The following is a 230,686-nucleotide window of genomic DNA, read 5'->3' on the forward strand; positions in this document are numbered from 1 at the left end:
GGGCCGCCCGGATCCGGCGGCGCGCCTCCTCCTGCTGCTCCGCCATGGTGGCGACCCACGCGACCTGCGTGTGTGCCTGGGCCCGTTCCTCGGCGGCACGGGACCCGGCGGGCGCGGGCGGAAGATCGTCGAGCAGCGCGGCCGCCTCGTCGAGCCGCCCGGACTCCGCCTGGGCGATCGCCAGCTGCACCGTGACCTCGTCCCGCTCCTCGTCGGCCGCGAGCCCCCGGGCACGCTCCAGCAGGACGGCGGCCGAGCCCGACGCACCGGCGTCCAGCATCTGCCGGCCGACCTGGGCGAACTGCCGGGACGCCGCCACCTTGTCACCCGCCGCCAGCCGCAGAGTGGCCACCAACTGGCGCTGATCACCGGAGAGTTCGCCGGCGGAGTCCTCGATGGCCGAGGCCGCGCGCCGGGCGAGCGCGGCCTGCTCGGCGGGCGGCAGCGAGGCCCGGAGCGCGTCCGCCGTCAGGACGTGACGGAAGGTGTAGTGGTCGTGGGCGGCCCCGTCCGGGGCGATGATCCCCACCTCGGAGGCCGACCGGAGGTGGGCGAACAGCGCCCGGTCGTCGAGCCCGGTCACCGCCCTGAGAGCCCCGACGGAGAAGCGGCCTCCGAGCGTCGCCGCGACGAGCAGCAGTTCGCGCACCGGTTCGTCGAGCCGGTCCAGCCGGCGCGCCCAACTGCGGACGGCGCCCGTCGGTACCGTCGCCCCGCCGTGCTCCGCAAACTGCCACCCGCCGTCGGCCCTGCTCAGCCGTTCCGTGTCCAGCAGGTCGGCCAGAAGCACCTCCACCAGGTACGGGTTCCCGCCCGCCCACTGCGACAGGTGCCGATGCGCGGCCGGGGGCACCTCACCCGGTCCGACGTCCAGACACGCGGCCGCCATGTCCCGTACGGCGGCCTCGCCCAGCGGCCCCAGCTCCCTCAACGAGGCGGTGTTGCGCAGCTCGGCGGCGAGGGCCAGGTCCAGCGCCGGGCCGGGGTCGGGCCGGAGCGTGCCGACCAGGAGGACCGGCAGCTCCGCCACGTTGTCGACGACGTATTCGACGACCGCGATCGTCTCGGTGTCGGAGTCGTGCAGGTCCTCCAGCAGGATCACGCAGCCCCGCTCGCGGCCGAGCACCGCCAGCAACCTGAGCAGCGCCTCGGCCAGTTCGACCAGCGAGATCGCATATCCGGGCGCCCCCGCGCCGGCCCGCCACTCCGGCACGAGTCCGGCCAACGCGGGCCGGTAGGGCTGGAGTTCCGGGTCGTCCGGAGCACCTGCCGCCCGGAACCGCGAGGACAGCGCCTCGACCAGCGGCCGGAAGGGCACGACGAGCCCGGTGGACGTGGCGCGGCCGCGCAGCACCGGCATGTCCCGGTCGTACGCGCGCAAGGCGCACTCGCCGGCCAGCCGGGATTTGCCGATCCCCGCCTCGCCGACGAGGAACACCGCCCGTCCGGCGCCCTTCCGGACGCTCTCCAAGGCCTCGTCCAGCACCCGGATCTCGGCGTCCCGCCCCACGATGACCGACGACGTCGCTCGCATGAGCGCAGGCTACTTGATCTTTTTCGTGCACGGCACAGGGCCGGGGAAACCCCCGGGCTCCGCTCGGTCCGTCACGGCGTCATCCCCGACACGTCACCGGGCGACGTACCCGTCCTCCCCTCAGAACAGCGTCAGGGAGCCGGTGGTCCAGGGCACGTCCACGGAGGCGGCGGCATCGGAGTCCCCTGACCTGAGCAGTCGGCCGCGCAGCCCCAGCATCCCGCTCGCCCCCAACATCACCTCGCCCACCGGGTGGTCGTGGGCCGCGGTCTCCGCGCCGGCGCTGCCGTCCACGTACCGCACCGAGTCATTGATCTGCATGGTCATCGTCCGTCCTTCGGATCTGCAGGAGTGGTGGTCGTGCCGAGCTGTGTGGGGGTGCGGTGGTGCGGTGTGTCCGGTCGTGCGGTCGGGGTGGTCCGCTGGGCAGCACCGCGGACGGCGGCGGTACGTGATGCCGGACGGGTGGTCCGGCGGCGGGCGCAGGGGCCGGTCTACCGGATCGGCCCCTGGCCGGACGTCTGCAGGAGGAGCAGCGACGGCACGCGCTCCGGGAACCCGGCCCGGAGGAGTCCGTGCCCGATCCCCGCCATCCCGGTCAGCAGGCCGGGATGCGGGACCCCGTCCGGGGCGCCGCTGCGGGCACCGGTCTCCTCGACGGACGCGAGGAGTGCTCCGGCCCGGCGGATCCAGTGCGGGCGTACTTCCGGGACCGCGCTGTGGCCCAGGAGTTCGCACAATCCGGCCTCGCCGTGGCACAGGCTGTCGTCGGCAGCCGGCCTGTTCCGGCCCAGCCCTTCGACGGCCCTGCGGGACCAGGCCGCGAGGTGCGGGTCGTCCAGGGCGCCCGGCGCGTCCAGCACCGCGAGCGCGATGCCGGCGCGCCCCCGGCACCAGGCCGAGGCCCGGGCCTCGTACGCGGGCCCGTCGGCCGGTGGGCGCAGGGAAGCTCCCCCGTGGTCCCCCGGACCCGGGCGTGCGTCCGGTTCCCCGCCGACGGCCGCCCGCAGTGCGGACAGGCCCGCGAGCCGGTACCGCTCACCGCCCCCGGCCGCCCCGCCCCCGGACCCTGCGGTGGCCTCGGCCTCGGCGAACCGCAGCAGGGCCCATCCGAGCCCGGCGGCCCCGGTCGTGAAGCCCCGCCCGCCGGCCGTGGGATCCACCGCGGCCAACCGGTCCGCGCAGGCCTGCGCGTCCCGCCAGATCTCCTGCCCCTCGTCCCCGGCGCCGGCCCGGTGGGCGGCCAGCAGTGCGACGAGCCCGCCCGCGACGCCCGCGCCCACCCCGTGCTCCCTCTCGGACAGAGCCGCCTCGCCCGCCAGCCGCAGCATGGCGAACGCCCATGAGCCGACCTCCGGATCGTCCAGCAGCCGGGCCGTCTCGGCGAGCGCGTACGCGATGCCGCCGAGGCCGGAGAAGGCCCCCGAGCCCACCGCGCAGAGGTCCGCGGGCCGGGCGCGCAGCGCGTCGAGCAGCCCCGGCACCGGCGCCAGGGCCGTCCGGGCCACCTCCGCGTAGTGTCCCGCCCCGGTGAGGGCCGCCAACTGGGCCAGGAACAGAGCCGGCCCGGTGTACCCGCCGGCCAGGTCGGCCGGCATCGGGCCGATCCGCCAGTAGCGGTCGTCCAGGAGTTCCAGGCCGATCCAGTTGCTGCGCGGTCCTTCGCGGTAGGCGAGGGAGACCAGCCGGTCCCCGACGGACCGGGCTGCCGACAGCAGCCGCTCCGGCTCCGGGGCGCGCTCCGCCGTACGGGTGCGCCGGTCCTGGACGGGGCGGTGCACGGGCGCGCGGGAGGCCGTCGCCATCGCGGCCCGTACGATCCACTCCTGGTCCTGGCGGTCGACCGTGTCCAGGGCGGCGAGCCTCGCGGCGACCCGGGCGATCCCGGACCGCTCCGTGCGGCCGTCCCATGGCCGCTCCGGTGCGCCCCACGGGCGGCCTTGGCCCGGACGGGCGGTGAACAGCGGTACGTCCCCCGCCCAGAGCTGGGCGATCTCCTGGTCCACCAGGTCGGGCGCGAGGACCGTCCCGAGCGCGTCGGTGCGCAGGGTCTCCAGAACCCGCTGCCGCTCGCCCGCGTCCTTCAGCAGATCGGGGTGCGTCGACTCGTCGAGCAGCGTGCTGTACACCCAGGTGGGACGTACCAGCACCCGTACCTCGTCCTCGGCGAACGCCTTCAACAAGGCCGTCTCGTGCAACAGTTCCTCTCTGGCCGCGCCGATCGCCGTGTACCCGGCGCGGAATCCGGCGCAGAGCGCCTCGATGTGGGCCGCCGGCTCGATGGGCCCGCCACCCGCAAGACGGGGCCGGTTGGCGGACTCGCCGAACCTCCCGGCCCTGCGCACCAGTCGCATCCGGTCGGTGCCGGCGTCGGCCCAGTCCGCCCGGAGGACGGGCGACACCGCTTCGCGGCCGCCGCCGACCGCGGACACGTCCAGGGCGCTGTGGTCGCCCACCAGCAGTTGGGGCAGCAACCCGACGCGGTACACGGAGTCGTGGAGTGCGCGGGCGGCGGGGTCCTCCGTGGCGGTGCCCGCCAGCGGCGGGTGGAACAGGGTCTCCACGTCGACCAGCACCGGGTGGGCGCCGGCGGCGATCAGGTTCTCGTGGTGCAGGTCGGTCCCGTCGATCAGGTGCAGCAGCGCCAGCAGCGCGCCCTGGCGGCGGTAGAACGTCTCGACCTCCGCGGCCGAGGCGCAGGGCCCCGCGCCGACGAACTCCACCCACCCGTAGTCGCCCCGGTCGAGCAGCCGCAGCGTACGGAGGTCCACGGAGTCGGGCAGCGCGTTGAACCAGGCGACGAGGTCGTTGAAGTGGCGGTGCACGGAGAGGGGCCGCGGCTTGTACACCAGGCGGGTCCCGTCGGCGAAGCGCAGCAGCATCACGCTCCGTCCGCCCCGGTGCCCGTCGCCGGCGCCCGGCTCGATGCCCACGAGCAGCCCCGGGTCCCCGCCGGGCGCCTCCAGGAGACCGGCGGTCAGCCGGGAGTGGTCGTCCGCCAGCCGCTCCAGCGCCTCCGCGACGGCGTCCGCCGCGTCGAGCGCCGCCCGCCCCAGGATCCGCGCCAGCACCGGCCGACCGGCCAGCAGGGCCGCCAGACCGCGCCGGGACGCGATGCGCCCCAGGAAGTCCCGGAACCGGGCCCGCGTGTCGTCACCGTCGAGCCGCCCGGCGCTCCGCGCCTCGTACAGCTCCAGCACCAGCGTCCGTGCCGCTGCCCGTGCCAGCCTGGCGCTGAGGTGCCTCTCCAGGTCATCCCGCACGGCGGTCATGTCCACGAGCCTGCGCACCCGCCCCGACACGCCCCGCTCCAGCCGCTCCCCCGCGCAGGCGGTGAACGGCCGCAGCACCCACTCGAAACCGCTCAGCCCCGGATGGCCCCCCTCGGGCGCCACGGCCTGCTCGGGCGCGGCGGCCGACGCCTCCTCGGCGAACGCGGCCCAGTCCGGCCGCCCTTCACCCCCGCCGCCGCCGACGAGCCCGGCCCCCCACCACCCCTCGACCGCCGACAGCGGAACCCCGGCCCGCCCCTGTACAGGCATCATCGCCCCTCCTCGCCCCCGACCCACCGCTCCGCGCCACGCCCGATCCTGGTACGGCGGGTGCCTCCCCCGCATGGGGAAGAGACCCCCATGTTTTCCACCCCGCCACGACACCGCCCCGGCCTGGAGCGGGCCGGCGGCATCCCGTGGCACCCCGCCGCCGAGCCGGCCCTGGTAGGCGAGGAGGACCTCGTACGCGAGGAAGACCTCCTCCCCCGTCGGCGAATGCGGCGAGGACGCCGGCCGGCTCGTCGAGCGCCACGGCGAGCGTGCGACGGCGGGCCCCGCGGGTGCCACAGAGCGGGCGATCTCGCCCGATACCGGTCGCATGCCGCCGCCGAACCGTTTCCATACCCGCCGGTCCTAGCGTCTGCCACGACCGTTGTGGCCGCCCGCTTCCACCCTGCGAGGAGATCCCGTGCTCGAAGGCTTCGCCGAAGCGCTCGCGGACCGGGAGTACTTCCTGCCGCTGACGAGCGTGGCCGACCCCGGGCCTCGCTTCGCTCCCGGCGAGGTGCCGCCGGGCCTGCGCGGCGCCGCCCAGGGCATCTGGACGGCCTGGGGCAGTCCGCGGACCGGGCTCGCCGAGCAGGGCTGGAAGATCCACGTGTCGGCGCGGCTGGACCGGGCGCAGCACGTGCTCGACACGGTCGCCGGGATCTGCTTCTCCGAAGGCGTGCCGTTCAAGCACCTGAGCGCCCGGCTCTTCTTCCTGTTCCTCCATCACAAGCACGCCGGGCGGGCCCAGGCGGGCAAGTTCTGCGCCGTCTACCCGCCGGACACGGCGACCGCCCGCCGGCTGCTGGAACGCCTGCGCGACGCGCTCGACGGCGAGGAGGGTCCGTACGTCCTCACCGACCGGCGCTTTCGCGACTCGCGGACGGTCCACTACCGCTACGGCTCCTTCGGTGTCCGCAGCCGGCTGCGGGCCGACGGCACCCGGGAGGGGCTGGTCCGCGACGGCTCCGGCCGCGAGGTCGTGGACCTGCGGCTGCCCGCCTTCCACCTGCCCGCGGGGGTCGCGGACCCCTTCGTCGAGCAGGAGGAGCAGCCGCACGCGGGTCCGATCCTGATCCGTGACTACGAGGTGACCCGCGCGGTGCGCCTGAGCAACGCCGGCGGCGCCTACCAGGCCCGGGACCGGCGGACCGGCCGCACCGTCTTCGTCAAGGAGGCCCGTGCCCACAACGGCCTGGTCTTCGACGGGACCGACGCGCAGCAGCGGCTGCGGCACGAGTACCGCGTGCTGCGCGAACTGCACGCGGCCGCCCCCGGGGTGGGCCCAGAGCCGCTGGAGCACTTCACGGAGTGGGAGCACGACTTCCTCGTCACCGAGTACGTCGCCGGGCAGCCGCTCGTGGGCTGGCTGAGCCGGTCCTCGCCGCTGGCCCGCGCCGACCGCACGGCCGAGTCCGTCGCCGCGTACTACGAGGCGTGCCGGCGCCTGCTGGCCGCGCTGGACGCCTCGCTCGAGCGGCTGCACGCCGCCGGCTACCGGTTCGGTGACCTCAGCCTGGGCAATGTCATGGTCACGCCTTCGGGCGGGGTCCGGCTGGTGGACTTCGAGGCGGCCTCGGCGTTGTCCGCGGCACCCTCCGGGATCGGCACCCCGGGATTCACGCCGCCGGCCGGCCTGCTCCGGGCCGACACCGATCCGCTGCTGCAGGACCGGTACGGCATGTCGGCCGTCGCGTTCGCCTTCCTGGCGCCGTTCCATGAGAACGCCGAACACGCCCCCGCCAACCTCGCGCTGCTGCGCCGCGACCTGGCGGACGTGGCTCCGCCGCAGGACCTCTGGCAGCGGGCGACCGCCTTCCACCTGACGGAGGACCAGGCGCAGGACCAGGACGGCCCCGGCCGCCTGCCCTCCCCCGCCGAGCTGGACACCGATCCGCGCGGCTGCCTCGCCCGGCTGGCCGGGGAGGTGGCCGCGGGGCTGCTGGAGACGGCTGACGCCGACCGGCCGGACTGGGCCTTCCCGCCCTCGCCCGAGGCGTTCCGGACCAACAACGTGTGCCTGGCCTACGGCACGGCCGGGGTGGTGCACGCCCTGCACCGCGCCGGGGCTGCGGTGCCGGAGGAGATCCGCGAACGGCTGCGCCGCGACACGCTGGCGCTGCGCGACGCGCTGCCCCCCGGACTGCTGGTCGGCGCGGCCGGCATCGCCCGGGTGCTGGCCGGCCTCGGCCGGCTGGACGAGGCCGTCGATCTGCTGCGGGACGCCGACGGCCACCCGCTCACCGCCTCCTGCGGCACGCTGGCCGGCGGCCGGGCCGGGGTGGGCCTGGCCTGGCTCGCCCTGCACCGGCTGACCGGGGAGAGCAGCCACCTGGAGCGGGCCGCCGCGGCCGGGGAGGGCCTGCTGCGCACCCCCGACCTGCCGGCCACCCTCGGCGAGCACGACGCCCGCGGCCTGCTGCACGGCCGCTCGGGGCTCGCCCTCTTCCTCCACCGCCTGGCCCGCGACACCGGCGAGGCCCGCTGGCTGGAGGCGGGCCGCCTGTTGCTCCACCAGGAGCTGGACCGGACCTTTCCGCTGGACGACGGCGCCCTGTCCATCTCCGACAACGCGCAGCTGACCCGCGCCATGCCGTACCTGGCCACGGGCGCGGCCGGTGTCGCGGCGGTGCTCGTCCGCTACGTGGCCACCGCGCCGGACGAGCGCTGCGTCGCGGCGCTGCCGAGGCTGGTCGCCGGCATCCGGGTCTCCTGCGCCACGAAGGAGGCGGGCCTGTACCGGGGGCTGGCCGGACTGACCTGGTTCCTGACCGGGCACGCCGAACTCACCGGCACGGACTCCGCCCGCAGGGACGCCGTGCGCGCCGCAACCGGCCTGCTGAAGTACGCCGTCCCGTACCGGCGCGGTGTCCGCTTCCTCGGAGCGGGTTCGCAGCGGTTCACCGCGGACCTGTCCAGTGGCGGGGCCGGTGTCCTGCTGGCCCTGCACCGCCTGCTGTCCGGCCCGCTCCTGACGGAGTCCCACCCCGCGCGTCCCCGGATCCCGGCAGCCGGCTGACGGCACCGGGCGGGCGCCCCATGAACGCCTGGGCGCGGCGGCGAGCAGCTCCGTGCCGAGGTATGCAGTGACGGACCGACACAACCCCGAGTAGAAAGTGGTGAGCATCCATGAGCCAGATCCTCGCGCTCCAGGCACTGGACACCGAGCCGGAGTCCTACGCCTTCCCGCCCTGCTTCAGCGTCGCGTGGAGCATGATGGACATCTTCCCCGACCCGATGTAACGAGCCGGTGCCCGGTGCGTTCACCTGGCACCTGCCGGATCAGCCGCCTTCCCGTCCGCCCGGGACGCGGCGCCCGAGTCGGGCCCGAACCCCCTGACGATCAGCCACCCGGCCAGCCCCAGCTCCCAGGCGAACACCGGGAGCGCGGCGACCGACCCCGCCACGGAGAGCTGTGCGTAGGCCCCGAACATCACGGCGACGGCCGAGATGCAGATCAGCGGCCCGCCGACCAGCCCGAGCACGGCGATGAAGCGCGGCACGAGGCGTGCGCGGAACGCCAGCCACGCGAGCAGCACGGTGTTCAGACCGAGGGCGATGTTGGGCCCGAGCAGGAACGTCCAGTCGTGCACGGCCGCCAGGGCGACGTCGGCGCCGTCCGCCGCCCCCGCATCCCTCCGCAGGGTGACGAGCGCCAGGACGGCGACGATCCCGAGGGCGATGACGGCCGCCTCCAGCAGCCGTCCGAAGGCGTAGCCGAGTGCGAGCCCCTCGCCGTGGCGCCGCAGGACGGGGAACAGTGCCGCCCCGGTACCGGCCACCGCCACCACCAGCACCACCTCGCAGAGCACCCCGAGCAGGGCCTGCGTGTCGGCGCCCTGCGCCAGCCGGCCGTCCGCCGCGCCCAGCAGGGGGCGGTACAGAACCGCCCCGGCTATCGCGGCGACCTCGGTCAGCAGGAACAGCGACCCGGCGGCCACTGCGGTTCTCCGGTCCGGACTCATCTTCTCGGCACCCCTCACTCGGTGGTGGTGTACGTCGTACACCCAACATCAGGTGTACACCGTACACCTGGCGGCAACCATAGGTGTACGACGTACACTCGTCAAGGAGAGGGAGCTGTCGAGGAGAGAAGGGGCCGACCGGAATGACCCGGCAGGGAGCCACGCACACGCAACGAACCCCCCTGAGCAGGGACCGCGTCCTGCGCGCCGCCGTCGCGCTCGCCGACGCCACCGGCATCGACGCGCTCAGCATGCGCAGGCTCGCGCAGGAGCTGGACGTCGTACCGATGGCCCTCTACAAGCACGTGGCCAACAAGGAGGAGCTGCTCGACGGCATGGCCGACGCCGTCGTCGGCGAGATCGACCCGCCGGCCGAAGGCCCCGACTGGCAGCACGTGGTCCGGGGGCGGATCCTCTCGGCCCGGCGGGTCCTGCTGCGCCACCCCTGGGCGGCCCGGGTCATCGAGTCGCGGACCGGGCCCACCCCGGCCGTGCTGGGGTACCTGGACTCGATGGCCGGGAGCTTCCGGGACGGCGGCCTCTCCGCCGACCTCACGCACCACGTCATGCACGCGATGGGCAGCCGCCTGCTCGGCTTCAGCCAGGAACTGTTCGACACCTCCGGCCCCTCCGGCCCGCCGGACCCCGGGCTGGCCGCGCGCTACCCGCACATCGCGGAACTGGCCGCGACGGCCGCACACGACAGCGGCTCCACGGTCGGCGGCGGCTGCGACGACCAGTTCGAGTTCGAATTCGCCCTGGACCTCCTCCTGGACGGCTTCGAAAGCCTCCGCCGCCAGGGCTGGACCTCCACGCGGAAGGCGTAGCGGACGCGCGGAACGGGCAACCGTCCGACGCCGCGTCCGCCAACTACCGCGGCCGGTCCGGTGGTCCGGGGCGGGGGTGGTCCGGGCGTTGGGTACGCTCTCGGTTGACTTCGGGGCGCCGGCAGGTGCTGAATCGCCGCAATCAGAGATGGATCCCATGGGCAGCGCACCTTCCGCCGACTTCTTCCAGCCGCTCAGGGCGGACGACCCGCCCGTCGTGGGCGGCTACCGCCTGGCGGCCGTGCTGGGCGCGGGCGGCATGGGCAAGGTCTACCTCTCCTACACGCCGGGCGGCCGGCCCATCGCCATCAAGGTGATCCGGCCCGAGTTCAGTGAGGACCCCGAATTCCGGCGGCGCTTCCAGCAGGAGGTGCGGGCCGCGGAGCGGGTCCAGGGGCTCTACACCGCACCGGTCATCGACTCGGACACCGAGGGCCCCCAGCCCTGGCTGGCCACCGCCTACGTACCGGGCCCCTCGCTCGCCCACGCCGTCGCCCGGCACGGCGCACTGCCGGTGCGCAGCGTGCTGCTGTTGACCGTCGGGGTCGCCGAGGCGCTGCACGTCATCCACGGCGCGGGCATCGTCCACCGGGACCTGAAGCCCGCCAACGTGCTGCTCGCCTCCGACGGCCCGCGCGTCATCGACTTCGGCATCGCCCGGGCCGCCGACTCCACCGCCCTGACCAGTACGGGCGTCAGCGTAGGCACCCCGGCGTTCATGGCGCCCGAGCAGGCCTCGGCCGGCACCGTCACCCCGGCCACCGACGTCTTCGCCCTCGGGCAGATCGCGGCCTTCACCGCGATCGGGGCCTCCGTCTTCGGCGACGGGCCCTCGCACGCGGTGCTCTACCGGATCGTGCACGAGGACCCCGACCTCAGCGCCCTGCCCGAGGAGTTGCGGCCGGTGGTGACCCGCTGCCTCAGCCGCGATCCGGCCGACCGCCCGACCCTGACCGAGGTCATCGAGCTGTGCAACGCGGCCTCGGATGCCCCGCTGCGCCAGGGCGAGGACTGGTTGCCGCAGGCCGTCGCCGGCTCCATCACCGAGCGGCTGCAGCTGCCCGCGCCGGCGCCCACCCCGCCGCCGCAGGCGCCGACGGCCGCGCCGACCCCGACCCCGGCTCCGACCCCGACCGAGGTCTCGCCGCAGTCACCAGCCCCGGGTGCGCCTGCGGCACCCGCCGCCGCCCCCGGATACGCGCCGACCGGTGTGGCCGCCGCGCCGACGCAGACGGCTCCGGCGCCGGGGGCTCCGGGGGCCGTGCCGCCGGGTTACCCGACGCCGCCCCCGTACGCACAGGCTTCGTACCCACAGCCGCAGCACTACCAGCCGCAGTACAGCCAACCCCCGTACACGCAGCCCTCGTACGCCCCGGGCCACAGCACTCCGCCGCCGTTCCACACCCAGGGCTTCGTCCCCGTTCCGTCCGCTCCGTCGCGCCCCAAGCGGACCGGGCTGATCGTCATCGGGGCGGTGGCGGCGGCCGTCATCGGGCTCGCGGTCATCGGGTCCCTGCTGCCGGACGGCTCCGGCAAGGACGGGGGCGACAAGGCGTCGGGCGGCGGCAGCGCCGCGCAGCAGCGGCCCGACCCGCAGCCGGTTACGTACCAGGGCATCGAGGTGCCCCAGAACCACCAGCTGATGTTCGCCGACAATCCGCCGCGCCCGGCGGAGGAGCCGACCGGCGCCGGGGTGCTCTACGGGCACGCCGACCTCTTCTACTACCGGGACACCCTGTTCGGGGACGAGAAGTTCGGTACCACGAACGGCAAGCTCATCCTGCTGAACAACTCCGAGAAGGGCTCCCTGGAGACCTGCCGCGCCGTGACCCGCTTCACCGAGAAGATCGGCCTCGACCAGCTCACGGACGGGTCACAGGTCTGCATGCTGAGCAAGGCCGGCCACATCACGCTGGCGACCTTCCGCGGCAGGTCGGGCGCAAAGAACGAAACCGCCTTCATCACCGTCGACCTGACGGTCTGGCGCAACGCGGATGCCCCGGCGAAGAACCAGTAGGGCCGAGGGGGTGTCGCCCGCATGCGGGTGACACCCCCTCGTCGTGCGTCCTACATGGAGGAGTCGTCGAACGGGTTGTTCATCACACCCGAGGCCTCGCAGCTCGCGATCACGCCGCTGCTGGCGCCGATCTTGCAGACCTCGAAGTAGGCGTTGTCGATCCAGCCGGCCTCCAGGTACGTGCTCCACGAGGCGCTCGTCTGGCCGCTGGGCACGGTCCGCATCTTCCAGACCTTGTGGCCGCTTTCGCCGTTGGTGATGAGGCGGATGCCGACGACGTAGCCGTCCGTCGCGCGGTCCTGGACGCTGATCTGGATCGGGTCGAGGCGGTAGGGGTTGATCCGCCAGCCGATGACCATCCGCCCGTAGTACCAGTTGGTCGAGACCGTTTCCTCGGTGCCGGACGCCGCGGCCGCGGGGCCGGCGACGAGCGGAACGACGACGGTGGCCAGAGCCGCGGCGGTGGCGACGAGGCTGCTCTTGAGGCGCAAGGGTCCCCCAGGGAAAATGTGTTGGCTGAAAGTGCCTACTCTAGCTCGAATCCGATCACGCCTGACGATGCCTCAACTTGGGTCACCCGGGGCGCCCTTCGGCCTTCCGCGGACTTTTCGCCGGCTTCGGGACGGCCAGCAAGAGGCGGCGCCCACGGCAAGGGGCCTCTCGCCGACGAGTTCTGCCGCATGTCCTTGCAGGGGCGGTCGAACTCGTCGACGATGCTTTCAAGCCCCGGCCTTCCGGATCCCACCGGGTCCGGCTGGGGCAGGGGAGAACAGGGGAGACAGTGACAACGAACAGCAATCCGAAGAAGCGCCCGATGGTCGCGGCAGCAATCGTCCCGCTCTTCGTGCTCGCCGGGCTGCTCCTGGGTCCTGCGGCAACCGCCTCGGCGGCCGCTCCGGCCGCCCGGCAGGCTCCTGCCGCCGCGGCGCTGCCGCAGAGCGGTCTCCTCGCCGGCGCCGGCGTGGCAACCGGTCTTCAGGCACCGGTGTCGTCCCAGGTCCGGGCCACCTCCGGGAACAAGAAGGGCAAGAAGAAGAAGAGCAAGAAGAGCGGCCTGTTCATGAAGCTCTTGATCGTCGCGGTCGTGGTCATCGTGCTGCTCGTCGTCCTGTACGGGGTCCGCCGGGCTCTGCGGCGCAGGTCCGCCTAGGAAACGGCAGCGGGCCGGTGCGTCATCGCCCGGCCCGCCGGCACCGTCGCCTCCGCCTGCGCCGGTCCGGGCTTTGATCGACCAGGTCCGGCCGTGCGGCCGTTTCCGGGTCCAGGGCGAGATCCCCGTCCGGGGCGTCCTGCCGCCGCGGGAGAAGGGGCGGCGCGGCGATTCCTAGGCCGGCGGCTCGTCGGCCGGGGTGGGCAGCCGCCGGAGTTCGAGCAGGGCCACCGCGATCTTCACTCCGGTGGAAATCGTCAGGGCCTGGAGGAACGGCATACCCATCAGCCACAGGGCGACCGTCATGACCGTGAGCACCAGGAACGCCGGTAGCAGATTGGTCCGCCTGAGCGCTGTCCTCAGGAGGCCGGCTCGACTCCGATGCTGATCCACCGTACCGATCGGGCGGCCGGCGACGCCCTCCTCATTGGCCTGTGGCATGGCCTGCCGTCCCTTCCTCGTGCTCGCCCCCGGAACCGAGCCTCGGGTGCGCCCCGGCGGACTGCCACTGCTGCCACCCGCCCCGCCGCCGTCCGGCGTACAGGTTCACCTCACCGGCCCCGGAAGTGCGCCGCCTCGCCCGGTTGGCCCGAGCCGGGGCGGGCCGGGCCGACGGCTCAGGCTGCCGTCGGGGCCTCGGAGATCGGGTGCACCTCGACCGGGTCGTTGCCGGGCTTCCCACCCGGTCCGGGGCAGGCCGACGCCCGTGCGGCGATCTCCAGGGCCCGTTCCTCGCTCTTGACGTCGACGACCCAGTACCCGGCCAGGATGTCTCCCGCCCGGGCCGGGCCGTCGGTCACCTCGGGCCGGCCGTCGCTCCCGGCCCGCACCGTCTTGACCTGCGCGGGGCCGCCGAGACCCTGCCCGTCCACCCATTCCCCGGCGGCGGTGAGTTCGCTGTTGAGGGCGGCCATGTGGGCGAACATGGCCTGCATGTCCTCGTCGGAGTACGACGACATGACGGCGTCCCACTCGGCTGCCGGTACGTTCATCTGGATCATGTACTTCATGTTCCTCACCCTTCCGGGAGGACTGCTCCGCTCTGTCGCCCACTCCGCCAGTGTCTCCCCGGTCGGGCGCGGCCGCCCCTGAGCCCCGCCTTGGGCCCCTTCGGGCCGGGAGGCTCAGGTCAGGCTCCACGACCAGGTCCCGTCGGCGATGACGAGGCAGACGAGGAGCACCACGTCGGCCAGGCCCAGGCCGATGGCCAGGCGGGCCCGGCCGGGCCTGGTCGTGTGCCGCAGCAGCGCGAGGGCGCCGAGGACGACGGCGGTCGGGCCGAGGATCAGGTTCATCACGAGCAGCCCCACCAGGCCGAGGACGAAGCCGGTGACGGCCATCGCGTCGGCGTCACGGGTACGGGCCGGGAGCCGGGCCGCGGTACGGGAATCCGCCCGTGGGCTCATCGCACACCTCCGCGGTCGTGGTCGAGTCCGGCCCGGCGGTGGCCGGAGAAGCGCTCGCGTGCGGCGAAGAGGGCGAGCCAGAGAGCGATGGCGAGACCGGCGACCATGCTGACGGGCGTGGGTACATGGGCCACGACGCCGAGGACGACGCCGAGCACCAGCAACGCGCCTACGAGGAAGAGCATGAGACGTCCTCCGTTCAGGTAACAGTTGTTCACTGACTACCCAGTTCAGTTTGCATCATGCTGGCGGCGGACAACTGTGACGCGGTTGACTTCGCGTCATGAGTGCAGAGACCGGCCTTCGTGAGACCCAGCGCCGCCGCACCCGACGCGCCCTCCTCGATGCGGCCCTGTCGGAGTTGGCGGAGCGCAGCCTCGGCAGCCTCGGCCTCCGGGAAGTGACCCGGGCCGCCGGAGTCGTCCCCACCGCCTTCTACCGGCACTTCCGGAGCATGGACGAGCTGGGGACCGCGCTGGTCGAGGAGGCACTGGCCAGCCTGCACGAGACGGTGCGGGAGATCCTCGCCGCGACCGGCGACGCCGACCTTCGCGGCGACGCCGTGGTGCGGCTCATCGCCGAGCTGGTGCGCGACCGGCCCGCGCACGTCCGTTTCCTGGTCCGCGAACGCCACGGCGGGGTGACGGCGGTGCGCGAGGCCATCGCCGCGCAACTCGACGTCTTCGCCGACGAGATAGGCGTCGCGCTCGGGTCCGATCGCGTGAGCGCGGGCTGGGAGACCGACGACGTGACGATGCTGTCGCGGCTGCTGGTGGATCACATGTTCATGACGGCCTCGGCGTTCCTGACCGCATCCCTCCGGGGCGAGGACTGGTCGGCCGCCACCGGCACGGCCCTCGCCCAGCTGCGCCTGATCCATCTCGGGCGCGTGCACTGGGCGAGGTGACAGGGCGGGCAACATGGCACGCCGACGGCACGCACACCCGACCGGGTCCTCCTAGGAGGTGGCGGGGTGGGCCTCCAGCTGCGACTTGAGGTTGCGCAGGGTGGCCCGGATGTTCTTCCGCTGGAACTCGGCGAAGGTGTGCCCGCTCGTCGCGATCCTGTCGAAGGTGTTGGCCACCGGGTCGGGCCAGCTGCGCCGGTCGTCGGTCCACGTCTCCGTCACCTCGGTGCCCCCGGGCACGGCGGCGAAACGGTACTCCCAGGTGGCGATCGGACCGCGCAGCCACGGGCGGCGCAGGCCTATGGCGTGGACCCTGAACCGGAAGACCTCGTCCGGGTCGGCGGCCGTCACCGTGCAGCGGGTCGTCCAGCGGAACGGACCGCGCTTGTTGCGACCGTCGAAGACCATCCCCACCCGGGTCGCGGTGCCGGGTCCTTCGGCCGGGGTCGCCCCCAGGTTCTCCGGGCTCCAGCGGCCCATGAGAGCGGGGTCGGAAACGTGCCGGTAGACCGTCGACGGGTCGGCCGCGACGATGACGGTGTCGCTGACGCTGAACGTGCGGGGCATGTGGCTCCCTCCTCGGAGCACGACGGTAGCGGCTGCCGCCCCACCCGGAACCGGCGCCCCCGCCGCGGAGCCCCCGGCAGGTGCCGCGACGGCACCGCGCGCTTCCGTCGCCGGGACGTTCGTCCCCGTCCTGGCGGCGGCCCGGACGGTCTGGACGGGCAGTCCGCTCCACCCGCCGGAAGGATGCGTCAGAGGTGGCCGTGCGGGGCGATCGCGAGCATCGCGACGTCGTCATGAAGATTACGGGCGTGACGAGGGAGGTCGGTGTTGAGGAAGTTGACGACGTCGGCGGGTCCTGGTGCCGGGCGGCCCGCGAAGCGGTGCCGGAGCCGGTCCACCAGCGGGTAGAAGTCGCCGCTGGTGTCCCGGGCCTCCACCAGCCCGTCCGTGACGAGCAGCAGCACATCGCCCCGGGTGAACCGGTGGCTCCACGCCACCGGCCGCTCGGCCGCAGCCAGACCGCCCAGGCCGAGCGGCAGCGCCGGCGGGCCCTCCAGCGTGCGCACCTCGCCGCAGGAGATCAGCACCGGCTCGACGTGCCCGTGGTTGGTCAGCGTCACCCGGTGCGCCAGCCTGTCGAACTCGATGAGCAGGGCCGTCGCGAACAGCTCCTCGTCCGGGATCTCCTCTGCCTCCCGGGTCAGCCGCCGCTCCAGCCTGGCGGCGAGGGCGGGCAGGTCCTCCGCCTCGTACGCGGCCTCGCGGAAGCTTCCGAGGATCGCCGCGACCGTACGGACCGCCTGGAGCCCCTTGCCGCGGACGTCGCCGATGATGGCGCGCTCCCCGACATGGGTGGCGCGGATGTCGAAGAGGTCGCCGCCCACCATGGTCCCGGCCTCGCTCGGCCGGTACAGGCTGGCCGCCAGCACGTGCCCGACCTGGTGCGGCACCGGGCGCAGCAGGGCCCGCATCAGGGCCTCGGCGACCGAGTTGGCGTGGACGAGGCTGCGTTCCTGGTGGCTGCGGTGTGCGGCGAGCGCGGTCGAGAGGACGCCGACGAGGGCGGTGGCGATGTCGGCGGTGACGTGGTGGTTCTCCCCGAGGTGGTGGGCGACGGCGGCGATGGCGCATTCCAGGACGATCGCGAGCACCGTGAACGCGGCCACGGCGACCGGCCCGTAGGCGTACGCGGCGATGGCGGGCAGAGCGATGAGGAAGAAGCTCACCGCCCACTCCTCCTGGAGCGTGACCTCCAGGAGGAGGACGAAGGCCACGTAGACGAACGGCAGCCACCGCATCCAGGCCGGCGGCGCGGCCTGCCGGAAGCCGTCCTCGGGGGCGAGCACGAGGGGCTCGTCCGGGCGGGTGCGCCTCACCGCCCGCCTCCGGGCGCCGTCCGCGGCGCCACCCGACGACGGGACCTGTGCACACGGGCCTCCTGACACGAGCGTGACCGACCGTCACAGCGTGAGGAGGAAGCCGGGCCGAACCCTCGATTACGCCGAACGCGGCATGTTGCCCGACGCCGGCCCCGGCCCTGGTGCACGGCCCCCGCCGGGACGGTCAGTACGGTCGTTCCACGGGGGCCGGTCCCTGCACAGCCCCCGTCAGTCGGCGGCCCGGCGCCGGCCCCGTCGGCGGCGCGGGTACGGGAAGAGCCGTGGCGAGCGTTTGGCGGCCAGGTCCTCGACCCAGCCGAAGGTCAGCACCAGCAGGCCGAGCAGCGGGATCGCCACCAGCAGTGTGAACCATTGGCTGGCCAGCAGCCACTGGAAGTTCGCGTAGACGAAGGGGACGCTCCAGAGCGGGTCGATCAGCGGGATGGCGACCACCAGGGCGACCTGGTGCCAGAGGTAGACGCTGACGGCGCGTGCGTTGAGCAGGCTGACCAGGCCGTTCCAGCGTTCCAGCGGCCTGGGCCACTGCTCCCAGGACGGGCTGACGTGGAGCAGGATGGCGACGAAGCCGAAGGACCACAGGGCCTGGGCGATCGGCCAGGACTCGATGTCGGTCGCCACGGTCGGATCGACCGGTCGGGTCTGCAGGTACCAGAGGCCTGCCACCATGATCAGCGGGGCGACGGACGGCAGTACGTACTGCGGGATCTTCTTGAGCAGCCCCTCCTGGTGGGCCATGCCGAGGATCCAGCAGGCCCCGAAGGTGGCGAAGTCGTTGGCAGTCTCCCAGACCCGGCCGTAGACGAACTCCTGGTCGACGAAGAACGCGTTCATGACGATCACCATCGCCAGCGGAGCGGACAGCGTCACCACCGGAAACCGTCGCAGTGCCCGGAGCATCAGCGGCGAGAGCAGGACGTACCAGAGGTAGGCCCGGAGGTACCAGAGCGGGACGATGATCTGCGCGGCCCAGGTGTGTTCCACGTGCTGGAAGCCGGACAGCTCGTCCGCGTACGGCGGGGTGCTCAGCGGCAGGATCCAGAAGGCCAGCTTGGCCCACCACCAGCTGGGGTGGCCCTCGGAGCCGGGGCCCCAGCCGCCGAGGATCTGGAGGGCGATCATGGCGGCGCCGAACAGCCACATCGGGGGCAGCAGCCGGCGCAGTCGGCCGCGGATCACGCCGGGAGCGGGACGGCTGAGCGAGCGGGCCATCAGCGAGCCGGCCAGCGCGAACATCACGCCCATCGACGGGAAGACGAGGGGCAGCCAGAACCAGCCGAAGTTGTGGTACAGCACCACGCGGCCCAGCGCCAGCGCGCGCAGCAGGTCGAGATAGCGGTCCCGGCCGCCCTTGCGCGTGGGCGGTGCCTCCGGCTCCGGCTCCGGCCCCAGCTCGGGATCCTGCCGCAGTGCGGCGGGGATCCTCAGCTGGACGGTTTCGTGGGTGCGCCCGCGGTCGACGAATGCAGTCACGGTCAGGCCTCCACGGGTACGGCGACCTCGCCGGTGCGCCGGAGCTTCTGCCACCGCAGCCGGCCACCGGTCATCGCCGTGATGGCGGACTGCAGCAGGACGATGTACATCAGCTGCCGGTAGACCAGTTGCTGGATCGGCAGGCTGATCAGATGCCAGGGCTTCTCGCGGTCGAGCCGGAAGGCGTACCAGGACAGTGCGGCCTGGAGCAGAATGAAGCCGCCCCAGCTGGTGAGGGTGATCGGGGCGTCTCCGAACAGCACGCCGTACAGCAGGAACAGGTCGACCAGCGGCGCCAGCAGCGGGGCGACCACGCCGAACAGCACGACGAGCGGCAGCCCGAGCCGGCCGAAGCGCCCGGCCGGGCCGCGGGACGTCACGGAGCGGCGGTGCTTCCACATCGCCTGCATGCTGCCGTAGCTCCAGCGGTACCGCTGGGACCAGAGCTGCTGGAGGCTGGCGGGAGCCTCGGTCCAGGCGCGGGCGAATTCGGCGTAGACGACCCGCCAGCCCTCGCAGAGCACCGCGATGGTGATGTCGGTGTCCTCGGCGAGGGTGTCGTCGCTCATCCCGCCGACCTGCCGCAGGGCCTCCTTGCGGAAGGCGCCGACCGCGCCGGGGATGGTCGGGATGACGCCCAGCATGTCGTACATCCGGCGGTCCAGGTTGTGGCCGAGGACGTACTCGATGTGCTGCCAGGCGCCGATCAGGCTCTCGCGGTTGCCGACCTTGGCGTTGCCCGCGACCGCGCCGATCGCCGGGTCGCCGAAGGGCTGGACCAGCTCGCGTACGGTGGACGGCTCGAAGACGGTGTCGCCGTCCATCATCACGATGATGTCGTACGAGGCTGCCGCGATGCCGGTGTTGAGCGCGGTGGACTTGCCGCCGTTGACCTGGCGGATCAGCCGGACGAACGGCAGGTCCATCTCCTCGACGATCTCCGAGGTACCGTCCGTCGAGCCGTCGTCGATGACGATCACCTCGATCGGATGGTCACTCGCGGCCAGGGAGTTCAGGGTGTTGGCTATGCACTCGCGCTCGTTGTAGGCGGGGACCAGTACGGTGACCGGCTCGGTGACCGGGTCTCCCCAGAGGTCCCGCCGTTTCGCGCGGCGGGCGTGGATCGGTGCGAGGACGAGCATCAGCGCGAACCGGCCGAAGTTGAGGAAGCCGACGACGGCCAGCAGCGCGACCAGTACCGGCAGCGTGAGCACGGCGAACTGGGTGGCCCAGATGAATCCCTTGCCCGCCCACAGCTGGAAACCGTGCACCGGCACGGTGGCGCTGGAGGCGCCGAGTGCGTCGGAGATGGTGGTGAAGCGGTAGCCCTGGGCCTGCAGCCTGTCGATGATCTGTACGAGCGCGGCGATGGTCTGGGTACGGTCGCCACCCGCGTCGTGCAGCAGGATCAGCGCGCCCGCACCGGGCTTGGCCGGCATCGCCGCCTTCACGATCTGCTCGACGCCGGGACGCTTCCAGTCGTCGGTGTCGCGGTCGATGAACGCGGTGAGGTAGCCGCGCGCGCCCACGTACTTGATCACCGGGTAGTTCCAGTCGTCCATCGCGGTGGCGTCGGAGGAGTACGGCGGGCGGAACAACGCGGAGTGGACGCCCGCGACGCCGGCCAGCGCCAGCTGCGTCTGTGCCAGCTCCCAGCTGGTCCGGGCGTGGGACTGGTACACCAGGTCGGGGTGGGTGAAGGTGTGCACGCCGAGTTCGTGGCCGCCCGCGACGATCTCCCGGATCAGCTCAGGGTTGCGCGTGGTCATCGCCCCGGTCACGAAGAAGTCCGCCCGGACGTTGCGGGCCGCGAGCACCTCGAGGATCTTCGGGGTCCACTGCGGCGAGGGACCGTCGTCGAAGCTCAGAACCGCGGTGCGGTCGGGGATGTGGTAGCTCACGGGGTGCTCGTTCTTGGCCCCGCGCGCGTCGATGACCGGGCCGCCCTTGAGCAGATTGGGCGGCACGGTCGTCTTGTCGACCGAGATCGCGATCCGGGAGTCGTGGAACGCCTCGTTGGTGGCGAGGCCGCGCAGGACGAGGAGCGCGAGCAGACAGGCCAGCAGGGACAGCGGCATGAAGAAGCGCAGCGGTGGCGCGGCCAGTCGGCGCGGCCTGAGCAGGGACTGCCGGCGGCGCTGGTGGCGGGACAATTGCGCTCCTGGAGATGGGTGGTGCGGAGGATCAGGGGTGCTTGGTCGGTCGGCCGGAGGCCGCCGCCCCGCGCGGCACGGTGGTCGTGGGCTTCGACGCGGGAGCCGCGGTCTTCGTCAGGGTGGTCGTGGCCTTCGACGCGGGGGCCGGGGCCTTCGTCGTGGTGGCCGAGGCCTTCGCCTGGGGTGTCGCGGACCGCGTGGCCGTCCGGGCTGCGGACGACGCGGACGGGCCGGGCGACAGCGACCCCACGGGTGAGGGCGACGGGGCGGGCGGCCGCGAGGGCTGCGCGGGTATGCCCATGGCCGGGGCGTCCGCCTGCACACCGATCAGGCTGCTGCCCATGGCGACCGCCAGGATCGCGCCGAGCACGGAGACCGGCCAGCCGAGGCCCCGCAGCAGGCGGCCGCGCAGACCCGACTGGTCGACGAATACCGGTGCGGGAGCAGGCTCACCAAGATTTGACTCAGACATGTCATATTCCGCCTGCTGCGCCGATCCGCGGTCGAGGGAAGTGAGAATGGGGCGCACCTTGCGAGGCCTTTCAGTGCAGGGTACGTAGACCGCAGGACAGCAGGGCGAACGCTAGTGCACCGGCCTGAATCGAATTTGGCTCGATGTGTGCATTTGACGCGATCTGCTCCGGTGTCGTAATCGGATCGCAATATCAATTGGCCGTACCGACCAGTAGGCGGGACGCATCGTCGCCGGATACCGGTAGACCGCCCGCAAGAAACCTTCCGCGGCGGCGCTAAGATGCCCCACTCGTGTGATCAGTCATTTGATCCTCACGCAAAAGGGCGTGTCCAGGTACCGCCGCTACACACCAAGGAGCCCGTGTGAGCCAGCCCCGCCGCACCTCTCGTCGCCGCGCGTGGACCGGGCTCGCGCTGCCTGCCCTCCTGTGTGCACTCGCCGCGTGTTCGGGCAGTCCCACGTCCGGCAGCAGTACCGATGCCGCCCCCAGCGCCTCGCCGACCCCGTCCGGACCGCCGGGAACCCTGTTCGACGGCTTCCACTACGGCGGCACCGACGACCCCTCGCTCACCGCCAACGGCTGGGAGGTCCGTGACGGCGCGGGCAGCCCGGGGATCAAGGACACCTGGTCAGGCGCCGGCGCGAGCTTCCCCTCCGACGCGACCGCCCAGGGCGGCAGGATCCTGCAACTGCAGGCCTCCACCGACGGCACCAAGCAGGGCACCAAGCAGGTCGAGGTGCAGAGCACCGGCACCGACCTCTTCACGGGGACCTACGCCGCTCGGGTCCACTTCGGCGACAAGCCCACGACCGGCCGCAACGGCGACCACGTCGTCCAGACCTTCTTTCCGATTTCCCCCTCGGACTCCTCGGCGAACTACAGCGAACTCGACCACGAATACCTGCCGAACGGCGGCTGGGGTTCGGTGGGTCCGCAACTCGACAACGTCAGCTGGTACAAGGCCGATCCGCCGGACCGGGTCAACCACACGTCCAAGCAGCGCCTTGAGGGTTGGCACATCCTGATGATCACCGCCATGAACGGAAAGGTCACCTATTCCCTGGACGGCAAGGAGTTGTTCACCAGCTCCGGCAAGTACGTCCCGCGCGAGAAGATGGACATCCACTTCAGCAACTGGTTCATCGACCTTCCCTTCACCGGCGGTCCGCGCACATGGAACATGAAGGTCAACTGGTTCTACTACAAGGCCGATGAGGCCGTTTCCCAGGCCGAGGTCCAGAAAACGGTGGACGGCTTCTACAGTGCCGGCACCCACTACATCAACACCGTGCCGAAGTCCTGACCCGGGCGATGTGAACCGCGGACGCCCAGGGCGATCTCAGGGCGCGATCTCGAACTCCGGTGCTTCGAGGCTCTTCAGACACTCCGTCTTCGGCGCGGCCGGGTCGTCGAAGAACGAGACGGCGATCTCCTGGGCGCACTTCGAGGTGGCGAACACCACGTGCGGCTCGTACGGGACGGTGACGACCTTGGCGTTGGGCAGCGTACGCGCCACGTACGGCCCGTTGTCCGCGCCGGTCTGGGCGTCGAACGCACCGGACAGGGCGAGGGTGGGGATGTCGCTGCGCGTGACGTCCCGGATCGAGGGATCGGCCGCGGGGACGTTCCAGATCTCACAGTCGGGGTGGAGGAACGTGAGCAGCGGAGCCTGGGCCTGCACCGAGCGGGGGAACGACGGGAACTCCTTCTGTCCGCCCTGGAGCGCCGCGTCCCTGCTCTCGTACGGGGTCCACTCACTGCAGAAGACGCCGTAGCTGAGACCGTGCGAAGTCACTCCGATGCCCTTGGGGTTGGTCCTCCACCCCGCCCACTGCTGGGCGATCCGCTGCGGGTTGCCGTTCGCCAGCTCGTCGATGGACTGGGGGACGGCCTCCGCCGTGTGGGTGGCGGAGGTCAGCCAGTTCACCAGGGTTCCGCCGTCGATCACGACCTTCACCGGCTTGTCGCTGCCGGGGACCGTGACGGTGGTGGTGACCGGCTTGGCTTCGAGGTCGCTGACCAGCTCCTCGAAGGTGGCCGACAGGTTCGGATAGCGCTTGTTGCAGGCCGGCTGGTCCGCGCAGGCCTTGAACAGGCCGTCGACGCCCTGCCGGAAGCTGCTCCAGGTCGCGGCCGACCCGGACGTGGACGGCGGCAGTATGCCGTCGATGCCCACCGAGCGGATCCCCTCGGGGTGCAGGCGCATGGAGGCCAGGGCCAGGTGGGTGCCGTAGGAGATGCCGTACAGGTTCCACTGCTCGACGCCCAGCGCGGTGCGCAGGTCGTCGTAGTCGGCGGCGCTCTGGATGTCGTTGTAGGCGCTGAGGTCCACCCCACGGGCCGCCAGCTGGTCACGGCAGGCCTTCGTGGCCTCGACGTGCTGGCGTCCGGTGGACGGAGCGTCGTAGACGAGGCCGATCACGCGTGCGTTGAACTCGTCGACGTTGGGGCACAGGAGGGCCGGGTCGGCCGAGTACGTACCGCGCTGGGACATGAAGATCACGTCACGGTCGCGGTTCAGGCCGCCGTCGATCGCCATCTTCGCCTCCCCCACGGCATCGTCTCCGGGTCCGCCCGCGAGCCACACGATGGGGTCGGGTTTCGGTTTGTCGGTCGCGGCGGGCACGATCGCCACACCGAGTTCGATCGTCCGGCTGCTCGGTTTCGTGCGGTTCTCGGGCACGGTGAGCGTTCCGCAGCGGGCCTCGTCGAGGGCCTCGATCGGTTCCGCCGTCTTCGGGCAGGGGCCCGGTTCGAAGCGGGCGTCACCCACCGTCCGTGCGACCGTGCCGATCGGCGCCTCGGGGGTGGGGGTGGTGCCGGTACGGGACTGCCCCTGCGCGGGCGCTGCGAGCAGTCCCGTGACGAGGAGGCCGGCCGCCATGCCGGCCGAAGTGGCCTGGAGTCGTCGTAGGTTGCCGCGACGACGGGGCGCTTCGTGGCGAGTCATCTGGCCTCCCGGTCATTTCGGGATGATCGTGAACGGCTGGGGCTCGAGGCCGTCCACGCACGAGGTGTCGGGAGCGGTCGGGCGAGCGAAGAAGGACGCCAGCACGCGCTGCGCGCACGGCGACTGCGGGACCACCCAGTGGCCGATTCCGGGGACCTGTATGGCGGTCGAGCGGGACAGGTCGCGGGCCACGCCCTTCGCCCAACTCGCGCCGGTCTTCACGTCGAACGTGCCGGAGATGACGAGCGCCGGCACCGAGCTGACCGTCGCCAGCCGCTGGACGGAGGCGCGGTCCGCAACGTTCCAGATGCGGCAGGCCGGGTACTGGAAGGGAAGTTGCGGTGCCTGCGCCAGGACCGTGTCCGGCCACGCGGGGTAGGCCTTGCGCCCCGCCTTCAGCACGTCGGGCTCCGAGTACCCCGGCGCCCACTCGCTGCACACCACCGAGTTCGTCAGGCCGTGCGCGAACTCGCCGGTCTTCTGGACCGAGCCGGCCGCGCGGGCCTGCGCGAAGCGCTGCGGGTTTCCGCGGCTGAGTTCGTCGAGCGCCGCCGGGATGTCCTTGGGCCGGGGGGTGAAGGCGACGATCAGGTTCAGCAGCGCGCCCCCGTCGAGGACGGTCTTGACCGGCTTTCCTCCGCCCGGCGGCGGGACGTTCAGCGTCAGGGGGTGGGCCTCCAGCTTGCGCACCTGCTCCGTCAGCAGGCGGGGGAGGTCCGGGTACCGGTCCTTGCAGGCGGGCTGCGCCGCGCAGGCCTCGAAGATGTTGTGGATTCCCTCGGCGGTGCTGCCCCAGGTCCACGGCAGGGTCACGTGCTCGGGAGGCGTGATCGAGTCGATCGCCATCGCGCGGATTCCCTCGGGGTGCAGGCGCAGGTACGTGAGGGCCAGATTGCTGCCGTAGGAGTACCCGTAGACGTTCCACTGGGGGATGTCGAGCGCCTTGCGCAGGTCGGCGAAGTCCGCGGCGTTCTCCGTGGTGTTGTAGGCACTCAGGTCGGTGCCGTCGGCCGTCAGGCGGCCCCGGCAGTCCTTCACCGCCTTCAGCAGGAGCTGTTCCGCCTGCTTCGCGTCGTAGCCCAGGCCTACGGCCTGCTCGTTGAAGCGGTCGACCTCGGGGCAGGCGAGGTTCGGCTGGTCGTAGAGGTTGCCGCGCTGGGCCATGATGATCAGTTCGCGGTCCTTGTTCAGGCCGGAGTCGACGAGGAAGGGGATGTCGTCGAACGTGTCGGCACCGGGACCGCCCGCCATGAACACCACGGGCTCCTGTGGCGGCTTCGACGGGGTGACGGCCGGAATGACCGCCACGGCCAGCTTGATGGTCCGGCCGCCGGGGCGGGAGCGGTTCTCGGGGACCTCGAGGAACCCGCACCGTGCGTTGCTCAGCGCTTCGATCGGCTCGGGCGGCTTCGGACAGGGACCGGGCACGAACCGGGAAGGGGCTGCGGAACCGGGCCCGCCGGCGGAGCGGGCGGGTGGCGGCGCGGCGCTGCCCGGTGCGGGGCCGAAAGCTGCCAGGCAGACCAGAGCGGCCGCGGCGGTCGCCGCGTGGATGCTGTGCTTGGGCATGTGGTCTCGTTCCTCTGCCGACATAGGCGGCTGCCCCGCCGGGCCGGGCCGCAGCGGTTGGGACGGAACACTCGCTCTCGACGCTACTAGGAGGAACGTACGCGCGCATGCGGAGCGATCAACGGCCCGTGGCCGGGGCCCGCCGGACGGCGCCGGGCAGACCGGCCGGTGCCCCGTGGCGGCCGGCACCCGGAACCTGGGAGGGCGATCCCGTCCCGGCGAGCAGACAATGAGCATGAGGGACGCTCGGGCGACTCGTGCCGGCGGCCCGGGTCAGGGCCTGCGCCCCGATCCTGGTCGTGCTCCGGTCCCGGCGGGAGCTCGATGCCGCCGGCCCGACCGTCCTGGGCCCGGGACGCACCCGGCCCGCCCCCGAGCAGCGAGGGACTGACAGGTGATGTCGGACGAGAGAGCCGAACGCATCGCGGATTTCATCGAGCCGCTCCGGGTGGAACCGGGGTCCGAGGTACGGCTGGACCGGGACTTCGATCCCCGGTACAAGGCCGGTCTGAAGAAGCGGGACGGGGTCGAGCTGCTGCAGACCGGGGTGTCGTTGCTGGCCGAGTACCAGGAGCGGCTGGCCGCCCAGGACACGTACGGCGTCCTGCTCTGCCTCCAGGCGCTCGACGCCGGTGGCAAGGACGGGACGATCCGCCACGTGATGAGCGGCGTCAATCCCCAAGGCGTACGGGTCAGCAGCTTCAAGGTGCCCTCCACCGAGGAACTCGACCACGACTACCTGTGGCGGTACGCCCAGCGGCTGCCCGCGCGCGGCGAGATCGCCATCTTCAACCGCTCGCACTACGAGGAGGTCCTCGTCGTACGGGTCCACCCCGACAACCTCGTCCAGCAGAGGCTGCCGGACACGGCGTCCGGGCCGGAGCTGTGGGACCGGCGCTACCGGGAGATCAACCGCTGGGAGCACTACCTCACGGACAACGGGTTCAGAGTGGTGAAGATCTTCCTCAACCTCTCCAAGGAGGAGCAGCGGGCCCGCTTCCTGAAACGGATCGACCGGCCGGAGAAGAACTGGAAGTTCTCCGCGGCCGACGTCCGGGAGCGGCGCCGGTGGGACGACTACCAGCACGCGTTCTCCGCGATGCTGTCGGCCACGAGTACGAAGTGGGCTCCGTGGTACGTCGTGCCGGCGGACCGGAAGTGGTTCGCCCGGATCTGTGCGGCGGCGGTCCTCGCACACACGCTGATGGACATCGATCCCCAGTACCCCGATGTGGGGGAAGAGGCGCGCAAGGCGCTGCTCGTCACCAAGCGGGAGCTGGAACGGGAGGCCCCCGCCGGGGCCCCGGCGGATCCGTACTCCGCCTCCCGGCGGGCGCGGAAGAAGAAGCGCGGCTAGAGGGGGCAGGACCCCCGGGCCCCGGCGCCCGAGCAGCGTGGATGCGGTCGCGGCACGGATCGGATCGGAGGCAGGACGATGACGGTGCGGGCGGAATCTGCGGGAGAGCGGCCCCGGGCCTCGGCCGACGGCTGGTACACGCGCGCTCCGGAGGCGGTCGTGGCTGCGTTCGACGTCGATCCGGCGGTCGGCCTCTCCGCCGCGCGGGCCGCGGAACTCCTGACCGCGCACGGCCCGAACGCGCTGCCCGAGGAGAAGCGGACTCCGACCTGGCGCCGGTTCCTCGCGCAGTACCGCAGCTACATGCAGATCGTCCTGCTGGCCGCGGCGGTCGTCTCGCTGCTCATCAGGGAGTGGACCACCGCGATTCTGCTGATCGTGCTGACCCTGCTGAACGCGGTGGTGGGCCTGCGCCAGGAGGGCAAGGCCGAGAGCGCGATGAACGCACTGCAGTCGATGATGAAGGCGACGGCGCGGGTGCGCAGGGACGGGACGGAGGCGGAGATCCCCGCCGAACAGCTCGTCGTCGGCGACATCGTGCTCATCGCGGCCGGGGACCAGGTGGGGGCGGACGGTCGCATCATCGAGGCCAGCGCCCTGCAGATCGACGAGTCGGCGCTCACCGGCGAGAGCGTTCCGGCCGCCAAGGACGCCGGCACGCTGACGGGCGCCCTGCCGGCGCCCGGCGACCAGACCAACATGGCGTTCATGAACACCCCGGTCACCCACGGCAGCGGCGTGCTCGTCGTCACCGCGACCGGGGTCGGCACCGAACTCGGCAAGATCTCCGGGATGCTGTCGGCCACCGAGAAGGAAGTGCCGCCGCTCACCAAGGAGCTCAACACCCTGACGCTGTGGATCACGGCCGCCGCAGGCCTGACCATGATCGTGATGTTCGCCCTGGGGCGGCAGCGGGACCAGGCCTGGGACGTGCTGTTCGTCAGCGCGGTCTCGCTGGCCATCGCCGCCATCCCCGAGGCCCTGCCGACCGTGACCCAGGCGATCCTGTCCGTCGGCAGCCTCAACCTGGCGAAGCGGAACGCCATCGTCAAGGAACTGCCTTCGGTCGAGACCCTGGCGTTCACGTCGGCGATCAACTCGGACAAGACCGGCACCCTCACGATGAACCAGATGACCGCCGTCGAAGTGCTGAGTCCCACCGACCGGTACACCGTCTCGGGCACGGGGTACGGGCTGGAAGGGAAGGTCCACCACGCCGCGGGCGCCTCCGCGGACATCGAGGACGCGATCCTGCCGTACGTGGTGGCCAGCGACGCGAAACTGGTGGACGGCGAGGTGGTGGGCGATCCCACCGAGGGTGCCCTGCTGGTGCTCGCGCACAAGGCCGGGCTCGACGTCGACGCCACCAGGGAGGCCCTGCCACGGCTCGCCACACTGCCCTTCGACCCCGAATACAAGCTGATGGCCACCTTCAACGCGGCGCTCGACGCCTCCGGACGCCAGGTCGTCCGGTGTTTCGTCAAAGGCGCGGTTCCGGCGGTCGTGGCACGGGCCGCCACCGCGCTGTCGGCGGGCGCGACCGTCCCGTGGGACGACGAACTGGCGGCGCGCGCCGAGGCGCAGACCGAGCGGATGGGCGGCGAGGGACGCCGGGTCATGGCCGCGGCCACCCGGGATCTGGACCCGGCCGGCTTCGATCCGGAAGGCGACCTCCTCGCGTACGTCACGGAGCTGCGGATGAGCAGCCTCGTCGCCATGGTCGACCCGCCCCGCGACGAGGCCAAGGCCGCCGTGGCCGACGCCCAGGCGGGGCACATCCGGGTCCGCATGGTGACCGGTGACGACGTCACCACCGGTGCGGCGATCGCCCGGCAGCTCGGCATCCCCGGCGAGGCGGTCCTCGGCGCCGATTTCGCCGCCATGAGCGAGGACGAGCAACTCGCGCGGATCGACGGCATCGGTGTGGTGGGGCGCGTCGCGCCGGAGCACAAGGTGCTGCTCGCCGACACGCTCAAGAAGAAGGGCGATGTCGTGGCGATGACCGGGGACGGTGTCAACGACGCGCCGGCCATCAAGGCCGCGGACATCGGCATCGCGATGGGCAGCGGCACGGACGTGGCGAAGAACGCCGGACGCATGGTCCTCTCCGACGACAACTTCGCCACCATCGTCTACGCCGTGGAGCAGGGCCGGAGGATCTACGACAACCTCACCAAGTACATCCGGTTCGTCCTGCTGCTGCTGGTCACCTTCGTGCTGACCTTCCTCGGTGCCACTGTCTTCAACATCGCCGCCGGTGAGCCCTTCACCCCACCGCAGGTGCTGTGGATCCACTTCGTCGTCAACGCCTCCTTCGGCTTCGCGCTGGGCTTCGACCAGGAGAGCCCCGGCCTGATGCAACGCAGGCCGCGTCCGCGGGGGGAGTCCGTGCTCACCCGGCGCGTTCTGGTCACGGTCGGACTGGGCGGGCTGGCGATCACCGTCGTCCTGCTCGGACTCATCACGCTCGGCAAGGCCCACTTCGACAGCGTCGCGACCGGTCAGTCGATCGCGTTCACCGCGTTCGCGCTCTGCCTGATCGTGGCCGCGTTCGAGTGCCGCAGCGAGACGGATTCGGTGCTGACCCCGTCCACCTTCGACAGCAGGCAGATGAACTGGGTGGCACTGGCCCAGTTCGTGCTGGCCGTGCTGGTGACCCAGATGGACGGCTTCCGCCGGCTCCTGGGGACCACCGAGATCGATGCGCGGCAGTTCGGCTGGGCGGTACTGGCCGCCGTCGTGCTCCTGCTCCTGTGGGAGCTCGGCAAGCTCGTGGCCCGCCGGTCCCGAGGCACCTGATGGCAGGGCGGTCCGCGCCGACCCGGCACGGGAACCGCAAACTCGTCTCCCGGGTGCGGGCCGTGCCCGGGATCCGTGCGGTCACGTCGTACCGGCGGGAGTGGCTGGCCAAGGACCTGGTGGCGGGAGTCGTCCTGACCACGCTGCTGGTGCCGCAGGGCATGGCGTACGCCGAGTTGGCGGGCCTGCCGCCCATCACCGGGCTGTACACGACGGTTCTCTGCCTGCTCGGCTACGCGGTGTGCGGGCCGTCCCGGATCCTGGTGCTGGGTCCGGACTCCTCGCTGGGGCCGATGATCGCCGCCACCGTGCTGCCCCTGGTGGCGGCCGGCGGAGATCCCGACCGGGCCGTCGCGCTGGCGTCGGTGCTCGCGCTGATGGTCGCGGCCGTGATGATCCTGGCCTCGCTGGCGAAGCTCGGCTTCATCGCCGATCTGATCTCCAAACCGACGATGATCGGCTACATGAACGGTCTGGCGCTGACCATCCTGATCGGTCAGCTGCCCAAGCTCCTCGGCTTCAAGGTCGAGGCGGACAACCTGATCGGCGAGTGCACCGGCTTCGTACGGAGCCTCGCGGACGGCGCGACGGTGCCCGCCGCCGCCGCGGTCGGCATCGGCGGGATCATCGTCATCCTGGTGCTGCAGCGCTTCCTGCCGAAGGTCCCCGCGGTGCTCGTGATGGTGGTGCTGGCGATCGCCGCGGCCACCGTCTTCGACCTGGGCGCGCACGGCGTCGGGCTGGTCGGGGAACTGCCCGAGGGCTTCCCGCCGTTCACGATCCCCGACGTGCGCCCCGCCGACCTGCCGCTGCTGCTCGGCGGTGCGCTGGGCATCGCCCTGGTGTCGCTGGCCGACACGATCTCCAACGCCTCGGCCTTCGCAGCCCGTACGGGGCAGGAGATCCGCGGCAACCAGGAGATGGCGGGCATCGGTGTGGCCAACCTGGCCGCCGGTCTCTTCCAGGGCTTCCCCGTCAGCACCAGCGGCTCCCGTACGGCGGTGGCGGAGCGTGCGGGGGCCAGGACCCAGCTCACCGGGGTCGTCGGAGCGGCGCTGATCGTCCTCATGCTCGTACTGGCTCCGGGCCTGTTCCGCAATCTCCCCCAGCCGGCCCTCGCCGCCGTGGTCATCACGGCGTCGCTGTCCCTGGCCGACATCCCCGGGTCCGTGCGGCTGTGGCGGCAGAGCCGGACGGAGTTCCTGCTGTGCTGCGCGGCCTTCGTCGGCGTGGCCCTGCTCGGCGTGCTGCCCGGGATCGGCATCGCGGTGGCCCTGTCCGTCCTCAACGTCTTCCGACGCGCCTGGTGGCCCTACCGCACCGTGCTCGGACGGGTGCAGGACCTGGAGGGCTACCACGACATCCGCTCCTACCCGCAGGCCCGGCAGCTGCCCGGCCTGGTGATCTACCGGTTCGACGCCCCGCTCTTCTTCGCCAACGCCAAGACCTTCCGCGACGAGATCAGGCGACTGGCCGGCGCGGACCCGCGGCCGACCTGGATCGTGGTCGCGGCGGAACCGATGACCGACGTGGACACCACCGCCGCCGACGTTCTGGAGGACCTCGACGAGGCGCTCAACGCAAACCACGTACACCTGGTGTTCGCCGAGCTCAAGGACCCGGTGCGACGGAAGATCGAGCGGTACGAACTCACCCGCACCATCGACCCCGCCCACTTCTTCCCCACCGTGGAGGCCGCCGTCGCGGCCTTCCGCCTGCGCACCGGAGCCGAGTGGACGCCGGTCACCGCTGCCGAGCCGCCTGTCCGGCCTGAGCCCGGGTCCGCGGGTCCGGCGCCCGCCGACGAGCCGTGACCGTCCTCCGGGTGGGCGGGACCCGGCAGCCGTCGGTCAAGCGGCTTCGCGTCCTGCCGCGACCCGCCCCATCGTCAGCGCCAGACGCCGCACCCGGCGCCAGTCCATCGGCGGCGCGACGTGCGGCACGCCGGGCCGGTGCCGGGGCACGCGCACGCGCAGAGCGCCGGGGGCGAGACGGCAGCGCACCGGAGTGGGCAGCGTCAGGGCCTCGCCGTCGACACCGACCGGGATGACGGGGGCGTCGGCCTCGACGACGACCTCCCGGGCGGTGGCCTCGGTCAGCCCGCGGCCCTGCCCTCCGCGCAACAGGAGCTCCGTCGCCTCGGCGGCGTTGCCGACTCCGACGCACAGCACCCCCAGCAGGCCGGAGTCCAGGCGCCCGCGGCGTCCCAGTCCGGCCGAGTCGCCCCTCTCGTAGGGGTTGTTGCTCACGAGTACGGCCTGGGGGCCGTCCTTGGTCAGCGAACCGGCACGGACGCTCAGTCGCGCGCCGGTGTGGTGGGTCAGCAGATCCGGCAGCATCTCCAGGATGGTGCGGGCCTTGTCGTCGCGATAGGCGGGACTCTGCACGACTTCCGCGTACACGCCGAACGAGGCGTTGTTGATGAAGACGCGCCCTTCGCTCCGGCCCGCGGAGCCTTCCGCAGGCTCTCCCGCATGGAGGTATCCGATGTCGATGCGCAGCTCGACGCCGTCGGTCAGTGCCTCCAGGCACGTGGAGGGATCCTCCCGGTCCAGGCCCAGGTCCATGGCGAAGTGGTTGCGGGTGCCTGCGCTGATCACCATGAAGGGAAGGTCGTGCTCTGCGGCGATACCGGCGACCAGGGCCTGCGTGCCGTCGCCGCCCGCGACGCCGAGCAGGTCGGCGCCGCCGCGGACGGCCGTCCGCGCCAGCTCGGCCACATCCTGCTGATGGGCCGGGTCCAGCACGACGACCTCGGCCCCCAGGGCTCTGGCGCGCTCCGCCAGCCGGAACTTCTCGACCTTTCCGCCGCCCGAGCGCGGGTTCATGATCAGGAACGGCCGCTCGGGCCGGCCGACGGGGCGCTCCGGCATGCCGGGCGGGGTGTCTTCGACCAGCGCGGCCCGGCCTGCGGAGACGGCCAGCGCCCACAGGCCGAGCGAGACCAGCACGACCCACAGCAGCCCGGCGATCGCGTACAGGATCAGGACACCGAGCGGCGCGGCGACGACGAGCAGCACGGCGAGCGCCCTGATCCAGCCGGTGTGGGTCAGCATCCACCACCCACCGGCCGCAGTGAGCACCAGCCCCGCCCACCCCACGCCCATGAGCACGAGGCTGCCGAGCCCGGCGAAGACCACCAGCACCGCAACAGCCGCCACGCCGGCCGCCAAGGCCAGACGCGCGGCCCAGCGCCTGCTCATGGGGCAACCTCCCAGCGCTCCTCCGGCTGCCGGCCAGGAATCTCGATCCCTGCGTACCCGGTGGGCCGACTTCCCGTGGACACGGACGTCCGCAGGCCTCCACTTCAGGCTAGGGGCGGTCACCACCCTGCGCAGCACGTCCACCGGGTACGGGGGTGCCCTCGCGCAGATCACGGCCGGCGGCCGCGGCCTTCTCGTACCAGCTGCCGTACCGCTCGGCCAGGGGCACGGCCGAGACGCCGTGCAGGAGGACGCTGAGGCCGACGGTGACCGCGACCACCCTCCCCACGAGGTCCACCCCCGGAACGTGTTCCTCCACGACGAGCAGCGCCAGCACCACGGACGCGAGACCGCGTGGACCGAACCAGCCGATGTACGCGACCGTGCGGGGCCGCAGTCCGCTCCCGGCCAGGGCGAGGACCACCGGCAGCATTCTGACGACGGTGAGGCTCAGCACCGCGTACAGACAGATCCGCCAGCTCAGGTGTTCCAGTGTGGGCCCGAGCAGCACCGCCCCGAACACGAGGAGGCTGACCGCCGCCAGCAGCCCTCCGAGGGTCTCGGTGAACTCGGCCGTTCGGGCGGCGTCCCCCTGCCCGGCGCCGGCCGGGAAGTGGCGCAGGGCGAAACCGCAGGCGAAGCCGGCCACCCAGGCGGCGATGAACCCGCTGCCGTCCGTCACGACGGCGAGCTCGTACGCCGCTGCCGCGACGGCCAGCGGGTAGACCTGCCGCCACTCCGGCGCGACCCATCCCCGGGCACGCGACCACTGCAGCAGCCGGCCTCCCAGCCACCCGATCAGCAGACCGATGGCGGTGCTCAGCACCAGGGCGCGCCAGAAGACTCCCGCGACGCCCTCCTGCGCGTAGTGCGTACTGGGAATGGCCGCGAGGAAGAGGATGAAGAAGGGCAGCACCATGCCGTCGTTGAGGCCGCTCTCGACGTTCAGTCCGTCACGTACGAGCGCCGGTACCCGCGGGTGGGACATCGCGGTCTTCCCGAGGGCGGCGTCGGTCGGGGCGAGGACGGCACCGACCAGGGCGAGCTCCCACATCGTCAGCCCCGGCAGCAGGGGCCACGCGAGGAGCCAGCCCGCGCCGATGCTCAGGGGCAGTCCGATTCCGAGCAGACGACCGGGCAGGAAGCCGCCGGTCCGCAGGTCGCGTCTGCGCACCGAGAGGGCGTCGGTGAACAGCACGAGGGTCAGGGTGGCTTCGAGGAGCGCCACGATCGGCGCGGCGTCCTGCGCCAGGTTGACGACGTTCAACACGGCCGGCCCGAGGAGGACGCCGGCGCCGACGAACACGATCGCCGACGACAACGGCGTCGAGGACAGCCGGCGCGAGCCGAGCGCGTACGCGGCCGTGACGGCAGCCACCGCCGCAACGGTCCAGGCGCCACCGCTCATGACCAGCCCTCCGGATCCGCCCGCCGCACCACGCGTGACCTCGTTACTACAGGCCGACGGAGCGTGACGGACCGACGTCGGCAAGGACACGCCGCGTGGTGCCACCCGGGCACCGGATGGCACGACCGGCGGGGCCTTGGGACCATTGCTCCCTGGAGGCGAACGATGAGCCACGACCCGCCGGTCTCACCCTCGGAAGGGCCGGCACCGCGCACGGCGGACGGCGCAGTGGAGCAGCCCGGCGGCACGCCCCCGGCCGCCGCCGAACGGCCCCCCGGTTCCGGGAAGCGCGCCCGGCTGCTCCACTTCACACTGCCCGGCTGCTGGGGCGCGCTCGTCCTGGCGTGCCTGTCCTTCACTCCGTCGCTGCTTCCCCGCGGCGGCGTCCTGCAAGGACTGATCGCCGGCATCACCGCGGCCATCGGATACGGGCTCGGCGTGTGCGCGGCGTACGTGTGGCGCGCGTTCGCCGACCGGGACGCGCGCAGCGCCTCGCGCAGGTCGTGGCTCGTGCTGCTCGTCAGCGCGATCGTGCTGTTCGGCCTCTCGTTCGGGCTCGGACAGTACTGGCAGCACGAGATCCGCACGCTCATGGGGGTCACCGACTACAACGTCGTCACCGCCGTCGCCTGCCCCTTCGTCGCCGCGCTCGTCTTCTGGCTCCTGCTGCTGGCCGGGCGGGGGCTCCGGCGCCTGTACCACTGGGCCGCCGACCTGCTCGGGCGCTGGATCGGCCCGAGAGCGGCGCGGGTGGTCGGCTGGCTGGTGGTGGCGGGCCTGGCATGGTCCGTGTTCTCCGGTGTCCTGCTGGGCGGCTTCGTGAACGCGGCCAACGAGGCGTTCTCGGTGCGGGATACGGAGACGCCGGAAGGCGTGCACCAGCCCACCTCGACGCTGCGCTCGGGCGGGCCCGGCTCTCTCGTGCCGTGGGACTCGCTGGGCAGGCAGGGCCGCGCTTTCACCGGCAGCGGACCGTCGGCCCGGGACATCGGCGCGTTCACCCACCGCCCGGCGCAGGAGCCCGTACGGGCCTACGCCGGGCTGACGACCTCCGAGGACACGGAGACCCGGGCGGCCCGAGCCGTCGCCGACCTCGAACGGGCGGGCGGCTTCACGCGCGAGAACCTGCTCGTGATGACCACGACGGGGAGCGGCTGGGTCGACCCCGCCGCCGTGGACTCGTTCGAGTACCTCGGCAACGGCGACTCGGCCACGGTGGCGATGCAGTACTCGTACCTGCCGTCGTGGCTGTCGTACCTCGTCGACCAGTCCAAGGCGCGCGCGGCCGGCCGCGAACTCTTCGACGCGGTCTACGACACCTGGTCCAAGCTGCCGCAGGACCAGCGGCCGCGGCTGTTCGTGGCGGGTGAGAGCCTGGGATCGTTCGGTGGTGAGACGGCCTTCAGCGGGGAGTACGACCTGCGCAACCGCACCGCCGGCACCCTGTTCGCCGGCCCGCCCAACTTCAACACGCTGTTCCGCGAGTTCAGCGATCAGCGCGACGCGGGGAGTCCCGAGATCGAGCCCGTCTACAAGGACGGGCGGACCGTCCGGTTCACCGACGACCCGGCCACCGGGATGCCTCCCGAGGACCGGCCGTGGGACGGCACGCGCGTGCTCTACCTCATGCACCCGTCCGATCCGATCGTGTGGTGGAGCCCCGGGCTGGCCTTCTCCGAACCCGACTGGATCGGCGAGGCGCCCGGTTCGGACGTGCTCGAAGGGATGTTCTGGATGCCCCTCGTGACCTTCTGGCAGGTCACCGCCGACCTGCCGTTCTCCACGGGCGTTCCGGACGGCCACGGCCACACCTACAAGGCCGCGTACGTCGACGGCTGGAACGCCGTCATGCGGCCCACCGGATTCACGGCGCAGGACCTGGACCGGCTGAGGGACATCATCCGGCCGGACAACTGAGCCCGCGGCGCGGCGCGGGCCCGCGCCGCGCCGCCGCGCGGTCGGCTCAGCGCAGCAGGAACCCGACGAGGTAGCCGAGTGCGTTGACCGCCCAGTGCAGGCCCATCGGAGCGAGCAGGCTGCCGCTGCGGCGACGCAGTGCGCAGAGGAGGACGCCGGCCGCCGTCGTGAACAGCACGGCCGCCACGACCGCCAGGGCGGCACCGGTCGCGGAGTCCCCGAAGACCGTGGTCAGGGCGGGTTTCGCAGTCGCCAGGTGCAGGGACGGCAGCACGTGCCACAGGCCGAACAGCAGGCTCGACACGGCGGTCGCCCAGGCCGCCCCGCGGTCGCGGCACACCAGACCGTAGAGGACGCCGCGGAAGGCGATCTCCTCCACCAGGACGGTGCCGACGGGAACCAGCAGGAAGACCCGCAGCAGCAGCTCGCTCCCGGTCATCCCGGAGTACCGCCGGTCCTCGAACAGCGCTCGGGTGGCCGGCAGCAGGGCCGCGACGAGGTAGACGACGGCGACCAGGCCGATCAGGGCCAGCGCCCAACGAGCACCGCGGGCCAGCGTGCCGGGAGCCAGGCCCGCGTCCGCCAGGGTGCCGCCGGCCCAGAAGAGCACACCGAGCAGGAGGGCGCTGACCAGGACGGCCGTCACCAGGCCGAACAGGCCGGTCCAGTGGTGCACGGCCAGGTTGGCGGCGACGAGGACGGCCACCGTGACTCCCACGGCCGGCCAGGTACCGATTCGTCTCCGGCGTCGGCTCCACGGCATGCCACTCACGGTACGGCGCCCTCGTACCCCGTGCCGTGCGGCGTGCGGCGCCGTGGTTCAGCGCTCCAGGACGATCACCTCGTAACCGGCGCCGACGACGAGCTCGCCGCCGGGGGCGAAGGCGACGGCATCGGGATCGACGGGCAGGTGGATCTCGTGCAGGAGGGTGGCGTTGCCGAGGTCCCAGATGAGTACGGCGTCGTCGTCGGCGGTGACGGCCACAGGTACCTCGTTCAGCAGGCCGATCTCCACATCGGACACCCAGCCGTCACCGAGCTGGCAGCGCAGCTGCCGGGTGCGCAGGTCCCACACCTGCGCTCCGTGGTGGGCGGTGGCCGCCAGGACCACGGGATCGCGTCCCTCGGTGCCGCACACCATGGCGTTGACCTGGTCGGTGAGGCCCTCCAAGTAGCCCACCTGGGTCCCGTCGGTGAGATCGCAGAGTGCCACCTGCCGCTCGCCTGTCCCGAGCCGGTCGTTCCCCGCGATCACGGCCAGAGCCCGTCCGTCCACGAGAGTCGAGACCGCGGCACCCTGGTATCCGGTGGACTCGAAGGTTCCGCTGATCTGGAGGGTTTCCAGGTGCCAAATGCCCGTCCGGGTCCCGTCGGGGCCTTGCTGCCCGAACAGGGCGACCGGGCCACCTCCGACGTATCCGCACGCAAGCGGTGCCGCGTAACCCGCCTCGGTTCTTCCGGTCTCCGACCCGTCCGCGAGGTTCCACATCCGCACGGTGTTGTCATGTCCGCCGGTCACCGCGACCGGAGCGCCGGAGACCGTCGCGCAGGCCACGCTGGCCACCCAATGGGTGTGCCCTTCGAGGCGCCGCAGCTCCCGTCCGGAGGACAGGTCCCATACCCGGGCCGTGCGGTCGTGACTCGCCGACACCGCAACGGGGGCGCCGTCCAGCACAGTGCACGCGACCGCTGACACCCGGCTGGAATGGCCGGGGGGCTCGATCTCCTCGGGTTGCTCCTCCAGGTTCCACAGCCGGACGGAATTGTCACTGCCGGAGCTGGCGGCCATGGGTCGGCCGCACACGCTGGTGATCACGATGGAATGCACCCAGTCCGTATGGCCGTTCAGCCGGGCGAGCAACCTGCCGCCCGGCCGTTCTCTCAGCTCGATCGAGCCGTCCCCGTAGCCCACCACCATGACCGCCCGGCCGTCGAGTTCCGTAAAGGCGATGGCGGTGATCCAGCCGTGCCCGACACGGCAGGAGGACACGACGGTGTCCGTGGCCGGGTCGCGGAAGTGAATGTTCCCCTCACGGTCGCCGAGGCACACGAGCTCACGGCCGTTCTGGACGAGGCCCGCCACCGCCCAGCAGTCGGCGAAGTCCTGGAAGTCGTCCCACTCCCCCGTCTCCAGATTCCACCGCCGGAGCAGACCGGACGGCAAGCCGATCAGAGCGGTTGCCGCCTGCCGACTCCCCGGGCAGAAGACCACAAGCTCGTACCGGCTGTACCGCGTCCCACCCGGAAGGGTCCGGCGGATCTCACCTGACATCAGCTCCCGGGTCCATGCCGAACCGTCCGGGGCGCAGCCGACGATCAGCACCTCACCTCGGACCCGGGCGCAGGCCAAGCCCGCAACCACGGTCTCCATCGCCTGTTCGTCATCGCTGCGAGCGGCCTCGGCCCCGGTCTGCACCACGAACCGCCGGAGTTCGGTGCTGCGTGCGAGGTCCCAGACGCGCAGCGTTCCGTCGTGGGATGCGGTCACGACGAGCGTGGCGCCGTCCACCTCGATGCAGTCCATCGCCGTGACCTCGCCGGTGTGCCCGTCCAGGGTGGCCACGCAGCTCTGCTGCGCCGGATCCCAGACCTGCACCGGCCCGTCGTACTGCGCACTGAGCACCACCGGCTTGCCCTGCAGCTCCGTCGCGATCAGCGGATGGGCGGACCAGGAGCTCAGCTCACCCCGGAACAGGCTGCTCGTCTGGGATCCGGTCGCCCACCTCGGTGTCCACTCCAGGCGTCGCCCCAGCCTGCTCCGGTGCTCCTCCAGCCGGTACCGGGCCGCGTCCACCGCCATCACCTGGGCCCGTTCGTGGACGCACTGACCGCGGTAGCGGTGGGCCGAGGTCCGGTACATCGTGCGGACCCGCTGCGCGTCGGCGCCCCGTACGCCGTCCATCGCGGCCAGCAGCCCGTCCGGATCCGCGTGCACCAGGAACCACGGGTCCTGCAGCAGGCGTTCGAGGTCTCCCGACGCCGCCGCGTGGCCCGCCAGGTGGGCGTGGACGTACGGGTGCGCGCGCTCCCAGTCCGGGCCGTCGCCGTCGGGTCGCGACGGCACCGAGGCGATCAGCTCGGCCGTCATCCGGCGCTGGTCCTCGCGGCTGCGCCGTGGATCGCGCAGGTGCTCGGCCAGCGCCTCGTGGTACAGGCGGAAGACCGACCGGTCCTCGCCGGCCGGCACCTCCACCACGTACGCCCCCGCCTGCCGCCACAGCCAGTCCACGTCGTCGTTGGTGCACTTCTCGCCCGACAGGGCCGCCGCCAGCGGGGCCCACAGCGAATCCCAGGGCAGGCCGGAGCCCTCCGCGTACGCGAGGGGCCGCAGCAGCCGCCGTACCCGGTCCTCGTTCTCCCCGTACCGGGCCAGGTAGGCGTCGAAGGCCTGTCCGACCTCCGAGGGCAGCTCCTCCTCCCAGCCCGGCCGGGACGGGTCGGGGTTCAAGTCCCCGTGGAGCAGGGCCCGTACGGTCATCCGGGCGACCAGGAAGGAACGGCCTGCGCGTCGCGCCACCGCGGCGGCCACGGCCTCCCGGGTCTCTTCCGTCGGCCCGCCGGGCATCCCGGCCAGCGTGTGCCGCGCGTACTGCTCGATGTCGTCGCGGCCGGTGTACGCGTCGGTGTCCAGGTCGATGACCTCGACGGCCCGGCCCAGTTCGGGGATCATCGTCCGCCGGGTGCCGACCAGCAGGCGCAGGTTGTGCAGGACGGACATCGGCCGGAGCAACTCACGGGCGATGCGCTGCGGTTCCCGCCCGCCGACGCCCGTACCCGCCTCCTCCAGCGCGTCGATCAGCACGGTCCGCAGGGGGCCCTCGTACTCGGCGAGCCGGGCCAGCAGCTGCGGCGGGCTGTCCGCCTCCACGTCCAGTGCGGCGGCCAGCCGGGCGGTGAGCCGTTCCAGGGTGGTGCCGTGCGCGTGCACGGAGAGCGTCACCGAACCGGGCGGCGGCAGCAGGTGCGGCGGGGCCTCCGGGTGGTCCGGGCGGGCCAGCGCGAGCAGCCGGCCCAGGACGGCCGACTTGCCGGATCCCGGATCCCCGGTCACCACCCGGGCGCGGGCGTCGTGGACGGGGTCGCGCAGCCAGCCCGCCAGTGTGGCCAGGGCCTGCCGGCGCCCGGTGAACCAGTCGCCCGGCTCGCTCGCGTACTCCACCCCGCGGCCCCGCGGACCGAAGTGCGCCGTCCACTCCCGCTGCGACTCCACGTCCATCGCCTCGTCGGGCAGGCCCGGACGGTACCTCGGATTGGGCAGGAACGGCGGGACCGCGTGGCCGGACACCGCGTGATAGCTGGCGCACTGGTCCGGCCGGTGCTCCCGGAAATGGCCGTTGACCTGGTCGGTCACCGTGGGGATGTCCAGGTACGGCTGTCGCATTCCGGCCGTGCCCGCGCGCACCGCGGCCTCCAGGGCGGTGACGAAGGCGTGGTCGTACGCGAGTTCGCGGGAGCGGGCCGAGGCCACCAGCCACAGCCCGTCGGACCCCGCGGGCCGGTAGTCCACGAGCTGGCCGGTGACGTTCGCGATCTCGGCGGCGCCCAGTTCGGCGTAGCAGGTGTCGAGCAGGAGCAGGACGTGCCCGACCAGGGTGTCGGCCAGCAGGTCCGCGAGTTCGCGGGAGGCGAGGGTGGTGCTCATCCGGTCGTGCCGGCTGTTGCGGCAGGTGAGCCGGTGGGAACGGTCGTCGCGCAGGCCGTGCCCCGCGTAGTACACGACGAGCACGTCCTCCTTGCAGCGCTCGTCCGCCTTGAGCCAGTCCTCCAGGCCGGCGCGCACCTGCTGGGCGTCGGGTGCGCCGGCGAGCTCCGGGAGGATCGCCGCGTACCCGAGGGAGGAGAAGAGGGCCTTGACCCGGCTCAGGTCCTCGGGCACGCCGGGCAGGCTTTCGAGGTGCGGGTCGGCGCTGAACGTGCCGGTGCCGAAGGCGAAGACGTACCGGTTGAGGCCGTCGGGGGCCGGGCCGTTCGATGCGTACGGTGCGTCGGGTGCATCGGCGGCCGTGTGCGGGCCGTGTGTCACCGGGCCAGTCCGGTGGCGATCGCCGTCCCGGTCTCCACCGCCGTCAGGTAGGCGCGCATGCTGTGCATCTCGGAGCCGTTGTCCACGGGCAGGTCCCGGACCTCCGGCCCGAACCGGGGCGCGAGTTCGCGGACGAGGGCGACCACGTCGCCCCGGTCGGCCAGGTTGGTCCACTCCTTGACGGGGGCGGGCCAGACCCCCGCGCCGTCCGGCCGCGGTGCGGGCTGGAGGCGGTCGTAGACCAGCCCGGCCAGCCCCAGCGGGGAGCCGATGGTGACCAGGTTCAGCGGCGGCCGGTCCGGCCCGAGCGCGCACAGCGCCTCGTACGCGACCACCGAGCCCAGCGAGTGGCCCACGACCACCCGGGTCTCGGGCGTGATCAGCTCCGCGGCCCGGGCCCGTACGGCGGCGCGCAGCTCGGGTTCGGTGAAGTAGCGCCGCACCTGCTTGAGGTCCGAGATGAGCAGCCGGTCGGAGACGGCGCCGAAGAAACGGGTGCGGGTGAGGGCGTGCAGGGCGCGGCGCACCCGGTCCACGGCGAGGGGGCGGGAGGCGAGGCGGCCGACGGCGCCACGGGCGGCGGGGCCGGGGGCCGTGGTGTGCGGACCGGCGGGGTCCGGTCCGGGGATGCGGGGGTCCAGCCGGGCGGCCTCCCGCCACCAGGCCTCCAGCAGCTCGGTCTCGAACCCCGGCTCCACGTCCTCGGCCCGGTAGTACGGCTCGCCGCGCGTGCCGGGCTGCCGGTAGAGGTCCCCGTATCCGGCGCAGGCGATGTCGCCGTCGGCGAGCCGTCCGAGGGTGGGATCGCGGCGCAGCGCCAGTCCGACGCCGCCGCGCAGTGCGGGCTCCACCTCCGCCAACAGGGTCTCGGCGGTGTCGAGTTGCCGCCCCACCCCGTGCACCACGACGACCCGGCTCATGCTCCCCCTCATGCCCGTTCTGCACTTCTGTCGCGAGCATAGTCGGGGGTGGGCGCCCGGGGCGGGCCCTTCCCTTTCGCCGGCCCAAGCGGTCAGGAGGCGCCCCGTGGTCAGAAGGCCGAGTGGGCGAACCAGTGGGCGAGCAGGTCCGGGTCGCCGAGCAGACGGAAGGCGTCGCTCCGGTGGTCCAGGCGGCCGTAGAGGAGCAACAGGAGGTCGGCGGCCGTCCCTTGGACCGCGGCGTCCGCCGCGCGGAGCTCGGCCTGGTCGGCCACCAGGGCGAAGCCGTCGGCACGCAAGGCGACCAGCCAGTCGCCGTCGCCGTCCGTGCAGCTGAAGCGAACGGTCCGGTCAGGGGCGCGCAGTTGGGCGGTCAGCGGCGCGAAGGTGGAGGCGAACGGCAGGTTGGTGAGGAACTCGTCGATGCCGTCGACGGCCAGTGCGCGGTCGACGTGCGGCGAGAGCCCGAGCGCCAGTTGGGCGTCGACCCGGTGGACGAGGGTCTCGAAGAGCATGCGCCGAACCCAGAACCGGGCGTGCTGGTCGACCCCCCAGGCCCACATCGGTGCGTCCAGGTCGGTGGCGGCGAACACCTCGGCGGACTCCCCCGCGCTCGCGGCCAGCCAGTCCGGGAGGGCGTCGGGATGTTCCGGGAGGCGCAGGTCGACCTCACGGCTGGTCGGCGGTTGCTGGATGCGCCGGCGGAGCAGCTCGCTGAACCAGCGGTGCACGCTGCCGACGTGCCGCGTGAGGTCCTCGAGCGTCCAGCCGGGGCAGGTCGGCACCGGGGTGGAGAGGTCGGCCGACCTGACCGCGGCGACGAATCCGGCGGTCTCGGCTGCGACGGCCGCTCCGTGCTGGGCGGGGTTCATGTCGGTGCCCTTCCTCTGCTGGTGCCGCCCCAGGGGGCAGGGATACTTAAGGAAGTAGATGGTTTACGTCTTTAAGTAATGTGACGTTAATTCGCAACCGTTGACGATGTCAACTTTCACTCCGCGCGGCGGCGCGCAGGGCTGCGACGACGGCGGTGTGCGTCGGATTCGCGGTCTCGGTACGACGCGTCGCGGCGAACAGGAGGCGCAGGATCGGCCGGTCCCCGATGGGCGCCGTCCGGATTCCCGGCGCGGCCGGGTCGATGGCCGTCCGGGGGACGAGTGCGGTGGCGAGTCCTGCCCGTGCGAGGGTGAGCTGGGCGGCGATGTCGGCGGTGACGTAGCGCGCCGCGGGCGTGAAGCCGGCTTGCTGGCAGGCGTGCAGGACGGCCTGTCCGCACTCCGTGGTGGGCGGCGGCAGGGCGAGGCTGTGCGTGGCCAGTTCCCGCAGGGCGACGGGCCGCCCGTCCCCTCGGCCGGCCGCGGTGACGACGGCCAGCGGATCGTCGAGCAGGGGCGCGACCTCGACGCCCCGCGGCGCGGTGTCGGGCAGGTGGTGATACCGCTGCCCCAGCACCACGTCGACGGTGCCGAGCGTGAGTTCCCGCAGTTGTGCCTGGTCGGTGACGAGACAGGTCACGGCGAGCTGCGGATGGTCCGAGCCCAGTGCGGTCAGTGCGGGCGCCACGATCCTGGCGACGGTCGACGGCAACGCGGCCAGTGTGGCGGTGGCTCCCACCGTGCCCTTGACCGCCGCGAGGGCGCTCTCGGCTTCGTCCACGGCAGCGAGGATCCGGTCGGCGTGTTCGAGGAGCACCCGGCCCGCCTCCGTCAGTGCCACGGTTCGCCCGTCGGGGCGCAGCAGGTCGACGCCCACGTCGTGGCGCAGCGCGGACAGCTGCTGGGACACGGCGCCGGCGGTCAGCCCCAGTGACTGGGCGGCCGCGGCGATGGAACCGCGGGCGGCGACGGTCTTGAGCATGTGCAGACGGCGGACATCCAACATGACTCGATAGATTACCTAAAGGGTTCCGGCAGAAAACATCCCCTTGACCTATTGAGTCAGGGTGGGCGACCTTCAGCGCATGGAAATCTTCGACTGCATCGCCGCAGTTGCCCGGGCCATCCACGATTTCGGCGACGCGTTCATGTCCGACGGGGCGACCGCCGCCGTCGGTCTGCGCGCAGGGTTTCCCCCAGGGCGCGGCTTCTACTGCCGCGGACGGTTCGGGGTGCTCGGCGAGGCACCCACCGCGGTGGTGCAGGCGGTACAGGGCTTCCTCGGACCCCACCTGGTCGCCGCGGGATGGACCGCGGGACGGCCCGTGATGCCGGCGGAGCAGGCCGCCGCCTGCTACGCAGGGGCCGTCCGGTCGTGGGGGCGCGCCCACATCCCGGCCGCCGTCGACGTGGAGCACTTCAACCGCTTGGCACAGCAGCTGATCGACGCCGCCGACGCCGACGCGCTGCCTCTGTTCGCCGGCTGGCGCGCGCAACCCTGCCCGGGCGACGACCCGGTCGGTGCGGCCATGCAGCGCCTGCACGTACTGCGGGAACACCGCGGCGCCTGCCATCTGGTGGCGGTGCGCCAGTGCGGGCTGAGCGCCCGTGCGGCCATGGTCGTCAACCTCGGCGCCGAGCAGGCCGCCCGCTACGGCTGGCAGGAGCCACAGCCCGTCGACGCAGCCGGGACCCCCCGGTGGCAGCGTGCCGAGCGGCTCACCGATGAGCTGCAGGCACCCCTCTACGCCACACTGACCGGCGGCCAGCGCACCGAATTCGCCCGGCTCGTCGACGCGTTGACCGCCTCCCCCACTCCGTGACGGCTGCCGGGACGGCGTCCTGCACGCTGCCCTCGTGGTCGGCGGCAGTCGGGCCGCCGCGCCGCCCGTCAGCGCAGTTGGCGGTTGACCAGGCGGTGGAAGAGGCCGGTCGTGTCGGCGAGCAGTTCGGCGGGTGGGCCCTGCTGGACGATGCGGCCCTCCGACATGGCGATCACACGGTCGGCGTCCATGACCGTGGAGAGCCGGTGGGCGATCACGATGCGGGTGGCGTGCAGGGCACGGGTGGATTCGATGACCACGCGCTGGGCTTCGTTGTCCAGGGCGCTGGTGGCCTCGTCGAAGAAGAGGATGCGCGGCTTGCGGATCAGGGCCTGGGCGATCATCAGCCGTTGACGCTGGCCTCCCGAGACGGTGCCGCCGCCGTCGGACAGCATCGTGTGCATGCCCATCGGCATCGCCTTGATGTCCTCCGCCAGGCCCGCCATCGCGGCGGCTTCCCACGCCTCCTCGGGTGAGAACGTCCCGGCGCCGCAGATGCAGTCGAGGATCGAGCCGGTGAAGGGCTGGGCGTTCTGCAGGACGACACCGCACTGGCGGCGCACGGCCGCCTGGTCGAGCGCCGCCAGGTCCTGGCCGTCGTACAGCACGCTGCCGGAGACGGGCTTGTCGAAGCCGATGAGCAGGCGGAGCAGGGTGGATTTGCCGCAGCCGCTGGCCCCGACGACGGCGACGAACTCGCCCGGCCGGACCTGGAAGTCGACGTCGTCGAGGACGAGCGGCCCGTCGTCGGCATAGCGGTAGGACAGGTTCCTGGCCTCGATGGCGCCGGTCAGCTCGCCGGGCCGGGTGCTGGAGCGGACCACTTCGGGGGTCTCCTGCAGGACCGGCTTGATCTGCTCGAACATCGGCAGCACGGCGGCGGCCGAGATGAGCGCACCCGTCAGCTGCGTGACCGAGGACAGCAGCATCGTCAGCGCGGTGCTGAAGGTGAGGAACTCGCTCGCCGACATGGCGCCGCGGGCCGGTCCGGCCAGCAGCACGAACATCACCAGCGTGCACAGCGGCAGGTAGACGGCGCCCAGGACCGTGATGACGTTCTGGATCCGGCCGATGCGCTGCTGCAGGTCGCGGGTACGGGCGAACTCGCGCGCCCAGGCCGCGTACGCGAAGCTCTCGGCCGCGGCGACGCGGAGCTTGGGCAGGCCGCGCAGGGTCTGGAAGGCCTGGTTGTTGAGGCGGTGGCCCAGCCTGATCAGCCGGCGCTGGTAGCGCAGTTGCCACAGGCCCAGGCTCAGGAAGACGGCTGCGATGACGACCAGCATGGCGAGCGCCGCCATCGCCAGCGGCACGCTGTAGGCGAGCAGCAGCACGAGGTTCATCGCGGCGACCGCACCCGCCTGCACGCAGACCGGGCCGATGCCGGACAGCACGCGGCGGATGGCGCTGATCCCCATGGCCGCGCCGGCCAGTTCGCCGGTGGAACGGCCGGCGAAGAACCTCGTCGGCAGCCGCAGCAGCCTGTCCCACACCGCAGGCTGCAGGGTGGCCTCGATACGGCCCTCCATGCGCAGGAGCGAGGTGTTCTGCAGGAGCATGAAGACGGCCGAGACGATGCCCGTCGCGATCAGTGCCAGCCCGGTCTGCACGATGAGGCCGTTCTCGCCTTGCGGGACGTACCGGCCGAGGATCTGGCCGGTGGCGATCGGCACCAGCGCACCCAGGACCACCGTGACCAGCCCGCCCAGGACGAGGCTGCGCAGCTCCTGGAAGGTGCCGCGCACGCTGAACCGGAGCAGCGCCGGCAGGCCCACCCGTCCGTCGGGCAGGGGGCGGTACAGCATGACGGCGCGCGGCTCGAAGGCGGTCCCGTCGGTCTTGGCGACGCGCTCGCGCGTGCCGGTGGCGGGATCGACCGCCTCGTAGCCGCCGCGCCGCCACAGCAGGGCGACCGGTGTGCCGTCCTCCTCGCGACGGCCCACCAGCGGACCGCTGTTCTCCCGCCACCAGCGCCCGCCGAGTCTGACCTCGCGGGTGCGGATCCGCGAGGCGAGCGCGATGCGTTCGACGGGGTCCGTCTGCCCGGACGCGGGGCCCGTGACCTCGCCCGGTTCGGACAGGGTGATGCGGGCCGCGTCGGCGACCAGGCGGCACACGGCGAAGGTCGCGTCGGCGCTCCCGCTCCGGTGGGGATGGCGGCCGGAGCGGACGATGGACGCCAGCAGCGTCCGGTCCGCCTGGGTACGGGCCGCCCGGCCGGCCTCGATGCCGGCCGCCGTGCGGTCCTCGTGCGCGCGCTCCTGCTGTTCGATCCAGCCGTCCAGTGCGTACAGCAGCCGGTGCTGCTGGTCGACCATGCCCTGCCACATCGCCGGGTCGACGAGGAGGGTGCCGACCGCCTCCGCCTCGTAGACGGCGCCGTACTGCACGCTGCCGGGGGTGATCTGCATCCACAGGATGTCGTCGTCGGCGCCGTGACCGGTGGTGGCACTGCCGTCCAGCGGTGCCTGGTAGAGCACGCGCAGACCGCGGCCTATGCCGCGCGCGAAGGCGTCCTCGAGGGGGCTCGGCCCTCCTGCTGCGGGGGCGCCGTAGTGCCCTTGTTCGGCGTACCACGCTCCGCCGTGGAACTGGCCGGCGTGGAACTGGTCGTACTCCGGGCGGTACAGCTCCCGCAGTTCGATGCGGCGCAGTCGGCATCCCTGCAGGGGCCGGCCGACCAGGGTGTGGTCAGGGCCCTCGGCCGGGCCCAGCAGCAGAGTGCCCGGCTCCAGGCGGCCCAGGAAGTGCCAGTGCCCGGCCTGCACGGCGTCGACGGCGAACAGGTCCAGCTCGCCCTGCACGACGAGCCACAGGACGAGCGGGCCCTCCAGGGACAGGCTGCGCAGGCCCGTGCAGTCGACGGGCGAGCCCAGGGCGCCCAGGGCCGCGACGACCGGGTCCGGGGCCCTGCCCGGCCGGCCCTCGGCGGCGGGGACGGGGACGGCGTGGTGGGCGTGCGTCACCTCAGTGCTCCCTGACCAGTGCGGCGTACGGCCCCTGCGCCGCGACCAGGTGCTCGTGCCGTCCGCGTTCCACGACCGTGCCCCGGTCGAGTACGACGATCTCGTCGCTGTCGCGCACCGTGCTCAGCCGGTGGGCGATGACCACGCAGGCACAGCCGCGTCGGCGCAGGTTGTCGATGATGACCTGCTCGGTGACCGCGTCCAGGGCGCTGGTCACCTCGTCGAGGACCATGACGCTGGGGCGGCGCACCAGCGCCCGTGCGATCTCCAGCCGCTGGCGCTGGCCGCCGGAGAAGTTGCGGCCGTCCTGCTCGACCCGGCTGTGGATGCCGCCGGGGCGGCGGGCGACCACGTCGTGCACGGCGGCGTCCTCGAGCGCGGCGATGACGGCCTCGTCCGCGATGGTGGGGTCCCACAGCGTGATGTTGTCGCGGACGGTGCCTTCGAAGAGGAAGACGTCCTGGTCGACGAAGGAGACGGAAGCGGCCAGCGCGCCGCGCGGGATGTCCTCCAGGCGCATCCCGTCGATGCGGATGGCCCCCTCCCAGGGGGTGTAGAGGCCGGAGATCAGCCGGGAGACGGTGGACTTGCCGCTGCCGGAGCCGCCGACGAGCGCGACCTGCTGACCGGGTCCGACCGAGAGCGAGAAGCCCTTCAGCAGCGGGGCGTCGAGCGGGCTGTAGCCGAAGGTGACGTGGTCCAGCTCCACCTGGCCCTTGAGGCGGCGGGTGCCGGCGGCGGGCTCGCGCCGCGCGTGGACCGGTGCGACGGGAAAGTTCTCGACGTCCTTGAGACGTGCGACGTCGGCCGCGAAGTCCTGGATCCGGCCGGCGACGCCGCCCAGCCGGGAGATCGGCGCGGTGAAGCTGGTCACCAGGGCCTGGAAGGCGACGAGCAGACCCACGGTGAGGTGCCCCTCCACCGCCCGCAGGCCGCCGATCATCAGGATCAGCGCGCTGTTGAGCGCCGCCAGTGTGGGCGCCACGATCGCCAGCCAGGCGCTGGGCACGCCGAGCCGCTGCTGCACGTCGAGGGTGACGGCGTGCTGTCCGGCCCAGCGGCGGAAGAAGCCGTTCTCGCCGCCCGTGGCCTTCATCGTCTCGATGAGCTGGAGACCGCTGTACGAGGTGTTGGTGAGCCGGGCGCTCTCGGCGCGCAGCTTCTGGGTACCGGTGGCCCGCAGCCGGATCACGATCCGCATCGCCAGCACGTTGAGCAGCGCCACGGCCACGCCGACGAGGGTGAGCTGCGGATCGTAGGTCCACAGCAGCACCGCGTAGAGCACGACCACGACGGCGTCCACGCCCGCGGCGGCCAGGTCCCGGGCGAGGGTCTCGGCGACCGCGTCGTTGGACTGCAGGCGCTGGACCAGGTCGGCCGGGTTGCGCTGGGAGTAGAAGGCGACCGGAAGTCTGAGCAGGTGCCGGAAGAAGCGGGCGCTGCCGAGGGTCGAGGAGATGATGCGTCCGCGCAGCAGATTGGCCTGCTGCAGTGCGGTGAGTGCCGCGGTGAGGACGAGGGCGACGGCCATCGAGGCGAACAGCACGCCCAGCAGGGACGTCTGCTCCCCGATGAGGAACATGTCGATGTACGTGCGGCTCAGGGCCGGTACGGACGCGCCGACGGCGACCAGGAGCAGGCTGGAGATCACGGCGGCGGCCATGGTGCCCGAAGTACCGCGCAGGCGGGCCGGCATGGCGCCCAGGACGCCCGGCTTGCGGCCGCCGCGGCGGAAGCCGTCGCCGGGTTCGAAGGTGAGGACGACACCGGTGAAGCTGGTGTCGAACTCGTCCATGGGGACGAACCGGCGGCCCTTGCCCGGGTCGTTGACGTACACGCCCCTGCGGCCGAGCCGGCGGGCCGTGCCGTCGTAGACGACGTAGTGGTTGAACTCCCAGAAGAGGACGGCCGGTGCGCTCACCCCGGCGAGCGCGGCCAGGTCCATCTGCATGCCCTTGGCCTTCAGCCCGTATCCGCGGGCGGCCTTGAGGAGGTTGCTGGCGCGGGAGCCGTCGCGGGAGACGCCGCAGGCGATGCGCAGTTCCTCGAGGGGGACGAAGCGGCCGTAGTGGCCGAGGACCATGGCCAGGGCGGCTGCGCCGCACTCCACCGCCTCCATCTGCAGCACGGTGGGGGTGCGTACGGGGCGGGGCGTCCTGCCCCTGGGGGCCCCGGGGACCGTACGGGCGGACGCGGACCTGCGGCGAGAGCCGCCTCCCTTGGGCTCGGGGCGGTGGCGCCGGCGTCCGGCGGGAGGGAGCTGAGGGGCCTGCGGCGAGGTCTGGGGTGCGGTCACGGCAGCAGCCAGTCGACGGGGCGCCGCGCGGCGAGGTGGACGGCGCCGGTGACCGGCGTCCGCGAGTCGACGGTGTACGGGGGCCCGTCCGCGGAGGACCACCGGTAGCCGGACTTGGTGGAGGACGAGGGCTCCAGCTGTACGAGGACGGCGACCGGGTTGCCGTGGCCGGAGAACTGCCCGGCGAGCCCGCTGTCGGCGAGGAAGCCGCCGATCTGGGCCGGCGTCTGGGGCGCGCGGCCGACCGCCTTGACGCGGCCGCGCAGCATGCCGAACTGCTGCTGCGGGACGGACTGGACGCTCAGGTCGACCGGGGCGCCCACGGGGATCGCCGAGCCGCTGCCGCCCGGCACGTACAGGACGGCCACCAGCGGGTCCTCCGGATCCTTCACGCGTTCCACGGTCGCCACGTCCGCGCCCGTGGCGACGACCGAACCCACCTTGGCCACCAGCGTCGTCAGCCGGCCGGCGGTCACCACGCGCACGGGGCGGTCCCCCTGCTCCGTACGGACGTTGAGCAGGGGCGCGCCGGCGGCCAGCAGTTGGCCTTCCTCGGCGAGGACTCCGGTCACCTGTCCCGCGACCGGGGTCTGCAGCACGTAACTGCCCCCGGCCCGGGTGAGGATGCCGGGGGCGCTCAGTTTGGAGGACACGGTGCCCGTGAAGGCCCAGAAGCCCGCGGCGGCCATGACGACGACCGTGACGGCCAGGACGAGCCTCCCCTGCGGGCGCGCAAAGCGAACGGGCAGGTCGAGTTCTTCGGGCGATTGCAGCTTGGAAAGAGCCTTTTGGCGAAACTGCACGGATCATTCCTTCCACTGCATTTACGTCTGCCGGGCAGGCGGGCAGCCAGGAACCCCGGAGCCGTGGGGGACGCTCCGGGGTTCATGGGGATTTCCTGATCAGAGACCGGCGCGACCGGTGTTCAGCGAAACGCCGGTGATGCCCGTGACGAGACCGGGGACGTGGGAGACGATGCCCTGCGCGGCCTGGACGGTGTGGAGGGAGCCCACGACGCCCACGACGTCGTTGACATCGCTGGTCACGGCGCCGGCGAGGCCGCCGGACACGCTGATGATGCCGCCGGAGACGGCGTCCAGCTCGGTGTCGTCGATCTCACGGGTCTCGATGTCGTTACGCATGACGCGCACCTTTCATTGGGGGGAGGAATTCACAGCTGCGGCGGCCGGGCGGCCCGAAACTCGGGCGCCATTCCCGACTGCCGCAATGCGCAAGATGAAAGCACGCGAACGGGCTGCCCACCCAATCCCGTTGACGCCTCATCACGGGCGGATGCCCACCTCCGAGGACCGACGTGCAGCTTGATTCACGGAATGGTGACGGCTTCTTCACAGGATCGAGTAACAGATACGGGCCGTCCGTTGCTTACACGGAACCAAACGGGGCAAGCCGCCACCAAACAGTTGGGACATATCCGCCGTACCGCCGGACGAAGGAAGCCGGCAGGAGTGATCGCGGACACGGTGTGCAGATTTCCGGAAGGCGCGCGGGGTGACGGTGCCATCACGCCTGGTACGCGCGGGGCCTCGACGCTGCAGGGGACGAGGCGTTCAGCTTCCCGCTCGCGCTTCGATCAGGAACCGGTGGTCGTGTGCCGTGAATCCGCCCGTCCTTCCGATGTGCCGGTCGAGTCGGCGTAGCGCGGGCTCGTGCGCGGACGGATCGAATCCGGGGAACTGCCAGGGGACGGCGCACAGCTGGAAGACCACCGCTCCTATGTCGCGGAAGACGTAGGGGCTCATCTCCTCTCGCGCCGTGGTCACGCGCAGGCCCGCGCCTTCCAGGGCCCGTACGGCGACGTCCAGGGTCCAGCCGTCGGGATCGGCCGGCGAGGGGATGCCGACGGCTTCGTTCAGTTCCGGCTGGTTCCGGCTGCCCACCTGCTGGGTGAGGAGCCGGCCGCCCGGTGCGAGCGCGGCGCGGATACTCGCCGCATCCAGCAGTCCGTGCCGGTTGAGGATCAGGTCGAAGCGTCCGGAGGGCAGGTTCCGTCCCGACGCCCGATGGACCTCCACCCCCAGCGGGGAGAGGCGCGCCCGGGCCAGGGGGAGGCTGGGCGGCCAGTTCTCGGTGGCCGCGGACGTGGGCGGGAGCGGGGCGAGCGAGGCGAGGAACTCACCGCCGCCGGTGTCGATGTCCAGGAGGCTCCGCGCGCGCGGGAGCCGGGCGCGGGCGAGCCGTCCGTAGTCCCAGGAGGGGCCCTCGCCGTCCGCCCGGCCCTTCAGCCAGCTGAAGTCCCAGCCCGTCATGCCGGCCTGCAGGGCCTCCTCGACGCGGGTCTCGTAGTCGTGGGCCATGAGAGAAACCTCCGGGTGATGGCTGGCGCGGGGCTCGGCGGGGTGCTAAACAGAACCCCCAGAGATGGTTACACGTGTAACAGCAGATGTCTGCGCCTTTTCAGGAGCTCCGGAGCGTCCATGCCCACCACACCCGAGCCGATGCCGCTGCCGTTCTCCTGGGCCGCACAGGAACGGCACCTCGTCGGCCTGCTCTCGGCACTGATCCGACTGGACACCTCCAACCCGCCGGGCCACGAGATCGCCGTCGCGCGCCGCCTCTCCCGGGAGCTGTCCCCCCTCGGCATCGCGCACACCGTGCTGGAGTCCGCACCGGGCCGGGCCAACCTCGTCGCCCGGCTTCCGGGCTCGGGACAGGAACCGCCGCTCATGCTGCTGGGCCACGCGGACGTGGTCGGCGCCCTGCCCGGCCAGTGGACCCGGCCCCCCTTCTCCGGCGAGGTGGCCGACGGCCGCGTGTGGGGTCGGGGGGCGCTGGACATGAAGGGCCAGGTCGCCGCGAGCCTGCTGGTGATGCAGCTCATCGCCGCACACCGGATGCGGCTGCGCCGGGATCTGCTGCTGGTGGTCACCGCCGACGAGGAGGCCGGCAGCCGGCTGGGGGCGTACTGGCTGTGGGAGAACCACCGGAGTCTCGTCGAGGCCGAGTTCGCGTTCAACGAAGGCGGCGGGCAGCGTTTCCTGACGCCCGGCGGCCCCGTCTACACCGTCCAGGTGGCCGAAAAGGGCAGCGCCAGGATGCGGATCACCGCGCGCGGTCCGGGCGGCCACGCCTCCGTCCCGCGCTCGGAGGCGGCTGTCTTCACGCTTGCCGAGGCGCTGCTCAGGCTGCGCGCCTTCGCGCCCCGGTCCGTGCTGCATCCGGCCGCGCACCGCATGCTGGGCATCCTGGCCGAGCTGCACCCGGGGACGGGTGCGCAGGCCGTCGAACGTCTGCTGGAGGCCCCCACGTGGGCGGGCGCGAACAGCCTGCCCATCGATCCGGTCCTGCGTGAGTTCGTGGTCGCCGGGCTGCACAACACCGCCACTCCGACGCTGCTCTCCGCGGGACACCGGCAGAACGTGGTGCCCGTCGAGGCGAGCGTGGTGCTGGACGGCCGCCTGCTGCCCGGACAGTCGCCCGAGGACTGGGTGGCGGAGGTCCGCAAGGCGGTCGGGGACCGCGTCGAGGTGTCGCTGCTGCACGGCAGGGAGAGCCGCGCCGTCCACGACGACCCGGAGCTCCTGCGGGTTCTGGGCGATACGGTCGCGGCCCACGAACCGGGCGCGCGGGTGCTTCCGTACGTCAACCCGGCCTCCACGGACGCCCGCGCCTTCCCCGACACGAAGGTCGTCGGCTTCTTCCCCTCCGCGAGTGACGCGGACGTCATGCGGCTCATCCACGCGCCGGACGAGCACGCCCGGATCACCGACCTGATGTTCGGCGGGAAATGCCTGCTGGACGCGGTTCTCAGACTCTCCACGTGAAAGGAACCACCCCATGGGTGTTGTCATCCAGACCCTGGCCGGCAAGGTCGAAGGCACGGCCGAGGACGGACTGTCGGTCTTCAAGGGCATTCCCTACGCCCTCCCCCCGGAAGGACCCCTCAGGTTCCGGGCGCCGGCCCCGGTCCCTGCGTGGGAAGGGGTCCGGCCGGCCGGGTCCTTCAGCGCCGTACCGCCGCAGTTGCCACTGGTCCCCGGGATGCCCCCGGCGTGGCGGCCGGAGGACGGCCTGGACTGTCTCAGCGTGAACGTCTGGACCCCGGGAGGAGCCGGTGACCGGCTGCCGGTGATGGTGTGGATCTACGGCGGCGGGTGGAAGACGGGCCACTCGGCCGATCCCCTGCACGACGGAGAGGTGCTGGCCCGCGGCGGCGTCGTGCTCGTGACGTTCAACTACCGCGTCGGCTTCGAGGGATTCGGCCACGTGCCGGGCGCTCCCGCCAACCGGGGCTTCCTCGATCACGCCGCCGCGCTCACCTGGATACGCGAGAACGTCGCGGCGTTCGGCGGCGATCCGGACAACGTGACGATCTTCGGCGAGTCCGGTGGAGGTGCGTCCGTCGCCGCGCTGATGTCGGCACCCGCAGCGCGCGGTCTGTTCCGTCGCGCCATCGTCCAGAGCATGGCCGGGCGGTTCCTGCCCGAGGAGGAGGCCCGGCGGATCGCCGCGCTGATCGGGGAGGCGGCCGGTGTGGGTCCCGAGGGCCTGGCCTCGCTGCCCCCCGAGGCACTGCTGGCCGTGCAGGACGCGCCCCTGGCGGCGATGCGGGCGAATCCGTCGGACTGGACGACCCCCGAGGCGATCACCGCGTTCTCGCCCGTCATCGACGGCGTCACCGTCGTGGACGAGCCGTGGCGCGCACTTCGCTCGGGGTGCGCACGCGACGTGGACCTCGTCACCGGCTATACGCACGACGAGTTCACGCTGTTCGCCATGGAGCGCGGCCTCGTCAAAATCAAGGCCTCGGCGATGGTCAGGGCCGTGCCCATGATGCTCGCGGCGGCCCGCGCGGGATGGCGCGAGCGGGCGTCTCGAAAGCCGGCAGGTCCCTCCGCGAAGATCCGCGACCTCGACCTCGGCGTCGTCGCCGAGGAGTTGGGACTCGGCCGCCCGGCGGCCTCCGAGTACCGCGCCGCCCACCCGGGCCTGAACGACCCACAGCTGTACGTCGCCATGTACTCCGATGCCCTGTTCCGGATGCCCTCGACGTGGCTGGCGCAGGCGCACGCCGCCGCGGGCGGCCGGGCCTGGCTGTACGACTTCACCTGGAGCAGCCCGGCCTTCGGCGGGGCCCTGGGCGCCTGCCACACCATGGACATCCCGGCGACGTTCGGCCACGCGCGGGGGCCGCTGGCGGCCTTCCTCTTCGGCGGCAGGGCCCCGTCCCAGGACTTCACCCGCCTGTCCGAGCGGCTTCGCGCCTCCTGGATCTCCTTCGCCGCCACGGGGGATCCCGGATGGACCCCCTACACGCAGGAACAGCCGATGACCCGCATCTGGGACGTCGAGCCGTCGGTCGTCGAGGACCCGCTCCGGGCGTCCGGCCGGATCTGGCACGAGAAGTCCGGGCTCTGACCGCCCCGGCACCGATCCCTCCCCGGCCCCGTCTCCCCCGCGCGCGGCCGTGCCCCGGCCGCCGCTCGGTCGGGCGCATCCCGCGACACCACCGTCATGGAAGGAAGCACCGCATGGCTCCCGCTCAGGACCGCACCGCGCCCGTCGTGAACACCCGCTCGGGCCCGATCCGGGGCGTCGTCGAAGACGACCTCGCCGTGTTCAAGGGCGTGCCCTACGCCGCGCCGCCCGTCGGATCCCTCAGGTGGCTCCCCGCTCAGCCGCATCCGGGGTGGAGCGGGGTCCTCGACGCCTCCTCGTACGGGCCCGCCTCCCCGCAAGCCGTGCGCGAGGGCGACCCCGTACTCGGCAGCCACGGCCTCCCGCCCTTCGACGAGGACTGCCTGACGCTGAACGTGTGGACGCCCGGCGCGGACGACGCGCGCCGGCCGGTCCTGGTCTGGATCCACGGCGGCGCCTTCCTGTCCGGGTCGGGCGCGATGCCCAACTATTCGGGCGAGACCTTCGCGCGGGACGGCGACCTGGTGGTGGTGAACCTGAACTACCGGCTCGGCCCGCTCGGCCTGCTCTACTTCGAGTCGGACGACGGCGCCGAACACGGCAACGTCTGGCTCACCGACCAAATCGCCGCACTGCGCTGGGTCCAGGACAACATCGCCGCGTTCGGCGGGGACCCCGGCAACGTCACCGTGGCGGGCCAGTCCGCCGGCGCCCTGTCCACCGCGGCGCTCGCGGGCCACGGGGACGGCGGGGGCGGCGGGCGTCTCTTCCGGCGCGCCGTCCTGCAGAGCGTCCCGCTCGGGATGCCGCTGTCCACTCCGGCCGCCTCCCTCGCCCGTACCGCCGCCTATCTCGAGAGCGCCGGCGCGAAGGACATCGACGAACTGCGCACCGCACCGTGGCCGTCGCTGGTCGAGGCCACCGCCGGGCTCCTCGGGGACACCGCGGAGTGGGGGCACTGGACCGTGCCGTTCCTGCCGGTTCTGGACGGCTCGACGGCGCGGCGGCAACCGGTCGAGAACCTGCTCGACGGTCCGGGCGCCGACATCGACGTCCTCATCGGCTGGACCAGGGAGGAGTCGGGTTTCAGCTTCGCGCTGGGCGAGACGTACGCGTCGGCGACCAGGGAGCAGGTGCTCGCCCGGGCGCGGGACACCTTCGGCGACGGCGCGGCCGATGCCTACGCGGCGTACGAGGCCGCCCGCCCGGGCGCCCGTCCCGTCGACGTCCTCATCGACCTGAGCACCGACGAGCTGTTCAGGAAGCCCACCCTGGCGTTCGCGGAGGCGCGGGCGGCACGGGGCCGCCCGGTCTGGGCGTACGAGTTCGACTTCCCCACCCCCGCGCACGAGGGCCGCCTGGGTGCCCCGCACTGCCTGGAGCTGCCCTTCGTGTTCGACAACTTCGGCGCCTGGTCGCACGCACCGTTCCTGGCGGGAATGGACACCAGGATCAGGGACGGCCTCGCCAGGACCATGCACCGGGCGTGGATCTCGTTCATACGCACCGGCGACCCCAACCACCCGGCCATGCCGCGCTGGGACCGGTACGACCTGCGGTCCCGCACCACCATGCGCTTCGACACCGTCACCACGGCCGTCTCCCATCTGACGCCGCACTGACGCAGGACCACGGCCTCCAGAGGCCGGGGCGCTGGAACCTAGCCGAGGGACCCGTCGATGGGCTGCTCCGTCCAGATGGTCTTCCCTCTGCTGGTGAACCGGCAGCCCCACCGGTCGGTGAGCTGGGCGACGAGGAACAGGCCGCGCCCGCCCTCGTCCGTCTCCCGCGCACGGCGCAGGCGCGGCTGGGTGCTGCTGGGGTCGGACACCTCACAGACGAGCACCCGGTCGCGGATCAGCCGGAGCCCGACCGGGCCGCCCGCGTAGCGGATCGCGTTCGTGACGAGTTCGCTGACGACGAGCTCCGTCACGAAGCCCAGTTCGTCCAGCTCCCAGCCCGACAGCTGGCCCACGACCAGTTCACGGGCGTGCGCGACGAGGGACAGGTCGGCTTCGAGTTCCCACTGGGCGACCTGGTCGGACGAGAGGGCGCGGGTGCGGGCGAGCAGCAGGGCGACGTCGTCGGCGGGCTCCTGGGGCAGCACCTTGTCGAACACGCTCTGGCTGACCTCGCCCAGGGGCCGGCTCGATCCGGCGCCGGCGAGGGAGTCCCGCAGTCTTTCCATGCCCTCCTCGATGTCGCCGCCGCGGCGCGCGACGAGTCCGTCCGTGAAGAACGCCATCGTGCTGCCGGGCGGTACGCCGAACTCGGTCACCTCGAAGGGCATTCCGCCGACGCCCAGCGGCGGTCCGGGCGCCATGCCCAGGAAGAACGGCTCCTCCCCCGGGGGCAGCAGGGCCGGCGGCGGATGTCCTGCGGTGGCGGCGACGCACCGGCTCGTCACCGGGTCGTAGACGGCGTACAGGCACGTCGCTCCGAGCACGGCGGGCTCCGCGCGGGAGGCGCCGGTCATCTGCTCGCTGGAGAAGCCGAGCACCAGGTCGTCCAGGTGCGTGAGCAGCTCGCCCGGATCCAGATCGAGATCGGCCAGGGTCTGCACCGCGGTCCGCAGCCGTGCCATGGCCGCGGTGGCTTCGAGGCCGTGGCCGACGACGTCCCCGACGACGAACGCCACGCGCAACGACGGCAGGGGGATCACGTCGAACCAGTCCCCGCCGACCCCGACGCCGCCGCACGCCGGCTGGTAGACCCCCGCCGTGTCGGCGGCCGCCGTGTTCACGAGGGAGTGCGGCAGCAGGCTTCGCTGCAGGGCCACCACCGAGCGGTGTTCCTTCGTGAAGCGGCGTGCGTTGTCCACGCCGAGCGCGGCCCTGGAGGCGACGTCCTGCAGGAGCGCCGCGTCCTCCTCGCCGAAGGCGAACGGCAACTGGCTGCGCCAGACCGTGACGCAGCCGAGGATCAGACCTCGTGCGTACAGCGGTACGGCGACGGAGGAGTGCGCCCCGCTCGGGACGAACAGGCGCAGGGTCTCGGAGTCCACCCCGAGCGCCGCGCGGAGCACGTCGACGTCGGACACCAGCACGGGCCGTCCCGCCATGAGCGGGCGCATCACCTCCGTGTCCGGTACGGGAGGGAGTGCCTCGCCGACCGGCAGGAGGTCCTCCGCGAAGACCCCGGGGCTCTGTGCGGCAGCGGTCCGGCGCAGGCGGACCTCACCGCTGGTGTCGAGGGGCAGCGGCTCGTCGCCGACCAGCACCGGCTCGGCGAGGTCCACGGTCGCCAGGTCGGCGAAGTCGGGGACGAGCAGGTTCACGAGGACCTGGGCCATGTCCGTCACGTCCAGGGAGGCCCCGATGCTCGCGGCGGCCGTGTGGGACAGCCTCGTGCGGCGTCGCTCCGAGTCGGCCTCGACGGCCTCCGCCGCGGTGTCGTCCTGGGTGACCAGGACGAGCCATTGCGCCTCGGCGTCGCGATCTTCCGGGGTGCGCGCGGCGAGGCGGACGACCGTGCAGACCAGCGGGACGTCCCGGCCCGCTTCACCGCTGCCGGGGATGGTCACCGTGCGCCCGATCGGTCCCGCCTCCGCACCGGCGCGCGGGAGCAGCCCCAGCAGGGGAGCACAGGGCCTGCCCGGTGAGCATTCCAGCAGCATGGCCGCCCGTTCCGAACGGGCGACGACCACGCCTGCGTCGTCCAGGACGACGGCTGCCGTTTCGCTGACGGACACCGAGGCCGGCCTCGGGCCACGCCGCTCCGGTTCACGCATGTCGCCTCCACGCACCGTGACCTTCAGTATCGTCCCGGAGGGAGGACCCGGCGACCCGCGGCACGCCCCCGCCGGGCGGCTCCTGCGGCCACGGCCGGGTCAGCGCGGGTCAAGGCTGGGTCAGCGCGCCCCGGCGCCCGGTGACCGGTGCGGGCGGCCGGACCGGGCCGCCCAGCGGCCGTCGTGGCGGCTGACCTCGATCGGGCGGCCGAAGCACGTGGTGAGCAGGTCTCCGGTCAGGACGGATGCGACCGGGCCCGTCGCATGGACGCGGCCCTCGCGCAGCAGCAGCGCGTGGCTGGTGCTCGGGGCCAGTTCCTCGACGTGGTGGGTGACCGTGACGGTCGCCAGGTCCGGGCGCCCGGTGGCGAGGCGGTGCAGGGCGTCGATCAGGTCCTCGCGGGAGGGCAGGTCGAGCGCGTTGAACGGTTCGTCGAGGAGCAGCAGGGACGGGTCGGCGATGAGCGCGCGGGCGATGAGGATGCGGGCGCGTTGGCCGCCCGAGCACACGCCGTACGGCCTGTCGGCCAGATCCTTGCAGTTCAGCTCGGCGAGCAGGTCGTGGGCGCGTACGCGGGTCGCGGCGTCGTACATGCGCCACAGCGGCTGGACGGTCCCGGTGGCTCCGGTCAGGACGATCGTGTGCGCGGTCTCGTCCTCGGGAACGCGCTGCGCGCTGGAGACCAGGCCGATGCGCGCCCGCAGTGCGCGCATGTCCACGCGGCCGAGCCGGTGGCCGAGGACCTCGACGGTTCCGTCGGTGGGGTGCATCAGCGCACCGATCAGGCGCAGCACGGTCGTCTTGCCCGCGCCGTTCGCCCCCAGCAATGCCCAGTGCTCGCCGGAGCGTACGGTCCAGTCGATCCGGTCGAGGATCACCAGCCCGGTGGTGAAGCGGCGCACGCTCGCGGCGTTGAGCGCGGCGACGGTCCGTGGCTGCGGGGGCGTGTCCATGGGCGCTCCTGCCTGGCGCTGATGCGCGCGACGACTACCGAAATAATATCGCGCTTGACTGCCGATCGATACATTTACGCGATATCAGGTCGCCTGGCACTCGCGGGGCAGTGGCAGGCCGGCGGCCGCGCGGGCGCCGGCCTGCCGCCGGGGCCTACGGCACCGGCTGCTGCTGGGTGACGCAGTGGATGCCGCCCCCACCGGCACCGAGGCGGTCGATGTTCAGCCGTTCGACGACGCGGCCGGGGAAGAGGCGGGTCAGTGTGGCGCGCGCCGCGGCATCGGCCTGGGAGTCGCCGAACTGACCGCTGATCACCGCGCCGTTGCACACGTAGTAGTTGGCGTAGGAGGCGAGGAAGTCCGGGTTGGTGGAGCGGATCTTGTAGTAGTCGGGGCCCTGGAGCTTCTCGACGGCCATCCGGGCGCCGCCCGCGGTCGTGGCCGCGGACAGGATCTGGTACTGCTGGCGCGCGTCCTTGGCGTAGACGTCGTTGTCCGAGGCCAGTGGCATCTGGACCAGGGCCTTCCCGGGGGCGAGGAAGCGGGAGGTCGCGTCGACGTGGTCGTCGGTGATGTCCTGGCCGACCACGCCGTCGAACCAGATCACCTTGGACGCGCCATAGGCGGTGCGCAGTGCGGCCTCGATCTGGCTCTGCGACATGTCGGGGTTGCGGTTGCGGTTCACCAGGCTGCTGCGGGTGGCCATCAGCGTGCCCGCGCCGTCCTGCTCGACCGCGCCGCCCTCGCCCACCAGGCCGGCGGCGGTGAAGGGGACGCCGAGGTAGGCGGCGACCCGGCCGGCGACCAGGGCGTCCTTGGAGTGGGCCTGCTTCCTGCCCCAGCCGTTGAAGTTCAGGCCGACCGCGTCCAGCCCGCCGGCCCCGTCCGTGCGGAAGACGGGTCCGGTGTCGCGCATCCAGCAGTCGTCGACGGGGATGGTGGTGACGACGGTGACGGTGGAGCCGCACAGGGAACGGGCCTTGGCGGCGCTGCCCGAGTTGGCGCAGATGTAGACCGGCTCGTACTTGGCGATGGTGCGGGCGATGAGCGCGATGTCGGACTGGACTCCGCTGAGGGTGTTGCCCCAGATGGAGGTGCTGTCCGGCCAGGCCATCCAGGTGCGGGTGTGGCGGACGTCCTCGATCGGTACCCGGAACGCGCCCGCCGCGGCGGCGGGGCGGACCGCCGCCCCCGCCCGCCCTTCGGTTACCGCGAGGGCGGCGGCCGCGGCCGTGAGTCCCGCCGCCGCCAGGAATCTGCGCCTGTCCAGGCCCGCGCCGGGCGGGTTCGCCGAGTGATCGTTCATGAGGGGCTCCTTGGGGTTCAACTTCCCGCGCCGACTGCGGGGTTGACCGGAAAGCTAAAACTGGCCAAGCGCTCGGTCAATAGTTTGGACGGGGTCATTCCGGTGGATCACGGAAAGCCGCAGGTGGCGGTGCGCTGGCTCGTTAGAGTGACGCCATGGCCGCTTCCGCGAAGGACTCCCCGAACCCGCCCGTCCCTCCTGCCCGCGCGGGGCGCCCCAGGGTTTCGGCGAAGGGCGAGCAGACCCGGGCACGACTGATCGCCGCCGCGCGGACCCTGCTGGCGGGCGGCCTGAGCGAACGGTTCACCACCCGCAACGTGGCGGCCCTGTCCGGCGTTTCGCACGGGATGTGCCACTACCACTTCCAGGACCGGACCGACCTCGTCCTCGCGGTCATCGCGGACATCCGCCCCGAGTGGATCCTCCCCCTGGAGGAGGCGGCCGCCGCTCCGGGGTCGTTCGCGGAGCGCGCCGAGCGGGTCGTCGAGCTGCTGGGCCGGCCCGAGGGCGCGGAACTCTCCCACCTCCACTCGGCGTTGCACTGGCACGCCCTGAACGACGCCCGGGTCCGGGAGTGCCTGGAGGCGGAGTTCCGGCGCTGGCGCGGCTGTTTCGTCACCCTCTTCCAGGTCCTGGCCGACGAACGGGGCGGCGGCGTCGACCCGCGCCTGCTGGGCGAAGCGGTGGCCGCCGCCGTGGACGGCCTGGCCGCGGCGGAGGCACTGGGCTCCGAGGTCGACTCCGGTCCGGTCCTGCGCACCCTGATCCGTACGCTCGCCGCCGGTACCTGATCCGAGGACCGCCGGACCGCGGAGCGCCCGCAGCCGTGCCCGCTACAGCGCCCGCCGGGCCGCGGCGATCGCCGCCGGATCCCAGCCCGGGCGGGGCACGGACTCCAGCAGCAGCCGGGTGTACGGATGCCCGGGCGCGGCGAGCACCTCCTGCGTGCCGCCCTGTTCGACCACGGCCCCGTACCGCATCACGACGATCTCGTCGGTCACGCACCGCACGACCCCGAGGTCGTGGGTGATGAAGAGGAAAGCGATCCCGGTCTGCTCCCTGACGTCGGCCAGCAGGTTGAGGATCTGCGCCTGCACGGAGACGTCGAGCGCGGCGACGGCCTCGTCCAGGACGAGGACGGCCGGTTCGACGGCGAGGGCCCTGGCGATGGCGACGCGCTGGCGCTGGCCGCCGGACAGACGGCGCGGCAGGGCGTCGGCGGCTCGGGTGCCCAGGCCCACCTGGTCGAGCAGTTCGCGTACGCGCTTCGCGTGGTCGCGGCCGGGAAAGTGCAGGCTCAGGGTCTCCCGCAGGGCCGCTTCGACACTGGTGCGCGGGTCGAGGGAGAGGTACGGGTCCTGGAAGACCATCTGGATCTCGCGGGCACGGGCGAGGCGCGCGGCCCGGCCCCGGGTGTGCCCGGTCCGGGGCCGGCCGCGGACCAGGACCTCTCCTCGGTCGGCGCGCTCCAGGCCGACGACGATGCGGGCGGTGGTCGTCTTGCCGGATCCGGACTCGCCGACGATGCCCAGCGATCCGCCTTCGGGGAGGGCGAAGGACACGTCGTCCACCGCCCGGACGGTTCCGAAGGCACGGCTCAGCCCTTTGACCTCCAGTACGTTCTCAGGCATCGACGGCGCTCCCTTCGAGCAGGTCGCTGTGGTGACACGCGGCCCGGTGGTCCGGCCGGTCCGGGGCCGCGGACGGCAGCGGGGCCTGCTGGTCGCAGACTTCCGTGGCGAGCGGACAGCGGGCTGCGAAGGCGCAGCCGTGCAGCGGTTCCCGCAGGTCCGGCGGCTGGCCCTCGATGGCGGCGAGCCTGCCCCGGGGGCCCTCCATCCGCGGGGTGGAGGCGAGGAGGGCTGCCGTGTACGGGTGCCGGGGGCGGGTGAAGAGGACTTCGGCCGGGCCGGACTCCGCGATCCGGCCGGCGTACATGACGTAGACGCGGTCGCTGATGGCGGCGGCGAGGTCGAGGTCGTGGGTGACGAACAGCAGCCCGGTGCCGAAGCGTTCGCGGAGGGTGGTCAGGAGGGCGATGACCTCGGCCTGGCTGCTGACGTCCAGGGCCGTGGTGGGCTCGTCGGCCAGCAGGAGCACGGGGTCCCCCATCAGGGCCGCCGCGATCACGACGCGCTGGAGCATGCCGCCGGAGACCTGGCCGGGGTACTTGCGCAGGAGGGAGTCGTCCAGGCCGACGGCCCGCAGGAGTTCGACCGCCCGGGCGGTGGCCTGCGTCCGGCTCATGGCCCCGGTGAGGATGACGCTCTCGGTGAGGAAGTCGCCGATGCGGCGCAGGGGGTTGACCGCGGCGCGCGGGTCCTGGAAGACCATGGCGACCGTGCCGGCCCGTACGCCGCGCAGGCGGTCGGTGTCCATGGCCAGGACGTCCTGGCCGTCGACCCGGACCGTGCCTTCGACGACCGCGCCGGGCGGCAGCAGACGCAGTGCGCTGCGGGAGGTGATGGTCTTTCCTGATCCGGACTCGCCGACGAGGGCGACGGTCTCGCCGGCGGCGACGGTGAGGTCGACGCCGTCGAGGACGGGACGGGCGGTGCCGGGCAGGGTGACCCTCAGCCCTCGGATGTCGAGCGTGTCGGCGGAAGGCGTCGGTCGCATCGCATGCGCCGGTCCCGTCTGTTTCATCTGTTTCATCTGTTTCATGGGGTTCTCCTGGCTACCCGGTCGGCCCACCGCTCGCCCACCACGTTGAAGGCGACCACGGTCAGCACGATGAAGGCGCAGGGCAGGATCGCGGACAGCGGGTAGCCGTGCTGGATGGCGGTCTGCCCGTCGAAGACCATGCGGCCCCAGTCGGGGGTCAGGGCCGGAACTCCGAGCCCGAGGAACGACAGTCCGGCGAGGTCCATCAGGGCGTAGCCGAAGTTGATGGTGGACTGGGCGAGGACGACGGGGGCGATGTTCGGCAGGACGTGACGCAGGCAGATCTGCACGGCCGAGTGGCCCTGGACCTGATAGGCGCTCACGTACGGGCGGGTGCGCTCGGCGAGCACGAGGGAGCGGGTGAGGCGGCTGACGTAGGGCAGGTAGGCGACGGCCAGTGCGATGACGGGGGCGAGCAGGCCCTCGCCGTAGACGGAGATGATCAGGATGGCCAGCAGCATGCCGGGGAAGGCGAAGACCAGCTCCGTGCTGCGGGACAGGACCGAGTCGAGCCAGCCGCCCCGCCAGGCGGCGGCCATGCCGATGCCGATGCCCGCCACGGTGGAGAAGGCGACGACGCCCAGTGGTCCGAGAAGGGAGGTGCGCGCGCCCAGCAGCAGCCGGGAGAGGGTGTCGCGGCCGGCGGCGTCCACACCGAGCGGGTGGGCGGCGGAGGGTCCGGCGAGGGCGTTGCCCAGGTCGACGGCGTTGGGGTCCTGGGGCACCACCCAGGGCGCGAGCAGGGCGGCGAGGACGACGAGGGCGACGAGACCCAGGCAGAGGAGGTGGAGCGGGGAACCGGTGGCACGGATCCGGGAGAGGCCGGGGCGGCGGACGAGTACGGCGCTCACGTGGCGGCTCCCCTCGTTCCGAGGGTGACCCGGGGGTCTACCAGGGGCAGCAGCAGGTCCACGAGCAGGTTCACGATCATGAAGAGGGCGACGATGATCAGGGAGATCGCCTGGACGGTCGGGAAGTCCTTGGTGGTGGTGGACAGTTCGAGGAGCTGGCCGATGCCGCCGATGCTGAAGGCGGTCTCGACCAGGATGGTGCAGACCAGGAGGGTGGAGACGATCAGTCCGCCGGTGGTCAGCACGGTCCCGAGGGAGTTGCGGAAGACGTGGCGGCGGATGACCTGCCGTTCGGGGACGCCCCGGCTGCGGGCGACGGTGACGTGCTCGCTGTCGAGGGCTTCGAGCATGGCGGAGCGGGTGACGCGGGCGAGCATGCCGATCAGGTAGAGCGCGAGGGCGACCGCGGGGAGCGCGAGGTGCCAGAGCATGTCCGCGAAGCCCTCGCCGGCGCCGCTGCTGGGGAACCATCCGAGCTGGACGGCGAACAGTCCCTGGAGCAGGACGGCCGCGACGAAGGACGGGGTGCCGACGGCGAACGTCGTGGTGACCAGGATCGCGGAATCGGTGGCCCCGCCCCGGACGGCGGCGATCCGGCCCAGCAGCAGGCCGACCGCCACGACCACGACGAGGGCCATGGTGATCAGCAGCAGCGTCACGGGAAGCCGGTCCGCCAGGAGGCGCGCGACATCGGTGCGGTAGGTGATCGAGCGCCCGAAGTCGCCTTGGAGCACGTCCCCGAGCCAGCGGAAGTAGCGGGTGAGGAAGGGATCGTCCAGGTGGTACTGGGCGTTGATCGAGGCGAGGGCCTCCGGGGAGGCCGACCGGCCGGCGAGCAGGAAGCTCGCCGGGTTGCCCGGCGCCGCATACATGGCGCCGAAGACCACGAACGAGGCGGCGAGGAGGGTGGCGGCCATTTCCGCCACCCGTCGTACGGCGAAGCGGGCGAAGCTCACTGTGCGGCCCCCACGTCGGCGGCCCACGGGTAGTACATGTAGGAGATCGTGGTGGGCGCTCCCGTGATGCGCTTGCCCTGGAACAGTGCGGTCGGCCACTCGGCCACGGGGATCCACAGCAGTTGCTCGGAGGCGTGGCGCTGGAGTTTCGCCGCGATCTCCATCCGCTGCTGGACCGGGTAGACGGCGGAGGCCTGGTCGACGAGCTGGTCGTACTGGGGGTCGCTGTAGCCGGCGAAGTTCATGTAGGCGCCGGTCTTGAAGTTCGCCAGGAGGTCGAGCGGGTCGGTGATCGAGTCGTAGTAGGTGAGCGGGAACATGTCGATGCCCTCGCGCGCCTGGGGGTCGGTGAAGAGTGCGGTGAAGGCGTTGGGGGCGATGGTCTTCAGCCGGATGTCCAGGCCGATCCGGGTACCGGCCGCCTGGACCGCGGTGGCGAGGAGGGAGACGTCCTGGCCTATGGAACTGGTGGCCACGGTCAGGGTCTTGCCGGTGGCCCCGGCCTCCTGGACCAGCGCCTTGGCCTTGTCGATGTCCTGGCCGGTGGGCGGCAGTCCGTCGAGGGCGGTCTTCAGGGTGTTCTCGGGTGCGGCGGCCCAGGCTGCGCGGGTGGTCAGGGAGTTGGTGACGGTGCCCGCGCCCCCGAGCCCGGCCTTGACGAACCCGGTGCGGTCGAGCGCCAGGGACAGGGCCCGGCGGACGCGGACGTCACCGAGGGGCCCCTCCATGTTGGTGACGTTGACGTTGACCGTGCTCAGGCCCTCGCCGAAGTAGAGGGTGCCGGTGCCGCTTCCGCGCAGGCGGGCGTAGCTCTCGGTGGGGATCAGGTAGCCGCCGTCGACCTCGCCGCTGAGCATGGCGTTGGTGCGGGCGGACGGGTCGGTCAGTACGCGGAAGACGGCCTTCTTCGACTTGGCCTTGGTGCCCCAGTAGCCGTCGAAGCGGTTGAGTTCGACCGACTGGCCCTTGTTCCACGTGCCGAGTTCGAAGGGGCCGGTGCAGGCGAGCCCGCCGGTGGTGCCGTAGTCCTTGCCGGCCGCCTCGACGCCGGCCTTGGAAGCCACCACTCCGGCAGCGGTCGCCATGTACTGCGGGAACTGGGAGTCGGGCTTCTTGAGCTTGACGGTGACCTGGAGCGGGCCGCTCTTGGTGACGGCGGAGACGTTCTGGAAGACCTGGGCCCAGGCGGCGGCGTTGTCGGGGTCCATCTGCCGGCCGAGGCTGAAGACCACGTCGTCGGCGGTCATCTCCTTGCCGTCGTGGAAGCGCACGCCGGGGCGCAGGTCGTAGACCCAGGTGGCGGGGTCGGGGTTGGACGCCTTCTGGGCGAGCCCGGGCTCGGTGGTGAGCGCCGGGGTCCAGCGCATCAGGCTCTCGCACACGTTGGACAGGATGGTGTTCTGCGGGTAGTCGAACGCCACCGTGTAGTCGAGGGTCGGCGGCTCGGCGTAGACGGCCCAGCTGAAGGAGTCGATCTCACCGCGGGCCGGGGGCGTGGAGGCGGAGAGGTGGACGTCGGTGACGTCGCCCGCGTCGCCCTTGGGCGGACCGGCGCAGGCCGCGAGCAGGGCGAGGGAGGTCAGGACGGCGCTGGTGAGGACCGCGTTGCGGCGGCGGTGGAGGTGTCTTGCCCTGCGGGGTGGGGAGGTGGTCATCGTCGCGCTCTCTTTTCCGTGAGGGATGCGGGGGAGGAGCGAGCGGACCGCCGGGTGGCCTCGGGTCGGTCCGCCTGGAACGGCCGGTGTCCGGGTCAGCCGGCGGCGTGCGCGCCGGTGCGTGCGGCGGGGATCTGCTGGGTGATGCAGTGGACTCCGCCGCCGCCGAACGCGATGGCGAGCGCCCGTACGCCGACGACCTTGCGGCCGGGGTACGCGGAGGCGATGACGGCGAGGGCGTCCTCGTCCTGGGCCAGCCCGGCCACCGGGACGACGACGCCGCCGTTGGCCACGTAGTAGTTCAGATAGGACACCTCGATCTGGCCGTCGGCGAGATCGGCGAAGGCCGTCTGCGGCACGTCGATGATCTCCAGTCGGCGGCCCTGGGCGTCGGTGGCGGCTTCGAGCACCGCACGGTTGGCGCGCATCCGGGCGTAGTCGGGGTGGTTGGGGTTGTCGGGCAGGGAGACGACGACCGTGCCGGGCGCGGCGAAGGCGCAGACGCCGTCGACGTGGCCGTCGGTCTCGGTGTCGAGCAGGCCTCCGTACGGCAGCCAGATGACCTTGGTGACGCCGAGCCGCGACTTCAGCTCGGCCTCGATCTCGTCGCGGCTCTTGTCGGGGTTCCGGTTGGGGTGCAGCAGGCACTGCTCGGTGGTGATCAGGGTGCCTTCGCCGTCGACGGTGATCGCACCGCCCTCGAGGATCAGGTCGGAGGCGATGCGGTCGACGCCGAGGTGCTCCAGCAGCAGGGCGCTGACCCGGTCGTCGGCGTCGAACGGGTGGTGCTTGCCGCCCCAGGCGTTGAAGCGGAAGTCCACGCCGGCGCGGTTGCCGTCGGCGTCGAGGACGAAGAGCGGGGCGGAGTCGCGGAACCAGGAGTCGTCGAGCGGCATCTCGATGACCGTGATGCCGGCCGTGTCCTGGCCGCAGTGGGCGCGGGCGTCCTCGACGTGGTCGGGCGGGGCGACCATCGTCACGTGCTCGAAGGCAGCGATGGCGCGCGCGACGTTGGCGTACTCCTCCTTCACGTCGGCCAGCACGCTTCCCCACAGGTCCTCGCGGGTGGGCCAGGCCATCAGGCAGCCCTCGTGCTCGGACCACTCGGCAGGCATGCGGTATTCGGACATCAGCTGTCTCATTTCTTTCGTTGGGGAGTCTGTCACCCGACTGAAAATTCAGTCAAGAGTCGATTCGTGCGAGAGGGGACGGGCGGGAGGCGCCCTCAGAGGAAGTAGAGGCGGTTGAGCGAGACCTGCTGCGCCGGCTCGGACCGCAGGGGTTCCCCGTCGAGGGAGACGAGCCCGGTGCGGGGGTCGACGTCGACCGCCCCCAGGCGGGTGTTGCCGATCATGTCCTTGGGGCCGATGCCACGGGTCCCCCGCACGGCGACCCGGCGGCGCCGGGTGCCCAGGTGGTCGTACGGGGCTCCGAAGGAGCCCGACTCGGCCGCGGCACGGCTGACGAACGCCACGGAGAGGTCCGCGGGTGCGGCGCCGTGGGCACCGAACAACGGGCCCAGGACGAGCGGCTCACAGCAGTCGGTGGCGGCGTTGGGGTCGCCGGTGACTCCGTACGCGGGGAAGCCGGACTTGAGGACGAGCTGGGGCTTGGCGCCGAAGAACGGGGGGCGCCAGAGCACGATGTCGGCGAGCTTGCCGACCTCGATGGAACCGATCTCGTGGGCCAGACCGTGGGCGATGGCCGGATTGATCGTCAGCTTGGCCATGTAACGCAGCACGCGGGCGTTGTCGTCGCCCTCCCCGTCACCGGCCAGCGGCCCGAGCTCGCCCTTCATCTTGGCGGCCATCGCGAAGGTCCGGCGGATGGTCTCCCCCGCCCGGCCCATGCCCTGCGCGTCGGAGGAGGTGATGCCGATCGCCCCGAGGTCGTGGAGCACGTCCTCGGCGCCCATCGTGCCGGCCCGGATCCGGTCACGGGCCATGGCCGCGTCACCCGGCAGGTCCGGCTTGAGGTCGTGGACGGAGACGATCATCCCGTAGTGCTCGGCCACCGCGTCCCGGCCGAAGGGCAGGGTGGGATTGGTGGAGGAACCGATGACGTTCTCCACGCCCGCCATCTTCAGCACGTTGGGCACGTGCCCGCCACCACAGCCCTCGATGTGGAAGGCATGGATGGTCCGGCCGTCCAGCACCCGCAGGGTGTCCTCGACGGAAAGACACTCGTTGAGACCGTCCGAGTGCAGGGCGACCTGCACGTCGTGCTCCTCCGCCACCCGCAGCGCGGTGTCCAGCGCACGCGTGTGCGCACCCATGTCCTCATGGACCTTGAAGCCGGAGGCGCCACCCTCGGCCAGGGCCTCCACCAGCGGAGCCGCATCCGAGGAGGAGCCACGGGCCAGGAAACCGATGTTCACGGGCCAGGCGTCGAACGCGTTGAACCCGTGCTTCAGTGCCCAGGGCGAGTTCACCCCCACGCCCCAACTCGGCCCGATCTCCTGGCCGATGATCGTGGTCACACCACTCGCGAGGGAAGCCTCCATGATGCGCGGGGAGAGCAGGTGGACATGGGTGTCCACGGCGCCCGCGGTGGCGATCAGGCCCTCGCCCGAGACCATGGTCGTGCCGGTGCCGACGACGACGTCCACGCCGTCGAGGGTGTCGGGGTTGCCCGCCCGCCCGATCGCATGGATCCGGCCCTCACGGATACCGATCGACACCTTGCGGATACCCAGGACCGCATCGATGACCAGCACGTTGCTGATCACCACGTCACAGGTCTCGCGGACCGCGGCCGCCTTCAGATGCAGACCGTCACGGGCGGTCTTCCCGAAACCGGCCAGGAACTCGTCACCCGGCTTCTGCGCATCCGACTCCACCCGGACGGTCAGCCCCGAATCGCCGAGCCGGACCCGGTCCCCGGCCCTCGGACCGTGCACCGCGGCGTACTCGTGCGGGTCGATGTGCCGGCTGCCGGGCGCGCAGTGGTCGCTGTGCCGGGTCGGTCTGCTCATGACGGGGTTCCTTCTGGGGCGGCCGCGCCCAGGTAGCCACAGGCCACGGCTTTGTGGAGGGCTTCTTCCTTGGCGCCGGGAGCATCGAGCGGGCCGTCCACCAGTCCCGCGAAGCCGATCGTGATGCGGTCGCCGCCGATGGGGACGAGGCCCACCTCGAGGGTGGAGCCCGCGTCGAATCGGGTGGACGACCCTGCGGGGACGGCCAGGCGCATTCCGTAGGCGGCGGCGCGGTCGAAGTCGAGCCGCGGGTTGGCCTCGAAGAAGTGGAAGTGCGAGGTCACACTGACCGGGACGGTCGCGGTGTTGCGCACCGCGAGGATCAGCGCCGGTGCGACGGCCTCGACGGTGTCCGTGGCGGGGAGCACGGCGCCCGGCGCACCGTCGTCGCGCGGGCACTCCCCGAAGGGTTCGCTGACCGCCGCGAGCCGCGTGCCGTCCTCGAACACCGCCTCGACCATCACCTCGGTCACGATGTCGACGACGCCCGGCAGGACGTCGTCCGGGCCGAGGACGCCTCGGCCGCGTGCGAGGGCGTCGGCCAGGCGGAGGCCGTCGCGCGCCGCCTCGCACACGGTGTCGGCGATCAGCGCGGTGGCCTCGGGAACGTTGAGCCGCAGGCCCCGCGCGCGGCGCGCCCGGGCCAGTTCGGCGGCGCTGAACAGCAGGAGCCGGTCACGTTCGGTGGGCGTCAGGGGCACGACGCCCACCGGGCGTCCGCTCGGGCGGCCGGGCGGCTGCCCCAGCCTGTCGATGCCTTCATGGTCTTTGACTCCTTCGGGAGGCGAGCGGGAGCCACCTGAGCCGAAACCCTCCTTCCGTACGGGTGTACGGGCGTGCGGAGCACGGGAGGGGATGCCGGTGGCGCAGCGAAGAACAAGGGCCGGATGCGGCCCGTGTGGCGGTTCGGGGCCTGCGGGGCGGCGGGCCGGAGCGAGGCCCTGCGGTGGTCGGGCGGCTCGGGACTCACTCTGGCATTGACTGAAAATTCAGTCAATAGAAGGGACAGTGAAAGGTTCCGGCCATGAAGGGAAGCGCGGGACGGCGTCCGGAGCGCCGGCGTCCGTCACCCCGGCAGCCCCCGTCGCGAGGGCGTTGCCGGGTGCGTCAGTTCTGCCGGAGCCCGGCCAGTTCGGCGTCGATGGCGCCGCGCATGAGTTCCCGCGCGTGGCCGATCTTGGTGCCACCGCTGAGCCAGCGCATGCTGAGCCCCTCCAGGAGGGCGGTGAGCCGTTCGGCGGCGGCTGCGAGCGACGAGGCGGGCGCCATCGGCTGGACCTGGCCCAACAGCGCGGCGACTTCCTGGACCCACACCAGGGTGGCCCTGGCGAGGTCCTCGCGGAGCACCTCGTCGAAGACGGCGCTCGCCCGCAGTTCACCCCAGGCCGAGCTGTTCTCCCGTACCTCTGCGGTGTCCTGGAGCTCCAGCAGCAAGGTTTCCTCCAGCTCTTCCCGAGGGGTGAGCGGGGGGTCGTCCGGGTCGCGGTCGGTGGTGTAGCGCTCGGCGCGGTCGTTGATGAATTCGAGGGTCTGGCGCAGGACTCCGGTGCGGTCCTTGAAGTGGTAGTAGATCAGGGCCGTGGAGACGCCGGCCTCGGCCGCGAGTTCTTCCACGCGCAGCCCGCGGACCCCGCGCCGGGCGATCACCCGTGCGGCCGCTTCGAGGATCTGAGTGCTGCGAGACGCCATGACCCGCACCTTACCGGGGCCTTCCGGGGCAGGTGCACACGGCCCGTCACCGGGAGTTCGGGGCGGCGCCGGCGCCGCCCGTCCGGCGGACCGGGCTTCCTCCGGCCGCTTCTGCGACGGCCGGGGCGCGGCGGGCATCAGGCCACCGGCGGGACGGCCGGGTGCGACTGGGTGGCGCAGTGGATGCCACCGCCCCCGGCCGCGATGTTGTCGATGGCGACCTGGACCACCTGCCGGCCGGGGTAGGCGGCCTGCAGGACGGTGTAGGCCAGGCCGTCGGCGTAACCGTCGCCGAACCGGGGCGCGATGACCGCGCCGTTCGCGGTGTAGTAGTTGGTGTAGCTGGACAGGAACTCCGCTCCCCCGCCCCGGATGAGGCGCCGGTCGGGACCGGGGAGTTCCGTGACGGCGAGGCGGCGGCCGCGGGCGTCGGTGGCGCTGTCGAGGGCCCGCCGGGTCTCCTCGTAGACGGCGATCCACTTGCGGTCCGCGCCGGCTCCGGGCCTGTCCAGGATGACGCGCCCCGGAGCGGTGAAGCGGGCCAGGCAGTCGATGTGGCAGTCGGTGATGTCATGGCCGGCGAGACCCGGGACCCAGATGACCTTGTCGATGCCGAGCGCCGCCTTCAGGGCCTGTTCGACCTGCTCCTGGCTCATGCCCGGGTTGCGGTTGGCGTTCACCAGTGAGCTGACCGTGGCCAGCAGGGTGCCCTCGCCGTCGGTCTCCAGCGAGCCGCCCTCGCCGACGAATCCCGCGCGGATCCGGCGCACCTGGTACTCGTCGAGGAGGATGCCCGCTGCCGCCGCGTCGTTGGCGAACGGCTGGGCGTAGGGGGTGCCGGTCTTGCCCCAGCCGTTGAAATTGGTGTCCACTCCGGCGACGGCTCCCGGGCCGACGACGAAGGTGGGGCCGAAATCGCGGATCCACAGGTCGTCCGTGGGGATCTCGATGACGTCGATGGCGTGGCGGGCGCCGCGCCCGCAGCGGTAGCGGGCTTCGGCGGCCTGGCCGGGGCGGGCGAGCATCACGACGGGTTCGAAGCGCGATATCTCGTACGCGACGTCGGCGATGTCCCCGCGCACCGCCTCCAGCTTGTTGTCCCACACCGCGGAGAGCGCGGGCCAGGACATGTAGGTGCGGGCGTGGCGGTCGCTCTCCTCGGGCATCCGCAGGGTTGCGGAACCTCCGTCGGGGGCGGGGGCCGCATGCGCGGCGGAGGGGAGGGCCGAGCCGAGGGCGGCGAGCGGCAGGGCCGCCGCTCCGAGCCGGAGCAGTCGGCGGCGGGTGGTGCCGTTGGTGTCCATGGGTCTCCCTGAGGGGTGAACGGGCGGGATGACTCGGCATCTTTGCGTTAACTGAAAATTCAGTCAAGCCACTCGGGTCGCTGTATGGGCTCCTGCGCCCGGAATCGGGCCCGCGTCCCGGGCTCGTCAGCTCCGTCGGTACTGGTCGACCGCGATCGTGACCGCGCCGTCGGCCGGCGCAGCGACCAGCCGCACGATGGCGATCTCGCTCCGGTCCGGACTGCGCACGCAGAACGGCCGCGCGTTCGCGAGCGCGCTGAAGGGCAGCGCGGCGGCGGGGCGCGACTCGATGCCCTGCACGCAGTCGGCCTGGGTCAGTACGGCGCCGTCGGCGACGAAGGCGTCCGACTCCTCGGACGGCAGGAAGGCATGTCCGTCGCTGGCCAGGTACCAGGCGGCCGTCTCGGCCGGGACCACCTTGCCCGCCCTCAGATCGAACTCGTAGCCGGAGTCGGGGGCGGTGAGCTGGGCCTTCGTATAGCCGGGCAGGTAGGCGGGGCCGGGGGGCGGCGTCGATCGGCCGGTGGTGGGAGGTGTCGACCCGGCGACGAGGGGCGGGGTCGCCGTGACGGTGGGTCCCGCATCGGGGTCCACTCCCCCGTCCACCGGGTCGTCGAAGTAGTACACCGCTCCGCCGCAGGCCAGCAGGGTGGCGGCCACCGCCAGAACCACGGCCGGCAGCCGCCCGCCCCGGCCCGCACGGCGGCGGGCCCCCGGCGCAGGGACCCCCACCGGCACGGGGGCGGGCACGGAGACCGGCGCGGGTGCGGGTGGGGCGACCCGTGTCGGGGTCCGCACCGGGGCTCCGGGCTCGGGCGGCGGCGCCGGGTGTGCGGCTGCGGCAGTCGGCGCGAAGGAGTCGACGCCCGGGGTCGCGGGCGTACCCGGAGCCGCGGGGGCGGCCGGGGCCACCGGGCCGTTGCCGAAGGCCGCGCCACGGTACCCGGCCGCCGGGAGGCGCGCCGCGACGGGCCGCGCGGCGTCGCCCGGGCCTGCGACCTCGTCCCGGACCGGGCGGGGGAGCCAGCCGTCGGTGAACTCCGGCCGCGGGCCCACCTCGGGGTGCGCGTGCACGGACGCGATCAGGTCGACGGTCGTGGGGCGGTCCTCGGGGCGCTTGGCCAGACACCACGAGATCAGGTCGTGCAGGTCACGGGGTACGCGGCTGAGGTCGGGATGTTCGTGGACCACCCGGTACAGGGCGCTGGACTCCGGCCCGTTCCCGAAGGGCGGAGCCCCTCCCGCCACGTAGGCGGCCAGGGTCCCGAGGGCGAAGACGTCGGTGGCCGCTGTCGCCTGGACGCCCAGCGCCTGTTCGGGCGCCATGAAGGCGGCGGTGCCGATGCGCAGGCCAGTGCCGGTGAGCGCGGCCGCGTCGGCCGCGCGCGCGATGCCGAAGTCGATCACTCGCGGCCCGTCCCCGGCGACCAGCACGTTGGCCGGCTTGAGGTCGCGGTGGACGACGCCTGCCCGGTGGATGGCCTGGAGCGCCTCGGCGATGCCCGCGACGAGCAGCAGGACCGTGCGCACGGGCAGCGGTCCGTGCCGGCGCACCACCTCGTGCAGTGACGGGCCGGGCACATAGGCCGTGGCGAGCCACGGGGTGCGGTCGTCGACCCCGGAGTCGACCACCTGGGCGGTGAACAGGCCATGGATCCGGCGGGCGCTGGCCACCTCCTGGGCGAACCGCTCCCGGAACTCGGGATCCGCGGCGAACTCCCGGCGGACGGCCTTCAGCGCGATGGGGCGGCCCCCGGGCGTGTACGCCAGGTAGACCACCCCCATTCCGCCGGAGCCGAGACGGGCGTGGAGGCGGTAGCCGCCGATCTCGTACGGGTCGTCGGCGGACAGCGCCGTGGGGGTGGGTGGGACGCCGGGGGGCTGCTCGGGCATGCGGTGGCTCTTTCAACGTTGCGGCAATGACCTGCGCGCATCGTGCCGCTAACTAAACTTTCAGTCAATGTGTGACAATGCGAGACGCACACGGCCAGGAGGGATCACACAGTGACCGACCGCAGACGAGCAATCCTCACGGGCGCCGCGCGGGTCATCGCGCGCCAGGGTGTCCGGGGGCTGCGGGTGGCGGACCTGGCGGCCGAGGCCGGCGTGTCCACCGCCCTGATCTACTACCACTTCAAGGACCGGCCCGGCATCCTGCGGCACGCCCTGGCGTTCATCGGGGACCGGGCGGACCGCTACACCGCGACCGAGCAGGGCCGGGCCGCGGCCCGCCCGTCCGATCCTCGGCAACTCCTGGAGCAGACCCTGCTGTTGGAGTTCCAGGACCTGCCCGAGGTGCGCGAGAACAGTACGGCCTGGGGAGAGCTGCGGGCCCACTCGGTCTTCGACCCGGAATTGCGCGACGAGCTCGCCACGGCGGGCGCCGCCTGGGTGGCCGAGGTCGCGGACCACCTGGCCGTACTGTGCCCCTCCGCACCGCCCGGCGCCGTAACGGCGGCCGCGGAGCGGCTGACCGCCCTGCTGGAGGGGCTGAGCGTCCGCTGGCTCAGCGGCCTGCTCCCCCTCGGACACGCCCGCGGCCTGCTGCGCGAGGCGATCGGAGTGGAGATGGGCCGACTGGGTTCCGCACCATCCGTGAATTGACTGAATTTCCAGTCAGTGGGACAGTGGCGACACGAGGCCGCATCACTCACCGTGCAGAGCGGCCGTTCGCGGCGCGGAGCGCGCACCCTTGACCGTAGGGCCCGGTTTGTCGTCCTACGTCACTCTTTCGCGCCCGCCCTGGCCGGATGCACCCCTTCCGCCAGTCCACGATCGGAGTTCCCCGTGTCCTTCCTGTCCCCCACCCGTCGGACCGTCCTTCGCACCCTCGCCGGAATCGGCGCCATCGTCGCGGGCGCGTCGGCCTGTGGCCCCTCGGCGGCCGGAGCCCCCGCCGCCGCCTCCCAGCCCGCCACGGCGGGCGGCAAGCGGCGTCTCGGCGCCGAGTGGGAGAGCCACACCCGCACCTTCATGTCCTGGCCGGCCCTGTCGTCGGTCTGGGAGGGAGACCTGCCCTACGTGCGCGAGGACATCGCGCGGATCGCGCGGGCCGTCGGCGAGTACGAGGCGGTCGTCATGATGGCCCGGCCCGATCAGGCGGATGCGGCCCAGCGGGCCTGCGGATCGCAGGTCGAGGTGATCCCGCTCGCCGTCGACGACCTGTGGGCCCGCGACACCGTTCCCGTCTTCGTCGAGGAGGGCGGCAAGGTCGTCGGCGTCGACTTCAACTTCAACGGCTGGGGCAACAAGCAGGAGCACAGGAACGACGGGGCGGTCGGTCGCGCCCTGCTCCAGAAGTACGGGATCCCCCGGGCCCAGGCCCCGCTCGTCGCCGAGGGCGGTTCCTTCGAGCCCGACGGCGAGGGCACCCTGCTGATCACCGAGAGCTCGATCGTCAACGACAACCGCAACCGGGGCAAGAACCGCGACACGATCGAGGCCGAGCTCAAGCAGACCCTGGGCGTCGAGAAGGTGGTGTGGCTGGCCGGCGTCCGCGGTGAGGACATCACCGACGCCCACGTGGACAGCCTGGTCCGCTTCACCGCGCCCGGTGTGGTCCTGCTGGACCGTGCGCACCCCAGCACCCCGGCGGACTCCTGGTCCCGCTCCGCCGACCAGGCCAAGTCCGTCCTGTCGAAGGCGACGGACGCACGCGGGCGGCGTTTCGAGGTCATCGACCTGCCGCAGCCCGACCTGAACAGGATCACGGGCGAGGGCGACGACTTCGTGTCGACCTACGCCAACTTCTACATCGCCAACGACGCGGTCTTCATGCCCAGGTTCGGCGACCGCAAGGCCGACGACAAGGCCCGCGGGATCCTCCGGGAACGCTTCCCCAAGCGGGACATCGTGCCGGTCGCGATCGACACGATCGCCTCGGGCGGCGGCGGCATCCACTGCTCGACCCACGACCAGCCCGGCAAACCCGCCGCCTGACCACGGGGCCGCAGGGAACCACAGGCCGCGGCAACCGTTGTCAGACCCCTCCCCCATGATGGAGATCTCAAGGGGGCATGGAGGAGGGGCGAGTTGGAGAAGCTCACCGCAGCAGAGCTGAGGGATGTGTTCCGCCTGCCGGAGGCCGCGTGGTCACGCATCGCGACCGGCATGATCGACCCCATCGATCCCGCCCACACCGAAGGCGAGAAGAGGTGGTCAGGGCACGACTTCGGCCGTTGGCTCGCCGCCGAGCATCCCGGCCTCGCGGGCAAGGGCCCCCTCCTGCTGCGCCCGGCGCCTCCGGTCGAGCCCCGTTATCTCGGCGGTGTCCACCGGTCTCCGGAGGACGAAACGGCCGTCGACACCGAGCTCTTCGCCGGGCTGTGGCGGACGCACGCGGGCGTCGTCGCCATCGTCCATCCCCTGCACGACGGGGTCGACGCGGGGAGCGAACTCCTCGACGTCCACGCGGACGCCGACACCTTCGTCGTCATCGGCTACGCCTACGGTCTCGACGGGCCCGAGCTGCGGGCGGTCGACCGGGACCGGCCCGAACTCGTCTACGACCCGTCCTGGGCACAACTGGCCGCCCATGTGGGGACCGGCATCCCCTGGTGGCCCCGCTCGCTGCGCCGCGAGGAGCACCTGACCTCGTGGCGGCCCGGAGACGAGCCCCGGCCGGTGGAGGTGATCACCTTCCCCTCCTGGGAGCCGCTCTACGCACTGGCACGGCAGGAGCCCGACGGCTCCCCGCTCCGGCAGGCCTGTTTCACCATCGGCCACCGGATCCGGGCCGCGGCCGCGGACAGTGCCACCAAGGAGATGGAGAACCTCCGCAGGTGGGGGAGGTCGGCGATGGCCTCGATGGTGTTCCCGGCCGTGCCGGAGACGGCTGATCCCGGCCTCGCGCAGGTCGCGACGGACGACGTCGTCGGCGCCGGACTCGCCGAGCTCTGCGCACGCACCGACGACCTGGCGGTGGAGTGCCTGGAACAGGTCAGCGCGTGGAGCGGCGCCGAGGACCTTCCGTACGGCGGCACGTTCGACTTGACGCGCACAGAGGTCACGCGGGCCGCGGCCGAGTGGATCAACCGGCTGCGCGACGTGCCGCCGACCGCGCTCCACCGGGTGTGGGAGGAGGCCTACGACACCGTGGGCACCTTCGTCGATCCGGCGACCGGAAGCCCCGTGGTCGCCGTCAAGGGGAAGTACCCGTCCCACGACGCCCGGGAGATCACCTACATCGGACGGTCCCCCAAGCGCCTTCCCGCCGGCTCCGTCCTCAAGGAGGTCGTCCTCGACGAACCGATCTGGGTGCGCACCGGCGACGGCGTGCTGTACCCGGTGCCCGCCATGGACGCCCCGGGGCTGTCATGGGGGTACAGCGGCTCGGGACCCATGACGCTCGCCGAGTGCATCGGTCGGCTGCTCGACGACGGGGGCAGCCACGCCGTCACGTACGACGACGAGGATTCCAAGGACGAACCGGGGCTCCGGGCGCTCTTCCGGATCAAGCACAAGCGGGGGACGCGCATCTCGCGGCGGGAGCTCATACGCGCGCGCCACTCGTCCTGACCCGCCCCACCTCAGCCGTGCTGACCGGCGTCCCTCCCGAAAGGCCCTGCGTCCATGCCCCGACACCGCCCGCGCCCCGCCTGGCAGGTCGCCGACTTCTTCGCCCTGGAGGGGGAAGCAGAGGTGTACCTCGCCGTGGTGGACGCCTGCGTGGCCGAGCCGGCCGCCGCGCGGCGCCTGAGCGTGCGTCCGCAGGCGACCGCCGAGAGCACCCGTGCGGCCATGCTCACCGAGGCCAACGTCGCACGCGCCGTCGAACCCTGCCGGGACACGCAGGAGCACTTCCGTTCCCTGCTCGAACGGAGGGAACGGCGTCGTCGACGGCTCGACTACCTGCGCAACGGAACGCATCCGGCCACCGTGCTGCTCGCCTCGACCACGCTGCTGACCCTCCTGTTCCTGGCCTTCGCGTCCTGGACCACGGCCCTCGCCGGCGCCGTGATCCCGCTCCTGACCGCCACCGCGGTGTGGCGGCACCCGGTGTGGCGCATGAGCGTCCTGCTGAACCTCCGGGAATGGCGCCTGCGGCCGGCCCTGCTCCTGTTGAGCAGGAGGACCGCCTGGGCCGAGGCCGCCTGGCGCCGGGACCTCCAGGAGAACGGGGTACGCCCCCTCGTCGCCCGGGTGGTGGAAGCACTGCTCGGCGAGGACCACGACTCGCTGCTCCTCGCCGACAGCTACGACGGCCTGCGCTCCCCGCGCAATCCGCAGTACGTGATCGACAGCCCAGCCGCCCGGAGCCTCGCCCGCAAGATCGCCCAGCTGGAGAGCGGCGGGACGATCGCGGTCAGCGGCTCCCGGGGCGTGGGCAAGTCGACGCTCCTGGAAACCTGCGCGAACGACGCCGGGTTCGCGGTCGTCGTGCAGGCACCGGCCACCTACTCCCCGTACGACTTCCTGCTGTCCCTCTACGTCAGGACGTGCGAGAGCTACCTCGTCCACCAGGACTGCGTCCCTCCCGCGTTCGTCCGGCTCTCGACCTTCCGCAGGGCGGCGCGCCGGCTGTTCCCCGCCCTCCGGAACGCGCTCACGGTGCTGGCCTTCGCCCTCGCGGCGGGCGCGCTCGTCGTCCTGGGCCTGGCCGCGAGCGCACGCTCCCTCGCGACCCGGTACGAACGTCCGTTGCGCGCGCACGCGGCGGAGTACGGGCACCGGGCGGCGGACGTGGTGGCGGACGTCTGGCGGGGCGAGCGGATCGGGACCGCCGTTCTCGTCGTCGTCGCCGGCGTCGTCCTGTGGAGCCTGCGGGGGTGGAGCCGGTGGGCGGTCCTGCGCCGGGGTGCCCGGTACGGGTTGGTCGCGATCGGCGGACTGCTGGGCTTGGCCGCGTTCGTCTCGCTGTTCCTCGACGGCGCCGTCCGGAGCGCCGTGGGGAAGATCGGCGAAGACCCGCAGGCCACCCTGCTGCTGTTCGTGGCGCTGACCGGAGTGGCGAATCTGATGCCCGAACGGCAGTGGGAGTACCGGGGGCGTGTGTTCCTCGGTACCGTCGCCCGCGGCCGGATCGCGGTCGGGATGCTCCTCGTGTCGCTCGCGCTGCTCCTCACCAGGCCCGTGGCGCAGGCGATCGTGACCGACCCCGAGAACCCCCTCCGGCTCGCCTGTGTTCTCGCGGGACTGCTGCTGGTCAAGGCGGGCTCCTGGACCCCGCCGGACCCCACGCCGCCCCTCGTGACGGCCTGCCACGACGAGTTGTACCGGCTGCAGACCATGCAGACGGCGTCCTCCGCGGTCACCGCGGGGGCCCCACAGCTCCTCACCACGCACACGGCCTCGCTGTCGACCCTGCCGCCGAACTTCCCCGAATTGGTGTCCGACTTCCGTGACCTGCTGACACGCATCGCCGCCGAGCAGCACCGGCGGGAGGAGCGGGTCGTGATCGCGATCGACGAGCTGGACCGGCTGGGCTCGGACACCCAGGCGCTCGCGTTCCTGAACGAGATCAAGGCCATCCTGGGCGTGCCCCACGTCCACTACCTGATCTCGGTCGCCGAGGACGTCGGCGCCTCCTTCGTACGTCGGGGGCTTCCGCACCGAGGCGTCACCGACAGCTCACTGGACGACATCGTGCACGTCCTGCCGTGCACGCTGGATGAGTCCAAGAAGATCCTCGGGCGCCGGGCGTCCGGTCTCTCCGAGCCCTACAAGGTGCTCACGCACGCCCTCTCGGGTGGCATACCCCGTGATCTCATCCGCTACGGCCTGCGCCTGGACGAGATCACGTCGAAGACCCAGCTCATCGAACTCACCGACATCTCACGTCAGTTGATCCTCGAAGAGCTCGCCGACACGCTCGCGGGCTTCCGCACGCTCCTGGGCAAGCAGCAGTGGACGCCCCGGACCAGCGCGCTCCTCATCGCGTTCCGGAACCTGACGGGCCATCTGCGGGCCGGCTGCCCCTGCGTCTCCCCCGAGCTCCGGCGGGCCCTGGAACACGTGGCCTTCCACGATCTCCACCGGCACCTGGGCGAGGAGGCGGCCGCGGAGATTCCGGACGTGGCCCGGAATCTCATCGACGAGGCGTCGGCGTACGTCCTGTTCTCGCTGACCCTGCTCGACGTCTTCGGCGAGGGTGACCTGGCCCGCCGCCGGGACGAGGCGGCGTCACGGGGCCCGGAAGGGGACCTGGACCTGCTGGGCCAGGCCCGTCAGGAGCTGGAGGTGTCCCCGTACAGCGCGCGACAGCTGATCGGCTCCATCCGTACCGCGTGGCGGCTCCTGGAGGGCCCGGCCGGCGGCCTTCCGCCGACGGTCCCGCCCGCCCGCAGCCCCGGCTGCCCCCGCCACCCGCGCCCGGCGAACTGAGGCCCTGCACAAGCCCTTCCGGCCCACCGGCGCCCTCTCCTACTCCTCGGAGAGGAGGCCGGTCTCCGGCCGGTCCGCCTCCCGAGCTGCGGCCGGGGTCGCGGGCGGGGGTCCGGCGGTGCGGTTCCGGAACGCCGAGACGACCCAGCCGCAGAGGGCGAGGAAGAGGGCGGCGCCGAGGCTGCCGAGGAATTCGGGCAGCGAAGCGCGAAGCAGTTCGTACATGGAGGTGTCCGGGCACGCCGCGGGGCCTCGGCGCGCGCCCGTCCTCTTTCCGTACGACGTGGGCGAAGTGGTCCGGACCGCCCCCCGAGGCCACGGGACGTGAAAGCCCGCGTACCCCTCGGCCAGGACGGCGACCGGTCGAGAGGTGTGCGGTGGGTCCGAACACGCCTGAGGAGTATGCCCTTTGAGAGGACGGCCTGGAGACGGAGTTGCGGCTTCCGGCCCGGCTGCGGTAGTGCGTGCCGCCCCGGCCGGGGCGTGCGGGGGCGGGCGGGCGGGGGTGCCGGACTCGCGGGTAGGCTGTGTGGCGCAGCTGGTTCGCCCCCGTCAGCCGGGCGGGGTGCGTCGCAAGAGGGAACCCGGTGGGAATCCGGGACTGCCCCGCAGCGGTGAGCGGGAACGACCGCCGTCATACGCACTGGGACCGGACACCGGTCCTGGGAAGCGACGGCCAGTAGGAGCCCGCCGGGAGACCGGCAGGCGTGCCCGCGAGTCCGAAGACCTGCCACTGTCCGCATGACGAAGCGTCATGCGGGGGCCCGAGGCGCACCTGCCCGGGGCTTTTCTGCCGCGACTCGCGAAGGAGAGTTGACGTGGCCGACCAGACCGTCATCACCGTTGGGTGCGTTGAGCACGACACCGGCTTCCCCGACGTCCACGTCGACGTCCCGGGGCCGATCCCCTCGTAGGCGAGGGGTCGCCCGGTCGGCCCGTGAAACGCCCTGCCCCAGGCCCGTGGCCGGCCCCCGTGGCCGAGCCGTGCGGGGGACCCCGCCTCGCCGTCCCCCGCAAGCCGTAGCGCGCTTCACCCCGGTCGGCCCGTGCGCCCGTGCGCCCGTTGGCGCCTGTGCCCCCGCGCCCCTGTGCCCCGACGGGGCGTGCAGAACATCCGATCCATCCCGCGGTGAGAGGACCACCCATGCCCCGCAACCACCCGAAATCCGTGCTGTCCGCGCTCGCCGTCGCCCTGCTGACATCCGGCTGCGGAGGCGGCGCCGCGCCCTCCGCCGCCCCCTCGCCGGGCACGACCGCCGAGGGGTTCCCGGTCACGGTCACCAACTGCGGGGTGACCAGCACCTATCAGCGTCCGCCGCAGCGCGCGGTCTCGCTGAACCAGCACGCGACCGAGGTGATGCTGGCGCTCGGCCTGGAGAAGTCGATGGTGGGGACGGGCTATCTCGACGACAAGATCCTCCCCGAGTACCAGGCCGCCTACGACAGCGTGAAGGTCCTCTCCAAGGAGTACCCGTCCTTCGAGGCACTCCTGGAGGCCGAGCCCGACTTCGTCTACGGCGGATGGACCTCCACCTTCGACGAGAAGGAGGGACGCAGCCGGGCCGCCTTCACCAAGGCCGGGATCAACACCCGCCTCAACACCGAGGAGTGCCCCACCGGCCCGGTGGACGTGGCCGCCATGGACGAGGAGATCCGCGCGGTCGCCAAGATCTTCGGCGTGCCCGGGCGGGCCGAGGAGCGGTTGGGGAAGCTGCACGCCACCCTCGACAAGGTCGAGACCGGGCTCGCCGGCGTCACCCCGGTCAAGCTCTTCGTCTACGACAGCGGCGACAAGACGGCCTTCACCGCGGGCGGCAAGGGCATCGGCAACGAGATGATCCGGCGGGCCGGCGGGGTGAACCTCTTCGCCGACCTGGACAAGGCCTTCGGCGACGTCTCGTTCGAGCAGGTGGCGCAGCGTGCTCCCGAGGCCGTCGTCATCTACGACTACGGCGACCAGTCCGTCGAGGACAAGAAGAAGTTCCTGCTCGCCCATCCGGCGCTGAAGGACGTGCCGGCGATCAAGAACCAGCGGTTCGCGGTCCTGCCGCTGTCCTCCACGGTGGTGGGCGTGCGGGTGCCGTCGGCCGTCGAGTCGCTGGCGCGTCAGCTCCACCCGGGCCTCGTCCAGTGACCGGGGCGAAGGCCCCGACACCCGTGGGGGCCGGCCTTCGTGAGGAGGCCCGGCCCGGCCTTCGCGGGGACGGCCGGCCCGGCGCCGCGCGGCGCCCCGGGATCCCGTACGCGGTCGTGCTGGCGCTCCTCGGCGTGCTGGTGGCCGGCGCCGCCACCGCCGGCATCGCGGCCGGCTCGATCAGCGTCCCGGCCGAGCAGGTGTGGGGCATCCTGCTGCACCGCGTGCACCCGTCCCTCGCCGAGCCGGCGTGGACCCCGGTGCGCGAGACGATCGTGATGGACGTCCGCCTGCCCCGGGTCCTGCTGGCCGGGGTGGTCGGCGCGGGCCTGTCGGTGGCCGGGATGGCGCTGCAGGCGCTGGTCCGCAATCCGCTGGCCGATCCGATGCTGCTGGGCGTGTCCTCGGGCGCGTCAGTCGGTGCGGTGCTCGTCCTGGTCCTGAACCTGACGGTGTTCGGGCTGTTCACCCTGCCGGTGGCCGCGTTCTGCGGGGCCCTGGCCGCCTTGGTCGCCGTGTACCTCCTGGCCCGCTCGGGTGGTCGGATGACGACGGTACGGCTGGTCCTGGCGGGTGTGGCCACGGCCGAGGTGCTGTCGGCTCTGGCCAGCTTCCTGATCGTCACCTCGAACGACCCGCACAAGACCCAGTCCGCGCTGCGCTGGATGCTCGGCGGTCTGGCCGGCACCACCTGGACGACGGTGTGGATCCCGGTCGGTGCGGTCCTGCTCGGGACGGCCGTCCTCCTCGGTGTCTGCCGTCCGCTCAACCTCCTGCTGGCCGGGGAGGAGGCCGCCGCGGCCCTCGGTCTGGACGTGCACCGGTTCCGCGGCGCCCTGTTCACGCTGGTGGCCCTGATGATCGGCACGATCGTCGCGGTCAGCGGGCAGATCGGCTTCGTCGGACTGATCATGCCGCACGTGGTGCGGCTGCTCGTGGGCGCCGACCACCGCCGGGCGCTGCCCGCCGCGGCCCTCCTGGGGGCGGCGTTCCTGATCTCCGCCGATCTGGCCGCGCGCACGCTCATGAGCCCGGAGGAGATCCCCGTGGGCATCCTCACCGCCCTCGTCGGCGGCCCCTTCTTCCTCTGGCTGATGCGACGAAAGGCCGCCCGGTGACCAACCGACCGACCGGGGGGCCCGGTTCCCTGCGCGCCGAGGACGTCAGCGTCGTGGTGAACGGCAGGACACTGGTCCACCAGGCGTCCCTTCAGGTGGCGCCCGGCGAGGTGGTGGGCCTGGTCGGCCCCAACGGCGCCGGCAAGTCCACCCTGCTGCGCACCTTCTACCGGGCGGTGCGGCCCACGTCGGGCCGGGTCCTGCTCGACGGCGAGGACGTCTGGCGGATGCCGGGCAAACGCCTCGCCCAGCGGCTCGCGGCCGTACTGCAGGAGACGTCCGGGGACTTCGAGCTGACCGTGTACGACGTGGTGGCGATGGGCCGCACCCCGCACAAGCGGGCCTTCGCCGGCGATGACGCGGACGACCGCGACATCATCACCCGGTCCCTGGCGGAGCTGCGCGTCGACTCCCTCGCGCACGCGCCGTTCGACCGGCTGTCGGGCGGGGAGAAGCAGCGGGTCCTGATCGCCCGCGCGCTCGCCCAGCGCACCGGGACCATGGTCCTGGACGAACCGACCAACCACCTGGACCTGCGCCACCAGCTCGACGCCCTCCGGCTCGTGCGGAGGCTCGGCGTCACCGCGGTCGTCGCGCTGCACGACCTGAACCTCGCCGCGGCGTTCTGCGACCGGATCTGCGTCATGACGGGCGGCCGCGTCGTCGCCACCGGGCAGCCTGCGGAGGTGCTGACGGCGCCACTGCTGTCCGAGGTGTACGAGGTCGAGGCCGAGGTCATCGAGCATCCGCGCACCGGGGTGCCGTTCGTCAGCGTGCTGCCCGGCCGTGAAGGGCCGGCCGGCGGGGAGCCGGACGCAGGGGAGCCGGCCGTTCGCGGGGACTGACCGGTACGCCGCTCACGCGACCCTCGCGGCGGTGCGGGCGACGGGGTGCAGGGCCGCGTACTCCAGCGGCGCCGACGGGTCGATCGAGACGTCGAGCTGCGCCGGAGCCGAGCCCGCCCGCACCAGGAGGTCGCCGACGGCGGCGATCATCGCCCCGTTGTCGGTGCACAGGGTCAGCGGGGGCACCCGCAGCTCGACCCCGGCCGCCGCGCACCGCTCCTCCGCGAGCGCGCGCACCCGGGAGTTGGCGGCGACCCCGCCCACCACGACGAGCGTCCGCACCCCGTACTCCCGGCAGGCGGCCAGGGCCTTGCGCGTGAGCACGTCCGCCACGGCCTCCTGGAGGGAGGCGGCTCCGTCGGCCAGCGGGATCTCCTCGCCGCGGATGCGGTGCTGCTCGGCCCAGCGCGCGGCGGCGGTCTTCAGCCCGGAGAAGGAGAAGGCGTACGGGGCGTCTCCCGGTCGTGTGAGGGGGCGCGGGAACGCCACCGCGCACCCGTTGCCCCCGCGGGCCGCCCTGTCGATGGCCGGCCCGCCCGGGTAGGGCAGTCCGAAGACGCGGGCCACCTTGTCGAAGCACTCCCCCGCGGCATCATCGACGGTGTCGCCGAGGTGCAGGATCGGATCGCGTACGAGGTCCCGTACGAACAGCAGCGAGGTGTGCCCGCCCGACACGATGAGCACCATGCACGGGTTCGGGAGCGGCCCGTGCTCCAGGGTGTCGGCGGCGACGTGTCCGGCCAGGTGGTGCACGCCGTACAGCGGCACGCCGGCCGCGTAGGCCAGGGTCTTCGCACCGGCCAGTCCGACCTGCAACGCACCCGACAGCCCCGGACCGGTGGTCACGGCCACGGCAGTGACGTCCGAGATCCGCAGCCCCGCCTGGTCCAGGGCCTCCTGCACGACCGGGTTGAAGGCCTGCACGTGCGCGCGGGCGGCGATCTCCGGCACCACCCCGCCGAAGCGGGCGTGTTCGTCCATGCTCGACGCCACCACGTGCGCGAGCAGCCGCCCGTCGGACACGATCCCGGCACCGGTCTCGTCACACGACGACTCGATGCCCAGCACCACAGGAGAGCCCACCGGAACCTCTTTCACGCAGATGAAGCAGTTGCAAACACTTCGCAATAAGGTACGCCGCCGGATGGGGTCCGACGCGAACGGGTGTCGGCGGGAACTCGCACCGCACCGCGCACGACTACCTCTCCGGCGGCTCCCGCACGGATGACCGCGACGGGCGCAGCGCCGCACACGTACCCAGGATCTGGAGAGCCGATGACCGGAAGGCAACCCGAGACCCGCCCCCGACCCGACTGGCCGCGTTGGGCGCCGCCGCCGGCCCTGGCCGGCTTCGTCGTCTTCCTGGCGGCCGTGTTCGCCCTCTCCTACGGGGTGGGAGCGGCCGCCGGGCCCGTCGCTCCCGGCCTGCACCGGACCGGCTCCGATGCGGGATCCGGCGGCGGCATGGGTGGCATGGGCGGTACGCATCCGGGGAGCGAGCGGTGACCGCGGACGCCGTGGGCGCCACCCTGACCACGACCGATCTGACCGTCGGCGGCATGACGTGCGCGGCCTGCGTGAACCGGGTGGAGAAGCGGCTGGCGCGGCTCGACGGGGTGACCGCGACGGTCAACCTCGCCACCGGGAAGGCGCGGGTGAGCCATCCGCCGGCCGTGACCGTCCAGGACCTGGTCGAGGCGGTGGAGCGCGCCGGATACACCGCCGAGCCGCCCCCGGCGCCCGTACCGCTCGAGGAGTCCCCGCCTGCTGCGCAGGCGCCCGCTGACGCCGAAGGCGAAGGCGAACGCTCGGAGCGCGAGCGGCTGTTGATCACCGTGCTGCTCTGCGCCCCGGTCCTCGTGTTGTCGATGGCGCCCGCCCTGCAGTTCCGCAACTGGCAGTGGCTGTGCCTCACTCTCGCCGCTCCGGTCGTCGTGTGGAGCGCCCTGCCCTTCCACCTGCGGGCGGTACGCGGGCTGCGGCATTCGGCGGCCACCATGGACACCCTGGTCTCCCTCGGGGTCGTCGCCTCGTTCTCCTGGTCCCTGTACGCGCTGTTCCTCGGCGGCGCCGGCGATCCGGACATGCGGATGCCGTTCACCTTCCTCCCCTCGGCGGGAGGGGAGGTCGCGCACGTCTACCTGGAAGCCGCCGTCGGAGTTCCCCTGTTCGTCCTGGCCGGCCGCCATCTGGAGGCACGGGCCCGGCGCGGCACCGGCGCGGCCCTGCGCTCTCTGGCCGGCCTCGCCGTCAAGGACGTGACCGTACGGGAGGACGGCGCGGAGCGGCGGATCCCCGTGGAACAGCTGCGGGTGGGGCAGGAGTTCCTCGTGCGGCCCGGCGAACGGGTCGCCACCGACGGTGTGGTGGTCTCCGGCAGCTCCGCCCTGGACCTGTCCCTGGTCACCGGTGAGAGCGATCCCGTGGAGGTGGGGCCCGACCGGAAGGTGGTGGGCGCCGCCGTCAACGCCGGCGGACTGCTCCTCGTACGGGCCACCGCGGTCGGCGCGGACACCCAGCTCGCCCGGATCACCCGCATGGTCACCGAGGCCCAGGCGGGCAAGGCGCGGGCCCAGCGGCTGGCCGACCGCGTGGCAGGGGTCTTCGTGCCGGTGATCCTCGCCATGGCGGTCACGGTGCTCGGTTTCTGGCTCGGTGCCGGGGCGGACCCTCAGGCGGCCGTGACCGCGGCGGTGGCGATCCTCGTCGTCGCCTGTCCGTGCGCTCTGGGGCTGGCGACCCCCACCGCGCTGCTGGCCGCGACCGGCCGGGGCGCGCAACTGGGCGTGCTGGTCAGCGGTCCGCAGGCGCTGGAGGCACTGCGGCACGTGGACACCGTGGTCCTGGACAAGACGGGCACGCTCACCACCGGGCACATGAGCGTCGTCCACGTCACCGCGGTCAGCGGCGGCATCGGGCGCGAGGCGGTCCTGCGCCTGGCCGGGGCCGTGGAGCAGGGCTCGGAGCATCCGCTGGGCCGCGCCCTCGCCGCGTACGCGCAGCGCGCACAGGCCGGGGGCGCGCTGCCCCCGGTCACCGACTTCCTGGCCACGCCCGGGGCGGGCGTCACGGGGTTCGTGGAGGGGCGGCGCGTCGACGTACTCTCCCCCGACGACGGCCTGCCGAAGTCGCTGGCGCAGGCGCTGGCCCAGGCGGAAGCGTCCGTGCTCACGCCCGTCCTGGTCCGGGTGGACGGCTTCGACGAGGCCCTGATCGCCCTCGGGGACGTGCTGCGGCCCGGGAGCTACCGGGCCGTGGACCGGCTGCGCCGGCTGGGAGTGGAACCGGTGCTGGCCACCGGTGACCGGGATGCCACGGCTCGTACGGTCGCGGCGCAGCTCGGCATCTCCGCGGTCCATGCCCGCTGCACTCCGGAGGGGAAGGCCGAACTGGTGACCCGCCTGAAGGAGGAGGGGCGCCGGGTGGCGGTGATCGGCGACGGTGTGAACGACGCCGCCGCCCTGGCCTGCGCCGACCTCGGCATCGCCATGGGCAGCGGTACGGACGTGGCGATCGGAGCGGCCGACGTGACGCTGGTGCGCGGTGACATCGAGGCGGTGGCCGACGCCGTCCGGCTGGCCCGTCGCACCCTGGGGACGATCCGCGCCAACCTCGTGTGGGCGTTCGGCTACAACGTGGTCACCGTGCCGCTCGCCGCGGTCGGCTGGCTCAACCCGATGGTCGCCGCGGCCGCGATGTCCGCCAGCTCGCTGCTGGTGGTCGGCAACAGCCTGCGCCTGCGGGCCTGGCAGCCCGCGCCGAAGCGCCACGACGGCGTGGCGGCACCCCGTTCCGGCCGAAAGGACTTCCAGCGATGACCGCTCCCCTTCCCCCCGCGCCGTCGGCCGAGGCGGGGCCCGGCATGCGCCGGCTGCGCGACGGGCTGATCTCCGTGCTCGCACCGGTGACCGCCTGTCTCACGGCCCTGGTCGGGCTGACCGCGTGGACCACGTCGGGAGCGGCGGGCACTCCGGCCCGCATCGAGGTCGGCATCGGGCGGGTCTTCCTGCCGTACGCCGACAGGGAGCGCACCGCCGCGTTCTTCCGGATCACGAACACCGGGGGGTCCGGCGACCAGTTGGTCTCCGTGACCTCCCCCGTCGTGGAGGCGGTGATGCTGAGCCGGCACACGAGTGCCGCGGGGGCGGATTCCATGCGCATGGCCCCCTCGGCGGAAATCCCCGCCGGCTCGTCGCTGCAGATGACCCCGAGCACGCTGGACGTGATGATGACGGTCAAGGGCCGCTGGCAGGTGGGGGACGCCGTGCCCTTCGTCCTGCACTTCCGCAACAGCGGGCCCGTCGAGGCGGTGGCGTTCGTCGTGCGGCCCGGCAGCTGAACCGCTCTCCGCCGCCCATCTCCTCCCGTCTCTTCCCCTCCCGTGCGTTCTCGTCCGATCTTTCCGTCCTCGGGAACCCGGAGCCCGCCCCGTCCGACTACTGCTGCGTAAGGGGCGGACACTGCGGCGAAGTCATCCTGCCGCGGAGGATCGAGGGACGAGTGATGGGCGGGCTGGACGTCCACATGCACGAGGTGGCCTGCCGGCACGGCCGGGTGGAGGCCGTCGCCGAGGTGGATCTGGAGATCGCGGCCGGGGAGCGGGTGGCCCTGACCGGAACGAACGGTTCGGGCAAGACCACGCTGCTGCGGGCCGTGCTCGGCCTCCACCGGCAGGTGTCGGGCTCGATCACGGTCGGCGGACGCGGCACCGGTTCGGCAGCGGAGTGGGCCTGGCGGCGCCGGGCCTGTGCCTGGATCCCGCAGAAGCCGGCCGCCGGGCGCTTCCCGCTGCTCGGCGGGGAGCTGCTGGCGAGCAGCGGCGCTCCGCGGGACGCGGCCGAGGCCGCGGACCGGCTCGGGGTGGGTCCGCTGACCGGGCGGCCGCTGCACACCCTCTCGGGAGGCCAGTTGCAGCGCATGTACCTGGCCCGGGCGATCGGCTCCGTCGCCGCCGGAGCGCAGGTGCTCCTGGCCGACGAGCCCACCGCCGCCCTCGACTTCGACGGCCAGGAGGAGGCGGCGGACGTCCTCACCTCCCTTCCGGTGACCCTCGTCGTGGTGACGCACGACCGCACGCTGGCGGAGCGCTGCGACCGGGTGCTGGAGATGGCCGCGGGCCGGCTGCGGGAGGTCCGGTGACACTCGCCACCGCCGACCTGGGCGAACTCCTGCAGCTCCTGCCCGTGCAACGGGCGGGCATCGCCCTGCTGCTGGCCGCGGTCGGGCTGCCCGTGATCGGCGTGGTCATCGTCGGGCTCGACATCATGCCGGTGCGGTTCGCGATGATGCACGTCGCGCTGCTCGGCATCGCGGTCGGTCTGCTCACCGGCCTCGACCCCATGCTGTGCGCGCTCGTGGCCTGCGCCCTGGCCGGCGCGGGCGTCGCCCCGCTCGCCCGTACCCCGGACGGGCTGTCCGGGGCGATGGGGCTGCTGATGAGCCTGGCCATCGCGGCGGCCCTCCTCCTGCTCGCCGTGTCGGGCGTCAACGCCTCCGGCGCGTTCGCCCTGCTCTGGGGCTCGATCCTGTCGGTGGGCACGGCCGATCTCATCGTCCTCGGGGTGCTCGCCGTCGTGGTCCCCGGACTGTTCTGGTGGCGGCGCCGCGAGATCGGCCTGCTCCTCTACGACCGCGAGCTCGCCCAGTGCTCCGGCGTCCCCGTGCGGGCGCTGACGGCGGCCCTCCTGGTCCTCGTCGCCATCGCGGTCGCCGGGGCCATCAAGCTCACCGGCGCCCTGCTCGTCGACGCGCTGACCCTGCTTCCCGCGCTCGCGGCCCGCCGCCTCGGCAGTTCGCTGCGGTCGATCACCCTGTGGGCGGTCGGCATCGGCGTCGTCGTCAACCTGACGGGGTTCCTGCTGGCCCTGTGGCTGGACTGGCCGCCCGGCCCCGTCCTCGTCCTGACGGCGGGGGCGCTCGTCCTCGCCGTGCACTTCATACCCGAACGGAGAATCAGCTCATGGCGCGCACCGGCGTCCGTATCTCTTCCTTCCTCGCACTGAGCGCGGCAGTCCTCCTCACGGCCGGTTGCGGCAGCGACGGCGACACCGGCACGGCCGCCGCCGACGGCCCGGCGAAGGCCGGCGCCCCGGCCGGGAAGGGCAAGCCCGTGGTGGTCGTGACCACCACCTGGGAGGGCGCGTTCGCCAAGGCCGCGGGGGCCGAGGACGTCAAGGTCATCGTCCCGCAGTCCGTGCACCACGCCCCCGACTACGACCCGAAGCCCTCGGACCTCGCCGCCGTCGCCAAGGCCGACTTCGTGCTGTACGCGCCGTTCGAGCCGTACGCCGCGAAGATCAAGGAGGCCGCCGGCTCCAAGGCGAAGCTGGTCGAGGTCAACCTCGACAACGACCCCGACAAGGTCAAGGCCGAGGTCGACAAACTGGGTGTCCTCTTCGGCACGGCGGACGCCGCCACGCAGTGGAAGACCGGCTTCGACACCGAGTACGCGAAGCTGAACAAGGACGTCCAGGCGGCCTGGCCCGGCGGCAAGAGCCCCTCCGTCGTCTCCCAGGTCTTCACCGCCTGGGCCGCGAAGCTCTCGGGCGCCACGCCCGTGGGCACGTTCGGGCCCGAGGCCGTCACCCCGGCGCAGCTCGCCGAGCTCTCCGCGAAGAAGCCGGCGCTCGTCCTGGACAACGCCCACATGTCCACCGGCACGGTCCTGCCCGACTCCGGCGCCAAGCAGGTCAAGATCGTCAACTATCCGGGCGAGGACCTCGACCTGCTCCCGGTCTACCGCAACGCGGCGGCCGAGCTGAAGAAGGCCATGGGCGCCTCGTGACCGTGCGCCGCACGGCGTAGCGACGACGGGAGGGCACGCGCGGGGCGCGTGCCCTCCCGTCGTCTGCGGGAGCGGGGCCCGGCCGGCGCGGTGCCGGCCGGGCCCCGCCGTTTCATCCGGCCTGGGCGAGCGGGATGCCGCCCCTCTCCGGCTGCGGGACGAGGCCGGTCGCCGGCCGCGGGATGGTGCCGGTCTCCGGCTGCGGACGGACGTCGTTCAGGCGCGCGCGCAGGGCGCCCCGGTCGGGCTTGCCCGCCGGGGTCAGCGGGAGTTCGGCGACGACCAGGAGCCGCTCGGGGAACTTGCGCTGCTCGAGCCCGCACTCCGTGAGGTGCGCGCAGAGCTCCTTCAGGGTTGGCGCGTGCGCCGTGCGGGGCACGACGCACGCTGCCAGCCTCTCCCCCATCACCTCGTCCGCAACGCCCACGCACACCACGTCGCGCACCAGCGGGTGGGTGGCCAGCCGGTGTTCGACCTCGGCGGGGCTGATGTTGGCGCCGCCGCGGATGACGATGTCCTTGAGCCGTCCGACGATGTGGAGGGTGCCCGCCTCGTCGAGGAAGCCGAGGTCTCCGGTGCGGACCCAGCCGTCGGGGGTGCGGTAGCGGGCGTCGAGGTCGGGGGAGGCGACGTAGCACAGCGGGGTCATCGGGCCGCGCGCGATGATCTCCCCGACGCTGCCGTCCGGCAGCGGCTCGTGCGTTTCGGTGTCGGCGATGCGGATGTCGGCGACCCTCGGGTCGGGGCGCCCGGCCACGACGCCCTGGCCGTCGGCGGGCGGGGTGTCGTGGCCCAGTCCGGTGTGGCAGTTGACGCCGTCGGCCGAGCCGTAGAGGTTGACGACCGGGCAGCCGAAGGCGCGGGCGGCGTCCTTGGCCGTGCGCTCGTCGAGCGCGGATCCGCCCAGGACGAGGGCGGTGGGGGCGGGCAGTGCGCCGCCGTCGCCTTCGAGCCGGTCGAGCATCATCCGGACCATCGTCGGTACGCCGAGGATGTGCGTGGGCGCGTGCTCCCGTACCGCCGCGAGGGCCGCTTCCGGGGTGAAGTGGTCGAGGAGGACCAGCGTGCCGCCGTGCCGGGCCAGGGTGACGGCCGTGCCGTTGGAGCCGAAGGCGGAGGCCAGCGGCACCAGGAACAGGCAGCGGGGAGCGGTCCCGTCGGGCATCAGGGAGGCGAGGAAGTTCCCGCGGCCGCCGGCGAGGGCGTTGTGCGAGTACGCGACCATCTTCGGCTCGGCCTCGGAGCCGGAGGAGACCAGGATGCGGGCCGCGCTGTCCGGGTCGGGCCGGGCCGGTACGAAGGCGCTCGCGTCGGAGCGCAGCAGGGCGGAGAAGGCGACCGTCCCCTCGGGGGCCGTCCCGGGCCCGGCGGCGATCACGTGCCGGAGGGCGGGCAGGGCCGGCGCCAGTGTGTGCAGGTCGGCGGCGTGCCGGCTGCCTCGGTGGTCGATCGCGGCGATGACGGCGACGGCTTCGGCGCGGCGCAGCAGGCATTCCGCTTCCAGGCTGCCGCGGCCGACGGGGAAGGGCAGGGCCACCGCGCCGAGGGCGGCCAGGGCCAGGTCGGCGATGACGGCGTTCCGGTGGTTGGGGAGCTGGACGCCGACCACGTCGCCCGGTCGTATGCCGAGGCCGCGCAGGCCGGTGGCCAGCGCGCGCACCTTGCGGTCCAGTGCGGTGTAACAGAGCGGGCCCTTGGCGTCGATGACGGCGGTGGCGTGCAGGTCGGCGATCTGCCGGGCCCGGAAGAGGCTGTAGAGGTCGAGGTCGGGGCAGATGCCGTCGACCACCCAGGAACGGCGGAGGTCGGCGGGCAGCAGGTCGCGCAGTACGAGCCTGTTGGCGGTCATGCGAAGCTCCAGGGGTCGGGAACGGCAGGGGCGCCGTGCGCGTCGCGGCTGATCGAGCCGGTGAAGCGCCGGTCGTGGTGCAGGTCGGCCAGTTCGGTGGTGACGGCGGTGGCCGTCAGGCCGTGCTCCCGCAGCTGCTTGAGGGCGTCCGCGGTGGGCAGTTCGCGCAGGTCGTACGCTCCCGCGGCGGCGGCGCCCTCGTCGGTCGGGGCGATCCAGCCGTCGGCCGTGGGCAGGGGGCGCCGGAATCCGGCCGGGCGGCGGGGGTCCTCGCCCCGGACCGCGCGTCGCAGGGCGGGTGCGGTCAGCGTGTCGGCGGCGCCGAGCAGGGAGGAGTCCACCCGTACGCCGTGGCCGGTGCGTTCGCGCAGCAGGAGTCCGGCGAGGACCGCCTCGGTGCCGTGCAGTCCGCCGAGGACGTCGAGCAGGGTCATCAGTGAGGGGGCCGGGGCCTCGTCCTGGGGGCGGACGGCCTCGCCGACCGCGGTGCGGGCCTGGACCATGAAGTCGGTGCCCATGGGGGCGTCGTCGAGCCGGTCGGCCCAGCCGCTGGTGTACGCGTAGACGAGTGCCGGGTTCACCGACGCGAGGTCTTCGTGGTCCAGGCCGAGTTCGGCGGCCTTGCCCGGGGCCCAGTTGTGGAGGAACACGTCGGCCTCCGCGGCCATCTCGCGCAGCCTGCGCCGGTCTCCGTCGGCCTTGATGTCGATCTCCACCGCCTGCTTGCCCCGGTTGAGGGCGAGCCAGCGCGCGGAGATGCCGGAGCAGGCGGGCGGCATGCCGCGCAGCGGGTCCCCGCCCGGCGGCTCGATACGGATCACCTCGGCGCCCAGGAGGCCCAACAGGTGTGCGGCGAGCGGGGCCTGGATGCGGCGGCCGGCCTCCAGCACGGTCAGTCCGGCCAGCGGACGGCCCGCGGAGGGCCCGCCGCCCGGCCCGGCCGCCGTCCTCGGACGGCCTGCTTCCGGCCCGAGGAGCCGGAGCGCCCAGGGAGCGGCGCCGTCGTCCTCGAGCGCCCTTTCCGCGAGGGTGCGCAGGACGCACACCTCGGAGCCGGAGAGAGCGGCGGCCCGCCGGATGCCCGTCATGGGGACGGCCCGGGTGACCTCGTGGAGGGCCTGCGGGAACGGCGCGCAGGCGGTGGCGTACCGGAACTGGAAGGGCCGCCAGCCTGCCCGGATCGCATCGGCGGGCGCGTCCAGTGCCCGCCAGAAGGCGGCCCAGGCACCCGGGTCGAGGGTCTCGAGCTCGAAGAGGGCTCCCTCGGCGGAGTGGAAGGGCGGTCCGCCGGAGGCGAGTTCGGCGGCTTCGCCCTCGTCGGCTCCGGCTGCGGCGAGGTACTGGGACACCGTCAGCAGGCCCGCCCGGTCCGCGCGGGTGCCGACCTGGGCGGCGGCCCCGCCACGGGCCTGGCCTATCAGGCCGGCGAGCAGCCCCTGCACGGTCAGGACGGCGGTGGCCGTGGCCGCGTAGTCGGCGGCCAGTCCGCGCGGTGACCCGTCCCGGCGGCCGTGTACGGCCATGATGCCGGTGGCGGCCTGGACGGTCGCCTCGTCGACGAGCCCGCTCGCGGGATCCGCCCACGTGACGGTCGCCCGCGCCGGTGCGAAGCCGCCACCGGTGAGCGTGATGCCGTCCGGCGGGGCCTGGCCGGGATGATCCCCGGTCGCGCCGAGCATGCGCAGGTGGTGGGCGACGACTTCCGTGATCTGCGGGGGCCCCGAGGTGTCGAAGCGCAGTGTGTCGAGCGGCCGGACCGTCTGCGTGATGGCTGGTGACGCCATGCCTCTCCTCTCCCGGCGCGGCGGTGGCCGACGCCCGGTTCGTGCGATACGCGGGAACCGGGGAGCGTTCGCGCCCGACCAGTTCCACGGACAGACAGTCGGACAACCGTTCCCACGAGTTCCCGGGAATGAGGAGGAAAACAGTGATAGATCCAGGCACGGCCACCCAACACGAGCTCCGAGGAGCCGAGTTGAAAGCCCGGGTCGGCGCGTTCGTCCGCAGCCGGGTGATCCCCCTGGAGGGCGTGCTGGACGCGGGCGGCCCGGCGGCGGCCGCAGCGCTCACCGGGCTGAGGGGGCAGGCCCGGGAAGAGGGGCTCTGGGCGCTCCCGCTCCCGGCCGAACTGGGCGGCGGCGGACTGTCCTTCGCCGCGTACGCCGCGCTGGCCGAGGCCGAGGGCGCCAGTGACCACGGCCCCGCCGCGCTCGGCTCCGCTCCCCTGCTCGACGTCACCATGCTGGCCCGCCACGGCACGCCCCGGGTCCGCGAGGAGTACCTGGAACGGCTGGTCTCCGGGGAGATGCGCACCTGCTACGCGATGACCGAGCCGGACGTGCCCGGCACCGACCCGTTCTCGACCGCCACCCGCGCCGAGCGCCTGGCGGACGGCGGCTGGCGCGTCACCGGCCGCAAGTGGTTCACCTCCGGCGCCGCGGGCGCCGGCCTGGTGACCGTCCTCGCCCGCACCGGGGGAGCCGCGGGGGACCGCGAAGGGCTCTCCCTGCTCCTGGCGCCCACCTCCTCCCCCGGCTTCCGCGTGGTCCGCGAACTCCCCGTGCTCGGTGCGGCGGGTCAGTACGAGATCGCACTCGACCGGGTCCGCGTGCCCGCCGACCACCTCCTCGGCGAGCCCGGCAGCGCCCTCGCCATCGCGGGTGAGCGGCTGCTGCTGGGCCGTACGCTGCGCTGCCTGCGCTGGCTGGGCCAGGCCCAGCGCGCCTTCGACCTCATGTGCGAACGGGCCGCCACCCGCAGCGGATCCCGCGGGCCCCTCGCCGACCACCAGCTGGTCCAGCAGCACGTCTTCGACGCCCTGCTCGCGCTGCGCACCACCCGTCCCCTCGTCCACGAGGCGGTGGGCCTGATCGCGGCCGGGCAGGACGCCCGTACGGAGGTGGGGCTGGCCAAGGTCGCGGCCGCCCGCATGCTCCAACAGGTCACGGACTCGGCCATCCAGGTCCACGGCGCCGCCGGGCTCGGTCCGGACACCCCCCTGCCCGGTCTCTTCCGCACGGGCCGCGCCGCCCGCATCCTCGACGGCCCCGACGAGCTCCACATCACCGCCGTGGCCCGCCGCGTCCTGCGCGACCACGGCGCGGGACGGGTTACACCCGGGTGATGTCGACGAGGCCGTCCAGCGCGGCCAGCCCGAGCGCCAGGAAGAAGTCGCCCCAGATCAGCTCGTGCCGGACCGCCAGCCCTTTCGCGGCGTCGTAGCAGCCGTCCAGCAGCATCCCCGCCGGGCGGCCGGAGCACGCGCCGGTCAGGTGGGCCTGCGCCAGGCGGTTCAGGATGGCCACGGCCCGGTACGAACACTCCTGCGCCCGGGGGCCGGGGACCCGTGCGAGCTTCAGCAGGGCCACCGCGGTGATCGCGGCGGCCGACGTGTCCAGGGGGCCGCCGGGCCGGGAGGCGCCGGCCGGCGGTACCAGCCGTCCGGACAGCACCTCCCCTTGCGACAGCAGCTGTTCGGCCGCCTCGTCGAGCCGGGCGTGGTCCCCGCTCGCGAGGTCGGGCCGTGTCAGGGCGTCGGCGACGGCGAGGAGCAGCCAGGCCTGCCCCCGGCTCCAGCCCGGTGCGGGTTCGTCGCAGCGCTGCCATCCGGCGCCCTCGTCGAACAGCCGGGCGGGCCACAGCCACGGGCGCCGCTCCCCTCCCGCGCCGAGGCAGAGGTCGAGGTGCCGGTGGAGGTGGGCGGCCGCGGCGGCCGTTCCCTCCGCCCCGGCGCCGGCCAGCAGGGGCACCATGCCCGGTACGCCGTCCACGCGGGCCAGCAGGCGGGGCCCGCCCAGCGCGCCGCCCCAGGGCACCAGGCCGAGTGCGGGATCGTAGGCCGACAGGCAGGCCCGGGCGGCCCGTTCCCGCAGCCGGGCGGCTTCGGCATCGGCTCCTGCGAGCGAGGTTCCGTACCAGAAGATCAGGCCCCGGGTGGCGGTGTCGGCGTCCGCCCACGGCGCGAGCCGGGCCGTGCACGCGGCGGCGGCCCGCCGGTCGGCGTCGGTACCGGTGTAGCGGGCGCGCAGCCACAACAGCCCCGCCCAGAAGCCGCCGGTCCACGAGCCGCGGCCGGTGGTCGTCCATCGCCCGTCGTCGGGCTCCGCGTGGAGCGGAAAGCGCTCGCCGACCTGGGCCTCGGTCACGCTCACCCGCCCGATGACGGCTGCGAGGGCGTTCTCGGCCCAATCCGTGGGTGTCGTCGCGCTGTTCACGAGGCGGCCTTCCGCCGGTCCCGTGCGGCCCAGGCGAAGGCGACGGCTCCCGCCGCCGCGAACTCCGCGGCGACCAGCAACCACCCGTAGCCGTACCGGCCGCTCCCGGCCAGCAGGCCGAACAGGGGCGGCCCCACGGCGAATCCGCCGAAGAACCCGGCCGCGACGAGCGCCGAGTCCTGCCCGGCCCGGCCCGGAGCGGCCCGCTGCATGACCAGCACCATGGAGACGGCGTTCCCGGAAACGGCGAACACGCCGACGGCGACCGCCCCGACCCACACCAGCGGTCCCGCGACGAGCGCGGCGCCCAGGAGGAGAGCCGCCCCGAGCGCGCCGCAGGCGAGCCATCCCGGCAGCCACTCGGCCCGCCCGGGCCGGGCCGCCTTCGACCAGCCGATCCGGCCGGCGATGCCGGCGACACCCAGTACGGCGACCAGGGCGCCCGCCGTCGTCGGCCCCATGCCCAGGCGCTGCGCCCCGAAGAGGGCCAGGTAGGTGTTGACTGAGGCGATTGCGGCCCCGAGGAACAGCGAGAAGGCCGCCAGCCAGGCGACCATCCCGCGGGGAACGAGCGAGCCGCCCGGTCCGGCCGGGGGCGGCGAAGGATCGTCGGGCAGCGCCCGCAGTGCCCACCCCCCGGCGAGCAGGGCCGCGCCGGCCGCCGTCCACACCGCGCCCCGCCAGCCGATCCCGCCCGCGAGCATCACGAGGGGCAGTCCGGCCACGAAGGCGCCCAACTGGACGCCGGACTGCTTGAGCCCCGTCACCGCGCCCCGCCGCGCGGGCGCAACGGCGCGCATGATGGCCTTGTTGGTGGCGGGGTTGGCCAGCGCCTGCGGTACGCCGCCCAGTGCGACGGCGCCCAGCAGCACACCGGCACCGGGCGCGGCGCCGATCAGGGCGAGCGCCGCGGCCGACACCAGCAGCAGGACGACCAGCGAGCGGCGCGGACCGATCCGGTCCACGATCCGGCCACCGGCCGGGGACAGCAGGGCGGCAGTCCCGAAGCCGAGCGTCGTCGTGAGGCCGAGGACCGCGGGCGACACACCCAGTTCGTCGACCAGCCGCGGGCTCAGGGCGCCGAGCAGGAACAGCTGCAGCATCGAGAACGCCATGGCGCACGTGAGCAGCGCCGTCAGCCGGTGCTCCGCGGCCTCGTCCGTACGCGTCCGCACGGTCCCGGGTTCCTCCACCGCCACTGATGGCTCCCTTCCCCACGCTGCGCGCACTCCGACCCGACCGGCCAGATCGTCGGCCGGCGAGGGCCTCGGGTTCCCACCGCCCGTTGTGTTCCGGATCACAGTGGACGGACGCTCAAGGCGCGGCCGGGCCGGCCGCCAGAACTTGTCCAGAAGTGCGCACCCTTCTTCGAACTCCCGGAAGCTGGTGCGAGGATGAGCCCGCCATGAACCCGGGCCGATGTTCACGAGTCGTACGGGCTGCGATGTTCGCAGCCCTCTGCGTGCTGCTCGCGGCCACCGGCCACATCCTCATGTCGGGCGCGGCGGTGCCCTGGTGGGCCCTGTCCGCCGCGTTCGCCGGCACGGCGGGAGCGGCCTGGTCCTTCGCCGGCCGAGAGCGCGGGCTGCTCGCCGTCACCGGCGCGGCCGTCACCGTCCAGGCCGCGCTCCACGCGGGGTTCTCCCTGGCCCAGTCCCTGGTCCGCCCCTCCCTGCCCACCGGGACCTCGTTCGCCCGCCAGTGGGCGGAGTACCTGACCTGCGGAGACGGGGCAACCGCCGCCGTCTCCCCGCGCGAGGCGCTGAAGCTGGTCAACGAGGCCGGGGTCGGTGGGCTGGTCTTCCGGCCGCCGCCCGGCACCGCGCTCTCCGATGCCGCCGCTCATGGTCACCACGCCGTGCACGAGATGGCCGGCGCCGTCTCCGCCGGCACCGCGATGCCGGGCGACGCCCACGCCATGGGCGGCATGTCGCCGGCCGCGATGCTCACCGCCCACCTGGTGGCCGCGGTGGTGTGCGGCCTGTGGCTGGCCTACGGAGAGCGAGCCGCCTTCCGCATCCTGCGCGCCGTCGCCGGATGGCTGTGGACACCGCTGCGCCTGTTGCTCCGCCCGGCCGCCACCCCGCACCCGCCGCGCGTCCTCCTGCGCCGTGCGCGCCGGCGCCACGCGCTGCGCCGGCTGCTCCTCGTCCACGCCATCACCTCACGGGGTCCCCCGACGGGAACCGCTGTCCTCTGACAGCCGGCTCCCCGAGCCCGCGTCGGCATCCGCGTTCACGCACGCCCCTCGCGCCTCGGGCATCGGCCCTGCCCTCAGGCAGGCCGTACACCCCTCACCGGCCCCGCCCCCGCGCGGCGCCGGACCCCTTCCCGAAGGACCTGTGGCGATGACTCCTGCCCTGCCCACCCAGCACTGTCCCGCCGGCGAACAGACCGACCGGCACACCGCCGACGCGGCGGTGACCCGGCTGGCCCTGGACGCCCGCGACGGCGACCCTGCGAAGGCCGACCGCTTCGTCCGTGCGCTGCACCGCGACGTCTGGCGCTACGTCGCCTACCTCAGCGCCGACACGCAGGCCGCCGACGACCTCACCCAGGACGTGTTCCTGCGGGCCCTCGCCGCCCTCCCCCGCTTCGAAGGCCGCTCCTCGGCCCGCACTTGGCTGCTGTCCATCGCCCGCCGCACCGTCGTCGACAGCCTCCGCCACGCGGCGGCCCGGCCCCGGCTCTCGGACCGGTACGACTGGCAGACCGCCGCCGAGCAGACCCAGCCGTGCGACGTCCCCGGCTTCGACGAGGGCGTCGCGCTGGCCGAGCTCCTGGCCGCGATCCCGTCCGAGCGCCGGGACGCCTTCGTCCTCACGCAGCTCCTGGGCCTGCCGTACGCCGATGCGGCCGAGGCCATCGGCTGCCCCATCGGCACCGTCCGCTCCCGCGTGGCCCGCGCCCGCACCTCCCTCATCGAACTGCTGACGGACACCACGCCGGCCGCACCCGCACGGGAGCACCCGCTCGCGGACCGGGGACACCGGTTCGCCGCGCCGACCGCACCGGCCGCACCGGCCGTGCCGGCCCCGCGGAAGGCTGCGCTCGCCCCGTCACCCGCCTGATCCGGCAGGCCGCACGGGAGGGCTCGGTGTCACCGCAGCCCTCCCGTGGCCCCCACGGGTGCGGCGGGGCCCGCGCCGACGGCGGGCGTACGAGGGCTCCGCAATCGACGGCGGGCGCGCTACCCTCCACCGCATGATTGACATGGGCATGTTAAGAACCCGGGTGCGCGGGCGCCTCCGGCGAAGGCGTACCGGCCGGCACGCCTTCATCGGCCTCCTCCTGCTGGCCCTGCTCGGCACGGCGACCGCAGCGGCCGCCTCGCCCCCCGGCCCGCGCCCCTCCGCCTCCCCCGCCGCCGTCACCGCGCCGGCGGGCACGACCACCGCCGGCGCCGCGGCCGCCCGCTGGGGCGACCGGCGCCTCGACGAGGCCGCCTTCCTGACCACCCACAACGCCTTCACCAACTACGAGGACTCCCGCTGGAGTTCGGTGAACCAGGCCGAGTCCGTGCGCGCCCAGCTCGACAACGGGGTCCGCGGCCTGAGCCTGGACACGCACTGGTACGAGCGCAGCACCTGGCTGTGCGTCATCAGCTTCGGCAGCGACTGCTACCCGAGTGACGTGTACCTGTGCCACGGCGACTGCAAGACCTTCGCCGGCGCCACGTACGCCCTGCCCCGGCAGTCCTTCCACGGCACGATGCAGACCGTGGTGGACTTCCTCGCCGCCCATCCGCAGGAGGTGGTGACGGTCTTCCTCGAGGACTACGTCAGCGCCGAGCAGCTGCAGCAGTCCCTCGGCAGGGTCAGGGGGCTGCCCGAGATGGTGTTCCGGCCCGACGAGTGGGGCGTGCGCCAGCACGGATGGCCGAAGGTGGCGGACCTCGTCACCGCCGGCAAGCGGCTGCTGATCTTCTCCGACCGGTCCGACCGTGAGCACCTGGGCGTCATGTACGACAAGTCCTGGACGGTCAGCAACTACTGGAGCCTCGGCGACCTGGGCAACGACCTCGCCTGCGTCACCCGCTGGTCCGACGTGCCGCTGGACCGTCAGGAGCCGGGATTCCGGCGCCTGTTCACCATGAGCCACCACCGCAACGTGCCCACCGTGATGACGGCGGCCCTGGACAACGGCACCAAGCTGCGGAACCGCATCGCCGGGCAGTGCCGGACGGCCACCGGGGGCCGTGATCCGAACTTCGTCTCCGTCGACTTCCACCGCCTGTCGGACGGAAGCGGCCACACCCCCGCCTCGATCGTCGCGGAGCTCAACGCGGGCCCCTGAGCCCCCGAGGGGTACCCCCGCACGCCGAAGCGGCCCTCCATGGCGTGGAGGGCCGCTCACGGTAGCGGCGTCAGGGCACTACCGCACTACGGCGTCACCTTCAGCAGCTTGTTCGCGGTGCCGGAGGACGGGTTCTTGATGGCACCCTTCGTCGCGGCACCGGTCAGCGCGGCGGCCGTGTCGGCGGGAGTCGCCGACGGGTGGGCCGCCAGGTAGAGCGCGGCGGCGCCCGCCACGTGCGGGGCGGCCATCGACGTGCCGGAGATCGTCTTGACGGCGGTGTCGCTGTCCTTCCAGGCCGACGTGATCTCCGAGCCGGGCGCGTACAGGTCCACCACCGAGCCGAAGTTCGAGAAGTCCGACTGCTGGTCCCCCTCGGTGCTGGACGCGACCGTGAGGGCCTCGGGCACGCGGGAGGGCGAGCCCTGACCGGCGTCGGAGGACTCGTTTCCGGCCGCCACGGAGAAGGTCACGCCGGAGGCGACGGCCCGCTTGACGGCCGCGTCCAGCGCCTCGTCCGCGCCGCCGCCGAGGCTCATGTTGGCCACCGAAGGCCCGGAGTGGTTCTTCGTCACCCAGTCGATGCCCGCCACGACCTGCTCGGTGGTGCCGGACCCGTTGTCGTCCAGCACCCGCACCGCGACGACCTTGGCCTTCTTGGCGACGCCGTGGGACGTGCCGGCGATGGTGCCCGCCACGTGGGTGCCGTGGCCGTTGCCGTCGTCAGCGGTGTCGTCGTTGTCGATCGCGTCGAAGCCGTGAGCGGCCCGACCGCCGAAGTCCTTGTGCGAAATCCTGACGCCCGTGTCGATGACGTACGCCGTCACCCCCGCGCCGCCGCCGTCCGGGTACGTGTACTTGTCGTCGCCCGCCGTGGCCGCCTGGTCGATCCGGTCCAGGCCCCAGGACGGGGGCTTCTCCTGTGTCTCGTTGATGCGGAAGCGCTTGTTCTGCACGACCGTGCCGACGGCCGGGTCCGCGGCGAGCCGCTTCGCCTCCTTCACCGTCATCCCGGATGCCGAGAAGCCGTTGACCTGGGAGCCGTAGGAACGCTCCAGCTTGCCGCCGTACTTCTTCGCCAAGTCCTCCTTGTTCGCGGATGCGTCGAGGATGACGACGAAGCTGCCGTCCACGGCGTCGGCGACGCCGAGTCCGTGCACCGTCCCTTCGGCCGGTGTGGCCGCCCCGGCGAGGGGGCTCGCAAACAGGGCTGCTGCGGCGGCAGTTGCGGCACTCGCCGCTATGGCCGCGTTGCGAAGGGCTTTGGATCGCTTGTGAGTTGCCATGTAGAGGGTTCTCCTCGTGTTGACGTGTGGGGCGTCAAACCTTCTGGAGAACCCTGTTCCGATTGACAGGAGCAAATCAAGAGCGAACCAGGGGTAAGGGCTTCTTCAACAAGGTTTCTTAATGGACCCCCCGCATCACCTCCATCTCGCACACACGTTCTCGGGAACTCCTGCACGGAATGGACACATGATCGTTTCGGTGGCGGGAGGACCGGGTCCGCGTGTTTGGCGGCGGCCTGACGGGTTAGGTGCCCGTTACCGGGAAATCCCGTGAGGAGTGTGAACCGTCATGGGCGGAGACAAGCGCCGGATGCCGGACAAGGGCCGCGAGGAGCAGATCCGCGGGCGGTCGCCGGACCCGGACCAGCTGAAGACGGGCGGCCGGCCGCGCAGCCCCGACGAGGTCGCGCACGAGCGCGGCCGCGAGGACGCGACGATGCGTGACGTGATGCACGACCTGCGTGAGGGGGACCTGGACGACATGCGCGACGACCGCTGATGCGGGCCTTCACTCCCCCTCGACGGTGAGCCGCCGACGGCCCGGACGATCTGCCGTCGGTGGCCGGGCGCCGGGCGAGGGAGGCCATGGCCGGCTGGTGCGCCCTGCGATGGCGCCGGGCGACGGGTTCCTGCGGCCGAGGGCGGCCGAGGGTGGCCAAGGGCGGTCGGTGCGGTGCCGAGCGCCCGGGCGGCGAACCCTGCGTCGTCGATCACTCTCGTGACGTACCGGCCTCGCGACGTACCGGCCGAGCCGCTCCACGCGCGTGGCCGGCGCCGCAGCGCCGAGCGGGTCGCCTACGCGCCGATCCCGGCCGCGTACGAGGTCAGGCCCGCCGCGCTCGTCCCGGCCCAGCCGACGTAGCCGTCCGGACGGATCAGGAACAGCCCGTCCCCGTACGCCTCGTACGCCGGGATCCGGACCGTGCGGACGGCCGCGAGCCCGGGGAGTCCGGACAGGTCGGGCAGGTCCGTCAGGCCGGATCCGGCACCGACGGTCAGCAGCGTCCAGTGCGTGCCCCGGAACTCATCGAAGAGCCGGAGGCCGCCGCGCACCCCGTCCGGTGCGCGGTCGCCCGCCCGGAGGGCTCCCTCGGCCAAGCCGTCGCGGGTCTCCACCGCGAGGGCAGAGTCCCGGTAGCCGATGCCGAGCTGACCGGTGGCTCCGCCGCGCCGGGCCTCGCCGCGGTGGATGCGGGTGGACAGGCCGAGCATCTCGGCGGCGACCGGCAGCCGCTCCTCCTCATAGGAGTCGAGCAGTGACGCACGGGCTCCGTCGCGCAGCACTGCGGCCAGCTTCCAGCCCAGGTTGTACGCGTCCTGGACGCTGGTGTTGAGGCCCTGTCCGCCGGCGGGCGAGTGCACGTGCGCGCTGTCGCCGGCGAGGAAGATCCGGCGGTCCCGGAACCGGTCGGCCATCGCGGCCCGCGGCCGGAAGTCCGAGGCCCAGCGCACCTCCTTCACGTCACCGGGCGCGAGGTGCGTGCGGGCGCCGACCACCTTGCGGATCCCGTCGAGCGAGAGGTCCGGCTCGGTGCCCTCCGGGAACTGGGCCACCAGCTGGAACTCCTCGGTCGCGGCCAGGGGCCAGATCACGAGATAGCCCCCGGCCTGCGGGAAGACGTGCATGTGGTCGCGGTCGAGGCCATCGATCCGGACGTCCGCGACCAGCATCGGGTTCGGGTCGATCGCTTCACCGGTCATGCCGATGCCCAGCGCCCGCCGCACGGTGGACCGGCCGCCGTCCGCCGCCACCGCGTACCGTGCACGGACGCGCGGCCCCGAGACGAAGGTGGCCGTCACTCCCTCCGGGTCCTGTTCGATGCCGGCCAGCTCCCGGCCGAAGGCGATCTCGCCGCCCAGCTCCGCGAGCCGCGCGGCGAGGATCTCCTGCGTACGCCACTGCGGCACCATCCAGGGCTCGGCGTACGGGGCGCCCTCGTCCGGCTCGACCGCATCGAACATCCGGTGCTCGCCGGTGCGGACACCGTCCTCCCAGATCACCCCGACCGGGTACGAGGCTCCGGCCGCCCGGATCGCGTCGTGCACGCCGAGGTCGTCGAGCACCTCCAGGGTGCGGGGCTGCAGCCCCTTGCCGCGCGATCCCGGGAAGAGGGAATCGGACCGCTCGACGACGAGGGCGGGGACTCCGCGCCGGGCGAGGTCGATGGCGAGCGCGAGCCCGGTGGGGCCGGCTCCGACGATGAGCACGTCGGTGTGGTGCTCGGGGGCATGCGTGTTCACGGCATTCTCCTTAACGTTGTTAAGCGCTGCGATCTACAGCATGCATTTAACGGTGTTAAGCTGTCAACCGTGGCAACCCGGAAACCCCCCAAGCTGGACAAGAAGCAGGCCGTCGACACCGCGCTGCGGCTGTTGAACGAGGTCGGCCTCGACGGACTGACCCTGCGCGCGATCGCCAAGGAGCTGGACGTCCAGGCGCCGGCCCTCTACTGGCACTTCAAGAACAAGCAGGAACTCCTCGACGAGATGGCCACCGAGATGTACCGCCGGATGGTCGCCGGACAGCGGATCACCCCCGACGCCCCGTGGCAGGAACGGCTGGTGGCCTTCAACGAGGGGCTGCGGGCCGCCCTGCTCGGCTACCGCGACGGCGCCAAGGTCTACAGCGGCTCCCGCTTCACCGGCACCGAGCACGCGGTCCAGCTGGAGGAGAACCTCCGCGCTTTCGGCGCAGCCGGCTTCGAGCCCGCCCAGGCCGTACGCGCCCTCACCACGGCCTACTACTTCACGCTGGGCTTCGTCACCGAGGAACAAGGGGTCGAACCCCGGCCGGGGGACCGCCGCGACGGCTACGACATCGACGAACGCGCCGCGCGCATGGCGGACTTCCCCCTGGCGGCGGCCGCCGGTGCCGAACTCTTCCAGGACTTCGGCACGGGGTTCGAGGAGAGCCTGCGCCTGCTCATCGCGGGCATCGAGGCGCGCTACGGCATCGCTTGAGCCGTCGTCACGGGCAGCGCCACCCGCACACCGGGGCAGTCCCGGTGTTCACTGGACCGTCAGCCGTCCAGGTCCGGGTGCGGGTGGGGGTGCGGTGCGGCGGCGCCCAGGGCCCGGCGGGCGTCCAGCCACACCCCCTCGAACGCCTCGGCCGAGATCGCGCCGGCGTGCGGCGCCCCCTCCCAGCCCGTGAGCCTGCCCTCGGTGACGAGGCCGTACCTCTGCTCGTACCGGCTCATGGTGGCGACGTCCGCGCGCTCCTCGAAGCGGAGGACCTCGTCCAGGGAGGCGGCGGTCACCGGGGTGCCGTCATGGTCCCGCAGTTCCACCTGCCGCAGGACGCGCCCCTCGTCGTCACCCTCGAAGTACTGCCAGAGGCACCGGGCTTCGTCGTGCATACGGATCCACATCACCATGGCACCACGCTCCCACAGGCTCGGGCGTAGGCTTCGCCCCATGGAGCGGCGGGGGGCGGGACACATGACGGCGGAAACGACACGGACCTGGGGGGCGGCCCTCGATTCGGTCGTGGTGTACGCACAGGGCGCGCTCTGCCGGCGCCTGGCCCGGGGCAGCGTGCCGCCCGACGGCCGGGTGCGGGTGACGGGGCTGCCCCGCTCGCTGGATCCGGGCTCACTGCGGGCACGCGTCCTGGGCGCTCCCGGGGTGCGCGTCACCGAGGCCCGGGTGGAGGCCGAAGCCGAACCGCTCGGCGCGGGCACCCCTGACGAGCTGCGGCGCGAGGTCGAGCGGCTGGACGACGCCTCCGCGGCGGCGCGGGCCCGCCGGGACCGGCAGCTGAGCCTGATCGAGGAGGTCAAGGCCCTTCACCCGGTGCCGCCTCCCCGCAGGCGCGACGACCCGCACCGCCGCACCCCGGTCGACGCGTGGCTGGAGCTGGCCGACTTCGTCGACGAACGGCTGACCGGACTGCACGCCCGCCTCCTCGAACTGGAGGAGGCGCTGCGCGGGGTCGAGCACGAACTCGCCGTCGCCGCCGACCGCCTTGCCCGCGCCTCCACCGACGCACCGTCGGCGCACGTGGAGACCACGGTCTGCGCGGTCCTGACCCTCGACGGCGCCGCCGAGGACGAGGTGGAACTGGAGCTGGAGTACGGGGTGCCGGGCGCCGTCTGGGTGCCGACCTACCGGCTCACCCACCGTCAGGGCGACGACAGCGGCCACCTGGTGCTGCGCGCCTCGGTCGCCCAGCGGACCGGCGAGGACTGGACCGGGGTGCGCATCGCCCTGGCCACCGCCGATCTCCGGCGCCGCACCGACCTGCCGAAGCTCCGCTCGATCCGGATCGGACGCCGTCAGCCCGCCCCCGCGCCCTCAGGCTGGCGCGAGCCCCCCGCGGGGCTCGCCGGCCTGTTCGCCGGGTACGAGGCGGCCGGCCCCCGCCCCGCCACGGCCGCCGCCCCCGTGGCCGTCGGGGCCGGCTCCGCTCCCCTGGCCGCCAAGCCGTCCGGGGGCGGCTCCGCGTACGGACCCGTTCCGCCACCGCCGCCTCCGCCGCCGCCCGCACCGCAGGGCTACGGCGGCGCGATGCCCGACTTCGCGCAGGCGGCCCCCGCGCAGCCGGCCCTCTCACGGCCCGGCGCCAGGCCGCGTACCGCCGCCCGCTCCTTCGCAGGGGCCCCCGCCATGCCCCCCGCCGCGATGGCGCCCGCGGCTCCCGCGGCTCCGGGCGGGATGGCGCCGCCCGCTCCGGAACCGGTCGCCGGCCCGCCGCAGCCGAGCGGCGCCGAGCTCGACTACGCCGCCCTCACGCTGTGCGGCCCCGACGAACAGGGCGGTCGCCGGGGCCGGCTGTTCCCCGGCTCTCCCTTCGATCCCGTGGCGGCCGAGTGCCGCCGCCGTGCCGAAGCGGTGGCCGCGCTGCCGCTGCCCGGACAGGCCGTGCGGCCCCGCGAGTCGGCGGGCTCGTTCGACCACCGCTTCGATGCCGCCGCCCGCGCCGACGTCCCGTCGGACGGCACCTGGCACACCGTCACCGTCGCCGAGGTCCCGGTCGGCCTGCGCACCGAGTACCTCTGCGTGCCCTCGGTCGAGCAGACCGTGTACGCCACGCTGGTGCTCTCGAACGCCACCGACCAGGCGCTGCTGGCCGGCCCGGTGGAGGTGGTCGTCGACGACGAGTTCCTGCTGACCGCCGCGCTGCCCACGCTCGCCCCCGGCGGTGTCCGCCGGGTCGGACTGGGACGCGCCGAGGGCATCCGGGTCACCCGCCGGACGAACGTGCACGAGTCGACCGCGGGCCTGCGCAACAACACCACCGTGCTCGACCACCGCGTGCACGTGGAGCTGGCCAACGGGCTGGCGAGGCCCGTCACCGTCGAAGTCCGCGAGCGGGTCCCCGTCACCTCCGATCCGGACGTCCGCATCGAGGAACGGGCCGACTGGACGGCGCCGGAGGAAGGCGAGGGGCCCGAACACCATGCCCCGGGCACCCGCCTCTGGCGGCTGGACCTGCCCGCAGGCGCCACCGCCGCCCTGGCCGGCGGCTACGAGATCCGCATCCCGACCGGCAAGGCCCTGGTCGGCGGCAACCGCAGGAGCTGACGCACCCCATGTCCACGGCCCCGAAGGCGATCGCCCTCCCCGTCACCGCCGTCACCTGTCTCGAGGACCGCGCCCATGTCGAGCGCACCGTCGTGCTCGACCTGGAGGCCGGCGTCCAGCGGCTGCGGCTCGGGCCGGTCAGCGCGCTGGCCGTCGACCGGACCCTGCACGCCGAGCTGACCGCCGACGACCCGGCGACGGTGCTCGACGTACGGATCGTCCGCAGCTGGACGCCGCGCGGACCGCTGCCCTCCGCCGGTGAGGACTCCGCCCTGCGCCTGCGCGCACACGCCCTCGAAGAAGAGCGGCCGGCCCTGGAGCAGCGGCGCGACCGGCTGCGTGCCCGCCTCGGCCTGCTCGGCCGCCTCGCCGCCGATCTGCTGCGGGACATCGGCGAGGGCGCCGGCTCGGGGGAGGCCGAACGGCCGCGCTGGACCCGCGAACTGGACCGGCTGGACGCGGAGCGGGACACCTGCGGTGAGCAACTGCGCACCGTGGAGGTCCGGCTGGCCGAGCTCGGCACCGAACTCGCCGCGGTCCAGCGGGCCATGGACCTCTCCGAGGAGGAGCCAGCCGAGCTGGTCGGCCATGTGGAGCTGACGGTGGAAGCCGCGGTCGCCGGGCCGGTCGGGCTGCGCCTGAGCCACCTCACCCCGTGCGCGCTGTGGCGGCCCGCCTACCGGGCCGTGCTCGACGGGGACGCCCTGACCCTGGAGACCGACGCGGTGGTCTGGCAGCGCACCGGCGAGGACTGGTCGGACGTACGGCTGACCTTGTCGACCGCCCGCTCGGCGCTGGCCACCGACCCGCCGCGGCTGGGCGAGGACCGGCTGACGCTCAAGGACCGCTCCGCGGCGGAGCGCCGTACGGTCGACGTGGAGCTGCGCGAGGAGGAGATCGGGTCCCTCGGCCCGGCCCCGGTGCTCGGCCTGCCCGGGGTGGACGACGGCGGCGAGGCGCGCGTGCTGCACTCCCCCGCACCGGTCTCCGTGCCCGGGGACGGTCGCGCCCACCGGGTGCCGCTCTCCGTGTTCACCGCGGACGCGAGCAGTGAGTACGCCTGCTCACCTGAGGTGTCACCGCTGGTCACCCAGGTGGTGCGGTTCGACAACCGGTCCGGCCACGCGCTGCTCGCCGGGCCGGTGGACCTGGTCCGCGGCAGCGGATTCAGTGGCCGCGGCACGCTGGACTTCACCGCTCCCGGCGGCCCCGTCGAGCTCGCCTTCGGCAGTTGCGACGACCACGGGGTGGTCCGGCAGGCCGAGGAGACCCGGGATTCCGCCGGGATCATGCAGCGGACCGTGGTCACCCGCACGGTCCGGCTGCACCTGTCCCGGTTCTCCGCCCCCGGGGAGCGTGGTGACCGGGTGGTCGCGCTGCGGGAGCGGATCCCGGTCTCGGAGGTCTCGGCGGTGGAGGTACGGCTGCGCAAGGACGCCTGCTCCCCGCCGCCCGAGGAGGTCGATGCCGACGGGATCGTCCGCTGGGACGTCGCCCTCCCGCCCGGCGGCCGGCGCACGGTCACCCTGGTCTACGAGCTGTCGGCGAGCTCCAAGGTCGCCGGACTCTGAGCCCGCCGGGCTCTGCGCCCACCGGACTCTGCGCCCACTGGGCTCTGGGCACTCACCCGTGCGGCGGACCTGAAGCGCAGGAGGGGCACAGCCCCCGGTAGGTGACCTCGGCCTCGGACACCGAGAAGCCGAAGCGTTCCTCCGCGGGGAGGCCCGCCAGCGGATCGCCGGTCGGGTGGACGTCGCGCATGAGGCCGCAGCCGGAGCACACCAGGTGCTGGTGGGGCTGGTGCGCGTTCGGGTCGTAGCGCTTGGCGCGGCCGTGCACCGAGACCTCCACGACCTCCCCGAGCGAGACCAGCTCGCCGAGGGTGTTGTAGACGGTCGCACGGGAGATCTCGGGCAGCCGCTCGGCCGCGCGGGCGTGCACCTCGTCGGCCGTGAGGTGCACGTGCTCGCCGTCGAGGACCTCCGCCACGACGCGCCGCTGGGACGTCATGCGCCAACCGTGCCGCCCTCGCAGCCGCTCCATCAGGTCACTCATGCCGACTTCGCCTCTCCCTTGCGTGCCGTGCGGGAAACAATTCCCGTTCCACTTCCGCTTCCGTCACCCTCTGCGTGTTCTCGCGGCCGCGCGGTCCGCGGTGCGCGACCATACGGACGCCGATACCCGCTCGATTATCGGCGCCGTCCGTGAGCAGAGGGAAACACCGAGACAGGAAGAAGGGCTGACGTGTCCGGCAGCGAAAGCGAGAACCCGGTAATCCCCGCCCCGACCCCCACGCCGACTCGCCCCCGGGCGAACCGGGACTGGTGGCCGGACCAGCTGGACCTTCAGGTTCTCCACCAGAACTCGCCCCTGTCCAATCCGATGGGTGAGGACTTCGACTATGCGAAGGAGTTCGCGTCCCTGGACGTCGACGCGCTGAAGCGGGACCTCTTCGAGGTGATGACGGACTCGCAGGACTGGTGGCCCGCCGACTACGGCCACTACGGGCCGCTCTTCATCCGGATGAGCTGGCACGCCGCGGGCACCTACCGCATCGAGGACGGCCGGGGCGGCGGCGGTTCCGGCGCCCAGCGCTTCGCCCCCCTCAACAGCTGGCCGGACAACGCGAGCCTCGACAAGGCGCGCCGTTTGCTGTGGCCGGTCAAGCAGAAGTACGGCCGGAAGATCTCATGGGCCGATCTTCTGGTTTTCGCCGGTAACTGCGCGATGGAATCGATGGGATTCAAGACGTTCGGATTCGGATTCGGACGAGAGGACATCTGGGAGCCCGAGGAGGTTTTCTGGGGCCCCGAGGACACATGGCTCGGAGACGAGCGGTACAGCGGCGACCGGGAACTCACCGGTCCTTTCGGCGCCGTGCAGATGGGCCTGATCTACGTCAATCCGGAAGGGCCCAACGGCAACCCCGATCCGATCGCCGCCGCCCGGGACATCCGCGAGACCTTCGCGCGCATGGCGATGAACGACGAGGAGACGGTCGCGCTCATCGTCGGCGGCCACACGTTCGGAAAGTGCCACGGCGCGGTCGGGCCCGAGTACATCGGTCCGGAACCCGAGGCGTGCCCGATCGAACAGCAGGGCCTCGGGTGGAAGAACTCGTACGGCCGGGGCAACGGGGTCGACTCGCTCACCAGCGGGCTCGAGGGCGCGTGGACCTCCGAGCCGACGAAGTGGGACAACGGCTACCTGGACAACCTGTTCCGCTACGACTGGGAGCTGACGACCAGCCCGGCCGGCGCTCAGCAGTGGACCCCCAAGGATCCCGCGGCGCAGGGCACGGTGCCCGATGCCCACGATCCGTCGAAGCGGCACGCTCCCATGATGCTGACGACGGACCTCTCGCTGAAGCTCGATCCGGTCTACGCTCCGATCTCGAAGGCCTTCCACGAGAACCCGGACCGGCTCGCGGACGCGTTCGCCAAGGCCTGGTACAAGCTGCTGCACCGCGACATGGGACCCCTCACGCGCTACCTCGGCCCGTGGATCCCCGAGCCGCAGCTGTGGCAGGACCCCGTACCCGACGTCGACCACGCGCTGGTCGGGGACGCGGAGATCGCCGACCTCAAGGCCCGGATCCTCGCCTCGGGACTGTCCGTCTCCCAGCTGGTCACCACCGCCTGGGCGGCGGCCTCGAGCTTCCGCGGCACCGACAAGCGGGGCGGGGCCAACGGGGCCCGGATCCGGCTCGCGCCGCAGAAGGACTGGAAGGTCAACGCCCTGCCCGAGGTGACCGGGACCCTGCAGACCCTGGAAGGGATCCAGCGGGACTTCAACGGCGCGCAGGCCGGGGCGGTGAAGGTGTCGCTCGCCGACCTGATCGTCCTGGGCGGGTGCGCGGCCGTCGAGCAGGCCGCGAAGAAGGCCGGGCACGCCATCACCGTTCCGTTCGCACCGGGGCGCACGGACGCCTCGCAGGAGCAGACCGACGTCGAGGCGTTCGCCGTGCTCGAACCCAAGGCCGACGGGTTCCGCAACTACCTCCGGGCGGGAGAGAAGCTGTCGCCCGAGACCCTGCTGCTGGACCGCGCCGGCCTGCTGACGCTGACCGCGCCCGAGATGACGGTCCTGGTCGGCGGCATGCGGGCCCTGAACACCGGCTTCGGGGGGTCTTCCCACGGCGTCCTCACCCAGCGGCCGGAGACGTTGACCAACGACTTCTTCGTCAACCTGCTCGACATGGGTACGCAGTGGAAGGCCTCGTCCACGGCGGAGAACGTGTTCGAAGGCCGGGACGTCGCCACGGGCGAGGCCAAGTGGACCGCCACCGCCGTCGACCTCGTGTTCGGTTCGCACTCCCAGCTCCGGGCCCTCTCGGAGGTCTACGCGTCCAAGGACGCGGGCGAGAAGTTCGTACGCGATTTCGTGGCGGCCTGGGACAAGGTGATGACCCTCGACCGCTTCGACCTCGTCTGAGCCCGGGACCCCGGCCGGCCCCCACCGGCCGGCCGGGCGCCGGGGATAAGCGGGTGCGTGCGCCAACGCCCAGGCCTACGCTCGGCGCATGGCACTGGAGTGGGAGCAGCTCGTCGTCGACGCCGCGGACCCGGCCGCCCTGGGGCGCTGGTGGGCGCAGGCCCTGGGCTGGGTCGTCGTGAACGACGACCCGGACGACTACGAGATCCGCCCGGCCCCCGAACGGCTGCCGGGGGTGCTCTTCGTACCGGTGCCGGACGCCAAGACGGTGAAGAACCGGCTCCACCTCGACTTCCGCCCCGACGACCAGGACGCGGAGGTACGCCGCCTGCTGGCGCACGGTGCGCGCCCGGCCGACGTCGGGCAGGGCCCCGAGGTGACGTGGGTCGTGCTGGCCGATCCGGAGGGCAACGAGTTCTGCGTCCTGGCCCCGCGCCGTACCTGATCCGGCGGCCGGCCCGCCCGGCGGTTCAGCGCCCGAGGCCCCGAAGACGGGCGAGGAGGGAGCGGCGCTTGCGGCTCTCTTGGCCGCCCTGCAGTGCCGGGGAGCCCGCCTGCCGTGCCTCCATCGCCGCGGTCAGCTCCGCGCGGCGTCGCTCGTCGTCGTCCGGGACTCGTGCGTCGAACTCGGCCACCGCCGTCAGCATCTTCGCGGCCAGGTCGAGGAAGGTGGGCTCCAGCCAGGGGCACGCCTGCACGAGGCGGCACAGCGAGGCGAGGATCGTCGCGTCGCGCTGCTGCCAGGCTTCGCTCACCGCCATCATCCGGTCGGCGAGCTGGTGCCCGACGTCCTCGCGGACGGCGGGGTCGACCCAGGCGGTGGCGAGCAGCGCGAAGCCCGCCGCCTCGTTGGTCCAGTCCTCGGGGCCGAAGAGCAGGTCGAGCAGCAGGGCCCTGCGCCGGGAGCCTTCCCAGGGCTCGTCCGCGCGGTGGTGGGCCAGGCCCAGGCAGGCGAAGGTCTGCACGGCGCGGACCCACATCTCGGGCTGCCGGCCCAGCAGGTACGCGCCCTGGTCGCCCTCGCGCGGCAGCGGCGGGTGCACGCAGACGGCCAGCAGGTCCTCGGCGCTCAGGTCGGCGAGGCGTACGGCGTGGTCGTACGCGGCCCCCGGCGCGGCCCAGCTCAACGCGGCGACCTGGCGCACGCGTTCGGCTGCCTCGGGCGACGGCGGGGCGACGGCGGGCCGGGCGTCGAGTCCCCCGGGACCGCCGAACTCCCACAGCCGGGCGCCGACCTGGCGCTGCGGCTCCCGGGGATCGGGAGCGGCCACTGCCTGGTAGGCGATCTGCGCTCGCGGGAAGCCCATCCTCACGGCGAGCCGCGTACCGGGTACTTCCAGGTTCGATATGAGCAGCTCGATCTTGTGGTCGCGGGCGGTGCCGGGCTCGGCGAGCATCTGGTGCAGCACATTGATGCTCGCCTCGGAGGCGGGGTGCACGTGGCCGAGCCACGGCCGGTCCTCGCACAGCTCGTCCAGGAGCTGGGCGGCGTAGCCGTGTTCGGGGTGGGTGCGCAGGTGGTCGGCGAGGGCCAGCAGGTGCGCGGTGCCGCCGTCGGCGGCGTGGCGCAGTGCGAAAACGGCCGGGGCGGCCTTGGGGTGGTCCGGTTCGGCGGCGAGGGCACGTTCGAGCCAGGCCAGTCCGGCGTCGGGGCGGCCGGTCCGCCCGTACAGCTCCGCGACGTCGACGTACAGGTCCCGGTCGGAGGGGTCGCGGGCGATCTCCGCTTCCCAGACGGCGAGGGCCTCGTCGGTCCGCCCGGCGGCGCGCAGCGCGGAGCCGAGCACGATGGCCTGCCAGTGGCCGGCTTCGGCCCGCTGGGCACGCTCGGCCCAGGCGACGGCGTCGGCCACGTCGCCGAAGCGGCGGGCCAGGGTGGAGGCCAGCGTGTTCAGCAGGACGTGCTTCGGGTGGGCGGCGACGCAGGCCCTGACCAGTGCGTAGAAGGGCTGGACCCCGTCGCGGAGCGGCGGCGGGAGGGGTTCGGGCAGGGTGCGGGAGATCCGGGCGACGGCCGTGGCCACGGCGGACGGTGCGAGCCGGCCGGGCAGGGCCGGGTCGGCCAGCCAGGCGACCTCGGCCCAGGGGCGGGCGGGGTCGGCTGCGATCACCGAGGCGAGGACGCCGACGGCGGGCTCCCAGTCCCCGACGGCGGCGTGGAGCTGGGCGACGCAGGCGACCGCGCCGATGCTGGGCTCGTCGTCGGCGAACAGCCTCAGCGCGGCGGCGTGGCCACCGGCGGCCGCGACGAGTTCGGCGAGCGCCTCGTAGGCGTCGGGGTGCCGGGGGTCTGCGGTGAGTGCGTTGCAGAGGTGCGCCGCCGCGTGCGGCAGATCATCGCTGTCGATGGCGAGCCGTGCCACCGCCACTTCGCCTTCGGCTTCGAGCCGCTCGTCCACAGGTGCCTCTCCCCCAACGCCGGTCGTGGCTACGAAAGTAGCCCGTACAACGGTGGGATATCCCATCGGGTTCCCGTGATCCGGCAGGTTTCGGGCAGGCGCCGCCCTGGGTCAGACGGACCACGGGGAGGGAACGCGCGGGTCTGGGACGTAGGCGCAGTAGGTGCCGGTGCGGATCGTGCGGTCGAGGTGGTCGCCGAGCTCCGGAGCGGCTTCGCGGAGGCGGCCGATGGCCTTGCGCACGGCCTGGGTGACGGCGGCCCGGGCCCGTTCGGAGGCGGCGCCGGCGCGCCGGTCGCGTCCGCCGAGCCCGACGGCGCGGGCGAGTTCGCCGATCAGGAATTCGCGTTCGAGCTCGGTCTGTTCCCGCCGGGCGATGTCGTTGTCGGCGCGGGCCTCCTCGATGTCCTCCTCGATGTCGGCGAGCCTGCGGCGGTACATGTCCTTGGCCTGGTCGTCCAGGAGGGGGCCGAGGTCGCCGGACCGGGAGAGCCCGGCGGCCGCGGCGGGGTCGTCGCTGTCGGCGGCCACGAGGTCGAGGACGTGGAACTCCCGGCCCGGCGCGGCGAGCAGCCGGGCCAGGTGGTGCATGCCCTTGCTGTCGCGGACGCTCACGCGCCGGTCGTCGAGGACGACCTTCCAGTAGTCGCCCTCCCGGACGAAGATGTTCGGCTCGGAACTGGCGGGAGGCGGCTCTTCGGCCGCGGGCGCGCAGGCGATCCGTTCGAGCTCCGTACGCGCCGTCTCCCGCTCCAGGTTCTCGGCCAGGAGGTTGCCCAGGAGGCCCTGGGCGTCCGCGAGCCGCAGCCGGCACTCGGCCGTCTCGTAGGGGGCGCCGACGTCGCTCCAGGCACGGACGGCCTCGGCGAACAGCTCCGACGCGCCGGCCGCGTCGCCCTCGGCGAGCAGGACGTCGCCGCGCGCCCGCACGGCCGCCGCGGCGAGCGCGCTGCTCTCGAAGCGGACGGCGACCTCGGCGAGCTCGCGGGCCGCACCCCGTGCCGTCTCCACGTCGGCGCGGGCCAGGGCGATCCTCACCTGGGCGTCCAGCAGCGGTGCCCGCCGCAGCTCGGTGGTGGGGGGCAGCTCTTTCGAGGGCACCGGCAGCGGACGCGCCAGCGCCTCCCGGATGGCGGCGGCCGCCGTGTCGACGTCGCCGCCGGCGAGCCGGACGAGCGAGAGCCCGGGTTCGGGGTCCCATCCGAGGCGGTGCGCGGCGAGCAGCGCCTCTTCGGCGCCGGTCGGATCGCCGCGCCGCAGCCGGATCCGGCCGAGCTCGGTCAGCGGCCAGCCCAGCTCGCGGCGCAGGTAGGGACTCAGTTCGTCGCAGGCCAGCAGCACCTGCCGCTCGGCGCTCGCGCACTGGCCGCGCAGGCGCAGGATCTCCGCCCGGTGCACCCGGCACCGGCCGTGCAGGCTGCCGATCGCGTTCGTGCGCGCCCAGCGCTCCATGGCCTCGGTCCACTGCTCGGCGAGGTCGTACTGGGCCAGGCCCTGCAGGGCGCACACCAGCTCGCAGTAGACGACTCCGGTCGACAGCGGATCGAGGTCCCCGGACATCGCCGCCGTGCCGGCGTCGTCGAGGAGCTCCAGACCCCGCCCGACGTCACCGTCGAGGATCACCAGCCGGGCCTGTGCCACGCGCCCGAGCGCGGTTGCCGCCGGATCGGTGAGCGAGCCGGTCTCGATGGCCCGCCCGGCCCAGTCCCGGGCCGCGTCGAGGTCGCCGCTGAGGAGGCGCTCGAAGGTGCGCACCACCGCGAACCACGCGTGGGCGGGGGTCGCCGAGGCCGGGTCGAGGAGGCGTTCGGCTCGCCGCAGCCACCCCCGTACGGGTGCCATGAGCGCGGTGTCGAACAGCAGGTGCATGGCGACCCGTACGGCGGCTCCGGCCGCCGCGTTGTCCTCACCCAGCCCGGCCAGCCGTGTGTGGAGCCGCTCCCAGGTCTCGACGGTCACGTCGAGGTGCCCCGCGGCGTAGGCGACGCCGGCGAACTCGGCGAGCTCCGCCGGGCCCAGCCCGTCCGCCTCCTCCCGGGCCGCCAGGTAGCCGTCGTACGCCTGCGCCCATTCGCCGCGGGCCGCGGCGTTCCGTGCCCGCTCCAGCGCGGCCCCGTCGCCGGAGGCATGAGTCATGGACGTCTTCCTTCGCCGCGCCGGACCCGGGGCGGGTCGGTTACGGCGGTAACCGTCCCGCTTACGCCTCCATGGTGAGCCACAACCACAGTGGAGGACATCATGGACACCGTCACGGTGAACGACATCCGCCTGGAACACGAGGTCCGCGGAACCGGGGAGCCGGTCCTGCTGATCAGCCCGGTCCTCGCCGACGGGTTCGCCCCGCTCGCCGCCGAACCGGCACTGGCCGCAAACCACCGGCTCATCCGCTATCACAAGCGGGGCTGGAGCGGCAGCACCCACACCCCCGGGCCGGTCTCCGTCGCCGACCACGCCGCCGACGCCATCGCCCTGCTGGACCGGCTCGGCATCGAGCGCGTCCACGTGGCCGGGCACTCCAGCGGCGCGGCGGTCGCCGCGCAGCTGGCCCAGGACCGCCCCGACCGCATCGCCTCGGTCGCCCTGCTGGAGCTCTCCCTGCTGTCGGTGCCCGCGGGCGAGGCGTTCTTCGCCCAGGCGGCGCCGGCGTTCCAGGCGTACGCCGACGGCGACGCCGAACGCGCCCTGGGGCTGTTCCTGTCCCTGGTCAGCGGGATGGAACCGGAACGCTGCCGGGCCCTGCTGGAGGAGCGCATGCCGGGCAGCGTCGAGCAGGCGGTCAAGGACGCCGACACGTTCTTCGGGGTCGAGCTTCCCGCCCTGGCCGAGTGGCGGTTCGGGCCCGACGACGCGGCGGCGATCCGCCGGCCGGTGCTGTCCGTACTGGGGAGCGACACCCTGCCTCTGTGGGTCGAGGTCGCGGCGTTCCTCCGCTCGAACGTGCCCGACATCGAGGAGTGCGTCATCGGCGGGGTGGGCCACCTGCTCCACATCGAACGGTCCCGGCCCGTCGCAGAGGCCCTGGCCCGGTTCCTGGCCCGTCACCCGATCGCATCCTGACGGCTGGCGCACGGCGGGCGCCCGGCGGGCGACGTGCCTGCCGGGCGCCGGAACCGGTCACTGCGGACCGGCTACTGCCAGTCTTCCCACGGCGGTTCCTCGTCCAGGTCGTAGGGCGGCTCTTCGTCGGCCGGGCCGGCGTGGGCCGGCCGGGCGGATCCGGCCTGCGGGGCAGATCCGGCCTGCGGGGCGGAGGCTGCAGGCGCGGGCCCGGCTCCGGCGCCGGCTTCCGCAGGCACGGCGGCGTTGCACTCCGCCAGGGTGTCCAGGACGCCCTGGGCGTACTTGGCGAGCTTGGCCTCGCCGACCCCGCCGATGGTGCCCAGCTCCGCCTCGGTGGCGGGGAGTCGCGTCGCGATCTCCCGCAGCGTCGCATCGTGGAAGACGACGTACGCCGGTACGCCCTGCTCGCGCGCCGTCGCGGCCCGCCAGGCGCGCAGCGCCAGGAAGAACGGCTCGGCCCCGGCCGGCAGGTCGACCGGCACGCGGGCGCCCTTCCCGGAGCGCGACCCGGACTCCTTCTTCGCCGGGCCGGCCGGCGCCTTCTCCTTGCGCATCGGAACGCTGCGGCGCCCGCCCAGCACCTCGCCGCTGTCGTCCGTCAGCACGAGCGTCCCGAAGTCGCCCTCCACCGCCAGCAGCCGCGAGGCCAGCAGCTGGCGCACGACCCCGCGCCACTCCGCGGTGCTCAGATCGGCTCCGATGCCGAACACCGAGAGCCCGTCGTGGTCGAACTGGATGACCTTGGCCGTCTTCTTGCCCTGCAGGATGTCGATGATCTGCCCGGCGCCGAACTTCTGGCGCCGTTCCCGCGCGAGCCGCCACACCGTGGACAGCAGTTTCTGCGCCGGGACCGTCCCGTCCCAGGACTCGGCCGGTGTCAGGCAGGTGTCGCAGTTGCCGCAGGGCTCGCCCGACTGCCCGAAGTACTCCAGCAGGCGCGTCCGGCGGCAGTCGACCGTCTCGCAGAGCGCGAGCATGGCGTCCAGGTGGATGCCGAGGGAGCGGCGGTGCGCCTCGTCGCCGTCGGAGCCCTCGATGAGCTTGCGCTGCTGGACCACGTCCTGCAGCCCGTAGGCCAGCCAGGCCGTGGCCGGTTCTCCGTCGCGGCCGGCGCGGCCGGTCTCCTGGTAGTAGCCCTCGACCGACTTCGGCAGGTCCAGGTGTGCCACGAACCGCACGTCCGGCTTGTCGATGCCCATGCCGAAGGCGATCGTGGCCACCACCACGACCCCGTCCTCCCGCAGGAAGCGCGCCTGGTTCGCCGCGCGCGTACGGGCGTCCATTCCGGCGTGGTACGCGACGGCGTCGATGCCCTGCTCCGCCAGGAAGGCCGCGGTCTTCTCCACCGAGGCGCGCGAGAGGCAGTAGACGACTCCGGCGTCCCCGTCGTGCTCGGTCCGGATCAGGTCCAGCAGCTGCCGCTGCGGGTTGCTCTTCGGGACGATCCGGTACTGGATGTTCGGCCGGTCGAAGCTGGCGACGAAGTGCCGGGCGTCCTCCAGGCCGAGCCGCGCCACGATCTCGGCGTGGGTGGCCTCGGTGGCCGTCGCGGTCAGCGCGATCCGCGGCACCTTCGGCCAGCGCTCGTGCAGCATGGACAGCGCGAGGTAGTCGGGCCGGAAGTCGTGGCCCCACTGGGCGACGCAGTGCGCCTCGTCGATCGCGAAGAGCGACACCTTGCCCCGGTCGAGGAGCCGCTGGGTGCCCTCGGTGCGCAGCCGCTCGGGGGCCAGGTAGAGGAGGTCCAGCTCGTCGGCGAGGAAGGCCTGCTCGACGGCCTGCCGCTCGTGGTGGTCCTGCGTGGAGTTGAGGAACCCGGCCCGCACCCCGAGGGCGGTCAGCGCATTCACCTGGTCCTGCATGAGTGCGATGAGCGGCGAGATCACGACGCCCGTGCCGTCTCTGACCAGCGCCGGGATCTGGTAGCAGAGCGATTTGCCGCCGCCGGTCGGCATCAGGACGAGGGCGTCACCGCCGCCGACGACCTGGTCGATGATCTCCTGCTGCTCGCCGCGGAAGGAGCTGTAACCGAAGACGCGGTGCAGCACCTGCAGAGCATCGGAGATTTCGTGGGTGGTGTCCGGAGCGGCCATTCGAGAAGCCTAGCGGCACCCGCCGACACCCCTGCTCCGCTCACCGGAACCTGTGGAAAACCAGCCGCGCGTACGGGCTGCGTCAAAAGAGCCGCGGGCCGCGTTACCCCGGCCCGCCGCGGAGGCAGGCTCTTCGTGGGCGACCCGCGCCCTGTCAGGACCGGCCGGTCCGGACGGGAGGCCTCACATGTCCGCACACGCGTACCGGCTCCGCGACGGCGCCGCACTGCTCGCGGCCCTCGTGACCCCCTTCCTCGTGGCGCTCGCGCTCGTGCCGTTCCGTACGGACCTCTCGGCGACGAACACCGCTCTGATCATGGTCGTGGCCGTGGTCGCCGTCGCCGCCCTCGGGACGAGGGCGGCCGGGGCGCTGGGCGCGCTCGGCGCGGCCGTCTGGTTCGACTTCTTCCTGACCAGGCCGTACCAGCAGTTCACGATCAACGAGCGGGCGGACGTCGAGACGGCCGTGCTGCTGCTGGTCGTCGGGCTGATCGTCTCGCAGCTGGCCGTCCGGGCACGCCGGCTCGGGGCGACCGTGGTCACCGACGCCGCCCGTCTGTCCTGCCTCGGGGCCACGGCCCGGCTCGTCGAGAGCGGCGCCTCGCCGGAGGCGGTGGTCGGGCACGTCCGCCGGGAGCTGGTCGGCCTGCTGGGGCTGCGCGGCTGCCGCTTCGAGTACGGAAGGCTGACCGGCCGGCTGCCGCGGCTGGAGCACGACGGCAGCGTGTGGCTGCGTGGCGGCAGCGTGATCACGGAGTACGCGGACTGGCCCGAGGGCGAGACCGAACTGCGGGCGGTCGGCGGCGGCCACTACTACGGCCGCTTCCTCCTCGACGCCCGCCCCGGCCCGCTCCCGGCCGAGCAGGCACGGCAGGTGGCCGTCGCGCTGGCCGCTCAGGCCGGCGCCGCCCTGGACACCGCGGGCCTCTCCCACCAGGGCTGACGGGCGGCCCGGGCGGTTCTCCCGTCAGAGAGGCGTCAAGAGATCCCGTGCCCCCGTATGGAGGCCGTCAAAGCGCGTCAACACCCTGGTGAAGACGGGGTTGTCTGGTCATCGGCCATCTGGCCGATTCACCTCACCCACTTCATCCAGGAGCTCACGATGGCCGATCTGGCCTTCGTCGTCACCACGGTCGCGGTCTTCGCGCTGGTGGCTCTCATCGCCCGAGGGGTGGCCAAGCTGTGACCGTCGAGAACATCGTCGGCCTCGCCGTGGCCGTCTCCCTGCTGGGTTACCTCGTCCTCGCCCTCGTGTACCCGGAGAGGTTCTGAGCGCTGACATGAGCCCCGTAACCGCTGGTGTGCTCCAGCTGCTCGCACTGATCGCCGCGCTCGCACTGGCCTACCGTCCGCTCGGCGACCACATGGCCCGCGTCTACTCCTCCGAGAAGCACTGGAAACCGGAGAAGTGGATCTACAAGGCCATCGGCGCCAACCCGTCGACCGAGATGCGCTGGCCCGCCTACCTGCGCGGCGTCCTCGCCTTCTCCGCGGTCAGCGTCCTCTTCCTGTACCTGATGCAGCGCCTGCAGGGCAGCCTGCCCGGCTCGCTCGGCTTCGCCTCGATCGATCCCGACCAGGCCTTCAACACCGCCGCCTCCTTCGTGGCCAACACGAACTGGCAGTCGTACTCCGGCGAGCAGGCCATGGGCCACGTCGTGCAGACCGGCGGCCTGGCGGTGCAGAACTTCGTCTCCGCGGCGGTCGGCATGGCCGTCGCCGTGGCCCTCGTACGGGGCTTCGCGCGCTCCCGCACCAGGGAGCTCGGCAACTTCTGGTCCGACCTGGTCCGCGGCACCGTCCGCATCCTGCTGCCGATCTCGGTGATCGGCGCGATCGTCCTGGTCGCCTGCGGCGCCATCCAGAACTTCGCCGGCATCCACGAGGTCGGCCAGTTCCCGGGCGGCTCCCAGCAGTGGAACGGCGGCGCGGTCGCCTCGCAGGAGGTCATCAAGGAGCTGGGCACGAACGGCGGCGGATACTTCAACGCCAACTCGGCCCACCCCTTCGAGAACCCCACCCCCTTCTCGAACCTCTTCGAGATCTTCCTGATCCTGGTCATCCCGTTCGCGATGACCCGCACCTTCGGCAGGATGGTCGGCTCGGTCAAGCAGGGCTACGCCATCCTCGCCACCATGGGCGTCATCTGGATCGGCTTCACCGCGCTGATGATGTGGACCGAGTTCGCCCACCACGGCCCGGCCTTCGACGTCGCGGGCGGCGCCATGGAGGGCAAGGAGAACCGCTTCGGCATCGGCGCCTCCGCCATCTTCTCGGTCGCGACCACGCTCACCTCGACCGGTGCGGTCAACTCCTTCCACTCCTCCTACACGGGGCTCGGCGGCGGCATCCAGCTGCTCGGCATGCAGCTCGGCGAGATCGCGCCCGGCGGCGTCGGCTCCGGCCTCTACGGCATGCTGATCATGGCGATCATCGCGGTGTTCATCGCCGGTCTGATGGTCGGCCGCACCCCCGAGTACCTGGGCAAGAAGATCGGCACCCGCGAGATCAAGCTCGCGGCCTGCTACATCCTCGTCACCCCCGCCCTGGTGCTGTGCTTCACGGCCGCGGCGATGGCCCTGCCCACCCCGGGGAATTCGATGACGAACTCCGGGGCGCACGGCTTCTCGGAGATCCTCTACGCCTACACCTCCGGCGCCAACAACAACGGCTCCGCCTTCGCGGGCCTGAACGCCGACACGCAGTGGTTCAACAGCACCATCGGCATCGCCATGCTGCTCGGCCGCTTCCTGCCCATGGTCTTCGTCCTGGCGCTGGCCGGCTCGCTCGCCGAGCAGAAGCCCGTCCCCGAGACCGCAGGCACCCTGCGCACCGACAAGCCGCTCTACACCGGCCTGCTCGTCGGAACGATCCTCATCATCACCGGTCTGACCTACTTCCCGGCCCTGGCGCTGGGTCCGCTCGCCGAAGGGCTCGCAGCATGAGCACCGTCACTCCCACAAGGGCTCCGCACCAGGACGCGCCCAGCGGTCACGAGCCGGGCGCCGGGCGCGTCGGCGGGGGCCTGTTCGACCCCAGGCAGCTGCTGAGCTCGTTCCCGGACGCGGTGCGCAAGCTCGACCCCCGGGTCATGATCAAGTCGCCCGTCATGTTCGTGGTCCTGGTCGGCTCGGTGGTCACCACCGTCCTCGCGGTCAAGGACCCGACGGACTGGTTCGGCTGGGCTATCACCGTCTGGCTGTGGCTGACCACGATCTTCGCCAACCTCGCGGAGGCCGTCGCCGAGGGCCGCGGCAAGGCTCAGGCCGACACCCTGCGCAAGGCCAAGACCGACTCCGTGGCCCGGCGCCTGACCCGGGACGGCAGCGAGGAGCAGGTCCCCGGCATCGAGCTGAGGATCGGTGACCTGGTGGTCTGCGAGGCGGGCGACATCATCCCCGGCGACGGTGACGTCGTCGAGGGTGTGGCCTCCGTCGACGAGTCCGCGATCACCGGCGAGTCCGCGCCCGTCATCCGCGAGTCCGGCGGCGACCGCTCGGCCGTCACCGGCGGCACCAAGGTCCTCTCCGACCGGATCGTCATCAAGATCACGACGAAGCCCGGCGAGACCTTCATCGACCGCATGATCGCCCTCGTCGAGGGCGCCGCACGGCAGAAGACCCCGAACGAGATCGCCCTCAACATCCTGCTGGCGTCCCTCACCATCGTGTTCCTGCTGGCCGTGGTGACCCTGCAGCCGTTCGCGATCTACGCGGGCGCCGAGCAGTCGATGATCGTGCTGACGGCGCTGCTGGTCTGCCTGATCCCGACCACCATCGGCGCGCTGCTCTCCGCCATCGGCATCGCGGGCATGGACCGGCTCGTCCAGCGCAACGTCCTCGCGATGAGCGGTCGTGCGGTGGAAGCCGCCGGTGACGTGTCGACGCTGCTGCTCGACAAGACCGGCACCATCACCCTCGGCAACCGGCAGGCCTGCGAGTTCGTGCCCGTCAAGGGCACCACGGAAGCCGAACTCGCCGACGCCGCCCAGCTCTCCTCCCTCGCGGACGAGACCCCCGAGGGCCGCTCCATCGTGGTCCTCGCGAAGGAGAAGTACGGTCTGCGCGAACGCCACCAGGGCGAGCTGTCGCACGCCGACTGGATCGCGTTCACCGCCCAGACCCGTATGTCGGGTGTCGATGCCGGCGGCAGGAAGACCCGCAAGGGCGCGGCCGGTTCGGTCATGACCTGGGTCGAGGAGCAGGGCGGCCGGGTCCCCGACGACGCCGACCTGCTCGCCAACAGGATCTCCGAGGCGGGCGGCACGCCGCTCCTGGTCGCGGTCGAGGACGAGAAGGGCGCCCGCGTCCTCGGCGTCATCCACCTCAAGGACGTCGTCAAGGAGGGCATGCGCGAGCGGTTCGACGAGCTGCGCCGCATGGGCATCAGGACGGTCATGATCACGGGTGACAACCCGCTGACCGCGAAGGCCATCGCCGAGGAGGCGGGTGTCGACGACTTCCTCGCCGAGGCCACCCCCGAGGACAAGATGGCCCTCATCAAGCGGGAGCAGGCCGGCGGCAAGCTGGTCGCGATGACCGGTGACGGTACGAACGACGCCCCGGCGCTCGCCCAGGCCGACGTCGGCGTCGCGATGAACACGGGCACCTCGGCCGCCAAGGAGGCCGGGAACATGGTGGACCTGGACTCCAACCCGACCAAGCTCATCGAGATCGTCGAGATCGGCAAGCAGCTGCTGATCACGCGCGGTGCCCTGACCACGTTCTCCATCGCCAACGACGTCGCGAAGTACTTCGCGATCATCCCGGCCATGTTCGCCGTGGTCTACCCGGGCCTCGACAAGCTCAACATCATGGGCCTGTCCTCGCCCGAGTCGGCGATCCTCTCCGCCGTCGTCTTCAACGCGCTGATCATCATCGCGCTGGTCCCGCTCGCCCTGAAGGGCGTCCGGTACCGGCCCACCAGCGCCGACCGGATGCTCCGCCGCAACCTCGGCTTCTACGGGGTGGGCGGTCTGATCGCCCCGTTCATCGGCATCAAGCTCATCGACCTGCTCATCTCCCTCATCCCCGGAATCGGCTGATCGGCTATGAACTCTTCCGTATCCAGCACGGCACGACTGCTCGGGGCCGGGCTGCGCGCCCTCCTCGTCCTGACCGTGATCTGCGGGGTCCTCTACCCGCTCGCCGTCACCGGGATCGCCCAGGCCCTCTTCAACGACAAGGCCAACGGCTCCGAGATCAAGGACGGGAGCGGCCGGGTCGTGGGCTCCTCCCTCATCGGGCAGACCTACAACCTGCCGAAGAACGACCCGGACGACGCCGAAGAGGCCGCGAGGCCGGACCTGAAGTGGTTCCAGCCACGCCCCTCCAACGGCCTCGGCTCCAACAGCGTCAACACCCGGTACGCGCTGATCCTCTCGGGCGCCACCAACCGCTCCGCCGACAACGGCGCCGTGAACGGCCGGTGCACCAAGGACGCCGAGGAAGGCACGCTCTGCGCCCAGGTCGTCGCCGCCAAGGAGGCCGTCATCGCGGACAACTCCACCGCCGGCTACACGGTCGAGCCCGAGGACGTGCCGGCGGACGCCGTCACCTCCTCCGGCTCCGGCCTCGACCCGGACATCTCCCCCGCGTACGCCAGGATCCAGGTCCACCGGGTCGCGGAGCAGAACGGGCTGGACGTCAAGCAGGTCGAGAAGCTCGTCGCCGACCACACCCGGGGCCGTGCACTCGGCTTCATGGGCGAACCGCGCGTCAACGTCCTCGAACTCAACAGCGCGCTCAGGGCACTGGCCAGGAGCTGATGCCCGGCGTCGCACGACCCGAGGACCGGCGGGGCACGCGGCTCGCCCCGCCGGTCCGTACGGCGATCCGCAACGAAGGGAGGCTGCACGCCGATGACCCGGGTGCTGGTGGTGGAGGACGATCGTCAGCTCGTCCGCGCGCTCAGGATCAACCTCCGGGCGCGCAGGTTCGAGGTCGACGAGGCATCCGACGGCGGCTCGGCGCTGCGGCTCGCGGCCGCCCGCAAGCCGGACGTCATCGTGCTGGACCTCGGCCTCCCGGACATGGACGGCGTCGACGTGATCCAGGCGGTCCGCGGCTGGAGCCGGACCCCCATCCTGGTCCTCTCCGCCCGCCACACCTCCGAGGACAAGATCCGGGCCCTGGACGCCGGCGCGGACGACTACGTGACCAAGCCGTTCAGCATGGACGAGCTGCTGGCCCGCCTGCGCGCGGCCACCCGCCGCCGGGAGGCCCCGCCGGAGTCCCCGGCCGCAACCGAGGTCGCCCTGATCACGACGGCCGGCTTCTCCGTCGACCTCGTGGCGCGGAAGGTCCGGCGGGGCGAGCGCACCGTACGGCTGACCCCGACCGAGTGGCACCTGCTGGAGATCCTCCTCACCCACCCCGGTCGGCTGATCACCCAGAGCAGGCTCCTGCTGGAGGTCTGGGGACCGACGTACTCGGAACACACCAACTACCTGCGCGTCTACATGGCCCGGCTGCGGCGCAAGCTGGAGGCGGACCCGTCCCGCCCCCGGTATCTGATCACCGAACCGGGCATGGGCTACCGCTTCGAACCGTAGGTGTCGCGGGACCCCGCCCGGCCGGCCCGACCGGCGCCCGGCCTCCCGTACACCTGCCCCGCCATCGACCACCCTTCGGCACCACACACGAGAAGTCGGCACCATGGGACGCGGAAAGCTTCGGATCTACCTCGGCGCGGCACCGGGCGTCGGCAAGACGTACGCGATGCTCTCCGAGGCGCACCGCCGGATCGAGCGGGGCACCGACTGCGTCGTCGGCTTCGTCGAGCACCACGGCCGCCCGCGCACCGAGGTCATGCTGCACGGCCTCGAACTCGTCGAGCGGCGCGAGATCGGGTACCGCGACACCGCCTTCGCCGAGATGGACGTCGACGCGATCCTGGCGCGCCGCCCCGCGGTGGCGCTCGTCGACGAACTCGCCCACACCAACGTGCCCGGCTCGCGCAACGCCAAGCGCTGGCAGGACGTCGAGGAACTCCTCCAGGCCGGCATCGACGTCGTCTCCACCGTCAACATCCAGCACCTGGAATCGCTGGGCGACGTGGTCGAGGCGATCACCGGAGTCCGTCAGCGGGAGACGGTCCCCGACGAGGTCGCGCGCCGCGCCGACCAGATCGAGCTCGTCGACATGTCCCCGCAGGCCCTGCGCCGTCGCATGGCGCACGGCAACGTCTACAAGCCCGACAAGGTCGACGCGGCCCTGTCCAACTACTTCCGCCCCGGCAACCTCACCGCCCTGCGCGAGCTCGCACTGCTCTGGGTCGCCGACCGCGTGGACGAGTACCTGCAGGAGTACCGGGGCGAGCACGACATCCGTTCCACCTGGCAGGCCCGCGAACGCATCGTCGTGGGCCTGACCGGCGGGCCGGAGGGCCGTACGCTCATCCGCCGCGCCGCCCGCCTCGCCGAGAAGGGCGCGGGCGGTGAGGTCCTCGCCGTCTACGTCGCCGCCGGCGACGGCCTCACCTCGGCCTCGCCCAAGGAGCTGGCCGTCCAGCGCACGCTCGTCGAGGACCTCGGCGGCACGTTCCACCACGTCATAGGCGACGACATCCCCGACGCGCTCCTGGAGTTCGCCCGCGGGGTCAACGCCACGCAGATCGTGGTGGGCGTGAGCCGCCGCCGCTCCTGGCAGTACGCCTTCGCTCCCGGCGTCAGCGCCACCGTCGCCCGCGAGTCCGGGCCCGATCTCGACGTCCACATCGTCACCCACGACGAGGCCGCCAAGGGCCGCCGCGGCCTGCCCGTCGCGCGCGGCGCGCGGCTCGGCCGCTCCCGGATCATCCGGGGCTGGCTGGCCGGCATCGGCGGCCCGGTGGTGCTCGCCGTCCTGCTCAACCGGGTCGTGCCCGATCTCGGGCTCGCCAATGACATGCTGCTGTTCCTCACCTGCACGGTGGCGGCGGCGCTCCTCGGCGGCCTGCTCCCCGCCCTTGCCTCGGCGGCTTTCGGCTCGCTGCTCCTGAACTACTACTTCACCCCGCCGCTGCACGAGTTCACCGTCTCCGACCCGAAGAACATCGTTGCCATCACGATCTTCGTGGGGGTGGCCGTGTCGGTGGCCTCCGTGGTCGACCTCGCCGCCCGGCGCACCCACCAGGCCGCCCGGCTGCGCGCCGAGTCCGAGATCCTCTCCTTCCTCGCGGGCAGCGTCCTGCGCGGCGAGGACTCCCTCGACGCGCTCCTCGAACGGCTCCGCGAGACCTTCTCCATGCAGTCGGCCGTCCTGCTGGAGCGGGCCGGCGAGGTCGGCCCGTGGACCACGGCCGCGGCCGTCGGCACCGGTCCGGTGGCCCGCCCCGAGGACGCGGACGTCGAGCTGCCCATCGGCGAGAACATGGCCCTCGCCCTGACCGGCCGGGTCCTGCCGGCCGAGGACCGCCGGGTCCTCGGCGCGTTCGCCGCCCAGGCGGCCGTCGTGCTCGACCGCCAGCGGCTGGTCGACGAGGCCGGGAGGTCCCGCGAACTCGCCGAGGCCAACCGCATCCGTACCGCCCTGCTCGCCGCCGTCAGCCACGACCTGCGCACGCCGCTCGCCGGGATCAAGGCCGCCGTCACCTCGCTGCGCTCCGACGACGTGGAGTGGTCCGAGGAGGACGAGGGCGAGCTCCTGGAAGGCATCGAGGACGGCGCCGACCGGCTCGCCGCCCTGATCGGGAACCTCCTCGACATGTCCCGCCTCAACACCGGCACCGTGGTCCCGCTGATCCGCGAGACCGACCTGGACGAGGTGGTCCCGATGGCCCTGGGCGGCGTACCGGAGGACAGCGTGGACCTCGACATCCCGGAGACGCTCCCGATGGTCGCGGTCGACCGGGGGCTGCTGGAGCGCGCGGTCGCCAACGTCGTGGAGAACGCGGTGAAGTACAGCCCCGCGGGCGAGTGCGTGCTGGTCGCGGCCAGCGCCCTGCGCGACCGCGTCGAGCTGCGCGTCGTCGACCGGGGCCCCGGTGTCCCCGACGAGGCCAAGGACCGGATCTTCGAGCCCTTCCAACGCCACGGCGACGCCCCGCGCGGCGCCGGGGTCGGCCTGGGCCTCGCCGTCGCCCGCGGCTTCACCGAGGCCGTCGGCGGCACGCTGTCCGCCGAGGACACCCCCGGCGGCGGCCTCACCATGGTCCTCACCCTCCCCGTCGCCCCCGAACCGTCCGCGGGGCGGCTCTGAGCACCGGCCGCCCCACGCGTCCCATTTTGACGGGACATGGTCAAGATGTCGTAGTCGTCGTATCAGCAGTGCGTCAAGGCACGCGGCCCGCGCCGCCGCCCGCCCTACCGTCACCCCCATGGACGGACTCGCCGAGGACATCCACTGGGCCGGTGCGCGACGCTCCGCGATCTGCACGGCCGCACTGTTCCTCGCGGCCCTCCTCGTGCTGGACGCGGGTGCCGGCGAGCTCTGCGTGCTCCGCGTCGCCCTCTGGGCGGGCCTGGCCGCGCTGCTGTTCGTGATCCTGCTGCCGCCCCGGGTCTCCGTACGGGCCGGCCGGCTGAGCACCCGCGGACTGCTGGTCGGGCACAGTGTCCGTACCGACTCCCTGGCCTCCTTGCAGTGGTGCGACGGCGTGGCCCAGCGCGTCGTCCTCCGGGACACCGAGGGAAGCAGCGTCGAGATCGATCCGACCGTCCTGACCCGCAACCCCGCGATGTGGCGCCGGCTGGACGCCGACACCCGTACCTCGGTCGAACGCGGCACGCTGCTGCTCGGCTCCACCGCGCTGCGCCGGCTGGCCGAGCACATCGACCGGGAGACCGCCCGCACCGTCTTCAGGGTGTCCGGCCTGCGGTGACGGCCTCCGCCGGCCGGCAGAGCGGTCCCGCCGGCTCCTGTCAAGGTACGAACAGCCGGGGCTACGGCCCCGCCCCTCCTCCGGGCACGGTGGAAATCGACCGTCCTGCGCCAGAGCAGGACCGATACGCCACCCGGATCGGAGGCATCCGTGTCCCGTCGCGCAGGGGTCTTCGTGACCCGCCGCCCCGGACTCGTGCTGTTCGCCGCGCTCGTGTTCCTGGTCGTGTCCGCCGTTTTCGGCGCGGGGGCGACCGGCCGGCTGAAGACGCAGGGATACGACGACCCGCGCTCCGAGTCCAGCCGCGCCGCCCACCTGGCGGCCGAGGGCCTGGGGGCTTCCCCCAACCTCGTCGTCGTCGCGCGGGCCCGCACCGGGTCGGTCGACGACCCGGCGGCCCGGACCGAGGGCGAGGCCCTGACCAGCCGCCTCGCGGCCCGGCCGCACGTCGGCGCCGTGACCTCGTACTGGACCGGCGGCGCCGCCGAGCTGCGCAGCCGGGACGGCGACGCGGCCATGCTGGTCGCGCACGTGGACGGCGAGGGGGAGCGGCTCGGCGCCCGGGTCAGGGAACTCAAGCGTGAGCTGACCGCCCCGGCCTCCTCCGAGACGGCCCTGACCCTGCACGTCGGAGGGACGGCGCTCGTCGACGCCGAGCTCCAGGACCTCTCGGAATCCGACCTCAAGCGGGCCGAGGCCGTCGTCCTGCCGGGAACCCTGATCCTGCTGGTCCTGGTGTTCGGCAGTGTGGTGGCCGCCGCGCTGCCCCTGCTGATCGGGGTCCTGGCCATTGCCGGGACGCTGCTGGTCCTGAGCGTCCTCGGCTCCGTCACCGACGTGTCCGTTTTTGCGCTGAACCTCACCACCGCGCTCGGCCTGGGGCTGGGCATCGACTACGGGCTGCTGATCGTCTCGCGGTTCCGCGAGGAGCTGGCCGAGGGGTACCGGCCGCGCAACGCCGCCATCCGGACCGTGCGCACGGCGGGCCACACGATCGTCTTCAGTGCCGCCACGGTCTCCGCCGCGCTCGCGACGCTGCTGGTCTTCCCTCCGTACTTCCTGCGCTCCTTCGCCTACGCGGGCATCGCCGTGGTGGTGATAGCGGCGGTGAGTGCGCTGACCGTCCTGCCGGCGCTGCTCGCGCTGCTCGGCAAGCGGGTGAACGCCTGGGCCGTTCCGTGGCGCCGCCGGGTCCACACCGGCTCGCGCTCCCGCCTGTGGGAGGGGCTGGCGCGGATCGTCGTACGCCGCCCGCTGGTCGCGGCGCTGCCGGTGATCGGCCTGCTGCTGTTGCTCGCGGCGCCGTTCGCACACGCCGCTTTCGCCACGCCCGACGACCGGGCGCTGCCGGTGAGCGCGTCCAGCCGGCAGACCGGGGACCTGGTGCGCGGCTCCTTCGACATGAAGGGCTCCAGCGCGCTCACGGTCGTCGTCACGGGTACGGCGTCCCCGTCTGCGCGGGCGGACTACGCCCGCCGGCTGTCCGCGCTCCCGCACGTCGCCCAGGTCACGGGCGCCGAGGGCAGCTTCCGGTCCGGCGGGAAGGCGGCGGCCCCCGGCTCCGCGGGTTCCGCGGCCGGGCCCGTCGGCGCAGGCCCGGCACGGCTCTCCGTGGTGCCGCTGGCCGACCCCCAGTCGCACGCGGCCCAGCAGCTCGTACGCGACATCCGCAGCGCTCCCGCCCCGGCGGGCACCGAGGTCCTCGTCGGCGGGCCCAGCGCGGTACTGGTCGACGCCAAGGCCACCGTGGGGGACCGGATCCCGCCGGCGCTGGCGCTGATCACCCTCACCACCTTCGCCCTGCTGTTCGCCTTCACCCGCAGCCTGCTCCTGCCCCTCAAGGCCATCGCGCTGAACGCCCTGGGCCTCGCGGCCGTCCTCGGGGCCATGGTGTGGATCTTCCAGTCGGGCCATCTGCACCACCTGCTCGGTTTCACCCCGGGACCGCTCAGCACGACCATGCCGGTGCTGCTGTTCTGCATCGTCTTCGGGCTGTCCGTGGACTACGAGGTGTTCGTCCTCGCCCGCATCAAGGAGGCGCACGACGCCGGGCAGGACAACTCGACGTCGATCGTCACGGGCATCGCCCGCACGGGCGGCATCGTCACGACCGCCGGCGCCCTGCTCGCCTTCACCCTCCTCAGCTTCGGCACCTCCCAGGTCTCCCTCCTGCAGTTCTTCGGGATCGGCGCGGGCCTCGGCGTCCTCCTCGACGCCACGCTCGTCCGCGGAGTCCTCGTACCGGCACTCATGCGTCTGGCGGGCGGCCTGAACTGGTGGGCACCGAAGCTGCCGGGGCTCAGGGCGCCGCGCCCGGCGTCCCGTCCGCCGCCGCTCCGGAGATGCCCGCCGGGCCGGTGCCCCCCACAGGGCCGGACCGCGGTCCGCACCCCCGTCCGCCCCCACGACCACGAACGCGAACACGCCCGCGCACCCGCGCGCCGCTGACCACCGGCCACAGGCGTCGTCCCCGTACATCCCGTTCCCTCACCCCCGGCCCCGTCCAGGGGATCACGACAAGGAAGACCCGTCATGACCGACATCGCCATCACCGGACTCGGCTGCCGCTTCCCCGGCGCCCCCGACATCCGCGCCTACTGGAAGCTCCTGATGAGCGGGGAACGCCAGTTCTCCGCCGTTCCGGCAGAGCGCTGGAACCACGGGGTCTTCCACGAGCCCGGCGACCGCTCGGCCCCCAACGCCGCGTACACCGACCAGGTCGCGTTCCTCGACGACGTGGACCGCTTCGACGCCCTGCACTACGGGGTGCCGCCCGCGCGGGCCCGGTCCATGGACCCGCAGCACCGGCTGATGCTCGACATCGCCCGCGAGGCCCTCGACGACGCCGGGATGGGCCGCGGCGACTTCGACCGGGAGAACACCGGGGTCTTCTTCGGGATATCGGTGTCCGATTACAAGGACCTGATGGCGGCCCCCCTGCGGGCCATCTCCCTGGCCGAGGGTTCGCAGGGGGCGGACCGCCCCGGCGGCCTCGACTCCGTCCGGGAGCAGGCGGCCGAGCTCGGCACCATCCACTCCTTCACCCTGCCCGGGAGCCTGCTCAACATGGCGTCCGGCACCGTCAGCCGGCAGTTCGACCTCGGCGGCCCCAGCTTCGCCGTCGACGCCGCCTGCTCCGGCTCACTGGTCGCCCTCGACCAGGCCGTCGCCCAGCTGCGCCAGGGCACCTGCCGGATCGCCCTCGTCGGCGGCGTGTACCTCAACCTCACCCCGGACAGCCTGGTCGGCTTCTCCAGGCTCCGCGCACTGTCCGCCACCGGGGTGTGCCGCCCCTTCGACGAGGAGGCCGACGGCTTCGTCCTCGGCGAGGGCGCCGGCGCCGTCGTCATACGCCCGCTCGCCGACGCGCTCGCCGACGGCGACCGCGTCTACGCGGTGATCAAGGGCATCGGCTCGGCCAACGACGGAGCCTCCCCCGGACCCCTGGTCCCCACGGCCGAAGGACAGCTGCGCGCCATGCGCCGGGCCTACGACGACGCGGGGGCCGCCCCCTCCTCCGTGAGCTTCATCGAGGCCCACGGCACCGGCACCGCCATCGGCGACCGTGCCGAGGTGGAGGCCCTGCGCCGGCTGCGCACCGAGTACCCCGACGACGACCCCTCGCTGTGCTACCTCGGCTCCGGCAAGGCCCTCATCGGGCACGCCCTGTCCGCGGCGGGCATCGCGGGTCTGATCAAGACGGCCCTGGTCGTCCACCACCGCACGATCGTGCCGCAGCCCGACACCACCCCCCATCCCGATCTGGGCATCTCCGCCGCCGGCCTGCGCTTCGCCGACACCGCGCGGCCCTGGCCGAGCGCGGCCACGCCGCGGCGCGCCGCCGTCAGCTCCTTCGGTTTCGGCGGCACGAACGTGCACGTGGTGCTCGAGGAGCAGCCCGCCCCCGCCCACGGCACCTTCCGGGTACGCGCCGAGGGGCCCCGGCCCCAGCTGCTCCTCCTCTCGGCCGGCAGCCCCGAGCTTCTGGAACAGCACATCGACGAGGTGCTCGACATGCTGGAGCAGGCCGCACCCGTGCCGATCGCGGCGCTGGCCCACACCCTGGGCGCGCGCGAGCCGCTGAAGACGCGGCTCGCGATCGCGGCGGCCGACACGGAGGAGTTCGCCCGGCGGCTGCGCCACGCCCGCGGGCAGCTGGCCGAAGGCGCCCGCGGCGACCTCGGTGACGGCGCCTTCGCGGCCGACGCCCCCCTGCCGGAGGCGGAGCGCCGCATCGCCTTCCTCTTCCCCGGTCAGGGCAGCCAGCGGCCGGGCATGATGCAGGACCTCTACGAGCGGTTCCCGGGCTTCCGCACGGACGTCAACGTCCTCAGCGCCGTGGCCCGCCGGGACGCCGGCTTCGACCTCGCGGACCTGCTGTACGGCGAGGCCGCGGCCGCCCACGGCGACCCCGAGGAGCTCAGTCAGCGGCTGACCGGCACCGATGTGTGCCAGCCGCTGCTCGGCACCGTGCAGATCGCCGCGACCCGGCTCCTCGCCCACTGCGGCATCGCGCCCGACCTCACCCTCGGCCACAGCGTCGGGGAGTTCGCCGCGGCGGCGGCGGCCGGAGCGCTCACCGACGAGGACACCGTCCGGCTCCTGGTCCACCGGGGGGCGGCGCTCCGCCAGGCCGAGACCGGCCTCGGGGGCGGGATGCTGGCCGTGCAGACCGACAAGGAGACCTGCCGCCGGCTGATGACCGGCATCGACGACGTGTGGCTGGCGTGCTTCAACCAGCCGCGGCAGGTCGTGGTCAGCGGTACGCCGCACGGGCTCGCCGCGTTGCGGCAGGCCTGCGCCGACGCCGGGGTGGTCACGGTGGCACTGGACGTGTCCAACGCCTTCCACTCGCCGCGGCTGGCCTCCGCCGAGGAGACCGTGCGCGCGGACCTCGACGCCCTCCGCATCGCAGGGCCCGTCCTGCCGTTCGTCTCGTCCGTGAGCGCCGGGCTCTGCACCGACCCCGAGGAGCTGCGCGAGCTGTGGGCCCGTCACGCGTCCGCCCCGGTCCACTTCGGCGACGCCGTCCGGACCGCCTACGACCAGGGGGCCCGCGTCTTCGTCCAGGTGACGGGCGGCAGTTCGCTCCTCGCCTCGGTCCGGCGCAACCTCACCGGCCACGGCGACGTGCACGTCGTGGCCGCCGGTGAGGTGGCGCCGGACGGCGGGCGCGGCTTCGTCCGGGCCCTCGCCCGGCTCGCGGTCCTGGGCGTCCCGGTCGACCCGCGGGCCCTGGTGCCCCGGGAGGGCCGCCGTCTGCTGGACCTGCCGGTGGCGAAGCTCGCCACCCAGTCCTACTGGGTGCCGAGCGGGCGCCCCGCCAAGAAGAAGGACGCCGGCGCCACCGCCCTCCCGCCCGAGCCCGCATCGCCCGAGGAGACCTCGGTGAACGCACCGGTGGACACCCCGATGGACGCCACTGTGAAGAACGACCGGGCGGACGGCCCGATGGACGAACTGCTCCGGCTGGTACGGCAGCAGGCGGCGCTGATCACCCGGCTCACCGGGGCCCTTCCCGCCCAGAACCCGGCCGCGGAGATCACCGAACCCGTGGAGGTCTCGCCGGTGCCCGCCGCCCCCGCCGACCCACCCGCGCCACCCGCCCCGCCCGCGCCGGCCGGTGAGGAGTCCCGGCCGGCCGGTGAGACCGACGAGATCACCGCAGGCGTGCTCGCGCACGTGGCCCGGATCAGCGCGTTCCCGGTGAGCCACCTGCGCCTCGACCAGCTGCTGATCGACGAGCTCGGTTTCGACTCACTGATGCTGACCGACCTGTTCACCGCCCTCACCCGGCAGTGGCCGCGGTGGACGTTCGACGAGAGCGCCGCCGACCGGCCGACCGCCGGGAGGATCGCCGCGATGATCGCGAACGCCTGCGGTGCGGACACGGCGCCGGCCGCCACACCGGAGGCAGCACCCGAGGCCGCACCGGACGCCGTGCCCGCGGCCTTCCCCGTACAGCGGGCCGGCCACGGCGAGGAGGACCCGCCGACGGCGCCGGCCGACCCGCACACCGCCCCGCTGCCCGAGGAGCACACGCGGATCGAGTGCTTCCCCGAGGTCACCGCGCACGGCGAGCGCATCGCCGCGCTCAACGGGCTGGGAGTCCCCAACCCCTACTTCCTGATCCACGAACGCGGAATGACGGACACGACCGTCATCGACGGCCGGGAACTCCTCTCGTTCTCCAGCTACAACTACCTGGGCCTGGCCACGCACCCCCGGGTCGGCGAGGCGGCCCGGGAGGCGATCGAGCGCTGCGGCACGTCGGTGTCCGCCAGCCGGCTGCTGTCCGGCAGCCGTCCCCTCCACCTGGAACTCGAGGCGGAACTCGCCGACCGGCTCTCGTGCGAGGCCGCGGTCACCCTGGCCAACGGGCACGCCACCAACGTCACCGTGATCGGTCACCTCGTCGGCCCCGGGGACCTCGTCGTCCACGACTCCCTCGCCCACGACAGCATCCTGCAGGGATGCAAGCTCTCCGGGGCGACCCGGCGGCCCTTCCCGCACAACGACGCGGCCGCCCTGGACGCCGTCCTCACGCAGGTCCGCCACCAGTACCGGCGGGTCCTCGTCGTCATCGAGGGCGTCTACAGCATGGACGGCGACATCGCCGACCTGCCCGCCCTCGTCGAGGTCAAGCGCCGGCACGGCGCGCTGCTGATGATCGACGAGGCGCACAGCATCGGGACGATCGGTGCGACGGGACGCGGCATCGGCGAGTACTTCGGCATCGACCGCTCAGCCGTCGACCTGTGGTCGGGCACGCTGTCCAAGGCCCTGGCGAGCTGTGGCGGCTACGTCGCCGGGAACCGCCCGGTCGTCGAATACCTGCGCTACACCGTTCCGGGCTTCGTCTACAGCGCCGGCATGACCCCGGCCGACACCGCCGCGTCCCTGACCGCCCTGCGCCTGCTGCGCGCCGAGCCGCAGCGCGTGGCACGGCTCGCGGAGAACGCCGCGCTGTTCGCCCGCCTCGCCCGCGATGCGGGCATCGACATCGGGGACAGCCACGACACACCGATCGTCCCGTGCATCGTCGGGGACTCGGGGAAGACCCTGCGACTGGCCGAGGCCCTCTTCCGGCACGGCGTCAGCGTCAACCCCATCCTCTATCCGGCCGTGCCGGAGGAACTGGCCCGGCTGCGCTTCTTCATCACCTGCGAGCACACGCCCGAGCAGATCCGTCACGCGGTGACCGTGCTGGAGCGCGAGCTGCGGCACCCGGCCACCGCCCCGGCCCCGGCCCGCGCGGCCTGACCCCGCGGCCATGCACACCACCGCCGTGGACACCGCCATCCCGCCGATCGCGCCGGGCCACGTCCACCGATGGGGCGGAGCCCGCCTCGTCGTGGCCCGGTTCACCGATCTCCGGCAGGCCCCGTTCCTGTCACCGGCCGAGCAGCGGGTGGTCCACGCGCTGCCGGCCCGGCGGCAGGCCGAGTGGACGGCCGGCAGGCTGCTCGCCAAGCGCCTGGCCGCCGGGGCCCTGGCCGTGCCGGCGGACGAGGTGGAGGTCCTCCCCCGGGACGACGGCAGCCCGTACGTCCTCGTCGGCGGCAGTCCGGTGGCGGACGTGCAGGTCTCCATCAGCCACACCGCCCGCCACGTCGCCGCGGCCCTCGCACCGGGAGCGGTCGGAGTGGACCTGTGCGAGACCGCCTCGGCCGACGCCGTACGCCGGGTCGCGGACCGCGTCTTCTCCGCCGGGGAGCGCTCCCTCATCGGTACGGACCGGCCCGACGCCCTGGCCGGCGCCTGGGCGCTCAAGGAAGCCGCGGTCAAGGCCGACCGGAGCAGCGTCTTCGGCGCCGCCCCGCGCCTCGTCGAAATCCTCGGCCTCCGGCCGCCGGTCCTCGGCGGACGGCGCCGCGCGACGGTGGGGCGGGCGGGCGACGCGGTCCTCGCCCTCGTCCTCGCGCCCTCCCCGGGTCCGGCGGGCTGAGCGCACCCCCTTGGCAGCACTGCGTTGGTGCTCCTTGCCCGGCCGCATGATGCTTGTCAGTGGAGCCCCTGGCCGTGCAGGTTGCCGTGGAACCGCGGTGAGGGAACTAGCGAGGGCGAGATGAGCGGCGATGGAGCAACTTCCCACCTCTCCTGGTGAGCGGCCGGAGGAGACGAACGCCTCCGACGGATCGACCTACACGGCCACGGCCACCCTCAGCGAACAGGGCCTCGTGACCGAGTGGAGCGAGGACGCCCGCCGGCTGCTCGGCTACGCGCCCGCCGAGATCGTGGGACAGCCCGCCGCCCGTCTGCTCGCCGACGGCGCCCGCGACGACGAGGACGTCGACCAGAGCGCGGGGCGGATCCCGTCCGGGCAGGACCGGTGGAGCGGCACCGTGGCACTGCGGCACCGGGACGGCCGCCGGGTGGAACTGAGACTGCTCGCGCACCGCTGGACGTCCACCGGCGGGAACACCAAGTGGTTCGTGGTGTCCGCCGTGCCGGGCGAGCCCTCCGTGCCCTGGGGCGACTCTCTGAAGGAGTGGACGTTCGCCCAGTCCCCCTGTTTCCTGGCGGTGTTCGACGAGAACCTGCGGCTGGTGCGGGCGAACGCCGGCATGGAGCGGACGCTGTCCCTCACGGAGAGCGAGATGCGCGGGCTGCGGCTGCCGGAGATCGCGCCGGATCCCGTGAGCGACGAGACCGAGCGCAGGATGCGCCTGGTGGTGGAGACGGGTGAGCCCCAGCACGTCGACGCCTTCGTCCGCCCCGCGGGTGGGCGGGCGGATCACGGCCTGGCGGCCTCGCTGGCCCCCTTGCGGGACGCGGACGGCCGGGTGCGCGCCGTCTGCCTGGCCGCGCACGAGAAGACCGGAACCGACGACGAGCGGCCGCAGCTGCTCCTGTCGGACGTCGACACCGCCGGCATCGGCACCAGCATGGACAGTGCCCGCACCGCGGAGGAGCTCGCCGACGCCGCCGTACCCCGGATCGCCGACTTCGCGGTCGTCGACCTGCTGGAGCCTCCCCCGCGCGCCGACGAGCGCTCCTCCCGGCCGCCGGCGGGGCCGGTCACCGTCTCCCACACCGCCGTGCGCGCGCTCCTCGAAGGAAGCCTGGAGTCCCAGGTCCCGGTCGGCGGGACGGCCGTCTATCCGGCGCTGTCACCTCCCGTCGAGTGTCTGGCCGCGGGCCGCGGCGCCGTGTACGCGACCTCGGACCCGGCCGTCGCCCGATGGGTGGCCCAGGACCCCGGGGCCGCCTGGATCAGTCACTCCGGAACCCACTCGATGATGATGGTGCCGTTGCGTGCCGGAGGTACCACGCTCGGCCTGGCCGTCTTCAGCCGTCACCAGCGGCAGGAGCCCTTCCACCCGGAGGACCTGTGGCTGGCCGAGGAGCTCACGTCCAGGGCGGCCGTCGGCATCCACAACGCGCGCCGGAACAGCCGCGAGCACACCACCACCATGACGCTGCAGCGCAGCCTGCTCCCGCACTCGCTGCCCGATCACCCGGCGCTCGAGATCGCCTCCCGCTACCTGCCCGCCGGTACCGATGCCGGTGTGGGCGGCGACTGGTTCGACGTGATCCCGCTGTCCGGCGCGCGGGTGGCCCTCGTGGTGGGCGACGTCGTCGGCCACGGCATCCGCGCCTCCGCCACCATGGGCCGGCTGCGCACCGCTGTGCGCACGCTGGCCGACGTGGACCTGCCTCCCGACGAGCTGCTCACCCACCTCGACGACCTGATCATCCACCTGTCCGCCGACGAGGGTGACCAGGGAGCCGCCGGGGAGGCCGCCGGCGGCATCGGCACCACCTGCCTGTACGTGGTCTACGACCCGGTCACCCGCCGCTGCACCGTCGCCCGGGCCGGCCACCCCCCGCCCGCCGTGGTCAGCCCGGAGGGCTCCGTCTACCTCCTCGACGTCCCGGCCGGGCCGCCGCTGGGCCTGGGGGGCCTGCCCTTCGAGACCCTCGAGACCGAGATTCCCGAGGGCAGCCTCCTCGCCCTCTACACCGATGGCCTGCTGCAACCCCGCGAGCGGGACATCGACGAGTCCCTGGACAGCATGTTCGCGGCCCTCGTGCGCCCCGCCTCCAGCCTGGACACGGTCTGCGACCGCGTACTGGCGGCCCTGCTGACCCACCGTCCCGACGACGACGTCGCCCTGCTCGTCGCCCGGACCCGGGCCCTGCACGCCGACAAGGTCGTCGTCTGGGAGCTGCCCTCCGACCCGTCCGTCGTCGCCCGGGCCCGCCGGTACACCACCGAGCAGCTGACGGCCTGGGGGCTCGACGAGGCCGCCTTCGTGACCGAGCTCGTGGTCAGCGAACTGGTGACCAATGCGATCCGCTACGGGGCGCCGCCCATCGAGCTGCGGCTGATCCACGACGACAGCACCCTGCTCTGCGAGGTCTCCGACGCGAGCAGCACCGCCCCGCACATGCGGCGTGCCCGGACCTTCGACGAGGGCGGGCGGGGCCTGCTGCTGGTCGCCCAGCTCGCCGAACGCTGGGGCACCCGGCACTCCACGCTCGGCAAGACCATCTGGGCCGAGCAGTCGCTCGCCGGCTTCTGAGGATCCGCCCCCCTCACGCCTGGCCGCCGTACGGACGGACCGCAGTGCTCTACAGTGCGCCGGTCGGGGCGTGGAAGACGGGCCCGGCCCAGAGCGGAGGATCCGGCGGCGGCGCCTGGGGTTCCACCCCGGACGACGGACCGTCCTCGCGCCTGGCGCCGTTCCCGCAGGCGGCGCGCAGGGCTCCCACGAACTCCAGGCAGGAGTCGTAGCGGTCCTCCGGCACCTTCGCCAGAGCCTTGGCCAGAACCTCGTCGGCGGCGGGTACGATCCCCGGCCGCCTCTCCGACAGGGGAGCCGGCTGGTCGTACTGGTGCGCCCACAGCAGCGCCACGTCCTCTTCGCGTACGAAGGGGGGCCCGCCGGCGAGGGTTTCGTAGACGACACAGGCGAGGCTGTAGAGGTCGCACCTGCCGTCGACCGGCCGGCCGGTGATCTGTTCCGGCGCCATGTAGTCGAGCGTGCCCACGAACTCCCCCGCCGTGGTGAACCCGCTGAGCGACAGCGACTTCTTCGTCAGTCCGAAGTCGGTGAGGTAGATGTGCTCGGGGTGGTCGCTGTCGGTGCCCGCGGCGACCAGGATGTTGCCGGGCTTGACGTCCCGGTGCACCAGGTCGTGCTCGTGGGCCGCGTCGAGCGCGGACGCCACCTGGGAGGCGATGCGCAGGGCCTTCGCGACGGGCAGCGGGCCGTCCCGGTCCAGCAGGGCCCGCAGGTCCAGCCCGGAGACGTACCGCATGGCGATGTAGAGGACGCCGTCGGTCTCACCGGCTTCGAAGATCGGCACGATGTGCGGGTGGTCGATCTTCGCGGCCACCCGCGATTCGTGGGTGAAGCGGCGCCGGAAGGTGTCGTCGCGGGCTCGCTCGGGGGCGATCAGCTTGAGCGCGACCGTACGGTCCAGGCGCAGGTCCTTCGCGGAGTAGACGACGGCCATGCCGCCGCGGCCGATCAGCCGCTCCACCCGGTAGCCGGCGATCTGCTTGCCGATGAGGCCGGAGGGCCGGCCCGTGTACACGCTCAGGTCGGGTGCCGAGGCCATCAGAGGCCCGCCTCACCCGGCCGGCCGGACGACGGCGCGGCGCCGACGCGATGCCCGTGGGCGAAGGTGCCGATCATGCCGACCCCGTCCTCGATGGAGCGTCGCCCGAGGGACGACATGGCTGAACGGGTCGCGCTCGGCGCGACGGTGTCGGCTCGGGCGCGAAGGTCACGCGCAGGAGCCGCTCTTCCATACCTGAAGTCTATCCAGTGATCCATACGAGTGCCCCTTCGAGACGGAAGGGGTCCCCGGCACGTGGTGTGCCGGGGACCCGTGGTGTGGTGGTGGGGGGGTCAGCCCATGCCGCCGGTGCCGCCGCGGCCGCCGAATCCGCTGGTCTCGCAGCCGACGCCGACGCAGATGCCGCCATCGCCTCCGACGCCGCCTTCACCGCCGTCGCCGCCGGGGGACGCGGTCCCGCCGGTGCCGCCGTCGCCGCCGTTGACACTGCCGTGGCACACCCCGGCGCAGACGCCGCCCTTGCCGCCCGTCCCGCCGGTGCCGCCGCCCGGCCGGCCCGTCACGCCGGTGCCGCCGTTGGCGCTGCCGTTGCAGACTCCGGCGCAGATGCCGCCGCTGCCGCCCTCGGTGCCGTTGACCGAGCCGTTGCACTTGCCCGCGCAGACCTTGTCGCCGACGCGGACGCTGTCCTTGTCGAGCGTGACCTTGCCGGTGAGCTGGTCACCGAACTTGCCGAGCGCTCCGCCGCGGCCCCAGCGGTTCCCGCCCGTCTGGGTGTCACCGCCGCCGGGCGTGGGGACCTGCTGCTGTCCGGCGGCCGCCTCGACCGTGTGGCTCGGCAGTGCCGGCGCCGCCGTGGCGACCGGTGCCATGGCGCCGGCACCGATGAGGGTCGAAGAGACGAGAAGACCGAGACGGAACTTCCAAGATCGCACGCGCATGAGATTCTCCCTTGCCTAGAAACTGATTTCCGCTACGCGGTTCGGTTTGTCGAATTCCGCGCCGTGGACGATCCCTCCGGCGCAAACACTCGGGGCGCTCCGGCCGCATCGGGCCGGAGCGCCCCGAGGGGGACTCGTCCTTGAGTCGATTTCCGTCCCCGCCTGCCCGCCCTCGTTCCCCGACTGCCTCGGGTCCTTCAGGTCTGTCAGGTCTGTCAGGTTCCTCAGGTGGAGGAGGAGCCGTCTTCCATCAGGGCGAACCAGTTGCCCTCGATGTAGGCCTCCTTCAGGTCGTCGAGCTGCTCCTCCGACATGTCGTACTTCTTGGCGATCTTTTCCTTCATCTCGTCCGAGTCGTCGAACAGAAGGATCATCACGATGCGGACCTTGTCGACCATCGAGAGGTCGGACTTCGACTTGTCGGGCAGGTCGTCGAACCGGAAGCAGCCGACTCCGCCGGGCTTGCCGGGCTCACCCGGCTTGCCGGGCTGGCCGCCCCTGCCGCCCGCCCCGCCCTTGCCGCCCTCGCCGCCACGGCCACCCAGGGAACAGTGCGTGGGCTGCTCGGTCACGACCGAGGAGCTGGTGCCCGCCGGGGCCTTGAACTCCGACGCTTGCGCGGCGCAGGCCGTGCCGGTGACGAGGGCCAGGGAGGCCGCCGCCAGGATGAGCGGACGCTGCCAGGTGCACGTGAACATGGGGTTCTCCGTTTCCGTCTTACAAGAGGTGGGGGATGGGGGGTGCAGGTCGGGGGGGTGGTGGGGGTGGAGGCCCGAAGGCCTCCACCCCGTCGGATCGGGAGCGTCTGTCAGAACAGGGCGCCACCACCGTTACCGGCGTCGCCGCCGAGGCCACCGATCACGCCGCCGATGCCGCCGTCTCCGGCGTCACCGCCTGCGCCACCCTGGAGCCAGCTGAAGCCGCCGTCGCCGCCGTTGCCGCCCTTACCGCCCTTGAACCAGCCGTCACCGCCGCCGCCGCCGGCGCCACCGCCGCCGCCTTCGAGGATGCCGAAGCCGCCCTTGCCGCCCTTGCCGCCGTCGCCGCCGATGCGGCCCTCGCCGCCACCGCCACCGCCGCCGCCGCCACCGCCGACGAGGAGCCCGTCCCCACCGCCGCCGCCTTCGCCACCCTTACCACCGGTGCCCTTGACGCTGCCGCCACCGGCACCGCCGGAGCCACCGCCGCCTCCGACCAGGCCGCCGCTCCCTCCCTTACCGCCCTTTCCTCCGGCGCCTCCGTCGGTCGGGAGGAGGATGGAGTGCACGGTGTCCGGCATCGGAGCCGCAGTCGCAGCGGAGGCCGGCAGGAGGATCCCTCCGGTCACCACGGCGGCCGAGGCGATCAGCGTCGCAAGGCGGAAGCCCTTGCGGTTGGGGCGGACAGTGCTGTTGGTGTGCATCTTGCGGTTCATGACTTTCTCCTACCGAATGAAGAGGGATATTGGATTGCCCGGATTTCCGGGACGGTGCGGTGATACGGGCGAGAGGAGGAATCCCTTTGCGAGGTTTTCCGTCTGTGCCTTTCGCTTCGTTTCCTTTCCGCTCCTCAAGTAAGCCCCGGACGGCACCCCCGGGGCATGTTCCGGAATCTCGGGACTTGACACCCGCCTAAGCGCCGGGTAAAAGTCCGCGCAGCCCCGCCCCGACGGGACGGACGGCCACCGCTTGACCTCAACCGCACTTGATGTCCGAGGCTCACGGCACGGGCACCGGAGAGACCGGAGGCCCTGGTGGAGGGGTGAGTGCCATGCGTGCGACACAGGCGATCGGGTTCGGCGGTCCGGAGGTACTGGTCCCCACTGAGGTTCCCGAGCCGGTGGCCGGCCCGGGGCAGGTGCTGATCGCCGTCGCGGCCGTGGACACGATCTTCGTGGAGACCCAGGTGCGCAGCGGGTGGGGCCGCGAGTACTTCCAGGTCACCCCGCCCTACCTGCCGGGCGGCGGTATAGCCGGTACCGTCCGCGCCACAGGCGAGGGCGTGGACCCGGCGTGGAAGGGCCGCCGGGTCGTCGCCGGCATCGACGGCGGTGGCTACGCGGAGCTGGCCCTGGCGCCGGCCGAGGGCCTGGCCGTCGTACCGGACGAGGTGTCCTTCACCGACGCGGCGGCCCTGGTGCACGACGGGGTGACGGCCGCGAGGCTGCTGGAGAGCACGGCGCTGCGGTCCGGCGAGCAGGTGCTGATCCTGGGGGCCTCGGGCGGCATGGGCACCGTACTGGTCCAGCTGGCGAAGGCCGCGGGCGCCCGGGTCGTCGGCGTGGCCCGCGGCGAACACAAGACGTCCCTGGTACGGGAGTTGGGCGCGGATGCCGTCGTCGACGCGGCCCGCCCCGACTGGGTGGACCGGGCCCGCGAGGCGCTCGGCGGCGCGGGAGCGGACGTCGTACTGGACGGGGTGGGCGGCGAGGTCGGCCTGGCCGCGTTCCCGCTGGTGGCGACGGGCGGCCGGTTCTCGGCCCACGGCGCTCCGACCGGCGGCTTCGCCCCGGTGCCCGCGGCGGACGCGGAGGCCCGCGGCGTCCGCCTGCTCGGCATCGCGGACGTCCAGCTGACGACCCCGGAACGGGCCGCACTCGCGGCGCAGGCCCTGCGGGCGGCGGCCGAGGGCACCCTGCGCCCGGTGATCGGCGCCACCTTCCCCCTGGAGCGCGCGGCAGCGGCGCACGCGGCGATCGAGTCCCGGGAGCTCGTGGGCAAGACCGTGATCACCGTCTGAGGGCGGTTCCGGTGCCGGAGGCGCCCTTCACCCCTGCGGGGGACGCGGTACATGCGGCCGGGGGGCGAGGGGCAGCCTGTCCTGCGAAGGACGATGCCGACGGAGCACCGGGGGGGCAACGGTGGTGGTGCCCGCTCCCCCGTGGCCGCCCCGCCCCCTGTGCACGCACACCGGGCGCAGCCCGGCCTCCTTCGGCTCCCTCTTCTGCGCCCCGCTGGGCGAGGTCGCCGATGTGGCGGGCCTGATCGAGACGGCGTACGCGTACATGTGCGGCCTCGCCCGGCACCCCGCCCTCACCGCCTCAGGCCTGCGCGACGGGGCCGCAGACGGGGACGGCGAAGGCTGCGATGGCGGTACGAGCGTCTGCGACCAGTGCGGCGGCCGCTGGCCGGCGGCCGCCTTCGGGGCGGCGGCGCATCCGGCACGGGCACGGTGCGTGGCCTTCCTCGTACCACGGCAGGCTGACGCGCCATCAGGGTGAGGGTGAGGGCGCGGACGACTCCTGGAGGTAGGCGGCGATCATGGCGAGGTCGTTGGCGATGGTCAGTACCCCGGCGGGGTCGGTGGTCGGCGTGGAGGCGCCGGTGACGCCCGCGTAGAAGGTGTCGTAGCGGCCGCCGCCCTTGTCCAGGTAGCCGGCGATCGTGATGGCGCCGACGGCCAGCCGGTCGTTGAGGGCGTCGCCTCCGACGGCCGCGCCGGTCTTGGCGAACACCTTCCCGCGCGCGGGGCAGCTGCGGCAGTTGTCGGCCAGCAGCCCGTCGACGCCCAGGATCGGCAGGGCCTCCCGGAAGGGCCGCGCGTCGGGGGTGCGCTGCCAGTACGCCAGCATCTGCACCAGCGCCCGGGGGGTCGCACGGTCGGCGGGGTTGCCTCCCCTGCCGTCCATGAGCTGGGCCTGCTTGCGGTCGACGCCCGCCCGGTCCAGGAAGTCGGCGAGCACCGGGAAGCCGTCCTCGCACTGGTGGCTGCCGGTCGTGACGGCCATCAGGCAGATGCCGAGGTTGGCGCCGAGGTTGTGGCTGACCTTGAGGATCAGCTTGGCGTACTGGGCGTAGGGCGGGGAGGTGTACGCGGCCACCCGCGGCCGCCCCGCGTAGTCGCGCGGCAGCCGGGCGACCGGGTTGGGTCCGGCCGGGTCGGCGGTGACCCGCACGCCGGCCCGTCCGAGCGCCTCGATCAGCGCGGTGCGGCCGAAGGCGGCCGGATCGGTGATCGGTGACGTGCGCAGCAGCGGCTCGGAGTCCGCCGCGATGGTTCCGGACAGCCGGATCCGGGTGCCGCCGTCGGTGGCCGTCACCGTGACCGCGGTCGGCTTCCCGGCTGCGACGGTCTTCACGGTGGAGGTGACCTGGTACGGAGCGACCTTCGGCCGCCAGTCCAGCCGGGCGTCCGCACCGGCCTTGTCCCCGGGGGTGGTCATCAGGTCGATCAGGTTGTCGTTGATGATCAGCGGCGTCGGGGTGGGGTCGAGGACGGGGTCGGGGAGGAAGAGACGGCTGTCGACGATCACGTCGCCGTCGAGGCGGGTGATGCCGGATTCCCGGACCTGCCGGGCGAGCTGGTCGATCCCGGCGAGGGGGTTCTCGGGGGTGAGGGTCGCGCCGGGGAAGTCGTTGGCGTAGGTGTGGTCGAGGTCGGTGTACGCGACGGTGCCGTCGGGCCGCGTCCTGCCGCCCATGGTGAGGTCGCCCTGGGCGACGAGGTCGAGGTCGCCGGTGAGCGTGGCGCCGCTGCGCTCGCCGACCGCGTACAGGGGGGTCACGAAGCGGTGGTCCGCTCCGAGGGTCTGCCACGGACCCGAGACGCTGATCAGCTTGGCGGTGGACCCGGGGATGAAGAACTGCCCGGGGAACATGCTGTGCACCACGTGCCCGTCGTCCGGTTCGGTCTGCAGCAGGCCCCACTGGGCGTGGCTGTACTGCGGCTTCCGCATGATCTCCGTGATGCGCGGGTCGAGGGGGGCCTGCTCTGCGTCACCGGACGGTGACGGGGAGGGTTCCGCGGCCGCCGCAGTACCGGGGGCCATCGCCACGAAGAGCAGTGCGGCACAGGCGGCGGCGAGGCCGCGCCGCAGCGATGCGGGGCGGCCGGAGTGGATCGGACTGCTCACAGCGCGCTCCGTTCGTCGCGGCTGCCTGGTCCCCGAGGCCGTGTGAACAGGGTGGCACGGCCGGATTGGACCTGCATGTCACACCGTGTCGCAGCCCCCGGAGGGCCTCTGCGTGGCCGGATCTCGGCGGTGGGCCGCGGTGCTCCGGAGGCAGCACTGACGGGTGTTGCCGGCGGCGGGTACGGTGCGGCCATGGATTCCGCAGCAAGTTCGACCGGCGACGACGTGACGCCGAAGGCGGTGGTCAAGGACACCGCGCGCCGGCAGTTGGTGAAGCTGGGTGCCGCAGGGCTGTCCCTGGACGGCGTGGCGCGCGACTGCGGTCTCGCCCTCACCGATGTCGAGGCCGTGTTCCCGCACCGGGACGACCTGTTGACCGCACTGGTCATCGACGCCTACGACGCGTCGGGCGCCGCGATGGAGCGGGCCGACGAGGCCGCCGTCAAGTCCGGTGCCCCGGCGGGTGCACGGCTCCTCGCGGTGACGCGCGCCCTGCGGCAGTGGTCCTTCGCCAACCCCGGCGAGTTCACGCTGATCTACGGCTCCCCCGTGCCGGGCTACCAGGCCCCGCAGGACACGGTCCCGCCCGCCTCGCGCACCCCCGGGGTGCTCGCCGGCATCGTCCGGTCGGCGCTGGTGGACGGTGAACTCACCCCGCCCCGGCGGGCGGTGCCCGGCCCGCCGCTCCTCCTGCCGGCTGCTGTGGAGGCCTTCGGCGGCGTCCCCGAGGCTCCGTTCTCGGACATCATCGAGCGCGGCATCGTCCTGTGGAGCAATCTGATCGGGCTCCTGGTCTTCCAGGTCTTCAGCCGCACCCACGACAGCGTCAGCGACGAGGCCGCGTTCTTCGACTACTCCATCGCCGTGGCGGCCGAGAGCATCGGGCTCGTGGTCCCCTCGGGCGACAACACCGACTGAACCGTCCGCCGCATGCGCGGCACGCGCAGAAATCCGGGACGTGAACACCACCAGAACCCTCTGCTTCGTCATAGCAGCGCTGTCGTCGTACGCGGCGCTCGTCTACCGGCTGTGCCAGGCACGGCGCAGTTGGAGGGACAGCGCCTACCGCACGCTGATCGCCACTCTGCTGCTCCAGTGCCTCACCTTCACCATGGGCGCCTTCGCCATGGGCGGCAAGAGCCTCCTGGGCGTCGGCAACCTCGCCATTCTCATCATGCACCTGGCAGCGGTCGCCTTCTGCGTCAGCGCGCAGATCATCCTGCTCCGGTGGGCGGCCGCGGACGAGGCGACGGTGCGCAGGACGCGCTACTGGCTGGTCTCCGGCATCACCCTCGACGTGCTGCTGACGGCCCTGTTCTTCCTCGCCGACGGCCCCGGCCGGCCCACCTCGGACTTCGACGGCACCGGCGAGCCGCTGATGCTCACGTACCTCCTGGTCTTCATCGTCTCCCAGGCGGTTCCGTGCGTCACCATCTACCGGCAGTGCGGCCCCTATGCCCGGATGACCGACAACGCCACGCTGCGGCAGGCCCTGCGGCTGCTCTCGGTGGCGTCGGTGGTCCTCTTCCTCTACTGCGCGGCGCGGACGGTCAACATCCTCACGGCGGCGGGCGGGGTCGACATCGGCGCCTGGAAGGTCGCCGCTTCCGTCTTCAGTGCGGCGGGCATCGTGCTGCTCTCGCTGAGCCTGACGAACTCCTCCTGGGGTCCGTCGGCCACCCGGCTCCTGGAGTGGTCCCGGACCTACCGGACCTACCGGGCGCTGTACCCGCTCTGGCGGGACCTGTACGAGGCCTCCCCGGACATCGCCCTGGAGCCGCCCGGCGCCTCAGTCTCGGACCTCGACTACCGGCTCCACCGGCGGGTCGTCGAAATACGCGACGGATGGCGGGACTTGCGCCCGTACATCGACCGTACGGCCGGCGGGCCGGACGGGGCCGGCGGGCCGGGCAGGGAGGCGAGCGAGGAGCTGCGGCAGGCTTTCACGGAGGCGGCGCAGATCAAGCAGGCCCTGCTCGCCAAGCGGACCGGCACGGTCCCCCACGACAGCAAGGACGCGGGCGACTTCGACGACCGCGACACGGACAACTTCAGTGCGGAAGTGGCCTGGCTCACCCAAGTCGCAGCCGCCTACAGTAAACTCGGCACCGCGAGTTGAGAGCTCCCGCCCGGTTTGCATCCCCCGTCAAACCGGGCGGGCAGCAACCCCGTCTCCCCCGACTTCACGTCGGGCCGGACGGGTGACTCCCGCCCGGACTGGCCCGGCCCATCCCCCGAGGGCCGGGCCAGTCCGATGTCGCCGGCAGTCGACTCTGTGAAGCCCCCGTGAGTCGACTTAGCTGACAGCTAACGGCGAGACCCCAACGGTGGCGGATTCCAGGCCAATTGTCAACTGACTGCTAATCTGTGAGACTGACAGATAGCCAAGGGCTATGCCGAGGAGGTGACGGGAGGAAGATTCACCATGACCGGGACGGAAAGCGGGTCCGATGACCGGCCCCTGCTCGCAGTGCGCCTCGACGACCTGTTCAAGACGGTTCGCCCCAAGGGCAGACACTGGACCAACGCCGAGGTGGCGGAGGAGCTGAAGCGCGCCAGCCCCGAACTCAAGGTCGGGGGCGTCTATCTGTCCCAGTTGCGGACGGGCAAGCGCTCCAACCCCTCACCCGACCTCCTCGCAGCCCTGGCCCGGTTCTTCGGCGTCTCGGTCGCCTACTTCTTCGACGACAAGGTCGCCGAGTCGGTGCTCAGCCAGATCGCCGCCATCGAGGCGCTGCGCCAGTCCGGGGTCCGCGCGGTGGCGATGCGCGCGGCCGGGATGAAGAAGGAGAATCTCCAGGCCATCACGGCCATCATGGACCAGTACCGGCAGATGCAGGGCCTGCCGCCCGTCACCGACACCTCCTCACCCGAATGAAGGGCGCCTGGAAGGAGCGGTCGGCCGACCAGGACCGCCGCAGCCAGCTCAAGAAGCTCCGGAAGGCCGGCGCCCGGCGCCTCGCCGAACTCGGCCTCCCCGAGGTGACCGACGTCGCCGAACTGTGCCGCCACCTCGGCGAGGCGCGCGACCGTCCGATCACGCTCGTCCCGATGCAGATGCCCTCCACGCATCCGTGCGGCATGTGGGTCGCCGCACGCGACGAGGACCTCATCTTCTACGACGCCAACACGACCAGCGCGCATCAGGAGCACATCATCTTGCACGAGCTGGGCCACATCATCTGCTGCCATCGAGGGGCAGGCGGGCTGGACGAGGCAGCCGCCCGACTCCTCTTCCCCAACCTCGACCCCCAACTCGTGCGGGACATGCTCCTGCGCGCGACCTACGACGACGTCCAGGAGCAGGAGGCGGAGATCATCGCCTATCTGCTCTCCCAGCGGATGGCGGGCGCCGAGCAACGGCACGGCGCGCCCCCCGCGGCGGACGCGGAAGAGACCGGGGATCCCGGACAGAGCGCCATGCTCAGCCGGATCGAACGCACCCTGATCTGAGGGGAGTCGCTCAGTGCCCGGTGGAGGCCACCTCCTCGGCCAGGACCGAGACGGCACGCCTGATGTCGTCCTCGCGGTGCTCGCTGGTGAGGAAGAAGCGCAGCCTCGACAGCCCGTCCTCCACGGCGGGGTGCACGATCGGATCCGCGATGATCCCGCGGTCGAACAGCCCGCCCGCGACGCGCAGGGTCCGCGCCGAGTCACCGAGGATGCACGGCACGATCGGGGTGTCGGCACTGGAGCCGGTGGCCAGGCCGGCCGAGGCGGCCAGGCCGAGGAAGAGCCGGGCGTTGCGCCGCAGCGCCCGGACCCGGTGCGGCTCCGCCGCGATCAGCTCGGTCGCGGCCAGGGCCGCGGCCGCGTTGGCCGGGGTCAGCCCGACGCTGTAGACGAAACCCGGCAGCGTGTGGCGCAGCCAGCGCACCATCCGCGCCGAGCCCCCGAGATAACCGCCGCAACTGGCGAAGGCCTTGGAGAGGGTGCCCATCCACAGGTCCACGTCGGACCGCTCGACGCCGAAGAACTCGCCCACGCCCCGGCCGTGTTCGCCGACCGTGCCGATGCTGTGCGCCTCGTCCACCATCAGCAGCGCGCCGTAACGCTTCTTCAGCTCGATCACGGCGGGCAGGTCGACGAGGTCGCCGTCCATGCTGTAGGCGCCCTCGACCGCGATCAACACCCTCCGGAACCGCGACCGGTTGAGCCGCAGCATGTGTTCCAGCTGACCGATGTCGTTGTGGGCGAACGGCCGCCGCGCCGCCCCGGACAGGGCGCAGCCCTGCAGGATGCTGTCGTGGGCGAGCGCATCGTGCACCACGAGGTCCTGCGCGCCGACGAGGTGCCCTATCGCGGTGACGTTGGTGGCGTGGCCGCTCACCAGGGTCAGACAGTCCCCGACGCCGAGGAACTCGGCGAGCGCCCGCTCCAGCCGGACCATCAGCTCGCGTTCACCCGACAGCACCCGGCTCGCGGAGACCGAGGTCCCGTACCGGTCGACCGCCCGGTGCGCGGCCTCGTTGACCGCCGGATGTCCGGAGATCCCCAGGTAGTTGTAGCTCCCGAAGGACAGGTACGGACGCCCCCCGATCACCGTGGTGTCGCGGATGTTGCCCTCGTGGACCCGGAAGTACGGGTACTGCGCACCGCTGTCCGCGATCGCGCCCAGGCGTTCCTCGAACCGGCCCACCTCAGGGAAGTCGTCGACGCTCGCCGTCCCGGCGCCCCATTCCGGGAGCGCCTCCCGGGGCGGCGGCTGCGCGGGAGGGGCCGGCTCGGCGCGGTCAGGATCGACCAGTGCGATCAGCCGGCCGACGGTCAGGTCGGGCGAGAACAGCTCTTCGGCGCGGAAGCCGGGCACGCGCCTGCCGATGCCGACCTCCAGCTCCTGCAGCATCAGGGAGTCGAAGCCGAGATCGGTCACCAGGGTCATCCGCTCGCTCAGGTCGGAGAGCGGGAAGACTCCGGTCCGCGACACCTCTTCGAGGACGACGGCCGCGGCGGACGGTCCGTCGGGCCGCGGCGGGGCCACGGGCGGGACCTCGAGCGGAACCGCGGGCGCCGCCCCGGGCGGGGCCGCCGGTCCGGCCCGGTCCGGCAGCTCGCGTGCCGACTCGTCCACGACCCAGTGCCGGCGCGGGGCGAGCGGACTCGGCGGGAGTGTGCACGGGGGCACGCGCTCGGTCAACGGACGGGGTCCCGGGCGGGCCTCCCCTCCCGGGCCGGCCTCCCCTCCCGGGCCGGGTTCTCCGGTACGGCCCGCCTCGACGGCCTCGGCCGCCGTGGTCAGCCGGGCGACGGCGTCGGCGGCGTCCTGCACCACGACGTCGAGACGTTCCGTGAGCGGCGCCCGGCGGGCCAGGGTGTCCGCCACCGCGTCCAGCGGCGGCCGGTCCTCGGTGAGGGTGTGCGCCAGTTCCCGGGCGTAGCGGGCCAGCCCGGCCCGGTCGCGAGCGCTGAGGACCAGGTGGTGCGGTCCCCCGGACGGTGCCGGGCGGGCCGGCGCGGCGCACTCCTCGACCACCACGTGCACGCCCGTGCCTCCGAAGCCGAAGGCGCTCACCCCCGCCCGGCGCGGCCGGCCGTCCTCCGGCCAGGGGACCGGCTCCGTGGCCACGGTCAGCCGCGCGGCGTCCAGCGCGGAGCGGTCGGCCAGGTCGAACTCCGGCTGCGGCGGTATCACGCCCCGCTGCACGGCCAGGACGGACTTGATGAGCCCGGCCATCCCCGCGGAGTTGAGCGAGTGGCCGATCACCGCCTTCACCGCCCCGAGGTGGGCGGGTGCGGCCCGCTCACCGCGCAGTTCGCGCAGGACGTCGAGCTCGACGGGGTCACCGACGGTCGTGCCGGTGCCGTGCGCCTCCAGGTAGCCCACCGCGTCCGGGGGCAGGTCCGCGTCCCGGTACGCGCGGCGCAGGGCCCGGAGCTGACCCGCCGCACGGGGGTACATGCCACCGTGCACGGTCCCGTCGTTGGCCGTCCCGACACCCCGGATCACCGCGTAGACCCGGTCGGCCGCCGCCAGGGCGTCGGCCAGGGGCCGCAGCACCAGGACCCCGGCTCCCTCGCCGAGGACGAAGCCGTCGGCCCGCGCGCCGAAGGGCAGGCACCTGCCGCTGCGCGAGAGGGCGCCGATCCGGCACAGGCCCACCAGCAGGTCGGGGGCGAGTATCAGCTGGGCGCCGCCCGCGAGTGCGATGCGGGACCGGCCCGCGCGCAGGGCGTGCACAGCGTTGGCCACGGCCATGAGTCCACCCGAGCACGCCGAGTCCAGCGCGTAGCTCTCGCCGTGCAGGTCGAAGACCGAACTGATGGTGTTCGGGCCCATGTTGAGCAGCAGTCCGGCCACCGACGTGCCGTGCAGTCCGTCGACCGCGCGGACGGTCTCCGGCCACCGGGGGTCGGCCGCCCGCGCCCCGAACTCGCCGCCGGTCAGCTGCCGCATCCGGATCTGCATGGTGCTGAGCTCGCGGTAGCCGCTCTCGGTGAGCGCCGTGATGACCGAGGTCTCCTCGCGGTCGAAGCCGTCGGCTTCCCACCCCGCGTCCTGGATCGCCTCGCGGGCGAGGTCGATCAGAAGCCGGTGCTGGGGGTCCATCGCCCTGGCCCGCCGCGGCGGGATGCCGTAGTGCGCCGCGTCGAAGTGGCCCACGTCCGGCAGCAGCGCCATGGTGTCCGTGTAGGCCGACGAGGTGTCACGGAGGCTGTCGCCGAGGAAGGCGGCCATGCGCCAGCGCGACTCCGGGATGGTCGAGAACTGGGTCCGGGGTGCCGTCAGCAGCCGCCAGTACTGGTTCACATCGCGTGCTCCGGGGAACCTGCACGCCATCCCCACGACAGCGATGTCGTCGCGCCGCACGCCCCTTGGGTCCACGGTGGGATCCGTCCCTCTCGCAGCTCTCACCCGGTGACCGCCAGGCGCTCGCGCCACCAGTCCACGGTCTCCTTGACCTGCTGGTCGACGGGGGTGGCCCGGACCGTGAACGCCGCCTCGTAGGCACCCGAATCGACGGTGAACGGGCGGTCGAACTGGTAGCGGATCTCTTTCAGTTCGCGGATCAGCGGGGAGAAGAGCGCGGCCGCGCCCAGCGCGGCCGGCGGGATCCGGCGCACCGCGACCGGCCCCGTGCCCGCCTCGGCGGCCAGGCGGCCGGCCATCTCCCGGACCGACAGCGCGGGCTCCGTCGGAACGTGCCACGGCCGGCCCCAGGCCCGCTCCTCGCCCGCGACCTCGGCCAGGGCCCGGGCCACGTCGGGGAGATAGGTCCAGCTGTGCGGGGCGTCCGGGTCTCCGAGGGTGGAGACCGCCTTGCCCCTCAGCAGGGGTGGCAGGACCCGTCCGGCCAGGTGGCCGCCGTCGGTGACACCGGGTCCGAAGAAGTCCGAGGCCCGTACCTCGACCGCCCTGACCCGGCCCTGCTCGTGCAGCGTCCGTGCCCGCTCCCACACGGCAGCGCGCACCCGCCCCTTGGTGCCGGTGGCGGCGAGCGGGAGGTCCTCGGTCAGGGGACCGTCCACCGGGCCGTAGCCGTAGAGGTTCCCCAGCAGCACCAGGACGGCCCCGGTCGCCTCGGCCGCGGCCAGGGCCGACGAGGCCAGGGGCGGCCAGTCGCGCGCCCAGTGGTGGTAGGCGGGCGCGGCGCAGTGGTGGATCGCGGCGGCGCCCCGCGCGGTCTCGGTCAGCCGCGCGCTGTCGGTCGCGTCGAACGCGAAGTGCTGGATTCCGGGTTCCGGGCTTCTGCCCGACTTGGTGACCACCCTTACGGAATGGCCCTGTTCGGCCAGAAGCCGAGCGGTGGCGGCGCCTGCAGGCCCGAAACCAATGACGACATGAGAGCTCACATACGCACACTAGCGCGAGCCGCCCGCGCCACAGGGGCCACCGCGGCTTCCTCCCCGCCATCCGGACGGACAGGGCTGATAGTCGCCTGCGGACTGCCGGATTACGACGTTCCGCCGGTATGAATATTCCGGTTCGCCGGTATCGGTCACGCGGGCGCGGCACCATGGCTGCTCTCAGTGGGCGGGGCACGCGGGGGGCACATGAGGTTCACGGCGTACGAGCGCGCGCTCGTCGTGGCGGGGCGCATCGCCCGGGACCGGAGGCTCCCGCGACGGGGAGAGCTGTCCACCCGCGGCACCCGGTGGATCGCGTCGCGCATCGACGCCTACACGGACCGGCACGAGGGCCTGCCCCCGCGTCGGCACCGGGAGCTCCTCGAACTCGAAGGATTCCTCGGCGGGCTGGGCATCGCGGACTCGAGGGCCCCGGGGAACGCCGGGGGCTCCTGGGTACACGCGATGCTGATCAGGATCACCGGCCAGCCCCCGGAGCGGGGGGAGCTGCCGACCAGTGACCGTCATATCGCCCGGCTCTACGAGCTGCTGGGCCGCGAGTACGTGCGCTGCGCCGACTGGCCGACCGCCGCCGAGTGCTTCAGCGGCGCGGCGCTCTACTGGCGGCACGTTCCCCGCCACATGCGCCGTACGTACGCCCAGGTGGTCGTCTTCACCATGAGAGCGGGAGACCACGCCGCCGCCCTGGACGGTCTGGAGCTCATCCAAGGCGCGACCCACGGCCCCTCCGCCGCCTTCCACCGGATCGCGGCCCGGATCCTGGACCCCGCGCCCGGGCTCGGCGCCGATGCGGCCGACGGCATCGACCGGGTGCGCAAGCTGGGGATCATCCCCTACACCTACCTCGTCTCCTGCCTCGCGGAGCGGCTCTCCGCCGACGAACAGCCGGAACGGGCCCTGGGCCTCCTCACCACGGCCCGCGCCCGGCTCACCGCGGACCGGGCCGACGACTGGCTGGTCGGGGAGCTGGAACAGACGGCCGCGGTCATCTGGACCGCGCTGGAACGGTACGAGGAGGCCCTCGGCCTGGCCCTGGCCGCCTGGGCGAAGCTGGACGCGCAGCGGTACCGGGCGTGCTCGCACACCCAACGGCTCTCCCTCTGGAAGAACTTCGGGCCCACCCGGCGCGCGGCACTCGTCTCGGCCGTCGCCCTGGGGGACGAACGGACGGTCGCCGAGCTGATCGAGTCGTGCAGACTGCAGTCCCTGCTCGGCGCCGCCGTCGAGATCGATGACGACGAGAAGCTCGCCGAGAGCGGGTTCGAGGTCAGTACCGGCCCCGCGGACGCCGGGACGGACGACCCGGACGGCGAGGACAGCGGGAGGGCCGTCGCGCCCGACCCGGCCGCGGAGGGCGGGCCCGCCGCGGCCGGCGGCAGAGACCTGGTCGTGTCGTCGGCCGTCTTCACCGCGTACAACGACGCCCTGAACTCGACGCTCCTGCACTTTCCGGAGCCCGTCTCCTACCAGGGCACGGCCCTCCTCCTGCCCCACTACCGCAGCGCCCTGCCGCCGGAGGAGGCGCAGGACCTCGCGGCACGGCCCCTGGACGACGCGCTGCCCGAAGGCGTCTTCTGGTCGACCCACATCGAGGACGGTCTCCTCTTCTGGTTCGTCTTACGGGACGGACGGCCCGCCGGGTACGGCGCGCAGGACCTCCGGGAGTTCGACCGGATCAAGCCGGTCCTGCTGGGCCTGGCCGGGCATTCCCAGTCCTCCGAGCGCAAGACGTGGAGCCTGTTCCCGTACAGGCGCGGCCCCGGGGACTTCTACGAGCCGTTCACCCAGCTGAGGAGCTGGCGGTCGGCGGAGGAGCAGATCATCACCCGCACGATCGGGCAGCTCCTGCCGCCGCCCCTCGTCGACGCGCTGCACCGGGCCGGCCTGGACCAGCCGCTCCGGCTCACGATCTCCGCGGCCCGCGAACTGACCTGTGTGCCCTGGGCGATCATGATGGTCCCCGGTACGGAGGAGCGGCTGATCGAGAAGGCTGTCCTGCGGATGTGGACCTCCACACCGACCCAGCTCAAGCGCGCGTCACGCGACTCCCGGCTGCCACCCGGCTCGCCCGTGCCGTTCCTGCTGGCCTGCGACAACCCGGACGGGTCGCTGCGCGAGCGGACCGCCGATTCCGTGGTGAACGAGGCGTCCGTGCTCCTGAGCGCCTCCGGGCCCGACGGCCCCGGGACCAAGGACGTCCTGCTGGCGGCCCTGCACAAGATCGGCCCCGCCACCCACGGGGTCTTCTTCTACCGCGGTCACGCGGAACACGACAGCGACCCGGCCTGGTCGGCCCTGCCCCTGGCCGGGGAGACGTACGTTCAGTCGGGCGAGCTCTTCGGGACGTTCGACGACGGCACGCCCTTCCTGCCGATGCCCACGCGGGTGATCCTGTCGTGCTGTTCCAGCTCCACCGCGTCGGCCCTCGGCGGCGAAGGCATGGGACTCGCGGCGGGCGCGATCCACTCCGGCGCCGACCAGGTGATCGCCACCTCGCTCGACATCCGCGACGCCTCCTTCACCGAGGTCTTCGAGGACCTCCTCGTCCGGGGGATGCTCGACGGGCAGCGGGCCGGCGATCACGCGGACCTGCTGCGGCAGTTGCAGCTGCGGATGCTCACCGAATGGAAGGTCTTCTCGGTGCGCGGGGAGGACCTCGACGGCGAGGAGATCCGCGATCCCCACCCCATCATCTGGGCCTCGTTCCAGGCGTACTGAACAACCGAAAGGACCTCCACCATGATTGCCGTCGCCATGCCGTCGGACATCGCCGATCTACTGGTGGCAGAGGGGCTGGCCATCCGGCCTGGGGGCCGGGGCAGCACGGCCGAGATCACCCTCGTGGGCATCCAGGCCCTCTCCGCCACCATCAGCCTCCTCCAGGGGCCCGACACCTTCCTCCGGCTCACGGAGCTCGTCCGCACCCGCTTCGGGCGGTCCCCGGAGGCGGGGGGCGCGGTCGAGATCAGGGCCCACGGCGCCAAGGTGACCCTGGAGATCCCGGCCGGCGCGGACGCCCTGACCGTCGCCCGCCGGATCCAGGAACTCCTGGTCGGCGACGACGAGTAGCCGCTCCCGGACGCCGGCGGCGTCCTGGACGCCCCGAACGGCGGCGCCCAGGACGCGTGGGCGGGCTCACAACTCCTCCCCCAGCGGCAGCCGGTGGATGCCCGGCAGGTACTCGTCGAGTTCCCCCGGGGTGAACCGGGACATCCCCACGACGTGCCAGAACTCACCGGCCACGTCGCCCTCGTACTTGTAGCCGCCGGACGGGGTCAGCGCCGCCCAGCCGCCCGTCATGCCCATCAGCGTCGCGCGCAGCGACGGCGGGCCGGCGTCCGCCGGAAGGTTCCAGAGCCGTACGGTGCCGTCCTCGGCGCCGCTCGCCAGCGTCGTGCCGTCCGGGGAGAAGGCGAGGGAGAGCACCCTGCCGGTGTGGCCGACGAGATCGGTGACGTGCTCGCCCGTGTCCGCGTTCCACAGGCACACCGACCGGTCGTCGCCGCCGACCGCCAGCAGCGGGCGGCTCGGGTGGGCGGCCACGGCCCACAGCCGGCCGCCGCGGCCGCGCAGGCGCGGACCCGCCTCCCCGTCCCGCCAGACGATGGCGCTGCCGTCCCAGCTCGCACTGGCCAGCCAGGCGCTCCCCGGCCCGTACGCGACGCCGTACACCCGGTCCGCGTGCCCGCGGCTCCCGCCGAGTTCCTCCACGAGCCGGCCGCTCCTGGCGTCCCACACCCGCACGACGCTGTCGTCGCAGCCGGTGGCCAGGACGTCGGCGTCCGGGCGGAAGGCGATGGAGCGGACCCGGCCCCGGTGCCCGGTCAGGTTCGACACGGGGGAACCGGTGGGGCGGAACCAGACGCGCACGGAGTCGTCGTCGTTGGCGGTGGCGAGCAGGGTGCCGTTGGCGTTGAAGGCCTCCGCCCAGACGTGCTCGGTCTCGGCGTCGAGCTCCCTCAGGTATTCGCCGCGCGCCGGGTCCCACAGGTACATGTCCCCGTCGTTGCTGGCCGTGGCCAGGAGGGGCTCGACGGGGCTGAACGCCGCCGAGACCAGCCGGTCCCCTCGGCCGGAGAGCTCGTCCGTACGCCGTCCCGTGCGGGTCTCCCAGAGCCGTACGACTCCGTCGTTGCCGGCCGTCGCCAGCTGCGCGCCGTCCGCGCTGAAGGCCACGCCGCTGATCCGGCGGCCGTGGCCGCGCAGGATGCGCTTGCCCTGGCCGGTGGCGGAATCCCAGATCTGCGCGCCGCCGTCGTTGCCGACGGTGAGCAGCTGGCTGTCGCCGGGCCGGAAGGCGCACGCCCAGGCGGTGCCCCGGTGTTCGGCCGGCTGCTGGGGGTGGAGGGCGATCGTGTAGCCGTGCGGCCGCCCGGTGGTGACCGTCCACAGGCGGACCGCGCCGTTGCTGTCGCAGGCGGCGAGGAGCTTGCCCTCGTCGCCGAACAGCACCTGGTAGACGGCGCCCGTGCCCCGTTCGAGGGTTCCGGCTGGGGTGCCGACGACGGGGTCCCAGAGCCGTACCTGGCCGTCGGTGCATCCGCTGGCCAGGAGGTTGCCCTCGGGGTGGAAGTCGAGGACGTACACGCGGCCGGTGTGTCCGGTGAACTCGTGCAGCAGCCGTGCGTCGGCCGTCCGCCAGATCCGCACGGTGCCGCCGCGCCCGCCCTCGCCCCGGTCGGCGGTCGCGAAGAGCGTGCCGTCCGGGCTGAACCGGGCGCGGTAGACGGCACCTTGATGGCCCTCTATCTCCCGGACGCAGTGCCCGGTGGCCAGGTCCCAGAGGCGTACTTTGGCGGTCGCGTCGCCGGTGAGCAGGATGCCGCCCGGGCCGTAGACCGCGGTGTAGACGGGCGCGGTGTGGCCGGGCAGCCGGTGCACGGGCCGGCCCGTCGCCACGTCCCACACCGTGACCAGGCCCTCGCGGTCGCCCGTGGCGAGCAGGGTGCCGGCCGCGTCGAACGAGACCGGCCACACCCCGTCGGGGTGGACCGTCAGGCTGTGCCGGCACGCTCCGGTCACCGGGTCCCAGAGTCGCACCGCGCCGTCGGAGCCGCCGGTGGCGATCACGTCGGGCCGGAACTTCACGGCGTACACCCGTCCTTCGTGCCCCTGGAGGGTGCGCACCGCCCGGCCGTCGTCGGCGCCGCAGACCAGGATGGAGCCGTCCTCGCTGCCGACGGCGAGGAGTTCGCCGTCGGTGCTGTACGCGATGGGCTCGGGGAGGCGGCTGGTGCGCATGCCGAAGCCGTACGGGACGCCGACCGCCGAGGGCCGGAACCCGGCGTCCACCGGCATCCCGGGGGCGATCGAGGCGGTCCTGAGCTCGGGGGCCGAGCGCACCGCCTCGTCCATGGTCACGTCGATGAGCGCGGCCCGGTGCCAGCGGCTGCCGGCCAGTACGGCGCCCCGCAGATCGGCCCGGGTCAGCCGGGCCCGGCTCAGGTTCGCGCCGGTCAGGTCGGCGCCGCTCAGGTCGGCCCGGTCGAGGCGGGCGCCGGTCAGCCGGGTGCCCCGCAGCCGGGCGCCCGAGAGGTTGGCGCCGACCAGCCGGGTGTCCGTCAGATCGGCGTCGCCGAGGTCGACTCCGGAGAAGTCGCGGTGCGAGAGGTCCTCACCGGCCAGTCGGGCGCCCCGCAGGTCGGCGTTGGCGGGCACCCGGAGCCGGTCGCTGATCCGGACGGCGTTGGCGCGGGCGGCGTCGTTGATCCCGCGCCCTGCCGGGTCGAGGGCGTCGCGCACCCATCGGGCGCACCGTTCGTGGTCGGCGAGGTCGCAGAAGAACTCGACGGCGAGCTGGCTGAACGGGCGGGCGTGGAGCAGGGTGTGCTGGCCCCGGGCCAGCTGGCGTGCGGCCTCGCGTGCCACCAGCCATTCGATGACGGAGCCGTGGATGAACTGGAACACCCCGTCGTCGCTGCGCACCAGCAGGCTGCCCGCGCCGACGGCCTGGGCCCGTTCGGACGGGGTGAGCGGGGATTCGGTGAGCTCGCTGAGGGTGGTGGCCACGGTTTCGGTGAGCTCGTCGAGCCGCAGGGCGCTGCGGCCGCTCTCCCACAGCCGCCAGGCCAGCGCGGTCACCGCGGCCCACAGCTCGTCGACGGTGAGTCCGGGCGGGGCGCCGGGGCCTCCCTGGCCGCGGAGTTCCTCGTAGCCGAGCCAGGAGGTGAACACGTCCTCGTAGAGCCGGGCGGGGCTGAGCGCGCGGCCCGCTCCGGCGACCGCCCGCAGCTGGTCCTGGCTCAGGTCGGCGACGAAGGAGAGCAGCCGGGGGTTGCGGCAGAGCATGAGCAGGTCGGGGATGTTGCGCAGGAGCTGGAAACGCTGGTCGGCCGCGCGCTCGTCGCCGTAGCTGCGGACCAGGTAGGAGCGGATCTGGGCCGGGGTGAAGCCCTCGACGGAGAGGATGCGGCGCTGCGGCAGCAGGCCGACGCGCTCGCCGAGCGCGGTGAGGACCTGGGCGTGCGACTTGAAGTGCTGGGTGCGGCTGCTGACCACGATCTTGGCGTTGTCCACGGCGGCGTCGAGGAGGACCTGGAGGTGGTCGGCGGCCCGGTCGTAGCTGACCCGGTGGACCAGTTCGTCGAATCCGTCGAAGAGCAGGACGACGCGGCCCTGGGCGAGCATGTAGCGCAGGGCCCGCAGGTCGATGGTGTCGACGTCGTGTCCGGCCAGGTGTGCGGCGACCAGGCCCTCGAGGCTGTGCGCACGGTCGAGGGTGTTGAGCGGGATCAGCAGCGGGGTCAGGTGGGGGAGGTGTTCGGGGATGCGCCGGGCCAGCTCGCGCAGGGCGAAGGTCTTGCCGTGTCCGAAGTCGCCGAGGAGCAGGACGAAGCGGCCGTGGTCGGACTCCAGCAGCTCCAGCAGCTCCTCGACGAGTCCGTCACGTTCCTGTCCGGCACGGTCCTGGCCGTCGCCGCGGTCGGCGTCGCGGTAGCGCTGGGGGAGGTAGAGGCCCGGGGCGTACTGTTCGCTCGCGGCGAGCCGGGCGGTCTGGGCGGCGACGTAGCCGCGCAGGTCGAGAAGGCCCTGGAACTCGATGAAACTGCGCACCCGGACCCGGACGCCGTGGCCGGCGGCCCGCTGCCGCAGCCCGCTGGCGGGGGCGTCGCCCGCGTACACCAGGACGGCCTCGGAACCGGTGTCGGTCGCGTGCACCTGGGCGATGAAGCGGTCGATCTCGTCCTCGGTGGGGGTGCCGGGGTGGACGGCGATGCGCTGCTGCTGCACCACGCCGTCCTCCGGCTCCTGCCAGGTGGCCATGATCTGCGCGATGTCGGCCGGTTCGCGGCGCGGGACGTCGCGCAGCCGTACGCCCTCCCTGCGCACCCGGCAGATCTCCTTCACCCGCTCGATGAGGGAGGCGGCCGGGTCCTCCAGGGGGGCCCTGCCCTGCGGGTGCTCGACGGTGATGACGGCGGGCAGGTCGGGGACGGGGAAGACGCGGCGGGTCTGCCTCCAGTCGCCGGGGAAGTACTCGGCCTCGGCCGTGATCCGGTCGTCCCAGCGGGTGACCCCGTCCGCGGTGACCCGGAGGAGCTGGAAGCGGGCGGGGGCGGCGGAGCCGAACAGCGGCAGTTCGCCGGCGGCGCCGGGCAGCTGGGTGCGGCTGGGGACGCCGGTGAGGGTGCGCGGGCCGCCGGTCGGGCCGTGCAGCAGCAGGTGCAGCCGCGGGGCGGCCAGCCTGGCGAGGGTGTCGGCGTCCCGCAGACCGCCGGGGCCGCCGATCGCGTCGCCGGGGCGGCGGCCGTCGGTGAGCGGGTGGCGGAGCGCGCCGATGCGCAGCCAGCCCTCCTCTTCGTAGCGGCGCATGGCCTCGGCGAACCAGGCGGCCTGGTCGCGGCCGATGTACCCGTACTGCTCCTCGGGGCGGTGGCTGTAGGCCATGGAGGAGTTGAAGCCGGCGACGACCGTGCTCAGTTCCGGCACGGGGAAGAGGGTCCAGGGCTGATCGCTGTCGAAGACGGTGTCCAGGCCCTGGTAGAGGCCGCGGAAGAGCCGGGTGTAGTGGCGCCACTTGGGCCAGTACGGCGGCTGCGGCGCGACCTCGTCGGCCTCGCAGGTGTGGAAGTAGGCCTGGGACGCGGCCTGGTTCACGTCCTGGGCGCCCGGCACCACCATCACGCGCTGCGGGGACAGGTCGAGCTGGGACCGCAGGGTGGTCAGGAAGCTGAGGGCCTGGTCGCACTCGCGCGGGCTGCCGGACGCGGTGAGGTCCCCGGTCACCACCATCAGGTCGGGGGCGGGCGCGCCCGCGTCCCTGAGCATGATCAGGTCGCCGCGGATCTGCCGGCTGAGCGAGTCGGGCTCACGGCCGCGCCCGAAGTCCGGTCCGGCCAGGTGCAGGACGGTCACGGCGTCCTGGGCCCGGCCGCCGCCGGCCGCGGAGTCCTGCGGGTAGAGCGGCGCCCGGGCCGGCCGCCTGCGCCCGGCCCAGCCGGGGCCGGCGAGTGCGCTCGGCTGCGGCTGGGCCGGGTTCGGCTGCTCCGGGTGGCGGACGGGGACGGGGCCGCTGCCCGGATAGCCGGGCCGCCGGCCCGGGCGGGCGTGTCCGTCGACGGCCTGCTCGACCCGGGTCAGCAGCAGGGAGCGGGCGGCGTCGATGTCGGCCACGCCCACCAGGTCGACGTAGGTGATGGTGGCGAGCAGTCCCTCGATCGGCATCTCGTCGACCCGCACGGTCAGCAGCCGTCGTTCGGGGGACTCGGGCGATGCGCGGAGCGCGGCCTGCCATTCCATGCGCCCGTAGGTGGAGCGTTCGTAATGGCGGGACAGTACGGCGATCACGGCCCGGGATTCGCTGACGCCGCGGTCCATGAAGTCTATGAAATTGGTTCCCGGTACGAAGTCCCAGGCCTGCACGACCGTGCGGTAGCCGGCTTCCTCCAGGGTCCAGGCGATCCAGGCCGCCCACGGCTCGTCGGCCGGGGAGTAGCTGATGAAGAAGTCGAATTCTCTTGCGGGAGCGCCGAATTGCCCATCCGTCATCATGAGAACCATGGTAGGAGTTACCCCGCCCGAGCGGGCCTGTCCGAATCCATCCGGGCCGCCTGACGGCCGACCGCGCGTACGTGCGAATCTGTTCGACGTGTCTCTCCTCAAGCGGCTGCATCCACTGGACTGGCTGGCCGGCGGCCTGCTCGCCCTCGGTGTGCTCTGCGTCACCACGGGTCTGCTGCCCACCGAGCCCGCCGGCGAGGTGATGGGGCGCATCGGTCCGCTGCTGGTGTTCCTCGCCACGGTCATCGTCCTCGCCGAGCTGACCGGCAAGGCGCAGGTCTTCGACGTGGTCGCCACCTGGGTGGCGCGCGCCGGGCGCGGCAGCTACCCCCTGCTGTTCGTCCTGTGCGTGCTGTTCGCGTCGGTCACCACCATCACCCTCAACCTGGACACCACGGCGGTGCTGCTGACGCCGGTGATGCTGGCGCTGGCGACCCGGGTGGGCATCGCGGCCGTACCGCTGGCGATGACCACGGTCTGGCTGGCCAATACGGCGAGCCTGCTGCTGCCCGTGTCGAACCTGACGAACCTGCTGGCCGCGGACCGGGTCGCCCTGGCTCCGTCGGAGATGGCGGCCACCATGTGGGCCCCGCAGCTGGCCTCCATCGCGGTCACGATGGCCTGCCTGTGGGGCTTCTACTGGCGCCTGGGGCGCCGCGGCGCGCTCCGCTACGAGCCGCCGTCGGCGCCGCGCCCGGCGGACCGGGTCCTGTTCCGGGTGTGCGCGGTGGCGTGCACCGGCTTCCTGCTGGCGATCCTCGCCGACGTGCCGCTGTGGTCGGCGTCGATGACGGCCGCCCTGATCGTGGTGGTGGCCTTCGCGGTGCGCGGCAGGGAGGCGCTGCGCCTCTCCCTGGTCCCCTGGCGGCTGCTCGTCCTCGTTCCGGGGATGTTCCTGGTCGTGGAGACGGTCAACGCGCACGGCCTGCACGAGATCCTGGCGACGGCGATGGGGTCCGACAACGGCGTCGTCGGGATGCTGAGGTCCGCGGCGGTCGGGGCGGGCTTCTCCAACGCGCTGAACAACCTGCCGGCCTACATGGCGGGCGAGGCGGCCATTCCCGAGGCCAACCACCACCAGCTCCTCGCGCAGCTGATAGGCGTCAACGTGGGCCCGGTCGTCACCCCGTGGGCCTCCCTGGCCACGCTGCTGTGGTTCGAGCGGTGCCGCTGGCACGGCACGCGGATCGGGCTGGGCCGCTTCCTCGGTACGGGGCTGGTCCTGGCGGTGACGGGCACGCTGGCGGCGACGCTGGCGCTGGCCGCCACCACGTGAGCCACGTCCGGCGCGGCCACGGGCCCGGGCCGGGTCCCGCCACGCGCCGGGCACGCCACGCGTGGGGCCAAGCCATGTGTGGGGTCACGCCACGCACCCGGTCACGCCGCGCATGGAGTCACGCCATGTGCCGGGTCGCCTCGCCGACCTCCCGCAGCAGGTAGGCGAGGGTCTCGCCGCGCGCCGCCACGTAGCTGCGCCCGCTGTCGTCCCCGGCGAAACCGGGCCGGAACCCCGCCCCGGACAGCGTGCGCAGCTCCACCCCCGCCTCGGCCGCGAGCAGCGCCCCGGTCGGCAGGTCCACGCCCTCGGCCCGGTAGCCGACGAAGGCGTCGATCGTGCCGCGTGCCAGCAGGCTCCAGCCGAGCAGCGGCGCCCACAGCTGCAGCACGCGCCGGCAGCGCAGTTCGAGCACGGCCCGCAGCGCCACCGCCATCGGGTCACCGCGCTCCACGGCGTACCCCTGCGTCCAGGCGACGACGGGTCCGGGGCGCGGCAGCGCGGGGTCGGGGCCGGGCAGTGGACCGGAGGCGCCGTGGGCCCCGTGCCCCCTGACCGCGTGCCAGGTCTCCCCGGTGACGGGCTCGTGCACCACGCCCATCACCGGGGCGCCGCCCAGGCACAGCCCGATGCCCACCACGTACGCGGGCAGCCCGATCGCGACGTTGTTGCTGCCGTCCAGCGGGTCGACCAGCCAGGTGCGCTCGCCCGCGGCGTCGAGGAGCCCGGCCTCCTCGGACAGGATCCGGTCGTGCGGAAAGTGGCGCTGGATCCGGCCCAGCACCAGCCGCTCGGAGGCGAGGTCGAGGTCGACCTGCACGTCCCCGGACTCGCCCTTCGTCCGCAGGCAGTACGCCGTACCGAAGCGCCGGCGCAGCAGGCCGCCCGCCTCCTCCGCCGCGGCGACGGCGACCCGCTTCTCGCGGTCGAAATCAGGCCCGCTGTTCGGCATCGATCCTCCTGAGGACGGTGTGGACGCTGCGTACGGTCTGCGCGGTGTCGCACAGCCGGCGGGTCGTACGGCGCGGGCGGCCGTCGAGCGGGCCGAGCGAGAGGTCGGCCTCCCCGGGGACCGAGAACCCGTGCACCAAGGTGGCGGCGGGTTCCGGGCCCTCCAGGGCGGTGGCGTGGAACTCGCCCGCGGCCAGGGTGTAGGTCTCCCCGCCGGAGCTGACCTGGGCGGGCCCGGGCTCGCTGCGCACCAGCAGGTCGGTGGGGCGGATCTCGTCCACGCCGTCGCTCCCGCTGTGCACCTCGAAGACGCGGTGGGTCGCGCCCTCTTCGCCGTCGCCCACCGCGGTCGTCCGTACGGGAAGGTTGGCCACCCGCCCGTACAGCACACGGCTGCGCAGTTCCCAGCTGTGGGCGTGCATGGGCGACGCGTCCGGCTCGGGGCGGTTGCCGGCGTCGAAGAGATGGACGCAGATCCCGCGCGGGCCCTCTCTCAGCAGCGGCAGGCAGAGGAATCCGAGTGGATGCCGAACGGCACGCAACTCCCTTTCACCGGAGGCGATCTGCTCCAGGGTGACAAGGGTCCTTTCCAGCTCGCGGTCCATGGCACGCGCCGCAGCGCATCACCTCCTGTAGGGGTCCTCCGCGTGCAGCGCCTTCTCGATGATCTTGCCGATGTCGCTGTCGGTGAACACGCGGGGCAGCGGAAGCCGCAGGTCGTCGAAGAGCGTGCGCACCTCGTCGACCGTCGGCTCCTGGCCGAGCGGCGACGCGACGCGCAGGTCGAGCACGGTCGCCTGCTCGCGGCTCTGGTGCAGCTCGGTGACGTAGTAGTCGTAGAGCGGCTGGCCCCGCTCCACGAGCAGGTTCACCCGGGACTGGTCGTCCTGGGTGATGACGAGGCAGGTCTCGGACAGGTCGAAGCGCAGGGTCGGCACAGCGGACGACAGGTGCACGCTGATCTCGAGCGTCGTCAGCTGCCGCTGGTACCAGCAGGCGGCGAGGACGGTGGCGTACGACTCCCGGCGGACCCGGTCGGTGGTCCACAGGTCGTCTCCGCGACGCTGCACGCCGAACATCTGGCGGAAGCGGGCGTACGCGGCGCAGGCCCGCTCGTCGGCCGGGTTCACGATGTCGATCTTCACGTTGAGCTGCGAGCGCTGCTCCTTCGCCGCGCGCACGCACAGCGGCAGGGTGACGGCCCGCAGGTAGGTTCCCGTACCGCCCTTGAAATACCAGAGGTTGGTGTGCTGCCGGGCCTTGCGCAGCGCCTCGCCGACCTCGTTGCCCGACAGCGAGCGCACCATGGCGAGGTCTTCCAGGGCCCGGCGGGTCCCGCTCATCGCCTCCTGGATGCTCGCGGGCCGGCGCACCCGCTCCACGATCGACCCGGTCGCGAGCAGACCGAGGACGACCAGGGTGGCGCCGGAGGCCACGTCGTCGCTGACGACGTCACCGAAGATGTCCAGGAAACCGACCGCCATCGCGACCAACAGGGCGACGACGACATCGGCATTGCGCAGCACCCAGGCCACGAAGCGTTCCAGCCGCCCGACATGCGCCGCCATCCACGCACCCCCCTCCCCCACGCGTGCCCCCGATGGTAGGAGATGCTCCGGCGGCGCCACCAGAGCGCACGGGGGAGGGACGGGGCACGGCCGGGGCACGGGACGGGTGCGGACGCCCGTTACGATCTCCCCTCGTGATCAACAAGGGGGAATGGATGTCGAACGCCGACCGTGCCGTGCTGGGCCCGCTGGGGCCGAACGATCCGCAGGAGATAGCCGGTTACCGGCTGCTCGCCAAGATCGGCGAAGGCGGCATGGGCTCCGTCTACTTCTCCCGGACCCGGGGGAACCAGCCGGTCGCACTGAAGGTCATCCGTCGCGAGTTCGCCCAGGAGCAGGACTTCCGGGCCCGGTTCGAGCACGAGGTGCAGGCGGCCCGCCGCGTGCAGGGCTACCACATCGTGCCGGTCCTCGACCACGACACCAGTGGCGAACAGCCTTGGCTGGCAACGGCGTTCGTACCGGGTCTGCCGCTCGACGAGGCACTCGCCTCCCACGGGACGCTGCCGCTGCCCGCCGTGTTCCAGCTGATCGGCTGCACCGCGCAGGCGCTGCACTCCGTACACGCCGCCTCGGTGGTGCACCGCGACCTCAAGCCCAGCAACATCCTGCTCGGTTCGAACGGCCCCTGGGTGATCGACTTCGGGATCGCGCGGGCCACCGACACCACCCAGCTGACCCGCAGCGGCGGGTTCATCGGAACCCCGCAGTACATGTCGCCCGAGCACGCTCTCGGCAAGCAGGTCACCCCGGCCACCGACGTCTTCGCGCTGGGGCTGATCGCCGCCGTCGTGGCCACGGGCCGCCACCCCTACGGCGACGGCGGGGGCATCTCGATCGCCGCCTCGATAGCCAACACCCCGCAGCAGGCGCCGGACCTCAGTGGTTACCCGGACGCGCTGCGGCCGCTGCTGGAGCAGTGCCTGGCCGCCGATGCCGCGCAGCGGCCGCTGCCCGCGGAGATCGCCGAGTGGTGCCGGAAGTCGGCGGGCCGGGAGCTGCGCGATTTCACGGACTGGCTGCCCGCTCCGGTCACCGCGGAGATCGCGCGGCGCGAGCAGCTGGCGCAGACGCCCCCGCAGCCGGCGTACACGCCGACCCACGCCCCCGAGCCGGCCCGGCCGGCGTACGCACCCACGCAGGCCCCCGAGCCGGTCCGGCCCGCGTACGCCCCCGCGCAGGCCTCCGCACCGGTCCACCCGGCGTACGCGCCGACGCAGGGCCCGACGGGCGGCCCGCACTCCCCCGTGTACGGCGCCCCCACCGCCGCTGCCTACGCCGCGCCCGCCGGCCCGGCGGCCCCCGCCTCCGCGGCCCCGGCCGGCAAGGGCCGCAGCCGCGTCCCCCTGATCGTCGGCGCGGGGGTCCTGGCGGTGGCGCTGATCGCGGGCGGTACCTGGTACCTCACGCGTGAGGACGGCGACGCCGGCAAGGCGACCGCGAGCGGCGACAAGCAGAAGACGGCGGAGCAGCCGAAGGACGCGGCCCCGGCGGCACAGTCCAGCGGCTCCCCGGCCGCGCCCCAGTCCTCGGCCCCGGCCTACACCGCGGTCTTCAAGGACAAGCCGCTGAAGCTGCTGGCGGGCCGGGAGTTCGGGCAGCAGTACGACGTCGACCTGGACTTCCCCAAGGTGGCTCCGTTCGGGGAGATCGGCTGGAAGGACCGGGAACTGGGGATGGGCTTCAACGACATCCAGAGCGGGACCCCGTTCGGCAAGAGCAAGGGCCCCACCCCCGAGCAGTGCGAGACCGCGGCGGCCACCAACCCGATCCCCGAGAAGCTGCCGAGCTCGGACCTCTCCGGCGCGGACAGTGCCATCGTCCAGGGCGACCTGCTGTGCACGGTCACGTCCAAGGGCAACCTGGCCATGGTCAAGATCGTCACGATCGAGTCGTCGCCCAGCAAGCAGTACACCATCCCGACGTACCTCACCGAAGTGACGCTCTGGAAGCGCCAGTCCTAGACGTCCCGACGGCTCAGCCGGCCGCGTCGAGGAGCAGCTTGGCGGCCACCGTCGCCCCGTCGGTGCGGAACGCCGCGGCCACGGCTGCGGCGCGGGCACGGGTTTCGGGCGCCAGGGCGGTCTTGAGGGCGGCCGACAGGGACTCGAAGGCCGGGGTCGGACCGTCGTGGGCCGCGCCGATGCCCAGTTCGGCCACCCGGCCCGCGAAGTACGGCTGGTCCGCCCCCTGCGGTACCACCACCTGGGGCACGCCGGCCCAGGTGGCCGTCGTCGTCGTGCCGGCGCCGCCGTGGTGCACGACGGCGGCGGCCCGCCGGAACAGCGCCTGGTGGTTGACCTCGCCGACGACGAAGCAGTCGTCCTGGTCGTCGATCAGGGCCAGGTCGGCCCAGCCGCGGGAGAGGACGGCGCGGCGGCCCTGCGCGCGGATCGCTTCGATGGTCGCCCGGGCGACGTCCGCGGGATCGCGCATGGGAATGCTGCCGAAGCCCACGTACACGGGCGGTGTGCCGGCGTCCAGGAAGGCCGACAGGTCGGCGGGGAGCGGGCGTTCGTCCGGCAGGACCCACGCCCCGGTCTGTATGACGTCGAGGTCGGCCGGCCGCTGCCACGGGGCCAGGACCGGGTCCGCGGCCAGCCACGGACGGTCGGTGAAGACGTGGTCGCGGAGGTTGGCCACGGGCGGCAGGCCGATCGACTCCCGGTGGGTGTTGACCGCCTCGCCGAACACGGCCTGTGCGTCCTGGACGTCCCGGTCCCACAGCTCGCGGTTGTCGGTGGCGTCCGCCGGGAGCGGCCGGCCCGGCCGCGGCATCGGCGGGTGGTGCGGCGACGGCAGGCTGACCGGCTGGTAACTGGCGTACACGTAGCGGATGCCGAGCTTCTCGGCGACGGCCTTCACACCGGCCACGGCCGGCACGAGGCCGGTCGCCACCAGTACGTCGCACCCCTCGGCCGCCGTGCTGACGTTGTCGTAGAACGCGGCGACCAGCTCGGCCGCCCGCCGGGGCACGCCCCCGGGCGAGGGCGGCGTCTTCCCGGTCACCAAGGCGCGCACGGACTGGCCCGTCGGCACCATCTCCACGCCGACCCCGGCCAGCCGCTTCGCGAACTCCTCGTCCGGCGGCGCGCACACCCGGACCTCCGCGCCGAGTTCCTGCAACCGCACCGCGAGACCCACCAGCGGCTCGACGCCCCCGCGCGAATCATAGGCCGACAGCAACACGCGCATCCCGTACTCCCAATTCCGCAGACTCTGACTACGGTTGGAGATTCTGCGGCACGAACGGGATCTTGTGGCAATCCCCCCGGTGCGCTGTATGTTGAGAGCGGCAAGGAGTGATCACCCTCCTTGCCCTTTCCTCCGCGGTGCCGCTCACGCCCCGGCGAACAGGGACACCACGATCAGGATCCCCAGGGCGGACAGCGCGGGCACCTGCAGGCGCCGGATGCGGGCCGTGGCGACCAGGGCCGGGCCGATCGCGCAGGTCAGCACGAATGGCCACGTGAGCTGGAGGGCGGGGGTCCCGGGATCCTGCAGCCAGTCGCCCGAGCGCAGGAGGACGTACGTCATCAGCAGGAGGCAGAGCGGCACGCTGAGGCCCAGCGGGTGGATCCGGGAGATCCACAGGCCCACCGGGACGAGGACGGCCACGATCGCGACGGCCAGAACGAGCGCGTAGAGCGGGTAGTACGTGAGGCAGACGCCCGGCTCGTCCTTGCACACCTTCGCGTCTTCGCTCAAGCCCCAGTTCCATGCGCCGGACACGGCAGCTCCGGTCAGCGCCCCGGTGGCCGCCGCACCGGCTGTGCGCACGGGTTCCCACATGCCTCCGCCTTTCCGCGGAAAGGCCTCCAACGACGTCGAACAGGCCTTGACTGCGGAGACTTTACGTGTGCGGCACATCATCGCGTCAAGGACTGCCTACGAGCGGGACGCTCCCGCCGTGACCGTCGGGCGGGATGCCGGAAGGGCGAAGGCCTCGGCCAGCAGTTCGTAGGAGCGCTGCCGGTCGGACGGGTCGGACGTCAGGGTGTTGATGACGAGTTCGTCCACTCCGTGGGTCCCGGCGAGGGCCGTCAGCACGGCGTGCACCTGCTCGGGTGCCCCGGAGACGAGGGCCGTGCGGTGCACCTTGGCCCGCTCCAGCTCGGCGCCCGTCCACCGGTGGCGGCGCGTGGTCTCGTACGAGGGCAGCGGGGCGTCCTGGCCGAGGTCCTTGCGGGCGCGCCACAGCAGCAGGCTCTGGGCGAGTTCCTCGGCGCGGCCGGCGCTGTCCGCGGTCACCACGCGCACCGCGAGCGCGCCGCCCGCCCGGCGGCCGGTGCCCGCCCGGAACTCGGTGCGGTAGGCCTCGAACGCCTCCCGGCCGCCGGCCGGGGAGAAGAAGTGCCCGAAGGCGAACTCGGTCCCCAGCAGGCCGGCCAGCCGCGCCGACTCGCGCCCCGCGCCCAGCAGCCACATCTGCGGCGGGACCGGTGCGTGCGGTACGACCCCGCCCTCGCCCAGCAGGACCCGCAGCTCCGCCAGCCGCTGCGGGAAGTCGCGCGCGGGGCCGCCCGCGCGGCCGATGCCCAGGTCGACCCGCCCGGGGTGGAGGGAGGCCAGGACGCCGAAGACCTCGGCGACCTTCGCCGGTTCGTAGCGGGGCAGCAGCACGCCGCCGGTCCCGATCCGCATCCGCGAGGTGTGGGCGAGCAGCGCCCCCGCGAGGATCTCGGGCGCGCTGCTCGCGAAGCCCGGGGAGCCGTGGTGTTCGGCGACCCAGTACCGGGTGTAGCCGAGGTCCTCCGCGCTGCGGGCCAGGTCCACGGAGGCGCGCAGTGCCTGGTCCGGGGTGTGGTCCTCGCCGACCGGGGTCTGGTCCAGCACGGACAGTCGCAGGTTCGTCATGGGGATGGCCTTTCAGTGCTGGTGGGCGGGGACGCCGGTGGCCCCCGCCATGGTCGCGGGCACGATCCTGAAGTCCCGTTCGAAGACCAGGTTGTGGAGGTCGGCGGCGGCGATGGCACGCAGCGTGGGCAGCTCGGCGGCGGCCTGTGCGTCGTCGAAGACGTTCAGCGGCCACTCGGAGACCGTCGCCCCGCGCAGGTGCGGGTGGTGGAAGGAGGCGCCGTAGTGCGCGTAGAGGGTCACCGGCGGGATGTCGGCGGCCGACTGCTCGTCCCACCACAGGGTCCAGGCGTGGAAGAGGCTGCCGTCGTCGGCTCGTTGGACCCCGCCGGCGTCCACCACGCCCTGGCCGAGCAGCAGTTCGTCGTTGAGCTCGCCGAGCGCCTGGCGGGCGTACGGGTCCAGCAGTCGTGCGGCGGTGCGGAAGTGCTCCTCCTTGTCCGGGCGGGTCACGGCGCCGCCGTGGATGCCGTCGCGCAGGTCGGCGAAGTGCCGGAGCAGGGCGTCGAGGTTGGGGACGTCGGGGGTCATGTCAGCTCCTTGTGAGGTGAAGGGCGGGATGCGGGAGGGAAGAGGAAGGGGAGGAAGCAGGCCGGGCGGCCTCAGGCGAGGGCGGCGTCCGGTGAGACGAGCAGGGGCAGGGCCAGGCCCAGCCAGCCGCGCAGGGACACCGTCGCGTGCCCGCTTGTGGCGCGGCCGGGCTGCAGGAACGCCCCGTGGCCGGTCTGCCGGAACTCCCGCAGCGCCACCTGCACTCCGGCCGCCCGCAGCAGGCGCCCGTAGCGGTGTACGTCGTCACCGACGGGGTCGAGGTCGCCGGCGGCCATGACGGCCGGTGCGACTCCACGCAGGTCGGAGGCTTCGAAAGGGGTGCTGTAGAGCCGTGTGCCGTCTGCGGCCGCGGGCCGGCCCGGCTGCCGGTAGTCCTGCCAGGCCGCCATCAGGTAGGAGGCCGTGGGGAACATGTCGGGGAAGCGGTGGTAGGAGGCGGCGGTGCAGCCGGGGTCCAGCGGCGGATACGCGAGGACCTGGGCGGCCAGGGGAAGGGCCCGGTCGCGGCAGGCGAGCGCGGCGCAGGCGGCCAAGGTGGCTCCCGCGCTGTCTCCGCCGACCGTGACGGGCACGGTTCCCCCGGCCCGCTCCCGGACCCAGTCGAGCGCCGACAGGACGTCCTCGACCATGGCCGGGTGGCGTACGTCGGGGGCCAGCCGGTAGTCGACGCTCACGACGGCGAAGCCGGAGGACTGGGCGAGTTCGGCGGTGGCGCCGTGCCAGTCCTGGGCGGATCCGGCGCGCCAGCTGCCGCCGTGGGCCCACACCAGCCAGCCCTGCGGGGCTGATGCACCGGGCCGGTACACGCGGGCGGGGAGCGGGCCGGACGGGGAGGGGATCTGGACCTGCTCCCAGCGGACCGCGACACGGCTGATTCCGGCGGCCGAGTGGATGGGTGTTGCCATCGGGGTTCCTTCCCTCCGTGCCTGAGGCCAACGTTCGCTGCCACGGCAGGGCTGTCACAAGGCGGAGTTGCCTTAGTTGCCGGGCTGCTGCTTGTTGCGGAGGAAGAGGGCGGTGGTGAGGGTCCCGAGGACCACGATCACGGTGTTCACGATCACGGCGGTGGTGATGCCCGCGTGGATGTCCGTGTTCGCCGCCGCGATCGCCGACATGATCGGCGTACCCATCGTGATACCGATCTGCTGCGTCATCGTCGCCAGACCCGTCGCCATGCCCTGCTCGTGATCCGGCAGACCCGTCGTCGCCGTCACCATGAACCCGACGATCACCAGCATGTTCCCGATACCACCCGCGAACGTCGCGACCAGCAACAGCCACATCGACGAAGACGTCTCACCCAAAGCGATCAGGCTCAGCGTCGCCACCGCCTGGAGCAGACCACCGGCGATCAGCGTCGTGCGGGTACTCGTCGCACCGATCACCCGCGGAGCGATCGAACCACCGATCACCGTGCCGATACCCAGCACACCGAACGACAGCCCCGCCGTCAGCGGCGAGAAGTCCAGCACCTCCTGCAGATACAGCGTCATCAGGAAGACCAGGCTCGTCTCCGTCAGGAACGCGATCAGACCCGCGATATTGCCCCAGGCCACCGTCTTCTTCTTCAACACCGACACCGGCACCAAAGGCGCAGCACTCTTCGACTCGATCGCATAAAACACCACCAGCAGCACCACACCCGCGGCCAGCCAGCCCAGAGCCGAACCCGAACCCCAACCGTGCTCACCCGCCTGCGTCAACCCGTAGATCAACGCGAGCAGACCCAACGTCACCGCCGTCGCACCCGGCAGATCCAGCCTCGGACGCACCGACGGACGCGACTCCTTGATCACCGCGGGAGCAATGAACAACACCGCAAGCGCCACCGGGACGTTGATGAAGAACGCCCACCGCCACGACAGCAGATCCGTCAGAACACCACCCAGGATCGCGCCCGTCGTGAAACCAGCCGACATCAACGCACCATTCAGACCCAGTGCCTTCTGACGCAGCGGCCCCTCAGGAAACGAGGTCGTCAGCAGGGACAGGCCTGTCGGCGTCACCGCGGCCGTCGCCAGACCCTGGAAGACGCGGGCGATCAGCAGCATCTCCGGGCTGTTCGCCAGACCACCCGCCAGCGACGACAGACCCAGCACCGCCAGACCCACCAGGAACAGCCGCCGACGCCCGAACAGGTCCGCCACACGCCCGAACAACAGCGTGAAACCCGCAGCACACAGAGCGAACGACGTCGCGATCCACTGCAGATTCGACAACGAGAAACCAAGCCCGTCACCGATCACCGGCAACGCCACATTCAGAATCGAGAAATCAACCGCCAGCATGAACTGCGCCACCAGCAGCACCACCAACACCAACCTGAGACGCCCGTCCAAACGAACCGGACCCCCAGCACCACCCCCCGCACCCACACCAACACGCGCACCCTCGACAACCGACATCGCGACACTTCCTCTCGATCACGCAACGAGCTGTTGCGTCATCGACTCTGGACCGGTCGGAGAGGGTTACCCAGCCCCCTGGTTGTGCTGGCGCCGGGCAAGCTAGCACTGCCAGGGCCACCTTCGCGGGCAGCGTTCGGCACCCTCCCCCGGCACACTGGAACGCATGGACACACCCACAGCCCTGGGCGAATTCCTCCGCACCCGTCGCGCCCAGCTCCAGCCCGAGGACGTCGGTCTCCCCTCGCACGGCACCCGCCGGCGCGTACCGGGGCTGCGGCGCGAGGAGCTCGCCCTGCTGGCCGGCGTGAGCATCACGTACTACACGCACCTGGAGCAGGGGCAGAGCACGAACGCCTCGGACAGCGTTCTGGACGCCCTGGCCCGCGCCCTGCGCCTGTCTCCGGACGAGCACGCGCACCTGCTCAACCTCGCCCGGCCGCCGCGTGCCAAGCGGGCCCCGTCGCCCCGGCCGGAGTACGCCCGGGACACCACGCGCCGGCTGATCGGCGCGATGCCGCAGGTGCCCGCCGTCGTCCTGGACGGCCGCAACAACGTGCTCGCCTGGAATCCGCTGGGCCATGCCCTGCTCGCCGGGCACCTCGACTTCGCGAGCCCCGAGGATCCGGCCGTACGCCCCAACCTCACGCGGATGCTCTTCCTCGATCCGCACACCCGGGAGCTCTACACGGACTGGAAGGGCGAGGCCCGGGTCGCCCTGGCGGCCCTGCGCCTGGTCGCCGGTCGCAATCCCGAGGACCGCGCGCTCGCCGAGCTCATCGGGTCGCTCATGCTGCAGAGCCCCGACTTCGCCTCGCTGTGGTCCAAGCACCCCGTACGGGACTGCACCGTCGGCACCAAGACCCTGCACCACCCGGTCGTGGGCCCGCTGACCCTCGACTTCGAGAATCTGCACCTCACCGACGGCACCAACCACCGGATGCTGCTCTACAGCGCCCCCGAGTCCTCCCCGTCCGACGCGGCGCTGCGCATGCTGTCGAGTCTGACGGCCGGTTCCGCCGCCCCGGGCCGGGGAACGCCGAAGCCCGCGTCGGCGGATGCCGACGCGGGCGGGGAGCGGTAAGACTGCGGGTCAGTCCCGGGCGGCCGCGGTGACCGGGGTCCGGTCCCCGGAAGGCTCACGGGCCGGAGCCGGGGCCGGGGCGGGGGCAGGGACGGGCTGCGTACGGGGCCTGGCCCGGCCGAAGCGGCGCATGGCGGGCATCTCGACGAAGCGGAAGAGGAGCCAGCCGCCGAGCAGCGACGCGGCGAAGAAGCCGGCGATCACCAGGAGGGCGACCGGAACGCTGTAGGTGTTCTCACCCAGCAGCGAGCGGAGGTAGAAGATCGTGACGCCCTGGACGAGGTAGAACCCGAAGGACACCTCGCCGAGCCAGACCATGGGCCGGCTGCGCAGGAAGGTGGCGCGGCCCTCCACGTCGGCGCTGGCGGTGGCCCCGATGAGCGCGGCGACGGGGATGATCGTCGCGACGACGAACCCGTACTGGAACGGGGCGACGAGCGCGGCGGCGTAGCCGAGGACCGTGAGCACGAGGGAGATGCCGAAGCCGACGCGGCGCGGCCACAGTCCGGCGAGGACGATGCGGGCGAGCAGGATGCCGAGGACGAACTCGAAGAGGCGGCCGGCAGGGAGCAGGTAGCCGAACCAGAACTGCATCCCGGAGATGGGCGTGATGGTGGACTTCGGGGTGTCGGGGACGAAGTAGGTGGCGACCAGCTGGAGTGCGACCATTCCCGCGATCATCGCGGCGCTCCAGCCCCACAGGGCGGTCCGGCCGCGGAGCTTGCGGATCGGAGCGATGAGCGCCGGGAAGAGCATGTAGAAGAGCAGTTCGCTGCCGAGGGACCAACTGGGCGGATTGACACTGAGGTTGACGGTGGGCTGCGGCCACCAGGTGTGGATGAGGAGAAGGTTCGGGAGCCAGTCGGCCACGCCGGTGACGGCCGAGCCGGCGAAGAGGACCATCGCCGCGGCGAAGACGACGAGGTGGTTGGGGAAGATCTTCAGCAGTCGGCGGCGGAGGAAGGCGGTGACGCGCTCGCCGGGCTTGGCGGCCCAGGCGAGGACGAAGCCCGAGAGGACGAAGAAGAAGGAGACTCCCAGATAGCCGGCCTTGCCGAAGGCGGTGGAGAACCCGTCGGCGATCGAGGCGTCGGCGAAGGGGTTGATGGGCGCATTCGGCGGGATCGGGGAGTCGGTCAGGGACGAGTGGAAGAAGAAGACGGAGAGTGCGGCGAAGAACCGCAGGCCGGTCAGTGAGGGCAGCTTCGCCCGCTTCGCGGCGTCGGGGGACGTCGTGGAGGCCACAGGAATCGCTCTTTCGGGAGTGGGGTTCGTCGGGGACGGCGGCCGGGACCGTGCCCCGCCGTGCGGTGCGCGGTCCCGGCGGCGCGAAGGGGCGTACGGGACTGCCGGGAAGGGCGGAAGGAGCCGCGGAAGGGGCCGTGGGAGGGGCCTACTGCTCGATCTGGTTGCGGTAGACCATGAGCTTGGCGTCCTTGGCCACGTAGTAGTTCTGGACGGAGTAGGCGATGGTGGCGAAGTCGAGGCGGCCGTCGCCGTTGAAGTCGGCGGTGGCGATGCGGGCGACGGACTCCTCGGAGACGCGCCACTTGGCCCAGACGCCATTGGCCGCGTCGATCGCCTTGTAGTACATGACGCCCTGCCACGGCCACGGGCCGCGCAGCGCCACGAGGAACTCCTCGTCCCCGTCACCGTCGAAGTCGGCGCAGACGATCTGGTGGCCGGGGCCCTCGCCGTTCTCGTTGGGGTCGCCGTAGACGTCCAGCAGGACGCGGTTCCATCCCTCCCCGCCCTCGGCCTTGGTGTAGACGGCGACGGTGTTGCCGTGGAAGGGCTCGATGGCGGCGACGTAGGCCATCGGGTCGTCGCCGAGGCGGCCCGCGTTGAGGTCGCCGCTGCCGCGGAAGCCGGTCTGCTCGAACTGCGTGAGCTCGCCCGTGCCGATGAGCTCGCGGATCCACTCCTGACGGTTCTCGTCGAACCAGAGCCAGGTGACGCCCTCGTCGGAGGCCAGCAGGAGGGATTCGAGGTCGGAGCCGGGGATCAGGCCCTGCTTCTTCTCGGCGCCGTGGATCATCCGGAAGTGGCTGTCGTCGATGACGGTCATCGGCCACTCCTCGGCCGTGTGCACGTCGTCGGGCTGCGTGAACAGCACGACCGGCAGGACGGCGTGGACGTCTTCCTTGGCGACGATCGGCAGGCCGATGATCTGGAGCCGGTCGGTGCGGGTGAAATGGCCGGCGCGCAGTCGGTGCATGCCGGTGGCGCGGCCGACGTAGTGCCGCTTCCAGCGCGACTCGTCCTTGTCGGGGGTGCCCGGGTTCTCCAGCCAGTCGATCTTGCCGCCTTCGGTGTTGGCGTCGTGGATCGTGCCGATCGGGCCGTAGAGGTCGTAGCAGACGATGACGTCGGGGTGGCCGTTGCCGCTGACGTCGGCGAAGTCGGCGCCCACGGGCATCTTGATCCGGTCGGCTATCAGCCGGCGGGTCCAGTCGCCGTCGTTGGCGTACCAGTAGATCTCGCCGAGGCGCAGTCCGTAGCCGAACAGGTCGGGCTTGCCGTCTCCGTCGATGTCGGGCGCCTCCAGCCAGTAGCCGTCGCGGAGCTGGTCGGCGACGACCTCGGCGGTGAACTTCGGGGCGCGCAGGACGGTCTCGTTGTTCTTGCCGTTGGTGGTCATCAGTGGTTCTCCAGGGTGGTCGCGAGCGGAGACGAGGACTGGGGGAAGGGGAGGGTGCGCAGGGCGCGGGGTACCGGGTGGTATTCGATGGCGAGCCAGATGCAGTCGGTGTCGGCCCGGTACTGGTGGCGGGGGTAGTGGTAGGTGCACTGGGGGCCGGTGGCGCAGAAGGGGTCCGGGGTGGTGTAGCCCGGGCTCATCAGGACGTCCTGGTAGAGGGAGGCCTGGTCCTCGCTGCGGAACCGCTGCATCCGGCCCAGGCCTTGGACCTGGGTGTGCACCTCGATGAAGTCGTGCTGGTTGTGGATGAAGCAGTCGGTGCCGGCGGGGGCGAACCACAGGTTGGCGCGGACGTTGAACTCCCGCTGGTCCAGTACGGTCTCGCGTTCGCCCAGTACGTGGGCCGGGTCGAACAGGACGGTGTTGATGTCGTCCTGCGGGCTGCGGTACAGCGGGGTCTCGTGGGAGAACTCCCCGGGGGCGAGCAGATCGGCCAGGTGCGACCAGCCGGGCTGTTCGACGATGCCGCTGATGTCGGCGTCGTCCGCGGCGGGGCGCAGCAGGAGCAGCGCCTCGGCCCGCTCGATGCGGGTGTCGGCGAGGACCGTCGAGGACAGCGGGGGGATGGTCTTGCGGAACTCCTCGACGATGGTCACGGGGGTCACACCGGGGTTGACCACGATGGTGCGGCCTTCGACGGTGTAGTCCACGGCGTCGCGCACGAGGTCGGCCCTCAGGTACGGGGTGCTGAAGTTCAGCGGGCGTTCGATGGCGGACGGGGTGGCGGTCATGCGGGCTTCCTCTCGGTCAGGTGCGGGCGAAGGCGGCCGTGCGGGCGAGCTCGACGCTGAGCTCGTCGGCGGCGCTGTCGGGGACGAAGGGCTCGGGGGCGGGCCCCAGGCCGAAGAAGTGGGCGAGTGCGGCGACCGTGCGGGCGGTGGCCCGTCCGTCGCCGTACGGGTTGGCGGCGTTGGCCATCCGCTCGTACGCGGCCCGGTCGCGCAGGAGCTCCAGGGTGCGGGCGACGATGCCCTCGGTGGCCGTGCCGACGAGGCGGGCGGTGCCGGCGACGATGGCCTCGGACCGCTCGGTGACGTCGCCGAGGACCAGGGTGGGCTTGCCGAGGGCGGGGCCCTCCTCCTGGCTGCCGCTGCTGTCCGAGACGATGAGGTCGGCGCGGGCCATGAGCTTGCAGAAGCTGAGGTAGGGCAGCGGGTCGACGACGGTGATGTGCGGGTGGCCGCCGATGTGCGGGAGGAGCGCCTCGCGCACCACGGGGTTGCGGTGCAGCGGGACGACGACGCGCACGCCGGGCTCGTCGGCGATGCGGGCCAGGGCCTGCCCGATCTGCGGAAGGTGCGGCCATGCCTCGCGGCGGTGCGCGGAGGCCAGGACGATCCGGCTCGGGTCGACGTCGAGGTCGGCGAGGGCCGGGTCGCCGTAGCTGTCGGCCCGGCCGCAGGCCCAGCGCAGGGCGTCGATGACGGTGTTGCCGGTGACGGTGACCTTGTCTGCGTCGATGCCCTCGCGCAGGAGGTTCGCCAGGTTTCCGGGGGTGGGGGCCAGGTGCAGGGCGGCGACCTGGGCGACGAGCCGTCTGTTGCCCTCCTCGGGGAAGGGCGAGCCGAGCACGCCGCTGCGCAGTCCGGCCTCGACGTGGACGACGGGGATCCGCTGGTGGAATCCGGCCAGGGCCCCGGTGAGGGTGGTGGCGGTGTCGCCGTGGACCAGGACGGCGTCGGCGGGGGCGGTGGCGAAGTAGTCGTCCAGGCCGCGCAGGGACCGGTAGGTGACCTGGGAGAGGGTCTGCTTGGGGGCCATCACTTTCAGGTCGACGTCGGCGGTGAGGCCGAAGGCGTCGAGGGTCTCGTCCAGCATCTGGCGGTGCTGCCCGGTGGAGATCACGACGGGCTCGAAGCGCGGGTCGTCCTGCAGGGCGCGGATGACGGGCGCGAACTTGATGGCTTCCGGCCGGGTGCCGAGGACTACGGCGACGGAACGCATGGCTTCCTCTTCTTTCTGACGCGTTGGGAATCGAGCCGTGGCATGACGCAGAAGGGCGCGGCACGGCGGTGCCGCAGACCTGTTCGACGGGTGGTGGCCAGGGGATCGGATCTCGCTGCGAGGGGCTTTTCAGCTGCCCTCTTCCGGCCAAGAGACAGCTTTCCCGGAGCCGGCCGGGGAGTCAACGAACACCCGCGGCCACTCGAACGGTTGAGCGTGAACGACAGAAGCCCCGCACTCCGGAGACCGGAGTACGGGGCTTCTGACCAGCGGGAACGCGAGGAGCGTCAGCCTCGGGCGGGCTTGATGGACATGGAGTGGCGGAAGAAGTCGGACGGGTCGTAGCGCCTCTTCACCTGCTGCAGGCGCGGGTAGTTGTCCTTGTAGTAGAGGGTCTGCCACGGCACGCCGGACCGGTTGCGGCGCGGATCGGTCACGTCACGGTCGGGGTAGTTGATGTAGCAGCCGTCGGTGCTGTCGTCGATCAGGGGCACGCCACCGGTCGCCGAGAAGAAGTCCTCGTACAGGCCGCGCAGCCAGCCCAGGTAGAACTCGTCCTCGCTCTCCTCCTGCCAGAAGGTCTGGAAGCACATCTTGAAGATGGACGACCGCTGCGCGTTGGCCGTCGCGTCGGGCGCCGCGGCGTTGACCTGGCCGCCGAAGGAGAACAGCACCAGCATGGTGTCCGGATTCTTGAAGTCCGGCCGGCTCATGTACCGGTAGAGCTCCGCGATCTGATGGTCCGTGAAGTTCTTTCTCATGTACGCGGACTTGTGCGCGCCGCGTGAGGTGGGATTGGTGATGACCGGGTTGTTGGTGCCGACCAGTCGGGTCGCCTGGAGCCAGGGCAGGGTTCTGGGCTCCGCGAACTGCGGCATGGCGGGCAGTTCGCCGGTGGCGCGGGTGAGTGCCTTCGGGGTGACCCCGGTGCCGGCCGTGATCGCCGCCAGGTAGTCGTCGAGCAGTTTTCTCGCGTGCGGCACCGTCGCGTCGACCTGGGTGAACATGCCCACGCTGCCGTGCGCCTTGGAGCTGACGTTGAACAGGCTGGACAGGTGGCGGTACGGGGAATCGGGGGCGCTGTTCGCGGCGTGCCAGGCGCCGAAGTTCTTGAGCAGCCGGGTGAATTTCGCCTCCGTCAGCTGCTCCCAGGGGAAGTCGACGGCGCTCACCAGAACCGTCGACGGCGGGGAGATGAGCTGTTCGGAGGGTTCGGAGCCCTTCGCGCCCGGGGAGCGGAACCAGTAGCGGGTCACCAGGCCGAAGTTGCCGCCGCCCCCGCCGGTGTGCGCCCACCACAGCTCGCGGTTCGGATCGTTCTTCTCCCGGGTCGCCACGACCGTGCGTACGCCGCCCTTCCCGTCCGTCACCACGACCTCGACGGCGTAGAGGTGGTCGACGACCAGGCCGTGGGCCCGTGAGAGCAGGCCGTATCCGCCGCCCGCTATGTGGCCGCCGGCTCCGACGCTGTAGCAGATGCCGCCGGGGATGGTGACGCCCCAGCCCTTGTACAGGGCCTCGTACACGTTGATCAGACGGGCGCCGGACTCGACGACGAACGCCCGGAACTTCGGGTCGTACCCGACGTGCGTCATCTCCGAGAAGTCGATGATGACCTCGGTGTCGGGGTGCGCGGCGAAGTCGGCGAAGCAGTGGCCGCCGCTGCGCACCGAGACCCGCTTGCCCGCGCGGACGGCGTCTCTCAGGGCGCGTTCGGCGTCCGCGGTGGAGCGGACCATCTTGATGTAGTCCGGGCGGGCCACGAAGCGCTGGTTGTTGCCGGTGGTCAGCATCTCGTAGCGGGGGTCGCCCGGCCGTACGACGGATCCGGATCCGGCGGCCGCGCCGGGAGCGGCGGAGGCGGCGGGGGCCGTGGCGGCGGCCGCGGGGCCGGCCAGCGCGCCGGCCACCGCCGCGCCTCCGACGACGGCGGCGCTGCGGGTGAGCATGGTCCGGCGATCGACACCGTTCATGTGCGTCTACCTCGACTTCTCTTCGACGATGGAGCGGGTGCCGTACCCGGCACCGGCGGAGGGGTGCTGTGCGGATGGCTCAGGGTGCGGAGTGCTGCTGAGCGGAGTGCTGCTGAGCGGAGTGCTGCTGAGCGGAGTGCTGTTCGGCGGGGAGCTCTGCCGCCGGCAGCGGGCGCGGCCCGCGGCCCCTGCGGTCGAGCCGGCCGGAGAGCGCCGCGGTGCCCAGACCGGCGGCGGCGAGACCGGCGCCGATCCAGGTCGGCGCGGTCCAGCCGAGGCCGTGGGCGACGGCAAGACCGCCGAGCCAGGCCCCGAGGGCGTTGCCGAGGTTGAAGGCCGCGATGTTCGCCGCGGAGGCGAGGGCCGGGGCCCCGGCGGCCTGCTGCATCACACGGGCCTGCAGCGGAGGCACCGTCGCGAAGCCGATGGCCCCGAAGGCGGCCAGGGTGATCGCGGCGGGCAGTGCGGCCTGCGAGGTGAAGGTGAAGACCACCAGCACCAGGGAGAGGCCGCCCAGGATGAGGTACAGGCTGGGCATCAGCGCCCGGTCGGCGGCCCGGCCGCCGAGCACGTTGCCCACGCACAGGCCGACACCGAAGAGGACGAGGAGCCAGGCGACCGCGCCGTCGGAGAAGCCGGCCAGTTCCGTCATCATCGGCGCGAGATAGGTGAAGGAGGCGAAGACACCGCCGAAGCCGAGCACGGTCGTCGTCAGCGCCAGCCACACCTGCGGCTTGCGGAAGACGGCGAGTTCGCCGCGCAGCGCCCCGCGTTCCGGCGCCGGCTGCGCGGGGACCAGCGTGACGAGGCCCAGCAGGCCGACGATCCCGATGCCGGTGACCGCCCAGAAGGTGGAGCGCCAGCCGAACTCCTGGCCCAGGAAGGTGCCCAGCGGTACGCCGAGTACGTTGGCCAGGGTGAGCCCGGTGAACATCAGGGCGATGGCGCTGGCCCGCCGGTCCGGTGCCACCAGGTCCGCGGCGACGACGGACCCGATCCCGAAGAAGGCACCGTGCGTGAGGGCGGCGATCAGCCGCCCGCCCATGAGGGCGGTGTAGTCGCCTGCGAGGGCGCAGAGCAGGTTGCCGGCGATGAAGATGGCCATGAGCACGACGAGCATGGTCTTGCGCGGCAGGCGGGCGCCGGCCGCGGTCATCAGCGGTGCGCCGACCACCACGCCGAGGGCGTAGCCGGTGACCAGCATGCCCGCGGAGGGGATGGACACGGACAGGTCGTCGGCGACCTCCGGGAGCAGGCCGACGATGACGAACTCGGTGGTCCCGATGCCGAAGGCACCGATGGCGAGGGCGAGGAGGGAAGCACGCATCGGCCCGGTCAGATCTGCCGCAGGGCGCCGCCGTCGACGCTCCACTCGGCGCCGGTGACCTGGCTCGCGAGGGGTGACAGCAGGTACGCGACGACGCCCGCGACGTCGTCGGGCGTACCGATGCGGCCGCTCGGCAGCGCGCGCACCACGCGGATGAAGTGGTCGACGGCCTCGTCGGCCGGGAGGCCGAACCGCTCTCCGAGCTGCTCGGCGAAGCCGCCGGGCGCGTCGAAGAGCGCCGTCCGGGTGGGCCCCGGCGAGACCACGTTGGAGCGCACCCCGCGGACGCCGAACTCCGCGGCGAGGGACTTGGAGACGGACAGCAGCGCGGTCTTGGAGGCGGCGTAGTCGACGATGCCCGGGTCGGGGAAACGGGCGGCCTCGCTGGCGACGTGCACGAGGGAGCCCGCTCCCGTCTCCAGGAGCGCGGGCAGGGCCGCTCGGGTCATGCGGACCGCGGAGTGGAAGTTGACGTCGAAGGCGCTCCTCCACTGCTCGTCGGTCACGTCGAGGAAGCCGGTACGGGATTCCAGCGCGCCCGCGTTGTTGACGAGGCCGTCGAGCCGGCCGTGGCGCTCGATCACGGTGTCGGCCACGTACCGGGCCGCGGTGGGATCGGTGAGGTCGGCGGCGACGGTGCTGACCCGATCGCCGAGGGCTTCGGTGTTCCACGGCTTGCGGGCGACGCCGACGACGGTGGCGCCTTCGGCGGCCAGCAGCCGGACGGTCGCCGCGCCGATTCCGGACGACGCGCCGGTGACGAGGTACACCCGGTCTTCGATACGGAGGTCCATCACGTTCCTTGGGAAGAGGAGACCTTGGGGAGAAGGGGGAGGCGGCCCCGGCACGGCGGGGGGTGGGGTGCCGGGGCCGCCTCCTGGGGGAACCCTGAGCCGCGGGGCTCAGGCGGAGGTGAGGTCCTTCGCCGCCTTGTTGCGGAGGAAGAGGGCGGTGGTGAGGGTCCCGAGGACCACGATCACGGTGTTCACGATCACCGCGGTGGTGATGCCCGCGTGGATATCCGTGTTCGCCGCCGCGATCGCCGACATGATCGGCGTACCCATCGTGATACCGATCTGCTGCGTCATCGTCGCCAGACCCGTCGCCATGCCCTGCTCGTGATCCGGCAGACCCGTCGTCGCCGTCACCATGAACCCGACGATCACCAGCATGTTCCCGATACCACCCGCGAACGTCGCGACCAGCAACAGCCACATCGACGAAGACGTCTCACCCAAAGCGATCAGGCTCAGCGTCGCCACCGCCTGGAGCAGACCGCCGACGATCAGCGTCGTGCGGGTACTCGTCGCACCGATCACCCGCGGAGCGATCGAACCACCGATCACCGTGCCGATACCCAGCACACCGAACGACAGCCCCGCCGTCAGCGGCGAGAAGTCCAGCACCTCCTGCAGATACAGCGTCATCAGGAAGACCAGGCTCGTCTCCGTCAGGAACGCGATCAGACCCGCGATATTGCCCCAGGCCACCGTCTTCTTCTTCAACACCGACACCGGCACCAAAGGCGCAGCACTCTTCGACTCGATCGCATAAAACACCACCAGCAGCACCACACCCGCGGCCAGCCAGCCCAGAGCCGAACCCGAACCCCAACCGTGCTCACCCGCCTGCGTCAACCCGTAGATCAACGCGAGCAGACCCAACGTCACCGCCGTCGCACCCGGCAGATCCAGCCTCGGACGCACCGACGGACGCGACTCCTTGATCACCGCAGGAGCAATGAACAACACCGCAAGCGCCACCGGGACGTTGATGAAGAACGCCCACCGCCAGGAGAGCAGATCCGTCAGAACACCACCCAGGATCGCGCCCGTCGTGAAACCAGCCGACATCAACGCACCATTCAGACCCAGTGCCTTCTGCCGCAGCGGCCCCTCAGGGAAGGACGTGGTGAGGAGGGACAGGCCTGCCGGCGTTACGGCGGCGGTGGCCAGCCCCTGGAAGACACGGGCGATCAGCAGCATCTCGGGGCTGTTCGCCAGACCACCCGCCAGCGACGACAGACCCAGCACCGCCAGACCCACCAGGAACAGCCGCCGACGCCCGAACAGGTCCGCCACACGCCCGAACAACAGCGTGAAACCCGCAGCGCACAGGGCGAACGACGTCGCGATCCACTGCAGATTCGACAACGAGAAACCAAGCCCGTCACCGATCACCGGCAACGCCACATTCAGAATCGAGAAATCAACCGCCAGCATGAACTGCGCCACCAGCAGCACCACCAACACCAACCTGAGACGCCCGTCCAAACGAACCGGACCCCCAGCACCACCCCCCGCACCCACACCAACACGCGCACCCTCGACAACCGACATCGCCATACATCCTTTCCATCACAACGGAGGCCCTCGGCTCGGAGGGCCGGTACTGGCCGGGAAGCCGGCTCAGGCAGGGTTCTGCGCCGAGGCCCGGCGCCGTAGTTCTTCGGACAGCTCCTGCCAGCCGCGCGCGCACTGGGCGGCCGCGGCGGCGGCGGTCTCGGCGCGGTACGGGGGTACCGCGGCGACGATCCGCTCCCACTGGCGCAACCCGCTCACCTGGAGATCGAGCATGCGCAGCAGGAGCCTCCCCGCCTCGCTCAACCTGAGCAGGGGGTCCTTGCAGAGGCCGGTGACCAGGGAGGGCAGTGACTGCCCCCCGCCCCGGTCCGGCAGCCGGGGCGGGCCCGGGCTGTTGCCCGAGCGCCGCTGGACGGCCGGCACGGGATCCGCTCCCTGGCCGATCCGGCGGCGTACGTCCCGTACGGTCGAGGGCGCGATGCCCGCCTCCCGTGCGATCTGCCGCAGGGAAGCCGTGGGACGGCCGGCGAGCAGCCGGGCCGCGACCTCACGGCCGCGGACCGGATCGGCCGGCCGTACGCGGCCGTCCTGCCCGATGCGGCCGGGCGGCGCGGGCGCCGGCCCTTCGCGGCGGCGCAGCGCCCCGATGGTCTTGGCCGCCAGCCCGGTCCGCTGCGCGATGCCGCGGTCGGACCAGTCCGGGTGGGACCGCAGGATCCGTAACGCCGCGGCGGTTCGCTCCGCGTGCGTCAGCGGGAGCCCGTGACTGATGTTGGCCTCGACCGAGAGCACGAACGCGTCCTCGGCGCTGCCGTCGAAGTACGTCACTCCCACCGTGTGCTGCCCGCGGAGCACGGCGGCCCGCAACCGGTGCGTCCCGTCGATGATCCGCATGGTCGGGCGGTGCACGAGCAGCGGTGGCAGCGCCCGCCCCGAGTGCGCGAGGTCTTGTGCGTGGCTCTCGTTCACGTGGACCGTGCGGGGGGAGTCCGCCGCGAGCAGCGCGCCGACCGGCACTTCGAACGCGGCGGCGGGGGTGTTCGCCGCCTTCGCCGAGCTCGTCGCGCTGGTCGCGTGCCTCGTGTTCGGCTTGCCCATGAAGTTCACCTCCTTTCGTGCACTCGATGCCTTGGACGCCGCGCTGTTCGTCGGCCCCGGGAAGAAATTACGTAACTACCGTTCGGTAACCAATCGCGCAGCCGAACCCCGTTGAGATTTGGGCAAGTTGGCCAGGAGTCCGTCCGGCGGGGTGGGCGACCGCGGAAGATCCCCGGTCGCCCACCAGGCCGCCGCTCACACCCCTGCGAGCTGCTCGGACCGTACGAACTCCTTGAGCCAGGACAGGAATTCGGGGCCCAGGTCCTCGCGCTCGCAGGCGAGCCGGACCGTCGCGCGCAGGTACTCTCCGCGGTCCCCGGTGTCGTAGCGCCGGCCGGAGAAGACGACCCCGTGCACGGGGCGTCCCGCGTGCACCAGGGTGCGCAGGGCGTCCGTCAGCTGGATCTCGCCGCCGCGTCCGGGGCTCGTACCCCGCAGGACCTCGAAGATCTCGGGGTCGAGGAGGTAGCGGCCGATGATCGCGAGGTTGCTGGGCGCGGTTCCCGGCTCCGGCTTCTCCACCAGCTCGGTGATGCGTACGCCGTCACCGCCCGCCGACTGCTCCACCGCGGCGCATCCGTACTGGTGGATCGCATCCGGATCCACCTCCATGAGGGCCACGACGCTGCCGCCGAGCCGGGCGCGCACCTCGGCCATACGGGCCAGCAGCGGGTCGCGCGGGTCGATCAGGTCGTCGGCCAGGAGCACGGCGAACGGCTCCTGGCCGACGTGCGGGGCGGCGCACAGGACGGCGTGTCCGAGCCCCTTGGGGTCGCGCTGGCGGACGTAGTGGATGTCGGCGAGTTCGGTGGAGGCGCAGACGCTGTTGAGTTTGTCCTGATCACCCCGGCGCTGGAGGGCCTCCTCCAGCTCGTAGTTGCGGTCGAAGTGGTCCTCGAGCGGCCGCTTGTTGCGTCCGGTGACCATGAGGATGTCGGACATCCCCGCCGCGACCGCCTCTTCCACCACGTACTGGATGGCCGGTTTGTCGACCACCGGAAGCATTTCCTTCGGGGTGGCCTTGGTCAGCGGCAGGAATCGGGTACCGAGTCCTGCGGCGGGGATCACGGCCTTGGTTATCTGAGGAGGTGTGGAATTCATGCCGCTGACGCTAGACCGCATCGCGCCGCACGGGCCTGAATTCCCCTGGCTTTGCGCCTACTTGGGCATTTCCGTTTCGGTCGGCCCCTCCGCCGGCTCCTGTGCCGACCTCTGCGCCGGCCTCTCCACCGCCGTCGCCGCGATGCTCCGCCGGACGAGCCACCACAGCTCTCCGAGCTCGCCCGCGGCCTCGCCGGTGCGCCCGCCCCGGCCGCGGCGCGCCCGCGCGACGACACCCCCCACCAGATGCGCCGTCAGCACGGCGACCGGGCGCGGGTCGACCTCGGGGTCCAGCTGCCCTTGAGCGGCGGCCCGCTCCAGTAGCTCCCTGACCTCGGGAAGCCAACAGCAGCACCACTCGGGTCCGGCGCCGGCGCGCTCCTGGGTCAGCCGTGCGGCGGCGCGTACGGCCACATCCGTCTCGACGAGGCGCCCCAGGGCGAGGACGAGCGCCGAGAGGGTGTCCAGCGCGGGGCCGCCGCGGGCCGTCACTCCCTCGACCACTCTGCGGGTGGCACTCCGGCCGGCGTTCTCCACGGCCGAAGCCAGCTCCCCCTTCGCCGAGAAATGAAAGGTGACGGCTCCGATCGAAATGTCGGCGGAGCGGCTCAGCCGGGAAAGCGATGTCCCGTCATATCCATTGCGGTCGAATTCAGCGGCGGCCACCGAGATCAGATGATTACGGGTGCGCACGGCGCGCTCTTGCTTTACCACTGCACTATCACTGCCATCCAGGTCGTTCCTGACTCGCCCGTGCCTCCTCCACGGAGACGGGCGACCTCCAGCGTCACCCCGGTACCGACCCGGCACAACGGCGACTTGACGAAGAAGCACCCCTGTCCCGCCGCTCGGTGACCGCGCCGCGACGGGCGTCGCCGGACCCGCTCACCAACCTGCCGAAGTCGCATCGCGGGCGCCATACGTTCGCTAGAAAAAAAACGAACGTTCTGTATTCTTAACTCAACTACGACGCACGCCGGCGTCCGCAGTGAAGGGGGAGACAGATGACGGCACAGACGAGGACACGAGCCCTGGTTGCCGGTGACACGGGCCTCGACGCGTTCACGGAACGCCTCTTCGGCCACTTACCGCGCGCCGACCAGCGCCGTTGGGCCCGGGTCTACCTGCAGGGAATGCTCACGACCCCGGGCAAGAAGTCCGTACGCAGGCTCGCGGCGTCCGTCACCGAGTCGCCCACCGCCTCCCAGTCCCTGCAGCAGTTCATCAACGCGAGCCCCTGGGACTGGGAGCCGGCCCGCGCCGAACTGCTGCGCTGGGCGGAGGAACGGCACAGGGTGCACGCCTGGACGATCGGGCAGGTGTGCTTCCCCAAACGCGGTGAGCACTCGGTCGGCGTGCACCGCCGCTTCGATCCGGCCGCCGGACGCATGGTCAACTGCCAGTTCGGCTTCTGCCTGTTCCTGTCCCTGGACGGCATCAGCGTGCCGGTCGACTGGAGGCTGGTGCTTCCCGAGACCTGGACGGCGGATCCCGTCCTGCGCCGCCGGGCGCGCATCTCCCCCGGTGCCGTGCACCAGAGCCCCGAGTCCCTCGTGGTGGAGCTCGCCGACGGGGTCGCCGCCCGTACCTCGTCGGCGCGCGTCCCCGTGGTCGCCGACATCAGCCGCCTCGGCAGCGCCGCCGCGGTGATCGGCATGCTCGGCCGCCGCGGCCACGACTTCCTCGTGTCCGTCCCGCCGACCCTCGGCGTCTGCGCCGCCGGTACGGTCCACGGCGGCGACCCGGCCCGCAGGCCCGGACGCCAGTCCACTGCGGGCGACATGGCCCGCCTGGGCAACACCAGCCACCCGTACACCGCACTGCGCACCAGACCCGACGCGGGCCCGCAGCGGCTGCGCATCCACTCGGCCCTGGTCCGCGTACCGGGAGGGGAAACGGGAGCCCTTGGAGCCGCGGGGGCACACCAGACGTACCGGCTGTTCGGCGAACGGCGGCCGGGGCCCGGACAGCGGGTCGGCGGCCCGGTCTGGCTGACCAACATGAGCCGGCACCGGATGGACGACCTGCTCCACCTGGCCCGGCAGTCGGCGCGGGCCACGGCGACGCTCGGCACGCTGGCGGACGAGTTCGGCCTGCTCGATTTCGAGGGCCGGTCCTTTCCCGGGTGGCACCACCACATGACCTTGATGTCAGCCGCGTATGCGTACAAAGGGCTGCCGCCTGCGGTGAGCGCGCGGCGGGAGTACGCGCGGCTCGCATGATCCGGGCCCTGCCGGGGTCCGCCCTCTGGGACCCCGGCTCCGCCGGGCACCGGGCTCCGCCCGGACCTGCGCCTCAAACGCCGGCGAGGCTGAACCGTCAGGCGCGGATGAGCGCCAGGACCTCGTCGCGGACCTTCGCCAGCGTGGCCGCGTCACGGGCCTCCACGTTCAGACGCAGCAGCGGCTCGGTGTTGGAAGCACGGACGTTGAACCACCAGTCCCCGCCCGTCGCCGTCAGACCGTCCAGCTCGTCGACCGTCACATCATCCCGGCCGCCATATTCGGCCTTCACCGCCGCCAGACGACCCGCCTGATCCGCCACCGTCGAGTTGATCTCACCCGAACCCGCATACCGGTCATACGAAGCCACCAGCCCCGACAGCGGACCGTCCTGACCGCCCAGGGCCGCCAGCACGTGAAGCGCGGCGAGCATGCCGGTGTCCGCGTTCCAGAAGTCCTTGAAGTAGTAGTGCGCCGAGTGCTCACCACCGAAGATCGCACCCGTCTTCGCCATCTCCTCCTTGATGAAGGAGTGGCCGACGCGGGTGCGGACCGGGGTGCCGCCGTTCTCCCGCACCACCTCCGGCACCGACCAGGACGTGATCAGGTTGTGGATCACCGTGCCCGTCCCGCCGTTGCGGGCCAGCTCACGCGCCGCGACCAGCGCGGTGATCGCGGAGGGGGAGACGCCCTGGCCGCGCTCGTCCACGATGAAACAGCGGTCCGCGTCACCGTCGAACGCGATGCCGAGGTCCGCACCCTCCGCCAGCACACGCGCCTGCAGATCCACGATGTTCTTCGGATCCAGCGGATTGGCCTCGTGGTTGGGGAACGTCCCGTCCAACTCGAAATACATCGGGACCAGATCCAGCGGCAGACCCTCGAACACCGTCGGAACGGTGTGACCACCCATCCCGTTGCCCGCGTCCACGACCACCTTCAGCGGACGGATCCCCGCCAGGTCCACCAGACCCCGCAGATGCGCCGAGTAACCGGGAAGACTGTCCAGCTCCGTGACCGTGCCCGCAACCGTGCCCGCCGCAACCGCCGGGGCGCCTTCGTCGGACCACTTCTCCACCAGCTCACGGATCCGGGAAAGGCCCGTGTCCTGACCCACCGGCGCCGCACCCGCCCGGCACAGCTTGATGCCGTTGTACTTCGCCGGATTGTGCGAGGCCGTGAACATCGCACCCGGCAGATCCAGCGAACCCGACGCGTAATACAGCTGATCCGTCGAACACAGACCGATCAGCGTCACATCCACCCCACGCGCGGCCGCACCCCGCGCAAACGCCACCGACAGACCCGGCGACGACGGCCGCATGTCATGACCGATCACGATCGCCGAAGCACCCGTCACCTCCACGAACGCGGCACCGAACAGCTCCGCCAACGACTCGTCCCACTCGTCCGGCACGACACCACGCACGTCATACGCCTTGACGATGTTCGAAAGATCGGGCATGTCCACTCCTTCAGGGGGTGACCGGCTGTGTTCCGGACGCTACCCGCCGCCCTCCCCACCACAGCCCGCCCGCCCCCCAACCCGCCGAGGCTTTGGCAGATCGCCTTCAGCCCGGGGCGGTGCCGCCCCGCTCCCGGTACCACGGCGCCGCCGCGCCGAGCCGGCTCAGCGGGCCGGGTCCCGGCTCAATGCCGGCGAGTCGCCATGCCTCGTCGGCGCGGTACCAGTGGTCCCCGGCCAGCAGCGTGAACTGCCGCTCGCTGACCCATCCCGGGGTCGCGGCCAGCGCGTCCAGACATCTGCGCCACGGCCAGTCGGCGGCAGGTCTCGCCGGCAGCACCCGGAGGTCGGCGAGGGTGTCCATGAGGTCGCGGTTGCGCACCGGCACCGGGTGGTGGGCGTGCAGGACGCCCGCGGCTCCGGCCGCCGCGCCGTCGCCGAGCGCGAACGCCGCGATGAGCCGCGCCAGGTCGTCGACGTCGACGAACGAGGCGAGCCCCGCGCCGCCTTCCCACACCGCCGGGACGCGCCGGAAGGCGTCGACGAGAGCCGGTACGACCCATCGGTCGCCCCTGCCCAGCACCAGTCCCGCGCGCAGGACCAGTCCCCCCGCGTCGAGCACCGGCTCCTCCCCCGCCAGCCGGCTGCTGCTGGCCGCCGACACCGGGGCGGTCGTCAGCTCGCCGACGTCCTGTCCCGTGTGCGGTCCCGGCCCGTAGACGGCGCAGGTCGACAGCTGGACGATGCGCGGTACGCCCGCCCGGCGCGCCTCGGCCATCAGGGCCGCGGTTCCCGTGGAGTTGACCGCCGTACAACGGTCGGTGTCCGGTCCGATGTAGGAGGCCAGCGACAGCAGGACGTCCGCGCCCTCGCACACTCCGTGCAGGGATTCCGCGTCGGCCAGGTCCGCGCCGACCCAGCGCCCGCCGTACGCGATGGGGGGACGCGTACGGGACACCGCGCGCACCACGGCCTGCGGGTCCTGCGCGGCCAGCCGGCGCAGGACCGCCGACCCCACGAAGCCCGTCGCCCCGGTGACGACGATGTGACGGGCGCTCAACTCCGGCGCTCCGGCCCCGGATCCGGCTCCTTGGACGTCTGCTGCCGCGTCGGGCGCAGTGTCAGGCGCAGGTTCTCGCGGGTGCCCTCGGTGGCGACGGCGGGGAGCAGGTAGCGCCACAGGGAGGCGATGCGCTGCGGCAGGTCGGCCCGTCCGGTGGACGCCTGGGAGAAGAGCTGTGCGCCGGTGAAGGAGCTGACCAGCACCCACGCCAGCTCGTGGTCGTCGACGTCCGGCTGGAGCTCCCCCTTGGCCCGGGCGAAGCGCAGCTGCTGGCGGAACTCCAGCACCCAGGCCTGGTAGGCGACGTCGTCGCGCAGGCCGAACTCGCCCTGTTCCACGGCCAGTCGGACGCCCGCGCGGAGTACCGGATTGTGCCGCAGCTCCTCGGCGAGGTAGAGCGTGATGTCCACCAGGTGCTGCAGCCCGTCCTCCCCTTCGGGGAAGACCAGGCCGTCGCCCTGGCCGACCATCACGGCGTAGGCGAGCTCCTCCTTGGAGCTGAAGTGGAAGTACATCCCGCCCTGGGTGACGTCCGCCCGCTTCATGATCTTGCTGATGCTGGCCCCGCTGAAGCCGAACTCGTCGAAGACCTCGGCGGCGGCACGCAGGATGGCCGCTTTGGTCTGAACTGCCCTGAGTTGAGGCGCGCGTTGCTGCTTCCGCTCTGACATGGACACCTAATCTCTCTCGACAAAAAAAACGAACATCCTTTATTTTAGGACCCAGCGCCACACAAGCACCAGCTCATGTCCGATGTCCAGGGGGGCTCAACCATGACTGTGTCAGCTGATCACTCCGTCTCGTCCGTCACCGCACTCAGCAGCGCCTTACCGCGGGAGTACGTACACAAGAGCGCACACTCCGAAGTCCTGCTCACCGGGTGGCGCACCGTCGCACCCGACGAGTACGTCGTCACCGCCCAGTGGCCCCGCACCCACAGCTTCTACACGCCGGACGGCGGCCACCACGACCCGCTCCTCCTCGCGGAGACGGTCCGTCAGGCCATCCCGCTCCTGAGCCACGTCGCCTACGACGTCCCCTTCGGTCACCGTCAGATCTGGGACACGTTCAGCTACTCGGCGAACCCGCAGGCCCTCGTCGTCGGCCCCGTACCGGCCGACATCGTGCTCCGCATCAGCTGCTCCGGCATCACGCGCCGGGGCCGAAGACTGGCGGGCCTCACCATGCACGTCACCGCGACCCGCGACGGGGAGTTCCTCGGCACCGCCCAAGCCGGCTTCACCAACCAGCCGCAGGCCGTCTACCAGCGCCTTCGCGGTACGAACGCGGACCTCGACCAGGTGGCCGCCCGCATCATCCCGCTGCCGCCGCCGCTGACGCCCCGCCGCGTCGGCCGCGACCGCTTCCACGACGTGGTCCTCTCCCCGACCAGCTCCGCCCTCCGCACCCAGCTCCGGGCCGACATCAACCACCCGATCCTCTTCGACCACCCCGTCGACCACGCCCCGGGCATGCTGCTCCTGGAAGCCGTGCGCCAGGCCGCGTACGCCTCCGCCTTCCCCCTGCGGGGAGTCCTGACCGACCTCGAGATGCGGTTCTTCCGCTACGCGGAACTGAACTCGCCCTGCTGGATCGAGACGGCCCAGGCCGCCGGGGAGACGACCGCGGGGGGCCGCCATCCCGTACGCGTCCTGGCCCGCCAGAACGGCGAGGACGTCTTCACGGCCACCGCGACGATCACCACCACGGCGCACGCCCCCCTCCGCGCCTACGCCACTCCCTGACCCGCCCGCCCGGGGAGCAACCCGCCGGGAGAACCACGAAGGCGCCTGACCGGGTCCCCGCCCGGCAGGCGCCTTTCCCTTCCCGCGGAGCGCGGGTCGCCGCGGTCAGACCTTCCTGACCACGCTGGACTTGAGCTGCATGGACCCGAAGCCCTCGATCTTGCAGTCGATGTCGTGGCCGTCCACGCCGTCGACGAGACGGATGTTACGCACCTTGGTGCCGGCCTTGATGCCGGTCGGGCTGCCCTTGACCTTCAGGCCCTTGACGACCGTCACGGTGTCGCCGTCGGCCAGCACGTTGCCGACCGCGTCCTTGATCACCCGCTCCCCGGCGGCCTCACCGGGCTCGGCGGACGCGAGCGGCCACTCGTGCCCGCACTCGGGGCAGACGAGGAGCGCGCCCATCTCGTACGCGAACGTGCCGGCGCATTCGGGGCAGGGAGGCAGGGGGGTCTCAGTCACCCCGACAGTATATTTCAGGCCGTTCTCGCAGGTCGGCGCATACGTCCCTGCTCCGGCGTGTGCGAGAGTCCGGTCGGCGCGGTTCACGAGGGGACGCCGGACCCGCCGGGCCCCGCTCTCGCCACCCAGTCCAGGAGGTCCATGTGTCTGCCGCATCGAGCTACGCGTCCGGGGTCTGCGAAGTGCCGCTGCTGGGCGACACGATCGGCGAGAACCTGGACCGCACCGTGCGGAGGTTCCCCGGCCGCGACGCCCTCGTCGACGTGGCCGCCGGGCGCAGGTGGACGTACGCGGAGCTGGCCGCCGACGTCGACGCCCTCGCGCTCGGACTGCTGGACCTGGGCATCGTCAAGGGCGACCACGTCGGCATCTGGGCCCCCAACCGGGCGGAGTGGACGCTGGTGCAGTACGCCACCGCCAAGATCGGGGCGGTCCTCGTCACCGTGAACCCTGCCTACCGCTCCCACGAACTGGAGTACGTGCTCCGGCAGTCCGGGATCCGGCTGCTGGCCGCGGCGGACCGGTTCAAGACCTCCGACTACGCGGCGATGATCGAGGACGTACGGCCGCGCTGCCCGGCGCTGGAGTTCGTGGCCCTGCTCGGCGGGCCCCTGTGGACCTCCCTGCTGGAGCAGGGCCGGCAGGGCGACCCGGCGCGGCTGGCCCGGGCGCAGGCCGCGCTGAGCCCGGACGACGCGGTCAACATCCAGTACACCTCGGGGACCACCGGCTTCCCCAAGGGCGCGACCCTCTCGCACCACAACATCCTCAACAACGGGTTCTTCGTGGGCGAGCTGTGCCACTACACCGAAGAGGACCGGGTCTGCATCCCGGTGCCCTTTTACCACTGCTTCGGCATGGTGATGGGCAACCTCGCGTGCACCAGCCACGGCGCGGCCATGGTGATCCCGGCGCCGTCCTTCGATCCGGCGGCCACCCTCGCCGCGGTGGAAGCGGAGTCGTGCACCTCGCTCTACGGCGTCCCTACCATGTTCATCGCCGAGCTGGCGGATCCCGGCTTCGACGCCTGCGACCTGTCCAGCCTGCGCACGGGGATCATGGCGGGATCGCCGTGTCCGGTCGAGGTGATGAAGGAGGTCATCGACCGGATGGGCATGACCGAGGTGTCCATCTGCTACGGCATGACGGAGACCTCGCCCGTGTCCACGCAGACCCGCGCCGACGACTCGGTCGAACGCCGGGTGTCCACCGTCGGCCGCGTCGGGCCGCACCTCGAAGTGAAGGTGGTCGATCCGCGCTCCGGGCTGACGGTGCCCCGCGGGGAACCGGGCGAACTGTGCACCCGCGGCTACTCGGTCATGCTCGGCTACTGGGAGGAGCCGGAGCGGACCGCCGAGGCCGTGGACGCGGCCCGCTGGATGCACACCGGCGACCTGGCCGTCATGGACGACGAAGGTTATGTGAGCATCACAGGCCGGATCAAGGACATGGTCATCCGCGGCGGCGAGAACCTCTACCCGCGCGAGATCGAGGAGTTCCTCCACACCCACCCGGACGTACTGGACGTCCAGGTCATCGGCGTGCCCGACGCGAAGTACGGGGAGGAGCTGATGGCGTGGGTGCGGATGCGCGAGGGCGCCGAGCCGCTGACCGCGGCCGCCGTGCGGGCGTACTGCGACGGCAGGCTGGCCCACTTCAAGATCCCGCGCTACGTGCACGTCGTGGAGGAGTTCCCCATGACCGTCACCGGGAAGATCCGCAAGGTGGAGATGCGCGAGGCTGCGGTACGGCTGCTGGAACTGCCCTCGTAGGACGGCGCGTTGTCGTTCGCACCTCTGCCGATCCTGTCAGATGATCTTCCGTGGGCCCGTGGACCGGTCGGCCGACCGGTCCACGGCGCCCCGATTCAGCCCTACCGACGACCAGAGGAACACCGTGCCCCTGCCCATGAACCGACGTCTGGCCCTCAGCGCAGCCCTGCTGGCGGTGACGGCCGCGGTGGCTCCGGCGACCAGCGCCCATGCCGCCCCCTCCCTCTCCCCCGATCTCGAGGGGGTGAGCCAGGCGCTGCGCAACACGACCGCCGCCGGAGCGCCGGGCGCCATGGCCCGCTTCAGCGGACCCCTCGGCGTCCGGACCAGGACCGAGGGCGTACGCGACAAGACCACGGGATCGGCCATGGACACCCAGGCCCGCTTCCGGATCGGCAGCGTCAGCAAGACGTTCTCCGCCGTCGTGCTGCTGCAGCTGGTGGCCGAGGGGCGGATCGAGCTGGACGCCTCCGTCAACCGCTATCTGCCCGGTCTGCTGCCCGACGACCGGATCACCGTGCGTCATCTGCTCAGCCACCGCAGCGGCCTGGCGGACTACACCGATGCGATGTTCGACAAGACCGTGCCCGGCTTCGAGTCCGTGCGCAACAAGGTGTTCAGCTACCAGGAACTGGTCGACCTCTCCCTGCGCGAACCGCGGACGACCGTGCCCGGTGCGGCGTACAAGTACTCGAACACCAACTTCGTGGTCGTCGGCATGCTCATCGAGAAGGCCACCGGCAACCAGGTGGCCGCGGAGTACGAGCGGCGCATCTTCAAGCCGCTGGGGCTGCGCAACACCTCCTACGTGCACCCCACCACGCAGATCAAGGGACTGCACGCGCGCGGCTACCTCCACCCGGACGAGGACGGCGCGCCCCTGGTCGACTCCACCGAGCAGACGGTGTCGTGGGCTCAGTCCGCCGGGGCGGTGATCTCCAACCCGGCCGATCTGAACACCTTCACGTCCGCGCTGCTCGGCGGCAGGCTGCTGTCCGCTCCCATGCTGGACGCCATGATCACCATGACCCCGACCGACGCCACGAACACCCGCTTCTACGGGCTCGGTCTGCGTCGCTACGACCTCTCCTGCGGCACGTCGGTCTACGGGCACACGGGTACCGTGCAGGGCTTCTACACGTACGCCTTCTCCACGCGCGACGGCCGGCGCAGCCTCGCCGCCATGGCGAACACCTCGAACAGGGGCTCGGCGAACACCGCCCTCGGCGGAACCCTCGAAGCCGCGTTCTGCGGCAAGCAGCCCGCGAAGCCCACCAAGCGCGGCTTCGGCTTCGCCCCGGCCGAGATGGACCTGCCCGAGCACAACGCGGCGCGCTGACGCTCCCCGGCGCGTCCTGACCCCTCAGCCGTCGCCCGCCGCGTCGTCGCAGGCGGGGCAGACCCGGCTCGCGTACTGCGGGTCGCACCACGCGGAGCCGGGCTGCCCCGGCGGCTGCCACGAGGCCCTCTGCATCGCGAACGTGTCCCGGCCGCAGAACGTCCGCGGGCCGGGCACGGCCGTCATGCCGGGGGCGGCGGGCGCCGCGTGCACGCGGCGCACGGACAGCTCGCCGGCCGCCGCCGGTTCACCGGAGTCGTGCGCCGTCACCGGTTCGCCGAGCTCGTACACGACGACGAATTCGCTCATACCCCGACGGTAGGCCGCCCGCGGGCGTCCCGCAGGACCGACACCGGGAAACCCGCGGCGCGAGCCGGGTACACCTCGGTTCACCCGCCGGGGCCGAGCAGCGTGTCGGGCCGCCGGCGACGGCCGGGTTCGCCATCCTGGGCCGGGGCGCGGAACCGCAGTGGCCGCCGCCCCTCCCCCACGGCGAGAAGGAGCACGGCATGCCGGCGGACGCCATCGGACGTTTCCTCGCGGCTTTGGACCCCGAGCACCGGGAGGCCGTCAGCGGCCGGCCGCGCGAGGAGCAGGAGCGGCTCACGGCCGCCTGGGAGCGGGAGCTGGCGTCGGACGACGAGCTCGACACCCTCGACGAACTGTCTCCTCCCGCTGCCGAGGCCGAGGCGGCCCGCCGCGTCATGGACCGCGAGCCCTGACCCCTTCTAGGCCGTCTCCCCTGGCCCGCCCGCCAGCCGCTCCCAGGCCTGCGCGAACATCTCGTGGAGGGGCGCCGTCGGCAGGACCCGGCCGAACGGGGCACGGATCTCGCTCCGCCACAGCGGGCGCACCAGGTGGCTCTCCAGTTTCGCGGTCTCCAGCGGCAGGTGCGGGGCCTTCAGTTCGCTCCACTCGCCGGGCAGGAACAGGGTCCGGCCGGCCCGCGCCCGCTTGGCCTCCACCACCTTGCCGGTGGCGAGGAGTTCGTCCCGGGCCTGCGTGTGCTGTCGGGCCGACCAGCGGTTCCACCGCCGCACGTTCCGGTCTGTGGGGGTGGCCAGGGCCGCCAGCTGGAGGTACAGGGCGGCGGCGTCCGCGCCCGCGCCGAGCTCCTGCCCCACCCGCGCGACCAGTTCCGGGCAGGACTGCCGCGGGTCCGCCTCGTACGTCCCGGCCGGCAGCGCTCCCGAGCGGGCCCGGAGCATCATCCGCTCCAGCCCGCCTCCGGGCAGCAGCGGCGCCACCCGGTCCAGTGCCTCGGCGAGGCCGGTGATCCCGCGCAGCCGCTGCCACACCTCGGGGCCGGCGACCGCGGCGGGCCGCAGGAAGGCGGCGCCGCCGGGCGTGCACACCACCAGCGGCCCGGAGTCGTACGCGGTCACCGTCACCGGGCCCTCCTCCGCGTATCGGCCCCTCACCACCGGCAGCCGCCCCGGCCCGAACTGCTCGGCGATCGGTATCGAGCTGTCCTGGACCAGCCCGCCGGGCAGCTCCAGCAGCAGCTCCGGGCGGGCCAGTTCGGCCCGCAGCCGCTCGTACAGGGCCATCGCCCCGGCCACTGCCGGATCGCCGACGGGCCGGTCCGTCCATGCCCACACGAGCGCGCTCGCGATCCGCCCGAGGGAGAGGCCCACCGGGGTGCCGTAGGGCAGCTCGCGTCCGGCCGGCGGCACGGCCCTGACCTCCACCTTGTTTCCGTAGCGGGTCGCCGCCAGCTCCCAGCCTGCCGCCTCCGCCGTCGTGTCCTCGGCGGCCTCGTAGCCGCCCGCCAGCCGCCGGGCCCACACCTCGCAGAGGCCGAGCTCGGCCTCCAGGGCGTCGGCCGCCTCGTCGTGCACCGCGGGCTGCGCCCCGATCAGCTCGCGCCACACCCCGGCCATCCGTTCCACGGCCGCCAGGACCCCGCCCGGCCGCCACAGCTCGGCCGGGTCCTCGGGCAGGGCCGCCGCCAGGACGGCCCGCCGGCCCGCGCCCCCGAGCCGCGCGCGCAGCCGCTCGTACGCCTCGGCGGTCGTCGGGGTCGCCTTGTACGGGGCCTTGCGCGCGAGGGCGCGGTCCTCGTCCCGGCCGGGCCGGCCGACCAGACCGGCCACCACGAGCCGGGCCACGGCCCGTCGTACGCCCGTCAGTTCGGCGAAGCGCGCGGCCGCCGGCTCCGGCAGCGGAACCGGGCCGTGTGCGTCGACCGCCTCGACCAGGGCACGGAGCCGGACGGCGTCGTCCCGCTCCACCCGGACGAGCCGTGCCTGCGCGAGCGCGGCCGGTACCGGATCGCCGTCGGCGTCCGCGGTGGCGCCCTCCGTGGTGTCCCCGGTGGTGTGCTCCGCTGCGGGTGCGACGAACCAGCACTGCGAACCGCCGGGCCGTACCGCGGCGGACGCCACGGCCGTACCGCCCGCACGCAGTCCGTCCAGGGTCCCGGCGTCGGCGCGGCCCACCCACCAGCGGCTGCCCGCGCGGGCGAACGGCTGGTCGGCCCAGGTGTCCAGGAGCGCCAGCAGCGCGGCCCGGTCGGCGTCCGGGGTCGGCGCCACCGCCGCCCGCCACGCCGCGGCGTCGACCGTGCCCAGCAGCTGCGACCAGTCGTGCGGCGGCGCCGGCGGGGAGAGCCGCCGGACCTCCTCCACGATCGTCCCGGCCAGCAGGGCGCCGTCGGCGGCCAGCGCGCCCAGCGTCGCCGGCAGGGCCACGTCCCGGGCCGGCCGCTCCCCCTTGGAGACCAGCCCGAACAGCGCGGGCAGCAGCTCGGTGTCCGGCGCGGACCGGCGCGGCCGGGCCGGCGCGGCCTCGGCGAGCAGGGTGACCCGCCGGTGCAGTGCGCGCCGCCGCTCCTCCACCCGGGCGGCCCGCCCGGCCACCGCCGCGACGGCCTCGGCCAGCACCGGGTCGGTGACCTCCGGCAATTCCCGGGCCACTGCCGCGCGCAGCGCCGCCGGGCCGTCGAGGGCGGCCGTCAGCAGGGTGTCCGCCGTCTGCCGTCCCACGGTCCGCAGCGCCCGGGATCCGGCCGCGTCCCGGGTCCGCAGGAGGTACCAGAAGGCCGGCGGCAGGGCCACTCCGCCCGACACGGTGACCTGCCGGGCCGGCCTCACCCGCGGGTTGCGGGGCGAGTGGTGTCCGTCCAGTTCCCACAGCAGGACGCCGTCGGCGGCGTAGGCGCGCACGCCCGTCCGGGTCTGTGCCTCGGCGAGGACCACGTCCTCCACCGCGCCCTCCGGCGCGGCCCACAGGGCCCACGGCTCCTGCCCGGGCCGGTCGATGTCGAAGCGGGCCGTCCGCCCGTCCACGCTCTCCACCAGGTAGTGGTCGGGTGCGTGGTCGCGGTGCCGGGTGCGGAACAGCACCCGGGTCCCGACCAGCCCGTCCCGGCTGCCCAGCGGGGAGCCGTCCAGACCTGCGGGCAGCGGCGCCAGCTGCAGCGCCTCCACGGCCAGGCTCATACCGGTCTCGGACGGTTCCGCGGCCGGATCGGCACTCGCGGGCCGGCCCGGGAAGTCCGGCAGCGGGCTCGCCCCCCGCCGCTCCCCGGTGACCGGGTCCACCACCTCCCACGGCCGCCGCCCGAAGACGGCGTTGGTCCAGATCTGGGAGCCGTCGCCGAGCAGCAGCTCGTCCCCGTCGATGCCCTCGGTGCCGCCGGGTCGCAGCACGCGCGTCCCACCGTGCCGCCCGCCCCCGTCGGCGGTCTCGAACTGGAAGCCGTAGGCCCCGTCCAGGCTGCCGGCGAACGCCACCAGGCCGCTCATCTGGTCGGGGGTGAACGGCTCCGCCGGACGGTCGGCCCAGACGGCGGTGTCGCAGTAGTAGGGGCTCTTCTTGAGGGTCCAGCTCACCAGGAAGGAGCCGCCCACGTAGTGGACGGCGTACATGGTCGCCCCGTCCGGGACGGTGAACCGGCAGGAGCCCCGCACCCCGTCCGGGGCGACGGCGACCGCCCGGTCGCGCCCGAACACCGTCAGCACCGGCCAGGTGGAGGTCACCCCGGCCACCCCGGCCACGCCCGTCACCTCCGGCAGCGCCCCGTCCGTTCCCCCGGACCCGGCGTCCGCGGCATCCGGCCCGGCGTCCGCCGTCCCGGTCCCGGCCTCCGCCGCGAACTGCGCGTACACCGACTCCAGGGCCGGCCAGGCCAGTTCCTCGGGCAGGCCGGCCGCCAGCGAGCGCCGCAGCGCGCCCGCGGCGCCCGCACCGGCGAGGGCGTCGGCGATCCCGCCGAGCGCCGTCACCGTCGGCCGGTCCAGCAGGGTCTCCAGCTCGGCCACGGCCTCCTCGGCCCCCGCCATGCCGCCGCCCGCGACCGTGTCGACGAGCTTGCCGACCCTCTCGGCCACCTCGTGGGCGATGCCCTCGTTGCCCGGCAGCAGCGTCACCGCGGACCCGGGCCGGCGGCCGTGCGCCGCCGACCAGCGGGGCGTCAGACCCGCGTGCACGGTCCCCTCCAGGCGGGGGCCGAACACCGGGTCGGCGGCCAGTGCCGCGAGGTCCCGCCGGGACCGCTCGCCCCAGAAGCGCATCCGCGTCTCCGGACCCGGGTCGACGACCGCGACCCCGGCCGCCAGGCAGGCGTCGAGCACGTCCGCGTCGAAGCCCTGGTAGTGGTGCCGGGTGGTGTGCACCGTCACCGGGTCGCCCGCAGCGCGCAGCCGCGGTCCCAGCCGGCCCACGAGGTCGAGGAATTCCGCCGGGAGCGGCTGGCGCGCGACGCCGCCGCCGGACTGCGCCGCGTACTGGTACATGCGGACGAAGTTCCCGACCCAGTGGTGCAGTCCGCCCTCCGGCACCACCCGTCCGCTCTCCATCGCCTCCGCCGCGCCGCAGCCGATCAGCATCCGCAGCCACGCCCCGCCGTCGGTGGCCCCGTCCGGGAAGACCTCGACCAGCCCGGCCGCGACCGTGTCCGCCGGCCGATGGGCCGTCAGGACCTGCTCCGCGGCGGTCAGCAGCGCGTCCGGCACCGATTTCCTGCGGGTGGCCGACAGGATCGCGCCCACCAGCCGCGCAACCTCGTCGTCCCCGTGCCCGGCCGCCTTCGCGGACGCCCGTACGCGGCGCACCAGGTCCGCCGGCAGGTCCGCGGGCGAGCCCGCCCACGCCGCCAGGAACGCGTCCAGGGCCGCGTGCGCCGCATCCGGCTCCAACGTCTCGGCGAGGAACCGCTGGTGGGCCCCGAACTCCTTGGCGGGCATGGCCCCGCCCTTGGCGAACAGCAAGGCGTTGGCCCGGCGGTAGCCCGGGTCCACCGGCAGCCCGTGCCGGGCCTCGGCCTCCCGCGCCGCTGCGTAGGCCCGCCCGCCGGGCCGGCTCCCGTATCCGATCAGCCGGTGGCCCACCGTGTCCCAGAACCACGGCAGGTGCGCCGGCGGCAGCCGTCGCGCCCGCGCCGCCATCGTGTCGACGAACCGGCCGGGCTTGGTCCGGGAGCGCCCCAGTTCGGAGCGCATGTCCTCGATCAGGGTGCGCGCGGCCCCGGCCGCGTCCGGGTCGTGGGCGGCGGCCCAGTCGGCGTAGGTGGTCGAGACGTGGGTACCCGCGGTGGGCAGCAGGGCAGCGAACGAGGCGATCATGCCTGGGATCGTCGCACGCCCCGCCGACACCGCCGGCACCACGGCCCGGGGGTCCGATCCAGCCGGACTGACGAGTCATCAGGTCATCTGTCCCGGACTCTTGACTCTGCTGCTGCCAGTGGCGATTCTCGTCCCACCGCTTGTGCGGGCCATGACAAACGAGCCACAGCCGTGCCATGCGGCCGTGGCCGTCATGCCCCCGGACGGATCCGGCTCCTCGACCGCGCCATCCACTGACCGAAGACGTGAGTGATGACCATTTCCCGACACACGCACCACAGGCGTAGGCCCCTGGCGGTCCTGTCATTGCTCCTCGCCGTGGTGGCCATGGTTCTCGGCCCCGTGCCCAGTTCCTCCGCCGCCGACCCCGGCTGGTGGAACCCGGTCGCCCGGCCCGCACCCGACTCCGAGATCAACGTCACCGGCGAACCCTTCAAGGGGACCGACTCCCAGGGCCGCGTCCGGGGCTTCGTCGACGCGCACGACCACCTGATGTCCAACGAGGGCTTCGGCGGCCGCCTCATCTGCGGCAAGCCGTTCTCCGAGCAGGGGGTCGCCGACGCGCTCAAGGACTGCCCCGAGCACTATCCCGACGGCACGCTCGCCATCTTCGACTTCATCACCAAGGGCGGCGACGGCAAGCACGACCCGAACGGCTGGCCGACCTTCAAGGACTGGCCCGCCCACGACTCGCTGACCCACCAGCAGAACTACTACGCCTGGGTCGAACGCGCCTGGCGCGGCGGCCAGCGGGTGCTCGTCAACGACCTCGTCACCAACGGCGTCATCTGCTCGGTCTACTTCTTCAAGGACCGCGGCTGCGACGAGATGACCGCCATCCGCCTGGAGGCGCAGAAGACGTACGAGATGCAGGCGTACATCGACAAGATGTACGGCGGTCCGGGCAAGGGCTGGTTCCGGATCGTCACCGACTCCGCGCAGGCCCGCGACGTCGTCAAGCAGGGCAAGCTGGCCGTCGTCCTCGGCGTCGAGACCTCCGAGCCGTTCGGCTGCAAGCAGATCCTGGACATCGCGCAGTGCAGCAAGGAGGACATCGACCGCGGCCTGGACGAGCTGCACAAGCTGGGCGTGCGCAGCATGTTCCTGTGCCACAAGTTCGACAACGCCCTGTGCGGGGTCCGCTTCGACCAGGGCGCTCTCGGCACGGCGATCAACGTGGGCCAGTTCCTGTCCACCGGCACCTTCTGGCAGACGGAGAAGTGCAAGGGCCCGCAGCACGACAACCCCATCGGACTCGCGGCGGCGCCCGAGGCGCAGAAGCAGCTCCCGGCGGGCGTGGCGGTCCCCTCGTACGCGGCGGACGCGCAGTGCAACACGCGCGGTCTCACCGATCTCGGCGAGTACGCGGTGCGCGGCATGATGAAACGCAAGATGATGCTGGAGATCGACCACATGGGGGTCAAGGCCGCGGGCCGGGCCTTCGACATCCTCGAGTCCGAGTCGTACCCCGGCGTGATCTCCTCGCACAGCTGGATGGACCTGGACTGGACGGAGCGGGTGTACCGGCTCGGCGGCTTCGTCGCCCAGTACATGAGCGGCTCCGAGGCCTTCAGCGCGGAGGCCAAGCGCACGGACGCGCTGCGCGAGAAGTACAAGGTCGGCTACGGCTACGGCACCGACATGAACGGCGTCGGCGGCTGGCCCGGCCCCCGCGGCGCGGACACCCCGAACCCGGTGCGCTACCCGTTCCGCAGCACCGACGGCGGCTCCGTGATCGACAAGCAGACCACCGGCGTGCGCACCTGGGACCTCAACACCGACGGCGCCTCGCACTACGGCCTGGTCCCGGACTGGATCGAGGACATCCGGATCACCGGCGGCCAGGACGTGGTGGACGACCTGTTCCGGGGCGCCGAGTCCTACCTCACCACCTGGGGTTCGTCCGAGAAGCACAAGGCCGGGGTGAACCTGGCCGCGGGCGCCGCGGCTTCGGCCAGCTCGTCCGAGTGGAACCCGTTCATCAGCTACGCGCCCTCGCGGGCCGTGGACGGGAACACGAGCACCCGCTGGGCCAGCGACTGGAGCGACGACCAGTGGCTCCAGATCGACCTCGGGACACCGGGCCTGGTCAAGCGCGTCACCCTCGAGTGGGAACGCGCCCACGGGAAGTCGTACCGGATCGAGCTCTCGGGCGACGGCACGAACTGGCAGTCCGTATGGTCCACGACCACCGGTGACGGCGGGCTGGACACGGCGCAGTTCGCCGGCACCCCGGCCCGGTACGTACGCGTCCACGGACTGCAGCGCGGCACCCAGTGGGGGTACTCGCTCCACGAGGTCGGCGTCTACAGCAGCTGACGCCGCCCAGGCGGTGTCCGGGGCCGGGGCCGGCCGGATCCTCACCGATCCGGCCGGCCCCGGCGGCCTTCCCGCCTGCCGCCTGCCCGCCGCCGCACCGCAGCGCCCGTATCCCACCGCACGGCACAGCAGCACGAACCGAAGGGAGCGCCCATGGCACGGATGCCGTCGGCCGACCGGCGCCGGCAGCTGACCGAGGCCGCCATCCGCGCGATGACCCGCGACGGGGTCGCCCGCACGACGACCCGGTCGATATCCGCCGAGGCGGGCGTGTCACTGAGCGTCTTCCACTACTGCTTCGACTCCAAGCAGGCCCTGCTCGAATCCGTCATGGCGGTGATCACCGAGCACAGCATCACCGTGGTCAAGGAGGCGATCCAGCCGAAGGCCACCCTCCGCGAGACCGTCCGGGCCGGCTTCCAGGCGTACTGGGACCACGTGTCCGCCCACCCGGGCGAGCACATGCTCACGTACGAACTCACGCAGTACGCCCTGCGCCGGCCCGGGTTCGAGCACCTGGCGCGCCGTCAGTACCAGCTGTACGCCGACACCTACACCGAACTCATCGAGCAGCTCCGCCACCACATGGGTTTCGAACTCCGCGTCCCCGTGACCGTACTGGCGCGCTATCTGGCCGCCATGACGGACGGGCTGACGCTCAACCACCTCGTGCTCGGCGACGAAACGATCTCCACGGACATCCTCGACACGATCACCGACCACGTGGCGGGCCTCGTCGGAGACGACTGCGCCGACGGCTTCGGCGAACGCGGCGACGGGGCCCGGCCGCCCGTCCGGGAGCGCGTCGCACCACCGCGCTCCGCCTGAGGCGGCCGGGTCCCGGATCAGGCGCCGTCGGCGGTGACCTCGGCGCGGACCTGGCGGGCGGCCTCGACCAGGTTCTCCAGGGAGGCCCTGGTCTCCGGCCAGGCCCGCGTCTTCAGGCCGCAGTCGGGATTGACCCACAGCCGTTCGGCCGGGATGGCCGCGAGGCCCTTGCGGAGCAGCGCCGACGCCTCGGCCACCGACGGGATCCGCGGCGAGTGGATGTCCCAGACGCCGGGGCCGACCTCGCGCGGGTAGTCGGCGCCCGCGAGCTCGTCGGCGACCTGCATGTGCGAGCGGGCCGCTTCCAGGCTGATGACGTCGGCGTCGAGGGCCTCGATGGCGTCGACGATGTCGCCGAACTCGGCGTAGCACATGTGCGTGTGGATCTGGGTGTCCGGACGGACGCCGGCGGTGGTGAGCCGGAAGGACTCGGTGGCCCACGCCAGGTAGGCGGCGTGGTCGGCGGCGCGCAGCGGGAGGGTTTCCCGCAGGGCCGGTTCGTCCACCTGGATGACGGAGGTGCCCGCCGCCTCCAGGTCGTTCACCTCGTCGCGCAGGGCCAGCGCCACCTGGCGGGCGGTGTCGCCGATCGGCTGGTCGTCGCGGACGAAGGACCAGGCGAGCATGGTGACGGGGCCGGTGAGCATGCCCTTGACGGGGCGTCCGGTCTGCGCCTGTGCGTACGTGGTCCAGCGCACGGTCATCGGGTCGGGGCGGGAGATGTCGCCGGCCAGGACGGGCGGGCGGACGTAGCGGGTTCCGTAGGACTGGACCCAGCCGTGCTGGGTGGCGAGGTACCCGGTGAGCTGCTCGGCGAAGTACTGGACCATGTCGTTGCGCTCGGGCTCGCCGTGCACGAGGACGTCGATGCCGGTCTTCTCCTGGAAGGCGAGGACCTCCCGGATCTCGGCCTCGATGCGGTCCTCGTAGCCGGCCGTGTCGATGCGGCCGGCGCGCAGGTCGGCGCGGGCCACGCGCAGTTCGTCGGTCTGCGGGAACGATCCGATGGTCGTGGTGGGCAGCAGCGGCAGGCTCAGGCGCGCGTGCTGGGCGGTCGCGCGCTCCTCGTACGGCTGGGAGCGGCGGCCGTCCGCGTCCGTGATCGCCGCGGTCCGGGCGCGCACGGCGGGGTCGCGGGTGACGGCGGAGTTGGCACGGGAGGCCAGGTCGGCCCGGTTGGCGGCGAGTTCGGCCGCGATCGCGTCGGTGCCGCCGGCGAGGCCGCGGGCGAGCGCGGCGATCTCCGCGGTCTTCTGCCGGGCGAAGGCGAGCCAGCGCCGGATCTGCGGGTCGATGTCCCGCTCGGCGGCGGCGTCCAGCGGGACATGGAGCAGGGAGCAGGAGGCGGCCACGTCCACCCGGTCGGCGAGGCCGAGGAGGGTGCCGAGGGTGGACAGGGACTTCTCGAAGTCGTTGATCCAGATGTTGCGGCCGTTGACGACGCCCGCGACGAGGCGCTTGCCGGGCAGCCCGCCGACGGCGGCGAGGTCGGCGAGGTTCGCGGCGGCGGCATCGGTGAAGTCCAGGGCGAGCCCGTCGACGGGGGCCTTGGCCAGCACCGGCAGGGCCTCGCCGAGCCGGCCGAAGTAGGAGGCCACGAGCAGCTTCGGCCGGTCGCCCGGGGCGCCGAGCTCGCGGTACGCGCGGGCGGCGGCGTTCAGTTCGGCGGGGGTGCGGTCCTGTACGAGGGCGGGCTCGTCCAGCTGCACCCATGCGGCTCCGGCCGCGCGCAGGTCGGCCAGGACCCGGGCGTACACGGGCAGCAGGCGGTCGAGCAGGGTCAGGGGCTCGAAGTCGGCGGCGACACCGGGGGCGGGCTTGGCCAGCAGGAGGTACGTCACCGGCCCGACCAGGACCGGGCGGGCGGTGTGGCCGAGCCCCAGTGCCTCTTCGAGCTGGGCGACCTGCCTGGAGGAGTCCGCCGTGAACACGGTGTCCGGGCCGAGTTCGGGCACCAGGTAGTGGTAGTTGGTGTCGAACCACTTGGTCATCTCCAGCGGCGCCACGTCCTGGGTACCGCGCGCCATGGCGAAGTAGCCGTCGAGGGCGTCGGTCCGCACGGCGGCCCGGTGGCGTTCGGGGACCGCGCCGACCATCACGCTGGTGTCGAGCACGTGGTCGTAGTACGAGAAGTCGCCGGTCGGCACTTCGGTGATGCCGGCGTCGGCCAGCTGCTGCCAGTTGGTCCGGCGCAGGTCACGGGCGGTCTCCCGGAGGGCGTCGGCGGTGAAGCGGCCCTTCCAGTAGCCCTCGACGGCCTTCTTCAGTTCGCGGCTGCCGCCCTGGCGGGGGTAGCCGTACACGGTGGCCTGTACTGCCGCGGCTGCGGACTCGGTGGTCACGGAACTCTCCTTCGCGAGCGTGTCTCCATGGACCCGGTGACGGGCCTGGGCTGCGAAGGGGTGCCGGAACGGGCGGACCGCCGGCCGCGCGTACGCCTGAGCTACGCGCCGGAACGATCCGCCTGAAGCACGCCGACCCGCCCACGAGGTCACCGGGAAACCGGGCGCGGTCGTTCGCGCTCGGGCAACGGGCAGGTCTTCGGACTCGCGGGCGCGCCTGCCGGTCTCCCGGCGGGCTCCTACTGGCCGTCGCTTCCCAGGACCGGTTCCGGTCCCAGTGCGTATGACGGCGGTCGTTCCCGCTCACCGCTGCGGGGCAGTCCCGGATTCCCACCGGGTTCCCTCTTACGACGCACCCCGCCCGGCTGACGGGGGCGAACCAGCTGCCCGGCCAGAGTAGATGGCCTTCGCCGTCAACGGACAGGGTTGTCCAATATCCGGATGGCGCGGCGAGACCGGGACACGGAGGATCCCCGCGCCGCCGGGGCGGCGCGGGGATCCGGGGCGGGGAAGGTCAGTACCGGTCCAGCAGGGTGGTCAGGACCTTGTAGAGGACCGATTCCTCATCCGCCACGGCTTCCTCCGAGCGCCAGGCCACGAAGCCGTCGGGGCGGACGAGGACCGCTCCGGCCGCGGTCGTGCCGTGCGCCTCGGCCCAGTCGCCGCCGCTCGACGGGATCAGGTCGGCCTCCGGTCCGGTGCCGATCGCGTAGGCGTCCAGGCGTACGTTCATCCGCTTGGCGACGGATCCCGCCGCGCTGCTCCACGGCGTGCCCTCGGAGCTGAGCAGGACGAAGGAGCGCTCGTAGAGGTCCAGGGTGGACTTCGGCTGCTCCTCCCCCGGGGCGCGGAGCCACATGTGCGGCGCGCGCGTGCCCGGTTCGCCGCGCAGGCGCATCCGTTCGGGAACGACCGGCTGGTCGGGGTCGGTGCCCAGGACGGCGCCCTCGTTGTACCGGTAGCCCATGGCCACGGTCAGGACACCGCCCTGCCGTCCGCCCCCGCCCGGGGCGGGCTCGGGCTGGGCCTCGGGGACCGTCTCGGGGTCGGGCTCGTACCCCGGGTGGCTGTGCTCGGCGGACCGGGCCGAGGCGCGCTCGCTCGTGGCCCGCGCCACCGGAAGCCGCTCGGTCTCGTACGTCTCCAGCAGCCCGGGGCCGGCTGCGCCGTCCAGTACGGCTGCGAGCTTCCAGGCCAGGTTGTGCGCGTCCTGGATACCGGTGTTGGAGCCGAACGCCCCGGTGGGGGACATCTCGTGGGCGGAGTCACCGGCCAGGAAGACCCGGCCGGCCACGTACCGCTGCGCGACCCGCTCGGCCGCGTGCCACGGGGCCTTCCCGGTGATCTCGACGTCCAGGTCGGGTGCGCCGACGGCCCGGCGGATGTGTTCGACGCAGCGCTCGTCGGTGAAGTCCTCCAGGGTCTCGCCGCGGTCGGGGTGCCACGGCGCGTGGAAGACCCACCGCTCGGTGTTGTCCACCGGCAGCAGGGCCCCGTCGGCGTCGGGTTTGGTCAGGTAGCACACGATGAAGCGCCGATCGCCGACCACGTCCGCGAGCATGCGGGACCGGAAGGTGATGCTCACATTGTGGAAGAGGTCGCCGGGACCGGTCTGGCCGATCCGGAGCGCTTCCCGCACCGGGCTGCGCGGCCCGTCGGCGGCGACGAGGTAGTCCGCGCGCACCGTGCTGTGCTCCCCGGTGTCACGGTTCTTCACGAGGGCGGTCACACCGCCCGGGTCCTGTTCGAAGGAGAGGAGTTCGGTCGAGAACCGCAGGTCGGCCCCCAGCCCGGGGGTCACGGACATCAGCACCGGCTCGATGTCGTTCTGGCTGCACAGGCACCATGCCGCCGGGCTGAAGCGGGCGAGTGCGCCCCCCGGGTCGATCTGTTCGAACAGCCACTCCTGGTCTTCACCGGTCAGGGAGCCGCCCTGCAGGATGCCGTGGTTGTCCGCCAGGACCGAGGCCGCCTCGCGGATCCGGTCCTCGACACGGGCGACGCGGAACAGCTCCATGGTCCGTACGTTGATACCGCGTCCTCGCGGGTGCATCGAGGTACCCGCGTGCTTCTCGACCAGCATGTGGCTGATGCCGTGCCGGCCGAGGAACAGCGAGGTGCACAGGCCCACCAGCGAGCCGCCCACGATGAGGACAGGGACGCGGTGGTCGACGTTTTCCTTCATGGCTCTTCCATGCCCTGTACGAGGGCGCTTCCCTCGCCCGTTCACCCGCTTGGTTCTCTCCTCTCGCGCCGAGGGGATTACGGGACAACGATCGGTTCGGGTGGCGCCGCCCCGTGGCGACCGTGTGGTCTCGAAGGAGTGTGAACGATGACAACCTTGTCGGAACGGATATCCCAGTCCGCCTTCGACGGCTCGAGGCTTCGGGTCGTGCTGCTGCTGGATCTGTACGACGGAGCGCAGAACCAGTTCCTGGAGGTCTACGAGCATCTCCGCAAGCAGGTGTCCTCCGTCCCCGGTCACATCCGCGACGAGTTGTGCCAGTCGATCGAGAATCCCTCGCAGTGGCTCATCACCAGTGAATGGGAGAGCGCGCCGCGGTTCTTGGCCTGGGTCAACAGCGAGGAGCACGTCGCGTCGGTGCAGCCGCTCCACGGCTGCGTACGGGACACCCGCTCACTGCGTTTCAGCGTGCTGCGGGTGACCGGCGAGGACTCCGTCCCCGTCGGCTCCCTCTCGCACCTGTCCCCCGATTCCGACTTCGGTCCCGACGCCGCTTCCGCGCACTTCCCGGACCGGTCCGGGGACAGGTCCGGGGACCGGCTGCAGGTCGCGCCGCGGCACGGGGACGGCGTGGTCCGCCACGCCCTCACCTTCACCGTGAAGCCGGGCAGCGAAGACGTCGTGGCGGAGCTCCTCGCCGGGTACACCTCCCCGCAGGCGCAGGTCGACGCGAACACCCGGCTGCGCCGCACCTCGCTCTTCATGCACGGCAACCGGGTCGTACGGGCGGTCGAGGTGGAGGGCGACCTCCTCGCGGCGTTGCGCCACGTGGCCCTGCAGCCCGAGGTGCAGGCCCTGGAGGAGGCCATCAACCCGTATCTGGAACAGGACCGGGACCTCAGCGACCCCGGATCCGCCCGGATCTTCTTCACCCGTGCGGCGCTCCCCGCGGTGCACCACGTGGCGGGCGGCGGCCGCGAGCACGCGGACGTCAGGCGGCACGCGCTCTTCTACCCCGCCAAGAACGGGTGCGGCATGGCACTCGCCCGGCTGCTCGCCGGCCAGGACGAGGCGGCCGTGGACGACCCGACCAGCCCCATCGAGGCCAGCACCCTGTTCCAGCGCGACGACATCGTCGTCCGGCTCCTCGACATGCGCGGCCCGCTCGACGCCCGGCCCGCCCTGACGCTCGGCGTCGAGGGCGGCCACAAGGCGGCCGTGCTGGCCCGGCTGCTCGACAGCGCCAAGGACGGCGTCCCCACCACCGAACAGGAGATCTCACGCTTCCTCGCGCGCTCTGAAATGCGCCTGATCACCGACCGGCGCACGCCGGACCAAGCCTGAGGAGATGGCCGTCATGACCCCTCGACTGACCATGGAAGAACTGGCCGCCCTGATGAAGAAGGGGGCCGGCGTGAACGTCGACCCCGCGGCCATGGCGAGCCGCCCCGACTCGGGCTTCGACGAGTGGGGACTGGACTCCCTCGGGCTCCTCGGCATCGTCGGCGAGCTGGAGAACCGGCACAGCCTGCCCCTGCCCGCCGACGCGGACCGGTGCAAGTCGCCGCGCGAGTTCCTGGACCTCGTCAACAACGCCCTGGCGGCCAAGGCCTGACGCGTTCGGACGGACGGGCACCGCCCGTCCGCCGTGCCGACGCCCCCGAGACCGGCTCGTCCCGCCGGTCTCGAGGCGTTGTGGCGCGCAGGGGGCCCGGAATCACTCCGGCACGGTGCACTCGAAGGCGTGCAGGTACGGGTTGACCGGACGGATCTCGCCGATGACCAGCCCCGCGTCCCGCATCCGGGTGCAGAGGCTGTCCTTGGTGTGCTTCGCGCCGCCCACGTTGAGGAGCAGCAGCAGGTCCATGGCCGTGGTGAACTTCATCGACGGGGTGTCGTCGACCAGGTTCTCGATGATGACGACCCTGGCTCCGGGGCGGGCCACGGAGACGACGTTGTGCAGGGTCCTGCGGGTGCTCTCGTCGTCCCATTCCAGGATGTTCTTGATGATGTACATGTCGGCCTCGACCGGGATGGCCTCGCGGCAGTCCCCGGGAACGATGCCGGCCCGCTCGGCGAGCGGACCGCCGTCCCGCAGCCGGGGATCCGCCTTCGCGACCACACCCGGCAGGTCGAGCAGGACGCCGCGCACCGTCGGGTGCTTCTCCAGCAGGCTCGCCAGTACGTGTCCCTGACCACCGCCGATGTCCGCGACCACGGAGACCCCGGTGAGGTCGAGGAGCTCCGCGACGTCCAGCGCCGACTGCATGCTGGAGGTGGTCATGGCCCGGTTGAACACGTGGGCCGACTCGTGCGCGTCCTCGTGCAGGTACTGGAAGAACCCCTTGCCGAAGAGGTCCTGGAACACGCTCCCGCCGGAGCGCACGGCGTCGTCGAGGCGCGGCCAGGCCTGCCAGGTCCAGGGCTCCGTGCACCACAGGGAGATGTAGCGCAGGCTCTGCGGATCGTCCTCGCGCAGCAGCCGCGACATCTCCGTGTGGACGAACTTCCCGTCCTCGGTCTCCTCGAAGATCCCGTAGCAGGCCAGGGCGCGGAGCAGCCGTTCCAGGGGCCGGGGCTCGGAGTTCACCGCCGCCGCGAGCTCGGCCGCGGTCGCGGGCTCGGACCCGAGGGCGTCGGCCACGCCGAGGCGGGCGGCGGCCCGTACGGCCGCGGCGCAGGCCGCCCCGAAGACGAGCTCCCGCAGGCGCATGCCCGGCTGGGGGGTGTGCGGGGGTACGGGGACGGTGGCGGGGGTGGGAGTGGGGGTGGAACTCACCGTGGTCATACGGCCTCGATTCTTCTGATGAGGTGGAGCACGGTCAGCACATTCCGGCCGGTACGGAGGTCCCGCACCGGTTGCCCACGAACCGGTTGCCCGTTCCGGTCCCCTGGTTGGCCAGGTCGGCCGGCTGGTTGTCCCGCACCACGTTGTCCTGGATGACGTTGTCGGTGTTCGTCGCGCCCACGAAGCTCTTGAACAGCAGGATTCCGCCGGACAGGGGGGAGGCGCCGACGTTGCCGCGGATGGAGTTCCCCCGGACGACCGTCTCCTCGGCCCCGGTGAGGACGATGCCGACGCCCTGGATGTCGGGGAGGCGGCTGTTGCCCTTGCAGAACTTGTTGTTCTCGTGGATCCGGTTGTTGCGGATGGTCATGGCGCCGGCCCCCGGCTCGCCCTCGTCGCCGACGACGAACACGCCGCCGCAGTTGCCGGTGAGCAGGTTGCCGGTGACGGAGAGGTTCCGGACGCGCCTGACCGTGACTCCGATCCGGTTCCCGGTCAGCACGTTGCGCCGGATGACCGCGCCCAGGGTGTCGGTGGCGCCGCCCTCCCGTGCGACGGTGTTGGCGATGAAGATTCCCGACTCGGTGTTGTCGCGGGCGATGTTGCCGCGGAACACCCCGCGGGTGGACCGCTCCTGGGCGATGCCCCAGGTGCCGTTCTTCTCGGAGATCACGCGCTCGACGCTCAGCCGGTCGGTGTAGGAGGCCCAGATGCCGTTCCGTTTGAAGCCCGAGACGGCCAGCGAGCGGATCTTCACCTCGTCCACGCTCTGCTCCGGCGTCCCCATCACGCAGATCCCGGTGTCGGCCTGCGAGCAGGCGGTGGCCGCGCGCGCGGGAGCCGCCGGTGCGCCCGGCGCGGCCGCTCCAGCCCCGGCCTGCGCGTCGGGTGCCGCGGGTGCCGCGGGTGCTGCCGGCGCGGCCTGGGTGACCGGCGGCCTGATCACCGTGCTGGCGCCGAATCCGCGCAGGGTCAGCCGCTTCGTGATCAGCACGTTCTCGTAGTAGGTGCCGGGCATCACGGTGATGATGTCGCCCGGTCGTGCGGCGTTCACCGCGTCCTGGATCGAGTCGCCCGGGTGCACTCGCCGTCCGGCCGCGGCAGCGGGTGGCGCGGCCACGCCGAGGCCTGCGGCCATGACGACTGCGATGCACATGAGGGACTTGATTTGTCGGTTCGTCACGATGCAGAAGTTATGGGCGATGAGGGCGATTCGCCACATTGGGTATGCGTATGGACACATGCCGTGGGCAAACGGCGCAATTTGACGTCCGGAGGAGTGGATCGCGGGACGTGCCGCGGCGGACTTCCGCCGTCGCTCCGTGACGCCTCGTCACCCGGAGCCGGAGACGCGCCCCGAGCCGTTGCCCTCCGCTCCGGGACCGCGCTGGTCGCAGGGGGTTTCCCGGGGGCCCGGCCAAGGGGCAACGGGCAACCCGTCGACCGCCGCACCCGGCGGGGGCAGGCTGAAGTCGTCCGCAGGAGACAAGAGCCACCAGGGGAAATCATGCACAAGATGTTCCGCGGCGCCGCCGCCCTCGCGACCGCCGCCACCGCCGTCCTCGCGCTCAGCGGTTCGGTCGAGGCCAAGCCGGTCGACGCGTGGGCCGGATGCCCGGAGGGGGCGGTCTGCATCTACCCTCAGAACCAGAACCCGGCCGTCAAGCCGACCCACGTCTTCTACTCGTACGGGGCCCACAACCTGAACAACCAGTTCGGGAACCACTGGGTGCTCAACAATCAGTACGGCGGTGCGACCGCAAACCTGTGTACCGGCTCCAACGGCGCGGGCTGCGGCAGCCCCATCGCGGCCAAGACCGGTGTCTACGCCGACCTCACGCCGGTCAACTCGATCCGCCTCAACCGGTAGCACCCCCACGGCAGGGGCCTCCGGAGCCGCCGCGCGGGCGGCAACGGAGGCTCCTGTTCCCGCCATACCGGCAGGAAGATCCAGTCTTCCGCCGTACCCCCGCGGTAGCCTGGGCGGTGCCATCTCGCTGCCTGGGCGCGCATTGCCATGGGGGATGTTTTGGGGGATCCGGACCGCCGGCCGAAGACCGATCACCAGCACCCGTCCGACGACACGTCGGTGCACTTCCCTGCGCAGCTGAGACGTCTGCGGGTGCAACGCGGCCTGTCCCTCGCGGACCTCGCACGGCAGACGCACTACAGCAAGGGCTATCTCAGCAAGATCGAGACCGGCTCGAAGCGCGTCACCGTCGACGTCGCGCGGCGCTGCGACGACGTATTGCAGGCAGGAGGTGAACTGCTGCGGATGGTCCGGGAGACGGGAGCGCCCGAGGCCGGCGCCGAAGGCCCTGCCGACACCGGGCCGCCCGCGGACGGCGAGTGTCCGTACCGCGGCCTGCCGGCCTTCACCGCACGGGACGCCGAGTGGTTCTTCGGCCGGGAACGGGCGACGGCCGAGCTGGTCGAACGGGTCTTCGGGCGGGTCGGCGTCGGCCCGCTGATGCTGGTCGCCCCGTCGGGCGCGGGCAAGTCCTCGCTGCTCAACGCAGGTCTCGTGCCGGCGCTGCGGCGCGGCGGCGGCTTCCCGATGCCGGGCGCCGAAACGTGGCCGGTGGTGCGGTTCACTCCCACCGCGCATCCGCTGGAGGAGCTGCTGGACTGCGCCGCGAAGGTCCTGGGCAGCGATCTCGGCATCACGGCACGGGAGTTGCGGGACCGGCCGCACGCGCTGCTCGAAGCCGTCCACCGCCTGTCGGAACGGCCCCCGGCCGGTTCCGGGGACCGGCGGCCGCCTCCGGTACGGCCGGTGCTGCTCGTCGACCAGTTCGAGGAGCTGTTCACGCTCTGCTCCGACGAGGACGAACGGCGCGCGTTCGTCCGGGTGCTCTGCGCGCTGGCCGCGTCCGGTCCGGCGCCGCCGGCCGGGCACGACCCCGCCGTCGTGGTGCTCGGCGTACGGGCGGACTTCTCCGGGAACTGCCTGGACCTTCCGGAGCTGGCCCCGGTCTTCACCGGCGGGCTGTTCGTACTGCCCCCGATGTCCCTCGCGGAGCTCCGGGAATCGATCACCCGGCCCGCCGAACTCGCCGGTCTCACCCTCGAACCGGGCCTGGTCCCGCTGCTGCTGCGCGATGTCGGCCTGCGCGACGATCCGCCGGACCGCACGCCCTCCGGTGCACTGCCCCTCGTCTCCCACGCGCTGATGGCCACCTGGCGGCAGCGCGAGGGCTCCACCCTGACCGTCGCCGGGTACGAGCGCACCGGCGGCATCCAGGGGGCGATCGCCCGCACGGCCGAGGAGGTGTTCGCCCGCCTCTACCCGGCCGAGCAGAACACGCTGCGCCGCGTCCTGGTACGGCTGGTGCACGTGGCCGACGGGACCGGCGCGGCACGGCGCCGGATGAGCCGGACCGCGCTGATGGACCAACTGGCCGACGCGGGCCCCGCCGCGGCCGCGCTCGACACGTTCGTACGGGCCCGCCTGATCACCATGGACAGCGACACCGTCGAGATCACCCACGAGGCCCTGCTGCACGCCTGGCCACGGCTGCGCGGCTGGATCCACGCCGACCGGGCCGGGCTCCTGATCCACCAGCAGCTGGCCCACGCCGCCGCCGAGTGGGAGCGCGAGGGCCGGGACCCGTCGGCGCTCTACCGCGGGACCCGGCTGGACACCGCCCGCTCCTGGGCCGACGAGCTCGACGGCCGGAGCCGGCTCGGCCCCCTGGAGGCCGCCTTCCTCCGGGCCGGCCAGGAGGCGCACGACAGCCGCGAGCGGCAGGCCGGGCGCCAAGTGCGCCTGCGGCAGCGGATGCTGGCCACGCTCGTCGTCCTGCTGGTGCTCGCGGTGGGCGCCGGCGGCCTGGCCTACCAGCAGCGCGCGGGTGCGCTCGGCCAGGAACGCGTCGCCCGTTCGCGGGCACTGGCCCTGCAGTCGGCGGCGCTGGCCGCCGGCCAGCCGGAGGCGTCGATGCTGCTCGCCGGGGAGGCCTACCGGACCGCGCCCACCAGCGAGGCCCGGGGCGCCCTGCTCAGCACCCAGTCCCAGCCGTTCGTCGCCCGCCTGGGCGGGCACGGCGGTCCGGTCAACGCGGTGGCCTTCTCGCCGGGCAACGACGCGCTGGCGACGGCCAGTTCCGACGGCACGGTGACCCTGCGGCGGGTGGCCGACCGCCGCACCCTCGCGACCTTCACCATGCCCGGACGGGTCCGCACGGTCGCGGTGAGCCCGGACGGGCGGACCCTCGCGGCCGCCTCCACGGACGGACCGGCGCGCCTCTGGGACACCGAGAGCCACCGTGCGACGGGGGTGCTCCCCGCGAGTACGCAGGGGGCCCGGGCCGTGGCCTTCGCCCCCGACGGGCGGACGCTCGCGGTCGCCTGCCCCGACGGGACGGTCCGGCTGTGGGAGACCACCGGTGACCACCGCGGCGTCGCGTCCCTCACGGGCCACACCGGGCGGGTCAACGCCCTCGCGTACGCCGCGGACGGCCGGACGCTGGTCTCGGCCGGCGCGGACCGGACCGTACGGCTGTGGGATCCGGTGGACGCGCGTCCGCTGGCCGTGCTCACCGGGCACACCGACGAGGTGCTGGGGGCGGCGTTCGCCCCGGACGGCCGCACGGTCGCCACCGGAGGCGTCGACCGGACCGTACGGCTGTGGGACGTGGCCGGCCGGCGGACGGCCGCGACGCTGACCGGGCACAGCGACGACGTCAACGGCGTCGCGTACACCCCGGACGGCACGACGGTCGTCAGCGCGGGCGGGGACGGGACGACCCGGCTGTGGGACGTGGCCGGCAGCCGGCTGACGGCGACGCTCGCCGGGCACACGGACTACGTGCTCGGGGTGGCCGTGGACCAGCGCGGCGCGATGCTGGCCACCGCCGGTTTCGACCAGTCGGTGGTGCTGTGGGACCTGCGGGGCGCGGTGCTGGCCTCGCGGCCGTTCTCGGAGATCTGGCACGCCGCGTACAGCCCGGACGGAAAGCTGCTGGCCACCGCGGAGGCGGATCACGCGGTCCGGCTGTGGGACGTGGCCGGGCGCCGGGTGCTCGCCACCTTCGAGGGGCACAGCGAGACGGTGTTCTCGGTTGCCTTCTCCCCCGACGGGCGGACCCTGGCCTCGGCCGGCTCGGACGGCACCGTACGGCTGTGGGACGTCGTGGCGGGCGGGCCGTCTGCGACGCTCGCCGGGCTGGGCGGGACCGTCTTCGCGGTGGCCTTCTCCCCCGACGGGCGGACGCTCGCCTCGGCCGGCTCGGACGGCAGCGTACGGCTGTGGGACGTCGTGGGGCGCCGCCCGCTCGCCACGCTCCCCGGGCACACGGACTTCGCCAACGACGTGGCGTTCAGCCCCGACGGACTCACCCTGGCGAGCGCCGGCGACGATCTGACGGTCCGTCTCTGGGACGTGGCCGGGCGCCGCCCGCTGGCCGCCCTCACGGGCCATACGGGTGCGGTCCGCGGGGTCGCCTTCAGCCCGGACGGGCGGACCCTCGCCAGCAGCGGCAACGACGGCACCGTACGGCTGTGGGACGCGCGCCGCCACCGCTTCCTGGCGGCGCTGTCCGGCCACTCCGGCTCCGCGCGGGGCATCGCCTTCTCCCCCGACGGGCGCACGCTGGCGAGCAGCGGCAACGACCGCACGGTGCGGCTGTGGGACGTGGCCGGACACCGGACGGTCGCCACGCTGTCCGGCCATACGAGCGCGGTGTGGGGCGTGGTCTTCGCCCCCGACGGGCGAACGGTGGCCAGCAGCAGCACGGACGGCACCGTACGGCTGTGGAACCTGGACGTCGGGGCGCGGCTGGCGGCGATCGGGCGGTTGCGTGAGTGACTCGGCCGGCCGGGGCGGCCGGCCGGTTCGGACACGTCCGGTTCACCGGCGATTCGCACAATAATACCGCCGATGACAAATCCGCCGGCGCCGCCGGCGAAGGAGCCCGGGAGCCCTTGATTTACGAGCCCCCAATTCAAGTGGAGCCGCTCGCGTGAACGGCTTCGCGAACGGGGTTGTTCCGATCGGCGCACCATCGGGAAAGCCCTGACGATAACCGAATCGGCGTGAGGGTGACCACCCGGCCCGATGACTGAAAAACATCGCCCTGCCAGCGGCTTCATCTGCAGAAATGGCCGATTTCCAGCCAAAACCCGAGCCTCACGGACAGGTGAGGCTCAAATGCGTCGGACCGACCGCCGGATTCGGACCGCTTGTCAACATCCAATTCCGACGAAATCCTCTGACGGCAATCCACTCGATGTCACCTCCTGCCGTGGGCTGAGTCACACGAGGACGCGCATTCGGTCCGGAAATGATTAACATCGCACGTCGGCCCTTTGAGCATTCCGACGTGCAATCAATTCAGGACCGTCGATTCACCCGTGAGTCATCACCGATGGAAGCAGGAGGAACACAGCAATGCCGCACGGATCATCCCCGGCCGACGCCCCGCGCACGGACACCGGGTGGACCTTCGCTTGAGTACGGACGTCCGCGCGGCGCTCGCGAAACGCCGGCTCGGCACACCGTACGAGCTGCTGCTGTTCGCCTTCGTGGTGTCCGGACTCGGCAACTGGATCTACCGGCTGGCACTGCCGCTGATGGTGTTCGAGCTGACCGGGTCGGCGCTGAACACGGCGGTGGTGTACGCACTGGAGTACGCGCCGCTGCTGTTGCTCTCGCTGCCCGGCGGTGTGATCGCCGACCGGCTCGAGCGGCGGCGGATCCTGGTCGTGGGCGACCTTGCGGCGACGGTCCTCGCGGGGATCCTCGCGCTCGTCGTGACGTCGGGGTCCTCGTCGGTGCTGCCGGTCTACCTGGCGGCGTTCCTGCTCGCGTGCGTGGAACCGCTGTACTACCCGGCCTTCCAGGGGATGGTCCCGGACCTGGTCCGCGACGAGGAACTGGAGCGCGCCAACGCCTGGATGCAGATGGGCGACAACGTGATGAGCCTCGCCGGCCCGGCGCTGGCCGGCGTGCTCATCGCGGCCGTCGGCTACGAGGGCGCGATCTGGGCGGACGCGGGCACGTTCGCCGTGTCGGCCCTGGCCGTGGTGGCCGTCAGGACCCGGTCGCGGCCGCCCGCCGCGCAGTCGCCGGAGCCGGTACGCCGCGGCCTGCGGGCGGAGGTGCGGGACGCCCTGGTCCACATCGTCCGGGACAACCGGCCCCTGCTCAGCGGGGCGGTCCTGTTCGCCCTCGCCAACCTGGGCACCTGGCTGGTGCAGGCCAACCTCGTCTACTACCTGAGCGACTACCGGGCGATGTCGCCCGCCCTGATCGGGGTGGTCTTCGCCGCGCAGGGCGCGGGTGCGGCGCTGGGGGCCGCCGTCTGCCCGTGGCTGGGCCGCCGTTTCGCGCCCGGCCGGGTCGTCGTCGCGGGGACGGTGCTCGCCGGCGCCGGGATCGTCCTGCTGATCCCGCTGCGGGGCGTCGTCGGCATCTCCCTGCTGTGGGCGCTGGTCTACGGCATCGGCACCGTGAACATGGTGAGCTGGTTCGTCCTGCGCCAGCGCACCGTGCCCGCGCAGATGCTGGGCCGGGTGGTGGCGACCACCCGGATGATCGCCTTCATGTCGATCCCGGTCGCCTCGGTGCTGGGCGGTGTGCTGGAGCAGCGGTGGCACAACATGTACCTGATCATCGCGATCGCGGGCGGGCTGCGTCTGCTCGTCGGCCTGGGCGCCGTGCTGTCCCCGCTCAACTCGTCGGCCGGACGGCGTGATCCGGCCGATTCCTGACGGCGGGGCCGGGCCCGGCGGAGCGGAGCGGGGCGTGGGCGTGGGCGTGGCGTGGTGTGAGCCGAGCCGCCCGCCGCGGAAGGTTCCGCGCCGCGGGCGGCTCACGCGCTCGGTCGAGCGCCGGACCGGTCCTGACCGGAAGCCGTCGGATGCGCGTCGGCCACCCCTGCTGCCGGCCCTCCCGCGTCAGCTGTCGCGGACCGCGACGATGCCGTTGAAGACGCCGACGTACGCGGTGCCGTCGGGGCCGAGGGTGATCGGGGCCCAGTTGTTGTCGTAGAGCGGGCCGGTTCCGGTCAGCTGCCGCCAGCGGCGTTCACCGGTGCGGAAGTCCACGGCCGTGAGGTACCAGCCGTCGATGCCCCAGAAGTTGGGCTCTTTCTCGTAGAAGTAGAGCAGCCCGTTCGCGGTGGAGAGCTTGGGGACCACGGAGGGAGCGCGGATCGCGCTCTCCCACGCCGTGTCGCAGCCGCTGCCGTCGGCCCGGACGTCGATGCGGGCCACGCCGCCCACGACCGACTTGCCCAGCAGCAGGGTGGTGGGGTTCTCGTAGCCGTAGTTGTTCTCGACGACGATGCTGTTGCCCCAGGTGATCAGGGAGTTGTCGGTGGTCGAGGCGCCGGAGCCGAACACCGGCACCTTGCACACCAGCCGCCGGTCGGCCGGGACGTCCGCGCCCCGCTTGAAGACCAGGACGTTCATCCGGTCGTCGGCGTTGTCGGTGATGGCGACGTAGCCGTTGCCGAAGAGGTCCGGGGTGGTTCCCGAACCCTGGTTGACGGAACCGGGCTTGGCGGCGGTCCCGCGGTCGTACGTCTGGCGCCACTGCACCTCGGGGGTGCCGTCGGCGGCGGCGCGGAAGCTGTAGAGCGCGTGGTCGGAGACGATGGAGACGCCGTCCTCGGCGACCGAGAAGGAGTTCTGGATCTCCTCGCCCGGCAGCCGTACGGAGCGGATCCGCGAGGTCGCCGGGTCCACGGTGCCGACCCGGCCCTGACGGGTGACCCACCAGATGCGGCCGTCCCAGTCGGGCATCACCGAGGTGACGGGGTCACAGGTGCCGCTGGGCCGCAGGTTGGTCCAGGTCACGCAGTCGTGCGGGACCTGGCCGGTGAGGTCCCAGTCGTCGTCGACCGTGAACTTCCAGCTCCCGTCGGGGTTCTGGGAGTGGGCCAGGCGCAGGATGTGCTGGCGGGAGTCGGCCAGCACGGCCCGGTCCTGGTCGTCCAGGTAGAAGTAGGCGCCGCCGGAGGTGTCCTTGAAGATCTTCGCGAAGTCGAGCGAGGTGATCGCCTCGACCGTCGAGGAGCGCTGCGGGAGCTGGTACTCCGCGAGCGTGGCGAGCGTACGCGGCTCCAGGAGCTTGACCTTGAAGCCCGAGAAGGTGCCGCACACCGTGACGAGGCGGCCGCCCGCGTCGAAGGTGGCGGTGGCGCATTCGCCGCCCAGCGCGGCGATCTTCTCGCTGGTCACCTGAAGGTTCTTGCCGAGCGGCCCCGACCAGGGGGCCGTGGCGCTGCCCGCCGCGTCGGAGTGCATGCCGCTGCGGCCGTTGGGCGCGAGGTGGGGGTGCTGCGGCGGCGCCTCGCCGGGCAGCGGGACGGCGGCCGCGGGGCTGCCGTCGTAGTGGCTGATCAGGCGGTGGCCGGGGGCCTTGGGTATCTCCTCGGCCTGGGCCGGCGAGCCGCCGTACATCACCGTGAAGGCGGCGACGACCGGCACCACGGCGCAGTTCAGCGCTCTTCGGAACATCCGGACTTCCTCCCTGTCTCTTCGGTCTTGTTGACATTGCGTCTGACATCGCGCCGCGGCCAGACGCTAGATCGCAGTGCCCGAGGAGTCCATGGATGCGCCGGATGATTCACGAACGCGCAACAGTAGATCAAGGTCAGGGGTGGAGGCTGGAGACCACGTTCGCGGTGGCCGTCAGTCCGTTGTGGATGGTCGCGGCCATGCTGCTGCTCGCGAGGTGGAAGCCGAGCAGTGCACAGACCAGCGCGTGCGAGAACTTGAGTCCGCCGCTGCGCAGGAAGATCCAGGCGAGGATGAGGAGCAGGACGACCACGGAGAGGGAAATCACCATCGAAACCTCCTTACTCGCCGTCATGGTGGCGCAGGAGGGGGTGCCTTCGGGCGAAACACGTGTCCGCCGTACGGGTGTTGACCGTCCGTGACGGGCGGTCGGTCCTTGACGATCTCGCCCCGGTGGGTCGTGCGGCCGAGGCCGACCCGCTCCGCCGACTCGGCCGACCGCGCGCAGGGGTCTTGCCCGGCCCGCGTCGGCCGTGCCATATATGTCTAGACCTTTACGGCAGCGGAGGAAGGCATCCCGTGCGACGCAGAGCCGCCCCCACGCTCGCCCTCTGCCTGGCCCTCGCCGGCCTCACGGGCCCGACCGCGTGCACCGCGCCCGACACCGAGCCCCCGCCCGCCCCGGCCGGCCTCACCGCCCAGGCGGGCAGCGCCACCACCGTGCACGTCATGTGGAACGCGGCGGCCGACCGGGACGGGGTGACCGGCTACCGGGTCTTCGAGGGCGACCGGCTGGTGCGCGAACTCCCGGCCGGGACGACCATGGTGGACGTCACCGGCCTCGCCCCGCAGACCGGCTACGCCTTCACGGTCCGGGCCGAGGACGCCGCCGGGAACCTCTCCGAGCCCGCCCCGGCCGCCCGGGCGACCACCCCGGCGGCCAAGGCCGAGGACCGCACGGCACCCACCGCCCCCGCCACGACCACCGGCCGCGCGACCGGCCCCCGGGCCGCCCGGCTGTCCTGGACGGCGGCGACGGACGACACGGGCGTGACGGCGTACGACGTCTACCAGGGCGGCGTCCGGATCCACACCGCCGGACCCGGCGAGAGCGGCACCGCGCTGAGCGGCCTCCGGCCCGACACCGTCTACACCTTCACCGTCCGGGCCCGGGACGGGGCCGACAACTCCTCCCCCGACGGGCCGGCCGTGGACGTGACGACCCCGCCCGCCTCCGGCGACGGGCCGGGCACCGCCCCGGCCGAGTTCGGCGCGGCCGCCTCACCGGGGGCGGTCACGCTCACCTGGACCGCACCGGACACGGGCCGCGAGACCACCGAGTACGAGCTGTACGTCAACGGACGCGCCACGACCGTCATCCAGTTCGGTGCAGGCGCCGTGCCCACCGGCCGGGTGGAGCACCGGCTCACGGTGGCGGAGCCCACCGGCACCGAATGGGCCGTGAAACTGCGGGCCAGGCTGCCCGACGGCAACTGGGGCGCCTTCTCCGCGGAGCGGCGGATCACCCTCGTGGCGTGAAATTACGTCACCGATCCGGCCCGAACGGCACGGTCGGATAAGAAGATCACGCACAATACATCCGTGTTCGGTGAGTACTCGGTCAATGACAATCAGGCAGAATCCGCGGACGACGACCCCCCTCCGGGTTCCTGCGCGCCGGGGAACCTGCCTCCTGAACCGGCGAGCTTCGTGGGCCGGGAACGCGAACTCCGGCTCCTCGACGACCTGTTGCACGAGCGGCGGCTGATCACCCTCACGGGGGTGGGCGGGGTCGGCAAGTCCCGGCTCGCCCTGCGGGCCGTCGCCGATCCCCGCCAGCTCCGGCCCGACGGCGTCTGGTGGGTGGAACTGTCGCCGCTGCGCGATCCCGACCTGCTCACCGCGACCGTCGCGCACGCCATCGGCCTCGCCGACCACTCCCCGCGCCCGCTCGACGAGGAGTTGTGCGCCTGGATGGCCGACCGGCGCCTCCTCCTGGTCCTGGACACCTGCGAGCACCTGGTGGCCGCCTGCCGCCACCTCGTCGGCGAACTCCTGCAGTCCGCACCGGGGCTGACGGTCCTGATCACCTCCCGCGAGCCGCTCGGCAGCCCGGCCGAGGAGGTCGTCGAGGTGCGGCCGCTGCCCTGCGAGGGACCCGACAGCGACGCCCTCGCCCTCTTCCGGGCCCGCGCCCTCGCCGCGACCGCGCAGGCGGCGGCCGTCTTCGCCGATCCCGTACGGACCGCGCTCGCGGCCGAGGTGTGCCGGCGCCTGGACGGCATCCCGCTCGCACTGGAACTCGCGGGCGCCCGGCTGCGGTTGTGGACGCTGGAGCAGACGGCCGAGCGGATCGGCGAGCGCTTCGAGGTGCTGTCGGGCGTCCGGGCCGCCCTGCCCACCCGGCACCAGACGATGCGGACCACGATCGGCTGGAGCCACGAACTGTGCGAGCCGCTGGAACGGCTGCTGTGGGCCCGGCTCTCCGTCTTCACCGGCGACTTCGACCTGTCCGCGGCCCGCGCGGTCTGCGCGGGCGGCCCGCTGCCCGCCGCCCGGGTGGAGCGGGTCCTGGCGGGTCTGGCCGCCAAGTCGGTGGTCCTGCGCACCGACGAGCGGGGGGCCGGCGCCCGCTACCGAATGCTCGACACGATCCGCGAGTACGGGCACGACTGGCTGCGCGAGCTCGGCGAGGCGCGGCTCGTGAGCGACCGGCACGCCCACTGGTACGCGGCGCTCTCCCAGGCCGCCGACCGGGGCTGGCTGGGCCCCGGACAGGTGGACTGGTACCGCAGGATCACCGCCGAGCACGCGCAGCTGCGCACGGCCCTGGAGCACCTGCTCACCGCCGACCCGACGGCGGCCCTGGAGATGGCCGGGGCGCTGTGGTTCCACTGGTTCGCCTGCGGGCACGTGCACGAGGGCCGGGGCTTCCTGGAACGGGCGCTGCGGGCCGCTCCGCCCACGGGGGCCGCGTACAACCAGGCCCAGTGGGCCCTCGGGCTCACGATGCTGCTCCAGGGCGACATGGACGCGGCCGGGCGGATCGCCGAGGAGTGCACGCGGGACGCGGCCCGGCTCGCGGACCCCGAGCGGGAGCTGCGCGCGGCCTATCTGCAGGCGGTGTCGGTCCTCATGCCCGGCGACCCCGTACGGGCCCTGAGGCTGGCCGGCCCACGGGCCAGGGCGGGCCACGGCGGGCGGACGAGCGGTCCGGGCTGGCTGCTGTGCAAGCTGGCCACCGGCTACGCCCTGTGCGACCAGGGGCGGTTCGAGGAGGCCACCGACGAGGCACGGGCCCTGCGGGAGGCGTGCGCGGAGCTCGGCGAGCGCTGGCTGCGGGCCTACGCGGACTACATCCTGGCGGTGGCCGCACTGGGCCTGGGCGACCACGGGGAGGCGGCCCGGCACGTGCGGGCGATGCTCTCCGGCAAACGGCTGCTGGGCGACCGCTTCGGCATCGCGCTGGGCCTGGACGTGCTGGCCGCGGCGGTGGCCGGGCTGGGCGACGGGGAACTGGCGGCGCGACTGCTGGGCACCGGGCACGCCTGGTGGCGCACGGTGGGCCGGCCGCAGATGGGCTCGCCCTCGCTGACGGCCCTGCGGGACCAGGGCGAGCGGCAGGCCCGGGCCGCGATCGGCGACGCCGCGTACGAGACGGCGTTCCTGGGCGGCGCGGCGACGTCCACCGGCTGAGCAGCGGCCGGTGGACGCTGTGCGTACTGGATCGGCTTCGTCGGGGCTCCCGTCAGTACGGGAGGGGTCTGCCCGACGGTGTGCGCAGGTCCAGGTCTCGA

172 protein-coding genes and 2 riboswitches (1 of these 174 cut by a window edge) are annotated in these 230,686 nt (G+C 72.7%); of the genes, 77 read left to right on the forward strand and 95 right to left on the reverse strand.

What is annotated here, in order from left to right:
* From OG472_RS08850 to OG472_RS08860, 3 genes are all read right to left on the reverse strand, one after another.
* A protein-coding gene (locus tag OG472_RS08850) for a helix-turn-helix transcriptional regulator (protein ID WP_405941264.1) crosses the window boundary here: on the reverse strand, positions 1-1,534 show its 5' portion. Its footprint begins 1,430 nt before the window's first position; the window shows 1,534 of its 2,964 coding nt (coding positions 1-1,534); it begins with the start codon at positions 1,532-1,534; the stop codon falls past the left edge of the window.
* A 120-nt stretch (positions 1,535-1,654) separates the two neighbouring features.
* Positions 1,655-1,861, reverse strand: coding sequence for a hypothetical protein (locus tag OG472_RS08855; protein WP_401604353.1), 207 nt, complete (start codon positions 1,859-1,861; stop codon positions 1,655-1,657).
* Between the two features lie 167 nt (positions 1,862-2,028).
* Complete coding sequence (locus OG472_RS08860; RefSeq protein WP_405943156.1) at positions 2,029-5,076, reverse strand: type 2 lanthipeptide synthetase LanM family protein; 3,048 nt, start codon at positions 5,074-5,076, stop codon at positions 2,029-2,031.
* Positions 5,077-5,494: 418 nt separating this feature from the next.
* On the opposite strand from OG472_RS08860, the gene lanKC reads away from it, so the two are divergent.
* Entirely contained in the window at positions 5,495-8,092 is a 2,598-nt protein-coding gene (gene lanKC, locus OG472_RS08865) for a class III lanthionine synthetase LanKC (protein WP_405941265.1), read from the forward strand.
* 244 nt (positions 8,093-8,336) lie between these two features.
* Here lanKC and OG472_RS08870 read toward each other — a convergent pair whose 3' ends face one another.
* Positions 8,337-9,038, reverse strand: coding sequence for a DUF4386 domain-containing protein (locus tag OG472_RS08870; RefSeq protein ID WP_405941266.1), 702 nt, complete (start codon positions 9,036-9,038; stop codon positions 8,337-8,339).
* Between the two features lie 143 nt (positions 9,039-9,181).
* Between OG472_RS08870 and OG472_RS08875 the strand changes: the two genes are divergently transcribed.
* A complete protein-coding gene (locus OG472_RS08875; protein ID WP_401604360.1) occupies positions 9,182-9,865 on the forward strand; it encodes a TetR/AcrR family transcriptional regulator in 684 nt (227 codons plus the stop codon).
* Positions 9,866-10,022: 157 nt separating this feature from the next.
* Positions 10,023-11,882 carry a protein kinase domain-containing protein gene (locus OG472_RS08880; RefSeq protein WP_405941267.1) on the forward strand — a complete coding sequence of 620 codons (1,860 nt, stop codon included), beginning with the start codon at positions 10,023-10,025 and terminating at the stop codon, positions 11,880-11,882.
* A 50-nt stretch (positions 11,883-11,932) separates the two neighbouring features.
* On the opposite strand, the gene OG472_RS08885 is transcribed toward OG472_RS08880, so the two are convergent.
* Entirely contained in the window at positions 11,933-12,373 is a 441-nt protein-coding gene (locus OG472_RS08885) for a hypothetical protein (protein WP_401604364.1), read from the reverse strand.
* 323 nt (positions 12,374-12,696) lie between these two features.
* On the opposite strand from OG472_RS08885, the gene OG472_RS08890 reads away from it, so the two are divergent.
* Complete coding sequence (locus tag OG472_RS08890) at positions 12,697-13,032, forward strand: hypothetical protein (protein ID WP_405941268.1); 336 nt, start codon at positions 12,697-12,699, stop codon at positions 13,030-13,032.
* 174 nt (positions 13,033-13,206) lie between these two features.
* Here the strand turns inward: OG472_RS08890 and OG472_RS08895 are convergent, their stop codons facing one another.
* The 4 genes from OG472_RS08895 to OG472_RS08910 form a co-directional block, all read right to left on the reverse strand.
* Positions 13,207-13,338: a hypothetical protein gene (locus OG472_RS08895; protein ID WP_401604369.1), complete on the reverse strand. Its 132-nt coding sequence runs from the start codon at positions 13,336-13,338 to the stop codon at positions 13,207-13,209.
* Positions 13,339-13,649: 311 nt separating this feature from the next.
* Positions 13,650-14,042: a YciI family protein gene (locus OG472_RS08900; RefSeq protein WP_401604370.1), complete on the reverse strand. Its 393-nt coding sequence runs from the start codon at positions 14,040-14,042 to the stop codon at positions 13,650-13,652.
* 114 nt (positions 14,043-14,156) lie between these two features.
* Positions 14,157-14,438 carry a DUF4190 domain-containing protein gene (locus OG472_RS08905; protein WP_401604372.1) on the reverse strand — a complete coding sequence of 94 codons (282 nt, stop codon included), beginning with the start codon at positions 14,436-14,438 and terminating at the stop codon, positions 14,157-14,159.
* On the reverse strand, positions 14,435-14,623 hold the full coding sequence (locus tag OG472_RS08910; RefSeq protein WP_401604373.1) for a hypothetical protein: 189 nt from the start codon (positions 14,621-14,623) through the stop codon (positions 14,435-14,437). Before OG472_RS08910 ends, OG472_RS08905 begins: the two co-directional genes overlap by 4 nt.
* A gap of 98 nt (positions 14,624-14,721) precedes the next feature.
* On the opposite strand from OG472_RS08910, the gene OG472_RS08915 reads away from it, so the two are divergent.
* Complete coding sequence (locus OG472_RS08915; RefSeq protein ID WP_401604375.1) at positions 14,722-15,345, forward strand: TetR family transcriptional regulator; 624 nt, start codon at positions 14,722-14,724, stop codon at positions 15,343-15,345.
* A 51-nt stretch (positions 15,346-15,396) separates the two neighbouring features.
* On the opposite strand, the gene OG472_RS08920 is transcribed toward OG472_RS08915, so the two are convergent.
* The 5 genes from OG472_RS08920 to OG472_RS08940 form a co-directional block, all read right to left on the reverse strand.
* Positions 15,397-15,912 (reverse strand): SRPBCC family protein, encoded by a 516-nt coding sequence (locus OG472_RS08920; protein ID WP_405828856.1) that lies wholly within the window; start codon positions 15,910-15,912, stop codon positions 15,397-15,399.
* Positions 15,913-16,100: 188 nt separating this feature from the next.
* Complete coding sequence (locus OG472_RS08925) at positions 16,101-17,228, reverse strand: PP2C family protein-serine/threonine phosphatase (protein ID WP_405941269.1); 1,128 nt, start codon at positions 17,226-17,228, stop codon at positions 16,101-16,103.
* Between the two features lie 231 nt (positions 17,229-17,459).
* Complete coding sequence (locus tag OG472_RS08930) at positions 17,460-18,722, reverse strand: acyltransferase (RefSeq protein ID WP_405941270.1); 1,263 nt, start codon at positions 18,720-18,722, stop codon at positions 17,460-17,462.
* Between the two features lie 2 nt (positions 18,723-18,724).
* The gene (locus tag OG472_RS08935; RefSeq protein WP_405941271.1) at positions 18,725-20,875 is read right to left on the reverse strand and encodes a bifunctional polysaccharide deacetylase/glycosyltransferase family 2 protein; all 2,151 of its coding nucleotides are present in this window, start codon (positions 20,873-20,875) and stop codon (positions 18,725-18,727) included.
* A gap of 31 nt (positions 20,876-20,906) precedes the next feature.
* Positions 20,907-21,350, reverse strand: a complete 444-nt coding sequence (locus OG472_RS08940) for a hypothetical protein (RefSeq protein WP_405828860.1) — start codon at positions 21,348-21,350, stop codon at positions 20,907-20,909.
* Positions 21,351-21,715: 365 nt separating this feature from the next.
* On the opposite strand from OG472_RS08940, the gene OG472_RS08945 reads away from it, so the two are divergent.
* Positions 21,716-22,657 (forward strand): glycoside hydrolase family 16 protein, encoded by a 942-nt coding sequence (locus OG472_RS08945; RefSeq protein ID WP_401604388.1) that lies wholly within the window; start codon positions 21,716-21,718, stop codon positions 22,655-22,657.
* 36 nt (positions 22,658-22,693) lie between these two features.
* Here OG472_RS08945 and OG472_RS08950 read toward each other — a convergent pair whose 3' ends face one another.
* Both OG472_RS08950 and OG472_RS08955 read right to left on the reverse strand, forming a co-directional pair.
* Positions 22,694-24,304, reverse strand: a complete 1,611-nt coding sequence (locus OG472_RS08950; protein WP_405941272.1) for an alpha/beta fold hydrolase — start codon at positions 24,302-24,304, stop codon at positions 22,694-22,696.
* 12 nt (positions 24,305-24,316) lie between these two features.
* Entirely contained in the window at positions 24,317-25,873 is a 1,557-nt protein-coding gene (locus tag OG472_RS08955) for an alpha/beta fold hydrolase (RefSeq protein WP_405941273.1), read from the reverse strand.
* Positions 25,874-26,270: 397 nt separating this feature from the next.
* Here OG472_RS08955 and OG472_RS08960 point away from each other — a divergent pair, with 397 nt between their 5' ends.
* The 3 genes from OG472_RS08960 (at position 26,271) to OG472_RS08970 (ending at position 31,843) form a co-directional block, all read left to right on the forward strand.
* Positions 26,271-27,230 (forward strand): polyphosphate kinase 2 family protein, encoded by a 960-nt coding sequence (locus OG472_RS08960; protein WP_405941274.1) that lies wholly within the window; start codon positions 26,271-26,273, stop codon positions 27,228-27,230.
* A 78-nt stretch (positions 27,231-27,308) separates the two neighbouring features.
* Complete coding sequence (locus tag OG472_RS08965) at positions 27,309-30,029, forward strand: cation-translocating P-type ATPase (RefSeq protein WP_405941275.1); 2,721 nt, start codon at positions 27,309-27,311, stop codon at positions 30,027-30,029.
* Positions 30,029-31,843 carry a SulP family inorganic anion transporter gene (locus OG472_RS08970; RefSeq protein ID WP_405941276.1) on the forward strand — a complete coding sequence of 605 codons (1,815 nt, stop codon included), beginning with the start codon at positions 30,029-30,031 and terminating at the stop codon, positions 31,841-31,843. The genes OG472_RS08965 and OG472_RS08970 overlap by 1 nt, the downstream gene beginning before the upstream one ends.
* Before the next feature lie 36 nt (positions 31,844-31,879).
* Here the strand turns inward: OG472_RS08970 and OG472_RS08975 are convergent, their stop codons facing one another.
* Entirely contained in the window at positions 31,880-33,232 is a 1,353-nt protein-coding gene (locus OG472_RS08975) for a diacylglycerol/lipid kinase family protein (protein ID WP_405941277.1), read from the reverse strand.
* 109 nt (positions 33,233-33,341) lie between these two features.
* Positions 33,342-34,640 (reverse strand): cation:proton antiporter, encoded by a 1,299-nt coding sequence (locus OG472_RS08980; RefSeq protein WP_405941278.1) that lies wholly within the window; start codon positions 34,638-34,640, stop codon positions 33,342-33,344.
* A gap of 165 nt (positions 34,641-34,805) precedes the next feature.
* Here OG472_RS08980 and OG472_RS08985 point away from each other — a divergent pair, with 165 nt between their 5' ends.
* Positions 34,806-36,557 carry an alpha/beta hydrolase gene (locus OG472_RS08985; RefSeq protein ID WP_401604404.1) on the forward strand — a complete coding sequence of 584 codons (1,752 nt, stop codon included), beginning with the start codon at positions 34,806-34,808 and terminating at the stop codon, positions 36,555-36,557.
* 46 nt (positions 36,558-36,603) lie between these two features.
* Here the strand turns inward: OG472_RS08985 and OG472_RS08990 are convergent, their stop codons facing one another.
* The 5 genes from OG472_RS08990 to OG472_RS09010 all read right to left on the reverse strand — a co-directional run bounded on the left by OG472_RS08990 (position 36,604) and on the right by OG472_RS09010 (position 44,378).
* Positions 36,604-37,275 carry a CPBP family intramembrane glutamic endopeptidase gene (locus tag OG472_RS08990; protein WP_405941279.1) on the reverse strand — a complete coding sequence of 224 codons (672 nt, stop codon included), beginning with the start codon at positions 37,273-37,275 and terminating at the stop codon, positions 36,604-36,606.
* Positions 37,276-37,377: 102 nt separating this feature from the next.
* Positions 37,378-41,580 carry a caspase family protein gene (locus OG472_RS08995; protein ID WP_405941280.1) on the reverse strand — a complete coding sequence of 1,401 codons (4,203 nt, stop codon included), beginning with the start codon at positions 41,578-41,580 and terminating at the stop codon, positions 37,378-37,380.
* Positions 41,577-42,500: a hypothetical protein gene (locus tag OG472_RS09000; protein WP_401604411.1), complete on the reverse strand. Its 924-nt coding sequence runs from the start codon at positions 42,498-42,500 to the stop codon at positions 41,577-41,579. Before OG472_RS09000 ends, OG472_RS08995 begins: the two co-directional genes overlap by 4 nt.
* Positions 42,501-42,610: 110 nt before the next feature.
* Positions 42,611-43,372 (reverse strand): maleylpyruvate isomerase family mycothiol-dependent enzyme, encoded by a 762-nt coding sequence (locus OG472_RS09005; RefSeq protein ID WP_401604414.1) that lies wholly within the window; start codon positions 43,370-43,372, stop codon positions 42,611-42,613.
* Between the two features lie 109 nt (positions 43,373-43,481).
* Complete coding sequence (locus tag OG472_RS09010; RefSeq protein WP_405941281.1) at positions 43,482-44,378, reverse strand: LysR substrate-binding domain-containing protein; 897 nt, start codon at positions 44,376-44,378, stop codon at positions 43,482-43,484.
* A gap of 79 nt (positions 44,379-44,457) precedes the next feature.
* On the opposite strand from OG472_RS09010, the gene OG472_RS09015 reads away from it, so the two are divergent.
* Positions 44,458-45,195 (forward strand): SCO6745 family protein, encoded by a 738-nt coding sequence (locus OG472_RS09015; RefSeq protein WP_405941282.1) that lies wholly within the window; start codon positions 44,458-44,460, stop codon positions 45,193-45,195.
* A gap of 68 nt (positions 45,196-45,263) precedes the next feature.
* Here OG472_RS09015 and OG472_RS09020 read toward each other — a convergent pair whose 3' ends face one another.
* From OG472_RS09020 to OG472_RS09040, 5 genes are all read right to left on the reverse strand, one after another.
* Complete coding sequence (locus OG472_RS09020) at positions 45,264-48,158, reverse strand: NHLP bacteriocin export ABC transporter permease/ATPase subunit (RefSeq protein ID WP_405941283.1); 2,895 nt, start codon at positions 48,156-48,158, stop codon at positions 45,264-45,266.
* A 1-nt stretch (position 48,159) separates the two neighbouring features.
* Positions 48,160-50,454: an NHLP family bacteriocin export ABC transporter peptidase/permease/ATPase subunit gene (locus OG472_RS09025; protein ID WP_405941284.1), complete on the reverse strand. Its 2,295-nt coding sequence runs from the start codon at positions 50,452-50,454 to the stop codon at positions 48,160-48,162.
* Positions 50,451-51,257 (reverse strand): hypothetical protein, encoded by an 807-nt coding sequence (locus OG472_RS09030; protein ID WP_405941285.1) that lies wholly within the window; start codon positions 51,255-51,257, stop codon positions 50,451-50,453. Before OG472_RS09030 ends, OG472_RS09025 begins: the two co-directional genes overlap by 4 nt.
* A gap of 99 nt (positions 51,258-51,356) precedes the next feature.
* Positions 51,357-51,596: a hypothetical protein gene (locus tag OG472_RS09035; RefSeq protein ID WP_401604425.1), complete on the reverse strand. Its 240-nt coding sequence runs from the start codon at positions 51,594-51,596 to the stop codon at positions 51,357-51,359.
* 429 nt (positions 51,597-52,025) lie between these two features.
* The gene (locus OG472_RS09040) at positions 52,026-52,772 is read right to left on the reverse strand and encodes a class I SAM-dependent methyltransferase (protein WP_401604428.1); all 747 of its coding nucleotides are present in this window, start codon (positions 52,770-52,772) and stop codon (positions 52,026-52,028) included.
* Between the two features lie 120 nt (positions 52,773-52,892).
* Between OG472_RS09040 and OG472_RS09045 the strand changes: the two genes are divergently transcribed.
* The 3 genes from OG472_RS09045 (at position 52,893) to OG472_RS09055 (ending at position 57,455) form a co-directional block, all read left to right on the forward strand.
* Positions 52,893-54,239 (forward strand): M20/M25/M40 family metallo-hydrolase, encoded by a 1,347-nt coding sequence (locus OG472_RS09045; RefSeq protein WP_405941286.1) that lies wholly within the window; start codon positions 52,893-52,895, stop codon positions 54,237-54,239.
* 13 nt (positions 54,240-54,252) lie between these two features.
* Positions 54,253-55,833: a carboxylesterase/lipase family protein gene (locus tag OG472_RS09050; protein ID WP_405941287.1), complete on the forward strand. Its 1,581-nt coding sequence runs from the start codon at positions 54,253-54,255 to the stop codon at positions 55,831-55,833.
* A 113-nt stretch (positions 55,834-55,946) separates the two neighbouring features.
* Positions 55,947-57,455, forward strand: a complete 1,509-nt coding sequence (locus OG472_RS09055; protein ID WP_405828885.1) for a carboxylesterase/lipase family protein — start codon at positions 55,947-55,949, stop codon at positions 57,453-57,455.
* 38 nt (positions 57,456-57,493) lie between these two features.
* On the opposite strand, the gene OG472_RS09060 is transcribed toward OG472_RS09055, so the two are convergent.
* The 3 genes from OG472_RS09060 to OG472_RS09070 form a co-directional block, all read right to left on the reverse strand.
* Entirely contained in the window at positions 57,494-59,524 is a 2,031-nt protein-coding gene (locus OG472_RS09060) for a SpoIIE family protein phosphatase (protein ID WP_405828887.1), read from the reverse strand.
* A 159-nt stretch (positions 59,525-59,683) separates the two neighbouring features.
* Entirely contained in the window at positions 59,684-60,517 is an 834-nt protein-coding gene (locus tag OG472_RS09065) for an ABC transporter ATP-binding protein (protein WP_401604439.1), read from the reverse strand.
* Positions 60,518-60,671: 154 nt separating this feature from the next.
* Positions 60,672-61,823, reverse strand: coding sequence for an agmatine/peptidylarginine deiminase (locus tag OG472_RS09070; RefSeq protein WP_405941288.1), 1,152 nt, complete (start codon positions 61,821-61,823; stop codon positions 60,672-60,674).
* Between the two features lie 155 nt (positions 61,824-61,978).
* Here OG472_RS09070 and OG472_RS09075 point away from each other — a divergent pair, with 155 nt between their 5' ends.
* Positions 61,979-62,614, forward strand: a complete 636-nt coding sequence (locus OG472_RS09075; RefSeq protein WP_405828891.1) for a TetR/AcrR family transcriptional regulator — start codon at positions 61,979-61,981, stop codon at positions 62,612-62,614.
* Positions 62,615-62,656: 42 nt separating this feature from the next.
* On the opposite strand, the gene OG472_RS09080 is transcribed toward OG472_RS09075, so the two are convergent.
* From OG472_RS09080 to OG472_RS09130, 11 genes are all read right to left on the reverse strand, one after another.
* Positions 62,657-63,454 (reverse strand): ABC transporter ATP-binding protein, encoded by a 798-nt coding sequence (locus tag OG472_RS09080; RefSeq protein WP_401604446.1) that lies wholly within the window; start codon positions 63,452-63,454, stop codon positions 62,657-62,659.
* Positions 63,447-64,487, reverse strand: coding sequence for an ABC transporter ATP-binding protein (locus OG472_RS09085; RefSeq protein ID WP_405941289.1), 1,041 nt, complete (start codon positions 64,485-64,487; stop codon positions 63,447-63,449). Before OG472_RS09085 ends, OG472_RS09080 begins: the two co-directional genes overlap by 8 nt.
* Entirely contained in the window at positions 64,484-65,338 is an 855-nt protein-coding gene (locus OG472_RS09090) for an ABC transporter permease (RefSeq protein WP_383574644.1), read from the reverse strand. Before OG472_RS09090 ends, OG472_RS09085 begins: the two co-directional genes overlap by 4 nt.
* Entirely contained in the window at positions 65,335-66,294 is a 960-nt protein-coding gene (locus OG472_RS09095; protein ID WP_405828893.1) for an ABC transporter permease, read from the reverse strand. The genes OG472_RS09090 and OG472_RS09095 overlap by 4 nt, the downstream gene beginning before the upstream one ends.
* The gene (locus OG472_RS09100; RefSeq protein WP_405941290.1) at positions 66,291-67,949 is read right to left on the reverse strand and encodes an ABC transporter substrate-binding protein; all 1,659 of its coding nucleotides are present in this window, start codon (positions 67,947-67,949) and stop codon (positions 66,291-66,293) included. Before OG472_RS09100 ends, OG472_RS09095 begins: the two co-directional genes overlap by 4 nt.
* A gap of 95 nt (positions 67,950-68,044) precedes the next feature.
* Entirely contained in the window at positions 68,045-69,079 is a 1,035-nt protein-coding gene (locus tag OG472_RS09105; RefSeq protein ID WP_405828897.1) for an agmatine/peptidylarginine deiminase, read from the reverse strand.
* A 95-nt stretch (positions 69,080-69,174) separates the two neighbouring features.
* Positions 69,175-70,923 carry an urease subunit alpha gene (locus OG472_RS09110; protein ID WP_405941291.1) on the reverse strand — a complete coding sequence of 583 codons (1,749 nt, stop codon included), beginning with the start codon at positions 70,921-70,923 and terminating at the stop codon, positions 69,175-69,177.
* The gene (gene ureA, locus OG472_RS09115; RefSeq protein WP_405941292.1) at positions 70,920-71,624 is read right to left on the reverse strand and encodes an urease subunit gamma; all 705 of its coding nucleotides are present in this window, start codon (positions 71,622-71,624) and stop codon (positions 70,920-70,922) included. The genes OG472_RS09110 and ureA overlap by 4 nt, the downstream gene beginning before the upstream one ends.
* Positions 71,625-72,030: 406 nt before the next feature.
* On the reverse strand, positions 72,031-72,612 hold the full coding sequence (locus tag OG472_RS09120) for a helix-turn-helix domain-containing protein (protein WP_327417782.1): 582 nt from the start codon (positions 72,610-72,612) through the stop codon (positions 72,031-72,033).
* Positions 72,613-72,749: 137 nt separating this feature from the next.
* Entirely contained in the window at positions 72,750-73,916 is a 1,167-nt protein-coding gene (locus OG472_RS09125; RefSeq protein WP_405941293.1) for an agmatine deiminase family protein, read from the reverse strand.
* Positions 73,917-74,042: 126 nt separating this feature from the next.
* The gene (locus OG472_RS09130) at positions 74,043-75,809 is read right to left on the reverse strand and encodes a serine/threonine-protein kinase (RefSeq protein WP_405941294.1); all 1,767 of its coding nucleotides are present in this window, start codon (positions 75,807-75,809) and stop codon (positions 74,043-74,045) included.
* 111 nt (positions 75,810-75,920) lie between these two features.
* On the opposite strand from OG472_RS09130, the gene OG472_RS09135 reads away from it, so the two are divergent.
* The 4 genes from OG472_RS09135 (at position 75,921) to OG472_RS09150 (ending at position 82,238) form a co-directional block, all read left to right on the forward strand.
* Positions 75,921-76,520: a TetR/AcrR family transcriptional regulator gene (locus tag OG472_RS09135; RefSeq protein WP_401613998.1), complete on the forward strand. Its 600-nt coding sequence runs from the start codon at positions 75,921-75,923 to the stop codon at positions 76,518-76,520.
* 183 nt (positions 76,521-76,703) lie between these two features.
* A complete protein-coding gene (locus tag OG472_RS09140; RefSeq protein WP_405941295.1) occupies positions 76,704-77,855 on the forward strand; it encodes an agmatine/peptidylarginine deiminase in 1,152 nt (383 codons plus the stop codon).
* A 93-nt stretch (positions 77,856-77,948) separates the two neighbouring features.
* Positions 77,949-79,433, forward strand: a complete 1,485-nt coding sequence (locus OG472_RS09145) for a hypothetical protein (protein ID WP_405828907.1) — start codon at positions 77,949-77,951, stop codon at positions 79,431-79,433.
* 54 nt (positions 79,434-79,487) lie between these two features.
* Positions 79,488-82,238: a P-loop NTPase fold protein gene (locus OG472_RS09150; protein WP_405941296.1), complete on the forward strand. Its 2,751-nt coding sequence runs from the start codon at positions 79,488-79,490 to the stop codon at positions 82,236-82,238.
* A 39-nt stretch (positions 82,239-82,277) separates the two neighbouring features.
* On the opposite strand, the gene OG472_RS09155 is transcribed toward OG472_RS09150, so the two are convergent.
* On the reverse strand, positions 82,278-82,463 hold the full coding sequence (locus OG472_RS09155) for a hypothetical protein (protein WP_405828910.1): 186 nt from the start codon (positions 82,461-82,463) through the stop codon (positions 82,278-82,280).
* A gap of 297 nt (positions 82,464-82,760) precedes the next feature.
* A riboswitch (cobalamin riboswitch) is annotated at positions 82,761-82,988 on the forward strand.
* A gap of 394 nt (positions 82,989-83,382) precedes the next feature.
* Here OG472_RS09155 and OG472_RS09160 point away from each other — a divergent pair.
* From OG472_RS09160 to OG472_RS09170, 3 genes are all read left to right on the forward strand, one after another.
* Complete coding sequence (locus OG472_RS09160) at positions 83,383-84,372, forward strand: ABC transporter substrate-binding protein (RefSeq protein ID WP_405941297.1); 990 nt, start codon at positions 83,383-83,385, stop codon at positions 84,370-84,372.
* A 101-nt stretch (positions 84,373-84,473) separates the two neighbouring features.
* The gene (locus OG472_RS09165) at positions 84,474-85,490 is read left to right on the forward strand and encodes a FecCD family ABC transporter permease (protein WP_405834819.1); all 1,017 of its coding nucleotides are present in this window, start codon (positions 84,474-84,476) and stop codon (positions 85,488-85,490) included.
* Complete coding sequence (locus OG472_RS09170; RefSeq protein ID WP_405943157.1) at positions 85,460-86,335, forward strand: ABC transporter ATP-binding protein; 876 nt, start codon at positions 85,460-85,462, stop codon at positions 86,333-86,335. The genes OG472_RS09165 and OG472_RS09170 overlap by 31 nt, the downstream gene beginning before the upstream one ends.
* Before the next feature lie 12 nt (positions 86,336-86,347).
* Here the strand turns inward: OG472_RS09170 and tsaD are convergent, their stop codons facing one another.
* The gene (gene tsaD / locus OG472_RS09175; RefSeq protein WP_401614126.1) at positions 86,348-87,406 is read right to left on the reverse strand and encodes a tRNA (adenosine(37)-N6)-threonylcarbamoyltransferase complex transferase subunit TsaD; all 1,059 of its coding nucleotides are present in this window, start codon (positions 87,404-87,406) and stop codon (positions 86,348-86,350) included.
* A 204-nt stretch (positions 87,407-87,610) separates the two neighbouring features.
* On the opposite strand from tsaD, the gene OG472_RS09180 reads away from it, so the two are divergent.
* The 6 genes from OG472_RS09180 (at position 87,611) to OG472_RS09205 (ending at position 93,119) form a co-directional block, all read left to right on the forward strand.
* Positions 87,611-87,841, forward strand: a complete 231-nt coding sequence (locus tag OG472_RS09180; RefSeq protein ID WP_401614008.1) for a hypothetical protein — start codon at positions 87,611-87,613, stop codon at positions 87,839-87,841.
* Between the two features lie 53 nt (positions 87,842-87,894).
* The gene (locus OG472_RS09185; protein WP_405943158.1) at positions 87,895-90,153 is read left to right on the forward strand and encodes a heavy metal translocating P-type ATPase; all 2,259 of its coding nucleotides are present in this window, start codon (positions 87,895-87,897) and stop codon (positions 90,151-90,153) included.
* Entirely contained in the window at positions 90,150-90,674 is a 525-nt protein-coding gene (locus OG472_RS09190) for a copper chaperone PCu(A)C (protein WP_401614010.1), read from the forward strand. Before OG472_RS09185 ends, OG472_RS09190 begins: the two co-directional genes overlap by 4 nt.
* Positions 90,675-90,838: 164 nt before the next feature.
* Positions 90,839-91,474 (forward strand): metal ABC transporter ATP-binding protein, encoded by a 636-nt coding sequence (locus tag OG472_RS09195; RefSeq protein ID WP_383574614.1) that lies wholly within the window; start codon positions 90,839-90,841, stop codon positions 91,472-91,474.
* On the forward strand, positions 91,471-92,337 hold the full coding sequence (locus OG472_RS09200) for a metal ABC transporter permease (RefSeq protein ID WP_401614012.1): 867 nt from the start codon (positions 91,471-91,473) through the stop codon (positions 92,335-92,337). The genes OG472_RS09195 and OG472_RS09200 overlap by 4 nt, the downstream gene beginning before the upstream one ends.
* Positions 92,295-93,119: a metal ABC transporter solute-binding protein, Zn/Mn family gene (locus OG472_RS09205; protein WP_401614014.1), complete on the forward strand. Its 825-nt coding sequence runs from the start codon at positions 92,295-92,297 to the stop codon at positions 93,117-93,119. The genes OG472_RS09200 and OG472_RS09205 overlap by 43 nt, the downstream gene beginning before the upstream one ends.
* Before the next feature lie 112 nt (positions 93,120-93,231).
* Here OG472_RS09205 and OG472_RS09210 read toward each other — a convergent pair whose 3' ends face one another.
* Both OG472_RS09210 and OG472_RS09215 read right to left on the reverse strand, forming a co-directional pair.
* A complete protein-coding gene (locus OG472_RS09210) occupies positions 93,232-94,968 on the reverse strand; it encodes a class I adenylate-forming enzyme family protein (protein WP_405941298.1) in 1,737 nt (578 codons plus the stop codon).
* Complete coding sequence (locus OG472_RS09215) at positions 94,965-96,752, reverse strand: CoA transferase (protein WP_405941299.1); 1,788 nt, start codon at positions 96,750-96,752, stop codon at positions 94,965-94,967. The genes OG472_RS09210 and OG472_RS09215 overlap by 4 nt, the downstream gene beginning before the upstream one ends.
* A 128-nt stretch (positions 96,753-96,880) precedes the next feature.
* Here OG472_RS09215 and OG472_RS09220 point away from each other — a divergent pair, with 128 nt between their 5' ends.
* On the forward strand, positions 96,881-98,092 hold the full coding sequence (locus OG472_RS09220; RefSeq protein WP_405941300.1) for an acyl-CoA dehydrogenase family protein: 1,212 nt from the start codon (positions 96,881-96,883) through the stop codon (positions 98,090-98,092).
* On the opposite strand, the gene OG472_RS09225 is transcribed toward OG472_RS09220, so the two are convergent.
* Entirely contained in the window at positions 98,079-99,182 is a 1,104-nt protein-coding gene (locus OG472_RS09225; RefSeq protein ID WP_405941301.1) for a sugar ABC transporter permease, read from the reverse strand. The two genes, OG472_RS09220 and OG472_RS09225, sit on opposite strands and share 14 nt — an antisense overlap.
* The gene (locus OG472_RS09230; RefSeq protein ID WP_405943159.1) at positions 99,179-100,297 is read right to left on the reverse strand and encodes an MFS transporter; all 1,119 of its coding nucleotides are present in this window, start codon (positions 100,295-100,297) and stop codon (positions 99,179-99,181) included. The genes OG472_RS09225 and OG472_RS09230 overlap by 4 nt, the downstream gene beginning before the upstream one ends.
* A gap of 290 nt (positions 100,298-100,587) precedes the next feature.
* Between OG472_RS09230 and OG472_RS09235 the strand changes: the two genes are divergently transcribed.
* From OG472_RS09235 to OG472_RS09245, 3 genes are all read left to right on the forward strand, one after another.
* The gene (locus tag OG472_RS09235; protein ID WP_405828927.1) at positions 100,588-101,382 is read left to right on the forward strand and encodes a hypothetical protein; all 795 of its coding nucleotides are present in this window, start codon (positions 100,588-100,590) and stop codon (positions 101,380-101,382) included.
* Positions 101,383-101,530: 148 nt separating this feature from the next.
* Positions 101,531-102,253 carry a sigma-70 family RNA polymerase sigma factor gene (locus tag OG472_RS09240; RefSeq protein WP_401614025.1) on the forward strand — a complete coding sequence of 241 codons (723 nt, stop codon included), beginning with the start codon at positions 101,531-101,533 and terminating at the stop codon, positions 102,251-102,253.
* Between the two features lie 133 nt (positions 102,254-102,386).
* A complete protein-coding gene (locus OG472_RS09245; RefSeq protein ID WP_405828929.1) occupies positions 102,387-103,478 on the forward strand; it encodes a PI-PLC domain-containing protein in 1,092 nt (363 codons plus the stop codon).
* 86 nt (positions 103,479-103,564) lie between these two features.
* Here OG472_RS09245 and OG472_RS09250 read toward each other — a convergent pair whose 3' ends face one another.
* Positions 103,565-104,764 (reverse strand): S8 family peptidase, encoded by a 1,200-nt coding sequence (locus OG472_RS09250; RefSeq protein ID WP_401614029.1) that lies wholly within the window; start codon positions 104,762-104,764, stop codon positions 103,565-103,567.
* A gap of 289 nt (positions 104,765-105,053) precedes the next feature.
* Here OG472_RS09250 and OG472_RS09255 point away from each other — a divergent pair, with 289 nt between their 5' ends.
* Positions 105,054-105,263 (forward strand): hypothetical protein, encoded by a 210-nt coding sequence (locus OG472_RS09255; protein ID WP_401614031.1) that lies wholly within the window; start codon positions 105,054-105,056, stop codon positions 105,261-105,263.
* Between the two features lie 296 nt (positions 105,264-105,559).
* On the opposite strand, the gene OG472_RS09260 is transcribed toward OG472_RS09255, so the two are convergent.
* Positions 105,560-107,005 carry an FAD-dependent oxidoreductase gene (locus tag OG472_RS09260; protein ID WP_405941302.1) on the reverse strand — a complete coding sequence of 482 codons (1,446 nt, stop codon included), beginning with the start codon at positions 107,003-107,005 and terminating at the stop codon, positions 105,560-105,562.
* Between the two features lie 69 nt (positions 107,006-107,074).
* Here OG472_RS09260 and OG472_RS09265 point away from each other — a divergent pair, with 69 nt between their 5' ends.
* Positions 107,075-107,725 (forward strand): TetR/AcrR family transcriptional regulator C-terminal domain-containing protein, encoded by a 651-nt coding sequence (locus OG472_RS09265; RefSeq protein WP_405941303.1) that lies wholly within the window; start codon positions 107,075-107,077, stop codon positions 107,723-107,725.
* Positions 107,726-107,784: 59 nt separating this feature from the next.
* Here OG472_RS09265 and OG472_RS09270 read toward each other — a convergent pair whose 3' ends face one another.
* On the reverse strand, positions 107,785-108,123 hold the full coding sequence (locus OG472_RS09270; RefSeq protein WP_401614036.1) for a hypothetical protein: 339 nt from the start codon (positions 108,121-108,123) through the stop codon (positions 107,785-107,787).
* 82 nt (positions 108,124-108,205) lie between these two features.
* On the opposite strand from OG472_RS09270, the gene OG472_RS09275 reads away from it, so the two are divergent.
* Both OG472_RS09275 and OG472_RS09280 read left to right on the forward strand, forming a co-directional pair.
* A complete protein-coding gene (locus OG472_RS09275) occupies positions 108,206-110,290 on the forward strand; it encodes a DUF4139 domain-containing protein (protein ID WP_405941304.1) in 2,085 nt (694 codons plus the stop codon).
* An 8-nt stretch (positions 110,291-110,298) separates the two neighbouring features.
* Positions 110,299-111,861, forward strand: coding sequence for a mucoidy inhibitor MuiA family protein (locus tag OG472_RS09280; protein WP_405941305.1), 1,563 nt, complete (start codon positions 110,299-110,301; stop codon positions 111,859-111,861).
* A 52-nt stretch (positions 111,862-111,913) separates the two neighbouring features.
* Here OG472_RS09280 and OG472_RS09285 read toward each other — a convergent pair whose 3' ends face one another.
* A complete protein-coding gene (locus tag OG472_RS09285; RefSeq protein ID WP_401614042.1) occupies positions 111,914-112,345 on the reverse strand; it encodes a Fur family transcriptional regulator in 432 nt (143 codons plus the stop codon).
* 189 nt (positions 112,346-112,534) lie between these two features.
* Between OG472_RS09285 and katG the strand changes: the two genes are divergently transcribed.
* Together katG and OG472_RS09295 are read left to right on the forward strand one after the other, a co-directional pair.
* The gene (katG, locus tag OG472_RS09290) at positions 112,535-114,724 is read left to right on the forward strand and encodes a catalase/peroxidase HPI (RefSeq protein ID WP_405828939.1); all 2,190 of its coding nucleotides are present in this window, start codon (positions 112,535-112,537) and stop codon (positions 114,722-114,724) included.
* An 88-nt stretch (positions 114,725-114,812) separates the two neighbouring features.
* Positions 114,813-115,169: a VOC family protein gene (locus tag OG472_RS09295; RefSeq protein ID WP_401614046.1), complete on the forward strand. Its 357-nt coding sequence runs from the start codon at positions 114,813-114,815 to the stop codon at positions 115,167-115,169.
* 25 nt (positions 115,170-115,194) lie between these two features.
* Here OG472_RS09295 and OG472_RS09300 read toward each other — a convergent pair whose 3' ends face one another.
* Together OG472_RS09300 and OG472_RS09305 are read right to left on the reverse strand one after the other, a co-directional pair.
* A complete protein-coding gene (locus OG472_RS09300; RefSeq protein ID WP_401614048.1) occupies positions 115,195-117,123 on the reverse strand; it encodes a tetratricopeptide repeat protein in 1,929 nt (642 codons plus the stop codon).
* A 111-nt stretch (positions 117,124-117,234) separates the two neighbouring features.
* Positions 117,235-119,259 carry a transcriptional regulator gene (locus OG472_RS09305; RefSeq protein WP_405941306.1) on the reverse strand — a complete coding sequence of 675 codons (2,025 nt, stop codon included), beginning with the start codon at positions 119,257-119,259 and terminating at the stop codon, positions 117,235-117,237.
* 102 nt (positions 119,260-119,361) lie between these two features.
* Between OG472_RS09305 and OG472_RS09310 the strand changes: the two genes are divergently transcribed.
* Positions 119,362-120,180: an alpha/beta fold hydrolase gene (locus OG472_RS09310; protein WP_401614052.1), complete on the forward strand. Its 819-nt coding sequence runs from the start codon at positions 119,362-119,364 to the stop codon at positions 120,178-120,180.
* A 71-nt stretch (positions 120,181-120,251) separates the two neighbouring features.
* Here OG472_RS09310 and recQ read toward each other — a convergent pair whose 3' ends face one another.
* On the reverse strand, positions 120,252-122,276 hold the full coding sequence (recQ, locus tag OG472_RS09315) for a DNA helicase RecQ (protein ID WP_405941307.1): 2,025 nt from the start codon (positions 122,274-122,276) through the stop codon (positions 120,252-120,254).
* A gap of 187 nt (positions 122,277-122,463) precedes the next feature.
* Between recQ and OG472_RS09320 the strand changes: the two genes are divergently transcribed.
* The 13 genes from OG472_RS09320 to OG472_RS09380 all read left to right on the forward strand — a co-directional run bounded on the left by OG472_RS09320 (position 122,464) and on the right by OG472_RS09380 (position 142,606).
* On the forward strand, positions 122,464-123,219 hold the full coding sequence (locus OG472_RS09320) for a DUF4118 domain-containing protein (RefSeq protein WP_401614056.1): 756 nt from the start codon (positions 122,464-122,466) through the stop codon (positions 123,217-123,219).
* Between the two features lie 57 nt (positions 123,220-123,276).
* A complete protein-coding gene (locus OG472_RS09325; protein ID WP_401614057.1) occupies positions 123,277-123,462 on the forward strand; it encodes a hypothetical protein in 186 nt (61 codons plus the stop codon).
* On the forward strand, positions 123,459-123,548 hold the full coding sequence (kdpF, locus tag OG472_RS09330) for a K(+)-transporting ATPase subunit F (RefSeq protein ID WP_037807443.1): 90 nt from the start codon (positions 123,459-123,461) through the stop codon (positions 123,546-123,548). The genes OG472_RS09325 and kdpF overlap by 4 nt, the downstream gene beginning before the upstream one ends.
* A gap of 8 nt (positions 123,549-123,556) precedes the next feature.
* On the forward strand, positions 123,557-125,221 hold the full coding sequence (kdpA, locus tag OG472_RS09335; protein WP_405941308.1) for a potassium-transporting ATPase subunit KdpA: 1,665 nt from the start codon (positions 123,557-123,559) through the stop codon (positions 125,219-125,221).
* The gene (kdpB, locus tag OG472_RS09340; RefSeq protein ID WP_405941309.1) at positions 125,218-127,320 is read left to right on the forward strand and encodes a potassium-transporting ATPase subunit KdpB; all 2,103 of its coding nucleotides are present in this window, start codon (positions 125,218-125,220) and stop codon (positions 127,318-127,320) included. Before kdpA ends, kdpB begins: the two co-directional genes overlap by 4 nt.
* Before the next feature lie 6 nt (positions 127,321-127,326).
* Entirely contained in the window at positions 127,327-128,043 is a 717-nt protein-coding gene (locus tag OG472_RS09345) for a potassium-transporting ATPase subunit C (RefSeq protein WP_401614064.1), read from the forward strand.
* Positions 128,044-128,136: 93 nt separating this feature from the next.
* Complete coding sequence (locus OG472_RS09350) at positions 128,137-128,829, forward strand: response regulator (protein WP_405828950.1); 693 nt, start codon at positions 128,137-128,139, stop codon at positions 128,827-128,829.
* 103 nt (positions 128,830-128,932) lie between these two features.
* Positions 128,933-131,455, forward strand: a complete 2,523-nt coding sequence (locus tag OG472_RS09355; RefSeq protein WP_405828952.1) for an ATP-binding protein — start codon at positions 128,933-128,935, stop codon at positions 131,453-131,455.
* Between the two features lie 118 nt (positions 131,456-131,573).
* Positions 131,574-132,077, forward strand: coding sequence for a hypothetical protein (locus OG472_RS09360; protein WP_401614070.1), 504 nt, complete (start codon positions 131,574-131,576; stop codon positions 132,075-132,077).
* A 150-nt stretch (positions 132,078-132,227) separates the two neighbouring features.
* Entirely contained in the window at positions 132,228-134,525 is a 2,298-nt protein-coding gene (locus tag OG472_RS09365; protein ID WP_405828954.1) for an MMPL family transporter, read from the forward strand.
* 84 nt (positions 134,526-134,609) lie between these two features.
* Complete coding sequence (locus OG472_RS09370; RefSeq protein ID WP_405941310.1) at positions 134,610-139,340, forward strand: type I polyketide synthase; 4,731 nt, start codon at positions 134,610-134,612, stop codon at positions 139,338-139,340.
* 10 nt (positions 139,341-139,350) lie between these two features.
* On the forward strand, positions 139,351-140,025 hold the full coding sequence (locus tag OG472_RS09375; RefSeq protein ID WP_405941311.1) for a 4'-phosphopantetheinyl transferase family protein: 675 nt from the start codon (positions 139,351-139,353) through the stop codon (positions 140,023-140,025).
* Between the two features lie 130 nt (positions 140,026-140,155).
* On the forward strand, positions 140,156-142,606 hold the full coding sequence (locus OG472_RS09380; RefSeq protein ID WP_401614077.1) for a SpoIIE family protein phosphatase: 2,451 nt from the start codon (positions 140,156-140,158) through the stop codon (positions 142,604-142,606).
* Between the two features lie 49 nt (positions 142,607-142,655).
* Here the strand turns inward: OG472_RS09380 and OG472_RS09385 are convergent, their stop codons facing one another.
* The 4 genes from OG472_RS09385 to OG472_RS09400 all read right to left on the reverse strand — a co-directional run bounded on the left by OG472_RS09385 (position 142,656) and on the right by OG472_RS09400 (position 145,964).
* Positions 142,656-143,648, reverse strand: coding sequence for a serine/threonine-protein kinase (locus OG472_RS09385; RefSeq protein WP_401614079.1), 993 nt, complete (start codon positions 143,646-143,648; stop codon positions 142,656-142,658).
* 293 nt (positions 143,649-143,941) lie between these two features.
* A complete protein-coding gene (locus OG472_RS09390; RefSeq protein WP_401614081.1) occupies positions 143,942-144,550 on the reverse strand; it encodes a hypothetical protein in 609 nt (202 codons plus the stop codon).
* A gap of 224 nt (positions 144,551-144,774) precedes the next feature.
* On the reverse strand, positions 144,775-145,248 hold the full coding sequence (locus tag OG472_RS09395; RefSeq protein WP_401614083.1) for a hypothetical protein: 474 nt from the start codon (positions 145,246-145,248) through the stop codon (positions 144,775-144,777).
* A 110-nt stretch (positions 145,249-145,358) separates the two neighbouring features.
* Positions 145,359-145,964, reverse strand: a complete 606-nt coding sequence (locus tag OG472_RS09400; protein WP_405828961.1) for a hypothetical protein — start codon at positions 145,962-145,964, stop codon at positions 145,359-145,361.
* 335 nt (positions 145,965-146,299) lie between these two features.
* Between OG472_RS09400 and OG472_RS09405 the strand changes: the two genes are divergently transcribed.
* Complete coding sequence (locus OG472_RS09405) at positions 146,300-147,268, forward strand: zinc-binding dehydrogenase (RefSeq protein WP_405828963.1); 969 nt, start codon at positions 146,300-146,302, stop codon at positions 147,266-147,268.
* Positions 147,269-147,395: 127 nt separating this feature from the next.
* The gene (locus OG472_RS09410) at positions 147,396-147,749 is read left to right on the forward strand and encodes a hypothetical protein (RefSeq protein WP_405828965.1); all 354 of its coding nucleotides are present in this window, start codon (positions 147,396-147,398) and stop codon (positions 147,747-147,749) included.
* Here the strand turns inward: OG472_RS09410 and dacB are convergent.
* Positions 147,741-149,381 carry a D-alanyl-D-alanine carboxypeptidase/D-alanyl-D-alanine-endopeptidase gene (dacB, locus tag OG472_RS09415; RefSeq protein ID WP_405828966.1) on the reverse strand — a complete coding sequence of 547 codons (1,641 nt, stop codon included), beginning with the start codon at positions 149,379-149,381 and terminating at the stop codon, positions 147,741-147,743. The genes OG472_RS09410 and dacB overlap by 9 nt on opposite strands.
* A 192-nt stretch (positions 149,382-149,573) precedes the next feature.
* Between dacB and OG472_RS09420 the strand changes: the two genes are divergently transcribed.
* The 4 genes from OG472_RS09420 to OG472_RS09435 all read left to right on the forward strand — a co-directional run bounded on the left by OG472_RS09420 (position 149,574) and on the right by OG472_RS09435 (position 152,834).
* A complete protein-coding gene (locus OG472_RS09420) occupies positions 149,574-150,299 on the forward strand; it encodes a TetR-like C-terminal domain-containing protein (RefSeq protein ID WP_401614093.1) in 726 nt (241 codons plus the stop codon).
* A gap of 40 nt (positions 150,300-150,339) precedes the next feature.
* The gene (locus OG472_RS09425) at positions 150,340-151,500 is read left to right on the forward strand and encodes an MAB_1171c family putative transporter (protein WP_405828968.1); all 1,161 of its coding nucleotides are present in this window, start codon (positions 150,340-150,342) and stop codon (positions 151,498-151,500) included.
* 306 nt (positions 151,501-151,806) lie between these two features.
* Positions 151,807-152,259: a helix-turn-helix domain-containing protein gene (locus OG472_RS09430; protein ID WP_401614096.1), complete on the forward strand. Its 453-nt coding sequence runs from the start codon at positions 151,807-151,809 to the stop codon at positions 152,257-152,259.
* The gene (locus tag OG472_RS09435; protein WP_405828970.1) at positions 152,256-152,834 is read left to right on the forward strand and encodes a toxin; all 579 of its coding nucleotides are present in this window, start codon (positions 152,256-152,258) and stop codon (positions 152,832-152,834) included. The genes OG472_RS09430 and OG472_RS09435 overlap by 4 nt, the downstream gene beginning before the upstream one ends.
* Positions 152,835-152,844: 10 nt before the next feature.
* On the opposite strand, the gene OG472_RS09440 is transcribed toward OG472_RS09435, so the two are convergent.
* Positions 152,845-156,159 carry an aminotransferase class I/II-fold pyridoxal phosphate-dependent enzyme gene (locus tag OG472_RS09440; protein ID WP_405943160.1) on the reverse strand — a complete coding sequence of 1,105 codons (3,315 nt, stop codon included), beginning with the start codon at positions 156,157-156,159 and terminating at the stop codon, positions 152,845-152,847.
* Between the two features lie 71 nt (positions 156,160-156,230).
* On the reverse strand, positions 156,231-157,172 hold the full coding sequence (locus OG472_RS09445) for an NAD-dependent epimerase/dehydratase family protein (RefSeq protein WP_405828972.1): 942 nt from the start codon (positions 157,170-157,172) through the stop codon (positions 156,231-156,233).
* Positions 157,173-157,373: 201 nt separating this feature from the next.
* On the opposite strand from OG472_RS09445, the gene OG472_RS09450 reads away from it, so the two are divergent.
* Positions 157,374-159,905 carry a CHAT domain-containing protein gene (locus OG472_RS09450; protein WP_405941312.1) on the forward strand — a complete coding sequence of 844 codons (2,532 nt, stop codon included), beginning with the start codon at positions 157,374-157,376 and terminating at the stop codon, positions 159,903-159,905.
* Positions 159,906-159,926: 21 nt separating this feature from the next.
* Entirely contained in the window at positions 159,927-160,256 is a 330-nt protein-coding gene (locus OG472_RS09455) for a hypothetical protein (RefSeq protein WP_401614104.1), read from the forward strand.
* Positions 160,257-160,322: 66 nt separating this feature from the next.
* Here the strand turns inward: OG472_RS09455 and OG472_RS09460 are convergent, their stop codons facing one another.
* Complete coding sequence (locus OG472_RS09460) at positions 160,323-166,175, reverse strand: TIR domain-containing protein (protein ID WP_405943161.1); 5,853 nt, start codon at positions 166,173-166,175, stop codon at positions 160,323-160,325.
* 127 nt (positions 166,176-166,302) lie between these two features.
* On the opposite strand from OG472_RS09460, the gene OG472_RS09465 reads away from it, so the two are divergent.
* On the forward strand, positions 166,303-167,463 hold the full coding sequence (locus OG472_RS09465) for an SLC13 family permease (RefSeq protein ID WP_401614136.1): 1,161 nt from the start codon (positions 166,303-166,305) through the stop codon (positions 167,461-167,463).
* A gap of 118 nt (positions 167,464-167,581) precedes the next feature.
* Here OG472_RS09465 and OG472_RS09470 read toward each other — a convergent pair whose 3' ends face one another.
* The 3 genes from OG472_RS09470 to OG472_RS09480 are packed head-to-tail and all read right to left on the reverse strand — an operon-like array spanning position 167,582 to position 169,982.
* Positions 167,582-168,415 carry an inositol monophosphatase family protein gene (locus OG472_RS09470; protein ID WP_405941313.1) on the reverse strand — a complete coding sequence of 278 codons (834 nt, stop codon included), beginning with the start codon at positions 168,413-168,415 and terminating at the stop codon, positions 167,582-167,584.
* Positions 168,396-169,019 carry a hypothetical protein gene (locus OG472_RS09475; RefSeq protein ID WP_401614108.1) on the reverse strand — a complete coding sequence of 208 codons (624 nt, stop codon included), beginning with the start codon at positions 169,017-169,019 and terminating at the stop codon, positions 168,396-168,398. The genes OG472_RS09470 and OG472_RS09475 overlap by 20 nt, the downstream gene beginning before the upstream one ends.
* Positions 169,020-169,037: 18 nt before the next feature.
* Positions 169,038-169,982, reverse strand: coding sequence for a hypothetical protein (locus OG472_RS09480; RefSeq protein ID WP_383574517.1), 945 nt, complete (start codon positions 169,980-169,982; stop codon positions 169,038-169,040).
* 134 nt (positions 169,983-170,116) lie between these two features.
* Between OG472_RS09480 and OG472_RS09485 the strand changes: the two genes are divergently transcribed.
* Positions 170,117-171,946 carry a serine/threonine protein kinase gene (locus tag OG472_RS09485; protein ID WP_405828977.1) on the forward strand — a complete coding sequence of 610 codons (1,830 nt, stop codon included), beginning with the start codon at positions 170,117-170,119 and terminating at the stop codon, positions 171,944-171,946.
* 13 nt (positions 171,947-171,959) lie between these two features.
* On the opposite strand, the gene OG472_RS09490 is transcribed toward OG472_RS09485, so the two are convergent.
* From OG472_RS09490 to OG472_RS09515, 6 genes are all read right to left on the reverse strand, one after another.
* On the reverse strand, positions 171,960-173,177 hold the full coding sequence (locus OG472_RS09490; protein WP_405941314.1) for a glycosyltransferase: 1,218 nt from the start codon (positions 173,175-173,177) through the stop codon (positions 171,960-171,962).
* 144 nt (positions 173,178-173,321) lie between these two features.
* Complete coding sequence (locus OG472_RS09495; protein WP_401614114.1) at positions 173,322-173,690, reverse strand: hypothetical protein; 369 nt, start codon at positions 173,688-173,690, stop codon at positions 173,322-173,324.
* Between the two features lie 180 nt (positions 173,691-173,870).
* A complete protein-coding gene (locus OG472_RS09500) occupies positions 173,871-174,839 on the reverse strand; it encodes an LLM class flavin-dependent oxidoreductase (RefSeq protein WP_401614116.1) in 969 nt (322 codons plus the stop codon).
* 12 nt (positions 174,840-174,851) lie between these two features.
* Positions 174,852-175,370 carry a hypothetical protein gene (locus OG472_RS09505; protein WP_319728006.1) on the reverse strand — a complete coding sequence of 173 codons (519 nt, stop codon included), beginning with the start codon at positions 175,368-175,370 and terminating at the stop codon, positions 174,852-174,854.
* 71 nt (positions 175,371-175,441) lie between these two features.
* Complete coding sequence (locus OG472_RS09510; RefSeq protein ID WP_401614118.1) at positions 175,442-176,296, reverse strand: alpha/beta hydrolase; 855 nt, start codon at positions 176,294-176,296, stop codon at positions 175,442-175,444.
* A 72-nt stretch (positions 176,297-176,368) separates the two neighbouring features.
* Positions 176,369-177,796 (reverse strand): MFS transporter, encoded by a 1,428-nt coding sequence (locus OG472_RS09515; RefSeq protein ID WP_405941315.1) that lies wholly within the window; start codon positions 177,794-177,796, stop codon positions 176,369-176,371.
* Positions 177,797-177,962: 166 nt separating this feature from the next.
* On the opposite strand from OG472_RS09515, the gene OG472_RS09520 reads away from it, so the two are divergent.
* Positions 177,963-178,880 (forward strand): helix-turn-helix domain-containing protein, encoded by a 918-nt coding sequence (locus OG472_RS09520; protein ID WP_401614996.1) that lies wholly within the window; start codon positions 177,963-177,965, stop codon positions 178,878-178,880.
* A gap of 9 nt (positions 178,881-178,889) precedes the next feature.
* On the opposite strand, the gene OG472_RS09525 is transcribed toward OG472_RS09520, so the two are convergent.
* The 11 genes from OG472_RS09525 to OG472_RS09575 form a co-directional block, all read right to left on the reverse strand.
* Positions 178,890-180,125, reverse strand: coding sequence for an acyltransferase family protein (locus OG472_RS09525; RefSeq protein WP_405941316.1), 1,236 nt, complete (start codon positions 180,123-180,125; stop codon positions 178,890-178,892).
* 148 nt (positions 180,126-180,273) lie between these two features.
* Positions 180,274-181,521, reverse strand: a complete 1,248-nt coding sequence (locus tag OG472_RS09530; protein WP_405828987.1) for an FG-GAP repeat domain-containing protein — start codon at positions 181,519-181,521, stop codon at positions 180,274-180,276.
* Positions 181,521-182,312, reverse strand: coding sequence for a hypothetical protein (locus OG472_RS09535; protein ID WP_405941317.1), 792 nt, complete (start codon positions 182,310-182,312; stop codon positions 181,521-181,523). Before OG472_RS09535 ends, OG472_RS09530 begins: the two co-directional genes overlap by 1 nt.
* A gap of 16 nt (positions 182,313-182,328) precedes the next feature.
* The gene (gene wecB / locus OG472_RS09540; protein WP_401615007.1) at positions 182,329-183,525 is read right to left on the reverse strand and encodes a non-hydrolyzing UDP-N-acetylglucosamine 2-epimerase; all 1,197 of its coding nucleotides are present in this window, start codon (positions 183,523-183,525) and stop codon (positions 182,329-182,331) included.
* A 287-nt stretch (positions 183,526-183,812) separates the two neighbouring features.
* The gene (locus tag OG472_RS09545; RefSeq protein WP_401615010.1) at positions 183,813-185,498 is read right to left on the reverse strand and encodes an FAD-dependent oxidoreductase; all 1,686 of its coding nucleotides are present in this window, start codon (positions 185,496-185,498) and stop codon (positions 183,813-183,815) included.
* A 79-nt stretch (positions 185,499-185,577) separates the two neighbouring features.
* On the reverse strand, positions 185,578-186,825 hold the full coding sequence (locus OG472_RS09550; protein WP_405941318.1) for an MFS transporter: 1,248 nt from the start codon (positions 186,823-186,825) through the stop codon (positions 185,578-185,580).
* Positions 186,826-186,833: 8 nt separating this feature from the next.
* Positions 186,834-187,619, reverse strand: a complete 786-nt coding sequence (locus OG472_RS09555; protein ID WP_401615015.1) for an SDR family NAD(P)-dependent oxidoreductase — start codon at positions 187,617-187,619, stop codon at positions 186,834-186,836.
* A gap of 108 nt (positions 187,620-187,727) precedes the next feature.
* On the reverse strand, positions 187,728-189,164 hold the full coding sequence (locus OG472_RS09560) for an MFS transporter (protein WP_405941319.1): 1,437 nt from the start codon (positions 189,162-189,164) through the stop codon (positions 187,728-187,730).
* 69 nt (positions 189,165-189,233) lie between these two features.
* Complete coding sequence (locus OG472_RS09565; protein ID WP_405828994.1) at positions 189,234-190,226, reverse strand: ParB N-terminal domain-containing protein; 993 nt, start codon at positions 190,224-190,226, stop codon at positions 189,234-189,236.
* Between the two features lie 195 nt (positions 190,227-190,421).
* Complete coding sequence (gene galU / locus OG472_RS09570; RefSeq protein WP_401615021.1) at positions 190,422-191,327, reverse strand: UTP--glucose-1-phosphate uridylyltransferase GalU; 906 nt, start codon at positions 191,325-191,327, stop codon at positions 190,422-190,424.
* 57 nt (positions 191,328-191,384) lie between these two features.
* The gene (locus tag OG472_RS09575) at positions 191,385-192,041 is read right to left on the reverse strand and encodes a TetR family transcriptional regulator (protein ID WP_405941320.1); all 657 of its coding nucleotides are present in this window, start codon (positions 192,039-192,041) and stop codon (positions 191,385-191,387) included.
* Positions 192,042-192,331: 290 nt separating this feature from the next.
* Here OG472_RS09575 and OG472_RS09580 point away from each other — a divergent pair, with 290 nt between their 5' ends.
* The gene (locus OG472_RS09580) at positions 192,332-193,549 is read left to right on the forward strand and encodes an IS701 family transposase (protein WP_405828998.1); all 1,218 of its coding nucleotides are present in this window, start codon (positions 192,332-192,334) and stop codon (positions 193,547-193,549) included.
* Between the two features lie 97 nt (positions 193,550-193,646).
* On the opposite strand, the gene OG472_RS09585 is transcribed toward OG472_RS09580, so the two are convergent.
* The 3 genes from OG472_RS09585 to OG472_RS09595 form a co-directional block, all read right to left on the reverse strand.
* Positions 193,647-195,014 carry a phosphomannomutase/phosphoglucomutase gene (locus OG472_RS09585; protein WP_405829000.1) on the reverse strand — a complete coding sequence of 456 codons (1,368 nt, stop codon included), beginning with the start codon at positions 195,012-195,014 and terminating at the stop codon, positions 193,647-193,649.
* Positions 195,015-195,120: 106 nt separating this feature from the next.
* Complete coding sequence (locus OG472_RS09590) at positions 195,121-196,074, reverse strand: NAD-dependent epimerase/dehydratase family protein (RefSeq protein ID WP_405829002.1); 954 nt, start codon at positions 196,072-196,074, stop codon at positions 195,121-195,123.
* The gene (locus OG472_RS09595) at positions 196,071-196,748 is read right to left on the reverse strand and encodes a ScbR family autoregulator-binding transcription factor (protein WP_401613091.1); all 678 of its coding nucleotides are present in this window, start codon (positions 196,746-196,748) and stop codon (positions 196,071-196,073) included. Before OG472_RS09595 ends, OG472_RS09590 begins: the two co-directional genes overlap by 4 nt.
* 102 nt (positions 196,749-196,850) lie before the next feature.
* Between OG472_RS09595 and OG472_RS09600 the strand changes: the two genes are divergently transcribed.
* Positions 196,851-197,822 (forward strand): ScbA/BarX family gamma-butyrolactone biosynthesis protein, encoded by a 972-nt coding sequence (locus tag OG472_RS09600; RefSeq protein WP_401613089.1) that lies wholly within the window; start codon positions 196,851-196,853, stop codon positions 197,820-197,822.
* Between the two features lie 105 nt (positions 197,823-197,927).
* Here OG472_RS09600 and OG472_RS09605 read toward each other — a convergent pair whose 3' ends face one another.
* Entirely contained in the window at positions 197,928-198,284 is a 357-nt protein-coding gene (locus OG472_RS09605; protein WP_383574225.1) for a zinc ribbon domain-containing protein YjdM, read from the reverse strand.
* Positions 198,285-198,427: 143 nt separating this feature from the next.
* Here OG472_RS09605 and OG472_RS09610 point away from each other — a divergent pair, with 143 nt between their 5' ends.
* Both OG472_RS09610 and OG472_RS09615 read left to right on the forward strand, forming a co-directional pair.
* A complete protein-coding gene (locus tag OG472_RS09610; protein WP_405941321.1) occupies positions 198,428-200,056 on the forward strand; it encodes an AMP-binding protein in 1,629 nt (542 codons plus the stop codon).
* A gap of 136 nt (positions 200,057-200,192) precedes the next feature.
* Positions 200,193-201,395 (forward strand): serine hydrolase domain-containing protein, encoded by a 1,203-nt coding sequence (locus tag OG472_RS09615; RefSeq protein WP_405941322.1) that lies wholly within the window; start codon positions 200,193-200,195, stop codon positions 201,393-201,395.
* Between the two features lie 24 nt (positions 201,396-201,419).
* Here OG472_RS09615 and OG472_RS09620 read toward each other — a convergent pair whose 3' ends face one another.
* Complete coding sequence (locus OG472_RS09620) at positions 201,420-201,704, reverse strand: hypothetical protein (protein WP_405941323.1); 285 nt, start codon at positions 201,702-201,704, stop codon at positions 201,420-201,422.
* A gap of 200 nt (positions 201,705-201,904) precedes the next feature.
* On the opposite strand from OG472_RS09620, the gene OG472_RS09625 reads away from it, so the two are divergent.
* The gene (locus OG472_RS09625) at positions 201,905-202,117 is read left to right on the forward strand and encodes a hypothetical protein (RefSeq protein ID WP_401613080.1); all 213 of its coding nucleotides are present in this window, start codon (positions 201,905-201,907) and stop codon (positions 202,115-202,117) included.
* Between the two features lie 6 nt (positions 202,118-202,123).
* Here the strand turns inward: OG472_RS09625 and OG472_RS09630 are convergent, their stop codons facing one another.
* On the reverse strand, positions 202,124-206,962 hold the full coding sequence (locus OG472_RS09630) for a hypothetical protein (RefSeq protein ID WP_405941324.1): 4,839 nt from the start codon (positions 206,960-206,962) through the stop codon (positions 202,124-202,126).
* A gap of 327 nt (positions 206,963-207,289) precedes the next feature.
* Between OG472_RS09630 and OG472_RS09635 the strand changes: the two genes are divergently transcribed.
* Both OG472_RS09635 and OG472_RS09640 read left to right on the forward strand, forming a co-directional pair.
* Positions 207,290-209,281, forward strand: coding sequence for a discoidin domain-containing protein (locus OG472_RS09635; protein ID WP_401613112.1), 1,992 nt, complete (start codon positions 207,290-207,292; stop codon positions 209,279-209,281).
* 153 nt (positions 209,282-209,434) lie between these two features.
* Positions 209,435-210,109, forward strand: coding sequence for a TetR/AcrR family transcriptional regulator (locus OG472_RS09640; protein ID WP_405941325.1), 675 nt, complete (start codon positions 209,435-209,437; stop codon positions 210,107-210,109).
* A 17-nt stretch (positions 210,110-210,126) separates the two neighbouring features.
* On the opposite strand, the gene metE is transcribed toward OG472_RS09640, so the two are convergent.
* Complete coding sequence (gene metE / locus OG472_RS09645) at positions 210,127-212,451, reverse strand: 5-methyltetrahydropteroyltriglutamate--homocysteine S-methyltransferase (protein WP_405941326.1); 2,325 nt, start codon at positions 212,449-212,451, stop codon at positions 210,127-210,129.
* Between the two features lie 172 nt (positions 212,452-212,623).
* A riboswitch (cobalamin riboswitch) is annotated at positions 212,624-212,850 on the reverse strand.
* A gap of 115 nt (positions 212,851-212,965) precedes the next feature.
* Entirely contained in the window at positions 212,966-214,636 is a 1,671-nt protein-coding gene (locus tag OG472_RS09650) for an FAD-dependent oxidoreductase (protein WP_401613072.1), read from the reverse strand.
* Between the two features lie 147 nt (positions 214,637-214,783).
* On the opposite strand from OG472_RS09650, the gene OG472_RS09655 reads away from it, so the two are divergent.
* Both OG472_RS09655 and OG472_RS09660 read left to right on the forward strand, forming a co-directional pair.
* Complete coding sequence (locus tag OG472_RS09655) at positions 214,784-215,980, forward strand: SchA/CurD-like domain-containing protein (protein ID WP_405829014.1); 1,197 nt, start codon at positions 214,784-214,786, stop codon at positions 215,978-215,980.
* Positions 215,981-215,993: 13 nt separating this feature from the next.
* Positions 215,994-216,251 carry an acyl carrier protein gene (locus OG472_RS09660; RefSeq protein ID WP_401613068.1) on the forward strand — a complete coding sequence of 86 codons (258 nt, stop codon included), beginning with the start codon at positions 215,994-215,996 and terminating at the stop codon, positions 216,249-216,251.
* A 102-nt stretch (positions 216,252-216,353) separates the two neighbouring features.
* On the opposite strand, the gene OG472_RS09665 is transcribed toward OG472_RS09660, so the two are convergent.
* Together OG472_RS09665 and OG472_RS09670 are read right to left on the reverse strand one after the other, a co-directional pair.
* Positions 216,354-217,424, reverse strand: a complete 1,071-nt coding sequence (locus tag OG472_RS09665) for a methyltransferase (protein ID WP_401613066.1) — start codon at positions 217,422-217,424, stop codon at positions 216,354-216,356.
* A gap of 34 nt (positions 217,425-217,458) precedes the next feature.
* Positions 217,459-218,607 carry a nitrous oxide reductase family maturation protein NosD gene (locus OG472_RS09670; protein ID WP_405941327.1) on the reverse strand — a complete coding sequence of 383 codons (1,149 nt, stop codon included), beginning with the start codon at positions 218,605-218,607 and terminating at the stop codon, positions 217,459-217,461.
* 324 nt (positions 218,608-218,931) lie between these two features.
* On the opposite strand from OG472_RS09670, the gene OG472_RS09675 reads away from it, so the two are divergent.
* From OG472_RS09675 to OG472_RS09685, 3 genes are all read left to right on the forward strand, one after another.
* Positions 218,932-219,294 (forward strand): hypothetical protein, encoded by a 363-nt coding sequence (locus OG472_RS09675; RefSeq protein ID WP_405829018.1) that lies wholly within the window; start codon positions 218,932-218,934, stop codon positions 219,292-219,294.
* Positions 219,295-219,441: 147 nt separating this feature from the next.
* On the forward strand, positions 219,442-223,233 hold the full coding sequence (locus OG472_RS09680; protein WP_405941328.1) for a helix-turn-helix domain-containing protein: 3,792 nt from the start codon (positions 219,442-219,444) through the stop codon (positions 223,231-223,233).
* A gap of 641 nt (positions 223,234-223,874) precedes the next feature.
* Positions 223,875-225,137 (forward strand): MFS transporter, encoded by a 1,263-nt coding sequence (locus OG472_RS09685; RefSeq protein ID WP_405829021.1) that lies wholly within the window; start codon positions 223,875-223,877, stop codon positions 225,135-225,137.
* A 186-nt stretch (positions 225,138-225,323) separates the two neighbouring features.
* Here OG472_RS09685 and OG472_RS09690 read toward each other — a convergent pair whose 3' ends face one another.
* Both OG472_RS09690 and OG472_RS09695 read right to left on the reverse strand, forming a co-directional pair.
* A complete protein-coding gene (locus OG472_RS09690) occupies positions 225,324-226,889 on the reverse strand; it encodes a hypothetical protein (RefSeq protein ID WP_401613056.1) in 1,566 nt (521 codons plus the stop codon).
* A gap of 136 nt (positions 226,890-227,025) precedes the next feature.
* Positions 227,026-227,220 (reverse strand): hypothetical protein, encoded by a 195-nt coding sequence (locus tag OG472_RS09695; RefSeq protein WP_401613054.1) that lies wholly within the window; start codon positions 227,218-227,220, stop codon positions 227,026-227,028.
* A gap of 248 nt (positions 227,221-227,468) precedes the next feature.
* Between OG472_RS09695 and OG472_RS09700 the strand changes: the two genes are divergently transcribed.
* A complete protein-coding gene (locus tag OG472_RS09700; RefSeq protein WP_405829024.1) occupies positions 227,469-228,428 on the forward strand; it encodes a fibronectin type III domain-containing protein in 960 nt (319 codons plus the stop codon).
* A 63-nt stretch (positions 228,429-228,491) separates the two neighbouring features.
* Positions 228,492-230,585 (forward strand): ATP-binding protein, encoded by a 2,094-nt coding sequence (locus OG472_RS09705; protein WP_405829026.1) that lies wholly within the window; start codon positions 228,492-228,494, stop codon positions 230,583-230,585.
* Positions 230,586-230,686: the final 101 nt, after the last annotated feature.

Source organism: Streptomyces sp. NBC_00207 (assembly GCF_045160965.1).
Taxonomy (GTDB): Bacteria; Actinomycetota; Actinomycetes; order Streptomycetales; family Streptomycetaceae; genus Streptomyces.

Bases quoted from the DNA above. Each gene is read 5' to 3' on its own strand.
- OG472_RS08910 (WP_401604373.1), bottom strand. From the start codon at position 14,623: ATGCTCTTCCTCGTAGGCGCGTTGCTGGTGCTCGGCGTCGTCCTCGGC.
- OG472_RS09555 (WP_401615015.1), bottom strand. From the start codon at position 187,619: ATGGACCTCCGTATCGAAGACCGGGTGTACCTCGTCACCGGCGCGTCG.
- OG472_RS09390 (WP_401614081.1), bottom strand. From the start codon at position 144,550: ATGCGCGTGCGATCTTGGAAGTTCCGTCTCGGTCTTCTCGTCTCTTCG.
- OG472_RS09000 (WP_401604411.1), bottom strand. From the start codon at position 42,500: ATGAGCCGGGTCGTCGTGGTGCACGGGGTGGGGCGGCAACTCGACACC.
- OG472_RS09480 (WP_383574517.1), bottom strand. From the start codon at position 169,982: ATGGCGGCGCATGTCGGGCGGCTGGAACGCTTCGTGGCCTGGGTGCTG.
- OG472_RS09675 (WP_405829018.1), top strand. From the start codon at position 218,932: ATGCACAAGATGTTCCGCGGCGCCGCCGCCCTCGCGACCGCCGCCACC.
- OG472_RS09580 (WP_405828998.1), top strand. From the start codon at position 192,332: ATGACGGCACAGACGAGGACACGAGCCCTGGTTGCCGGTGACACGGGC.
- OG472_RS09120 (WP_327417782.1), bottom strand. From the start codon at position 72,612: ATGGCGTCTCGCAGCACTCAGATCCTCGAAGCGGCCGCACGGGTGATC.
- OG472_RS09455 (WP_401614104.1), top strand. From the start codon at position 159,927: ATGATTGCCGTCGCCATGCCGTCGGACATCGCCGATCTACTGGTGGCA.
- OG472_RS09660 (WP_401613068.1), top strand. From the start codon at position 215,994: ATGACCCCTCGACTGACCATGGAAGAACTGGCCGCCCTGATGAAGAAG.
- OG472_RS09280 (WP_405941305.1), top strand. From the start codon at position 110,299: ATGTCCACGGCCCCGAAGGCGATCGCCCTCCCCGTCACCGCCGTCACC.
- OG472_RS09215 (WP_405941299.1), bottom strand. From the start codon at position 96,752: ATGGCGTCACCAGCCATCACGCAGACGGTCCGGCCGCTCGACACACTG.
- OG472_RS09250 (WP_401614029.1), bottom strand. From the start codon at position 104,764: ATGGCAACTCACAAGCGATCCAAAGCCCTTCGCAACGCGGCCATAGCG.
- kdpA (WP_405941308.1), top strand. From the start codon at position 123,557: ATGAGCCCCGTAACCGCTGGTGTGCTCCAGCTGCTCGCACTGATCGCC.
- OG472_RS09040 (WP_401604428.1), bottom strand. From the start codon at position 52,772: ATGGCCCACGACTACGAGACCCGCGTCGAGGAGGCCCTGCAGGCCGGC.
- OG472_RS09355 (WP_405828952.1), top strand. From the start codon at position 128,933: ATGGGACGCGGAAAGCTTCGGATCTACCTCGGCGCGGCACCGGGCGTC.
- OG472_RS09155 (WP_405828910.1), bottom strand. From the start codon at position 82,463: ATGTACGAACTGCTTCGCGCTTCGCTGCCCGAATTCCTCGGCAGCCTC.
- OG472_RS08880 (WP_405941267.1), top strand. From the start codon at position 10,023: ATGGGCAGCGCACCTTCCGCCGACTTCTTCCAGCCGCTCAGGGCGGAC.
- OG472_RS09510 (WP_401614118.1), bottom strand. From the start codon at position 176,296: ATGGCAACACCCATCCACTCGGCCGCCGGAATCAGCCGTGTCGCGGTC.
- OG472_RS09375 (WP_405941311.1), top strand. From the start codon at position 139,351: ATGCACACCACCGCCGTGGACACCGCCATCCCGCCGATCGCGCCGGGC.
- OG472_RS09520 (WP_401614996.1), top strand. From the start codon at position 177,963: ATGGACACACCCACAGCCCTGGGCGAATTCCTCCGCACCCGTCGCGCC.
- OG472_RS08970 (WP_405941276.1), top strand. From the start codon at position 30,029: ATGGCAGGGCGGTCCGCGCCGACCCGGCACGGGAACCGCAAACTCGTC.
- wecB (WP_401615007.1), bottom strand. From the start codon at position 183,525: ATGCGTTCCGTCGCCGTAGTCCTCGGCACCCGGCCGGAAGCCATCAAG.
- OG472_RS09205 (WP_401614014.1), top strand. From the start codon at position 92,295: ATGGCGCGCACCGGCGTCCGTATCTCTTCCTTCCTCGCACTGAGCGCG.
- OG472_RS09405 (WP_405828963.1), top strand. From the start codon at position 146,300: ATGCGTGCGACACAGGCGATCGGGTTCGGCGGTCCGGAGGTACTGGTC.
- OG472_RS09595 (WP_401613091.1), bottom strand. From the start codon at position 196,748: ATGTCAGAGCGGAAGCAGCAACGCGCGCCTCAACTCAGGGCAGTTCAG.
- OG472_RS09185 (WP_405943158.1), top strand. From the start codon at position 87,895: ATGACGTGCGCGGCCTGCGTGAACCGGGTGGAGAAGCGGCTGGCGCGG.
- OG472_RS09615 (WP_405941322.1), top strand. From the start codon at position 200,193: ATGAACCGACGTCTGGCCCTCAGCGCAGCCCTGCTGGCGGTGACGGCC.
- OG472_RS09190 (WP_401614010.1), top strand. From the start codon at position 90,150: ATGACCGCTCCCCTTCCCCCCGCGCCGTCGGCCGAGGCGGGGCCCGGC.
- galU (WP_401615021.1), bottom strand. From the start codon at position 191,327: ATGAATTCCACACCTCCTCAGATAACCAAGGCCGTGATCCCCGCCGCA.
- OG472_RS09125 (WP_405941293.1), bottom strand. From the start codon at position 73,916: ATGGACACCAACGGCACCACCCGCCGCCGACTGCTCCGGCTCGGAGCG.
- OG472_RS09515 (WP_405941315.1), bottom strand. From the start codon at position 177,796: ATGTCGGTTGTCGAGGGTGCGCGTGTTGGTGTGGGTGCGGGGGGTGGT.
- OG472_RS09690 (WP_401613056.1), bottom strand. From the start codon at position 226,889: ATGTTCCGAAGAGCGCTGAACTGCGCCGTGGTGCCGGTCGTCGCCGCC.
- OG472_RS09110 (WP_405941291.1), bottom strand. From the start codon at position 70,923: ATGAGCAGACCGACCCGGCACAGCGACCACTGCGCGCCCGGCAGCCGG.
- OG472_RS08980 (WP_405941278.1), bottom strand. From the start codon at position 34,640: ATGAGCGGTGGCGCCTGGACCGTTGCGGCGGTGGCTGCCGTCACGGCC.
- OG472_RS09630 (WP_405941324.1), bottom strand. From the start codon at position 206,962: ATGATCGCCTCGTTCGCTGCCCTGCTGCCCACCGCGGGTACCCACGTC.
- OG472_RS09130 (WP_405941294.1), bottom strand. From the start codon at position 75,809: ATGCCCGAGCAGCCCCCCGGCGTCCCACCCACCCCCACGGCGCTGTCC.
- OG472_RS09600 (WP_401613089.1), top strand. From the start codon at position 196,851: ATGACTGTGTCAGCTGATCACTCCGTCTCGTCCGTCACCGCACTCAGC.
- OG472_RS09625 (WP_401613080.1), top strand. From the start codon at position 201,905: ATGCCGGCGGACGCCATCGGACGTTTCCTCGCGGCTTTGGACCCCGAG.
- OG472_RS09305 (WP_405941306.1), bottom strand. From the start codon at position 119,259: ATGACTCATGCCTCCGGCGACGGGGCCGCGCTGGAGCGGGCACGGAAC.
- recQ (WP_405941307.1), bottom strand. From the start codon at position 122,276: ATGGCCGCTCCGGACACCACCCACGAAATCTCCGATGCTCTGCAGGTG.
- OG472_RS08950 (WP_405941272.1), bottom strand. From the start codon at position 24,304: ATGACTCGCCACGAAGCGCCCCGTCGTCGCGGCAACCTACGACGACTC.
- OG472_RS09665 (WP_401613066.1), bottom strand. From the start codon at position 217,424: ATGACCACGGTGAGTTCCACCCCCACTCCCACCCCCGCCACCGTCCCC.
- OG472_RS09065 (WP_401604439.1), bottom strand. From the start codon at position 60,517: ATGGACACGCCCCCGCAGCCACGGACCGTCGCCGCGCTCAACGCCGCG.
- OG472_RS08985 (WP_401604404.1), top strand. From the start codon at position 34,806: ATGAGCCACGACCCGCCGGTCTCACCCTCGGAAGGGCCGGCACCGCGC.
- OG472_RS08905 (WP_401604372.1), bottom strand. From the start codon at position 14,438: ATGAGCCCACGGGCGGATTCCCGTACCGCGGCCCGGCTCCCGGCCCGT.
- OG472_RS09070 (WP_405941288.1), bottom strand. From the start codon at position 61,823: ATGAACGATCACTCGGCGAACCCGCCCGGCGCGGGCCTGGACAGGCGC.
- OG472_RS09105 (WP_405828897.1), bottom strand. From the start codon at position 69,079: ATGTCCGAATACCGCATGCCTGCCGAGTGGTCCGAGCACGAGGGCTGC.
- OG472_RS09535 (WP_405941317.1), bottom strand. From the start codon at position 182,312: ATGACCGCCACCCCGTCCGCCATCGAACGCCCGCTGAACTTCAGCACC.
- OG472_RS09440 (WP_405943160.1), bottom strand. From the start codon at position 156,159: ATGGCGTGCAGGTTCCCCGGAGCACGCGATGTGAACCAGTACTGGCGG.
- OG472_RS09295 (WP_401614046.1), top strand. From the start codon at position 114,813: ATGGCACTGGAGTGGGAGCAGCTCGTCGTCGACGCCGCGGACCCGGCC.
- OG472_RS08855 (WP_401604353.1), bottom strand. From the start codon at position 1,861: ATGACCATGCAGATCAATGACTCGGTGCGGTACGTGGACGGCAGCGCC.
- OG472_RS09530 (WP_405828987.1), bottom strand. From the start codon at position 181,521: ATGACCACCAACGGCAAGAACAACGAGACCGTCCTGCGCGCCCCGAAG.
- OG472_RS09640 (WP_405941325.1), top strand. From the start codon at position 209,435: ATGGCACGGATGCCGTCGGCCGACCGGCGCCGGCAGCTGACCGAGGCC.
- OG472_RS09620 (WP_405941323.1), bottom strand. From the start codon at position 201,704: ATGAGCGAATTCGTCGTCGTGTACGAGCTCGGCGAACCGGTGACGGCG.
- OG472_RS09180 (WP_401614008.1), top strand. From the start codon at position 87,611: ATGACCGGAAGGCAACCCGAGACCCGCCCCCGACCCGACTGGCCGCGT.
- OG472_RS09160 (WP_405941297.1), top strand. From the start codon at position 83,383: ATGCCCCGCAACCACCCGAAATCCGTGCTGTCCGCGCTCGCCGTCGCC.
- OG472_RS09655 (WP_405829014.1), top strand. From the start codon at position 214,784: ATGACAACCTTGTCGGAACGGATATCCCAGTCCGCCTTCGACGGCTCG.
- OG472_RS09680 (WP_405941328.1), top strand. From the start codon at position 219,442: ATGGGGGATGTTTTGGGGGATCCGGACCGCCGGCCGAAGACCGATCAC.
- OG472_RS09075 (WP_405828891.1), top strand. From the start codon at position 61,979: ATGGCCGCTTCCGCGAAGGACTCCCCGAACCCGCCCGTCCCTCCTGCC.
- OG472_RS09500 (WP_401614116.1), bottom strand. From the start codon at position 174,839: ATGACGAACCTGCGACTGTCCGTGCTGGACCAGACCCCGGTCGGCGAG.
- OG472_RS09565 (WP_405828994.1), bottom strand. From the start codon at position 190,226: ATGGGCAAGCCGAACACGAGGCACGCGACCAGCGCGACGAGCTCGGCG.
- OG472_RS08965 (WP_405941275.1), top strand. From the start codon at position 27,309: ATGACGGTGCGGGCGGAATCTGCGGGAGAGCGGCCCCGGGCCTCGGCC.
- OG472_RS09635 (WP_401613112.1), top strand. From the start codon at position 207,290: ATGGTTCTCGGCCCCGTGCCCAGTTCCTCCGCCGCCGACCCCGGCTGG.
- OG472_RS09325 (WP_401614057.1), top strand. From the start codon at position 123,277: ATGGAGGCCGTCAAAGCGCGTCAACACCCTGGTGAAGACGGGGTTGTC.
- OG472_RS09420 (WP_401614093.1), top strand. From the start codon at position 149,574: ATGGATTCCGCAGCAAGTTCGACCGGCGACGACGTGACGCCGAAGGCG.
- OG472_RS09435 (WP_405828970.1), top strand. From the start codon at position 152,256: ATGAAGGGCGCCTGGAAGGAGCGGTCGGCCGACCAGGACCGCCGCAGC.
- OG472_RS09545 (WP_401615010.1), bottom strand. From the start codon at position 185,498: ATGAACGGTGTCGATCGCCGGACCATGCTCACCCGCAGCGCCGCCGTC.
- OG472_RS08895 (WP_401604369.1), bottom strand. From the start codon at position 13,338: ATGACGGTCGCCCTGTGGCTGATGGGTATGCCGTTCCTCCAGGCCCTG.
- OG472_RS09005 (WP_401604414.1), bottom strand. From the start codon at position 43,372: ATGAACCCCGCCCAGCACGGAGCGGCCGTCGCAGCCGAGACCGCCGGA.
- OG472_RS09080 (WP_401604446.1), bottom strand. From the start codon at position 63,454: ATGCCTGAGAACGTACTGGAGGTCAAAGGGCTGAGCCGTGCCTTCGGA.
- OG472_RS09285 (WP_401614042.1), bottom strand. From the start codon at position 112,345: ATGAGTGACCTGATGGAGCGGCTGCGAGGGCGGCACGGTTGGCGCATG.
- OG472_RS09320 (WP_401614056.1), top strand. From the start codon at position 122,464: ATGTCCGCACACGCGTACCGGCTCCGCGACGGCGCCGCACTGCTCGCG.
- OG472_RS09270 (WP_401614036.1), bottom strand. From the start codon at position 108,123: ATGCACGACGAAGCCCGGTGCCTCTGGCAGTACTTCGAGGGTGACGAC.
- OG472_RS08955 (WP_405941273.1), bottom strand. From the start codon at position 25,873: ATGCCCAAGCACAGCATCCACGCGGCGACCGCCGCGGCCGCTCTGGTC.
- OG472_RS09010 (WP_405941281.1), bottom strand. From the start codon at position 44,378: ATGTTGGATGTCCGCCGTCTGCACATGCTCAAGACCGTCGCCGCCCGC.
- OG472_RS09460 (WP_405943161.1), bottom strand. From the start codon at position 166,175: ATGACGGATGGGCAATTCGGCGCTCCCGCAAGAGAATTCGACTTCTTC.
- OG472_RS09220 (WP_405941300.1), top strand. From the start codon at position 96,881: ATGAGGAGGAAAACAGTGATAGATCCAGGCACGGCCACCCAACACGAG.
- OG472_RS08915 (WP_401604375.1), top strand. From the start codon at position 14,722: ATGAGTGCAGAGACCGGCCTTCGTGAGACCCAGCGCCGCCGCACCCGA.
- OG472_RS09430 (WP_401614096.1), top strand. From the start codon at position 151,807: ATGACCGGGACGGAAAGCGGGTCCGATGACCGGCCCCTGCTCGCAGTG.
- OG472_RS09050 (WP_405941287.1), top strand. From the start codon at position 54,253: ATGGGTGTTGTCATCCAGACCCTGGCCGGCAAGGTCGAAGGCACGGCC.
- OG472_RS08870 (WP_405941266.1), bottom strand. From the start codon at position 9,038: ATGAGTCCGGACCGGAGAACCGCAGTGGCCGCCGGGTCGCTGTTCCTG.
- OG472_RS08860 (WP_405943156.1), bottom strand. From the start codon at position 5,076: ATGCCTGTACAGGGGCGGGCCGGGGTTCCGCTGTCGGCGGTCGAGGGG.
- OG472_RS09055 (WP_405828885.1), top strand. From the start codon at position 55,947: ATGGCTCCCGCTCAGGACCGCACCGCGCCCGTCGTGAACACCCGCTCG.
- OG472_RS09560 (WP_405941319.1), bottom strand. From the start codon at position 189,164: ATGTCGGTTGTCGAGGGTGCGCGTGTTGGTGTGGGTGCGGGGGGTGGT.
- OG472_RS09235 (WP_405828927.1), top strand. From the start codon at position 100,588: ATGAACCCGGGCCGATGTTCACGAGTCGTACGGGCTGCGATGTTCGCA.
- OG472_RS08875 (WP_401604360.1), top strand. From the start codon at position 9,182: ATGACCCGGCAGGGAGCCACGCACACGCAACGAACCCCCCTGAGCAGG.
- OG472_RS09650 (WP_401613072.1), bottom strand. From the start codon at position 214,636: ATGAAGGAAAACGTCGACCACCGCGTCCCTGTCCTCATCGTGGGCGGC.
- kdpB (WP_405941309.1), top strand. From the start codon at position 125,218: ATGAGCACCGTCACTCCCACAAGGGCTCCGCACCAGGACGCGCCCAGC.
- OG472_RS08890 (WP_405941268.1), top strand. From the start codon at position 12,697: ATGGTCGCGGCAGCAATCGTCCCGCTCTTCGTGCTCGCCGGGCTGCTC.
- OG472_RS08900 (WP_401604370.1), bottom strand. From the start codon at position 14,042: ATGAAGTACATGATCCAGATGAACGTACCGGCAGCCGAGTGGGACGCC.
- OG472_RS09505 (WP_319728006.1), bottom strand. From the start codon at position 175,370: ATGACCCCCGACGTCCCCAACCTCGACGCCCTGCTCCGGCACTTCGCC.
- OG472_RS09255 (WP_401614031.1), top strand. From the start codon at position 105,054: ATGGGCGGAGACAAGCGCCGGATGCCGGACAAGGGCCGCGAGGAGCAG.
- OG472_RS09245 (WP_405828929.1), top strand. From the start codon at position 102,387: ATGATTGACATGGGCATGTTAAGAACCCGGGTGCGCGGGCGCCTCCGG.
- OG472_RS09370 (WP_405941310.1), top strand. From the start codon at position 134,610: ATGACCGACATCGCCATCACCGGACTCGGCTGCCGCTTCCCCGGCGCC.
- OG472_RS09310 (WP_401614052.1), top strand. From the start codon at position 119,362: ATGGACACCGTCACGGTGAACGACATCCGCCTGGAACACGAGGTCCGC.
- OG472_RS08920 (WP_405828856.1), bottom strand. From the start codon at position 15,912: ATGCCCCGCACGTTCAGCGTCAGCGACACCGTCATCGTCGCGGCCGAC.
- OG472_RS09585 (WP_405829000.1), bottom strand. From the start codon at position 195,014: ATGCCCGATCTTTCGAACATCGTCAAGGCGTATGACGTGCGTGGTGTC.
- OG472_RS09450 (WP_405941312.1), top strand. From the start codon at position 157,374: ATGAGGTTCACGGCGTACGAGCGCGCGCTCGTCGTGGCGGGGCGCATC.
- OG472_RS09350 (WP_405828950.1), top strand. From the start codon at position 128,137: ATGACCCGGGTGCTGGTGGTGGAGGACGATCGTCAGCTCGTCCGCGCG.
- OG472_RS09695 (WP_401613054.1), bottom strand. From the start codon at position 227,220: ATGGTGATTTCCCTCTCCGTGGTCGTCCTGCTCCTCATCCTCGCCTGG.
- OG472_RS09035 (WP_401604425.1), bottom strand. From the start codon at position 51,596: ATGCGTAACGACATCGAGACCCGTGAGATCGACGACACCGAGCTGGAC.
- OG472_RS09475 (WP_401614108.1), bottom strand. From the start codon at position 169,019: ATGGACCGCGAGCTGGAAAGGACCCTTGTCACCCTGGAGCAGATCGCC.
- OG472_RS09385 (WP_401614079.1), bottom strand. From the start codon at position 143,648: ATGGCCTCGGCACCCGACCTGAGCGTGTACACGGGCCGGCCCTCCGGC.
- OG472_RS09230 (WP_405943159.1), bottom strand. From the start codon at position 100,297: ATGGCGTTCTCGATGCTGCAGCTGTTCCTGCTCGGCGCCCTGAGCCCG.
- OG472_RS09380 (WP_401614077.1), top strand. From the start codon at position 140,156: ATGGAGCAACTTCCCACCTCTCCTGGTGAGCGGCCGGAGGAGACGAAC.
- OG472_RS09045 (WP_405941286.1), top strand. From the start codon at position 52,893: ATGCCCACCACACCCGAGCCGATGCCGCTGCCGTTCTCCTGGGCCGCA.
- OG472_RS09210 (WP_405941298.1), bottom strand. From the start codon at position 94,968: ATGACCGCCAACAGGCTCGTACTGCGCGACCTGCTGCCCGCCGACCTC.
- OG472_RS09085 (WP_405941289.1), bottom strand. From the start codon at position 64,487: ATGAAACAGATGAAACAGATGAAACAGACGGGACCGGCGCATGCGATG.
- OG472_RS09015 (WP_405941282.1), top strand. From the start codon at position 44,458: ATGGAAATCTTCGACTGCATCGCCGCAGTTGCCCGGGCCATCCACGAT.
- OG472_RS09275 (WP_405941304.1), top strand. From the start codon at position 108,206: ATGACGGCGGAAACGACACGGACCTGGGGGGCGGCCCTCGATTCGGTC.
- OG472_RS09345 (WP_401614064.1), top strand. From the start codon at position 127,327: ATGAACTCTTCCGTATCCAGCACGGCACGACTGCTCGGGGCCGGGCTG.
- OG472_RS09490 (WP_405941314.1), bottom strand. From the start codon at position 173,177: ATGCGCGTGTTGCTGTCGGCCTATGATTCGCGCGGGGGCGTCGAGCCG.
- OG472_RS09470 (WP_405941313.1), bottom strand. From the start codon at position 168,415: ATGCCGAACAGCGGGCCTGATTTCGACCGCGAGAAGCGGGTCGCCGTC.
- OG472_RS09550 (WP_405941318.1), bottom strand. From the start codon at position 186,825: ATGCGTGCTTCCCTCCTCGCCCTCGCCATCGGTGCCTTCGGCATCGGG.
- OG472_RS09395 (WP_401614083.1), bottom strand. From the start codon at position 145,248: ATGTTCACGTGCACCTGGCAGCGTCCGCTCATCCTGGCGGCGGCCTCC.
- OG472_RS09195 (WP_383574614.1), top strand. From the start codon at position 90,839: ATGGGCGGGCTGGACGTCCACATGCACGAGGTGGCCTGCCGGCACGGC.
- OG472_RS08975 (WP_405941277.1), bottom strand. From the start codon at position 33,232: ATGAGCAGGCGCTGGGCCGCGCGTCTGGCCTTGGCGGCCGGCGTGGCG.
- OG472_RS09150 (WP_405941296.1), top strand. From the start codon at position 79,488: ATGCCCCGACACCGCCCGCGCCCCGCCTGGCAGGTCGCCGACTTCTTC.
- OG472_RS08940 (WP_405828860.1), bottom strand. From the start codon at position 21,350: ATGTCTGAGTCAAATCTTGGTGAGCCTGCTCCCGCACCGGTATTCGTC.
- OG472_RS09100 (WP_405941290.1), bottom strand. From the start codon at position 67,949: ATGACCACCTCCCCACCCCGCAGGGCAAGACACCTCCACCGCCGCCGC.
- OG472_RS09400 (WP_405828961.1), bottom strand. From the start codon at position 145,964: ATGAACCGCAAGATGCACACCAACAGCACTGTCCGCCCCAACCGCAAG.
- OG472_RS09240 (WP_401614025.1), top strand. From the start codon at position 101,531: ATGACTCCTGCCCTGCCCACCCAGCACTGTCCCGCCGGCGAACAGACC.
- OG472_RS09360 (WP_401614070.1), top strand. From the start codon at position 131,574: ATGGACGGACTCGCCGAGGACATCCACTGGGCCGGTGCGCGACGCTCC.
- OG472_RS08960 (WP_405941274.1), top strand. From the start codon at position 26,271: ATGTCGGACGAGAGAGCCGAACGCATCGCGGATTTCATCGAGCCGCTC.